202 protein-coding genes, 1 tRNA gene and 3 pseudogenes (2 of these 206 cut by a window edge) are annotated in these 225,811 nt (G+C 66.2%); 129 read left to right on the forward strand and 77 right to left on the reverse strand.

What is annotated here, in order from left to right:
* The 3 genes from PI990_RS09700 to mobA form a co-directional block, all read right to left on the reverse strand.
* Nucleotides 1–7 (reverse strand) — tRNA-Pro (locus tag PI990_RS09700) (it extends 70 nt beyond the left edge of the window).
* Nucleotides 8–197: 190 nt separating this feature from the next.
* On the reverse strand, nt 198–419 hold the full coding sequence (locus tag PI990_RS09705) for a YgdI/YgdR family lipoprotein (protein ID WP_271660483.1): 222 nt from the start codon (nt 417–419) through the stop codon (nt 198–200).
* A gap of 84 nt (nt 420–503) precedes the next feature.
* Entirely contained in the window at nt 504–1,091 is a 588-nt protein-coding gene (mobA, locus tag PI990_RS09710; protein ID WP_271660484.1) for a molybdenum cofactor guanylyltransferase MobA, read from the reverse strand.
* Between the two features lie 71 nt (nt 1,092–1,162).
* Between mobA and moaB the strand changes: the two genes are divergently transcribed.
* The gene (gene moaB, locus PI990_RS09715) at nt 1,163–1,702 is read left to right on the forward strand and encodes a molybdenum cofactor biosynthesis protein B (RefSeq protein ID WP_021219558.1); all 540 of its coding nucleotides are present in this window, start codon (nt 1,163–1,165) and stop codon (nt 1,700–1,702) included.
* A gap of 23 nt (nt 1,703–1,725) precedes the next feature.
* Nucleotides 1,726–2,913, forward strand: a complete 1,188-nt coding sequence (locus PI990_RS09720) for a molybdopterin molybdotransferase MoeA (RefSeq protein ID WP_271661284.1) — start codon at nt 1,726–1,728, stop codon at nt 2,911–2,913.
* Between the two features lie 194 nt (nt 2,914–3,107).
* Here PI990_RS09720 and gliR read toward each other — a convergent pair whose 3' ends face one another.
* Entirely contained in the window at nt 3,108–4,130 is a 1,023-nt protein-coding gene (gene gliR / locus PI990_RS09725; protein WP_271660485.1) for an AraC family transcriptional regulator GliR, read from the reverse strand.
* Between the two features lie 132 nt (nt 4,131–4,262).
* On the opposite strand from gliR, the gene PI990_RS09730 reads away from it, so the two are divergent.
* Genes PI990_RS09730 through PI990_RS09740 form a run of 3 tightly spaced genes read left to right on the forward strand, consistent with a single transcriptional unit; the run spans nt 4,263 to nt 9,014 of the window.
* A complete protein-coding gene (locus PI990_RS09730) occupies nt 4,263–5,858 on the forward strand; it encodes an FAD-binding oxidoreductase (protein WP_271660486.1) in 1,596 nt (531 codons plus the stop codon).
* Nucleotides 5,859–5,860: 2 nt separating this feature from the next.
* Complete coding sequence (locus PI990_RS09735; protein WP_271660487.1) at nt 5,861–7,438, forward strand: glycerol-3-phosphate dehydrogenase/oxidase; 1,578 nt, start codon at nt 5,861–5,863, stop codon at nt 7,436–7,438.
* A gap of 16 nt (nt 7,439–7,454) precedes the next feature.
* Nucleotides 7,455–9,014, forward strand: a complete 1,560-nt coding sequence (locus PI990_RS09740) for an FGGY-family carbohydrate kinase (protein WP_271660488.1) — start codon at nt 7,455–7,457, stop codon at nt 9,012–9,014.
* 154 nt (nt 9,015–9,168) lie between these two features.
* Here PI990_RS09740 and PI990_RS09745 read toward each other — a convergent pair whose 3' ends face one another.
* Nucleotides 9,169–9,867 carry a pirin family protein gene (locus PI990_RS09745; protein ID WP_271660489.1) on the reverse strand — a complete coding sequence of 233 codons (699 nt, stop codon included), beginning with the start codon at nt 9,865–9,867 and terminating at the stop codon, nt 9,169–9,171.
* 208 nt (nt 9,868–10,075) lie between these two features.
* Here PI990_RS09745 and yegS point away from each other — a divergent pair, with 208 nt between their 5' ends.
* The 3 genes from yegS (at nt 10,076) to PI990_RS09760 (ending at nt 12,924) form a co-directional block, all read left to right on the forward strand.
* Nucleotides 10,076–10,981 (forward strand): lipid kinase YegS, encoded by a 906-nt coding sequence (gene yegS / locus PI990_RS09750; RefSeq protein WP_021219551.1) that lies wholly within the window; start codon nt 10,076–10,078, stop codon nt 10,979–10,981.
* 129 nt (nt 10,982–11,110) lie between these two features.
* Nucleotides 11,111–12,037 (forward strand): chemotaxis protein CheV, encoded by a 927-nt coding sequence (locus PI990_RS09755; RefSeq protein WP_021219550.1) that lies wholly within the window; start codon nt 11,111–11,113, stop codon nt 12,035–12,037.
* An 83-nt stretch (nt 12,038–12,120) separates the two neighbouring features.
* Nucleotides 12,121–12,924: an MOSC domain-containing protein gene (locus tag PI990_RS09760; protein ID WP_184489220.1), complete on the forward strand. Its 804-nt coding sequence runs from the start codon at nt 12,121–12,123 to the stop codon at nt 12,922–12,924.
* A 72-nt stretch (nt 12,925–12,996) separates the two neighbouring features.
* On the opposite strand, the gene PI990_RS09765 is transcribed toward PI990_RS09760, so the two are convergent.
* Nucleotides 12,997–14,925 carry a transglycosylase SLT domain-containing protein gene (locus PI990_RS09765; protein ID WP_184489221.1) on the reverse strand — a complete coding sequence of 643 codons (1,929 nt, stop codon included), beginning with the start codon at nt 14,923–14,925 and terminating at the stop codon, nt 12,997–12,999.
* Nucleotides 14,926–15,105: 180 nt separating this feature from the next.
* On the opposite strand from PI990_RS09765, the gene PI990_RS09770 reads away from it, so the two are divergent.
* Together PI990_RS09770 and PI990_RS09775 are read left to right on the forward strand one after the other, a co-directional pair.
* The gene (locus tag PI990_RS09770; protein WP_271660490.1) at nt 15,106–17,025 is read left to right on the forward strand and encodes an ATP-binding cassette domain-containing protein; all 1,920 of its coding nucleotides are present in this window, start codon (nt 15,106–15,108) and stop codon (nt 17,023–17,025) included.
* Between the two features lie 23 nt (nt 17,026–17,048).
* Nucleotides 17,049–17,735, forward strand: coding sequence for a DUF6901 family protein (locus PI990_RS09775; protein WP_021219546.1), 687 nt, complete (start codon nt 17,049–17,051; stop codon nt 17,733–17,735).
* A 20-nt stretch (nt 17,736–17,755) separates the two neighbouring features.
* Here the strand turns inward: PI990_RS09775 and PI990_RS09780 are convergent, their stop codons facing one another.
* Nucleotides 17,756–18,196, reverse strand: coding sequence for a universal stress protein (locus PI990_RS09780; protein WP_021219545.1), 441 nt, complete (start codon nt 18,194–18,196; stop codon nt 17,756–17,758).
* Between the two features lie 87 nt (nt 18,197–18,283).
* On the opposite strand from PI990_RS09780, the gene PI990_RS09785 reads away from it, so the two are divergent.
* Nucleotides 18,284–18,721, forward strand: coding sequence for a hypothetical protein (locus PI990_RS09785; protein ID WP_021219544.1), 438 nt, complete (start codon nt 18,284–18,286; stop codon nt 18,719–18,721).
* 50 nt (nt 18,722–18,771) lie between these two features.
* Here the strand turns inward: PI990_RS09785 and PI990_RS09790 are convergent, their stop codons facing one another.
* Nucleotides 18,772–19,584, reverse strand: a complete 813-nt coding sequence (locus PI990_RS09790; RefSeq protein ID WP_021219543.1) for a hypothetical protein — start codon at nt 19,582–19,584, stop codon at nt 18,772–18,774.
* A gap of 475 nt (nt 19,585–20,059) precedes the next feature.
* On the opposite strand from PI990_RS09790, the gene fadB reads away from it, so the two are divergent.
* The 6 genes from fadB to PI990_RS09820 all read left to right on the forward strand — a co-directional run bounded on the left by fadB (nt 20,060) and on the right by PI990_RS09820 (nt 27,415).
* Complete coding sequence (gene fadB / locus PI990_RS09795) at nt 20,060–22,207, forward strand: fatty acid oxidation complex subunit alpha FadB (RefSeq protein ID WP_021219542.1); 2,148 nt, start codon at nt 20,060–20,062, stop codon at nt 22,205–22,207.
* Between the two features lie 30 nt (nt 22,208–22,237).
* Entirely contained in the window at nt 22,238–23,413 is a 1,176-nt protein-coding gene (fadA, locus tag PI990_RS09800; protein WP_184489225.1) for an acetyl-CoA C-acyltransferase FadA, read from the forward strand.
* Nucleotides 23,414–23,561: 148 nt separating this feature from the next.
* Nucleotides 23,562–23,798, forward strand: coding sequence for a DUF1653 domain-containing protein (locus PI990_RS09805; RefSeq protein ID WP_021219540.1), 237 nt, complete (start codon nt 23,562–23,564; stop codon nt 23,796–23,798).
* Nucleotides 23,799–23,912: 114 nt separating this feature from the next.
* Nucleotides 23,913–26,522, forward strand: a complete 2,610-nt coding sequence (topA, locus tag PI990_RS09810) for a type I DNA topoisomerase (protein ID WP_271660491.1) — start codon at nt 23,913–23,915, stop codon at nt 26,520–26,522.
* Nucleotides 26,523–26,591: 69 nt separating this feature from the next.
* Nucleotides 26,592–27,110, forward strand: coding sequence for a DUF6586 family protein (locus PI990_RS09815; RefSeq protein ID WP_271660492.1), 519 nt, complete (start codon nt 26,592–26,594; stop codon nt 27,108–27,110).
* A 71-nt stretch (nt 27,111–27,181) separates the two neighbouring features.
* Nucleotides 27,182–27,415, forward strand: a complete 234-nt coding sequence (locus PI990_RS09820) for a hypothetical protein (protein WP_271660493.1) — start codon at nt 27,182–27,184, stop codon at nt 27,413–27,415.
* 99 nt (nt 27,416–27,514) lie between these two features.
* On the opposite strand, the gene sulA is transcribed toward PI990_RS09820, so the two are convergent.
* Both sulA and lexA read right to left on the reverse strand, forming a co-directional pair.
* Nucleotides 27,515–27,976 (reverse strand): SOS-induced cell division inhibitor SulA, encoded by a 462-nt coding sequence (gene sulA, locus PI990_RS09825; RefSeq protein ID WP_271660494.1) that lies wholly within the window; start codon nt 27,974–27,976, stop codon nt 27,515–27,517.
* 11 nt (nt 27,977–27,987) lie between these two features.
* On the reverse strand, nt 27,988–28,596 hold the full coding sequence (lexA, locus tag PI990_RS09830) for a transcriptional repressor LexA (protein ID WP_031287703.1): 609 nt from the start codon (nt 28,594–28,596) through the stop codon (nt 27,988–27,990).
* 240 nt (nt 28,597–28,836) lie between these two features.
* On the opposite strand from lexA, the gene PI990_RS09835 reads away from it, so the two are divergent.
* The 4 genes from PI990_RS09835 to PI990_RS09850 are packed head-to-tail and all read left to right on the forward strand — an operon-like array spanning nt 28,837 to nt 31,869.
* Nucleotides 28,837–29,544: a TetR/AcrR family transcriptional regulator gene (locus PI990_RS09835; protein WP_021219535.1), complete on the forward strand. Its 708-nt coding sequence runs from the start codon at nt 28,837–28,839 to the stop codon at nt 29,542–29,544.
* A 44-nt stretch (nt 29,545–29,588) separates the two neighbouring features.
* Entirely contained in the window at nt 29,589–30,113 is a 525-nt protein-coding gene (locus PI990_RS09840; protein WP_271660495.1) for a L,D-transpeptidase, read from the forward strand.
* A gap of 9 nt (nt 30,114–30,122) precedes the next feature.
* A complete protein-coding gene (gene nagZ / locus PI990_RS09845; protein ID WP_271660496.1) occupies nt 30,123–31,121 on the forward strand; it encodes a beta-N-acetylhexosaminidase in 999 nt (332 codons plus the stop codon).
* A gap of 10 nt (nt 31,122–31,131) precedes the next feature.
* Nucleotides 31,132–31,869, forward strand: coding sequence for an S-methyl-5'-thioinosine phosphorylase (locus PI990_RS09850; RefSeq protein ID WP_043243925.1), 738 nt, complete (start codon nt 31,132–31,134; stop codon nt 31,867–31,869).
* A 7-nt stretch (nt 31,870–31,876) separates the two neighbouring features.
* Here the strand turns inward: PI990_RS09850 and PI990_RS09855 are convergent, their stop codons facing one another.
* The 3 genes from PI990_RS09855 to mfd all read right to left on the reverse strand — a co-directional run bounded on the left by PI990_RS09855 (nt 31,877) and on the right by mfd (nt 38,519).
* A complete protein-coding gene (locus tag PI990_RS09855; RefSeq protein WP_442969333.1) occupies nt 31,877–34,411 on the reverse strand; it encodes a DEAD/DEAH box helicase in 2,535 nt (844 codons plus the stop codon).
* Between the two features lie 119 nt (nt 34,412–34,530).
* Nucleotides 34,531–35,055: a CsiV family protein gene (locus tag PI990_RS09860; RefSeq protein ID WP_021219530.1), complete on the reverse strand. Its 525-nt coding sequence runs from the start codon at nt 35,053–35,055 to the stop codon at nt 34,531–34,533.
* Nucleotides 35,056–35,075: 20 nt separating this feature from the next.
* Nucleotides 35,076–38,519, reverse strand: coding sequence for a transcription-repair coupling factor (mfd, locus tag PI990_RS09865; protein WP_271660498.1), 3,444 nt, complete (start codon nt 38,517–38,519; stop codon nt 35,076–35,078).
* 152 nt (nt 38,520–38,671) lie between these two features.
* Here mfd and PI990_RS09870 point away from each other — a divergent pair, with 152 nt between their 5' ends.
* From PI990_RS09870 to sthA, 11 genes are all read left to right on the forward strand, one after another.
* Complete coding sequence (locus PI990_RS09870) at nt 38,672–40,120, forward strand: glyceraldehyde-3-phosphate dehydrogenase (protein WP_271660499.1); 1,449 nt, start codon at nt 38,672–38,674, stop codon at nt 40,118–40,120.
* Nucleotides 40,121–40,213: 93 nt separating this feature from the next.
* Nucleotides 40,214–41,605, forward strand: a complete 1,392-nt coding sequence (locus PI990_RS09875) for an amino acid permease (RefSeq protein ID WP_021219527.1) — start codon at nt 40,214–40,216, stop codon at nt 41,603–41,605.
* Nucleotides 41,606–41,875: 270 nt separating this feature from the next.
* Nucleotides 41,876–43,213 carry a Na(+)-translocating NADH-quinone reductase subunit A gene (locus PI990_RS09880; protein WP_271660500.1) on the forward strand — a complete coding sequence of 446 codons (1,338 nt, stop codon included), beginning with the start codon at nt 41,876–41,878 and terminating at the stop codon, nt 43,211–43,213.
* Between the two features lies 1 nt (nt 43,214).
* Nucleotides 43,215–44,426 (forward strand): NADH:ubiquinone reductase (Na(+)-transporting) subunit B, encoded by a 1,212-nt coding sequence (locus PI990_RS09885; protein WP_271660501.1) that lies wholly within the window; start codon nt 43,215–43,217, stop codon nt 44,424–44,426.
* Nucleotides 44,419–45,207 (forward strand): Na(+)-translocating NADH-quinone reductase subunit C, encoded by a 789-nt coding sequence (locus tag PI990_RS09890; RefSeq protein WP_271660502.1) that lies wholly within the window; start codon nt 44,419–44,421, stop codon nt 45,205–45,207. The genes PI990_RS09885 and PI990_RS09890 overlap by 8 nt, the downstream gene beginning before the upstream one ends.
* Complete coding sequence (locus PI990_RS09895; protein ID WP_184489235.1) at nt 45,204–45,878, forward strand: NADH:ubiquinone reductase (Na(+)-transporting) subunit D; 675 nt, start codon at nt 45,204–45,206, stop codon at nt 45,876–45,878. The genes PI990_RS09890 and PI990_RS09895 overlap by 4 nt, the downstream gene beginning before the upstream one ends.
* Entirely contained in the window at nt 45,878–46,486 is a 609-nt protein-coding gene (gene nqrE, locus PI990_RS09900) for an NADH:ubiquinone reductase (Na(+)-transporting) subunit E (RefSeq protein WP_021219522.1), read from the forward strand. Before PI990_RS09895 ends, nqrE begins: the two co-directional genes overlap by 1 nt.
* Before the next feature lie 9 nt (nt 46,487–46,495).
* The gene (gene nqrF / locus PI990_RS09905) at nt 46,496–47,722 is read left to right on the forward strand and encodes an NADH:ubiquinone reductase (Na(+)-transporting) subunit F (protein ID WP_021219521.1); all 1,227 of its coding nucleotides are present in this window, start codon (nt 46,496–46,498) and stop codon (nt 47,720–47,722) included.
* Nucleotides 47,715–48,722 (forward strand): FAD:protein FMN transferase, encoded by a 1,008-nt coding sequence (locus PI990_RS09910; protein ID WP_271660503.1) that lies wholly within the window; start codon nt 47,715–47,717, stop codon nt 48,720–48,722. Before nqrF ends, PI990_RS09910 begins: the two co-directional genes overlap by 8 nt.
* 2 nt (nt 48,723–48,724) lie before the next feature.
* Nucleotides 48,725–48,952 carry a (Na+)-NQR maturation NqrM gene (nqrM, locus tag PI990_RS09915; RefSeq protein ID WP_021219519.1) on the forward strand — a complete coding sequence of 76 codons (228 nt, stop codon included), beginning with the start codon at nt 48,725–48,727 and terminating at the stop codon, nt 48,950–48,952.
* Nucleotides 48,953–49,070: 118 nt separating this feature from the next.
* Nucleotides 49,071–50,465, forward strand: a complete 1,395-nt coding sequence (gene sthA / locus PI990_RS09920) for a Si-specific NAD(P)(+) transhydrogenase (protein WP_021219518.1) — start codon at nt 49,071–49,073, stop codon at nt 50,463–50,465.
* Nucleotides 50,466–50,757: 292 nt separating this feature from the next.
* Here sthA and PI990_RS09925 read toward each other — a convergent pair whose 3' ends face one another.
* The 3 genes from PI990_RS09925 to PI990_RS09935 are packed head-to-tail and all read right to left on the reverse strand — an operon-like array spanning nt 50,758 to nt 52,360.
* Nucleotides 50,758–51,477, reverse strand: a complete 720-nt coding sequence (locus PI990_RS09925; RefSeq protein WP_021219517.1) for a glycerophosphodiester phosphodiesterase — start codon at nt 51,475–51,477, stop codon at nt 50,758–50,760.
* Complete coding sequence (locus PI990_RS09930) at nt 51,474–51,767, reverse strand: hypothetical protein (protein ID WP_021219516.1); 294 nt, start codon at nt 51,765–51,767, stop codon at nt 51,474–51,476. The genes PI990_RS09925 and PI990_RS09930 overlap by 4 nt, the downstream gene beginning before the upstream one ends.
* A gap of 5 nt (nt 51,768–51,772) precedes the next feature.
* Entirely contained in the window at nt 51,773–52,360 is a 588-nt protein-coding gene (locus tag PI990_RS09935) for a PilZ domain-containing protein (protein WP_021219515.1), read from the reverse strand.
* A 95-nt stretch (nt 52,361–52,455) separates the two neighbouring features.
* On the opposite strand from PI990_RS09935, the gene PI990_RS09940 reads away from it, so the two are divergent.
* Genes PI990_RS09940 through PI990_RS09950 form a run of 3 tightly spaced genes read left to right on the forward strand, consistent with a single transcriptional unit; the run spans nt 52,456 to nt 55,637 of the window.
* A complete protein-coding gene (locus tag PI990_RS09940; RefSeq protein WP_043244256.1) occupies nt 52,456–53,706 on the forward strand; it encodes a lipoprotein-releasing ABC transporter permease subunit in 1,251 nt (416 codons plus the stop codon).
* A gap of 1 nt (nt 53,707) precedes the next feature.
* Nucleotides 53,708–54,391: a lipoprotein-releasing ABC transporter ATP-binding protein LolD gene (gene lolD / locus PI990_RS09945; protein ID WP_162164733.1), complete on the forward strand. Its 684-nt coding sequence runs from the start codon at nt 53,708–53,710 to the stop codon at nt 54,389–54,391.
* A 1-nt stretch (nt 54,392) separates the two neighbouring features.
* A complete protein-coding gene (locus tag PI990_RS09950) occupies nt 54,393–55,637 on the forward strand; it encodes a lipoprotein-releasing ABC transporter permease subunit (RefSeq protein WP_271660504.1) in 1,245 nt (414 codons plus the stop codon).
* Nucleotides 55,638–55,719: 82 nt separating this feature from the next.
* Here the strand turns inward: PI990_RS09950 and PI990_RS09955 are convergent, their stop codons facing one another.
* A complete protein-coding gene (locus PI990_RS09955; protein WP_021219511.1) occupies nt 55,720–56,250 on the reverse strand; it encodes a DUF2062 domain-containing protein in 531 nt (176 codons plus the stop codon).
* 150 nt (nt 56,251–56,400) lie between these two features.
* Here PI990_RS09955 and PI990_RS09960 point away from each other — a divergent pair, with 150 nt between their 5' ends.
* The 8 genes from PI990_RS09960 (at nt 56,401) to murB (ending at nt 63,237) form a co-directional block, all read left to right on the forward strand.
* Entirely contained in the window at nt 56,401–58,623 is a 2,223-nt protein-coding gene (locus PI990_RS09960; RefSeq protein ID WP_271660505.1) for a DNA internalization-related competence protein ComEC/Rec2, read from the forward strand.
* A 72-nt stretch (nt 58,624–58,695) separates the two neighbouring features.
* Nucleotides 58,696–59,331 carry a MotA/TolQ/ExbB proton channel family protein gene (locus tag PI990_RS09965; protein ID WP_031287691.1) on the forward strand — a complete coding sequence of 212 codons (636 nt, stop codon included), beginning with the start codon at nt 58,696–58,698 and terminating at the stop codon, nt 59,329–59,331.
* Nucleotides 59,328–59,768 carry an ExbD/TolR family protein gene (locus PI990_RS09970; protein ID WP_271660506.1) on the forward strand — a complete coding sequence of 147 codons (441 nt, stop codon included), beginning with the start codon at nt 59,328–59,330 and terminating at the stop codon, nt 59,766–59,768. The genes PI990_RS09965 and PI990_RS09970 overlap by 4 nt, the downstream gene beginning before the upstream one ends.
* A complete protein-coding gene (gene lpxK, locus PI990_RS09975; protein ID WP_271660507.1) occupies nt 59,768–60,772 on the forward strand; it encodes a tetraacyldisaccharide 4'-kinase in 1,005 nt (334 codons plus the stop codon). Before PI990_RS09970 ends, lpxK begins: the two co-directional genes overlap by 1 nt.
* 41 nt (nt 60,773–60,813) lie before the next feature.
* Complete coding sequence (locus PI990_RS09980) at nt 60,814–60,999, forward strand: Trm112 family protein (RefSeq protein WP_021219506.1); 186 nt, start codon at nt 60,814–60,816, stop codon at nt 60,997–60,999.
* Nucleotides 60,999–61,763 carry a 3-deoxy-manno-octulosonate cytidylyltransferase gene (gene kdsB / locus PI990_RS09985; protein WP_271660508.1) on the forward strand — a complete coding sequence of 255 codons (765 nt, stop codon included), beginning with the start codon at nt 60,999–61,001 and terminating at the stop codon, nt 61,761–61,763. The genes PI990_RS09980 and kdsB overlap by 1 nt, the downstream gene beginning before the upstream one ends.
* The gene (locus PI990_RS09990) at nt 61,763–62,221 is read left to right on the forward strand and encodes a low molecular weight protein-tyrosine-phosphatase (RefSeq protein ID WP_271660509.1); all 459 of its coding nucleotides are present in this window, start codon (nt 61,763–61,765) and stop codon (nt 62,219–62,221) included. The genes kdsB and PI990_RS09990 overlap by 1 nt, the downstream gene beginning before the upstream one ends.
* Nucleotides 62,218–63,237, forward strand: coding sequence for a UDP-N-acetylmuramate dehydrogenase (murB, locus tag PI990_RS09995; protein WP_271660510.1), 1,020 nt, complete (start codon nt 62,218–62,220; stop codon nt 63,235–63,237). Before PI990_RS09990 ends, murB begins: the two co-directional genes overlap by 4 nt.
* 171 nt (nt 63,238–63,408) lie before the next feature.
* Here the strand turns inward: murB and rne are convergent, their stop codons facing one another.
* The gene (rne, locus tag PI990_RS10000) at nt 63,409–66,501 is read right to left on the reverse strand and encodes a ribonuclease E (RefSeq protein ID WP_271660511.1); all 3,093 of its coding nucleotides are present in this window, start codon (nt 66,499–66,501) and stop codon (nt 63,409–63,411) included.
* Between the two features lie 569 nt (nt 66,502–67,070).
* Between rne and rluC the strand changes: the two genes are divergently transcribed.
* From rluC to sppA, 3 genes are read left to right on the forward strand one after another with little or no spacing between them, the layout of a single operon-like run.
* Complete coding sequence (rluC, locus tag PI990_RS10005; RefSeq protein ID WP_021217616.1) at nt 67,071–68,024, forward strand: 23S rRNA pseudouridine(955/2504/2580) synthase RluC; 954 nt, start codon at nt 67,071–67,073, stop codon at nt 68,022–68,024.
* The gene (locus PI990_RS10010) at nt 68,017–68,712 is read left to right on the forward strand and encodes an HAD-IA family hydrolase (protein WP_271660512.1); all 696 of its coding nucleotides are present in this window, start codon (nt 68,017–68,019) and stop codon (nt 68,710–68,712) included. The genes rluC and PI990_RS10010 overlap by 8 nt, the downstream gene beginning before the upstream one ends.
* Nucleotides 68,702–69,685, forward strand: a complete 984-nt coding sequence (gene sppA, locus PI990_RS10015) for a signal peptide peptidase SppA (protein WP_271660513.1) — start codon at nt 68,702–68,704, stop codon at nt 69,683–69,685. The genes PI990_RS10010 and sppA overlap by 11 nt, the downstream gene beginning before the upstream one ends.
* Nucleotides 69,686–69,738: 53 nt before the next feature.
* On the opposite strand, the gene PI990_RS10020 is transcribed toward sppA, so the two are convergent.
* On the reverse strand, nt 69,739–70,317 hold the full coding sequence (locus tag PI990_RS10020; protein WP_021217613.1) for a Maf family protein: 579 nt from the start codon (nt 70,315–70,317) through the stop codon (nt 69,739–69,741).
* A gap of 107 nt (nt 70,318–70,424) precedes the next feature.
* On the opposite strand from PI990_RS10020, the gene PI990_RS10025 reads away from it, so the two are divergent.
* The 15 genes from PI990_RS10025 to PI990_RS10095 all read left to right on the forward strand — a co-directional run bounded on the left by PI990_RS10025 (nt 70,425) and on the right by PI990_RS10095 (nt 82,711).
* Entirely contained in the window at nt 70,425–70,952 is a 528-nt protein-coding gene (locus PI990_RS10025) for a YceD family protein (protein ID WP_021217612.1), read from the forward strand.
* Between the two features lie 13 nt (nt 70,953–70,965).
* Nucleotides 70,966–71,148 (forward strand): 50S ribosomal protein L32, encoded by a 183-nt coding sequence (gene rpmF / locus PI990_RS10030; protein ID WP_013791824.1) that lies wholly within the window; start codon nt 70,966–70,968, stop codon nt 71,146–71,148.
* 3 nt (nt 71,149–71,151) lie between these two features.
* Nucleotides 71,152–72,162: a phosphate acyltransferase PlsX gene (gene plsX, locus PI990_RS10035; RefSeq protein ID WP_442969324.1), complete on the forward strand. Its 1,011-nt coding sequence runs from the start codon at nt 71,152–71,154 to the stop codon at nt 72,160–72,162.
* Between the two features lie 105 nt (nt 72,163–72,267).
* A complete protein-coding gene (fabD, locus tag PI990_RS10040; RefSeq protein WP_184489251.1) occupies nt 72,268–73,206 on the forward strand; it encodes an ACP S-malonyltransferase in 939 nt (312 codons plus the stop codon).
* 14 nt (nt 73,207–73,220) lie between these two features.
* Complete coding sequence (fabG, locus tag PI990_RS10045; protein ID WP_021217609.1) at nt 73,221–73,964, forward strand: 3-oxoacyl-ACP reductase FabG; 744 nt, start codon at nt 73,221–73,223, stop codon at nt 73,962–73,964.
* Between the two features lie 187 nt (nt 73,965–74,151).
* A complete protein-coding gene (gene acpP, locus PI990_RS10050) occupies nt 74,152–74,388 on the forward strand; it encodes an acyl carrier protein (protein ID WP_016493661.1) in 237 nt (78 codons plus the stop codon).
* A 107-nt stretch (nt 74,389–74,495) separates the two neighbouring features.
* Complete coding sequence (gene fabF, locus PI990_RS10055) at nt 74,496–75,740, forward strand: beta-ketoacyl-ACP synthase II (RefSeq protein WP_031287073.1); 1,245 nt, start codon at nt 74,496–74,498, stop codon at nt 75,738–75,740.
* On the forward strand, nt 75,740–76,552 hold the full coding sequence (pabC, locus tag PI990_RS10060; RefSeq protein WP_271660514.1) for an aminodeoxychorismate lyase: 813 nt from the start codon (nt 75,740–75,742) through the stop codon (nt 76,550–76,552). Before fabF ends, pabC begins: the two co-directional genes overlap by 1 nt.
* A gap of 3 nt (nt 76,553–76,555) precedes the next feature.
* Nucleotides 76,556–77,611: an endolytic transglycosylase MltG gene (gene mltG / locus PI990_RS10065; RefSeq protein WP_271660515.1), complete on the forward strand. Its 1,056-nt coding sequence runs from the start codon at nt 76,556–76,558 to the stop codon at nt 77,609–77,611.
* Entirely contained in the window at nt 77,608–78,240 is a 633-nt protein-coding gene (gene tmk / locus PI990_RS10070) for a dTMP kinase (protein ID WP_271660516.1), read from the forward strand. The genes mltG and tmk overlap by 4 nt, the downstream gene beginning before the upstream one ends.
* The gene (locus PI990_RS10075) at nt 78,233–79,219 is read left to right on the forward strand and encodes a DNA polymerase III subunit delta' (RefSeq protein WP_271660517.1); all 987 of its coding nucleotides are present in this window, start codon (nt 78,233–78,235) and stop codon (nt 79,217–79,219) included. Before tmk ends, PI990_RS10075 begins: the two co-directional genes overlap by 8 nt.
* A gap of 35 nt (nt 79,220–79,254) precedes the next feature.
* Entirely contained in the window at nt 79,255–79,611 is a 357-nt protein-coding gene (locus PI990_RS10080; RefSeq protein ID WP_021217603.1) for a PilZ domain-containing protein, read from the forward strand.
* A 65-nt stretch (nt 79,612–79,676) separates the two neighbouring features.
* Nucleotides 79,677–80,462: a TatD family hydrolase gene (locus PI990_RS10085; RefSeq protein ID WP_021217602.1), complete on the forward strand. Its 786-nt coding sequence runs from the start codon at nt 79,677–79,679 to the stop codon at nt 80,460–80,462.
* Nucleotides 80,463–81,017: 555 nt separating this feature from the next.
* Nucleotides 81,018–81,656 (forward strand): TetR/AcrR family transcriptional regulator, encoded by a 639-nt coding sequence (locus PI990_RS10090; RefSeq protein WP_021217601.1) that lies wholly within the window; start codon nt 81,018–81,020, stop codon nt 81,654–81,656.
* 86 nt (nt 81,657–81,742) lie between these two features.
* Nucleotides 81,743–82,711, forward strand: coding sequence for a GTP 3',8-cyclase MoaA (locus tag PI990_RS10095; protein ID WP_021217600.1), 969 nt, complete (start codon nt 81,743–81,745; stop codon nt 82,709–82,711).
* Nucleotides 82,712–82,858: 147 nt separating this feature from the next.
* On the opposite strand, the gene PI990_RS10100 is transcribed toward PI990_RS10095, so the two are convergent.
* The 4 genes from PI990_RS10100 to PI990_RS10115 all read right to left on the reverse strand — a co-directional run bounded on the left by PI990_RS10100 (nt 82,859) and on the right by PI990_RS10115 (nt 90,780).
* Nucleotides 82,859–84,472, reverse strand: coding sequence for a methyl-accepting chemotaxis protein (locus tag PI990_RS10100; protein WP_271660518.1), 1,614 nt, complete (start codon nt 84,470–84,472; stop codon nt 82,859–82,861).
* Nucleotides 84,473–84,875: 403 nt separating this feature from the next.
* Nucleotides 84,876–85,862 carry a GGDEF domain-containing response regulator gene (locus PI990_RS10105; protein ID WP_271660519.1) on the reverse strand — a complete coding sequence of 329 codons (987 nt, stop codon included), beginning with the start codon at nt 85,860–85,862 and terminating at the stop codon, nt 84,876–84,878.
* Between the two features lie 5 nt (nt 85,863–85,867).
* Complete coding sequence (locus tag PI990_RS10110) at nt 85,868–89,965, reverse strand: CHASE domain-containing hybrid sensor histidine kinase/response regulator (protein ID WP_271660520.1); 4,098 nt, start codon at nt 89,963–89,965, stop codon at nt 85,868–85,870.
* 548 nt (nt 89,966–90,513) lie between these two features.
* Nucleotides 90,514–90,780, reverse strand: coding sequence for a PepSY domain-containing protein (locus tag PI990_RS10115; protein ID WP_271660521.1), 267 nt, complete (start codon nt 90,778–90,780; stop codon nt 90,514–90,516).
* Between the two features lie 380 nt (nt 90,781–91,160).
* Between PI990_RS10115 and PI990_RS10120 the strand changes: the two genes are divergently transcribed.
* On the forward strand, nt 91,161–91,763 hold the full coding sequence (locus PI990_RS10120; RefSeq protein ID WP_031287068.1) for a DUF4823 domain-containing protein: 603 nt from the start codon (nt 91,161–91,163) through the stop codon (nt 91,761–91,763).
* Nucleotides 91,764–91,773: 10 nt separating this feature from the next.
* Nucleotides 91,774–92,334 carry a DUF1285 domain-containing protein gene (locus tag PI990_RS10125; RefSeq protein WP_271660522.1) on the forward strand — a complete coding sequence of 187 codons (561 nt, stop codon included), beginning with the start codon at nt 91,774–91,776 and terminating at the stop codon, nt 92,332–92,334.
* A 58-nt stretch (nt 92,335–92,392) separates the two neighbouring features.
* Here the strand turns inward: PI990_RS10125 and PI990_RS10130 are convergent, their stop codons facing one another.
* Nucleotides 92,393–94,057, reverse strand: a complete 1,665-nt coding sequence (locus tag PI990_RS10130; RefSeq protein WP_271660523.1) for an electron transfer flavoprotein-ubiquinone oxidoreductase — start codon at nt 94,055–94,057, stop codon at nt 92,393–92,395.
* 324 nt (nt 94,058–94,381) lie between these two features.
* Here PI990_RS10130 and PI990_RS10135 point away from each other — a divergent pair, with 324 nt between their 5' ends.
* Both PI990_RS10135 and PI990_RS10140 read left to right on the forward strand, forming a co-directional pair.
* On the forward strand, nt 94,382–95,131 hold the full coding sequence (locus PI990_RS10135) for an electron transfer flavoprotein subunit beta/FixA family protein (protein WP_031287067.1): 750 nt from the start codon (nt 94,382–94,384) through the stop codon (nt 95,129–95,131).
* Nucleotides 95,132–96,061, forward strand: coding sequence for an electron transfer flavoprotein subunit alpha/FixB family protein (locus PI990_RS10140; RefSeq protein ID WP_021217590.1), 930 nt, complete (start codon nt 95,132–95,134; stop codon nt 96,059–96,061).
* Nucleotides 96,062–96,121: 60 nt separating this feature from the next.
* Here PI990_RS10140 and PI990_RS10145 read toward each other — a convergent pair whose 3' ends face one another.
* Nucleotides 96,122–97,045 (reverse strand): alpha/beta fold hydrolase, encoded by a 924-nt coding sequence (locus PI990_RS10145; protein WP_271660524.1) that lies wholly within the window; start codon nt 97,043–97,045, stop codon nt 96,122–96,124.
* 114 nt (nt 97,046–97,159) lie between these two features.
* On the opposite strand from PI990_RS10145, the gene PI990_RS10150 reads away from it, so the two are divergent.
* The 10 genes from PI990_RS10150 to PI990_RS10195 all read left to right on the forward strand — a co-directional run bounded on the left by PI990_RS10150 (nt 97,160) and on the right by PI990_RS10195 (nt 107,705).
* Complete coding sequence (locus tag PI990_RS10150) at nt 97,160–97,981, forward strand: substrate-binding periplasmic protein (protein WP_021217588.1); 822 nt, start codon at nt 97,160–97,162, stop codon at nt 97,979–97,981.
* 12 nt (nt 97,982–97,993) lie between these two features.
* A complete protein-coding gene (locus PI990_RS10155) occupies nt 97,994–98,350 on the forward strand; it encodes a DUF4398 domain-containing protein (protein WP_374981886.1) in 357 nt (118 codons plus the stop codon).
* The gene (locus PI990_RS10160; protein ID WP_043246560.1) at nt 98,347–99,156 is read left to right on the forward strand and encodes an OmpA family protein; all 810 of its coding nucleotides are present in this window, start codon (nt 98,347–98,349) and stop codon (nt 99,154–99,156) included. Before PI990_RS10155 ends, PI990_RS10160 begins: the two co-directional genes overlap by 4 nt.
* A 209-nt stretch (nt 99,157–99,365) precedes the next feature.
* Nucleotides 99,366–100,805, forward strand: a complete 1,440-nt coding sequence (locus tag PI990_RS10165; RefSeq protein WP_021217585.1) for an aminotransferase-like domain-containing protein — start codon at nt 99,366–99,368, stop codon at nt 100,803–100,805.
* A gap of 221 nt (nt 100,806–101,026) precedes the next feature.
* The gene (locus PI990_RS10170; RefSeq protein ID WP_271660525.1) at nt 101,027–102,805 is read left to right on the forward strand and encodes a vWA domain-containing protein; all 1,779 of its coding nucleotides are present in this window, start codon (nt 101,027–101,029) and stop codon (nt 102,803–102,805) included.
* A gap of 1 nt (nt 102,806) precedes the next feature.
* Nucleotides 102,807–103,397 (forward strand): RNA polymerase sigma factor, encoded by a 591-nt coding sequence (locus PI990_RS10175; RefSeq protein ID WP_271660526.1) that lies wholly within the window; start codon nt 102,807–102,809, stop codon nt 103,395–103,397.
* Complete coding sequence (locus tag PI990_RS10180; RefSeq protein ID WP_271660527.1) at nt 103,394–104,197, forward strand: hypothetical protein; 804 nt, start codon at nt 103,394–103,396, stop codon at nt 104,195–104,197. The genes PI990_RS10175 and PI990_RS10180 overlap by 4 nt, the downstream gene beginning before the upstream one ends.
* A 56-nt stretch (nt 104,198–104,253) precedes the next feature.
* On the forward strand, nt 104,254–106,698 hold the full coding sequence (locus PI990_RS10185; RefSeq protein WP_271660528.1) for a hypothetical protein: 2,445 nt from the start codon (nt 104,254–104,256) through the stop codon (nt 106,696–106,698).
* On the forward strand, nt 106,695–107,033 hold the full coding sequence (locus tag PI990_RS10190; protein WP_271660529.1) for a hypothetical protein: 339 nt from the start codon (nt 106,695–106,697) through the stop codon (nt 107,031–107,033). The genes PI990_RS10185 and PI990_RS10190 overlap by 4 nt, the downstream gene beginning before the upstream one ends.
* 87 nt (nt 107,034–107,120) lie before the next feature.
* Nucleotides 107,121–107,705, forward strand: a complete 585-nt coding sequence (locus PI990_RS10195) for a hypothetical protein (protein ID WP_271660530.1) — start codon at nt 107,121–107,123, stop codon at nt 107,703–107,705.
* Nucleotides 107,706–108,204: 499 nt separating this feature from the next.
* Here PI990_RS10195 and PI990_RS10200 read toward each other — a convergent pair whose 3' ends face one another.
* From PI990_RS10200 to PI990_RS10235, 8 genes are all read right to left on the reverse strand, one after another.
* Entirely contained in the window at nt 108,205–110,031 is a 1,827-nt protein-coding gene (locus PI990_RS10200) for a long-chain-acyl-CoA synthetase (RefSeq protein WP_271660531.1), read from the reverse strand.
* 189 nt (nt 110,032–110,220) lie between these two features.
* Entirely contained in the window at nt 110,221–111,045 is an 825-nt protein-coding gene (locus tag PI990_RS10205) for an SDR family oxidoreductase (protein ID WP_043245881.1), read from the reverse strand.
* 109 nt (nt 111,046–111,154) lie between these two features.
* Entirely contained in the window at nt 111,155–113,146 is a 1,992-nt protein-coding gene (atuF, locus tag PI990_RS10210) for a geranyl-CoA carboxylase subunit apha (protein WP_271660532.1), read from the reverse strand.
* A 34-nt stretch (nt 113,147–113,180) separates the two neighbouring features.
* Nucleotides 113,181–113,978 carry an isohexenylglutaconyl-CoA hydratase gene (gene atuE / locus PI990_RS10215; RefSeq protein ID WP_263403422.1) on the reverse strand — a complete coding sequence of 266 codons (798 nt, stop codon included), beginning with the start codon at nt 113,976–113,978 and terminating at the stop codon, nt 113,181–113,183.
* A gap of 66 nt (nt 113,979–114,044) precedes the next feature.
* Nucleotides 114,045–115,205 (reverse strand): citronellyl-CoA dehydrogenase, encoded by a 1,161-nt coding sequence (gene atuD / locus PI990_RS10220; protein ID WP_043245879.1) that lies wholly within the window; start codon nt 115,203–115,205, stop codon nt 114,045–114,047.
* Nucleotides 115,206–115,266: 61 nt separating this feature from the next.
* Nucleotides 115,267–116,883 carry a geranyl-CoA carboxylase subunit beta gene (atuC, locus tag PI990_RS10225; protein WP_265168031.1) on the reverse strand — a complete coding sequence of 539 codons (1,617 nt, stop codon included), beginning with the start codon at nt 116,881–116,883 and terminating at the stop codon, nt 115,267–115,269.
* Between the two features lie 3 nt (nt 116,884–116,886).
* On the reverse strand, nt 116,887–117,756 hold the full coding sequence (locus PI990_RS10230) for an SDR family oxidoreductase (protein ID WP_021222862.1): 870 nt from the start codon (nt 117,754–117,756) through the stop codon (nt 116,887–116,889).
* 7 nt (nt 117,757–117,763) lie between these two features.
* Nucleotides 117,764–119,557, reverse strand: coding sequence for an acyclic terpene utilization AtuA family protein (locus tag PI990_RS10235; RefSeq protein ID WP_271660533.1), 1,794 nt, complete (start codon nt 119,555–119,557; stop codon nt 117,764–117,766).
* Nucleotides 119,558–119,765: 208 nt separating this feature from the next.
* Between PI990_RS10235 and PI990_RS10240 the strand changes: the two genes are divergently transcribed.
* Together PI990_RS10240 and PI990_RS10245 are read left to right on the forward strand one after the other, a co-directional pair.
* The gene (locus PI990_RS10240; protein ID WP_184489342.1) at nt 119,766–120,389 is read left to right on the forward strand and encodes a TetR/AcrR family transcriptional regulator; all 624 of its coding nucleotides are present in this window, start codon (nt 119,766–119,768) and stop codon (nt 120,387–120,389) included.
* Between the two features lie 54 nt (nt 120,390–120,443).
* Complete coding sequence (locus PI990_RS10245; protein WP_271660534.1) at nt 120,444–121,265, forward strand: substrate-binding periplasmic protein; 822 nt, start codon at nt 120,444–120,446, stop codon at nt 121,263–121,265.
* On the opposite strand, the gene PI990_RS10250 is transcribed toward PI990_RS10245, so the two are convergent.
* The 5 genes from PI990_RS10250 to eat form a co-directional block, all read right to left on the reverse strand.
* Complete coding sequence (locus tag PI990_RS10250; RefSeq protein ID WP_271660535.1) at nt 121,216–121,974, reverse strand: CPBP family intramembrane glutamic endopeptidase; 759 nt, start codon at nt 121,972–121,974, stop codon at nt 121,216–121,218. The two genes, PI990_RS10245 and PI990_RS10250, sit on opposite strands and share 50 nt — an antisense overlap.
* A 50-nt stretch (nt 121,975–122,024) precedes the next feature.
* On the reverse strand, nt 122,025–122,192 hold the full coding sequence (locus PI990_RS10255; RefSeq protein WP_271660536.1) for a DUF2897 family protein: 168 nt from the start codon (nt 122,190–122,192) through the stop codon (nt 122,025–122,027).
* Nucleotides 122,193–122,437: 245 nt separating this feature from the next.
* Nucleotides 122,438–123,193 carry an ethanolamine ammonia-lyase subunit EutC gene (gene eutC / locus PI990_RS10260; protein WP_271660537.1) on the reverse strand — a complete coding sequence of 252 codons (756 nt, stop codon included), beginning with the start codon at nt 123,191–123,193 and terminating at the stop codon, nt 122,438–122,440.
* On the reverse strand, nt 123,193–124,584 hold the full coding sequence (locus tag PI990_RS10265; protein ID WP_184489274.1) for an ethanolamine ammonia-lyase subunit EutB: 1,392 nt from the start codon (nt 124,582–124,584) through the stop codon (nt 123,193–123,195). The genes eutC and PI990_RS10265 overlap by 1 nt, the downstream gene beginning before the upstream one ends.
* 81 nt (nt 124,585–124,665) lie before the next feature.
* Complete coding sequence (eat, locus tag PI990_RS10270; protein WP_271660538.1) at nt 124,666–126,036, reverse strand: ethanolamine permease; 1,371 nt, start codon at nt 126,034–126,036, stop codon at nt 124,666–124,668.
* A 461-nt stretch (nt 126,037–126,497) separates the two neighbouring features.
* Here eat and PI990_RS10275 point away from each other — a divergent pair, with 461 nt between their 5' ends.
* From PI990_RS10275 to glsB, 7 genes are all read left to right on the forward strand, one after another.
* On the forward strand, nt 126,498–126,587 hold the full coding sequence (locus PI990_RS10275; RefSeq protein ID WP_021220384.1) for a K(+)-transporting ATPase subunit F: 90 nt from the start codon (nt 126,498–126,500) through the stop codon (nt 126,585–126,587).
* A gap of 8 nt (nt 126,588–126,595) precedes the next feature.
* Nucleotides 126,596–128,293: a potassium-transporting ATPase subunit KdpA gene (gene kdpA, locus PI990_RS10280; RefSeq protein WP_021220383.1), complete on the forward strand. Its 1,698-nt coding sequence runs from the start codon at nt 126,596–126,598 to the stop codon at nt 128,291–128,293.
* A gap of 11 nt (nt 128,294–128,304) precedes the next feature.
* On the forward strand, nt 128,305–130,362 hold the full coding sequence (gene kdpB / locus PI990_RS10285) for a potassium-transporting ATPase subunit KdpB (RefSeq protein ID WP_271660539.1): 2,058 nt from the start codon (nt 128,305–128,307) through the stop codon (nt 130,360–130,362).
* A 48-nt stretch (nt 130,363–130,410) separates the two neighbouring features.
* On the forward strand, nt 130,411–130,962 hold the full coding sequence (kdpC, locus tag PI990_RS10290) for a potassium-transporting ATPase subunit KdpC (RefSeq protein WP_021220381.1): 552 nt from the start codon (nt 130,411–130,413) through the stop codon (nt 130,960–130,962).
* Entirely contained in the window at nt 130,959–133,625 is a 2,667-nt protein-coding gene (locus tag PI990_RS10295) for a sensor histidine kinase (protein ID WP_271660540.1), read from the forward strand. Before kdpC ends, PI990_RS10295 begins: the two co-directional genes overlap by 4 nt.
* Before the next feature lie 123 nt (nt 133,626–133,748).
* The gene (locus tag PI990_RS10300; protein ID WP_021220379.1) at nt 133,749–134,441 is read left to right on the forward strand and encodes a response regulator; all 693 of its coding nucleotides are present in this window, start codon (nt 133,749–133,751) and stop codon (nt 134,439–134,441) included.
* A 352-nt stretch (nt 134,442–134,793) separates the two neighbouring features.
* Nucleotides 134,794–135,702 (forward strand): glutaminase B, encoded by a 909-nt coding sequence (gene glsB / locus PI990_RS10305; RefSeq protein WP_021220377.1) that lies wholly within the window; start codon nt 134,794–134,796, stop codon nt 135,700–135,702.
* A 1-nt stretch (nt 135,703) separates the two neighbouring features.
* Here glsB and PI990_RS10310 read toward each other — a convergent pair whose 3' ends face one another.
* Nucleotides 135,704–136,726, reverse strand: coding sequence for a patatin-like phospholipase family protein (locus PI990_RS10310; RefSeq protein ID WP_021220376.1), 1,023 nt, complete (start codon nt 136,724–136,726; stop codon nt 135,704–135,706).
* Between the two features lie 201 nt (nt 136,727–136,927).
* Here PI990_RS10310 and PI990_RS10315 point away from each other — a divergent pair, with 201 nt between their 5' ends.
* The 10 genes and pseudogenes from PI990_RS10315 to PI990_RS10355 all read left to right on the forward strand — a co-directional run bounded on the left by PI990_RS10315 (nt 136,928) and on the right by PI990_RS10355 (nt 147,699).
* Nucleotides 136,928–137,206 carry a hypothetical protein gene (locus tag PI990_RS10315; protein WP_021220375.1) on the forward strand — a complete coding sequence of 93 codons (279 nt, stop codon included), beginning with the start codon at nt 136,928–136,930 and terminating at the stop codon, nt 137,204–137,206.
* A 287-nt stretch (nt 137,207–137,493) separates the two neighbouring features.
* Nucleotides 137,494–138,927: an MFS transporter gene (locus PI990_RS10320; protein ID WP_271660541.1), complete on the forward strand. Its 1,434-nt coding sequence runs from the start codon at nt 137,494–137,496 to the stop codon at nt 138,925–138,927.
* Between the two features lie 78 nt (nt 138,928–139,005).
* On the forward strand, nt 139,006–139,614 hold the full coding sequence (locus PI990_RS10325) for a flavin reductase family protein (protein WP_271660542.1): 609 nt from the start codon (nt 139,006–139,008) through the stop codon (nt 139,612–139,614).
* 1,129 nt (nt 139,615–140,743) lie between these two features.
* Nucleotides 140,744–140,887: pseudogene (locus tag PI990_RS31535) on the forward strand (HAMP domain-containing protein); the annotation flags it as partial.
* Nucleotides 140,888–141,295: 408 nt separating this feature from the next.
* A pseudogene (locus PI990_RS31540) lies at nt 141,296–141,790 on the forward strand (methyl-accepting chemotaxis protein); the annotation flags it as partial.
* 153 nt (nt 141,791–141,943) lie between these two features.
* Entirely contained in the window at nt 141,944–142,861 is a 918-nt protein-coding gene (locus PI990_RS10335) for an AAA family ATPase (RefSeq protein ID WP_021220371.1), read from the forward strand.
* Nucleotides 142,861–143,817, forward strand: a complete 957-nt coding sequence (locus tag PI990_RS10340; protein ID WP_271660544.1) for a DUF58 domain-containing protein — start codon at nt 142,861–142,863, stop codon at nt 143,815–143,817. Before PI990_RS10335 ends, PI990_RS10340 begins: the two co-directional genes overlap by 1 nt.
* Nucleotides 143,814–145,808, forward strand: a complete 1,995-nt coding sequence (locus PI990_RS10345) for a transglutaminase TgpA family protein (RefSeq protein ID WP_271660545.1) — start codon at nt 143,814–143,816, stop codon at nt 145,806–145,808. The genes PI990_RS10340 and PI990_RS10345 overlap by 4 nt, the downstream gene beginning before the upstream one ends.
* A gap of 34 nt (nt 145,809–145,842) precedes the next feature.
* Nucleotides 145,843–146,604 (forward strand): CHAD domain-containing protein, encoded by a 762-nt coding sequence (locus PI990_RS10350; RefSeq protein WP_271660546.1) that lies wholly within the window; start codon nt 145,843–145,845, stop codon nt 146,602–146,604.
* Between the two features lie 297 nt (nt 146,605–146,901).
* On the forward strand, nt 146,902–147,699 hold the full coding sequence (locus PI990_RS10355; protein WP_021220367.1) for an acyl-CoA thioesterase: 798 nt from the start codon (nt 146,902–146,904) through the stop codon (nt 147,697–147,699).
* 4 nt (nt 147,700–147,703) lie between these two features.
* On the opposite strand, the gene PI990_RS10360 is transcribed toward PI990_RS10355, so the two are convergent.
* The 5 genes from PI990_RS10360 to PI990_RS10380 form a co-directional block, all read right to left on the reverse strand.
* Nucleotides 147,704–149,278, reverse strand: coding sequence for a GGDEF domain-containing protein (locus PI990_RS10360; protein ID WP_271660547.1), 1,575 nt, complete (start codon nt 149,276–149,278; stop codon nt 147,704–147,706).
* A 5-nt stretch (nt 149,279–149,283) separates the two neighbouring features.
* Nucleotides 149,284–149,787 (reverse strand): oxidoreductase, encoded by a 504-nt coding sequence (locus PI990_RS10365; protein ID WP_271660548.1) that lies wholly within the window; start codon nt 149,785–149,787, stop codon nt 149,284–149,286.
* Nucleotides 149,788–149,890: 103 nt separating this feature from the next.
* The gene (locus tag PI990_RS10370; protein WP_021220364.1) at nt 149,891–150,247 is read right to left on the reverse strand and encodes an Mpo1-like protein; all 357 of its coding nucleotides are present in this window, start codon (nt 150,245–150,247) and stop codon (nt 149,891–149,893) included.
* 90 nt (nt 150,248–150,337) lie between these two features.
* Entirely contained in the window at nt 150,338–151,819 is a 1,482-nt protein-coding gene (locus PI990_RS10375; protein WP_271660549.1) for a methyl-accepting chemotaxis protein, read from the reverse strand.
* A gap of 104 nt (nt 151,820–151,923) precedes the next feature.
* Entirely contained in the window at nt 151,924–152,730 is an 807-nt protein-coding gene (locus PI990_RS10380) for a TatD family hydrolase (protein WP_271660550.1), read from the reverse strand.
* A gap of 229 nt (nt 152,731–152,959) precedes the next feature.
* Here PI990_RS10380 and PI990_RS10385 point away from each other — a divergent pair, with 229 nt between their 5' ends.
* Complete coding sequence (locus tag PI990_RS10385; RefSeq protein ID WP_271660551.1) at nt 152,960–154,381, forward strand: transglycosylase SLT domain-containing protein; 1,422 nt, start codon at nt 152,960–152,962, stop codon at nt 154,379–154,381.
* 111 nt (nt 154,382–154,492) lie between these two features.
* On the forward strand, nt 154,493–154,927 hold the full coding sequence (locus tag PI990_RS10390; protein WP_021220360.1) for a DoxX family protein: 435 nt from the start codon (nt 154,493–154,495) through the stop codon (nt 154,925–154,927).
* Nucleotides 154,928–154,975: 48 nt separating this feature from the next.
* Here PI990_RS10390 and PI990_RS10395 read toward each other — a convergent pair whose 3' ends face one another.
* The 3 genes from PI990_RS10395 to thpR all read right to left on the reverse strand — a co-directional run bounded on the left by PI990_RS10395 (nt 154,976) and on the right by thpR (nt 157,744).
* Nucleotides 154,976–156,013, reverse strand: a complete 1,038-nt coding sequence (locus PI990_RS10395) for a lipase secretion chaperone (protein WP_271660552.1) — start codon at nt 156,011–156,013, stop codon at nt 154,976–154,978.
* A 55-nt stretch (nt 156,014–156,068) separates the two neighbouring features.
* On the reverse strand, nt 156,069–157,001 hold the full coding sequence (locus tag PI990_RS10400) for a triacylglycerol lipase (RefSeq protein WP_021220358.1): 933 nt from the start codon (nt 156,999–157,001) through the stop codon (nt 156,069–156,071).
* A gap of 197 nt (nt 157,002–157,198) precedes the next feature.
* Nucleotides 157,199–157,744, reverse strand: a complete 546-nt coding sequence (gene thpR, locus PI990_RS10405; protein WP_271660553.1) for an RNA 2',3'-cyclic phosphodiesterase — start codon at nt 157,742–157,744, stop codon at nt 157,199–157,201.
* 203 nt (nt 157,745–157,947) lie between these two features.
* On the opposite strand from thpR, the gene PI990_RS10410 reads away from it, so the two are divergent.
* Entirely contained in the window at nt 157,948–158,256 is a 309-nt protein-coding gene (locus tag PI990_RS10410; protein WP_021220356.1) for a hypothetical protein, read from the forward strand.
* Between the two features lie 11 nt (nt 158,257–158,267).
* Here the strand turns inward: PI990_RS10410 and greB are convergent, their stop codons facing one another.
* The 3 genes from greB to PI990_RS10425 all read right to left on the reverse strand — a co-directional run bounded on the left by greB (nt 158,268) and on the right by PI990_RS10425 (nt 162,038).
* Nucleotides 158,268–158,765, reverse strand: coding sequence for a transcription elongation factor GreB (greB, locus tag PI990_RS10415; protein ID WP_271660554.1), 498 nt, complete (start codon nt 158,763–158,765; stop codon nt 158,268–158,270).
* Between the two features lie 85 nt (nt 158,766–158,850).
* Nucleotides 158,851–161,355: an ABC transporter permease gene (locus PI990_RS10420; protein ID WP_271660555.1), complete on the reverse strand. Its 2,505-nt coding sequence runs from the start codon at nt 161,353–161,355 to the stop codon at nt 158,851–158,853.
* Complete coding sequence (locus PI990_RS10425; RefSeq protein WP_031288068.1) at nt 161,355–162,038, reverse strand: ABC transporter ATP-binding protein; 684 nt, start codon at nt 162,036–162,038, stop codon at nt 161,355–161,357. Before PI990_RS10425 ends, PI990_RS10420 begins: the two co-directional genes overlap by 1 nt.
* 10 nt (nt 162,039–162,048) lie before the next feature.
* Here PI990_RS10425 and PI990_RS10430 point away from each other — a divergent pair, with 10 nt between their 5' ends.
* The 3 genes from PI990_RS10430 (at nt 162,049) to PI990_RS10440 (ending at nt 164,044) form a co-directional block, all read left to right on the forward strand.
* Entirely contained in the window at nt 162,049–162,654 is a 606-nt protein-coding gene (locus tag PI990_RS10430; protein ID WP_271660556.1) for an arylesterase, read from the forward strand.
* Nucleotides 162,655–162,722: 68 nt separating this feature from the next.
* The gene (locus PI990_RS10435; RefSeq protein ID WP_021220351.1) at nt 162,723–163,004 is read left to right on the forward strand and encodes a hypothetical protein; all 282 of its coding nucleotides are present in this window, start codon (nt 162,723–162,725) and stop codon (nt 163,002–163,004) included.
* 74 nt (nt 163,005–163,078) lie between these two features.
* Nucleotides 163,079–164,044 (forward strand): L,D-transpeptidase family protein, encoded by a 966-nt coding sequence (locus PI990_RS10440; protein ID WP_021220350.1) that lies wholly within the window; start codon nt 163,079–163,081, stop codon nt 164,042–164,044.
* A gap of 138 nt (nt 164,045–164,182) precedes the next feature.
* On the opposite strand, the gene oprI is transcribed toward PI990_RS10440, so the two are convergent.
* Nucleotides 164,183–164,434 carry an outer membrane lipoprotei OprI gene (oprI, locus tag PI990_RS10445; protein WP_003448337.1) on the reverse strand — a complete coding sequence of 84 codons (252 nt, stop codon included), beginning with the start codon at nt 164,432–164,434 and terminating at the stop codon, nt 164,183–164,185.
* Nucleotides 164,435–164,887: 453 nt separating this feature from the next.
* On the opposite strand from oprI, the gene PI990_RS10450 reads away from it, so the two are divergent.
* Nucleotides 164,888–166,159, forward strand: a complete 1,272-nt coding sequence (locus tag PI990_RS10450; protein WP_271661286.1) for a hypothetical protein — start codon at nt 164,888–164,890, stop codon at nt 166,157–166,159.
* A gap of 19 nt (nt 166,160–166,178) precedes the next feature.
* Nucleotides 166,179–166,460: a GNAT family N-acetyltransferase gene (locus tag PI990_RS10455; RefSeq protein ID WP_021220347.1), complete on the forward strand. Its 282-nt coding sequence runs from the start codon at nt 166,179–166,181 to the stop codon at nt 166,458–166,460.
* Between the two features lie 59 nt (nt 166,461–166,519).
* On the opposite strand, the gene PI990_RS10460 is transcribed toward PI990_RS10455, so the two are convergent.
* On the reverse strand, nt 166,520–167,596 hold the full coding sequence (locus PI990_RS10460) for a 3-deoxy-7-phosphoheptulonate synthase (protein ID WP_271660557.1): 1,077 nt from the start codon (nt 167,594–167,596) through the stop codon (nt 166,520–166,522).
* Nucleotides 167,597–167,757: 161 nt separating this feature from the next.
* Nucleotides 167,758–168,177 carry a PilZ domain-containing protein gene (locus PI990_RS10465; RefSeq protein ID WP_021220345.1) on the reverse strand — a complete coding sequence of 140 codons (420 nt, stop codon included), beginning with the start codon at nt 168,175–168,177 and terminating at the stop codon, nt 167,758–167,760.
* Nucleotides 168,178–168,228: 51 nt separating this feature from the next.
* Here PI990_RS10465 and PI990_RS10470 point away from each other — a divergent pair, with 51 nt between their 5' ends.
* The 5 genes from PI990_RS10470 (at nt 168,229) to cysB (ending at nt 172,076) form a co-directional block, all read left to right on the forward strand.
* Nucleotides 168,229–168,564 carry a hypothetical protein gene (locus PI990_RS10470; protein WP_021220344.1) on the forward strand — a complete coding sequence of 112 codons (336 nt, stop codon included), beginning with the start codon at nt 168,229–168,231 and terminating at the stop codon, nt 168,562–168,564.
* The gene (locus tag PI990_RS10475) at nt 168,564–169,520 is read left to right on the forward strand and encodes a putative 2-dehydropantoate 2-reductase (RefSeq protein ID WP_271660558.1); all 957 of its coding nucleotides are present in this window, start codon (nt 168,564–168,566) and stop codon (nt 169,518–169,520) included. Before PI990_RS10470 ends, PI990_RS10475 begins: the two co-directional genes overlap by 1 nt.
* A 10-nt stretch (nt 169,521–169,530) precedes the next feature.
* Entirely contained in the window at nt 169,531–170,436 is a 906-nt protein-coding gene (locus tag PI990_RS10480; RefSeq protein WP_021220342.1) for a 5'-nucleotidase, read from the forward strand.
* Nucleotides 170,437–170,479: 43 nt separating this feature from the next.
* Entirely contained in the window at nt 170,480–170,980 is a 501-nt protein-coding gene (locus PI990_RS10485; RefSeq protein WP_021220341.1) for a universal stress protein, read from the forward strand.
* 121 nt (nt 170,981–171,101) lie between these two features.
* Nucleotides 171,102–172,076, forward strand: coding sequence for an HTH-type transcriptional regulator CysB (cysB, locus tag PI990_RS10490; RefSeq protein ID WP_021220340.1), 975 nt, complete (start codon nt 171,102–171,104; stop codon nt 172,074–172,076).
* A 43-nt stretch (nt 172,077–172,119) separates the two neighbouring features.
* Here cysB and PI990_RS10495 read toward each other — a convergent pair whose 3' ends face one another.
* Both PI990_RS10495 and PI990_RS10500 read right to left on the reverse strand, forming a co-directional pair.
* Nucleotides 172,120–172,395: a hypothetical protein gene (locus PI990_RS10495; protein ID WP_184489299.1), complete on the reverse strand. Its 276-nt coding sequence runs from the start codon at nt 172,393–172,395 to the stop codon at nt 172,120–172,122.
* A gap of 4 nt (nt 172,396–172,399) precedes the next feature.
* The gene (locus PI990_RS10500; protein WP_021220338.1) at nt 172,400–173,134 is read right to left on the reverse strand and encodes a phosphoadenylyl-sulfate reductase; all 735 of its coding nucleotides are present in this window, start codon (nt 173,132–173,134) and stop codon (nt 172,400–172,402) included.
* Between the two features lie 190 nt (nt 173,135–173,324).
* Here PI990_RS10500 and thrH point away from each other — a divergent pair, with 190 nt between their 5' ends.
* Nucleotides 173,325–173,942 (forward strand): bifunctional phosphoserine phosphatase/homoserine phosphotransferase ThrH, encoded by a 618-nt coding sequence (gene thrH / locus PI990_RS10505; RefSeq protein ID WP_021220337.1) that lies wholly within the window; start codon nt 173,325–173,327, stop codon nt 173,940–173,942.
* A gap of 75 nt (nt 173,943–174,017) precedes the next feature.
* Here thrH and pabB read toward each other — a convergent pair whose 3' ends face one another.
* Entirely contained in the window at nt 174,018–175,364 is a 1,347-nt protein-coding gene (gene pabB / locus PI990_RS10510) for an aminodeoxychorismate synthase component I (RefSeq protein ID WP_271660559.1), read from the reverse strand.
* 163 nt (nt 175,365–175,527) lie between these two features.
* On the opposite strand from pabB, the gene PI990_RS10515 reads away from it, so the two are divergent.
* The 7 genes from PI990_RS10515 to PI990_RS10545 all read left to right on the forward strand — a co-directional run bounded on the left by PI990_RS10515 (nt 175,528) and on the right by PI990_RS10545 (nt 186,305).
* Nucleotides 175,528–178,242 carry a LuxR C-terminal-related transcriptional regulator gene (locus PI990_RS10515; RefSeq protein WP_271660560.1) on the forward strand — a complete coding sequence of 905 codons (2,715 nt, stop codon included), beginning with the start codon at nt 175,528–175,530 and terminating at the stop codon, nt 178,240–178,242.
* Nucleotides 178,239–180,947, forward strand: coding sequence for a helix-turn-helix transcriptional regulator (locus PI990_RS10520; RefSeq protein WP_271660561.1), 2,709 nt, complete (start codon nt 178,239–178,241; stop codon nt 180,945–180,947). Before PI990_RS10515 ends, PI990_RS10520 begins: the two co-directional genes overlap by 4 nt.
* 240 nt (nt 180,948–181,187) lie before the next feature.
* A complete protein-coding gene (locus PI990_RS10525) occupies nt 181,188–181,634 on the forward strand; it encodes a DUF6160 family protein (RefSeq protein ID WP_021220333.1) in 447 nt (148 codons plus the stop codon).
* 86 nt (nt 181,635–181,720) lie between these two features.
* Nucleotides 181,721–182,482: a C39 family peptidase gene (locus PI990_RS10530; RefSeq protein ID WP_021220332.1), complete on the forward strand. Its 762-nt coding sequence runs from the start codon at nt 181,721–181,723 to the stop codon at nt 182,480–182,482.
* A 43-nt stretch (nt 182,483–182,525) separates the two neighbouring features.
* Entirely contained in the window at nt 182,526–183,530 is a 1,005-nt protein-coding gene (locus PI990_RS10535; protein ID WP_271660562.1) for a transporter, read from the forward strand.
* Between the two features lie 16 nt (nt 183,531–183,546).
* Complete coding sequence (locus tag PI990_RS10540) at nt 183,547–185,139, forward strand: outer membrane protein transport protein (RefSeq protein ID WP_271660563.1); 1,593 nt, start codon at nt 183,547–183,549, stop codon at nt 185,137–185,139.
* Nucleotides 185,139–186,305, forward strand: coding sequence for a MalM family protein (locus PI990_RS10545; protein WP_271660564.1), 1,167 nt, complete (start codon nt 185,139–185,141; stop codon nt 186,303–186,305). The genes PI990_RS10540 and PI990_RS10545 overlap by 1 nt, the downstream gene beginning before the upstream one ends.
* Nucleotides 186,306–186,483: 178 nt before the next feature.
* On the opposite strand, the gene PI990_RS10550 is transcribed toward PI990_RS10545, so the two are convergent.
* From PI990_RS10550 to rloA, 3 genes are read right to left on the reverse strand one after another with little or no spacing between them, the layout of a single operon-like run.
* Nucleotides 186,484–187,470 carry an alpha-L-glutamate ligase-like protein gene (locus PI990_RS10550; RefSeq protein ID WP_043243282.1) on the reverse strand — a complete coding sequence of 329 codons (987 nt, stop codon included), beginning with the start codon at nt 187,468–187,470 and terminating at the stop codon, nt 186,484–186,486.
* A gap of 3 nt (nt 187,471–187,473) precedes the next feature.
* A complete protein-coding gene (rloB, locus tag PI990_RS10555) occupies nt 187,474–189,000 on the reverse strand; it encodes an osmotic stress tolerance membrane protein RloB (protein WP_021220327.1) in 1,527 nt (508 codons plus the stop codon).
* Between the two features lie 5 nt (nt 189,001–189,005).
* Nucleotides 189,006–189,542: a retropepsin-like aspartic peptidase RloA gene (rloA, locus tag PI990_RS10560; RefSeq protein WP_271660565.1), complete on the reverse strand. Its 537-nt coding sequence runs from the start codon at nt 189,540–189,542 to the stop codon at nt 189,006–189,008.
* Between the two features lie 285 nt (nt 189,543–189,827).
* Here rloA and PI990_RS10565 point away from each other — a divergent pair, with 285 nt between their 5' ends.
* From PI990_RS10565 to prpF, 5 genes are all read left to right on the forward strand, one after another.
* Nucleotides 189,828–190,553: a GntR family transcriptional regulator gene (locus PI990_RS10565; RefSeq protein WP_184489306.1), complete on the forward strand. Its 726-nt coding sequence runs from the start codon at nt 189,828–189,830 to the stop codon at nt 190,551–190,553.
* A complete protein-coding gene (prpB, locus tag PI990_RS10570) occupies nt 190,550–191,437 on the forward strand; it encodes a methylisocitrate lyase (RefSeq protein ID WP_021220324.1) in 888 nt (295 codons plus the stop codon). The genes PI990_RS10565 and prpB overlap by 4 nt, the downstream gene beginning before the upstream one ends.
* A 96-nt stretch (nt 191,438–191,533) precedes the next feature.
* Nucleotides 191,534–192,697: a bifunctional 2-methylcitrate synthase/citrate synthase gene (gene prpC / locus PI990_RS10575; protein WP_271660566.1), complete on the forward strand. Its 1,164-nt coding sequence runs from the start codon at nt 191,534–191,536 to the stop codon at nt 192,695–192,697.
* Nucleotides 192,698–192,727: 30 nt separating this feature from the next.
* A complete protein-coding gene (gene acnD, locus PI990_RS10580; RefSeq protein ID WP_271661287.1) occupies nt 192,728–195,337 on the forward strand; it encodes a Fe/S-dependent 2-methylisocitrate dehydratase AcnD in 2,610 nt (869 codons plus the stop codon).
* 129 nt (nt 195,338–195,466) lie between these two features.
* Nucleotides 195,467–196,654 carry a 2-methylaconitate cis-trans isomerase PrpF gene (gene prpF, locus PI990_RS10585; protein ID WP_271660567.1) on the forward strand — a complete coding sequence of 396 codons (1,188 nt, stop codon included), beginning with the start codon at nt 195,467–195,469 and terminating at the stop codon, nt 196,652–196,654.
* A gap of 81 nt (nt 196,655–196,735) precedes the next feature.
* Here the strand turns inward: prpF and ppsR are convergent, their stop codons facing one another.
* The gene (gene ppsR / locus PI990_RS10590) at nt 196,736–197,554 is read right to left on the reverse strand and encodes a posphoenolpyruvate synthetase regulatory kinase/phosphorylase PpsR (protein ID WP_043243287.1); all 819 of its coding nucleotides are present in this window, start codon (nt 197,552–197,554) and stop codon (nt 196,736–196,738) included.
* A 158-nt stretch (nt 197,555–197,712) separates the two neighbouring features.
* Here ppsR and ppsA point away from each other — a divergent pair, with 158 nt between their 5' ends.
* From ppsA to PI990_RS10635, 9 genes are all read left to right on the forward strand, one after another.
* Nucleotides 197,713–200,082, forward strand: a complete 2,370-nt coding sequence (gene ppsA, locus PI990_RS10595; RefSeq protein WP_031288051.1) for a phosphoenolpyruvate synthase — start codon at nt 197,713–197,715, stop codon at nt 200,080–200,082.
* 65 nt (nt 200,083–200,147) lie between these two features.
* Nucleotides 200,148–201,131 carry an alpha/beta fold hydrolase gene (locus tag PI990_RS10600; RefSeq protein WP_184489309.1) on the forward strand — a complete coding sequence of 328 codons (984 nt, stop codon included), beginning with the start codon at nt 200,148–200,150 and terminating at the stop codon, nt 201,129–201,131.
* Between the two features lie 85 nt (nt 201,132–201,216).
* Nucleotides 201,217–201,516: a Rieske (2Fe-2S) protein gene (locus PI990_RS10605; protein ID WP_271660568.1), complete on the forward strand. Its 300-nt coding sequence runs from the start codon at nt 201,217–201,219 to the stop codon at nt 201,514–201,516.
* 20 nt (nt 201,517–201,536) lie between these two features.
* The gene (gene rraA, locus PI990_RS10610; protein WP_021220316.1) at nt 201,537–202,025 is read left to right on the forward strand and encodes a ribonuclease E activity regulator RraA; all 489 of its coding nucleotides are present in this window, start codon (nt 201,537–201,539) and stop codon (nt 202,023–202,025) included.
* A 22-nt stretch (nt 202,026–202,047) separates the two neighbouring features.
* Nucleotides 202,048–203,043: a zinc transporter ZntB gene (locus tag PI990_RS10615; RefSeq protein WP_021220315.1), complete on the forward strand. Its 996-nt coding sequence runs from the start codon at nt 202,048–202,050 to the stop codon at nt 203,041–203,043.
* A gap of 54 nt (nt 203,044–203,097) precedes the next feature.
* A complete protein-coding gene (locus tag PI990_RS10620) occupies nt 203,098–203,343 on the forward strand; it encodes a hypothetical protein (RefSeq protein ID WP_021220314.1) in 246 nt (81 codons plus the stop codon).
* 2 nt (nt 203,344–203,345) lie between these two features.
* Nucleotides 203,346–204,170, forward strand: coding sequence for a mechanosensitive ion channel family protein (locus PI990_RS10625; RefSeq protein ID WP_021220313.1), 825 nt, complete (start codon nt 203,346–203,348; stop codon nt 204,168–204,170).
* A gap of 93 nt (nt 204,171–204,263) precedes the next feature.
* Nucleotides 204,264–204,854 carry an RNA polymerase sigma factor SigX gene (sigX, locus tag PI990_RS10630; protein ID WP_021220312.1) on the forward strand — a complete coding sequence of 197 codons (591 nt, stop codon included), beginning with the start codon at nt 204,264–204,266 and terminating at the stop codon, nt 204,852–204,854.
* A gap of 107 nt (nt 204,855–204,961) precedes the next feature.
* Nucleotides 204,962–206,008: an OmpA family protein gene (locus tag PI990_RS10635; protein ID WP_184489310.1), complete on the forward strand. Its 1,047-nt coding sequence runs from the start codon at nt 204,962–204,964 to the stop codon at nt 206,006–206,008.
* Between the two features lie 180 nt (nt 206,009–206,188).
* On the opposite strand, the gene cobA is transcribed toward PI990_RS10635, so the two are convergent.
* The 17 genes and pseudogenes from cobA to acnB all read right to left on the reverse strand — a co-directional run.
* Nucleotides 206,189–206,926, reverse strand: a complete 738-nt coding sequence (cobA, locus tag PI990_RS10640) for a uroporphyrinogen-III C-methyltransferase (protein WP_271660569.1) — start codon at nt 206,924–206,926, stop codon at nt 206,189–206,191.
* Nucleotides 206,927–206,936: 10 nt separating this feature from the next.
* Nucleotides 206,937–209,651 carry a nitrate reductase gene (locus tag PI990_RS10645; RefSeq protein ID WP_271660570.1) on the reverse strand — a complete coding sequence of 905 codons (2,715 nt, stop codon included), beginning with the start codon at nt 209,649–209,651 and terminating at the stop codon, nt 206,937–206,939.
* Between the two features lie 113 nt (nt 209,652–209,764).
* Nucleotides 209,765–210,964 (reverse strand): annotated as a pseudogene (locus PI990_RS10650) (NAD(P)/FAD-dependent oxidoreductase); the annotation flags it as partial.
* A 263-nt stretch (nt 210,965–211,227) separates the two neighbouring features.
* Nucleotides 211,228–212,898 (reverse strand): bifunctional protein-serine/threonine kinase/phosphatase, encoded by a 1,671-nt coding sequence (locus tag PI990_RS10655; protein WP_271660571.1) that lies wholly within the window; start codon nt 212,896–212,898, stop codon nt 211,228–211,230.
* Between the two features lie 5 nt (nt 212,899–212,903).
* Nucleotides 212,904–214,115, reverse strand: a complete 1,212-nt coding sequence (locus PI990_RS10660; RefSeq protein ID WP_271660572.1) for an MFS transporter — start codon at nt 214,113–214,115, stop codon at nt 212,904–212,906.
* 473 nt (nt 214,116–214,588) lie between these two features.
* Entirely contained in the window at nt 214,589–215,032 is a 444-nt protein-coding gene (locus PI990_RS10665) for a thioesterase family protein (RefSeq protein ID WP_021220305.1), read from the reverse strand.
* 105 nt (nt 215,033–215,137) lie between these two features.
* Nucleotides 215,138–215,824, reverse strand: coding sequence for a polysaccharide lyase family 7 protein (locus PI990_RS10670; RefSeq protein WP_184489316.1), 687 nt, complete (start codon nt 215,822–215,824; stop codon nt 215,138–215,140).
* A 175-nt stretch (nt 215,825–215,999) separates the two neighbouring features.
* A complete protein-coding gene (locus PI990_RS10675; protein WP_271660573.1) occupies nt 216,000–216,368 on the reverse strand; it encodes a VOC family protein in 369 nt (122 codons plus the stop codon).
* Between the two features lie 87 nt (nt 216,369–216,455).
* Nucleotides 216,456–217,145 (reverse strand): helix-turn-helix transcriptional regulator, encoded by a 690-nt coding sequence (locus PI990_RS10680; RefSeq protein WP_271660574.1) that lies wholly within the window; start codon nt 217,143–217,145, stop codon nt 216,456–216,458.
* 13 nt (nt 217,146–217,158) lie between these two features.
* Nucleotides 217,159–218,049 carry an alpha/beta hydrolase fold domain-containing protein gene (locus PI990_RS10685; protein ID WP_271660575.1) on the reverse strand — a complete coding sequence of 297 codons (891 nt, stop codon included), beginning with the start codon at nt 218,047–218,049 and terminating at the stop codon, nt 217,159–217,161.
* Nucleotides 218,050–218,166: 117 nt separating this feature from the next.
* A complete protein-coding gene (gene alaC, locus PI990_RS10690; protein ID WP_021220300.1) occupies nt 218,167–219,396 on the reverse strand; it encodes an alanine transaminase in 1,230 nt (409 codons plus the stop codon).
* Nucleotides 219,397–220,154: 758 nt separating this feature from the next.
* On the reverse strand, nt 220,155–221,258 hold the full coding sequence (locus tag PI990_RS10695; protein WP_271660576.1) for a polysaccharide lyase family 7 protein: 1,104 nt from the start codon (nt 221,256–221,258) through the stop codon (nt 220,155–220,157).
* A 193-nt stretch (nt 221,259–221,451) separates the two neighbouring features.
* A complete protein-coding gene (locus PI990_RS10700) occupies nt 221,452–222,807 on the reverse strand; it encodes a pyridoxal phosphate-dependent decarboxylase family protein (protein WP_271660577.1) in 1,356 nt (451 codons plus the stop codon).
* A gap of 152 nt (nt 222,808–222,959) precedes the next feature.
* Entirely contained in the window at nt 222,960–223,538 is a 579-nt protein-coding gene (locus PI990_RS10705) for an ANTAR domain-containing response regulator (RefSeq protein WP_184489322.1), read from the reverse strand.
* A 15-nt stretch (nt 223,539–223,553) separates the two neighbouring features.
* Nucleotides 223,554–224,768, reverse strand: a complete 1,215-nt coding sequence (locus PI990_RS10710) for a CmpA/NrtA family ABC transporter substrate-binding protein (protein WP_271660578.1) — start codon at nt 224,766–224,768, stop codon at nt 223,554–223,556.
* A 192-nt stretch (nt 224,769–224,960) separates the two neighbouring features.
* Entirely contained in the window at nt 224,961–225,173 is a 213-nt protein-coding gene (locus PI990_RS10715) for a YgdI/YgdR family lipoprotein (RefSeq protein WP_184489324.1), read from the reverse strand.
* A gap of 255 nt (nt 225,174–225,428) precedes the next feature.
* Nucleotides 225,429–225,811: the end of a bifunctional aconitate hydratase 2/2-methylisocitrate dehydratase gene (gene acnB, locus PI990_RS10720; protein ID WP_271660579.1), read on the reverse strand. Its footprint extends 2,218 nt past the window's final position; 383 of the gene's 2,601 nt are visible here — the last part of the coding sequence; the start codon falls outside the window, past its right edge; it ends in the stop codon at nt 225,429–225,431.

Genomic DNA, 225,811 nt, shown 5'->3' on the forward strand with positions numbered 1-225,811 from the left:
CGCTCCGTGGAATGAGCGCGCATTCTACAGAAAACTTTTTGGTCGACAAGGGGTTAGCTGAAATTTTTTTACCGGGGCAGGGCTGCCGCGGCGTCCGGGGGTATTGCCCTGTTGCAGGGGCCGGACAAAACGAAGCCCGCCTCGGGTGACCCCGCGACGGGCTTGTTCAGGCGACCGGGGAGGTCGCCGGATAAGGCTCAGAGTTCCTTGATGGTGCGGACCTGGTCCTTGTTGACCTTGGCGCGCTTGCCATCGAGTTGCTCGAACTCGTAGAAGCCGGAGTCATCGTCGTAATCGGGCTTGTCCACGGCCTGGATCTCGCGGCCGTCGTTCAGGGTGATCACGGTGGGGGACGAGCAGCCGGCCAGGGTGACCAGGCCGAGCGCGAGCACGAGTGCGGGAATGATCCGCTGGTTCATCTTCCATCTCCTTGATGAATGAACGGGAGGTTCTCGGGCTCTGACGGAAAACCAGCCGGCAAAGTTCCGGAGGCCCGCTGGATTTCATACCGATCCGCGTGGGTTCTCCAGCAGATCCGGCGTATTCAGGTTGGCCAGGCGCGGGTCGCCCACCGGGCATTCCACGGCGATCGGGTCGAGGGTGCGGAGGATGCGTTGCGGGCTGCGCTCACCGGCCTGCCAGGCCTGTTCGATCTGCAGCAAAAGGGCGCGCGGCAGCACGCTGAACAGCGGTTCCCAGTAGCCGCCCTGGTGCAGCATCACCGGCCGTTCGCCGGCTTCGCGCAGCAGCGAGTCGAGCAGGGGGGCGTCCACCAGCGGCGCGTCGCAGGGCAACACCAGCAGGTGGTCGTGGCGCGCGGCGGCCAGCCCGGCTCGGATGCCGGCCAGTGGGCCCGGGTAGTCGGGGCTGTCGTCCGTCACCAGTTGGTCCGCCCATTGCGCGTAGCGCTCGGCGTTGCGGTTGCAGGAAATGATCAGGTCATCGGTGCGTGCGCGGGTGGCGGCATGCAGCCAGGCGATCAGCGGCTGGCCGCGCCATTCCACCAGGCCCTTGTCGCGGCCGCCCAGGCGCTGGCCGCGGCCGCCGGCGAGCAGCAGAACGGAGCAGGGAAGGGGGGCGTTGCCGGGCATGGGTGGGCTCTCGGGAGGGGCGGCGCTGTGATATAACACCGGCCATTCTGTCCTACAACTGGAAGCCTGCCATGAACCACAAGGCCGAGGCGGTATTCGTGCCCCTGAACATCGCCGTTCTCACCGTCAGCGACACCCGCAGCCTGGAGACCGACACCTCCGGCCAGCTCTTCGTCGACCGCCTCACTGCGGCCGGGCACAGGCTCGCGGCCCGCGTGCTGCTGAAGGACGACCTCTACAAGATCCGCGCCCAGGTGGCGACCTGGATCGCCGAGGACGCGGTGCAGGTGGTGCTGATCACCGGCGGCACCGGCTTCACCGGGCGCGACAGCACCCCCGAGGCCATCGCCTGCCTGCTGGACAAGCAGGTGGACGGCTTCGGCGAGTACTTCCGGCAGATTTCGGTGGCCGATATCGGCACCTCCACCATGCAGTCCCGCGCCCTGGCCGGCCTTTCCAACGGCACCCTAGTGTGCAGCCTGCCGGGCTCAACCAACGCCTGCCGCACCGCCTGGGACGGCATCCTCGCCGAGCAGCTGGACAACCGTCACCGCCCCTGCAACTTCGTGCCGCACCTGACCCGCGCCGACGCCTGCGAGAGCCGCGGGTGAGCTGCTGCGACAACCCCGGCCTGATGCCGGTGGAAGACGCCCTGGCCCGGCTGCTGAAGCTGGCCGGGGAGGCTGCCATCCGCGAGCAGGAAGAGGTCGCCCTGGCCGATGCCGATGGCCGTGTGCTGGCCGAACCCCTGGTGGCCGGCCTCGACCTGCCGCCCTGGGACAACAGTGCGATGGATGGCTACGCCCTGCGCCTGGCCGACTGGAATGGCGAGCCGCTGGTGGTCAGCCAGCGCATCCAGGCGGGCAGCGCTCCCGGCGCGCTGCAGCCGGGCACCTGTGCACGCATCTTCACCGGCGCGCCGCTGCCCGAAGGCGCGGACACGGTGGAGATGCAGGAAAACGCCGAGGTGCTGGACGACGGCCGCGTGCGCTTCATCGAGCCCATGAGTGCCAGGCAGAACGTGCGTCCCAAGGGCCAGGAAACTCGCAGCGGCGAAACCGTGCTGGATGCCGGCACCCTGCTGGGCCCCATCGAAATGGGCCTGGCCGCCACCCTCGGTGCCGCACGCCTGCAGGTGCGCCGCCGGCCTCGCGTGGCGGTGCTCTCCACCGGTGATGAACTGGTTGCGCCGGGCCAGCCGCTCGGCCCGGGGCAGATCTACAACAGCAACCGCACCCTGCTCATCGCCTGGCTGCGCCGCCTGGGTTGCGAGGTGGTGGATGGCGGCATCCTCGCTGACGACCTGGAACTGACCCGCAAGGCCCTGGGCGAGCTGACCGGCGTCGACCTGATCCTCTCCACCGGTGGCGTCTCCGTCGGCGAGGCGGACTTCCTTGGCCTGGCCCTGCGCGAGGCCGGCGAGCTGGCGTTGTGGAAACTGGCGATCAAGCCGGGCAAGCCGCTGACCTTCGGCCACTTCCAGGGCGTGCCGGTGATCGGCCTGCCGGGCAACCCGGCCTCCACCCTGGTGACCTTCGGCCTGCTCACCCGGCCCTACCTGCTGCGCCGCCTCGGCGTGGACAAGGTCGCGCCCCTGGGCTTCCCGGTGCCGGCCGGTTTCACCTGGAGCAAGCCGGGCAATCGCCGCGAGTACCTGCGCGCCCGACTCGAAAACGGCCGCGCGGTGATCTACCGCAACCAGAGTTCCGGTGTGCTGCGCAGCGCCGCCTGGGCCGAGGGCCTGGTGGAAGTGCTGGAAGGCACCACCCTGGCCGAAGGCGACAGCCTGCTCTTCATCCCGCTGAGCGAACTGCACGCCTGAACCCTGCAACCCGGGTTTCGGTCCGGGTTGCAAGCGGGGTCCCGGGCTGAAGCCCGGGCTACATCAGCAGGTGTGTTGTCGTGTGTTGCGCCAGGCATCGAACGTAGGTCGGGTGCAACCCGACAGCTCAACTCGACCCCTCTTGCGGATTTCACCCACCGTACATGCCGATCGCTGCACATGCCGGGTGCGGATTAACCCTGCCGCTTAGCCTCGCGGTATTCCCCCGGTGTCTGCCCGGTCCAGGTCTTGAAGCTGCGGTGGAACGAGCGTGACTCGGTGAAGCCGAGGTAGCTGGCGATGTCCTGGATGGCCAGGTCGCTGCGCAGCAGGTAGTGCTCGGCCAGTTCCTGGCGCAGTTCGTCGAGGATCTGCTGGTAGCTGGTGCCGGCCTGCTGCAGGTGGCGCTGCAGGGTGCGCACCGTCATGTGGAATTTCTCCGCGACCCGTTCCTTGCGTGGCAGGCCGTCCTTGAGCAGCAGGCGCAGGGCGTTCTTCACCCGTTGCGGCAGGGGTTCGTCCTGGTCCAGCCCGGCCATCAGCGCCAGGGCATGTTCCTCGAGGGTGCGCAGCAGGTTGGCGTCGGCCTGGCGCAGGGGCACGCCGAGGTACTCCATGGGCACCAGCAGAGCATTGCAGGCCTGGTCGAAGCGGATCGGACAGCAGAAGACTTCTTCGTAATCCTCCAGGCGGGTGCCGGCGGGCTGGGCGTGTTCGAACCAGACCTCTCGGGGCGAGCGCTCCATGTCGGCGATCCAGCGGGCGTAGAGCAGCCAGGAGGCGAGCACGTTCTCCACCATGTGGCGGCGGATCTCCGGGGCTTCGTGGCGGCAGTTCCAGATCAGGCGGATGTGGTCGCCCGCGGCTTCCATGCGGCTCGTGCCCATGTCGCCCACCAGTTTTTCGTACGGGACGATGCGGCTCATGGCCTCGCCCAGGGTGGCGCAGTTCATGGTGATGTAGCCGAGCACGCTCCACGAGCCCGGCTGCACGAAGCGGGCGGAATGCAGGCCGAACAAGGGGTCGTCGGAGACCGCCATCAGGTGCTGCAGCAGGCGTTCATGGGCTTCGCTGGGCATGCGCTTGCCGTTGTCGGCCAGCTCCTCGGCGCGGATGCCGGCAGCGTCGAGCGCAGCGGCCACGTCCAGGCCGAGGTGCTCGGCATGGCGCAGGTACTTGAGCAGGGCGGGAACGGAGGTATAGCCGAGGGAATCCATGGTTTCTTCTTGTTCTGAAATGTCTTGATTGGCGATAGCCACTGTCCCGATCCGACAGTGACGCCCTTGCGCGGCTGGCTAGTATAGGCACCCATTGAAAGCCTCCGAAACAACTCGAACAAGGAGAAGGGCATGCGACGCTGGAACGGCTGGGGTGAAGAGTCGACCGTGGTGGAACTGCCGGCCAATGGCACGGATTTTCTGGCCCAGCGCGTCGGCGCCGGGCAGCGCCTGGACGACGCCACCCTCGCGCAGGTGCTGGCGCAGGTGCCGGCCTCGCGCCTGCCGCCCCATGTGCTGGTCAGCCAGGACGCCGAGGAGCGCGTGCGCCACGCCCGTGGCCAGAGCCTGCCGGATTGGCTGGCCATGCGCGAAGGCCGTTTCGAGGTGTTCCCCGACGGTGTCGCCTACCCGGAAACCGCTGAGGACATCCGCCAGCTGATGGCCTGGGCCCGGACCCATGACATCGTGCTCATCCCCTACGGCGGCGGCACCTCGGTGGCTGGCCACATCAACCCGCAGGCCGGCGAGCGGCCGGTGCTGACCCTGTCCCTCGAACGCATGAGCCGCCTGCTGGACCTGGACGAGCAAAGCCTGATCGCCACCTTCGGCCCCGGCGCCAACGGGCCGCAGGTGGAAAGCCAGCTGCGTGCCAAGGGCTACACCCTCGGCCACTTCCCGCAGTCCTGGGAGCTGTCGACCATCGGTGGCTGGGTCGCCAGCCGTTCCAGCGGCCAGCAATCCCTGCGCTATGGCCGCATCGAGCAGTTGTTCGCCGGTGGCACCCTGGAGACCTTCGACGGCCCGCTGGAGCTGCCGACCTTCCCGGCCTCGGCTGCGGGGCCGGACCTGCGCGAAGTGGTGCTGGGCTCCGAAGGCCGCTTCGGGGTGATTTCCGAAGTGCGTGTGCGGGTCACCCGCCTGGCCGACCAGGAAAGCTTCTACGCCGTGTTCCTGCCCAGCTGGGAACAGGCCCTGGCGGGCATCCGTGCGTTGGCCCAGGCGCGGGTGCCGCTGTCGATGCTGCGCCTGTCCAACGCCATCGAGACCGAAACCCAGCTGGCCCTGGCCGGCCACCCCGAGCAGATCGCCCTGCTGGAGAAGTACCTGGCTTTCCGCGGTGCGCGCACCGGCAAATGCATGCTGACCTTCGGCGTCACCGGCAACCGCCAGCAGAACGCCGTATCGCTGCGCCAGGCGAAGAAGCTGCTGAAGGGCTTCGGTGGCGTGTTCACCGGCACCCTGCTGGGCAAGAAGTGGGCGGAGAACCGCTTCCGCTTCCCCTACCTGCGCCATGGCCTGTGGGATGCCGGCTACGTGGTCGACACCCTGGAAACCGCCACCGACTGGATCAATGTCGACAACCTGCTGAACAAGGTGGAGGCCAGCCTGCGTGACGGCCTGGCGGAGGAGGGCGAGCGCGTCCACGTCTTCACCCACCTGTCCCACGTCTATGGCGAGGGCTCCAGCATCTACACCACCTACGTGTTCCGTCCGGGCGCCAGCTACGAGCAGGCCCTGCAGCGCTGGAGCCGCTTGAAGCGCGCGGCCAGCGAGGTGATCGCACGCAACCGCGGCACCATCAGCCACCAGCACGGCGTGGGTCGCGACCATGCGCCCTGGTTGCCGGTGGAGAAAGGCGAGCGCGGCATGGCGGTGCTCAAGGCACTGGCCGGGCACTTCGACCCCGAGGGCCGCCTGGCTCCCGGCGTGCTGATCCAGGATTGACCATGCAGCCCTGGAACGCGGCCTGGCGCGAGCGCGTGCTGCCGGAGCTGGCGGCGCGGGACTGGGACCTGATTGTCGTCGGCGGCGGCATCACCGGCGCCGGCATCCTCCGCGAGGCGGCCCGGCGTGGCTGGAAGTGCCTGCTGCTGGAGCAGCGCGACTTCGCCTGGGGTACTTCCAGCCGCTCCTCGAAGATGGTCCACGGCGGCCTGCGCTATATCGCCAAGGGCCAGTTCGGCCTGACCCGTGACTCGGTACGCGAACGCCAACGCCTGCTGGCCGAGGCGCCAGGGCTGGTGGATCCGCTGAGCTTCGTCATGCCCCACCGTGGCGGCTTCCCCGGCCCCCGCGTGTTCGGCAGCCTGCTGGCGGTCTACGACGCCCTGGCAGGCAAGCGCAACCACCTCTATCACTCACTGCAGCAGCTGCGCTTCCTCACCCCGGGGCTGGACGAGGCGAAGCTGCAGGGTGGCACCCAGTTCTTCGATGCGGTCACCGACGATGCGCGCCTGGTGATGCGCGTGCTGGCCGAGGCCCGGCGCGATGGCGGCGAGGCGCTCAATGGCCTGCGCGTGGTGGAGCTGACCCGCGAGCAGGGCCAGGTGGTCGGCCTGGTGGCGGAAGACATCGAGAGCGGCCAGCGCTACGCCCTGCGCACCCGCGCCGTGGCCCAGGCCACCGGTGCCTGGGCCGATCGCCTGCGCCGCCGTGAAGGCAGCGAGCACATCCGCCCCCTGCGCGGCAGCCACCTGCTGCTGCCCGGCTGGCGCCTGCCGCTGGCCCACGCCATCAGCTTCATGCACCCGGCGGATGGCCGCCCGGTGTTCGTCTTCCCCTGGGAAGGCGCGATCGTGGTCGGCACCACCGACCTCGATCACCGCGACGAGCTGGACCTGGATGCCCGCATCAGCGCCGAGGAGGTGGACTACCTGCTGGCCGCCTGCCGCGAGCAGTTCCCCGCTGCCGCCATCGGACGTGCGGACGTGCTCTCCACCTGGGCCGGCGTGCGCCCGGTGGTGAGCGATGGCGAGGCGTCGCTGAAGCCCTCCGACGAGAAGCGCGAGCATGCGCTGTGGACCGAACCCGGTTGCGTGACCCTGGCCGGCGGCAAGCTGACCACCTTCCGCCTGCTGGCGCTGGAGGTGCTGCGCGCCTGCGCCGGTTTCAACGGCCGCACGGTGGATGATCTCGGCGCAGCGGTATTCAAGCCGGCGCCGTTGGCGAGCCTGCCTGGCCTGGGCCCCTTGGCGCAGCGGCGCCTGGCGGGGCGGCATGGCCCGGAGCTCGTCGAGATTGCCCGGCTGATCGATGAACTGGGCAGCGAGCGCGTCGGCGCCACCGATACCCTCTGGGCCGAATTGGCCTGGGCGGCGGAAGCCGAGCTGGTGCTGCACCTGGACGACCTGCTGCTGCGACGCACCCGCCTGGGCCTGTTGTTGCCCGGCGGCGGTGCGGCGCTGATGCCGCGCATCCGCGCGCTGTGCCAGGCCCGCCTGGGCTGGAGCGATGGGCGCTGGGAAGACGAGGAACGGGCCTATGCTGCGCTCTGGCAGCGCAGCTACAGCCTGCCCGCAGAATAAGAACAAGGAATCCACCGTGAGCGAGAAGAGCTACCTGCTGGCGATAGACAACGGCACCCAGAGTGTCCGTGCGCTGCTGTTCGACCTGGAAGGCAACCTGGTGGGCAAGGGCAAGGTGCCGCTGGAGGCCTACTACTCCAAGCAGCCCGGCTGGGCCGAGCAGGACGCGGAGTATTACTGGTCGAACCTCGCCGAAGCCTGCCGCTTGCTGTGGGAATCGGTGGATATCGACCGCAGCCTGATCCGTGGCGTCTCCGTCACCACCCAGCGCGGCACGGTGATCAACGTCGACGAGCAGGGCACGCCGCTGCGCCCGGCGATCATCTGGCTGGACCAGCGTCGCGCCGAGGTCGAAGGGCGCATCAAGGGCCCCTGGGGCTGGCTGTTCCGCCTACTGCGCATTGAGGGCACGGTGGATTATTTCCGCGCCCAGGCTGAGGTGAACTGGGTGTCGCAGCACCAGCCGGACATCTGGCAGCGCACCCACAAGGTGCTGCTGCTGTCGGGCTTCCTCACCCACCGCCTGTGCGGGCGCTTCGTCGATTCGGTGGCCTGCCAGGTGGCCTATCTGCCGTTCGACTACAAGCGCCTGGACTGGGCCTCGCCCAAGGACTGGAAGTGGCAGGCGATGCCGGTGCGCCGCGAGCAGCTGCCGGACCTGTTCAAGCCGGGCGAGCGCCTGGGCAGCATCAGCGCCGAGGCCAGCCGCCTGACCGGCATCCCCGAGGGACTGCCGCTGATCGCCGCCGGGGCCGACAAGGCCTGCGAGGTGATGGGCTCGGGCGGGGTGGAGCCGGACACGGCCTGCCTCTCCTACGGCACCACGGCGACCATCAACACCACCCGCCGCAGCTACCTGGAAACCATCCCGCTGATCCCGCCCTATCCGGCGGCGATTCCCGATCACTTCAATACCGAGGTGATGATCTACCGCGGCTTCTGGATGGTCAGCTGGTTCAAGCAGGAGTTCGGCCTGCGCGAGATGCAGCGGGCCAAGGAGCTGGGCGTCGAGCCCGAGGCGCTGTTCGACGAACTGGTCAACAGCGTGCCGCCGGGCTCCATGGGCCTGATGTTGCAGCCCTACTGGACGCCGGGCATCCGCGAGCCGGGGCTTGAAGCCAAGGGCTCGATCATCGGCTTCGGCGATGTGCACACCCGCGCGCACATCTACCGCGCCATCCTCGAAGGCCTGGCCTACGCGCTGCGCCAGGGCAAGGAACGCATCGAGAAGCGCTCGGGCACGTCGATCAAGCGTTTGCGCGTCTCCGGTGGCGGTTCGCAAAGCGATGCGGCCATGCAGCTGACGGCCGATATCTTCGGCCTGCCGGCGGAGCGGCCGCACGTCTATGAAACCTCGGGGCTGGGCGCCGCCATCGACTGCGCGGTCGGCCTGGGACTGCACCCGGACTTCCCCACGGCGATACGCGCCATGACCCGCGTCGGCCAGGTGTTCCACCCGGACCCGCAAGCGCAACGCATCTACGAGCGGCTCTACCAGGGGGTGTACCAGCGCATGTACCGGCAGCTGAAGCCGCTGTACCAGAAGATCCGCGAGATCACCGGGTACCCGGCCTGATGCGGTTGACGCATTGGGTCGGGTCTGGCTCGGCGTTGCGGTGACGGGTTGATCGCGAATGAATTCGCTCCCACGAGGAGCGGGCGCCTGTCACGCAGGCAATGAAAAACGCCCCCGGAGCAGAACTCCGGGGGCGTTTTCGTTACGGCCTGGATCAGGCGACGTCCACCAGCACGATCTCGGTATCTTCGCTGGCGGTGAAGCTCAGCACCTCGACATCACGTACGGCTACGCCGTCGCGGGCTTCGGCGGCTACGCCGTTGACCTCGTAGCGACCCTTGGCGGCCACCAGGTAGGCCTTGCGGCCGTTCTCCAGGCGGTAGTCCGCAGTCTGCCCGGCGGTCAGCGTGGCGGCCACCAACCGGGCGTTGGCGCGGATGTGCAGGGCGTCGCTGCCCTCGTCTATGCCGCTGGCCAGGGTCACGAAGCTGCCGGCGCGCTCACCTTTCGGGAAGGGCTTGGCACCCCAGGAGGGCGCGGCGCCAAACTCGGTGGGCATGATCCAGATCTGGAAGATCCGGGTGGTCTCGCCCTCGAGGTTGTACTCGCTGTGGGTGATGCCGGTGCCCGCGCTCATCACCTGCACATCGCCGGCTTCGGTGCGGCCCTTGTTGCCCAGGTTGTCCTGGTGGGTGATCGCGCCTTCACGGACGTAGGTGATGATCTCCATGTCGCGGTGGGGGTGCGGTGGGAAACCGCTGTCGGCAGCGATCTCGTCATCGTTCCAGACCCGCAGTTGGCCCCAGTTCATCCGTGCCGGGTCGTGGTACTCGGCGAAGGAGAAGTGGTGACGGGCATTGAGCCAGCCGTGGTGGGCGCCGCCGAGCTGGTTGAAAGGACGTACTTCGATCATGGGAATCTCCTCAGGGCTCGCAGTGGGTTGGGCTCTGCGGCGTGTTGGAGGCCATTTTTCATCAAATTCTTATCGACAAAAAGCGTAAATTATTCAACAAACAAATCGACATATTAGATAGGTGTGTAATCCACCTCCGACGCTTGTCTCATCTTGTTCTTACGGTCGAGGCCTATACTCGGCCGACTCACCCTGGATGGAGTGGCCCATGAGCGAGCGCAAGGCATTGCTGATCCTGCACGGCAAGCAGGCATTGAACGAGGACGTGCGAGCGGCCGTCGAGGCGCGCCGGGAGGCGGGTTGGGAACTGGCGGTGCGGGTGACCTGGGAGGGCGGTGATGCCGGGCGCATCGTCGAAGAGGCCCTGGCCGCCGGGTATCGCACGCTCATCGCCGGGGGCGGCGATGGCACCTTGCGTGATGTCGCCGAAGCCATGGCACTGGCGGACCAGGACGCCAGCCTGGCGCTGTTGCCCCTGGGCACCGCCAATGACTTCGCCCGGGCCGCCGGGGTGCCGCTGCTGCCCGGCGAGGCCCTGGCGCTGCTGGATGTGCCGCCGCGGCCCATCGACCTGGGGGAGGCCGACGGGCGGCTGTTCCTCAACATGGCCACCGGTGGCTTCGGCTCGAAGATCACTGCCAACACCTCCGAAGACCTGAAGAAGGTGCTGGGCGGTGCGGCCTATTTCCTCACCGGGCTGACGCGTTTCTCCGAGGTGCATTCGGCCTTCGGTCGCTTCAAGGGGCCGGATTTCGAGTGGGAGGGCGAATTCCTCGCCGTGGGCATCGGCAACGGCTGCCAGGCAGGGGGCGGGCATGTACTGTGCCCGCGCGCCAAGGTCGATGACGGACTGCTGGAGCTCTGCATCGTGCCGGCCCCGCAGGATGTGGTCGGCACCCTGGGCACGCTGCTTTCGGGGGGCATCGGCGGGGTGGAGGCGGTGTCGGTGAGCGCGCGGTTGCCGTGGGTCGAGGTGGAGGCACCCGAGGGGTTGGACATGAATCTCGACGGAGAACCCATGGAATGCAGCAAGGTTCGCTTCAATGCGCGCCGCAACGCACTACGCTTACATCTGCCGGACGGTTCCCCGTTGCTGCAAGGCAGTGAGGGATGAGTGGCTTCTGGTGCCGTCGCGCCCCGTGGTGCATGATGGCGCCAAGCCATGATGGCTACAGTTCCAAGGCCTTCTGCCGATAAGCAACTGCAGCCGCAGTCTGGCTCGAACATCCAACAGGAGCATGCAATGGCCGGTATTCTCGACACAGTCGATCAACGTACCCAACTGGTGGGCGAGAACCGCCTGGAAATCCTCATGTTCCGCCTGGCCGGCCGCCAGCTGTTCGCCATCAACGTGTTCAAGGTGCAGGAAGTCCTGCAGCTGCCGAAGCTGACCCTGATCCCCCAGCGCCACCCCTTCGTCTGCGGCGTGGTCAACCTGCGCGGTCAGACCCTGCCGGTGATCGACCTGTCCCGCGCCATCGGCATGCGCGCGCTGGTGCCGGATGAGCGCAGCACCATTATCGTCACCGAGTACAACCGCTCGGTGCAGGCGTTCCTGGTGGGGGGCGTGGACCGCATCCTCAACCTCAACTGGGAGTCCATCCAGCCGCCGCCCGGTGGTGCCGGTCGCCAGCATTACCTGACGGCGATCACCAAGGTGGAGGACCAGATCGTCGAGATCATCGACGTCGAGAAGGTGCTCGCCGAAATCGTGCCCATGAGCACCCGTGTGTCCGAGGAGCGCTTGAGCAACCCGCTGCTGGAGAAGGCCCGAGGCCGCGAAGTGCTGCTGGTGGACGACTCCAACGTCGCGCTGACCCAGCTGCGCGAAACCCTCTCGCAGCTGGGTATCCGCACCCACTCGGTCAGCGACGGCCTCAAGGCGCTGAACCTGCTGAAAAAGTGGGCCGACACCGGCGAGGTGATGACCGACAAGCTGCTGATGATCTTCACCGACGCCGAAATGCCGGAGATGGACGGCTACCGCCTGACCACCGAGATCCGCAACGACCCGCGCCTGCGTGAGCTCTACGTGGTGATGCACACCTCGCTGTCCGGCAGCTTCAACGACGCCATGGTGAAGAAGGTCGGTTGCGACAACTTCCTCTCCAAGTTCCAGCCCGACAAGCTGGTGGACGTGGTGGCGGACCGCCTGAAGAAGGACGAGTGATCTTTTCGTGGTGCCGGGGTTGAGGCCCCGGCCCACGATTCCGTATAAGTGGGCTTTCGCTGACCGTCCAAGGAAGCCGGCCCATGTTGCGTCTCTCCGCTCTCTATCGTTTCCCCATGAAATCCGCGATCGGCGAACGCCTGCAGCGTGCCGAACTCGATGGCATCGGCCTGGCCGGTGATCGACGCTGGATGCTGGTGGACGCGAGCAATGGCCGTTTCCTCACCCAGCGCGCGCTGCCGCAGATGTCGCAACTGAGCGCGCTGTGGAACGCCTCCGGTGGCCTGACCCTGAGCACCGCCGGCCGGCCCAGCCTGGATGTGGCCCTGCCCGACCCGAACAGCGACCTGCGCGGCACCTTCATCTGGAAGGACTCGATGCTGGTGCCTGACGCCGGTGACGAGGCCGCTGCCTGGCTCAGCGAGTTCATCGGCAAGCCTTGCCGCCTGGTGCATGTGCCCAACGAGCGGGCACGGGACATCCCCGGCAGCCTGCTGCCCGAGGAGAAGGTCGGTTTCGCCGATGGCTTCCCGCTGCTGCTGATCGGCCAGGCCTCGCTGGATGACCTGTCCAGCCGTGTTGGCCGCCCACTGGAGATGCTGCGCTTCCGCCCCAACCTGGTGGTGGAGGGCAGCGCGCCCTTCGCCGAGGACGAGTGGAAGCGCATCCGCATCGGCGGCGTCGAGTTCAGCGTGGCCAAAGGCTGCACCCGTTGCATCCTCACCACCATCGACCCTGCCACCGGCGAGCGCAGCCCTGACCGCGAGCCCCTCACCACCCTCAAGACCTACCGCGAGCGCGAAGGCGAGCTGTACTTCGGGCAGAACCTGATCAACCGCAGCACCGGCACGCTGGAAGAGGGCATGGAAGTGGAAGTCCTGGAGTAAGACTCCGCGCTGCAACGGCTGCACAAACGAAACGGGCGCCCCATGGGCGCCCGTTTTGCGTTTCGGCTTCGATCACTGGTCGTCGAAGAAGCGCTCGTGCCAATCCACCAGGGGCTGCGGGGCGTTGAGCTTCTGCCCGTAGATGACGGAGTAGGACAGCACGTTCTGTACGTACTGGCGGGTTTCGTCGAAGGGGATGCTTTCCACCCAGACGTCGAAGGCCAGGTGGTTGGCGCCTTTGAGCCATTGGCGCACGCGGCCGGGGCCGGCGTTGTAGGCGGCGGAGGCGAGCACGCGGTTGCCGTTGAACTGGCCGTGCACCTGGCTGAGGTAGGCGGCGCCGAGCTGGATGTTGACGTCCGGGTTGAGCGCCTGTTGCGGTGAGGCGAGGGGAATGCCGAACTTGCGCGCGGTCTCCTTGGCGGTGCCGGGCATCAGTTGCATCAGGCCCATGGCACCGACGCCGGAGCGGGCGTCGGCCATGAAGGCGCTTTCCTGGCGGGTGATGGCGAACACCCAGCTGGAGTGCAGGCCACGCAGGCGTGCCTGCTGGGTCAGGGCACCGCGGTGGGCCATGGGGAAGCGGATGTCCAGGTCGTCCCAATACTGGGCCTGGCTGATGGTGCGGATGGCCGGGAAGTACCACTGCATGTCGTAGGCGAGTTTGGCCTGGGCGACCATTTCGTCACGGCTGAACAGGCGGCTGACGTAGTACCACTCGCGGCGACCGTCGACGATCTGGCCGCGATCGTGGAACTCCAGGGCACGGCGGATACCGGCGGTGTTGCGCACCTTCTGCACCAGGCGCGGGTCCAGGGCCAGCGGCTTGTTGTTGAGCTGGTAGGGCGTCTGGATGCGGTCGGCGGCGAGGAAGCCGTAGAAGTCACGCTCCTTGGCCAGGGGCTGGTAGAGGCGGGCGGCTTCGGCGCTCTGCGGCTGGGCCAGTTGCAGGGAGCGGGCCTGCCAGTAGCGCCAGCGGTTGGTATTGGCCAGCTCGGCGGGCATCTGCTTGGTCAGCTTGTAGGCGTCGTCCCACTGGCCCAGGCGCAGCAGCAGGCGCGCGCGCCATTCGCTGACGGTGTTGTCGCGCAGCTTGGGGTCGTACTGGGTCATGAGCTTGAGGGCGCGAGGGTCGTAGCGCTTGGCCAGGGTGAGGCCGATCTCGCGGGCGATGGCGACCTTCTCGCTGCTGGAGAACTTCATCCGCGCGGCGTAGCCATCCAGCAGGGCCATGGCCTTTTCCGGATCCTGGCGGGCCAGGCGGCGCAGGCCGAGGCCGACCACATCGCCCATGGCCTTGTCGGCCGGGGCGAAGCGGGCGGTCTGGCTGAGCATCTGCGGGTTCTGCGCGACATCCAGCAGCAGCTTGCCCTGGGTCTGAAGCGTTGGCAGGCCCTTCACCAAGAAGCTGGCGAGGCCATAGTTGCGCGCCTCGGCGGCGAGCTTGGCGCGGCGCCAGCGCATCTGCTCGGTCATCTGGCCTTCGGCACGCCACAGGTCGAAGAGCACGTCACAGGCCTCGGGCTGGGACTTGCCCACCAGCCAGAGCTTCTCGGCGCTCTTGTAGCCCTCGGCCTTGAGGCCGTTCTTGATCTGGTACTGGCCGTAGAGGCAGTCCAGCTCGGTGAAGTTCATCTTCGGGTCGTAGTAATTGACGAAGGTCTTCCATTCGCCGCGCTCGGCCAGCCAGCGCAACCAGCGCAGCTTCATCCAGTTGGCCTGGGGCAGGTCGCCGTGCTCGGCGAGGAATTTCTCGATCTCGTCGTTGCTGGCCCACTTCAGACGGGCGGTCAGCTCGTCGTAGGCCAGGTAGGGCTCCAGCGGGTAGTCGGCCAGGGCATTGGCGTAACGCTTGTAGGGGCCGCTGTCACCCTTGGCCAGGGCGCGCTTGGCCTCGTCGTACATCTGACGTTGCTGGGCAAGGGGGACCGCTTGGGCTGCATCGAGGGTGACTGTGGTGAGAAGCAGGCAGGAGAACAGGCTGAGCAGACGACCGCGCATGACACTTCCGGGTAAAGAAATCGTATGGGGCAACGGCCTGGCCGCCACCGGATTTGCGTAGCTTAGCCTGTTGCCTGGCCTGGGTGAAATCGGATGCGGTGGAGGAAACATGATGAAAAAATGGAGGATATGCCAAGGCGCAAACCGGGTAGAATGCGCCCCCTGTTTTCGGAGGCGCCCATGACCCTGCTCAAGTTCAGCGATGTATCCCTTGCCTATGGCGCCATGCCGCTGCTGGACAAGGTGTCATGGCAGATAGCCCGTGGTGAGCGGGTGTGCATCATCGGCCGCAACGGCACCGGCAAGTCGAGCATGCTGCGCCTGGTGAAGGGCGACCAGCATGGCGATGACGGCGAGATCTGGCGCGCCCCGGGCCTGAAGATCGGCGAGCTGCCGCAGGAACTGCCGCGTGCCGACGATCGCACGGTGTTCGACGTGGTCGCCGAAGGGCTGGCTGGCGTCGGCGCGCTGCTGGCCGAGTACCACCACCTCAGCCAGAACATTCATAACGACGAAGACCTGAACAAGCTGATGCACGTGCAGCAGGAGCTTGAGGCGAAGGATGGCTGGCGCCTGCAGCAACTGGTGGACAGCACCCTGAGCCGCCTGCAGCTGCCGGCCGACAAGACCCTGGCCGAGCTGTCCGGTGGCTGGCGTCGCCGCGTGCTGCTGGCCCAGGCGCTGGTTTCCGAGCCCGACCTGCTGCTGCTGGACGAGCCGACCAACCACCTGGATATCGGTGCCATCGCCTGGCTGGAAGAAGCGCTCATGGGCTTTGGCGGCGCCGTGCTGTTCATCACCCACGACCGTTCCTTCCTGCAGAACCTGGCGACGCGCATCCTCGAGCTGGACCGTGGCCACCTGATCGACTGGAACGGCGACTACGCCAGCTTCCTGATGCACAAGGAGCAGCAACTGGCGGCGGAAGAGACCGCCAACGCGCTGTTCGACAAGCGCCTGGCCCAGGAGGAAGTGTGGATCCGCCAGGGCATCAAGGCCCGTCGTACCCGTAACGAGGGGCGTGTACGTGCACTGAAAGCGATGCGCAGCGAGCGTGCCGAGCGCCGCGAGCGTCAGGGCAAGGCCAATATCCAGCTGGAGACCGCCGACAAGTCGGGCAAGCAGGTGATGGTCGCCGAGAACGTGGGCTTCGCCCATCCGGGCGGCGCGCCGCTGATCCGCGATTTCTCCCTGGTGTTGCAGCGTTCCGACCGTATCGGCCTGCTGGGCGCCAACGGCACCGGCAAGACCACCCTGCTCAAGCTGCTGCTGGGCGACCTGGAGCCGACCAGCGGCACGATCGAGGTGGGCACCAAGCTGGAAGTGGCCTATTTCGATCAGTTGCGTCACCAGCTCGAGCCCGAGAAGACGGTGATCGACAACATTTCCGAAGGCCGCGATTTCATCTCCATCGATGGCCAGAACCGCCATGTGCTGAGCTACCTGGGCGACTTCCTGTTCAGCCCGCAGCGTGCGCGTACACCGGTCAAGGCTCTGTCGGGCGGCGAGCGTGCGCGCTTGCTGCTGGCGAAGCTGTTCAGCAAGCCGGCCAACCTGCTGGTGCTGGACGAACCGACCAACGACCTGGACGTGGAAACCCTCGAACTGCTGGAAGAGGTGCTGCTGAACTTCCCGGGCACCGTACTGATGGTCAGCCACGACCGGGCCTTCCTGGATAACGTGGTGACCAGCACCCTGGTCTTCGAAGGCGAAGGCCGTGTGCGTGAGTACGTGGGTGGCTACCAGGACTGGCTGCGCCAGGGCGGTTCGCCGCGCCTGCTGGGAGTGGGCGAGACCAAGTCCGGCAAGGCCGAGCCCACCGCGACCGTGGCACCGGCTCCGGTGGCCGCCGCCCCTTCAGTGAGCGAGGCCGAGGCGCCGAAGAAGAAACTCAGCTACAAATTGCAGCGTGAGCTGGAAGCGCTTCCCGGCCAGATCGAGACCCTGGAAGCGGAGATGGCAGCGGTACAGCAGGAAATTTCCGACCCGGCGTTCTACCAGCGGCCTGCGGAGCAGACCCGCACGGTACTGGAGCGCTTCGAGAAGCAGCAGCAGGAGCTGGATCGCCTGCTGGAGCGCTGGGCCGAACTGGACGACTGAAGAATCACCGAGCTGGAGAGCCCATGGCTGTCGAGTACCGCATCACCCTGGATGACGAACACGAGTTCAGCTATCGCATCGAGCTGGATCGGCAGTACGACGAGGAGCGCGCGCTCGCCGCGCCGAAGTGGACGCGCCTGGAGTTCCAGCAGTGCAGCAACTGCCCGCTGTCCAAGGACAAGTTCAGCCATTGCCCGGCAGCGGTCGACCTGCACCGGGTGATCGAGGACTTCCACGGGCTGCCGGCCTTCAAGAAGGCGGTGTTCCTGGTGCGCACGCCGGAGCGTGAATACACCAAGCAGGTGGGGCTGGAAGAGGGGCTGCGTGCCCTGCTGGGCGTGATCATGGCGACCAGCGCCTGCCCGGTGCTGGGCCGGCTCAAGCCGATGGCCCATCAGCACCTGCCGTTCGCCAGCAACCAGGAGTTCATCCTGCGCGCCGTGTCCCTGTATCTATCGCGGCAGTACTTCAACTTCCGTGAAGGGCGGCATGCGGATTGGGAGCTGAAGGGGCTTGTGCGTCTGTTCCAGCAACTGCAGCTGGTCAACCAGGCGTTCTGGCAGCGCATTCACGATGTGTGCGATGGCGATTCGAACCTGAAGGCCTTCCTGACCTTCTTCTCCATGGCCTCGAGCATGACCTACTCGCTGGAAACCCAGCTGCAGAAGATCCGCCCGCTGGTGATGAGCGCCGACGAAGGCTTCTTCTGAAGCCTCCGCCGGCTGCTGGTTCAGTCGGTTTTCTTCAGGCGTACGGCAATCACGTCGCAGGGCGCGCCGTGGAGCACGTCGTTGGCGGTGGAGCCCAGGAGCAGGGCGAGGCCGTGGCGGCCGTGGCTGCCGACGACGATCAGGTCGCAGCCCTGTTCTTCGGCGAGGCGGTGGATTTCCTGGCGGGGCTGGCCGTAGGCCAGGTGGCGCTGCTCGGCGAGCAGTTCAGGGTAGAGACCGGCAAAGCCGTCCAGGCGTTCGCGGGCCTGTTCGAACTGTTGTTGCTGGAGCATCGAGAGGTCCATGGGCACATCGCCGCCGAAGGCCATGGCCATGGGTTCGACGATGTGGACCAGCGACAGCCTGGCCTGAGTCGCCTGGGCGAGGGCCTGGGCGCGGCGCACCACCGGGTGGCATTCATCGGTGAGATCGACGGCGACCAGAATGTGCTTATAGGGCATGGGTGACTCCTCCTTAAGGTTTGCGCTTGAACTCAGTATGGCCGCCATGGGTGCCTGGCGGCATGATTTTCATCATGGGATGACGTTATGACCCTCTGGTTGGTGGTATTTCTCCTGCTCGCCGTGCTCAGCCCCCTGGTCTGGTTGCTGCCATCCAAAGGGCAGCGCGGCCGCATGGAGCTGCGCATGGAGGCGCGGCGCATGGGGTTGTCCATGCAGCTGTCGCGCCAGGAGTGGCCGCACTGGCTGCCGGTGGAGCCGCCTCATTCCTGTGCCCAGTACCATCGTCCCCGCCCCCGCGGAGCGCCCGGTGCCTGGTGCTATTGGCAGGTGGCGCCTGGGCAGTGGCAGAACCAGTGGCGCGAGCCTTTGGAAGACCCGGCCATGCTGGCACGATTCCAGGGGTTGCCGGCGGATGTCTACAAGATCGAGGCGAATGCGCAGATGATCGCACTGTGCTGGGGCGAGCGAGGCACGCCCGAGGACCTGCAGCGCATCGCCGAGGTGCTGCGCGCGGTGGTGTGAGCTGGAGGTGAGCCGGGCCGCGCAGTGGGCCCGGGTGACGGCGGGGCGCTTCAGAGCTGCGTGGCGGCGTATTGGGCGGAGACGCCTTCGAGCCCGTCGATGATGCTGTCGGAGTACTTGTTGATCAGGAAGGGCACGCTGTTCTCGTTGTAGTTCTGCAGCGATTTCTCGATGTAGCGCCACTTGGTGCCGATGCTGGTCAGGGCCTGCTTGATCTCCGGGGTGTTTTTCGGCTGCTGCTCCAAGGCGTTGAGCTGGCCGGCGAAATCGCGTGCCAGTTCGTCGATGGGCTTGCCTTCGCCGCCACCGAAGAAGGAGGCGCCGACCGAGGCGCTACGCGAGGCGTAGTCAACGGCGATGGTCTGCATAAGCAGGCTTTGCTCGCGGCTTTGCTGGGTCAGCGGGGGGACGTTGACGCCGCTTTCCTGCTGGATCTTTCCGTACAGCTCCTTGGCCAGGGCCAGCAGCTTCTGGTTGCGCGCGGTCATGTCGGCGATGGGCTGAAGGTCGGTGAAGCCCTTGGTCTTGAGCGCCACGACGAGATTGGTCAGCTCGCCAGAGTAATCCTTCCATTGCTGGTTGAGTTGCGCGCTGAGGGCCTTGGAGCCGTCGCCGGGCATCTCGGTCAGTTCCTTGAGGCGCGCATCGGCCTGCTGGACGGACTCGTCGATCATCCGCGCATAGCGCTGATCACCTTCCATGCCGTTGTACATATAGAAGTCGCCCAGGCTCTTCTGCGCGGCGAGGCGCATCTGGTGCAGTTTGAGCAGGCTCGTTGCGGGGTCGGCGGCTTGAGCGGGAATTGCGAAGGTGGAAAGGGTGAGCAGGGTGCCCAGCAGAATGGCAAGCGTACGGCTCGTCATGTCGCTACTCCGTGTGCCTCTAGGGGCTTCATCTAGTTGTTTTTGTTATTCGGCCTGTCCCGGCCGTATCGGGCGACTCTAACCTGCTGCGCTGGCGTTTGGCTAGCGTGCTGCAGGTCACGTTATTGAGCCTCCCGTCGCCCGCTTGATGGCTTGTCATAACCATCCCGCATGTTGCTTTCCAGAGGGGTCCCGGGCCTGCGCAAAGGCTGGTGGCAGAGCGGATTGAGCGTGGCCGTACGGTCACGAAGCACAATTGACAACAGCGGACTTTTCCGTGAATGTGTGCGCACCCAAATCAAACGGGCGTATGAATTGAGCGTTTGCCTTACAGACAACGTCCAATAACTACCCGATATCGCGTCGGTGGGTGTGCCGGACCGAATCGGACTAAGCTCGACGGCAATGCCTCGAGCCGGTTCGCCGGTTGGCTCCGATGTGTACTGTTCAGCTTCCATACCGTGGAGATCAGTTGATGATTTACGAAGGTAAAGCCATCACGGTTAAGGCTCTTGAGGGCGGCATCGTCGAACTGAAGTTCGACCTCAAGGGTGAGTCCGTCAACAAATTCAACCGTCTAACCCTGAATGAACTGCGTCAGTCGGTTGATGCCATCAAGGCCGATGCGTCGGTCAAGGGCGTTATCGTCAGCAGTGGCAAGGACGTGTTCATCGTCGGTGCGGACATCACCGAATTCGTCGACAACTTCAAGTTGCCCGATGAAGAGCTGGTGGCAGGCAACCTCGAAGCCAACAAGATCTTCAGCGATTTCGAAGACCTGCAGGTTCCGACCGTGGTCGCCATCAATGGCATCGCCCTCGGTGGCGGCCTGGAAATGTGCCTGGCCGGTGACTACCGCGTCATGAGCGAGACCGCCAAGATCGGCCTGCCGGAAGTCAAGCTGGGTATCTACCCGGGCTTCGGCGGCACCGTGCGTCTGCCGCGCGTGATCGGCACCGACAACGCCATCGAGTGGATCGCCTCCGGCAAGGAAAACAAGGCTGCCGACGCCCTGAAAGTGGGTGCCGTCGATGCCGTCGTCGCTCCTGCGAAACTCCAGGAAGCCGCTCTGGACCTGGTCAAGCGCGCCATCTCCGGCGAGCTGGACTTCAAGGCCAAGCGTCAGCCCAAGCTGGAAAAGATCAAGCTCAACGCCATCGAGCAGATGATGGCCTTCGAAACCGCCAAGGGTTTCGTGGCTGGCCAGGCCGGCCCGAACTACCCGGCTCCGGTCGAAGCCATCAAGACCATCCAGAAAGCCGCCAACTTCGGTCGTGACAAGGCGCTGGAAGTCGAGGCCGCCGGCTTCGTCAAGCTGGCCAAGACCCCGGTCGCGGCCAGCCTGATCGGCCTGTTCCTGAATGACCAGGAACTGAAGAAGAAAGCCAAGCAGTACGACGAAGTCGCTCGCGACGTGAAACTGGCTGCCGTACTCGGCGCTGGCATCATGGGCGGCGGTATCGCCTACCAGTCGGCTTCCAAAGGCACTCCGATCCTGATGAAGGATATCCGTGAAGAGGGTATCCAAATGGGTCTGAACGAGGCCTCCAAGCTGCTCGGCAAGCGCGTCGAGAAAGGCCGCATGACCCCTGCCAAGATGGCTGAGGCCCTGACCGCCATTCGCCCGACCATGTCCTACGGTGATTTCGGCGCTGTCGACATCGTCGTCGAAGCAGTGGTCGAGAACCCCAAGGTCAAGCAGATCGTGCTGGCCGAAGTGGAAGGCGTGGTTCGTGAGGACGCCATCCTGGCTTCCAACACCTCCACCATCTCCATCAGCCTGCTGGCCAAGGCGCTGAAGCGCCCCGAGAACTTCGTCGGCATGCACTTCTTCAACCCGGTGCACATGATGCCCCTGGTCGAAGTCATCCGTGGCGAGAAGTCCAGCGAAGTGGCCGTGGCCACCACCGTTGCCTACGCCAAGAAAATGGGCAAGAACCCGATCGTGGTCAACGACTGCCCCGGCTTCCTGGTCAACCGCGTGCTGTTCCCGTACTTCGGCGGCTTCTCCAAGCTGCTGGGCTTCGGCGTCGACTTCGTGCGCATCGACAAGATCATGGAGAAGTTCGGCTGGCCCATGGGCCCGGCCTATCTCTCCGACGTAGTCGGCATCGACACCGGCCACCACGGCCGTGACGTCATGGCCGAAGGCTTCCCGGACCGCATGGCCGTGGAAGGCAAGACCGCTGTCGACGTGATGTACGAAGCCAATCGCCTGGGCCAGAAGAACGGCAAGGGCTTCTACGCCTACGAGACCGACAAGCGTGGCAAGCCGAAGAAAGTTTCCGATCCGGAAGCCTACGAGCTGCTGAAGTCAATCGTCGTTGAACAGCGCGAGCTGACCGACGAAGACATCATCAACTTCATGATGATCCCGCTGTGCCTGGAAACCGTTCGTTGCCTGGAAGACGGCATCGTCGAGACTGCAGCTGAGGCCGACATGGGCCTGATCTACGGCATCGGCTTCCCGCCCTTCCGTGGTGGTGCACTGCGTTACATCGACTCCGTCGGTGTAGCCGAATTCGTTGCCCTGGCCGACAAGTACGCCGAACTGGGCGCGCTGTACCACCCGACCGCGAAGCTTCGTGAAATGGCCGCCAAGGGCCAGAAGTTTTTCGGTTAATCGCGGAACGAACAGAGCGAGAGTAGAAATATGAGCCTGAATCCTAGAGATGCAGTCATTGTCGACTTCGGCCGTACCCCGATGGGTCGTTCCAAAGGCGGCATGCACCGCAACACCCGTGCCGAGACCATGTCGGCGCACCTGATCAGCGGCGTCCTGGCCCGTAACACCAAGCTGGACCCGGCCGAAGTGGAAGACGTGATCTGGGGCTGCGTAAACCAGACCCTGGAACAGGGCTGGAACATCGCGCGCATGGCGTCGCTGATGACCCAGATCCCGCACACCAGCGCCGGCCAGACCGTCAGCCGTCTGTGCGGTTCCTCCATGAGCGCCCTGCACACTGCCGTGCAGGCCATCCAGACCGGCAACGGCGACGTGTTCGTGGTCGGTGGCGTGGAGCACATGGGGCACGTAGGCATGATGCACGGCGTCGATCCGAACCCGCACCTGTCCCTGTACGCCGCCAAGGCTTCGGGCATGATGGGCCTGACCGCCGAGATGCTGGGCAAGATGCACGGCATCAGCCGCGAGCAGCAGGACGCCTTCGGTGAGCGTTCTCACCGCCTGGCGCACAAAGCCACCGTCGAAGGCAAGTTCAAGGATGAAATCATCCCGATGCAAGGCTACGACGAGAACGGCTTCCTGAAGGTGTTCGACTTCGACGAAACCATCCGTCCGGAAACCACCCTCGAGAGCCTGGCCGCCCTGCGTCCTGCGTTCAACCCGAAAGGCGGCACCGTGACTGCGGGTACTTCTTCGCAGATCACCGACGGCGCGTCCTGCATGATCGTGATGAGTGCCCAGCGCGCCCAGGACCTCGGCATTCAGCCGATGGCCGTGGTACGTGCCATGGCGGTTGCCGGCGTCGACCCGGCGATCATGGGTTACGGCCCGGTGCCGTCCACTCAGAAGGCCCTGAAACGTGCCGGCCTGACCATGGACGACATCGATTTCGTTGAACTCAACGAAGCCTTTGCTGCTCAGGCCCTGCCGGTGCTGAAGGACCTGAAACTCCTCGACAAGATGGAGCAGAAGGTCAATCTGCACGGCGGCGCCATCGCTCTGGGTCACCCGTTCGGCTGCTCCGGTGCGCGTATCTCCGGCACCCTGCTGAACGTGATGAAGCAGAACGGCGGTACCCTGGGCGTGTCCACCATGTGCGTGGGCCTCGGCCAGGGCATCACCACCGTCTTCGAACGCATCTAAGCGTACGAAGAGGGGAAAGACCGGGGCCTGGCGCCCCGGTTTTTGCTTTTATAAGGCTTATTTCGTCAGCAGGGGCTGGCCAGCGGGCGCCCGAGTGGGCACCATGCGCACCCTTCGCGAGCCGGCTATAGATGGATAGGAGGGGAACATGAGCCTGCAACCTGGACTCTATCGTCACTACAAAGGCCAGGAGTACCGCGTGATCGGCACGGCACGGCACTCCGAGACCGAGGAGGAGCTGGTCGTCTACCAGGCCCTCTATGGCGAATACGGCCTCTGGGTACGCCCATTGGGGATGTTCACCGAGACGGTCGAGGTGAATGGCGAGCAGATCGCCCGCTTCGCATTGGTGACCGCCGAGTCAGATCTCTTTCCGCGCCGCTGAGGTATCGCGGGGCGGCGGGTAAGCTTGACCTTGTCTTGTTCGCCACTATATATAGCGGTGCCGCGTCAGGCGGCTCCCGCCTTTCATTTATCGAATTCAGGAAATTTCCGATCCATGGGCAAATCGCTGGTCATCGTGGAATCCCCGGCCAAGGCCAAGACCATCAACAAGTACCTGGGCAACCAGTACGTGGTGAAGTCGAGCATCGGCCATATCCGTGACCTGCCTACCAGCGGTTCGGCCAGTGCCAGCAAGGAACCGGTGAAGCGCGGCAAGGCGGCCGCGTCCGAGGCTCCCGCACTGTCGCCCAAGGAAAAGGCCAAGCGCCAGCTGTTCACCCGGATGGGCGTCGACCCCGAGCATGGCTGGAAGGCCAAGTACGAGATCCTCCCCGGCAAGGAGAAGGTGATCGAGGAACTGCGCCGCCTGGCCAAGGATGCCGACACCATCTATCTCGCAACCGACTTGGACCGCGAAGGGGAGGCCATTGCCTGGCACCTGCGGGAATCCATCGGTGGTGACGACAGCCGCTACAAGCGCGTGGTATTCAACGAAATCACCAAGAAGGCCATCCAGGAAGCCTTCTCCCGCCCGGGCGAACTGGACATCAACCGTGTCAACGCCCAGCAGGCCCGTCGCTTCCTCGATCGCGTCGTGGGCTACATGGTCTCGCCGCTGCTGTGGCAGAAGATCGCCCGCGGCCTGTCGGCTGGCCGCGTACAGTCGGTGGCGGTGAAGCTGGTCGTGGAGCGTGAGCGCGAGATCCGTGCCTTCGTTCCGGAAGAGTACTGGGAAGTCCACGCCGACCTGGGTACCGCCAAGGGCGCCAACGTGCGCTTCGAAGTGGCCAAGGAGAAGGGTTCTGCCTTCAAGCCGCTGAACGAAGCCCAGGCCATGGCCGCGCTGGAGAAGCTCAAGTCCTCCAGCTACAGCGTCATGAAGCGCGAGGACAAGCCGACCTCGAGCCGTCCGTCCGCCCCCTTCATCACCTCCACCCTGCAGCAGGCCGCGAGCAACCGCCTGGGCTTCGGGGTGAAGAAGACCATGATGATGGCCCAGCGTCTCTACGAGGCGGGCTACATCACCTATATGCGTACCGACTCGACCAACCTCTCCGCCGACGCCGTCACCATGGTGCGCGGCTTCATCGAGGGCGAGTTCGGCGAGAAGTACCTGCCGGCCAAGCCGAACTTCTATTCGAGCAAGGAGGGCGCCCAGGAGGCGCACGAGGCCATCCGTCCTTCCGACGTCAACCTCAAGCCGACCCAGCTGTCGGGCATGGAGCGTGACGCCGAGCGCCTGTACGACCTGATCTGGCGCCAGTTCGTGGCCTGCCAGATGCCGCCGGCCGAATACCTGTCCACCACCGTTGCCGTGGCTGCCGGTGATTTCGAGCTGCGTGCCAAGGGCCGCATCCTCAAGTTCGACGGTTACACCCGCGTGCTGCCGCAACAGAGCAAGCCGGGCGAAGACGACGTGCTGCCGGACATGAAGGAAGGCGAGGGCCTGAAGCTGATCAAGCTCGACCCCAGCCAGCACTTCACCAAGCCGCCGGCACGCTTCTCCGAGGCCAGCCTGGTCAAGGAGCTGGAAAAGCGTGGCATCGGTCGTCCGTCCACCTATGCGGCGATCATCTCCACCATCCAGGACCGCGGCTACGTCACGGTGCACAACCGCCGCTTCTATTCCGAGAAGATGGGTGACATCGTTACCGAGCGCCTGAATGAAAGCTTCTCCGACCTGATGGACTACGGCTTCACCGCCGGCATGGAGGAGAACCTGGACGATGTCGCCCAGGGCGAGCGCGATTGGAAGAACCTGCTGGACGAGTTCTACGGCGACTTCAAGAAGAAACTGGAAGTGGCCGAGGTCGCGGACAGCGGCATGCGCGCCAACCAGCCGACGCCGACCGATATCGCCTGCCGCGAATGCGGCCGGCCGATGATGATCCGCACGGCATCCACAGGTGTATTCCTTGGTTGCTCGGGCTATAGCCTGCCGCCGAAAGAGCGCTGCAAGGCCACCATCAACCTGGTGCCGGGCGACGAAATCGCCGCGGACGACGAGGGTGAGTCGGAGTCCCGCGTACTGCTTGGCAAGCACCGTTGCCCCATCTGCAGCACCGCGATGGATGCCTACCTGCTGGACGAGACCCGCAAGCTGCACATCTGCGGCAACAACCCGGATTGCGTTGGCTACGAGATCGAACAGGGCCAGTACCGCATCAAGGGCTATGAAGGCCCGAGCCTGGAATGCGACAAGTGTGGCAGCGAGATGCAGCTGAAGACCGGTCGTTTCGGCAAGTTCTTCGGTTGCACCAATCCCACGTGCAAGAACACCCGCAAGCTGCTGAAGAGCGGCGAGGCTGCACCGCCGAAGATCGACCCGATCAAGATGCCGGAGCTCAAGTGCGAGAAGGTGGACGACACCTACGTGCTGCGCGATGGCGCTTCGGGCCTGTTCCTAGCCGCCAGCCAGTTCCCCAAGAATCGCGAAACCCGTGCGCCCCTGGTGCTCGAGCTGATTCCGCACAAGGAAGAACTCGATCCCAAGTACCACTTCCTGCTCAGCGCGCCTGCCAAGGACCCGGATGGCCGTCCGGCAGTGATCCGCTTCAGTCGCAAGACCAAGGAGCAATACGTGCAGTCGGAAGTGGACGGCAAGCCTACCGGTTGGCGCGCCTTCTTCGACGGCGGCAAGTGGAAGGTCGAAGACAAGCGCTGATGGACTGTTGCGCGCCGGGGTAGCCTGGCGCGCATACTAGCCAACCGATTTTGCGACGGAGTGGCCGCCATGGCGCATGAACTCTATACCCGTACCAACCAGAAGCTCTATTTCGCTGGCCTGGCGCTCGAATCCTGGCGCAAGGCGGAAGAGGGCAGGGCGATGAACGCCCAGGCGCTGGTCCAGGCCGAGCGCGAAGCGGCGCTCTTCCACCTGTATGGTGCCTTGCTCGGGCTTTGCCACGAGATCGCGGGCTACTACCGCCTGTCCGAGGCCAATGCACCGCGCCCCGAGATGCTGCTCACTGCTGAGGTGCTGACTGCTGCGCCGAGCCCTGAACTATCGGAACTGGTGGAACTGGCCCAGCAACAGGAAACCTGGCTTGCCGAGCTGCTGGTCGCCTATGGCGCGCTGTTCCTGCCGCCCCAGGCGCCGAAGAAGGCCAAGGTCGATCCGACGTTGCCTTTGATAGAAGCGGTGAGCGTCGATGACGAGCCGCCGGCCCTGTCCCGGGCAACCCTGGAAGAGTGGCGGCAACACCTGAAAAACCTGGCATTGCGTTTCCGCGAGGCGCTGTCGGAGTGCTGAGTTGATCGATGGGCTAGGGTGGCCCGTCAGCCGGCTGGTACAATGCCCGCCTTTAGTGGAGAGATGACCCCATGCCAACGTCCTTTCTGGAAATAGTCGAGCTGCCCGACGGCCGCATCATCCTGCGCCGCGCGGAAGACGAGGAGGCGTTGGTGACGCTGGACTTCTCTTCCGACGCCAAGGCATTCCTGCAGGGGCATCACCTGGAAGTCGCCAAGGCCATGCTCAATGTGGGCGTGCAGATGGCCGGCCGCCTGGCTGAAGGCGAAGTGGACAACGAAGAAGGCCCGCGCGTCCTGCACTGACGGGGCGCTCTGTCGGCTCCCGCCCGCTGAAACCGATTATTCCTCACCCGTGTTACCAACCCGTTGCGGCTACATGGCCTGTTTACGGGTAACGGTCTCTTATCCCAGTCGGATATTCAGGCTTTGCGCGCCACCCTGGCGTGCGGCGTGTGCGAGCGCCTGCTTTTCGATGCGGTTCAGCGGCAGCCAACTGACGACCGTATGGCTGCGGCCCAGCCTCAGGGCTTCGCAAGCCAGTTCCAGCGCGCTGCGTTCTCCCCTTGGGTCGAGAAGCAGGATGCGCTCCCGGTTCAGTCCGGCATCCCGCAGCCAGGCCTGGGTCAGGCTGGCGGGTGCACCGATCAGCGTCAGCCAGCGGGCATCCTGTTCCTGGCTGAGCTCCCGCAGGATGGGGGCGAGCAAGTGGCGGCAGTGCCCGGCAGCTCCGCTCAGCGAAAGCTCACTGAAGGCTTCGGGCTCCTCTTCCCATTGCGGCTCCAGTGCCAGGGGCGCCGGGTTGGCGACAATGGCGTCGTGGAATAGCGGCAGTTGGGTTCGGCCAAACGATTGCGGGAACTGCATGACGCCTCCTATCAGCGGCGGATGACGCCGACGCTCAAGCCTTCGATGACCAGGTCCTGCTCCTGCAGGTTCACCTCGATCGGTGCGAAATCCGGGTTCTCGGCGATCAGCCAGACCTTGTCGCCTTCGCGCTTGAAGCGCTTCACGGTGACTTCGTCATCCAGGCGCGCGACGACTATCTGGCCGTTGCGAACTTCACGCGTGGTGTGCACGGCCAGCAGGTCGCCGTCATGGATGCCGATGTCCTTCATGCTCATGCCGCGTACGCGCAACAGATAGTCGGCGCGGGGATGGAAGAACTCCGGGTTGATGCGGCAGGATTCCTCGATGTTCTGTTGGGCGAGGATGGGAGCGCCAGCGGCCACGCGGCCGATGATGGGCAGGCCTTCTTCCTCGGTGCTGGGCTCGAAGCCGGGGATGCGGATGCCTCGCGAGGCGCCGGGGGTCATCTCGATGGCGCCCTTGCGGGCCAGCGCCTTGAGGTGTTCTTCAGCGGCGTTGGGCGATTTGAAGCCCAGTTCCTGGGCGATCTCCGCGCGGGTGGGCGGATAGCCGTTGTCTTCTATGCAGCGCTTGATGAAGGCGAGGATCTCGGCTTGGCGGGGCGTGAGTTTCAGCATGTCGGCGCTCTGTCTTTTTATACAGTGACTGGAATTATATACAGTGATCATCGCTTGGCAACAAGTGTTCTCTGCATCCTCTGCCGGGCGGCCATTGGGCTCTAGTGACTTGCCCGCTGTCTTGCGGGAATATGTCGCCTGCGAGCCGTGACCGGAGCGTCAGAAGATGGTGTATGCGGCTTGACAAGCCAGCGGCCTGAAACGTATGTTTCAAACAAGTGTTTGTCAGGCGGAGGAGCCATGGCCCAGTCGGAAACCGTCGAACGCATTCTTGATGCAGCGGAACAGCTGTTCGCGGAGAAAGGCTTCGCCGAGACTTCGTTGCGTTTGATCACCAGCAAGGCAGGTGTGAACCTGGCTGCTGTGAACTATCACTTCGGCTCGAAGAAGGCGCTTATCCAGGCGGTGTTCTCCCGCTTCCTGGGGCCTTTCTGCCAAAGCCTGGAGCGCGAGCTCGATCGCCGGCAGGCGAAGACCGAGGCGCGCGCGACCCTCGAAGAACTCCTGGAAATGCTGGTTGAGCAGGCGCTGGCGGTGAAGCCGCGCAGCGGCAACGACCTGTCCATCTTCATGCGCTTGCTGGGCCTGGCCTTCAGCCAGAGCCAGGGGCACCTGCGCAAGTACCTCGAAGAGGTGTACGGCAAGGTCTTCCGCCGCTACATGCTGCTGGTCAATGAGTCGGCCCCCAAGGTGCCACCGCTGGAGCTGTTCTGGCGGGTGCACTTCATGCTCGGGGCTGCGGCGTTCAGCATGTCCGGAATCAAGGCGCTGCGCGCGATGGCCGAAACCGATTTCGGCGTGAATACGTCCATCGAGCAGGTGATGCGCCTGATGGTGCCGTTCCTCGCGGCAGGCATGCGCGCCGATACCGGCTTGTCCGACGAGACTCTTTCCAAAGCGGTGCTCAAGCCGCGCAGCAAGTCCCCGAGCGCGCCCGTCAAGGCTTGATCGCCGGTGGGCGAGGTCATGGGGATCGGCTAAGCTAGCGCCCCATGTCCGACCTCGATCTACTCCATGTCTCAATCGCTGACCAGCGCCTCTACGGCTTTGCCGGAGAGCGTCTGGTGCTGCGCCTTCCCGTCTCCACCGCGCTCAATGGCGCCGGTGAACTCACTGGCTCCAATTGCACCCCGCGCGGCCTTCACCAGGTGCGCGCGAAGATCGGTGAGGGGTTGCCGCAGGGGGCTGTACTGCGTGGCAGGCGTTGGACCGGCGAGACCTGGACGCCGGATCTGCATGCCCAGTTTCCCGGACGCGACTGGATACTCAGCCGCATCCTCTGGCTGAGCGGCCGCGAGCCCGGGCGCAACCGCCTCGGCAAGGTCGACAGTATGCGTCGCTATATCTATTTGCACGGCACGCCGGACAGCGAACCCATGGGCGTGCCGCTGTCCCATGGCTGTGTGCGCCTGCGCAATGCCGACCTGCTTGAACTCTTCCCCCGCGTGCCCGTCCACTGTGCTGTTCTGATAGACGAAGCACCTCGTCCCGAGTGGTCCGTGGCCGAACTCTCCTAAGGAAATCCCATGCAAGGCTCCCTGATGCTGGACATCGGCGGCACTTGGCTGACCGCTGAAGATCGGCAGATCCTGCGGCAACCGGAAGTGGCCGGCCTGATCATTTTCGCCCGCAATATCGAGGACCCGCGCCAGGTGCGCGAGCTGTGCGCGTCCATCCGCGCGGTGCGCCCTGACCTGATCCTCGCCGTCGACCAGGAGGGCGGTCGCGTACAGCGCCTGCGCAACGGCTTCGTGCGCCTGCCGGCCATGCGTGCCCTGGCGGACAACGATAACGCTGAAGCCCTGGCCGAGCATTGCGGTTGGCTGATGGCCACCGAGGTGCTCGCCGTTGGCCTGGACATCAGCTTCGCGCCCGTGCTCGACCTCGACCACCAGCGCAGCGCGGTGGTCGGCAGCCGTGCCTTTGAAGGCGACCCACAGCGCGCCGCCGTGCTGGCGGGTGCCTTCATCCGTGGATTGCGTGCCGCCGGCATGGCTGCCACCGGCAAGCACTTCCCCGGCCATGGCTGGGCCGAAGCGGACTCCCACGTGGCCATTCCCACCGATGAACGCAGCCTGGAGCAGATCCGCGCCACGGACCTCGTGCCCTTCGCGCGCCTGGCCCCGGAGCTGGACGGCATGATGCCCGCCCATGTCATCTATCCCCAGGTCGACCCGCAGCCCGCCGGCTTCTCGAAGCGCTGGTTGCAGGACATCCTGCGGGGCGAATTGAAATACTCCGGGGTGATCTTCAGTGATGACCTGTCCATGGCCGGCGCCCACGTGGTGGGTGATGCCGCCGAGCGCATCGAGGCCGCGCTGAGCGCCGGCTGCGACATGGGGCTGGTGTGCAACGACCGCGCCTCGGCCGAGCTGGCCCTGTCGCGCCTGCAGCAGTTGCGTGTGACCCCGCCTGCGCAGCTCGAACGCATGCGTCGCCGTGCCTTCCCCGGCACCGAATACCGTCAAGACCCGCGCTGGCAATCGGCAATCGCCGCCCTGCGCGAAGCCCAGCTGATCGACTGAAGGAAGCGACATGACCGTTTACGCGATTATCGGTGGTACCGGCCTCACCCAGCTCGAAGGCCTGACCATGAAGGCGCTGCTCAACCCCGAGACGCCCTATGGCGCGCCCTCGGCGGGCATCGTCCAGGGCGACTATGCCGGGCGTGACCTGCTGTTCCTCGCCCGCCACGGCCACCCGCACCGCATTCCCCCGCACCAGGTCAACTACCGCGCCAACCTCTGGGCCCTCAAGCAATCCGGCGCCCAGGCGGTGATCGCGGTCAACGCCGTCGGTGGCATCCACCCCACCATGGGTACCGGGCACCTGGTTGTGCCCCATCAGTTGATCGACTACACCCACGGCCGCACCGACACCTTCTTCGAAGGCGAGCTGGATCACGTCACCCACATCGACTTCAGCCACCCCTATGACGAGGCGCTGCGGCAGAAGCTGCTGGCGGCGCTCGCCAAGACCGGGCACGCCTACAGCGCCGAGGGCGTCTACGGCTGCACCCAGGGCCCGCGCCTGGAGACCGTGGCCGAGATCGCCCGCATGGAGCGCGATGGCTGCGACCTGGTGGGGATGACCGGCATGCCCGAGGCGGTGCTCGCCCGTGAGCTGGACCTGCCCTACGCGTGCATTTCCCTGGTGGTCAACCCGGCTGCCGGCAAGTCCAGCGGCATCATCACCATGGACGAGATCGAGGCCGCCCTGGCTGAAGGTATCGGCAAGGTGCGCGAAGCGCTGGCCCTGCTGTTCAAGGGCTGATCGGGCTTCAGGCTTTCGGCAGGGGGGCGAAGAGGGCGTCGAGGTCCTCTTCGCGCAGCTGCCAGTCAGCCCCTTCGCTCTGCCCGAGAATGCCCTCGGCCAGCAGCGCCTTGCGCTGCTGCAACTGCTGGATCTTCTCTTCCACCGTGCCCCGGGCGATCAGCTTGTAGACGAACACCGGCTTGTCCTGGCCGATGCGGTAGGCGCGGTCGGTGGCCTGGCGTTCGGCGGCCGGGTTCCACCAGGGGTCGTAGTGGATCACAGTGTCGGCTGCGGTGAGGTTGAGGCCGGTGCCGCCCGCCTTGAGGCTGATCAGGAACAGCGGCACTTCGCCGTCCTGGAAGCGCTTCACCGGTGTGCGGCGGTCGCGGGTGGAGCCGGTGAGGATCAGGTAATCGATGCCGCGCTGCTGCAGTTCCGCCTCGATCAGTTCCAGCATGCTGGTGAACTGGGAGAACAGCAGCACCTTGCGGCCTTCGGCGAACAGCTCCACCAGCATTTCCATCAGGCTGTCCAGCTTGCCCGAGGTGCTGCCGCGCAAGGGGCGGGCGCGCTCGTGCTCCACCAGGCGCAGGTCGCAGCAGGTCTGGCGCAGTTTCAGCAGCGCCTCGAGTATCACCATCTGGCTACGCGCCATGCCCTTGTCCTGGATTTCCGCACGGACCTTCTGGTCCATCGCCAGGCGCACCGTTTCGTACAGGTCGCGCTGGCCTTCGCTGAGTTCCACCCGCTGGACGATCTCGGTCTTGGCGGGCAGCTCGGTGGCCACCGATTCCTTGGTGCGGCGCAGCAGGAAGGGGCGGATGCGGCCGTTGAGGTGGGCGAGGCGTTCGGTGTCGCCGCGCTTCTCGATGGGCGTGCGGTAGTCGCGGGCGAACTGCTTGGCATCGCCTAGCCAGCCGGGCATGAGGAAGTGGAACAGCGACCAGAGTTCGCCCAGGTGGTTTTCCAGCGGCGTACCGGACAGGCACAGGCGCTGCCGGGCCTCGAGCTGACGCACCGCCTGGGCGGCCTTGCTGGTGGGCGTCTTGATGTTCTGCGCCTCGTCCAGCACCAGCAGGTGCAGCGGTTGTCCCTTCCAGGCGGCGAGGTCGCGGGGCAGCAGGGCGTAGGTGGTCAGCAGCAGGTCGAAGTCGCCCAGGCGTTCGAAATCCTTCTTGCGGTTCGGGCCGTGCAGGGCCAGTACGCGCAGGTCCGGGGCGAAGCGCATGGCTTCGTCCTGCCAGTTGGGAATCAGGCTGGTGGGCATCACCACCAGGGCGGGGCGGTCGAGGCGCCCGGCGTTCTTCTCGGTCAGCAGGTGGGCCAGGGTCTGCAGGGTCTTGCCCAGGCCCATGTCGTCGCCCAGCACGCCGCCGGCACCCAGCTCGCGCAGGCTCTGCAGCCAGGCCAGGCCCTGCAGCTGGTAGCTGCGCAGCTCGGCCTGCAGGCCGGCAGGGGGCTCGTGGCGGGTTTGCCGGCTGTCGCGCAGGCGCTCGGCGAAGCTGCGCAGGCGCTCGCCGCCCTGCCAATCCAGCTCCAGTTCGTCGAGCTGGTTCAGTCGCGCCGCGTCGGGCAGGCTCAGGCGCAGGCTGCGGCCTTCCGGGCGGTCGCGCAGGTAGAGCTCGCCCAGGGTCGCCAGCAACGGCTTGAGGCGACCGAAGGGCAGGACCACCTGCAGGGGGCGGCCGGTATCGGCCCCGAGGGTGTCCAGTTGCAGGCGCAGGTGCTCGTCGTCGCGGCGCTTCTGCAGGCTTTTCGGGCTGAGCAGCTTGGGGTTTTGCTGGATCAACCGCAGCAGGATGGGCAGCAGGCTGATGCGTTGCCCTTCGACGACGATGCCCAGCTCCAGGTCGAACCAGTGCTGCCCAGGCTCTTCTTCGAGTTCGGCGTACCAGCCGTCCACGCTGGACAGGTCGAAATGGAAGCCGGGGCGGATGTCCACTTCCCAGCCCTCGGCACGCAGTTCCGGCAGGCCCTTGTTCATGAAGCGCTGCCAGGCGCTGTCGCCAGGCAGTTCGAAGAGTTCGTAGAGGTCGCTCGGCAGCGCCAGGCTCTGGCGCAGGGATTCCTTGAAGCCGAGCTGGCGCAGGCGCTCGCGCAGGGCTTCTTCGGTGGCCGGTTGGCGCTGCACTTCCAGCAGCTCGCCCTGGCGCTTGCTGACGGCGGGCTGGCGGCTGTTCTTGCCGCGGGTGGTGATGCCGGCGTAGTCGAAGGCCAGCCCGGCACGGTGCTGCTGGCTGCCGACCATGCGCCCGCTGCGCAGGTCGTAGAGGCTCTGCGCCAGGCTGCCCAGGGTCAGCAACGGGCGCGGCTGGATGTCCTTGAGCACGCGCCTGACCACCGGCGGCTCGGAGGCCGGCACCAGTCGTTCGGGGCGCGCGCTCGGTGGCCCTTCCGCCAGGACCTGTAAGATGGCGGCCACGCAGTGTTTGCAGTTGATGCCGACCGGGCAGCTGCAGCGGCCGATAACCCCGAGCCCGTGGGGCGCCAGGCGGATGTTCTGCTGGTAGCGGTTGTCGCCCGAGCCGGCGCAGCTGGATTGCAGCAGGGTGTCGTCCATCGCCGTCAGGCGCGCCAGGCGCTGGCGGGCATAGCTCGCGCCGCGCTGCAGCGCGCCCGGGTCGAAGTCCTGCTGCCAGTCGTGCTGGCGCAGGTGTTCGAGCAGTGTCGGCACGTGGCTCAGAGCGGGCTGATGCGGATCAGGACGCCCAGGCTGGAGTGATCGAGGTAGGTCAGCTCGCCATTCTTCAGGCGGGTGCCCTGCTTGATGCGCTCGCTGCCGCTGAGCAGGCCGCTGCCATCGAACTGGTTGACCCAGAAATCGACGGCGACATCGGTGTAGCGCACCTGGGACAGGGTCACGGTGCCTTCGACCGGGAAGTGGCCCAGTTGCTGGTCACCGGTGCTGATGGCCACGCGGCTGGGATTGGCGCCGACGCTCTGCGACCAGGCCTTGTGCAGCAGCACCTGGTAGCCATTGCCGGCGTTGAGCTTGGCGGCTTCGCCATTGAGTGCGGTGGCGCGCTCGCCGACGCTGTCCAGGCCCTGGGCGCCGTTGGCCCAGTCGTCCGGGGCCGGCTGGCTGGCCGGGGTGGCGTCACCCGACTGGCGGAAGAGGATCAGCTCGACCTGGTAGAGCCCGTCGGCGAAGGCGCTGGGGGCCAGCAGGGCAAGCATCAGGGCGAGGAAACGGAACGCACGCATGGATCAGTCCTTTAAGCGGATTACGGAGTCAGACGCTCGAACAGCGCCTCGAGTGTATTGAAGCGTTCTTCCGGGCGCTCCATCGGTACCTGGAAGCGGAACAGCGTGGCCCCTTCGAACTTGTAGCGCTTGGGCTGGCTCTGGATCAGCTTGATCAGCACCAGCGGGTCGACGCAGGTGTCGGCGGCGAATTCTATCCGACCACCTTGCGGGCCGGCGTCCACTTTCTTGATGCCGAGCTTTTCCGCCTGCAGTTTCAGCAGGGTCAGGCGCACCAGGTTCTTGGTCGGCTCGGGCAGCAGGCCGAAGCGGTCGATCATTTCCACCTGCAGTTCCTTCAGGCCGTCCTCGTCGGCGGCCGAGGCGATGCGCTTGTAGAGGATCAGGCGCGCGTGCACGTCGGGCAGATAGTCCTCGGGGATCAGTGCGGGCAGGCGCAGGTTGATCTCCGGGCCGCCGCCCAGCGGCTGTTCCAGGTTCGGCTGTTCGCCCTTGCGGATGGCCTTGACCGCGCGCTCGAGCATTTCCATATAGAGGGTGAAGCCCACCGCCTGGATCTGCCCGCTCTGGCCGTCGCCGAGCAATTCGCCGGCGCCGCGGATCTCCAGGTCATGCGTGGCGAGGACGAAGCCGGCGCCCAGGTCCTGGGCGTTGGCGATGGCCTCCAGGCGCTTCTCGGCGTCGGGCGTCATCTGCTTGCGCGGGGGCGTCAGCAGGTAGGCGTAGGCCTGGTGGTGGCTACGGCCGACGCGGCCACGCAGCTGGTGCAGCTGGGCCAGGCCGAATTTGTCGGCGCGCTCGATGATGATGGTGTTGGCGCTGGGCACGTCGATGCCGGTCTCGATGATGGTCGAGGCGATCAGCACGTTGAAGCGCTTGTGGTAGAAGTCGCTCATCACCTGTTCGAGTTCGCGCTCGTGCATCTGCCCGTGGCCGATGCCGATGCGTGCCTCGGGCACCAGCTCCGCCAGGTCGGCGGCGCATTTCTCGATGCTCTTCACTTCGTTGTGCAGGTAATAGACCTGGCCGCCCCGCAGCAGCTCTCGCAGCAGGGCTTCCTTGATCACGGTGTTCTGCTGCTCCATGACGAAGGTGCGCACCGAGAGGCGGCGTGCGGGTGGCGTGGCGATGATCGACAGGTCGCGCATGCCGGCCACGGCCATGTTCAGGGTCCGCGGGATCGGCGTGGCGGTCAGGGTGAGGATATCCACCTCGCTGCGCAGGGCCTTGAGCTGTTCCTTCTGACGTACGCCGAAGCGGTGCTCCTCGTCGATGATGACCAGGCCCAGATTCTTGAACTTGATGTCGTCCTGCAGCAGCTTGTGGGTGCCGATGACGATATCGACCTTGCCTTCGGCCAGCTCCTGCGCGGCGCCTTCCACTTCCTTGGCCGACTTGAAGCGGCTCATCACCTCGACCGTCACCGGCCAGTCGGCGAAGCGGTCGCGGAAGCTGTTGTAGTGCTGCTGGGCGAGGAGGGTGGTGGGCACCAGCACGGCCACCTGCTTGCCGCTGTGCACGGCGACGAAGGCGGCGCGCATGGCGACTTCGGTCTTGCCGAAGCCGACGTCGCCGCACACCAGGCGGTCCATCGGCTTGGGCGCGAGCATGTCGGCCACCACGGCCTCGATGGCGGTCTGCTGGTCCGGCGTTTCCTCGAAGGGGAAACCGGCGGAGAAGGTCGCGTAGTCGGCCATCGGGTCCTTGAAGGCATAGCCTTCGCGGGCGGCACGGCGGGCGTAGATGTCCAGCAGCTCGGCGGCGACGTCGCGCACTTGTTCGGCGGCCTTGCGCTTGGCCTTCTGCCAGGTTTCCGAGCCCAGGCGGTGCAGCGGGGCGAGGGCGTCGTCGCTGCCGGTGTAGCGGGCGATCAGGTGCAGGCTGGCCACCGGCACGTAGAGCTTGGCCTCCTCGGCGTACTGCAGGGCGAGGAATTCCGCGGCCTGGCCTTCTATCTCCAGGGTGATCAACCCCAGGTAGCGGCCGACGCCGTGGTCGATATGCACCACCGGCGCGCCTTCACGCAGCTCGGCGAGGTTCTTGATGACGTTGTCGCCACCGTCGCCGCGACGGTCGCGGCGGCGGCGCTGCATCACGCGCTGGCCGAACAGCGGGCTTTCGGCGATCAGCGCCAGGCCCGGGTCATCCAGCAGCAGCCCTTCGTCGAGGGGGGCGATGGTGATGGCCAGGCGTTCCTTGCTGGTGACGAATTCCGGCCAGCCGCCGACTTCCTGCGGGCGCAGCTTGAGGCGGGCGAGCAATTCCAGCAGCACTTCGCGGCGGCCGGCGGATTCGGCACTGAACAGCACGCGGCCCGGGAATTCTTCGAGGAAGCGACGCAGCGCGGCCAGGGGCTCGCTGGCCTTGGCTTCGATGGCCAGTGTTGGCAGTGGGCGGGCGGGGAAGCGTTCGCGGCCCACGCCTGTGCCCTGGTCCTCCTGGCTGACCACGACCCGTGGCGAGCCCTTGAGGCGGGCGAAGCAGTCCTCCACCGGCAGGAACAGCTCGGCGGGCGGGACCAGCGGGCGTTCCGGGTCGACGCGGCGCTCTTCGTAGCGGTTGCGCACATCGTTCCAGAACTGCTCCGCAGCCTGCTCGATGCCGGGCAGGGAAAACACCTGGGTGTCGGCCGGCAGGTAGTCGAAGAGGGTGGCGCTTTCCTCGAAGAACAGCGGCAGGTAGTACTCGATGCCGGCCGGGGTAATGCCGCTGGCCAGGTCCTGGTAGATGGGGCAGCGACGGAAGTCGACGTCGAAGCGCTCGCGGAAGCGGCCGCGGAAGTCGGTCACGGCCTTCTTGTCCAGGGGGAACTCGCGGGCCGGCAGCAGGCGGATCGACTCCACCTTGTCCACCGAGCGCTGGGTTTCCGGGTCGAAGGTACGCAGGGTCTCGATCTCGTCATCGAACAGGTCGATGCGGAAGGGCGCGTCGCTGCCCATGGGGAACAGGTCGATCAGCGCGCCACGCACGGCGAATTCGCCGTGTTCGTAGACGGTGTCCACGCAGCGGTAGCCGGCGGCCTCCAGGCGGCTGCGCATCTGTTCGACATCGAGCTTCTGGCCAACGTCCAGCACCAGGCTCGAACCCAGCAGGAAGCGCGTCGGGGCCAGGCGGTGCAGGGCGGTGGTGATGGGCACCACCAGCACGCCGTGGGTCAGCCCTGGCAGGCGATAGAGGCTGGCGATGCGCTGGGAGATGATGTCCTGGTGCGGCGAGAACAGGTCGTAGGGCAGCGTTTCCCAGTCGGGGAAGTGCAGCACGGGCAGGGACGGCGCGAAGAAGCTCAGCTCCTGTTCCAGGCGCTCGGCGCTCTGGCTGTCGGCGGTCAGCAGCAGGGTGAAGCGTTTGGCCGCGCTGGCAGCTTCGGCTATCGCCAGGCTGAGGGCGGCGCCGGGGAGATTGCTCCACTGCTGCTTGCCAGCAGCGGTGGGCAGGGACGGGAGACGCAGGACGGACTCGGGCAAAGGAGGCTCCGGTCGGAAAATGGACCCGGGCGATTGTAACTATCCCGACTGACGGATGTCAGTCTTACGTCCGCTGCAGATTGCCGCCGCTTGCGCGCGCCGTCATAATGTAGCCCCTTTTTTCAGCCCCTACATAGTGGAAGGTACTGCCCGTGACTCAGAAGCCCGACCAGTGTCTCGGTGAGTGGATCGATCGTGAAGCCCTCGCGGAAGCGATGATTCCGTTGATTGGCCAGCTCTACCGTAACAACAGCGTGGTGACCTCGATCTATGGCCGTGGTCTGATCAACCGTTCGGTGATCGACATTCTCAAGGCCCACCGTTTCGCCCGTCACCGCCTGGCTGACGACAGCGAACTGTCGGTCCATGACACCTTCCCGATCCTCAAGGCCATGAGCGAGCTCAAGCTGGGCGCGGCCTCCGTGGACCTGGGCAAGATGGCCAGCAAGTTCAAGACCGAAGGCAATGGCCGTGCCGTCGAGCAGTTCGTCAAGGACGAGCTGGCTGACGTGGTCGGCAAGCAGAACAGCGCGGCCCGCGAAGGCACCGACGTCGTCCTGTACGGCTTCGGCCGCATCGGCCGCCTGCTGGCGCGCATCCTGATCGAGAAAACCGGTGGTGGCGACGGCCTGCGTCTGCGCGCCATCGTCGTGCGCAAGGGCGCCAGCAACGACCTGGTCAAGCGCGCCAGCCTGCTGCGTCGCGACTCGGTACACGGCAAGTTCGATGGCACCATCACCATCGACGAAGAAAACAACACCCTGACCGCCAACGGCAACCTGATCCAGGTGATCTACGCCAAGTCGCCGACCGAAGTCGACTACACCCAGTACGGCATCAAGAACGCCCTGCTGGTCGACAACACCGGCGTATGGCGTGATGCCGAGGGCCTGGGCCAGCACCTGAGCTGCCCGGGTGTCGATCGCGTGGTTCTGACCGCACCCGGCAAGGGCGCGCTGAAGAACATCGTGCACGGCATCAACCACACCGAAATCACCGCTGAAGACAAGATCATCTCGGCCGCCTCCTGCACCACCAACGCCATCGTGCCGGTGCTCAAGGCTGTCAACGATCAGTACGGCATCGTCAACGGCCACGTCGAAACCGTTCACTCGTACACCAACGACCAGAACCTGATCGACAACTTCCACAAGGGCGATCGCCGTGGTCGCAGCGCGCCGCTGAACATGGTGATCACCGAGACCGGTGCCGCCACCGCTGCCGCCAAGGCCCTGCCGGTACTGAAGGGCAAGCTGACCGGCAACGCCATTCGCGTACCGACGCCGAACGTGTCGATGGCCATCCTCAACCTGAACCTGGAAAAGGCCACCACCCGCGAGGAGATCAACGAGTACCTGCGCCAGATGGCCATGCACTCCGACCTGCAGAAGCAGATCGACTTCGTCAGCTCGCAGGAAGTGGTCTCCACCGACTTCGTCGGTTCGCGCCATGCCGGCGTCGTGGATGCCGAGGCGACCATCGTCAACGACAACCGCGTCGTGCTCTACGTGTGGTACGACAACGAGTTCGGCTACAGTTGCCAGGTGGTCCGCGTGATGGAAGACATGGCCGGGGTCAACCCGCCTGCCTTCCCCCGCTGATACCACGGTGAAAAGAACGGGAGCTTTCGGGCTCCCGTTTTTCATTTTTAGGTCTGTAATCGCTTTACCCACCTTCTGTTTGGATATCCCTTGATGGACGGACAACAGCTGCACGCCGGCTCGCTCAAGCGCGGCCTGGAAAATCGCCATATCCAGCTGATCGCCCTTGGCGGCGCCATCGGCACCGGACTCTTCCTCGGCTCGGCCGGGGTGCTCAAATCCGCTGGCCCGTCGATGATCCTCGGCTACGCCATCGCCGGCTTCATCGCCTTCCTGATCATGCGCCAGCTCGGCGAGATGATCGTCGAGGAGCCCGTGGCCGGTTCCTTCAGCCACTTCGCCCACAAGTACTGGGGCGGCTACGCGGGTTTCCTGTCCGGCTGGAACTACTGGGTGCTGTATGTGCTGGTGGGCATGGCCGAGCTGACGGCGGTGGGCAAGTACGTGCAGTTCTGGTGGCCGGAGGTGCCGACCTGGGCCACGGCGGCGGCGTTCTTCGTGCTGATCAACCTGATCAACCTGTCCAACGTCCGTGCCTTCGGTGAGACCGAATTCTGGTTCGCGCTGATCAAGGTGGTGGCGATCATCGGCATGATCGTGCTCGGTCTCTACCTGCTGATTAGCGGCGCCGGTGGCGAGCAGGCGGCGGTGAGCAACCTGTGGAGCCATGGCGGCTTCTTCCCCAATGGCCTGGAAGGGCTGGTGATGGTCCTGGCGATCATCATGTTCTCCTTCGGTGGCCTGGAGCTGGTGGGCATCACCGCTGCCGAGGCCAGCGAGCCGAAGAAGGTGATCCCCAAGGCGATCAACCAGGTGATCTGGCGCATCCTGATCTTCTACATCGGCGCCCTCAGCGTGCTGCTGATGCTCTACCCCTGGGACAAGCTGCTGGAAACCCTGGGCGCCGCCGGCGACCCCTACAGCGGCAGCCCCTTCGTGCAGATCTTCTCGCTGATCGGCAGCGACCTGGCCGCGCACATCCTCAACTTCGTGGTGCTGACCGCCGCGCTGTCGGTCTACAACAGCGGCGTCTACTGCAACAGCCGCATGCTCTACGGCCTGGCCGAGCAGGGCGATGCGCCCAAGGCGCTGATGAAGGTCAACCGCCGTGGCGTGCCGGTGCTGGGCATCGCTGTGTCCGCGCTGGTGACCCTGCTCTGCGTGGTGGTCAACTACGTGGCGCCGCAGAAGGCTCTCGAGCTGCTGATGGCGCTGGTGGTCGCGGCCCTGGTGATCAACTGGGCGATGATCAGCCTGTCGCACCTGATGTTCCGCAAGTCCCTGCAGCGCCAGGGCATCGAGCCGTTCTTCAAGTCGCTCTGGTACCCCTTCAGCAACTACCTGTGCTTGGCCTTCGTGGCGCTGATCCTCGGCGTGATGCTGATGATCCCCGGCATCAACGTGTCGGTGTACGCCATTCCCTTCTGGCTCGGCTTCATCGCCATCTGCTACGCCATCCGACGCTCCGCGGGCCCTCGCTCGTAATGTCGGAAACGGGGGCTGCGGCCCCCGTTTTTCTTGGTGCGGCGGGCTGTGACCGTTCGTCCGCTGGCTGACTTCCAGTTGCCCAAATAGCGCTAACAGTCGGAAATTTCAGGACTTTCAGTGGCCGCTTGGGAAGTCGCCTCTTTATAATGCGCGGTTCTCGTCCCGGGGCCCTGCCGCGTGCTGGAGTTCGATCCGGCGCCTGCCTGGCGTTTGGCGGCTACTGTTCCACACCGGGACGAAACCCTTCTCAAGGTTCAGGCGAGAGACATGACAAGAATCAGACGGGGGTTGGACCTGCCCATCGCAGGCCAGCCTGAGCAGCGCATCGAGGCTGCACGGGCCGTGCGTAGCGTGGCCGTGATCGGCTTCGACTACCACGGCATGAAGCCCACCATGCAGGTGCAGGTCGGCGACCGGGTGAAGCTGGGCCAGGCCCTGTTCGCCGACAAGAAGAACCCCGGCGTGATATTCACCGCCCCGGCGGCAGGCGTGGTCTCGGCCATCCATCGCGGCGAGCAGCGCGTGCTGCAGTCGGTGGTGATCGATGTGGACGGCGATGACGAAGTCCTCTTCGACACCTGCCCGGACAACGCCCTGGATGCCCTCGAGCCCCAGGCCGTGCGGGACAACCTGCAGCGTTCGGGCCTCTGGACCGCACTGCGCACGCGCCCGTTCAGCCGGGTGCCGGCCGTCGATGCCGTTCCCAGCTCGATCTTCGTCACCGCCCTCGATACCCATCCGCTGGCCGCCGACCCACAGCCGATCATCGCCGCCCACGCCGCCGACTTCGAGCGCGGCCTCAAGGTGTTGGCGCGCCTGGGCCGGGTATTCCTGTGCAAGGCCGACGGGGCCAGCCTGCCGGGTGAGCAGTTGACCGGTGTGCGTACCGAGACCTTCTCCGGCCCGCATCCGGCGGGTCTTCCGGGCACCCACATCCACTTCCTCGACCCGGTCAGCGCCACCAAGAGCGTGTGGCACATCGGCTACCAGGACGTGATCGCCGTCGGCAAGCTGTTCGCCACCGGCCGCCTGTGGGGCGAGCGCGTCGTGGCCCTGGCCGGCCCGGTGGTGGAGAAGCCGCGTCTGCTGGCCACCCGCCTGGGCGCGAGCCTCGACGAGCTGACCGCCGGCGAGCTCAAGCCCGGCGTCAACCGCGTGGTGTCCGGCTCCCTGCTGGGCGGGCGCACCTCCCGTGGCGCCTGCGCCTACCTGGGGCGCTACCACCTGCAGGTGTCCTGCCTCGCCGAAGGCCATGACCGCGAGCTTCTGCACTACCTGCGCGCCGGGGTGAACAAGCACTCGGTGCTGAACGTCTTCGTCTCCAAGCTGATGGCGGCCCGCCGGTTCGCCTTCAGCACCAGCACCAACGGCAGCCCGCGCGCCATGGTGCCGGTGGGCAACTACGAGGCGGTGATGCCGCTGGACATCCTGCCCACCCAGTTGCTGCGCTACCTCATCGTCGGCGACACCGAGATGGCCCAGAAGCTGGGCTGCCTGGAACTGGACGAGGAAGACCTGGCGCTGTGCAGCTACGTCTGCGCCGGCAAGTACGAGTACGGCCCCATCCTGCGGGACAACCTCAACCGCATCGAGAAGGAGGGCTGACATGGGCCTGCGCAAATTCCTCGACCGGATCGAGCACAACTTCGAACAGGGTGGCCGCTTCGAGAAGTGGTACGCCCTGTACGAAGCGATCGACACCTTCTTCTACCGGCCGGCCAACGTCACCCGGACCACGGCCCACGTGCGCGACGGCATCGACCTCAAGCGCATGATGATCACCGTGTGGCTCTGCACTTTCCCGGCGATGTTCTTCGGCATGTGGAACGTCGGCTACCAGGCCAACCTGGTGTTCGCCCAGAGCCCGGACCTGCTGGCCGCCCAGGACGGCTGGCGCTTCGCGCTGATCGGCAGCCTGGCGGGCTTCGACCCCAACAGCCTGTGGGACAACGTCATCCAGGGCGCGGCCTGGTTCCTGCCCATCTACGCCGTGACCTTCATCGTCGGCGGCTTCTGGGAAGTGCTGTTCGCTGCCATCCGCCGCCATGAAGTGAACGAAGGTTTCTTCGTCACCTCCGTGCTCTTCGCCCTGACCCTGCCACCGAGCATCCCGCTGTGGCAGGTGGCCCTCGGTATCAGCTTCGGCGTGGTGCTGGGCAAGGAAGTGTTCGGCGGCACCGGCAAGAACTTCCTCAACCCCGCCCTGGTGGGCCGTGCCTTCCTGTTCTTCGCCTACCCGGCGCAGATTTCCGGTGACGCGGTGTGGACGGCAGTGGACGGCTTCGCCGGCGCCACCTCCCTGAGCCTGGGCGCGGCGGGTGGCGTGGAGAACATCATCGGTCACGGCATCACCTGGATGGACGCCTTCCTCGGCACCATCCACGGCTCCATCGGCGAGACCAGCACCCTGGCCATCTTCATCGGCGGCGGCGTGCTGCTGCTGACCCGCATCGCCGCCTGGCGCATCGTCGCTGGCGTGATGCTGGGCATGATCGCCACCAGCACGCTGTTCAACACCATCGGCTCCGACACCAACCCGATGTTCGCCATGCCCTGGTACTGGCACCTGGTCCTTGGCGGCTTCGCCTTCGGCATGATGTTCATGGCCACCGACCCGGTGTCCGCCTCCATGACCAACACCGGCAAATGGCTGTTCGGCGCGCTGATCGGCCTGATGGTGGTGCTGATCCGCGTGGTCAACCCCGCCTTCCCGGAAGGCATGATGCTGGCGATCCTCTTCGCCAACCTCTGTGCACCGCTGATCGACCACTTCGTCGTCCAGGCCAATATCAAGCGGAGGCTGGCACGCCATGGCTAACCAGAAGGAATCCACGATCCGCACCCTGCTGGTGGCCCTGGTGGTCTGCCTGGTGTGCTCCATCTTCGTCGCCGGCGGGGCGGTAGCCCTCAAACCGGTGCAGGTGGAGAACCGCGAGCTGGACAAGCAGCGCAGCATCCTCTCCATCGCCGGCCTCGGTCAGCCTGGCATGTCCGCCAGCGAAGTGAAGGCACTCTATGCCGAGCGCATCACCGCCAAGGTGGTGGACCTCTCCAGCGGCGAATACAGCGACGCCATCCAGGCCGCCGGCTTCGACCCGCTGAAGGCTGCCAAGGACCCGAAGCTTTCCGACGCCCTGCCAGGTGACCAGGACATCGCCTCCATCAAGCGCCGCGAGCGCTTCACCACCGTCTACCTGGTGGAGAAGGACGGCCAACTGGACACCCTGATCCTGCCGGTGCGCGGTTACGGCCTGTGGTCGACCCTGTACGGCTTCCTCGCCCTCAAGGGCGACCTCGACACCGTGGTCGGCCTCGGCTTCTACCAGCACGGCGAGACGCCCGGCCTCGGCGGCGAGGTGGACAACCCGAAATGGAAGGCGCTGTGGAACGGCAAGAGCCTGTTCGACGAGCAAGGCCAGCTGGCCATCCAGATCATCAAGGGCAGCGTCGAGCCCGGCTCGCCCAACGCCAACCACCAGGTCGACGGCCTGGCCGGCGCCACGCTGACCAGCAAGGGCGTCAACAACCTGCTGCATTTCTGGCTTGGCAAGAACGGCTTCGGCCCCTTCCTGGCCAAGCTCAACGACGGGGAGGCATGAACATGGCGCAACCCACGATCCGCTCGGTCCTGCTGGACCCGATCCTCCACAACAACCCCATCGGCCTGCAGATCCTCGGCATCTGCTCGGCCCTGGCGGTCACCTCCAACCTGAAGACCGCGCTGGTGATGTCCATCGCCCTGACGCTGGTGACCGGCTTCTCCAACCTGTTCATCTCGATGATCCGCAGCCAGATCCCCAGCTCGATCCGCATGATCGTGCAGATGGTGATCATCGCCTCGCTGGTGATAGTGGTGGACCAGGTGCTCAAGGCCTATGCCTTCAGCCTGTCCAAGCAGCTCTCGGTGTTCGTCGGCCTGATCATCACCAACTGCATCGTGATGGGCCGCGCCGAAGCCTTCGCCATGGCCAACCCGCCCGTGCTGTCGTTCTTCGACGGCATCGGCAACGGCCTCGGCTACAGCGCCATGCTCATCGTCCTCGGCGTGATCCGCGAGCTGTTCGGCTCCGGCAAGCTGCTGGGCTACGAGATCCTCCCGGTGATCAACGACGGCGGCTGGTACCAGCCCAACGGCATGCTGCTGCTACCGCCCTCGGCCTTCTTCCTCATCGGACTGATCATCTGGGCCCTGCGCAGCTGGAAGACCGAGCAGAAGGAAGCCCCGTCCTTCAAGATCGCGCCCCAGGTATCCAACAAGGAGGCCTACTGATGGAGCACTACATCAGCCTGTTCGTGAAGGCGGTGTTCGTCGAGAACATGGCCCTGGCCTTCTTCCTCGGCATGTGCACCTTCATCGCCATTTCCAAGAAGGTGGAGACCGCCATCGGCCTCGGCATCGCCGTGATCGTGGTGCAGGCCATCACCGTGCCGGCCAACAACCTGCTCTACACCCTCCTGCTCAAGGACGGCGCGCTGGCGTGGGCCGGCCTGCCGGACGTGGACCTGTCGTTCCTCGGCCTGCTCAGCTACATCGGGGTGATCGCCGCCATCGTGCAGATCCTCGAGATGCTGCTCGACAAGTACGTGCCCTCGCTCTACAACGCCCTCGGCGTTTTCCTGCCGCTGATCACGGTGAACTGCGCCATCATGGCCGGCTCGCTGTTCATGGTGGAGCGCGACTACAACCTGGGTGAGAGCGTGGTCTACGGCGTCGGTTCCGGCTTCTCCTGGGCCCTGGCCATCGCGCTGCTCGCCGGCATCCGCGAGAAGCTCAAGTACAGCGATGTACCCGAGGGCCTGCAGGGCCTGGGCATCACCTTCATCACCATCGGCCTGATGTCGCTGGGGTTCATGTCCTTCTCGGGCGTCCAGTTGTAAGGAGGCGACATGCCGAGTTTCGAAATCTTCCTCGCCATTGGCATGTTCACCGCCATCGTCCTCGCGCTGGTGGTGGTCATCCTCGCCGCCCGCGCCAAGCTGGTGTCCAGCGGCGACGTGAACATCGTGATCAACCGCGAGCGCACCATCACCGTCCCGGCCGGCGGCAAGCTGCTGCAGACCCTGGCGGCGCAGAACGTCTTCCTCTCCTCAGCCTGCGGCGGCGGCGGTACCTGTGCCCAGTGCAAGTGCGTGGTGGAGAGCGGCGGCGGCGAGATGCTGCCCACCGAGGAGTCCCACTTCACCCGCCGCCAGGCGAAGGAAGGCTGGCGTTTGTCCTGCCAGACCCCGGTGAAGCAGGACATGCACATCGAGGTGCCCGAAGAAGTCTTCGGCGTTAAGAAGTGGGAATGCACGGTGGAGTCCAACCCCAACGTCGCCACCTTCATCAAGGAGCTGACCCTGCGCCTGCCGGAAGGGGAGAGCGTGGACTTCCGCGCCGGTGGCTACGTCCAGCTCGAATGTCCGCCCCACGAGGTGCACTACAAGGACTTCGACATCCAGCCCGAGTACCGGGCCGACTGGGACAGGTTCAACTTCTGGAAGTATGTCTCCAGGGTCGACGAGACCGTCATCCGCGCCTACTCCATGGCCAACTACCCCGACGAAAAGGGCATCGTGAAGTTCAACATCCGCGTGGCTTCGCCGCCGCCGGGCAAGGACGAGATCCCGCCGGGCAAGATGTCTTCCTGGGTGTTCAACCTCAAGCCGGGCGACAAGGTCACCGTGTACGGCCCCTTCGGCGAGTTCTTCGCCAAGGACACCCAGGCCGAGATGGTCTTCATCGGCGGTGGCGCCGGCATGGCTCCCATGCGTTCGCACATTTTCGACCAGCTCAAGCGCCTGGGCTCCCAGCGCAAAATCAGCTTCTGGTACGGCGCGCGTTCCCTGCGCGAGGCCTTCTACACAGAGGAGTACGACCAGCTGGCCGCCGAGAACCCCAACTTCCAGTGGCACCTGGCGCTGTCCGACCCGCAGCCCGAGGACAACTGGAACGGCCATACCGGCTTCATCCACAACGTGCTGTTCGAGAACTACCTCAAGGACCACCCGGCCCCTGAGGACTGCGAGTTCTACATGTGCGGCCCGCCGATGATGAACGCAGCAGTGATCAAGATGCTGCTGGACCTGGGCGTCGAGCGCGAGAACATCCTGCTGGACGACTTCGGTGGTTAGACCTGTTGCCCTGCTGCTTTCGGCCAGTGTCCTGCTGGCCGGTTGTGGCGATTCCCTGGAGCAGTTCGGCGGCCCGACCATGGGCAGCAGCTACTCGGTGAAGTATGTGCGCAGCGCGTCCGGTCCTTCCGTGGAGCAGGCGAGGGGCGAAGTGGAGGGTATCCTCGCCGAGATCGACCGGCAGATGTCCACCTACCGAGCCGACTCCGACGTGGAGCGCTTCAACGCCCTGCCGGCGGGCAGCTGCATGGCCTTGCCGGCGCCCATGCTGGAGCTGGTGGCCTTCGGCGACAGCCTGTCCGCACAAAGCGACGGCGCCTTCGACATGACCCTGGAGCCGCTGCTCAACCTCTGGGGCTTCGGCCCGCAATCGCGTGGGGACCAGGTGCCCAGCGCCGAGGCCATCGCCATGGCCCGAGCGGATGTCGGTCACCAGCACCTCAAGCGCCAGGGCGACGAGTTGTGCAAGGACGCCGCCGTGCAGCTGGACTTCAACGCCATCGCCGCCGGCTACGCCGTGGATCGCGTCAGCGCGCGGCTGGGCGAGCTGGGCGTGACCAGTTCCCTGGTGGAGATCACCGGAGAAATGAAGGCCGTCGGCCGCAAGCCCGACGGCAGCCCCTGGCGCGTGGCCATCGAAGCACCGCGCGATGATCGCCAGGTAGCGCAGAAGATTGTTGCACTGCAGGACATGGGTATTTCCACCTCCGGCGACTATCGCAACTACTTCGAACGGGGTGGACAGCGGTATTCTCATACCCTCGATCCCACGAGCGGCGCTCCCATTACCCATCACCTGGCAGCGGTCACGGTGATCAACCCGTCGGCCCTGAATGCCGATGGACTGTCTACGCTGTTGATGGTGCTCGGCCCCGAGGCTGGCCTCGCGTTTGCCGACCGCCACAGCATCGCGGCGTTCTTCGTGACCCGCGAAGGCATGGGCTTCGCCACCCGCGGCAGCCGCCGCTTCGAGCAACTGTTCCCCACGGAGGCGCACTGAACATGACCTGGCTACTGGTTTTCCTGATCATGCTGCTGGTGGTGCTGGGCATGGCCATCGGCGTGATCATGGGGCGCAAGCCCATCGCCGGTTCCTGCGGCGGCATCGCCAACCTGGGGATCGAGAAGGAATGCTCGATCTGTGGCGGCAATCGCGAAAAGTGCGAGGAAGCCAATCGCGACGGCGATGTAGTGGATGCAAAACTCGCCTACGACGCGACCAAGCGCTAATGTGCAGCGCCACGCAGCCTGACTAAGCTGCGCGCCGAGTTCGAAACGCCGCGGTGACGAGTTCCGCGGCCCTGCCGGAGGCCACAGAGAGCCCTCCGGCCCGTTATGAGGAGTAAGCATGGCTGTCTACAACTACGACGTAGTGGTGCTGGGTTCCGGCCCGGCCGGGGAAGGGGCGGCGATGAACGCCGCCAAGGCCGGACGCAAGGTGGCGGTGGTGGACAACCGCCCGCTGGTCGGCGGCAATTGCACCCACCTGGGCACCATCCCGTCCAAGGCCCTGCGCCACTCGGTGCGGCAGATCATGCAGTACAACACCAACCCGCTGTTCCGCCAGATCGGCGAGCCGCGCTGGTTCTCCTTCCCCGACGTGCTCAAGAGCGCCGAGCGGGTGATCTCCAAGCAGGTGGCCTCGCGCACCGGCTACTACGCCCGCAATCGCGTCGATGTGTTCTTCGGCACGGCCAGCTTCTCCGACGAGCAGACCGTCGAGGTGGTGTGCACCAGCGGCGTGGTGGAGAAACTGGTGGCCAAGCAGGTCATCGTCGCCACCGGCTCGCGCCCCTATCGCCCGGCCGACGTCGACTTCCACCACCCGCGTATCTATGACAGCGACACCATCCTCAGCCTCACCCACACGCCGCGCCGCATCATCATCTACGGCGCCGGGGTGATCGGCTCCGAGTACGCCTCGATCTTCAGCGGCCTCGGCGTGCTGGTGGACCTGATCGACAACCGCGACCAGTTGCTCAGCTTCCTCGACGACGAGATCTCCGACGCCCTCAGCTACCACCTGCGCAACAACAACGTGCTCATCCGTCACAACGAGGAGTACGAGCGCATCGAGGGGCTGGAGAACGGGGTGATCCTGCACCTGAAGTCCGGCAAGAAGATCAAGGCCGACTGCCTGCTGTGGTGCAACGGCCGTACCGGCAACACCGACCGCCTGGGGCTGGAGAACGTCGGCATCAAGGTCAACAGCCGTGGCCAGATCAACGTCGACCAGTACTACCGCACCGAGGTGGGCAACATCTTCGCCGCGGGCGACGTGATCGGCTGGCCGAGCCTGGCCAGTGCCGCCGCCGACCAGGGGCGCTCGGCCGCCGGCAGCGCGGTGGAGAACGACAGCTGGCGCTTCGTCGATGACGTGCCCACCGGCATCTACACCATTCCGGAGATCAGCTCGATCGGCAAGAACGAGCGCGAGCTGACCCAGGCCAAGATCCCCTATGAAGTGGGCAAGGCCTTCTTCAAGGGCATGGCCCGCGCGCAGATTTCCCACGAGCCGGTGGGCATGCTGAAGATCCTCTTCCACCGCGAGACCCTGGAAGTGCTCGGCGTGCACTGCTTCGGCTACCAGGCGTCGGAGATCGTCCACATCGGCCAGGCGATCATGAACCAGAAGGGTGAAGCCAACAGCATCAAGTACTTCATCAACACCACCTTCAACTACCCGACCATGGCGGAAGCCTATCGGGTGGCGGCGTTCGACGGCCTCAACCGGCTTTTTTGAGCGGCACCGGCCGGGCGCCTGAACCGGCCGGGGAGGACCCTCTCGACGATCCGCGCACCTGGCGCTGGCCGAATCGGGAGAGCTTCTGATCAGGCGACGCCCATGAAAAAACCGGCCCTTGCGGCCGGTTTTTTCGTTCTGGGGGAGTGACGCTCGGATGGGCGTTCAGCCCACCGTTTGCTCAGGAAACAATGCTGAATCTCGCACCGTTGGGCCTCGCTGCGCTCGGCGCCAACCTACGGCGCCGAGAGGGCCTGCGTAGCCCGGGCTTCAGCCCCGGAACAACGAGGCTTCAGCGCGCCAGCGTGCTCACCGCCACGCCGGGGAAGTCGGTGATGATGCTGTCCACGCCGAAGTCGGCGAGGCGGCGCATCAGGGCCGGCTCGTTCACCGTCCATACCGACACGTGCAGCCCCTGCTTCTGCGCCTTCTGCAGGCGCTCGGGGGTGCACAGGGTCCAGTTCAGCGCCAGCAGGTTGCAGCCATGATTGGCCGCGACTTTCAGCGGATCGAGCCAGGCGTATTCGGCCACCAGGCCGCGGGCGAGGTCGGGCGTCAGGCGGTTCAATGCACGCAGCACCTCGCGGGAGCTGGAGGTGACGGTGACCTTGTCCAGCAGGCCGTGGCGCTCGGCGAGCTCACGGATGGCCAGCACGGTGCGCGCGGCGCGCACGCGGGAGGCGCTCTTCACTTCCAGTTGCCAGTGCTCGAAGTTGCACTGCTCGAACAGCTCTTCCAGGCGCGGGATGGGGCAGGGTTTGACCCAGCCCGGGCCGCCCTGGCGGGCGTCGTAGGTGACCAGTTCTTCGGCGTCGTGCTCCACCACCTTGCCGCGGCGGCCGGTGGTGCGCTTGAGCGTCGGGTCGTGGATCACCATCAGTTCGCCGTCGCGGGACAGGTGCAGGTCGAGTTCGCAGCGCTTCACGCCGTGGGAGAGGCACTGCTGGAAGCTGGCCAGGGTGTTTTCAGGGCATTCGCCCTTGGCGCCGCGATGGCCGTAGATCAGGGTCACTGGGAAACCTCGGGGTGTCGGGGTTGGTGGTGGCGGACGCTGTCGACGACATGCCCGCTTTCGAAATAGACGGAGAACTCGCGGTAGTCCCAGCGCGCGATCGGCGGCTTGCCGACGGCGGGATGCTCCTCGTCCGGCAGGCCGAAACGTTCGAGTACTGCCCGCTGGGATTCGCCACGCGCGGGCAGCGAAAGGCCGCTGTCGCCTTGCTGGCCGACGGGTATCTCGATGGTTTCGGCCAGGGCCGGGAGGGGGAGGGACAGGCAGAGCAGAAGCAGAAGGCGCGACATGGGGATCATCCTGGAGGCGGAACCGAGCGGGCGCGGGCCTGGCGGCGAGCCTGGGCCTGCTTCTGCAGGATATGCCGGGCGAGCAATTGGCGCTGTGCGTCAGTCAGCGCTTCGAATTCGGTGCCGATCTCGTACTCGCCGTCCTCGCGCAACTGGCTGTGGATCACCACGGCGCGCAGCAGCAGGCCAAGGGCCTGGGGCATCAGCACCATCTTGATCGCCAGGTGGCTGCCGAGCTGAAAAGGCTGCGGGCAGAGGAAGCCGACGCCGCCTTCGGACAGGGTCACCCGGCGGGGCGGGCCGATGTCGCGCATCAGGCTCTGGGCCACGGCCTGGCCGAGCAGGTCGATGCGCTTGTTCATCACCTTCAGGTAGTTGGCCAGGGTCCGGTCGCGTTCGGAAATATGCCGCAGCAGGTGCTGCGACTCGAAGTCCATCAGGTGCAGGTCGCTGAGCAGATTGAACAGCGGTGACGCGTCGTGGAGCTCCTCGCTGGCCTGGGCCTGGGCGCCGGTCAGGGGGGTAAATTCCAGTGCGATCGTATCTTCGATACGGTAGTATTCGCGGCGGTCATCTGCGTCTTGTGTCGACATGGCGAACCCATGGGTGCAGGGGTGGTCTGAGTGTAAAGCTGCTCGCCTGACCCCGCCACAAGGACGTTCCTTTCTTCGCAAGCGAACCTTTTTCTATGTTCAGACCGCTGCCCCTGTATATCGGCGCCCGTTACACGCGCGCCAAGCGTCGCAGTTACTTCGTCTCGTTCATCTCCCTGACTTCCATGATCGGCCTCGCCCTCGGCGTGCTGGTGATGATTCTCGTGCTGTCGGTGATGAACGGCTTCGACCGCGAGATGCGCGAGCGCGTGCTGGGCATGGTGCCCCACGCCACCATCGAATCCGCCACCCCGATCAACGATTGGCAGGCGCTGGCCGACAAGGTCCGTGCGCAGCCGGGCATCGCCGCGGTGGCGCCCTTCACCCAGATGCAGGGCCTGCTGACCAACAACGGCAAGGTGCAGAAGGTGCTGGTCAACGCCGTCGACCCAGCGCTGGAAGGGCAGGTCTCGATCATCGACGACTACTTCAAGCAGGGCGACCTGGCCTCGCTGCGCGCCGGCGAGTTCGGCATCGTCATCGGCGACAAGGCGGCCACCAAGCTCGGCGTTGGCATGGGCGACAAGGTCACCTTCGTGCTGCCGGAAGTGGCGGTCACCCCGGCCGGCGTGTTCCCGCGCATGAAGCGCTTCACCGTGGTCGGCATCTTCCATGTCGGCGCCGGCGAGCTGGACGGCGCCCTGGCCGTGGCCAACATCAAGGACACCGCCCGGCTGCACCGCTGGAAGCCCGACCAGGTGCAGGGCCTGCGTCTCAAGCTCGACGACCTGTTCCAGGCGCCGCGCGTGGCTTGGCAGATCGCCGGGCAGCTCAAGGGCGAGGACTTCTACGCCCGCGACTGGACCCGTACCCACGGCAACCTCTACCAGGCCATCCGCATGGAGAAGACCATGATCGGCCTGCTGTTGCTGCTGATCGTCGCGGTCGCCGCGTTCAACATCATTTCCACCCTGGTCATGGTGGTCACCGACAAGAAGGGCGACATCGCCATCCTCCGTACCCTTGGCGCCACGCCGGGGCAGATCATGGGCATCTTCATGGTCCAGGGCACGGTGATCGGCGTGGTCGGCACCGCCATCGGTTGCGTGCTGGGCATCCTCGCCGCGCTCAACGTCAGCGCCGCCATCTCCTGGCTGGAGGACGTGCTCGGCCACAAGTTCCTCAGCGCCGACGTCTACTTCATCGACTACCTGCCCTCGCAGCTGATGCTGGAGGACGTGGTGCTGGTCTGCGGCGCCGCGCTGGTCCTGAGTTTCTTCGCCACCCTTTACCCGGCCTGGCGTGCTGCGCGCACCCAGCCCGCAGAGGCGCTTCGTTATGAGTGACGTGAAAGATCGCGCGGTGCTGAGCTGCCGCAACCTGGGCAAGAGCTACGAGGAAGGCCCGCAATCGGTGCAGGTGCTGTCCGGCGTCGAACTGGAGCTGCACCCGGGCGAGCGCATCGCCATCGTCGGCAGTTCGGGCTCGGGCAAGAGCACCCTGCTGAACATGCTAGGCGGGCTCGACACCCCCAGCACCGGCAGCGTCTGGCTGGCGGGGGAAGAACTGTCGGCCCTCAACGAGAAGGCCCGTGGCTTGCTGCGCAACCGCGCGCTGGGCTTCGTCTACCAGTTCCACCACCTGCTGCCCGAGTTCACTGCGCTGGAAAACGTCTGCATGCCCCTGCTGATCGGCCGCACGCCGATCGCCGAGGCGCGCCAGCGTGCCACCGCGCTGCTGGAGCGCGTCGGCCTCGGCCATCGCCTGTCGCACAAACCGGCTGAGCTGTCCGGTGGCGAGCGCCAGCGCGTGGCCATCGCTCGTGCCCTGGTCAACAACCCGGAGCTGGTGCTGCTCGACGAGCCCACCGGCAACCTCGACAAGCACACCGCCCAGAGCATCCAGGAGCTGATGCTGGAGCTCAGCGGCTCGCTGCGCACCGCCTTCCTGGTGGTGACCCACGACCCGCAACTGGCCCAGCAGATGGACCGGGTGCTGCGCCTGGAAGAAGGCCGGCTGGTGGCTGCCTGACATGTTCAGACCCCTGGCCATCTTCATCGGCGCGCGCTACACCCGCGCGAAACGCCGCAACCACTTCATCTCCTTCATCTCGCTGACCTCGATGATCGGCCTCGCCCTGGGCGTGCTGGCGATGATCGTCGTGCTCTCGGTGATGAACGGGTTCCAGAAGGAGATGAGCTCGCGGATCCTCGGCATGGTGCCCCACGCTACCCTCGCCGCCGAGCAGCCGCTGGACGACTGGCGCAGCGTCGCCGCCACGGCGATGAAGCACCCGGAGGTGACCGGTGCCGTGCCCTTCGCCGAGCTGGAGGGGATGCTCTCCTACAAGGGCATGATGCAGCCGGTGCAGATCAACGGCATCGACCCGGCGGAAGAGCCCAAGGTCTCCATCATCGGCAAGCACATCGTGCAGGGTGCGCTGGCCGACCTGGTGCCCGGCGAGTTCGGCATCGTCGTCGGTGAAATCACTGCGCGCCGCTTCCACCTCAACGTCGGCGACAAGCTGACCCTGATCGTGCCCGAGGTCAGCAACGCACCGGGTGGCATCACCCCGCGCATGCAGCGCCTCAGCGTGGTCGGCGTATTCAAGGTGGGCGCCGAGCTGGATAGCTCCCTGGCGCTGATCAACGTCGCCGACGCCGCCACCATTCAGCGCCTGCAGGAAGGCCAGGTGCAGAGCGTGCGCATCGCCCTGAAGGACCTCTACCAGGCGCCGCGTGTTTCCGCGCAGATCGTCAAGGCGCTGGGCGCGGGCTACCGGTCGGATGACTGGACCCACACCCAGGGCAGCCTGTTCAGCGCGATGAAGATGGAGAAGACCATGATCGGCCTGCTCCTGCTGCTGATCGTCGCGGTGGCGGCGTTCAACATCATCGCCACGCTGATCATGGTAGTGGCCGACAAGCGCGCCGATATCGCCATCCTCCGCACCCTCGGCGCCACGCCCCGGCAGATCATGGCCATCTTCATGGTGCAGGGCAGCGTCATCGGCGCGGTCGGCACCCTGATCGGCACCGGGCTGGGCATCGTCACGGCACTCAACGTCAGCACCTGGATCGCTGCCCTGGAGCGTGCCAGCGGGCAGCACATCTTCAGTTCCGACGTGTACTTCGTCAGCTACCTGCCGTCCGACCTGCAGGTGGCGGACGTGGTGATGATCTGCGGTGCTGCGCTGCTGATGAGCTTCCTCGCCACGCTCTATCCGGCCTGGCGCGCTGCTCAGACCCAGCCGGCGGAAGCGCTGCGCTACGAATAGGGCACAGCCCCGCACCACGAAAAACGCCGCTCGAAAGCGGCGTTTTTCATTTCAGGCCCGGAGTGGGCGCGGCGGCCAGGGGCTATTTGAGCCCGGCCTGTTGGCGGCGTTTCTGACGCTTGCGCCAGCTGTGACCGACCCACCAACGCCAGTAGAGCATGGTCAGCATGTAGCCCAGGGCGCCGACGAGGATGCCGCAGACGATGGAGCCCAGCAGGAAGGGCTGCCACAGGGTGGACAGTTCCTGGGTGATCCAGTGGAAGGTCAGCTCGTCGGGCAGGGTGCGCGGCGGCACGCCCATCAGCCAGGCGCCCATCTTGTAGGTGCAATAGAACACCGGCGGCATGGTGATAGGGTTCGTCAGCCAGACCAGGCCGACGGAGATCGGCAGGTTGGCGCGCACGGTGATCGCCAGCGCCGCTGCCAGCAGCATCTGCAGGGGCATCGGGATGAAGGCGGCGAACAGACCCATGGCCATCGCCCGCGAGACCGAATGGCGGTTGAGATGCCAGAGGTTCGGGTCGTGGATCAGGGCACCGAGGAAGCGCAGCGACTTGTGCTCCCTGATCAGGTCCGGGTTCGGCATGTAGCGTTTGAAGAGGCGACGCGGCATGTGGGCTCTCTGGCAGGCTGAAGCGCCGACATTATGCATTCATGGTTATGACACCGCCGGGTCAGTTTGTGTCGATAAATGAATGGAACCGCACCGATCAACGGTCATCGACCGGCGCCGTTGAGCTGAGCCCAGGGAGGGAGCCTTGCCATGACGGGGAGGTTGGTTGCGCTGGCCTGCGGGTTGGCCTCGCTGCGTTTCATGCCGGGGTTGCCGACGGGCGGCTGGCTTCTGGCGGCGGCGGTGCTGGGCGCCGTTCTTCTATTCACACGGCTACGGCTGCCGGGGCTGTTCCTCCTGGGCGGCGCCTGGGCCTGCTTCTTTGCCCAGCAGGCCCTAGATGATCGCCTGGCCATGGCCCTGGATGGCGAGACTCGTTGGCTGCAAGGGCAGGTTGTCGGCCTGCCGCAGCGGGATGGTGGGGTGGTGCGTTTCGAGCTGGAGGATGCCGTCGCCCCCGGATTGCGCTTGCCGCAGCGCATGCGCCTGTCCTGGTATGGCGGGCCCGAGGTGCGCGGGGGCGAGCGCTGGCGCCTGGCGGTGACCCTGAAGCGCCCCCGGGGCCTGGTGAACCCCCACGCATTCGACTACGAAGCCTGGCTGCTGGCCCGCCATACCGGCGCCACCGGCTCGGTGAAGGCGGGCGAGCCGTTGCAGCGGGGCAGTGGCCCGGCTGCCTGGCGTGACCGCGTGCGCCAGGGTATAGAAAGTGTGCCCGCCCATGGCCGCAATGGTGGCATCGCCGCGCTGGTGCTGGGAGATGGCTCGGGCGTCGACAGCGCGGACTGGCAGTTGCTGCAGAACACCGGGACGGTGCACCTGATGGTGATTTCCGGCCAGCACATCGCCTTGCTCGCGGCGGTGCTGTACGGAGCTGTGGCGTTGCTGGCCCGGCTCGGCATTTGGCCCCGACGCCTGCCGTGGTTGCCTTGTGCCTGTGCGCTGGCCTTCGTCGGCTCGCTGGGTTACGGACTCCTCGCCGGCTTCGACGTGCCGGTGCAGCGCTCCTGCCTGATGACCGCCATCGCGCTGCTGTGGCGCCTGCGCTTTCGTCACCTGGGCGTGCTGCGCCCGTTGCTGGTGGCCTTCTGCGTGGTGCTGGCGGCCGATCCGCTGGCGTCGCTGCAGGCGGGGTTCTGGTTGTCCTTCGGGGCCGTGGCATTGCTGGTGCTGATCTTCGCCGGACGCCTGGGCGTGCCGCCCTGGTGGCGCAGTTGGTGGCGCGCGCAATGGACCATGGGCCTGGCGCTGTCGCCCTTGCTGCTAGCCATGGCACTGCCCATCAGCCTGAGCGGCCCGCTGGCCAACCTGGTGGCGGTGCCCTGGGTCAGCCTGGTCTCGGTGCCGCTGTCTTTATTAGGCACGGCCCTGCAGGGCGTGCCCGGGGTGGGGGCGGGATTGCTGTGGCTGGCGGGCGGTTCGCTGGAACTGTTGTTCCGCTTGCTGGGCTGGATAGCGGAATGGATTCCCGCCTGGCAGGCGACCGTCGTTCCCGTCTGGGCCTGGCTGCTGGGCATACTCGGTTGCCTGCTGCTGATCGTGCCGGCCGGGATGCCGGTGCGGGCTTTGGGGTTGGCGTTGTTGTTGCCAACGCTGTTTCCGCCGGTGGAGCGCCCGGCCTGGGGGAAGGCGGATATCTGGTTGCTGGATGTGGGGCAGGGGCTGTCGGTGCTGGTGCGCACGCGGGAGCACGCGCTGCTCTACGACGCTGGCGCGCGGCGGGGTGATTTCGACATGGGCGAGCGCGTGGTGTTGCCCAGCCTGCTGGGGCTGGGTGTGCGGCGCCTGGACCAGATGCTCCTCAGCCATGCCGACAACGACCACGCGGGTGGCGCCGGTGCCGTGATGCGTGGCATGCCGGTGGCACGGGTGGTGAGCGGCGAGCCGGAGCGCCTGCCGGCCAGCCTGGGGGCCGAGGCCTGCCGTGACCAGGCCTGGGAATGGGACGGCGTGCGCCTGCGAACCTGGCGCTGGGAGGTCGCGCGCACCGGCAACGACCGCTCCTGTGTGCTCAGTGTGGAGGCGCGGGGCGAGCGCATTCACCTGACCGGCGATATCGGTGCCCAGGCCGAAGCCGCCTGGATTGCCAGTGGTGAGTCCTTGCACGCCGATTGGCTGCTGGCGCCGCACCATGGCAGCGCCAGCTCTTCATCGGCGGCGCTCATTGGCGCAGTGGCTCCACGTGGTGCGCTGATTACCCGCGGCAGTCACAACGCTTTCGGCCACCCACACCCGACCGTGATCGCCCGTTACCGGGCGGCGGGCGCTGTAATCCACGACACGGCGGAGTCCGGTGCGTTGCTGATCCGCCTTGGTGAAGGTGACGAGGTGCGTGGACTGCGGACCCAGGCACGTTTCTGGCGGGAAAAATGAGAACGGCGGCGGTCGGCGGGGCCCTGACCCTGTGCTAGAGTTGCGCCACTTTTTTCAAGGGGATTTGCCACCGTGTGGGAGCTGGTCAAAGCAGGCGGCTGGATGATGCTGCCTATCATTCTGAGTTCCATCGCAGCCACCGCCATTATCGTGGAGCGTCTGTGGACGCTTCGCGCCAATCGCATCGCACCGCCGCAATTGCTCGGCCAGGTGTGGCGCATGGTCAAGGACAAGCAGCTCAACGCCCAGAAGCTCAAGGAGCTGCGTGCGTCTTCCCCGCTGGGTGAGATCCTCGCGGCGGGCCTGGCCAACTCCAAGCACGGTCGCGAGATCATGAAGGAGTGCATCGAGGAGGCCGCTTCCCGCGTCATCCACGAACTGGAGCGCTACCTCAACACCCTGGGCACCATCGCCGCGATGGGCCCGCTGTTGGGCCTGTTGGGCACCGTGTTCGGCATGATCGAGATCTTCAGCGGCTTCATGGACAACGGCATGGCCAACGCTCCGGCACTGGCTGGCGGTATTGGCAAGGCTCTGATTACCACTGCAGCGGGCCTGGTGGTCGCTATCCCTGCGGTGTTCTTCCATCGTTTCCTGCTGCGTCGCGTCGACGAGCTGGTGGTGGCCATGGAGCAGGAGGCGATCAAGCTGGTGGAAGTGACCCAGGGTGATCGTGAAGTGGACTTCGCAGAGGAAGGCAAAGCGTGAAGTTCCGTCGCCGTGCGGGCAACGTCGCGCGTGAGGAGGTCTTCCTCAACCTGACTTCGTTCATCGACGTGATCTTCGTGCTGCTGTTGTTCTTCGTGGTCACCACGACCTTCAGCCGCCCGAGCGAGCTGAAGATCGAGCTGCCCGAGGCCGTCAGCGGTACCCCGACCCAGGCTACCGAGGTGAAGACCCTGGAGCTGTCTATCAGTGCCGACGGGCAGTACGCGCTGAATGGCCAGGTACTGGTGAAGAACGACCTGGCGACGCTGATGACGGCCTTGAGCAAGGAATCCGGTGGCGACAACAGCCTGCCGATGATCATCAGCGCCGATGCCAAGACCACCCATCAAACGGTGATCACCGCCATGGATGCGGCCGGCAAGCTGGGCTTCAGCAAGCTGCGCATCACCACCGTCGAGGCCTCGGACAAGCCCTGATGGCCTTCTCCGATCGGCTGTTGGACGCCTGGTACCGGGGTCACCCGGCCCTGGTGCTGCTGCGCCCGCTGGAGGCGCTTTACCGCCTGGTGGTGAAGCGCAAGCGCGACGCCTTCCTGGCCGGCGAAGGGCCTATCTATCGCGCCCCTGTGCCGGTGATGGTGGTGGGCAACATCACCGTTGGCGGCACCGGCAAGACCCCCATGATTCTCTGGCTCATCGAGCACTGCCGCAGCCTTGGCTTGCGTGTGGGCGTGGTCAGCCGTGGCTACGGTGCCAACCCGCCGAGCCTGCCCTGGCGGGTACGGGCGGAGCAGGGCGCCGACGTCGCCGGTGACGAACCGCTGCTGATCGTGCAGCGCAGCGGTGTGCCGCTGGTCATCGACCCGGACCGCGGGCGTGCGGTCGAGGCGCTGCTGGCCGATGGGCCGCTCGATCTCGTGCTCAGCGATGACGGCCTGCAGCATTACCGCCTGGCGCGGGACATCGAACTGGTACTGATCGACGCCGCCCGTGGCCTTGGCAACGGCCGCTGCCTGCCGGCGGGTCCCCTGCGCGAGCCGGCGCAGCGCCTGGAAAGCGTCGATGCAGTGCTCTACAACGGCGCCGACTCTGGCCCTGGCGATGCCCATGGCTTTCGCCTGCAGCCGACCGCGCTGGTCAACCTGCACAGTGGTGAGCGGGTCGCACTCGATCATTTCCCCCCTGGCCAGGCGCTCCATGCTGTGGCCGGCATCGGTAATCCGCAGCGTTTCTTCACCACGCTCGAGGCGCTAAACTGGCGCCCGGTTCCCCATGCCTTCGCCGACCACGCCAGCTTCGGTGCCGCCGAACTGCAGTTCAGCCCGGCACTGCCCCTGGTGATGACCGAGAAGGATGCGGTGAAGTGCCGTGCCTTCGCGGCTGCCGACTGGTGGTACCTGGCCGTCGATGCGGTGCCCACCTTGGGCTTCATCGAATGGCTCGATGCGCGACTGGCACGCCTGCCGGCCGAACGCTCCTAACTCATTCCAGCCGCCCCTTCGGGTGGCGTTCAAGGATACCCATGGACACGAAACTGCTCGATATCCTCGCCTGTCCTCTGTGCAAGGGCACGCTCAAGCTCGCCGAAGACAAGAGCGAACTGGTCTGCAAGGCCGATGCGCTGGCCTTCCCGGTTCGCGAAGGCATCCCGGTGATGCTGGAAAGCGAGGCGCGCACCCTTAACGTCGACGAGCGGCTGGACAAGTAATGGCCCAGGCATTCACCGTCGTCATCCCGGCGCGCTACGCCTCCACGCGCCTGCCCGGCAAGCCGCTGCAGGACATCGCCGGCAAGCCGATGGTCCAGCACGTCTGGGAGCAGGCGCGGCGCAGTTCCGCCGAGCGCGTGGTGGTCGCCACCGACGACGCGCGTATCGTCGAGGCCTGCAAGGGCTTTGGCGCCGAGGTGGTGCTGACCCGGGTCGACCACAATTCCGGCACCGATCGCCTGGCCGAGGTCGCCACCCAGCTCGGGCTGGCCGGCGACGCCATCGTGGTCAATGTGCAGGGCGATGAGCCGCTGATCCCTCCGGCGATCATCGACCAGGTGGCAGCCAACCTGGCGGCTCACCCGGAGGCGGGCATCGCCACCCTCGCCGAGCCGATCCATGACGTGGATGCGCTGTTCAACCCCAATGTGGTCAAGGTGTCGACCGACACCCAGGGCCTGGCCCTGACCTTCAGCCGTGCACCGCTGCCCTGGGCCCGCGACACCTTCGCCCAGGGGCGTGATGCCTTGCCCGAAGGGGTGCCTTACCGCCGTCATATCGGTATCTACGCCTACCGCGTGCAGTTCCTCCACGACTTCGTCGCCTGGGGCCCGTGCTGGCTGGAGAACACCGAATGCCTGGAGCAGCTGCGTGCGCTCTGGCATGGCGTGCGCATCCACGTAGCCGATGCCCTGGAGGCGCCGGCTGCCGGTGTGGACACCGCTGAAGACCTGGAGCGGGTGCGCCGCTTGCTGGGGGCCTGATGAAGGTTCTGTTCGTCTGCCTGGGCAATATCTGCCGCTCGCCCACCGCCGAGGGTGTACTGCGCCACAAGCTGCGTGAGGCCGGGCTGGCGGAGCAGGTCGAGGTCGACTCCGCCGGTACCGGTGACTGGCACGTTGGCAAGGCACCCGACACGCGCACCCGCCAGGCGGCGCTGCGACGTGGCTATGACCTGTCGCTGCTACGGGCGCGCCAGGTGAGCGTGGAGGACTTCTCGCGTTTCGATCTGGTGCTGGCGATGGATCACAGCAACCTGCGTGATCTCAAGGGGCTGCGCCGCGATGGCAGTGAGCCGGACCTGTTCCTGCGCCGCTATGGCCTGGTGCCGGAAGAGGTCCCGGATCCTTACTACGGCGGCGAGGAAGGCTTCGAAGAGGTGCTGAATCTGATCGAGCAGGCTTGTGATGGCCTGATTGCCGAGATTCGGGGGCGCCTGTGAGCCTGGTCGTTTCCGAAAACGTTTCCCTGAAGCCCTTCAACACCTTTGGTGTGGAGGTGCGTGCGCGCCTGTTCGCCGAGGCGCATGGCGATGCCGAGGTGCGTGAGGCGCTGGCTCTGGCGAGCGCACGCGGTATTCCGCTGCAAGTGATTGGCGGGGGCAGCAACCTGTTGCTGACCGGTGATGTCGACGCGCTGGTGCTGCGCATGGCCAGCCGTGGGCTGCGCCTGCTGGGCGATGATGGCGAGCTGGTGCTGGTGGAGGCCGAAGCTGGCGAGCCCTGGCACCCGTTCGTGCTCTGGACCCTGGAGCAGGGGCTGGCGGGGCTGGAGAACCTCAGCCTGATTCCCGGCACCGTTGGGGCGGCACCGATGCAGAACATCGGCGCCTACGGGGTGGAGATCAAGGATGTATTCGCCGGGTTGACCGCGATGGACCGCCTGAGTGGCGAGCTGCGTGACTTCAGCCTGGAAGAGTGCGCCTTCGGCTATCGCGACAGCCTGTTCAAGCGTGATGTCGGTCGCTGGCTGATCCTCAGGGTTCGTTTCAAGTTGAGCCGTGCGCTGAGCCTGCACCTCGACTACGGGCCTGTGCGCCAGCGGCTGCAGGAGCAGGGCGTCGATGCGCCCACGGCCTTGGATGTGAGCCGCGCCATTTGCTCCATTCGCAGCGAGAAGCTCCCGGACCCCGCTCAACTGGGCAATGCTGGCAGCTTCTTCAAGAACCCCCTGGTGCCAGCCGGGCTGGCCGAGCGCCTGCGTGGCGAACATGCGGATCTGGTGGCCTATCCCCAGGCCGATGGCCAGGTGAAGCTGGCCGCAGGCTGGTTGATCGAGCGTGCTGGTTGGAAGGGCTACCGTGATGGCGATGCGGGTGTCCATCGCCTGCAGGCCCTGGTGCTGGTGAACCACGGTGCGGCTACCGGCCTGCAGCTGCTAGACCTGGCGCAGCGTATCCAGGCCGATGTCGCCGAACGCTTTGGCGTGGTGCTGGAGATGGAGCCCAATCTGCTATGACATCGCTTGCACGCGATAGACAAAGGGACGCTCAGGCGTCCCTTTTTCATTTGCGGTGCAGTGAGGGGAGGAGGGGGCGCAGGTTGCGGTGGACGGTGGGCGGGGTGGGCACTTTTCTCGTGCCAAAGAAAAAGGGATGCCGAGGCATCCCTTGTTCATTGGGGCAGGGCCTTAGACGGTCGGTTTGGACTCGTCCTTGGCTTCTTCCTCTTCCTTCGCTTCGTCAGCGACGGTTACTTCGGCAGCTTCGGTGCTGGCCTCGGTCACTTCGACCTTGGGCTCTTCCGCAACTTCCTGGGCTTCCACGACGGCTTCGACGACGGGCTCGGGCTGGGCTTCCACCACCGGCTCGGCAGCGACTTCAACCACGGCTGGAGCAGCTTCCTCAACCACCGGGGCTTCTACCACGGGGGCTGCGGCAGCTTCGCGTGCAAGACGCTCGGCTTCCTGCTGACGGCGACGGACTTCGCGAGGATCGTTCGGTGCACGGCCGCCGGCGCTTACCGGTGCTGCCGCGGTGGCAGGAGCCGGTTCGGCTTCGACAACAGGGGCCACGACCGGAGCCGGTGCTTCCACTTCTGCGACCTGGGCGGTCTCTACGGGGGCTTCGACCGCGGTTTCGGCAACCGGCTCGACGACCACGACGGACACTTCGCTTTCGATCACGGCAGGGGCGCTGGTCTCGATCACTTCGACCGGTTCCTGCTCCTGGGCGACGGCTTCGGCGGCAGGGGCTGCGACCGGGGCTTCGCTGGCGGCGCTTTCGACCTGGGTCGGCTCGCTGCTGGCTTGGCCTTCGACCTGTTCGGCGATCACTTCTGCGGCGACGGCGGTCACGACAACGGCGGCGGGGACGCTGCCATCGACATTGGCCTCTTCGCTGCCTTCCTCGCCTTCTTCGCCTTCGACTTCACGCTGGCGCTCACGGCGGTTGCTGCGGCGACGCTGGCCACGGGAGCGGCGGCGGGGGCGGTCGCCTTCGGCGCCTTCCTGGCCATCGGCATCATCCAGCAGCTCTTCGTTGTTCAGCAGTTCTTCTTCGCTGGCCTCGGCGGCAACCTGCTCGGGGCGCGGGGCGCGCTCTTCACGGGGCTGGCGCTCTTCGCGCGGCGGACGCTCGCCACGTTCGCGGCGGTTTTCCTGGCCTTCGCGAGGTTCACGTGGCTCGCGCGGCTCACGGGCTTCGCGTGGTGCACGCTCCTCACGGGGTTGACGCTCTTCGCGGGGCTGGCGCTCCTCACGAGACTCGCGCGGTGCGCGCTCTTCGCGGGGTTCACGGGCTTCGCGCGGGGCGCGGTCTTCACGAGGCTGACGCTCTTCGCGCGGCGGACGCTCGCCACGTTCGCGGCGGTTTTCCTGGCCTTCGCGAGGTTCACGCGGTTCGCGCGGCTCACGGGCTTCGCGAGGTTGACGCTCTTCACGCGGCTTGCGCTCTTCGTCGCGGCGGCCTTCACGGCTGCCGTCACGGCGGCGGTTCTGCTGGCGACCGTTACGGCGCTCGTCGGTGCTGCGGGCCGGACGCTCGCTGGCGCTCTGCTCGGTCGCGACGGGCTGGGCTTCTTCCTTGCCGGCGAACAGGCCTACCAGCGACTTCACCAGGCCTTTGAACAGGCTCGGCTCGGCAGCGGCGACGGCAGCGGTCGGCGGAGCCATCGGGGCCGGAGCGGGGCGCTCGGGGGCCACGGTCTTCACGGCGGCTTCCTGGCGAACCAGGGTGCGGGTGGCGGCGGGCGGCTGCTGCTCTTCGCTCTCGGACGGGGTCATCTCGTAACTGGACTGGCCGTGCATGACTTCCGGGCTGTCATCGCGCAGACGCTGCACTTCGAAGTGCGGGGTCTCCAGATGATCGTTCGGCAGGATCACGATGCGGGCGCGGGTGCGCAGCTCGATCTTGGTGATGCTGTTGCGCTTCTCGTTGAGCAGGAAGGCGGCAACCGGAATCGGTACCTGGGCACGGACTTCGGCGGTGCGGTCCTTCAGGGCTTCTTCTTCGATCAGGCGCAGGATCGCCAGCGACAGGGACTCGACGTCGCGGATGATGCCTTGGCCGTTGCAGCGCGGGCAGACGATGCCGCTGCTCTCGCCCAGGGACGGACGCAGGCGCTGACGGGACATTTCCAGCAGGCCGAAGCGGGAGATACGGCCGACCTGTACGCGGGCGCGGTCGGCTTCCAGGGCTTCGCGGACCTTCTCTTCCACGGCGCGCTGGTTCTTGGCCGGGGTCATGTCGATGAAGTCGATGACGATCAGACCGCCGATATCACGCAGGCGCAGCTGGCGAGCGATCTCTTCGGCCGCTTCCAGGTTGGTCTGCAGGGCGGTTTCTTCGATGTCGCCGCCTTTGGTTGCACGCGCCGAGTTGATGTCGATGGACACCAGGGCTTCGGTCGGGTCGATGACGATGGAACCGCCGGAAGGCAGTTTCACTTCGCGCTGGAAGGCGGTTTCGATCTGGCTCTCGATCTGGAAGCGATTGAACAGCGGAACGCTGTCCTGGTAGAGCTTGATCTTGTTCTGGTACTGCGGCATCACCTGGCGGATGAAGCTCAGGGCTTCTTCCTGGGCTTCGACGCTGTCGACCAGTACTTCGCCGATGTCCTGGCGCAGGTAGTCGCGGATGGCGCGAATGATGACGTTGCTTTCCTGATAGATCAGGAAGGGGGCGCCGCGCTCACCGGAAGCTTCCTTGATGGCGCTCCAGAGTTGCAGCAGGTAGTCGAGGTCCCACTGCAGCTCTTCGCTGGAGCGGCCCAGGCCGGCGGTGCGAACGATCAGGCCCATGTCGGCCGGTGCGTTCAGGCCGTTCAGGGCCTCACGCAGTTCGTTGCGCTCTTCGCCTTCGATACGACGGGAGATGCCGCCCGCGCGCGGGTTGTTCGGCATCAGTACCAGGTAACGGCCGGCGAGGCTGATGAAGGTGGTCAGGGCTGCGCCCTTGTTGCCACGTTCTTCTTTCTCGACCTGGACGATGACTTCCTGGCCTTCGTTGAGCACGTCCTTGATGTTGACGCGCCCCTCGGGGGACTTCTTGAAGTATTCGCGGGAGATTTCTTTCAGCGGCAGGAAGCCGTGGCGATCTGCACCGAAGTCGACGAATGCGGCTTCGAGGCTGGGCTCGATGCGAGTGATGCGGCCTTTGTAGATGTTGGCCTTTTTCTGTTCACGGGCGCCCGACTCGATATCCAGGTCGTACAGGCGTTGGCCGTCGACCAGGGCAACACGCAACTCTTCGGGCTGAGTTGCGTTAATCAGCATTCTTTTCATGTAGTACCGTCGGTTTCCGGGGCTGCCGGAAACGGCGATCGGCACACACGACTCTCGCGGTCGGTGTCAGGTGCGCGTCAGGGGTGGCATGCCACCCCCGTGTCCAGCGACATCAGGCCAGTAGGGCCGGGGTCGCGACGACGTCTCCTGCTTGCTGTTGTCGTAACAGAAGCACGTTGTCAGGAGGAGGAATCAGCCATCGGTAGCGGACGAGATAAAGCGTCTTGATTGAAGCGTTTGCTACGCAGTCCGACGGTTGTGCATCTCCACCCTACACTTGTCCCTTGAAAATCGGGTGCCGCTCGCAGAATCCGTAGCGGGTTGCATTTTACGTGACCGCCCCTGAGGGGTTGGCCGCGCGTCATGGCTCAAGGCGTTTTTCTCCGGATATCCGCGCACTGTGCGGCGAAATATCCTGACGGACGGCCTGACGTCCTGAATGGGTTGCACGTGTCTGGGATGGCAGTTTTGGCGATCATCCGGAGCACGGCCGCTTTTGGCGGCGTTCGCGACTATAGCAGCAATTATTAAGTGCTTCAAATTCATCAAAAATTGCTATGATGCCCGCCATGACTACTCCCTCTTCTCCAACCTCCGGCGTCCAGCTGCTTGAGGTTGCGCCGGAATATGCCGGCCAGCGCATCGACAACTTCCTCCGTACCCAGCTCAAAGGCGTGCCCAAGACCCTGATCTATCGCATTTTGCGCAAGGGCGAGGTGCGGGTGAACAAGGGACGGATCAAGCCTGAGTACAAGCTCCAGGCCGGGGATGTGGTGCGCGTTCCGCCGCTGCGCCTTGCCGAGCGTGATGAAGCTGCGCCCGTCGCCCAGGGGCTGCTGGAGCGGCTCGAGGCCGCCATCGTCTACGAGGACAAGGGGCTGATCGTCCTCAATAAGCCGGCCGGCATTGCCGTGCACGGCGGTAGCGGGCTCAGCTTCGGTGTGATCGAGGCGTTCCGCCAGCTGCGGCCGGATGCCAAGGAGCTGGAGCTGGTGCACCGGCTGGATCGCGACACCTCGGGCCTGCTGATGATCGCGAAGAAGCGCAGCATGCTGCGCCACCTCCACGAAGCCCTGCGCGGCGATGGGGTGGACAAGCGCTACATGGCGCTGGTACGCGGCAATTGGCCGACCTCGAAAAAGAAGGTCAGTGCGCCGCTGCTGAAGAACAATCTGCGTTCCGGTGAGCGCATGGTCGAGGTCAATGACGAGGGCAAGGAGGCGCTGACCGAGTTCCGCGTCCTGCGTCGTTTCGGCGAGTTCGCCACCCTGGTCGAGGCCAGCCCCATCACCGGGCGCACCCACCAGATTCGCGTGCATACCCGCCATGCGGGGCACGCTATCGCGGGCGATCCCAAGTACGGTGACGAAGAGTTTTCCCGCGAAATCCGGGAGCTGGGCGGTAAGCGCCTGTTCCTGCATGCCTATGCGCTGTCCCTGGTGTTGCCTGATGGCACGCCGCTGCGGGTCGAGGCGCCGGTGGATGATATGTGGGAAAAGACCCTGGAGCGCCTCGGTGCCTGACTACCGTCTATTGGTGTTCGATTGGGATGGCACCTTGGTGGACTCCATCTCGCGCATCGTCGAGTCCCTGCGGGTGGCTGCCGAAACCTGCGGGCTGCCGCAGTTGGATGAGTCGGCGCTGAAGGGCATCATCGGCCTCGGTCTGCCCGAGGCGATCCGTGTCCTCTATCCAGAACTCGTCGATCCGTCTTCGGTCGAACGCTACCGTGCGGCTTATGGGGCTCATTACAACCGGCTGGAGGTGCAGCCGTCGGCGCTGTTCCCTGGTGTGCTGGAGGCCCTGGAGGGTTTCCGCAATGAGGGTTACCTGCTGGCGGTCGCTACCGGCAAGAGTCGACGAGGGCTCGATCACGTCCTCTGTGGGCGTGGTTGGCTGGACTACTTCGATATCACCCGTTGCGCCGACGAGACGGCCAGCAAGCCCGATCCGCGGATGCTGCACGAGATACTCGCCCATTGTGGTGTGGAGGCTGGGCGGGCATTGATGGTGGGGGATTCGCCCTTCGATCTGCAGATGGCTCATCGCGCTGGTATGGATTCGGTAGCGGTCGGCTACGGTGCCCAGTCTCTTGATGTCCTGCGTCGCGAATCGCCGAGGTTGGCGATCGAATGTTTCGATGAATTGCGCCACTGGCTCGCCGGTGGTGCGAATACACACTCTATGAAGGTGGATCTGCATGTCGGATGAATGGAAGGCATCGACGCCTGCGGGCAGTGGCGATGACAAGAGCTGGAAGTTGCTCGAAAAGGCGGTGCTGGCCGGGGTTCAGGAGCAGCGTCGATCCCGCCGCTGGGGCATTTTCTTCAAGGTACTGACCTTCCTTTATCTGTTCGTGGCCCTGGCGCTGTTCTCTCCGCTTTTCGATCTGCAGAAAACGGCGGCCCGCGGCGAAAGCCACACTGCGCTGGTCGAGGTGAAAGGCATGATCGCCGATGGCGAGGCTGCCAGCGCCGACAATATCGTCGGCAGCCTGCGTGCGGCCTTCGAGGATACGAAGACCAAGGGCATCGTCCTGCGTATCAACAGCCCGGGTGGCAGTCCGGTCCAGTCCGGCTACATCTATGACGAGATCCGCCGTCTGCGTGGCGAGCATGCGGATATCAAGGTCTATGCGGTGATCACTGATCTCGGTGCTTCGGGCGCGTACTACATCGCCAGTGCGGCCGATGAGATCTATGCCGACAAGGCCAGCCTGGTGGGTTCCATCGGTGTTACGGCGGCGAGCTTCGGCTTCGTCGAGCTGATGGGCAAGCTGGGTGTGGAGCGTCGCGTCTACACCTCGGGCGAGCACAAGGCCTTCCTCGATCCCTTCCAGGCGCAGAAGCCTGATGAGACTGCGTTCTGGCAAGGTGTGCTGGATGCCACGCACAAGCAGTTCATCGACAGCGTGAAGAAGGGGCGTGGCGACCGTTTGAAGGTCGAGGGGCATCCCGAGCTGTTCAGTGGCCTGGTGTGGTCGGGCGAGCAGGCCCTGGAGCTGGGGCTGGTGGATAAGCTCGGCAGCACCAGCTACGTGGCGCGCGAGGTCATAGGCGAGAAGGAGATCGTCGACTACACCAAGCAGGAGACGCCTTTCGACCGTTTCGCCAAGAAGCTGGGGGCCAGTGTCGCCGAGCAGCTGGCGCTGTGGATGGGGTTCCAGGGGCCGGCTCTGCGCTGATCCCGTCGCTGCCTATATATAAGGAAGAGCCCGGCTGATGCCGGGCTTTTTCGTTATGGCAGTTCCAGGCCTTCGTCGAGCAGCATGTCGACCAGGCGGATCAGGGGGAGGCCCACCAGGCTGGTGGCGTCTTCGCCCTGGGTGGAGCGGAACAGGCTCACGCCGAGCCCTTCGGCCTTGAAGCTGCCGGCGCAGTCGTAGGGCTGCTCGATGTTCAGGTAGCGCTCGATGGTCGCTTCGCTCAAGGGGCGGAAGTTCACCGTGAAGGGGATGCAGTCCACCTGGCAGCGGCCGCTGCGTGTGTTCAGCAGTGCTAGGCCGGTGAGGAAGGTGACGCTGGTGCCGCTGGCCGCCAGTAGCTGGCTGCGGGCGCGTTCGAACTCCAGGGGCTTGCCGAGTATCTGCTCGCCCAGCACGGCGGCCTGGTCCGAGCCGATGATCAGGTGGCCGGGGTGCAGGTCCGCGAGCGCGCGGGCCTTTTCTTCGGCCAGGCGGCGTACCAGTTGCTCGGCCGACTCGTGTGGATGTCGGGTTTCGTCTATCGCGGGCGCACTCCAGGTGAAGGGCAGGCGAAGGCGTTCAAGAAGCTCGCGGCGGTAGGGCGAGCTGGATGCAAGCACCAGTGGTGGCATGCTGATCTCCCAGTCAGGAAGCGGAAATTCTATAGGCCTTGCCACGCGGCGGACAGGGCGGAATTTGTTTTGACAGGTGACAGGTGCATCCCTAGAATGTCGCGCCTATGTTGAATGGGCCGATTCCACCTCACGTCGATCCGCGCAAGATGGCAGATCGCGGCGTAACCCTCCAGGGTGAGCTGCAGCTCTCCAGTCTTGAGCGACTCTGCGACCCGCTTGCCGATACTGCAGGCATCGTACGCACGAAACTCGTTTTCGGGCGCGATGAGCGCAGGGCAGCGATTATCCGCAGTGAAATCGATGTAGAGGTCAAGATGGTATGCCAGCGTTGTCTGGAGCTGGTCGTACTGCCGATCCACAGCGAGTGTACGTACGCTGTGGTGAAAGAAGGTGCGGACAGCGAGTCACTGCCCAAGGGCTATGACGTGCTGGAAGTGGGTGAGGATCCTCTGGATCTTCTGACTCTGGTCGAGGATGAGCTGTTGCTCGCCTTGCCCATTGTTCCGGCCCATGACCCTGAAGATTGCCAGCAGCCGGAAGGGCTTGATGAGCCCGAGCCGAGTGAGAACGAGGTGACGCGGTCCAACCCGTTCAGTGTATTGGCGCAGTTAAAGCGTGACCCAAACGTTTAGGAGTTAATTAATTATGGCTGTTCAGCAGAACAAAAAATCCCGCTCTGCCCGCGACATGCGTCGTTCCCACGATGCTCTCGAGGCCAACGCCCTGTCCGTCGAGAAGAGCACCGGTGAAGTACACCTGCGTCACCACGTATCCCCGGAAGGCGTATACCGTGGTCGCAAAGTGATCGACAAGGGCGCTGACGAGTAATCCTTGTCCGCTCCGATCATCGCGATTGACGCAATGGGCGGGGACTTCGGTCCCCGTTGCATTGTCCCGGCCAGCATCGCCTGCCTGGCTGAGTTCCCCTCGCTCCACCTCATTCTTGTTGGTCAAGCCCAGCTCCTCGAAGAGTTGATCGCCCGTGAAAGCGGCGTCGATCGTCAGCGGCTGTCCATCGAACATGCATCCGAAGTCATCGGCATGGACGAGCGTCCATCCCAGGCCTTGCGTGGCAAGCCCGACTCCTCCATGCGTATCGCCCTCGACCTGGTCCGTGCCGGTCGTGCCCAGGCCTGCGTGAGCGCCGGCAATACCGGTGCTCTGATGGCGCTTTCCCGTTACATGCTCAAGACCCTGCCGGGCATCGATCGCCCTGCGATGGTCAGCGCCGTGCCCACGGCCAAGGGGTATTGTCATTTGCTGGATCTCGGCGCCAACGTCGATTGCAGTGCCGAGCACCTCTATCAATTCGCTGTAATGGGTTCCGTCGCTGCCGAGGCGCTCGGGCAGGCGCGCCCGCGTATCGCCTTGCTCAACGTCGGCACCGAGGACATCAAGGGCAACCAGCAGGTCAAGCTGGCGTCCAGCCTTCTGCAGCAGGCTGAAGGCCTGAACTACATCGGCTACATAGAGGGTGATGGCCTGTACCGGGGCGAGGCCGATGTGGTGGTGTGCGACGGCTTCGTCGGCAATATCCTGCTCAAGTCCAGCGAAGGCCTGGCCTCGATGATCTCCGCGCGCATCGAAGCGTTGTTCACCGACAGCTTCGGCTCGCGCATGGTCGGTGCCCTGGCGCTGCCGTTGCTGCGCCGCCTGCAGGGGGACCTGACGCCCGCTCGGCACAATGGCGCGAGCTTCCTGGGTCTCCAGGGTATCGTCGTCAAAAGCCATGGGGCCGCCGGTTCCGATGGCTTCCAGAGCGCCATACGGCGCGCCCTCATCGAGATTCGCGAGAACCTTCCCCAGCGCCTGCATGGGCGTCTCGAGGATCTGTTGCTCTAGGATGTGACCGCTGTCTGCGGCTTGTCATCCAACTGTCAGTTCGTTGCGCTTGGCTATGCCCGGCGTTCCTGTACATCGATCAAGGCAAACAAGGGAATAGTTCCGATGTCCGCATCCCTCGCATTCGTTTTCCCCGGTCAAGGCTCCCAGTCCCTGGGCATGCTGGCCGAGCACGGCGCTTCGCAGAAGCTGGTCCTGGATACCTTCGCCGAGGCCTCCGAGGCCCTGGGTTATGACCTCTGGGCACTGACCCAGCAGGGCCCGGAAGAGCAGCTGAACCAGACCGACAAAACCCAGCCGGCCATCCTCACTGCGTCCATCGCACTCTGGCGTCTGTGGCTGGCCGAGGGCGGTGCCCGCCCGGCTTATGTCGCCGGTCACAGCCTGGGTGAATACTCGGCGCTGGTCGCTGCCGGCAGCCTGGGTTTCGCCGATGCGGTGAAGCTGGTGGAGCGTCGTGGCCAGCTCATGCAGCAGGCCGTTCCGGCGGGGCAGGGCGGCATGGCTGCGATCCTCGGCCTGGAAGATGCCGACGTACTGGCCGCCTGCGCCGAAGCTGCGCAAGGTGACGTGGTCAGCGCGGTCAATTTCAACGCCCCGGGCCAGGTAGTGATCGCCGGCAGCGCCGTCGCCGTCGAGCGCGCCATCGAGGCCTGCAAGGCCCGTGGCGCCAAGCGCGCCATGGCGCTGCCGGTCAGCGTGCCGTCCCACTGTGCGCTGATGCGCCCGGCGGCCGAACGCTTCGCCGAGTCGGTCGAAGCCATTGCCTGGCAAGCGCCGCAGATTCCGCTGGTGCAGAACGTCAGTGCCGCCGTCGTGGCTGATCTCGGCTCTCTCAAGGGCGACCTGTTGGCCCAGCTGTACAGCCCGGTCCGCTGGGTGGAGTCCATCGTTCGCCTGTCGGAGCAGGGTGTGACCGAGCTGGTCGAGTGTGGTCCCGGCAAGGTTCTCTCTGGCCTGAACAAGCGCTGCGTGAAAGGCATTGGCACGCACAATCTGGATACCCCCGACGCCTTCGCAGCCGCTCGCGCTGCGCTGGCCTGAGCAAGGAGAAGACTATGAGTCTGCAAGGTAAGGTCGCCCTGGTCACTGGTGCGAGCCGTGGTATCGGCCAGGCCATCGCGCTGGAGCTGGGTCGCATGGGGGCTGTCGTCATCGGCACCGCCACCACCCCGAGCGGTGCCGAGCGTATAGCCGAATACCTCAAGGAAAACGGCGTCGAAGGCGCCGGCCTGGTGCTCGATGTGAGCAATGACGAATCCGTCGCCAGCACCCTCGAACACATCCAGCAGCACCTTGGCCAGCCGCTGATCCTGGTGAACAACGCCGGTATCACCCGCGACAACCTGATGCTGCGCATGAAGGATGACGAGTGGTTCGACGTCATCAACACCAACCTCAACAGCCTCTATCGCCTATCCAAGGCCGTGCTGCGTGGCATGACCAAGGCTCGCTGGGGGCGCATCATCAACATCGGTTCGGTGGTAGGTGCCATGGGCAACGCCGGGCAGGTTAACTACGCCGCCGCCAAGGCCGGCCTGGAAGGCTTCGGTCGGGCCCTGGCCCGCGAAGTCGGCTCCCGCGCCATCACCGTGAACTCGGTGGCGCCCGGTTTCATCGATACCGACATGACCCGTGAACTGCCGGAAGCCCAGCGCGATGCACTGCTGGGGCAGATTCCGCTGGGGCGTCTGGGGCAGGCCGAGGAGATCGCAAAGGTGGTCGCATTCCTCGCATCCGATAGCGCATCCTACGTCACCGGAGCTACTATCCCTGTGAACGGCGGCATGTACATGAGCTGAATGTGACGATTCCCTTCAGGAAACTGTCATAGGAGCTGTCTAAAATCCGGTACATAAGTGCAATTGGGTTATGGACGGGTCCAGACAGGGCCTGGAGGGGTTGGCATCCCGCTTGAAATGCGGAAAACCCTTTCTATACACTGCAGCCCAAGCTGCACGGATTTTTCCATAGGAGTGAAAACAAGGTATGAGCACCATCGAAGAACGCGTCAAGAAAATCGTCGCCGAGCAACTGGGCGTTAAAGAAGACGAAGTAACCAACAGCGCTTCCTTCGTCGAAGACCTGGGCGCCGACTCCCTTGACACCGTTGAGCTGGTGATGGCTCTGGAAGAGGAATTCGAGACCGAGATCCCGGACGAGCAAGCTGAGAAGATCACCACCGTTCAGGAAGCTATCGATTACATCAACGCGCACGCGCAATAAGTAATCGTCGATTCCCGACTCGGAAAAGCCGCACGACCTCCAAGGTCGTGCGGCTTTTCTTTAAGCGTCATCCAACCGCCGTATAGAAAAAGATAGAGGAGAGCGCTGTGTCGCGTAGACGCGTCGTGATCACTGGCCTGGGCATGCTGTCGCCGCTGGGCAACAACGTTCCGGACAGCTGGCAAGGAATTCTGGCTGGCCGCAGTGGCATCGGCCTGATCGAGCATATGGACCTTTCCGCCTACACCACCCGTTTCGGTGGTTCGGTGAAGGGCTTCGATGTCGAGCAGTACCTGTCCGCCAAGGAAGCTCGCAAACTCGACCTGTTCATCCAGTACGGCCTCGCTGCCAGCTTCCAGGCTATGCGCGATTCCGGGCTGGAAGTAACCGATGCCAACCGTGAGCGCATCGGCGTTGCCATGGGCTCCGGGATCGGTGGCCTGACCAACATCGAGAACAACTGCAAATCGCTGATCGAGCAGGGGCCGCGGCGTATCTCGCCGTTCTTCGTGCCGGGCTCGATCATCAACATGGTGTCCGGCTTCCTGTCGATCCACCTGGGTATCCAGGGACCGAACTACGCCATCGCCACCGCCTGCACCACCGGCACCCACTGCATCGGCATGGCCGCGCGCAACATCGCCTATGGCGAAGCTGACGTGATGGTCGCCGGTGGCGCCGAAATGGCGGCCTGTGGCCTGGGGCTGGGTGGCTTCGGTGCTGCCCGTGCCCTGTCCACCCGCAACGATGACCCGGCTGCAGCCAGCCGCCCCTGGGACCGTGGCCGTGATGGCTTCGTGCTGTCCGACGGCGCCGGTGCGCTGGTTCTCGAAGAGCTGGAGCACGCCAAGGCCCGTGGCGCCACCATCTATGCCGAGCTGGTCGGCTTCGGCATGAGCGGCGACGCCTACCACATGACCTCGCCGCCGGAAGACGGCGCCGGTGCCGCCCGCTGCATGCACAATGCCCTGCGTGATGCCGGCCTGAACGGCGACCAGGTGCAGTACATCAACGCCCATGGCACCTCCACTCCGGCTGGCGACAAGGCTGAAGCAGCGGCGGTGAAGAGCGTGTTCGGCGACCACGCCTACAAGGTTGCGGTGAGCTCCACCAAATCCATGACCGGCCACCTGCTGGGTGCGGCCGGTGCCGTCGAGGCGATCTTCAGCGTGCTGGCGATCCGTGATCAGGTGGCGCCGCCGACCATCAACCTGGACGACCCGGACGAGGGCTGCGACCTCGACTTCGTGCCCCACGAAGCCCGCTCCATGCCGATCGACGTGGTGCTGTCCAACTCCTTCGGCTTTGGTGGCACCAACGGCTCCCTGGTATTCCGTCGGTTCGCCGACTGATGCAGAGCTGGGTCGACGGCCGCCCGGCCGGGTCACTGTCCCTCAAGGACCGTGGCCTGGCCTACGGCGATGGTCTGTTCGAGACCATTGCCGTATGCGGCGGTCGGCCCGGCCTGTTGGAGCGCCACCTCGCGCGCCTTGCCGAAGGCGCGCGGCGTTTGTCCTTCGATCTTGATCTCGACCTCGTGCGTGAGGAGCTGCTGGCGTTCTCTGCCCAGCTCGACGGGGGCGTCGCCAAGCTGATGGTGACCCGCGGTGATGGCCTGCGCGGCTATGCACTGCCAGGTACGCCGCCACGGCGCATCCTCATGGGCAGCCCCTATCCCGCCTATCCCGAAGGTCACGCCGAACAGGGCATCGAATTATTCCCCTGCGTCACTCGCCTGGCCGAGCAGCCGTTGCTCGCCGGGCTCAAGCACCTCAACCGGCTGGAACAGGTTCTGGCCCGTGCCGAGTGGCAGGATGCGCGCTTCGCCGAAGGCCTGATGTGCGACGTTTCCGGGCGGGTCATCGAAGGGGTTTTCAGCAACCTCTTCATAGTCCGCGCGGGTGTACTCCTAACCGCCGATCTCGGGCGCAGCGGGGTCGCCGGGGTGATGCGCGCGGAGTTGCTGGACCAGGCCGCTGCCCAGGGAATCGCCACCCAGGTGCGCGACATCGGCTACGAGGAACTGCTCACGGCCGATGAAGTCTTCCTCTGCAACAGCCTTTACGGCGTCTGGCCCGTGCGCCGCTTCGCGGGTCACGACTGGTCGGTCGGGCCGCTCACCCGTAAACTGCAGGCCCTTGCCCGCGACCTACTGGATAGCTGATTCGTGATACGCAAATTGCTCGTGCTGCTGCAGAGTGGCCTGATCCTCGGCGGCCTCGTGTTCGCGTTTGCCGGTTGGCAGCAGCGTGAAGCCCTGGAGCAGCCACTCGTGCTGACCGAAGAGCAGTTACTCGACGTGCCGGCCGGCTCGACCCCTGGTGGTCTGCTCAATCGGCTGGAAGAGGAGGGGGTCATTCAAGGGGCCTTTTGGCTGCGCCAATACTGGCGCTTCAACCTCGCCGGCCAATCCTTGCACAGCGGCGAATACCGCATGGCGCCGGGGATGAACGCAGCACAACTGCTTGGTCTCTGGCAGCGTGCCGAGGTGGTGCAGTACAGCCTGACCCTGGTGGAGGGCTGGAACTTCCGCCAGCTGCGCACGGCCCTGGCCAAGCAGGTGAAGCTGGAACAGACCCTGGCCGATGTCAGCGACGAGGAGCTGATGAAGCGCCTTGGCCTGGAGGGCCAGCATCCCGAGGGGCGTTTCTTCCCCGACACCTACCGCTATGTGCGCGGCATGCGTGACATCGACCTGCTCAAGCAGGCGCATCAACGCCTCGAGCAGGTGCTGCAGGACGAATGGGAAAAGCGCGCGGACAAGCTTCCCTATGCCGATCCCTACCAGGCACTGATCATGGCCTCGATGGTGGAGAAGGAAACCGGCGTCCCCAGCGAGCGTGGGCAGATCGCCGGCGTCTTCGTGCGGCGACTGCAGATGGGCATGCTGCTGCAGACCGACCCCACCGTCATCTACGGTCTGGGCGAGCGCTATGCCGGCAAGATCACCCGTGCCCACCTGCGCGAGGCCACGCCTTACAACACCTACGTGATCGCCGGCATGCCGCCGACGCCCATCGCCATGGTCGGGCGTGAGGCCATCCATGCCGCCATGCACCCGGTCGAAGGCAAGAGCCTCTACTTCGTCGCCCGTGGCGACGGCAGCCATGTATTTTCCGAGTCGCTCGCCGCCCACAACCAGGCGGTGCGCGAATATCAGTTGAAGCGACGGGCGGACTACCGGTCCAGCCCCGCGCCCACTACCAACAAGGACACCCCGTGAGCGGTCTGTTCATTACGCTCGAAGGCCCCGAAGGGGCCGGCAAGAGCACCAACCGCGACTTCCTCGCCGAACGCCTGCGCAGCCATGGCGTCGATGTAGTGCTGACCCGTGAGCCTGGCGGTACGCCCCTCGCCGAGCGCATCCGCGAGCTGCTGCTGGCACCCAGTGACGAGGCCATGGCCGCCGATACCGAGCTGCTGCTCATGTTCGCCGCCCGTGCCCAGCACATCGCCGGCGTCATCCGCCCGGCCCTGGCCCGTGGCCAGGTGGTGCTCTGTGATCGCTTCACCGATGCCACCTACGCCTACCAGGGCGGTGGTCGCGGGCTCCCGGTGGAGCGCATCGCGCAACTGGAAGCCTTCGTCCAGGGCGAGCTGCGCCCGGACCTGACCCTGGTCTTCGACCTGCCGGTGGACGTCGGCCTCAGTCGCGCTGCTGCCCGTGGTCGCCTGGATCGCTTCGAGCAGGAGGACCGTGGGTTCTTCGAGGCGGTGCGCCAGACCTACCTGCAGCGCGCCGCTGCTGCCCCGCAGCGTTACCACGTACTCGACGCCGCTGCCTCCCTGGTGAGCGTGCAGGAGGCCCTGGAGGCCTTGCTGCCCGAACTGCTGGAGCGTTGCCGTGGCTGAAGCCTATCCCTGGCAGGAATCCCTCTGGCAGCACTTGGCCGGTCGGCCGCGTCACGCCCATGCCTATCTGCTGCACGGGCCCGCCGGTATCGGCAAGCGCGCCCTGGCCGAGCGCCTGATGGCACGCCTGCTGTGCCAGAAGCCCCAGGGCCTGGATGCCTGCGGGCAGTGCAAGTCCTGCTACCTGCTGGCCGCCGGCACCCACCCGGATAACTTCGTGCTGGAGCCGGAAGAAGCGGACAAGGCGATCAAGGTCGATCAGGTTCGTGAGCTGGTCGGCTTCGTCGTGCAAACGGCGCAGCTTGGCGGGCGCAAGGTGGTGCTTCTGGAGCCGGCCGAGGCCATGAACCTGAACTCCGCCAACGCCTTGCTGAAAAGCCTTGAGGAGCCGTCGGGCGACACCGTGCTGTTGCTCATCAGCCACCAGCCCAGCCGCCTCCTGCCCACCATCAAGAGCCGTTGCGTACAGCAGGCCTGCCCGTTGCCGGGTGAGGGCGACAGCCTGGCCTGGCTCGCGCATGCGCTACCGGATACCGACGAACAGATCCGCCGTGACCTGCTGGTGCTGGCGGGCGGTTCGCCGCTCACCGCCCTGCGTCTGCATGGGCAGGCCGTGCTCGAGCAGCGCGCCCAAGTGGTGGATGGGGTGAAGAAACTGATCAAGCAACAGGTGGGGGCGAGCGCACTGGCCGAAGGCTGGAACGCTGTGCCGCTGATCCTGCTGTTCGACTGGTTCTGCGACTGGGCGCAACTGATGCTGCGCTACCAGCTGACCCATGACGAGCAAGGCCTGGGCCTGGCCGATATGCGCAAGGTGGTCCAGTACCTCGCCGACAAGGCGCCCCAGCACAAGGTGCTGGCGTTCCAGGACTGGTTGCTGCAGCAGCGGCAGAAGGTGCTCGGCAAGGCCAACCTCAACCGTGTCTTGCTTCTCGAAGCCTTGCTGGTGCAGTGGGCAAGCCTGCCCGGACCGGGCTAGAATCCACCGCTGAGCCAGCTAGCCAGGAAAGCCGCATGAGCCTGCCACCCAATCTGGGCCCGCGTAACGGGATTCTGTCCTTGACCATCAAGGACAAGTCCGTGCTGTATGCCGCCTATATGCCCTTCATCAAGAACGGCGGCCTGTTCATCCCGACGAACAAGAGCTACAAGCTCGGCGACGAAGTGTTCATGCTCCTGAACCTCATGGACGAGCAGGAAAAAATCCCGGTGGCCGGCAAGGTCGTCTGGATTACCCCCAAGGGGGCGCAAGGCAACCGTGCCGCTGGTATCGGCGTACAGTTCAACGATGGCGACACCGGTGCTCGCAACAAGATCGAGACCTACCTCGCCGGCGCCCTCAAGTCGGACCGCCCGACCCACACCATGTAAAAGGGCTCCCGCCCACCGCGTCGACTCCGGTCGGCGCCTCCCCTGACGTTCAAGTGATCCGAAACATGCTGGTCGATTCCCACTGTCACCTCGATCGCCTCGATCTTGCCGCCCATGGCGGTTCCCTCGATGCGGCGCTGGATGCTGCACGAGCCCGTGGCGTCGGGCATTTCCTCTGCATCGGCGTCAGCGCCGACAACGCCGCTGCGGTCAAGGATCTGGCCAGTCGCTATGCCGATGTGCACTGCTCGGTCGGCGTCCACCCGCTGGATCTCGCTCCCGGTGAAGCGCCTGCACTGGATTGGCTGCTGGGCGAGCTGGACCACCCCCGCGTCGCCGCCATCGGTGAAACCGGCCTCGATTACCACTACGAGCCCGAAGCCGCCGAACTGCAGCAGCAGGCCTTCCGCCTTCATCTGGAAGCCGCGAGCATCACCGGCAAGCCGGTGATCGTGCACACCCGCGAGGCCCGCGCCGATACCCTGGCGCTGCTGCGCGAGGCGGCGCTGCCCCAGGCGGGCGTGCTGCATTGCTTCACCGAGGATTGGGAGATGGCCAAGGCGGCGCTGGATATCGGCTTCTACATCTCGCTTTCCGGCATCGTCACCTTCCGCAATGCCGAAGCGCTGCGCGACGTGGCGCGGCAGGTGCCTGCCGACCGCCTGCTGGTGGAAACCGATTCGCCCTACCTCGCGCCCATCCCCCACCGCGGCAAGCCGAACCTCCCGCAGTACGTGCGTGAGGTCGCCGAGTTCCTGGCGCAACTGAGGGGCGTGGAGTTCGAGCGCTTCGCCGAGCAGACCACCGAGAACTTCCAGCGCCTGTTCCCCCTGGCGCGCCTGGCGGGCTAAAACTCGCGGGCAAAAAAAACCCGGGTTCTGGGGGATGAATCCGGGTCAAGACCATTAGGAGTAAAACAAAGGTACGCGATCCTCGGTACCTCGACTGACGGGGCACTTGGGGGGAGATGCCGCACGCCAGTCATGTGAGTATTGGTCAATATCCCCCTGCGTCCAGATGCCGCTGCTCGTTTTTTAAACAGATTTGGAATACGCGGAAGGCGGCTGAGTCCTCAAGCGTCTGCTTGCAGGGTTGGCACCTGGGTATGACGGCTCCGCCTGTTCCTGACCGGGCTGCGCTCAATGGTCGCACCCCGGATTGCTGCAGGAGCTCAGTTCTTTTTGCGTAAGTAGGGCGGGGAGACGGCTTGAAAGCCCACTGCCTGATGGCTAGGCGTTCACCCGTGTAACCCCTGAAACCCTTCTGGTTCGCGGTTTTCGGCCTTATAACAGGGGGCTGAAACATGCAGAACCCATCTGGCAATAGGCTCATAGTCGGATGATCCGTGCATTTTGGCGCTAGTTAGGCATAATACCTGGCTTGATTTTTGACCCTACAGTCCCTTTATGCAGAAAGAACCCCGTAAAGTCCGTGAGTTTCGCCGCCGCGAGCAGGAAATCCTCGACACCGCTCTGAAACTGTTCCTCGAGCAGGGTGAAGACAGCGTCACCGTCGAGATGATCGCCGACGCGGTGGGCATCGGCAAAGGCACCATCTACAAGCACTTCAAGTCCAAGGCGGAGATCTACCTGCGCCTGATGCTCGACTACGAGCGTGACCTGAACGAGCTGCTGCATTCCGCGGACGTGGACCGTGACAAGGAAGCGCTGTCGCGCGCCTACTTCGAGTTCCGCATGCGCGACCCGCAGCGCTACCGCCTGTTCGACCGCCTGGAAGAGAAGGTGGTGAAGAACAGCCAGGTGCCCGAGATGGTCGAACAGCTGCACAAGATCCGTGCCTCCAACTTCGAGCGCCTGACCCAGCTGATCAAGGGCCGCATCGCCGAAGGCAAGCTGGAAGACGTGCCGCCCTATTTCCACTACTGCGCAGCCTGGGCCCTGGTGCATGGCGCCGTGGCGCTCTACCACTCGCCGTTCTGGAGCAACGTCCTGGAAGATCAGGAAGGCTTCTTCCAGTTCCTCATGGACATCGGCGTGCGCATGGGCAACAAGCGCAAGCGCGAGAATGACGCGCCATCGGGCTGAGTGATCCTTCTGGTCCCGGCTGCTAAGCCATGGGACAGGATGGGGCGCAGCGATATACTGCGCCCTGTCCCCCGTCGGAGCGCCCCATGATCGTCGACCGCCAAGGCAGGCGCTTCCGCAACCTGCGCATCAGCCTTACCGCCGCCTGCAACTACGCCTGCACCTACTGCGTGCCGGATGGCAAGCGCCTGGTCGCGGCGCAGGACGAGCTCTCCGCCGAGGCCATGGTGCGCGGTGTCTCCTACCTGATGGAAGCCGCCGGCATCGAGCGTTTGCGCATCACCGGTGGCGAGCCGCTGGTGAGCCCCAAGCTCGACCACTTCCTTCGTGGCGTCAGCTGCCTCGGCCTCGACGACATCAGCCTCACCACCAATGGCCAGTTGCTCTCGCGCAAGCTGCCGTTGCTGGTCGATTGCGGTATCCGCCGTATCAACGTTTCCCTGGACACCCTCGATGCGGACGCCTTCCGTGGCATCGCCCGTGGCGGCGATTTGAAGACCGTGCTGCAGGGGCTGGCCGATGCGAAAGCGGCGGGGCTGAAGATCAAGCTCAACATGGTGCCCCTGCGCGGGCAGAACCTCGATCAGGTCCTGCCGCTGCTGGAGTACTGCCTGGAAAACGGTTTCGAGCTGCGTTTCATCGAGCTGATGCGCATGGGCCACCTGGCCCGCGATGGCGTCGGCTTCCAGCAACAGTTCATCGGGCTCGACGAACTGCTCGCCCTGATCGGCGAACGCCACGAATTCGTCCAGGCCGAAGCGCCGGTGGATGCCACCGCGCTGCGCTACCAGATACCCGGCCTCGGCCACTTCGGCATCATCGCCAACGAAAGCGTGCCGTTCTGCCGCACCTGTTCGCGCTTGCGCCTGTCTTCCACGGGGTGGCTGCATGGCTGCCTGTCGTCGAGCAACCGCCACTACGTCGGCGACCTGCTGGAGAAGCCGCGCCACCAGGCCCTGCCCGGGCTGCAGCGGCTGTTGGTGAAGGCTCTGGCGGACAAGCAGGACATCGCCTTCTCCGGCGGCGTCACCGTCATGAAGATCATTGGCGGCTGAGCGCCCGTACGCCCTGTGCCGTTAAACGCAGCTCGGGCGATTCAGGTCGTGAGATTGCGTTCGTCGTCCGCCTGGACCACCAGCAGCGCCCCGAAGTCAGGAACGCATCGCCATCGAGACGGTGATTCTCCGGCGGCATATGACTCGTCACAGGCGGAACGAGGCGACGGCGGACTTGAGCTCCACGGCCAGGCGCGACAGGTCCTGGCTGGAGGAGCGGGTCTGGCTGGCTCCCGCCGAGGTCTGGGTGGACAGGTCGCGGATGTTGACCAGGCTGCGGTCGACCTCGCGTGCTACAGCGGCCTGCTGTTCGGCAGCGCTGGCCACCTGGACGTTCTGCTCGTTGATCGAGGCGATGGTCCGGGCGATGTCGCCCAAGCTGCCATCGGCGGCCTGGGCGAGGTCCACCGTTGTCTGGGCGAGGCGCGAACTGCCCTGCATCGTGGCGACGGTGGCGCTGGCCTCCTGCTGCAGCTGGTTAACCATCTGCTCGATTTCCTGGGTGGATTGCTGGGTGCGCTGTGCCAGCAGGCGAACCTCATCGGCCACCACCGCGAAGCCGCGCCCCTGCTCGCCGGCACGGGCGGCCTCGATGGCGGCGTTGAGGGCCAGCAGGTTGGTCTGCTCGGCGATCGAGCGGATCACGTCGAGCACCTTGCCGACGTCCTGCATCTGCCGGGCGAGCTTCTCGACACGCTCGGCGCTGCCGGTCACGTCGGTCGCCAGGGCGTTGATCGAGCGCACTGTCTCACCCACCTGCTCGCGGCCATGGCGCGTGGCGGTGTCGGCCTGGCGCGAAGCGTCCATGGTCGTAGCCGCGTTGTGGGCCACCCCATCCACCGCCGCACTCATCTGGTTGCAGGCCGTGGCCGCCTGCTCGATTTCCTGGTTCTGCCGCAGGAGGTCCCGGCTGGTGTCTTCGGTCACCGCATGCAGTTGCTCGGAGGCCGAGGCGAGTTGGGTGGAGGAGTCGGCGATGAGGCTGATGGTCTGCCGCAGGTTCTGCTGCATGCCGCGCAGGGCGCTCATGAGGGAGGTCGCCTCGTCGTGCCCTTCAACCGGAATGTCACGGCTCAGGTCGCCCTGGGATACCTGGCTCGCCACTTCGACCGCCTGGTTCAGCGGCCGCACGATGCTGCGCGAGAGGAGGAGGGCAAGGATGACGGCCAGGCCGACGGCCCCAGCGAGAATCAGCCCCACGAGCAGGTTGGCGCGCTGGAATGCTGAGGTGCTGGCTGTCGAGGCCTGCTTGGCTCCATCCTCGTTGAGCTTGATCAACGCTTTGAGGTCTTCGCTCAGAGCACTGCCACGCTCGTTCAGTTTTGCGGTCACCAGCGACTGTGCGTCGTCTCTTTCTCCGGCGGACAAGTGCTGGATCACGGCGCTGCGGACGTCCAGATAGCTGCGCAGGTCTTCGAGGTACCGATCGAAGAGCCGCTGCTCCTCGTCGCTCGAAATCATCCGGACGTAGTTGTCCCGGGCGTTCTGCAGGGTCACCTCGTCCGCGGAGAGGCGGGCCTTGACTGCCTCGTCGTACACCACCAGTGCTCGTAGCGTCGAGGCCCGCAGTTGAAGGGTCGCTTCGTCCATGTGGCTGATGGCGACGATGCTGGGCAGCCAGTTTCCGTCGACCGCTTGGGAACTGTCGTGCATCTGGTGCATCTGCATCAGGGAACCGGCGCCGACCAGCATCAACAAGGTGACCAGCACTGCAAAACCGGCATTGATGCGGGTGGAGACACGTAACGAGCGAATCAGCATGATGATCTCCCCAAGTTGCACGGGTGTAGCGATGTGTGTGCCCGATAGAAGTTTTAGGTCATGGGCGGATGTTTAACGAGCTTCTTGTGAAAAGTGCGTGAATTTAAGTAGGCGACAATTAGTCGTTGTCGTTACAGCGACAGCAAGTTCCTGTTTGCAGGGAATTGATGGCAAAGTGCTTTTATCGAGTTTCCGCCTGTTTTTACTGTGTTTCCATTGGCGATAGGCGGTATCAGACTTTAGTTGCTGGTTGAGTTATCGATAATAATTTGCACTGGAATTTGCTTGCCGTTATTGATTGCGGGTAGCGCTCTATTGCGCAGGGCCAGTCTTGTCGAGCTGTGTCGCATCGGCGATTTCAACAGCGCGTGTAATCATCCAGGCCCTTGTGATCCTTACACCGCTAGCCTTTCTTGATACCCGAACCACTCGCTGGCAATAACGCTGCAAGTTCGATGTTCCTGAAACGACTGCAATCCCGGCCCGCTTCCTTGGCCTCGTATAAGGCGGCATCCGAAAATTCGAGAAGCCTTGCGATATCCGGTGCGACTTCATTGCTCTCACTGGTATGCGGCCAACTGGGACTTTCTTCATCGAAACTGGCGACGCCGATTGAAACAGTCACTTTCCCGTGGGGGCTGTCGAGATGAGGGATATTCAAGTGCCTGACACCGTCCCCCAGTTGTTCGGCTATGCGGCAGGCGCCGACATGGTCGGTTTCGGGCAACAGCACGGCGAACTCTTCACCCCCATAGCGGGCCACTAGGTCGGCGGGCCTGTTGATGCTGGCGCGTAGGGCATGGGCGACGGCGATCAGGCACTGGTCGCCCTGCAAGTGGCCGTTACGGTCGTTGTAGCGTTTGAAGTAGTCGATATCCATCAGCAGCAACGAGAAGGGCTGCCCGTTGCGGCGTGTCCTCAGCCATTCGCGTTCGATGTTCTGATCGAGGAAGCGGCGGTTGGCCAGGCCTGTCAGGCCGTCGGTTTGCGCCAGCAGGTTGAGCCGGTCCATGGCCAGCTTCAGGTGCAGGTGCGTCTTCGCCCGCGCATGGACGATGGCGGGGCGTATGGGCTTGCCGATGAAGTCCACCGCGCCCAGGGCGAGGCCCGCTTCCTCCATGCTCGCCTCGGTATGGCTGGTGATGAAGATGACCGGGACGTCGCGCAATTCCATTTCGGTCTTCATCCGTTCACAGACCTCGAAGCCGCCCATGCCGGGCATTTCGGCATCCAGCAGGACCAGGTCGGGCCTTTCTTCCCGTGCCGCCCGGAGTGCATCGGGGCCGTTGGTGGCGAAGCGGATCTTGCCGAGACGGCCGATCGCCTTGCTGAGGATGCGGATCGCCGAGGTGTCGTCATCCACGATCAGCAGGGAGGGTGTGTAGTCCATGGGTGTCACTCCTTGGCCACGAGGCCTGCGGATTCGAGCAGGTGCAGCGCCTGCTCGAAGTCCAGGTTGTCGATCGCCTGCCAGACCTGCTCGGCCAGTGCCTGGCTCGAAACCTGGATGGCGGGGCATGCCTGGGCGAACTGCTCCAGCGCGGCCATGTCGTGGTCGCGCAGGTGGTCGATCAGCCTCGCCAGCGCGGGGCCCGCTGCCAGATGGTCCGCGTCGCTGCGGGGGAGGGTGATCTCCTCGATGTTCGTCTGGCGTTCGAGTTCTAGATAGGCCTCCACCAAGCGCCCGAGCAGTGTCGGCAGGTTTGGGGCGTCGGGGTCGATCCGTAGCAGGGTCTCCGCCTCACCTGCAAGCTTGTGAAGGCACCGGGCACCGAGCATCCCCGCCGACCCTCTGAGCTTGTGCAGGCGCGCTGTCAGCCCGGGCGGGTCGTCCTGAAGGCGTCGCTGGGTCGCCTCGTCGTCGCGGAATTCGCGGAACTCGCTGAACAGCCGCCGCAGCGACGAGTTGAACAGCTCCAGGTCGTGACTCATGCGCTGGGCGACTTCAACGGTATCGATGCCTTCTATCGTCGGCCATGGGCGGGAAGGCCCGGTGGGCGTCTCGATCGGACGTATGGGTAGGGGAGCGCCCCGGGAGTCCTGGACCGCGCGGCGGATGGCGCGGATCAGTACCTTGGGTTCCAGGGGTTTGCTGAGGAACTCGTCAATTCCGGCCGCCTTGGCCTGGCGACGCTCTTCCGGCAACGCTCCGGCGGTCAGGGCGAGCACGGGTAGTCGTTGCAGGCCGAGTTCGCCACGCAGTCGGCGGGTGGCCTCGAACCCGTCCATTTCCGGCATGTGCAGGTCCATCAGCACGACATCGAAGGCGGTGGTGTCCTCGCGCAGACAATCCAGCGCCTGGCGGCCATTCATGCAGGTCTGCACCTCGGCGCCCTGCTGTTGAAGCATGAGACTGGCCACCTCGAGGTTGATGTCGCTGTCATCCACCAGCAGCAGCCTTATGCCCTCCAGCCACCGGGCCTGGGTGATGTCCAGCTCGGTGGCGTGGATCAGTTTCTCGCCGTGGCCGTTGGGATGCCTGAGGCTGGCGGCAGCGATGGCGTTGTAGAGATCGGAGCCGTCCAGTGGCGTTCGGGCGTAATGGTCCACCAGTGCATCTTCCAGGGTGGGTGCAGCCGATGTCCGTGGCGCCGAGAACACCACGCTGCTGGGCATGCGTTCGCGTCCCAGCAGCGCCCTGAGCTGTTCGAGTGTCTCCAGCACATCGTCGCCGGCCAAGTGGTCGAGTAGCAGTACGTCGGCCAGTGGATGGCGGCCTGCGAGCCGTTGTCCGAGGTGTTCGAGCAGGTCTTCCCGTCTGAAGAATGGGGTGGCTCGCCAGCCCAGGGAGCGACACAACTGGGTGAGACGCTGGCGTTCGCCCTCGTCCTGGCTGACCACCAGCACGTCCAGGCTGGACGCGGCTTCCGACAAGGCCTGGTCGTCGCTGACCCGGTTGAACGGCAGGCGTACCCAGAATTCGCTGCCCGCCCCGAGGGTGCTGCGCACACCGACCGTTCCGCCCATCTTCTCGGCCAGGCCGCGTACCACCGACAGGCCCAGCCCCGTGCCGCCGAAGCGGCGGGTGGTGGAGGTGTCTGCCTGGGTGAAGGGGGAGAACAGCCGTTCGATCACTTCGGCATCGATGCCGCAGCCGGTGTCCTGGACACTGATGCGGAGCCAGCAGCGCTCATCGGTCTCGCGGGTGCACTCGACATTGACCTCGATACCGCCCGAGGCGGTGAACTTGAGGGCGTTGCCGACCAGGTTCATGAGGATCTGGTTGAGGCGCAATGCATCGCCTGTGAGTTGCTCGGGCAACTCGTCGGCCCTGACCGCGAACCGCAGGCCCTTGGCTTCGGCTTGGGGCGCGAAGAGTTCGGCGAGGTCGCCGAACAGCCGGCGCGGGCGGAACGGGCTGTTCTCCAGAAGCATCTCGCCGGCCTCGATCTTGGCGATGTCGAGGATGTCGTTGATGATCCCCAGCAGGGAGCGCCCGGCGATCTGCAGCTTGCCGAGCAGGTTCTGCTGCTGTTCGTCCAGGCGCGTGCCCTGCAACAGGTGGGCGATGCCGATGACCGCATTCATAGGGGTGCGGATCTCGTGGCTCATGTTCGCCAGGAACAGGCTCTTGGCGGCGTTGGCGCTTTCGGCCGAGGCTTTGGCGGCGTGGAGTTCGGCGCTGCTGCGCAGGCGTTCGGTGATGTCCTGGGCGATGCCCAGGTGGCCGATGAGCGCACCGCTCTCCGTGCGGATGGAGGTCATGACCATGGACACCTGGATCTGCGAGCCGTCCTTGCGGATATAGGTCCACTGGCGCGTTTCCGCCCCTTGCTCGTCGGGCTTGCAGCGGAACACCTCCATCCCCTCGATGGGGCGGCCGTATTCGCGGCTGAGTTCGGCCGCGCGTGCCTGGACTTCCTCTGGCAGGTGGAAGTCCAGGGGATTGCGGATGCCGATCATCTCGGCGGCGGTATAGCCCAGCAGCAGTTCCGCGCCCCGGTTGAAGACGACGATCTCGCTCTGCATGTCCACGGCGATGATGGACACCTCGGACGAGGCGTCGAGCACCGCCTGCAGCAGGCCCGCGACCCGGGAGAGCTCGGCGGTGCGTTCGCTGACCTGTTGCTCGAGGTTGGCGTTGAACTGGCGCAGGTAGTTCTCCGCGCGCTTGCGGTCGCTGATGTCGTGCATCAGCTTCGCCGCGCCGAGGATGCTGTCGTCGGCCTCGCGGATCAGGCTGCAGGTGATGGTCACATCGATCAGGCGACCCTCCTTGTGCAGGCGCTGGGTTTCCAGCGTCGGGCCGCGTTCCCCGCGTGCCACCCGTTCGAGCAGCGCTTCATCCTCGGCCAGGCGTTCCTGCGGGACCAGCAGGGGGGCGAGGGGGCGGCCGAGGATCTCCGCCTCGGTGTAGCCGAACATCTGCTCGGCAGCACGGTTCCAGGTGATGATCCGGCCATCCAGCGCCTCGCCGATGATCGCGTCGCTGGAATTCTCGACGATGGTCGCCAGCCGTGCCTGGCCGGCCGTCACCTGGTGCTGGCGCTGGCGTGACAGCAGCAGGGTGCCGACCATGCCGGTGAGCAGGAGGCTGGCCAGCAGCCCGACCACGAAAACCTTGGCGGGGTGCACGGGGTCCAGGGACTCGACGAAGGCCGCATGGGCGCTGACCTGGAACAGCCAGGTCCGCCCGTAGACCTCGCGTTCGAAGCTGTAGGTCTGGACCAGCTCGCCATCCGGGCTCTGGTGGTGGGTCTCGAAGATGAGCTTGCGCTGCGGGGCGTCGGTCTTGTCGTAGATCGCCAGGTGGAGGCTGTCCACGGGCAGGTCGAGGTCGGTCATCACCTCGCTCATCGCCAGGGGGGCATAACTCCATCCGAGGATTTCCTCATGGCGGGACGGGAGATCGGCAGGGGTATCCGGGGTGCTGTAGACGGGCAGCAGGAACAGGAAGGAGCGATAGGCCTTCCTGGATTCGTTGACGAAGGTGATGGGGGCGGTGAGCGTGGCCTTGCCGCTGAGCATCGAGCGCTGCGCGGCGATCCGGCGCAGGGGCTCGGAGGCGATGTCCAGGCCGATGGCTTCGATATTGACCTCCGGCGGATCGATGTACTGGATCACGTAGCGCTCGCCCTGGAAGGGGGCGAACTGGTGCAGGGTGAAGTTCGGCTGGCCATCGGCCCTGACCCGGCGCAGGAAGTCCGCCTCCTCGTTGACCTTGACCCGGCGGATGAAACCGAAACCGCGGGCCCCGGGGAATTCTTCCTGGAGATTGCGGGCCCGGCTGTAGCGGGTGAACAGGTCGAGGGTGACGTTGTCAATGCCCAACATGTGGATGGCGCCGCGCCAGCCCCTGAGGCGGAACTCGTAGATGCGCAGGCGCGACATGAGGTCGCCTTCGACCTCTCGGCTTTCATCCTTCAGGGCCTGCTGCACGTGGTCGTCGATGGACCGGACCTGCTGGAAACTGGCCAGCGCGCTGAGCAGCAGGCCCGAGAGCAGTACCGCTGCCATCCAGATGGCGATGTGAATCCATGACTTTGCCTTCATCCACTCGAGTCTCACGCCGGTTGGAGGTCGAGGCGACCTTGGCGGCGCGCATCGAGCCCTGACTTTCCTGTCTTTTTCCGTAAAGGCTCCAGCGTACTTATGTCCAGTATCACGGTGACATCATTCGCTCTATGGAGAGGACGCCGACTCGCTGTTGCCTCCTCACTATAGATGGCCCTTGGCCTGGCTTCCCGGCGAGTGACGTCGCCTGCAGCCGGCCTGCCGTTGACTCGGGCCCGCTTCAGGCTCCATTCGGATTGGTTGCGAGTACTCGCCCCATCGAAACGCACGTTGGTAGCCAGACATGATCCATTCGCAATGGGAGTCGTTGTTCCCGCTTCACTTCGGCAGCCTGGGGGAGCGCCACGCCTCCCCGGACCTGCACCTGCAGGGGAACCCGGGCGCGCGGAGCTGGAGCTGTTCGCCCAGCCTGGTGTGCCAGGCGTTGCCTTCTTCGGTGAGCAGGTGGTTGGCGAAGAAGGCGCCGGCGACCGAGGCATGGAACAGGAGGACGACGGGGCTCCAGAGCCGGATGGTCGCCCCGCCCATCAGTTTTCCACCCGGCTCGTGACCGGTTGGCCAGTGACCGGGGCGTGATAGATTTCGGCCTTGTGCTTGTGCTTGTGCTTGTCCTTGTCGAAGCCGTAGATCTCACAGCAGTTGCCGGGCGTGATCTTGAACGTGTCGATCGGGTAGCCCTGTTCCTTCAGCGGTGCCTGGAGTTGTTCAGGTGAAGCGTTCGGCGGTGGTGCACTGGGGAAGGCAAGGGCCGCGGTGCTGGCGATGAGCAGGGCGGGAAGCAGCAGGTAGCGCATGATGAAGTCCTTGATGGCGTTGGGAGGCTTCACTCCGCGCGCCGAAGCTCAAGGGATTTGAGGGGCGCGATATCGACATTCAGGCGCGGTTGATGGAGGCTGTGCTGCCTGAATTTCTCCTGGCTCCCGGGGTCAGCTCTTGCAGACGCCGATTTGCGCCAGGGTTTCGACGGTGCCGTGCCCTGGATGGAAAGCCCGCTGCGCACCCTGGCGCAGGGCCGCAACGCGCGGGAGCGGCTTGCGCGGACGCGCTGGCAGGCGCTCAAGGGCCTGTGCCGGGCACTGGGCAGCTCGGATTGGCGGCGGAGTACGTGATGGCGCGGAAGCTGCATCGTTGCGCCAAGTGCCGGTTTTTCGTCGCCGGCCGTGGAGGATCGAGAATGCGTAGTTTGATGCTGTTGCTGGCGCTGATGGCCCTCGGGGGCTGCATGAAGGTCAGCGACATGACCCTGGGCGCCCGCGAGCAGATGAGCGATGCCGGGCTGCTGGACCACAGCGAGACCTATCGCTCCATGTCCTGGCGGCTGCAGCCGGATTCGTTCATCTACATCGCCCAGAGCAGTTTTTCCCCGCAGGGCGGGACCCGCACCAAGCCCAACGTGGTGGCCGAAGAGGCCTTCAAGGGCTTCGTCGAATACTTCCCGCTGGTGCGTCGTGCAAGCCAGCCGGTGAGCCTCGAGCAGGCCATGAGCGAGGCCCGTTCGCTGGGTGCCAACTACCTGCTCTACAGCCGTTTCGCCGATGCCGATGACCGTATCGGCACGGTGGAGGAGTGGGAGGATCAGGAGGCGGTGGATCGGCTCGGTGTCGATAACGGCGTCATCCAGTTGATGCTGATCGAAACCGGTAACCGCTATCTGGTGGACACGGCACGGATCACCCACCGGGGTGGCCTGTTCACCTTTCATGACCAGAAGCCCGAAGACCTGATCGGGCCGCCGTTGAGACAATACGCGCGCAGCCTCATGGGGCTGGGCCGCTGAGGAGAATGTGATGAACGACCCGGGCAAGGCCGGCGACCTGCTGGCGCAGATCCCCAAGGAGAAGGGGCTGCCACCGGTGCACCTGTGGAACCCCGATTTCTGCGGCGACATCGACATGCGCATCGCCCGTAACGGCACCTGGTTCTACCTGGGCACGCCCATCGGGCGCAAGCCGATGGTCAAGCTGTTCTCCACCATCATCCGCCGCGATGGTGACGACTACTTCCTGGTCACGCCGGTGGAGAAGGTCGGCATCACGGTCGATGACGCGCCCTTCGTGGCGGTGAGCGTCGAGGTGAGCGGGGAGGGCGAGGAACAGGTGCTGCGCTTCGTCACCAACGTGGAAGACGAGGTGGAGGCGGGCGCCGAGCACCCGATCCGTGTCGAGACCGATCCGGTGACCCAGGAGCCGGCGCCCTATGTGCATGTGCGCACCAACCTGGAAGCGTTGATCCATCGCAATGTCTTCTACCAACTGGTGGTGCTGGCCGTGGTGCGCGAGATCGACGGCCGCAACTGGCTGGGTGTTTGGTCCGGCGGGCAGTTCTTCCCCATTGGCGAGGAGCCCTGACAGGGTCTTTTCGCAGGCAACAAAAAAGGCCCCGAGGGGCCTTTTTCGTTTGTCGCGTTTACATGTTGGGGTAGTTCGGGCCCCCGGTGCCTTCCGGCGCCACCCAGGTGATGTTCTGGGCCGGGTCCTTGATGTCGCAGGTCTTGCAGTGGACGCAGTTCTGCGCGTTGATCTGGAAGCGCTTCTCGCCGTCTTCCTGGGTCACGATCTCGTACACGCCGGCCGGGCAGTAACGCTGCGCAGGCTCGTCATAGAGCGGCAGGTTCTGGGCAACCGGAATGCTCGGGTCGGTGAGCTTCAGGTGGCAGGGTTGTTCCTCTTCATGGTTGGTGTTGGAGAGGAATACCGAGCTCAGCTTGTCGAAGCTGAGTTTGCCGTCGGGTTTCGGGTAGTTGATCTTCGGCGCTTCGCTGGCCTTCTTCAGGCAGGCGTAGTCCGGCACGGTGTCGTGCAGGGTGAAGGGGATCTTGCCGCCGAAGATGTTCTGGTCGAGCCAGTTCAGGCCGCCACCGATGACCGGGCCGAACTTGTGCAGGGCCGGGCCGAAGTTACGGCTGCGGAACAGCTCGTCGTACAGCCAGCTGGCCTTGAACGCCTCGACGTAGGTGGTCAGCTCGTCGCCGCCTTCCTTGCCGCCCAGTACCGCTTCGGCCACGGCGTCAGCCGCCAGCATGCCGGACTTCATGGCGGTGTGGCTGCCCTTGATCTTGGCGAAGTTCAGGGTGCCCAGGTCGCAGCCGATCAGGGCGCCGCCCTTGAAGACCATCTTCGGCAGCGAGTTCAGGCCGCCCTTGCAGATGGCGCGGGCGCCGTAGGCGACGCGCTTGCCACCTTCCAGGTACTGCTTGATCACCGGGTGGTGCTTGTAGCGCTGGAATTCGTCGAAGGGCGACAGGTGCGGGTTGGAGTAGGACAGGTCGATGATCAGGCCGACCACCACCTGGTTGTTCTCCAGGTGATAAAGGAAGGAGCCACCGGTGTTGTCGGTGCCCATGACCGACAGCGGCCAGCCGGCGGTGTGCACCACCAGGCCCTGCTCGTGCTTGGCCGGGTCGATGTCCCAGATTTCCTTGATGCCGATGCCGTAGTGCTGGGCGTCGGCGTCGGCGTCCAGGTTGTACTTCTTGATCAACTGCTTGCCGATGTGGCCACGGCAGCCTTCGGCGAACAGGGTGTACTTGCCACGCAGTTCCATGCCGGGGGTGTAGTAGCCTTCCTTCGGATGGCCTTCGCGATCCACGCCGAGGTCGCCGGTGATGATGCCGCGGACCACGCCGTTCTCGTCGATCAGGGCTTCCTGGGCAGCGAAGCCCGGGTAGATTTCAACGCCCAGGCCTTCGGCTTGCTGGGCCAGCCAGCGGCACAGGTTGCCCAGGGAGATGATGTAGTTGCCCTCGTTGTGCATGGTTTTCGGCACAAAGAGGTCAGGAACCTTGATGGCGCCTTCGGCATCTTTCAACATATAGATGTCGTCGCGCTTGACCGGAGTGTTCAGCGGGGCGCCAAGCTCTTTCCAGTCAGGGAACAGTTCATTCAGAGCGCGCGGTTCGAACACGGCACCCGAGAGAATGTGGGCACCGACTTCGGAGCCTTTCTCGACCACGCATACGCTGATCTCCTGACCAGCTTCGGCGGCCTTTTGCTTCAGTCGGCACGCAGCGGACAGGCCCGCAGGGCCGGCACCGACGATGACGACGTCGAATTCCATGTATTCGCGTTCCACAGTCATTCTCCTCAAGGCTCTCTTCGATATTTTATAAGGGAGGGCTAGGCTCGATCCCTGGCCAGAGCTGGCGCATTATATCCACACCCTTTGGCGGGTCCAATACAAACGTTTGTTTGAATTTTGTAGAAGCCTGATAGGATAAGGCTCTGCGGCTTATGGCGGGGTATTTTCCCGTATTGACCGGAATAGGCGTTACGGTCAAGATACGGGCGGTTTTGCGCTCGCCGTATGGGCTGACCGTCGGTTCCGGCCGACGAGCATCACCCGCCAGAGGCTCGTCCTTGGCGACATTCTTATTCACCGGAGAGTAACGAGGAATCCATGAAGGTTCTTGTAGCTGTCAAACGAGTGGTCGACTACAACGTCAAGGTTCGCGTCAAGGCGGACAACTCCGGCGTCGACCTCGCCAACGTCAAGATGTCGATGAACCCCTTCTGCGAAATCGCCGTGGAAGAAGCCGTCCGTCTGAAGGAAAAGGGCGTGGCGACTGAGATCGTCGTCGTCACCATCGGCCCGGCCACTGCTCAAGAGCAGCTGCGTACCGCCCTGGCTCTTGGTGCCGATCGTGCCATCCTGGTCGAGAGCGCAGAAGAGCTCAGCTCCCTGGCCGTGGCCAAGCTGCTCAAAGCCGTTACCGACAAGGAACAGCCCCAGCTGGTGATCCTTGGCAAACAGGCCATCGACAGCGACAACAACCAGACCGGCCAGATGCTCGGCGCCCTCACTGGCTACGCCCAGGGCACCTTCGCCTCCAAGGTCGAAGTTGCTGGCGACAAGGTCAACGTTACCCGTGAGATCGACGGCGGCCTGCAGACCGTAGCCCTGAACCTGCCGGCTATCGTTACCACCGACCTGCGCCTGAACGAGCCGCGCTATGCGTCGCTGCCGAACATCATGAAGGCCAAGAAAAAGCCGCTGGACGTGGTCACCCCGGACGCCCTGGGCGTTTCCACCGCTTCCACCGTCAAGACCCTGAAAGTCGAAGCGCCTGCTGCCCGCAGCGCCGGCATCAAGGTCAAGTCCGTGGCTGAACTGGTCGAGAAACTGAAGAACGAGGCGAAGGTAATCTAAATGACTATCCTGGTTATCGCTGAACACACCAATGCCGCCCTGGCCGCTGCCACGCTGAACACCGTTGCCGCTGCCCAGAAGATCGGTGGCGACATCCACGTCCTGGTCGCTGGTGCCGGTGTCGGCGCTGCTGCCGAAGCCGCTGCCAAGGTCGCTGGCGTTTCCAAGGTCCTGGTTGCCGACAACGCCGCCTTCGCCCATCAGCTGCCGGAAAACGTCGCGCCGCTGATCGCCGAACTGGGCAAGGGCTACAGCCACATCCTGGCTCCCGCCACCACCAACGGCAAAAACTTCCTGCCGCGCGTTGCCGCCCAGCTGGACGTCGACCAGATCTCCGAGATCATCGCGGTCGAAAGCGCCGATACCTTCAAGCGCCCGATCTATGCCGGCAACGCCATTGCCACCGTGCAGTCCTCCGCTTCGGTCAAGGTCATCACCGTGCGTACCACTGGTTTCGACCCGGTTGCCGCTGAAGGCGGTTCCGCTGCCATCGAAGCCGTCGGTGCCGGCAGCGACGCTGGCAAGTCCGCCTTCGTGGGCGAAGAACTTGCCAAGTCCGACCGTCCGGAGCTGACCGCTGCCAAGATCGTCGTTTCCGGCGGCCGTGGCATGCAGAACGGTGACAACTTCAAGCACCTGTACGCCCTGGCCGACAAGCTGGGCGCTGCCGTCGGTGCGTCCCGCGCCGCTGTCGACGCCGGCTTCGTGCCGAACGACATGCAGGTTGGCCAGACCGGCAAGATCGTCGCTCCGCAGCTGTACATCGCGGTCGGCATCTCCGGTGCCATCCAGCACCTGGCGGGCATGAAGGACTCCAAGGTCATCGTCGCGATCAACAAGGACGAAGAAGCCCCGATCTTCCAGGTGGCTGACTACGGCCTGGTGGCTGACCTGTTCGAAGCAGTACCGGAGCTGGAAAAACTGGTCTGATCCAGTTTCCGCACCCATGAAAAACCCGCTCATCGAGCGGGTTTTTTATTGCCTGCGAAATCACAGGGAATCGAGGAAGGCCTGGTAGTGCGCGGCGGTTTCGGCCGGGCGCTCGATCATCGGCACGTGGCCGCAATCCTTCATCACCACCACGCTGGATTGGCCCAGCAGAGGTTTCATCACCTCGATGCTCGACACATCCAGCACCCGGTCCCGGTCGCCCCACAGCAGCAGGGTCGGGGCGGTGATCTTCGGCAGCTCCGGCTCCAGCGGCACGTAGCGCTGCACCAGGTGCTGGAAGACCTGCTGGTAATGCTCGCGGTTGGCTATCGATTGTTCGGCCAGGTAGCGCTTCAGCGAACCGGGCATCGGCGGTTTCTCGACGAAGACGAAGTCCATCAGCTGGTCGTAGTCCGCGACCGAGCCCACGATCAACGGGTTGGCATCGCCGCGCTCCAGTCGCTCGTACAGCTCGCTCTTGTGCGGGGCGGTGACACCGGCGTTGTCGAACAGCGCCAGCGAGCGCACCTGTTGCGGGTAGCGCGCGGCGTAGAGGGCGACGATGTGCCCGCCCATGGAGTTGCCCACCAGGTGCACCTTGCCGGCGCCCAGGGTGGCGATGAAGGAGGCCAGCCGCTCGGCCTGGGTGCCGACGTCGTAGCTGCCGGCCGGCCTGCTGCTGTCGCCGAAGCCCGGCAGGTCCAGGGCGATCACGCGGTAGCGGTCGGTGAAGTGCCGCGCCATGCGCAGCCAGTTGTCCTTGTTGGCACCGAAGCCATGGACCATGACCAGGGTCTCGCCGCTGGCCGGGCCGCCTTCGTAATAGGCGATATCCAGATCGCCGACCGTCGTGCTGTGGGCGGAAAGCCCCGCCAGCTGGCACTCCACGAAGCGCGCCGTGGCCATCAGGGCGGCAGGGGAGAAGTACAGGGTGGCGGCCAGCGCTGCCAGCAACGTCACAAGTCCGATAAGCAGTTTTTTCATGGCGCGTCCTTATCGCAAAAAATTATTGCAGTTCGCCTAAGCTAGCATGACGCTAGAGGTATGCAGCGCCGTGCGCGCATTGCCCAAACCAAGGTCCGGTCCAGGAAGCACCTGATGCACATACGCCCATTCATCGCTCCGTTGTTGCTGGTCCTGGCCACGCTGTCGGGGCAGGGTCATGCGGCCGGCAAGTGCGAGCGCCTGGTCGCCACGGGCAATCCCGAGTACCCGCCGTACCTGTGGCGTGATCCGCAGAACCCCAAGCTGCTGGTCGGCGCCAATGCCGATCTGCTCAAGCGCATCGGCGAAGAACTCGGGCTGAAGATCGACATCCTCTACACCGGCCCCTGGTCCCGCGCCCAGGACGAGGTGCGCACCGGCCGTGTCGACCTGCTCGCCGGTGCCTTCCTCACCCTGCCGCGGCTGGAAACCATGGACTACGTCCACCCGGCCTTCCTCGATACCCCCAGCGTGGTCTGGGTCAAGCGTGGCCACGGCTTCCCCTACACCCAGTGGCAAGACCTGCTTGGCCACACCGGCGGCACCCTGGTGAACAACAGCTTCGGCCAGGCCTTCGACGCCTTCGCCAAGGCGAACCTCACCCTCGAAGAAGTGCCGAGCCTCACCCAGGCCTACCAGAAGCTCGTGCTGGAGCGCACCGAGTACGTGCTCTACGAGCATTACCCGGGCCTCGCCCTGGCCGACACCCTCGGCATGGCCGATGACCTCGAAGCCCTGGAGCCGCCGATCTCCAGTGAGGGCCTGTACCTCACGCTGTCCCACAACTCGGCCTGCAACGACCCCTGGCTGCGCGGACAACTGGCAAAAAAAATGACAGAATTGACCGCCGCAGGTGCCCCGCAAGTCTTCTTGCAGCGCAATCTCGAGCGTTGGAAAGCTCAGCAATTGCAGCCGGCCAGCGCTCCGAAACCCTAGGAAACCTCCGTGATCGAACAACGCATTCTGGCCATCGGCCTGGCTGTCCTCGCCTTGGCCGGCTGTGCCAATGACCCCGCTCCCGTGGAGCAGCTCCGCCTCACCGAACAGGCCGTGGCCCAGGCCCGGGCCGTGGGTGCCAACAGCGAGCAGCTCCCGGAAATGAAGCAGGCGGAAGAAAAGCTCGCCCTGGCGCAGAAGAACATGGGGGAGCAGGACTACAAGCGCGCCCGCGTCCTCGCCGAACAGGCCGAGCTGGATGCGCGCCTGGCCGAATCCAAGGTACTGACCGCCAAGAGCAAGGCCCAGCTCGCTGACATCACTGCCCGCATCAACCGCCTGCGCAAGCAACTGGGGGAACTGCAATGAACCCTCGTATCGCCCTCGCTGGCCTGTTGCTGGGCCTCGGCCTGCTCGCCGGCTGCGCCAACCCGCAGCGTGCCGAAGACAGCCTCGACGCCGCCCGCATCCAGTTCCAGAAGGTCAAGGAAGATCCGGACGTGCTGCGCAGCGCACCGAAGGACGTGATCCGCGCCGGTGAATCCCTGGCCCGCGCCGAGCGCCTGTCCAACTACCTGGGCAACGACCAGGACGTCGAGCACTACGCCTACCTCAGTGAGCGCTACAGCGAGATCGCCAGCCAGCACAGCGAGCTCAACCTCAACCAGGAGCGCGCCGCCAAGCTGCAAGTCGACCAGGAGCGCCTGCAACTGGCCCTGCGCGAGGCCAAGCTGCTCAGCGCCCAGCAACAGGGCGACTGGATGGAAGAGCAGATGGTCGCCCTGGCCGCCACCGAAACCGACCGTGGCCTGGTGATGACCCTGGGCGACGTGCTTTTCGACACCGGCCGTGCCGAGCTCAAGGCCTCGGCCAACCGCACCGTGCTCAAGCTGGTGCAGTTCCTCCAGATCAACCCGCGTCGCGTGGTGCGCATCGAGGGTTACACCGACAGCAGCGGTGTTCGCGAAGAGAACCTCGCCCTGTCCCGTGACCGCGCGCAGGCGGTGGCGGATGTCCTGAGCGACCTCGGCATCGACGCCAAGCGCATGGAAGTGGTCGGCTACGGTGAAGCCTTCCCGGTGGCCGAGAACGCCTCGTCCCATGGCCGGGCGCAGAACCGTCGCGTCGAGATCGTGTTCTCCGACGAGAAGGGCAAGCTCGGCGCCCCCCGCTGATTCCCGCTGTTCCAAGAACCCCGGCGGCTTCGGCTCCCGGGGTTTTTTATTGCCCGTACAGCTGCACCCAGTAGACGAGTCACGGCGGACTGAAGCGATACAGTCACTGGCGAAAGCGCACTGTATGGCCCACAATTTCCTGTGCTGTACCGGTGCAATTCGTTACTGCTCCGGTACTGTTTCGGTCCAGTGAACCAGGTGCCGCCGCCATGACCAATCTGTTGCTCTATCAACGCATCGCCCAGCAACTTGCCGAAGACATCCGCCGTGGTGTCTACCAGCCCGGCGAACGTGTGCCCTCGGTGCGCAAGATGAGCTCGCAGCTCAATGTCAGCCACGCCACGGTGCTGCAGGCCTACGCCAACCTGGAGGACCAGGGGCTGATCCGCGCGCGCCCGCAGTCCGGCTTCTACGTGCACCAGACCCCGGCGCTGACCGCCTCCACCCCGGATATCGCCCGGGTCGAGCGGCCGGGCCTGGTCACCCGCGCCAGCATCATCAACCAGGTGCTCACCGAATCCCGCCGTGAAGGCGTGTTCCCCCTGGGCGCCGCCGTGCCCCATGTGGACTACCTCCCGGTCCGTGCGCTGCACCAGCAACTGGCCAAGGTCACCCGCTTCCACAGCCCGCGCGCCTTCAGCTACATGTTCAGCCCCGGCTTCGAGCCGCTGCGCCGCCAGGTGGCGATCCGCATGCGCGACGCCGGCGTGGTGGTCAACCCCACCGACGTGGTCATCACCCATGGCTGCGTGGATGCATTGCAGATGAGCCTGCGCGTGCTGACCCGCCCCGGCGACCTGATCGCCGCCGAGTCGCCCACCTATTACGGCCTGCTGCAATTGGCGGACCTGCTTGGCCTCAAGGTCATCGAGATCCCCAGCGACCCCACCACCGGCATCAGCCTGGAGGCCCTGCAACTGGCCGCCAACCAGTGGCCGATCAAGGCGCTGGTGCTCACCTCGCGGCTGAGCAACCCCCTGGGTGGCACCATTCCCGAGGAGCGCCAGAAGCAACTGCTGCGCCTGGCGTCGGACTTCGACATCCAGATCATCGAAGACGATATCTATGGCGAGCTGATGTTCGAGCAGGGCCCCTCCAAGGCGCTCAAGGCCCACGACCGCGAAGGGCGCGTGGTGTACTGCTCCAGCTTCTCCAAGACGCTGTCCCCGGGCGTGCGCATCGGCTGGATCATCGCCGGCAAGTACCAGGAGGAAATCCAGCGCCTGCAAACCTTCAGCACCCACTCCGCGTGCAGCGTCACCCAGATGGGCGTCGCCGCCTACCTGGAGAACGGCGGCTACGACCGGCACCTGCGCTACATCCGCCAGGAGTACCGCAAGAACCTCACCGCCTTCCAGCTGGGGGTGCAGCAGTACTTCCCCGAAGGCACGCAGATGAGCCGGCCCAACGGCGGCTTCATCCTGTGGATCAGCCTGCCGGCCAAGGTCAACACCAAGGACCTGCACGTCCGCGCGCTGCAGCAGGGCATCAGCATCGCGCCGGGGCTGATCTTCAGTAACACCGAGCAGTTCAACCACTGCGTGCGGCTCAACTGCGGCATCCCGTGGAACCGCGAGGCGGAGCGCGCCATCATGACCCTCGGCATGCTCGCCAAGCAGCTGTGCCAGGAGGCCGGCAGCTACTTCTGATGCCGGCCGGCCCCGGGCTGAAGCCTGGGCTACATCGATCGGTGATGCCCCGATTGTGGGAGCGGTTTCAACCGCGATGGCCTAGCACGGCGATCATCGCGAATGAATTCGCTCCCAGGGGCCACGCCCCGCCCCAAATAATTTCACTCCCCCTTAACCCGACCCGATCGGCGCCTCCGTCTACTGGTGCGTATGGACATTCCGTCCCCAGGAGACACGCCATGACCACCCCCGCCGCACTGCTCCGCCAACCCCTCGCCGCCGGTTTCGCCGCAGGCCTGCTGCTCGCCCTGGCCGCCTGCCAGGGGCATGAATCCGGCACCACGCCCGGTGCGAGCGAGACCAAGGCCAAGGTCGAAACCGAAGCCGAAGTCACTGGCTCGCTGAGCGCCAACAGCGATGACGCGCGCCTGCAGGAGCTGGCCAAGCCCGCCGCCGAGCCGAACGCCGCCTATGCCCCTGCTGCGGTAGCCAAGCGCTCGGCCCCCATCGCGGTGGCCGGGTCGATGGTCATGCCCGTGGCCCCCGCGCCCATGAGCGACGCCCTGGCCGCCGGCTACCGTGACGAGGGCCGTGAGCAGTACGCGCACCTGGCCGACAACCCCATCCATGCCGTGACCAGCGACCCGGTCTCCACCTTCAGCATCGATGTCGACACCGGCGGCTACGCCAACGTCCGCCGCTTCCTCAACGACGGGCAACTGCCGCCCAAGGACGCGGTGCGCCTGGAAGAGCTGGTCAACTACTTCCCCTACGCCTACCCGCTGCCTCAGGGCGAGGTGCCCTTCGGCATCGGCACCGAGCTGGCGCGCTCGCCCTGGAACCCCGAGGCGCGCCTGCTGCGCATCGCCATCAAGGCCTCCGACACCCAGGTCGAGCAACTGCCGCCGGCCAACCTGGTATTCCTCGTGGACGTCTCCGGCTCCATGGACCGTCGCGACGGCCTGCCCATGGTCCAGGGCACCCTCAAGCTGCTGGTGGACCAGTTGCGCGCCGAAGACCGCGTCTCCCTGGTCACCTACGCCGGCGAGGCCCGCGTGGTGCTCGAATCCACCCCCGGCAGCGACAAGGCGAAGATCCGCGCCGCCATCGACCAGCTCGCCGCCGGCGGCTCCACGGCGGGCGAATCCGGCATCCAGATGGCCTATGCCGAAGCGCAGAAAGGCCTGTTGAAGAACGGCATCAACCGCATCCTGCTGGCCACCGACGGTGACTTCAACGTCGGCATCAGCGACTTCGAAAGCCTCAAGCAACTGGCCGCGGAGAAGCGCAAGGGCGGGGTCTCGCTGACCACCCTGGGCTTCGGCACCGACAACTACAACGAACAGCTGATGGAGCAACTGGCCGATGCCGGCGACGGCAACTACGCCTACATCGACAGCCTGCGCGAGGCGCGCAAGGTGCTGGTGGACCAGCTCAGCTCGACCCTCAAGGTGGTGGCCAAGGACGTCAAGCTGCAGGTCGAGTTCAACCCCGCCCAGGTCAGCGAGTACCGCCTGCTGGGCTACGAGAACCGCGCCCTCAAGCGCGAAGACTTCAGCAACGACAAGGTCGATGCCGGCGAGATCGGCGCGGGCCACACCGTCACCGCGCTCTACGAGATCGTCCCGGTCGGTGGCAAGGGCTGGCTGGAGCCGCTGCGCTACCAGCAGGCGCAGAAGGCCGATGGCAAATCCTCCGAGCTGGCCTGGCTGCGCATCCGCTACAAGGCGCCGGGTAGCGAGCAGAGCAAACTGCTGGAACGCCCCATCGCCGCCGGTGACGTGCCGGCCCTGAAGGACGCCAGCGAAGACCTGCGCTTCGCCACGGCAGTGGCCGCCTTCGCCCAGCAGCTCAAGGGCGGGCAATACACCGGCAGCTTCTCCCTCGCCGACAGCGCCACGCTGGCCCGGGGCGCCAAGGGTGAAGACCGCTTCGGCCTGCGCGGGGAGTTCGTGCAACTGGTCGAACTCGCACAAAGTCTGCAAAATCCAACTCCTTCACAGGCACGGATCGAGTGACTTGAGCGAACCCATCACGGATGACGACGCCGCCCTGCTGCGGCGCTACCGACACGGCGATGCCGAGGCCTTTGGCGTGCTCTACGCACGCCATCGCCTCGGCCTCTACCGTTTTCTCTGCGGGCTGTGCGGCGACGCCAGCCTGGCCGAGGAGATCTTCCAGGAAACCTGGCTGAACCTGATCCGCAGCGCCACCGAGCAGCGCGAGCAGGTGGCCTTCAAGACCTGGCTCTACCAGATCGCCCGCAACCGCCTGATCGACCATTGGCGCAAGCACGGGCGGCTGAACGGGCGTGTCGAGGAATTCGACGAACAGGCCCATGGCGACGCCCTGCTTGGCAGCAGCGAGGACCCGGCGGAGCAGCTCAGCCTCAGTCGCGACCGCCAGCGCCTGCAGGCCGCCCTGGAAGAGCTGCCCGGCGAGCAGCGCGAGGTGTTCCTGCTGCGCGCCCACGGCGACCTCGAAGTGCACGAGATCGCCGAGATGACCCGCACGCCCGCCGAGACGGTGAAGAGCCGCCTGCGCTACGCGATGCAGAAGCTACGTCGGTTGCTGGCCGATCCGGCCGCCACCGAGGAGGTATCCACATGAACCAGGACCCACGCAAGCCGGAAGGGTTGGAGCAGCAGATGCTCGCCCACTTCCGTGCCCATGAAGGGGGCGAACCGTCCGCCGAGCTGGATGCGCGCATCCTCGCCGCGGCGCGTGCCGCCGTGCGTCCCGCCACGCCGAACCTGGCTGAGCGCCTGCATGCCTGGCTGTTCGGCCCCGGTGGTCGCCAGCGCTGGTCGGTGGCCTTCGCCGGCCTCGCCTGCCTGGGCATCGGTGTCAGCCTCACCTGGCGCAACCTCGACCGCCCTGATCTCGACTACGGCAACAGCGCCCCGGCCCCGGCGGCGATGATGATGCCGGCGCCCATCGTGCCCGCCGCACCCGCGGCTGCACCGATAGCCCGTTCCAGCGTCGCGGCCGGCGACACCGCCGTTGCCGGGAGCATGGAGAGTGCCCCGGAGCCCTCCATCCAGGCTTACGCCGCTCCGGCGCCGGCCGAGGCACCGCAGATGGCCCGCGAGGCGAAGAAGATGGCGGCCTCGCGCCTGGCTGAAGAGGCCGAGCGCCAGGCTCCGGTGGATGCCCTGTCCGACCAGGCCGAAGTGCGCGAGCAGGCCGTCGAAACCATGAAGGCCGAAGCCTCCGCCCTGGCCGCCAAGCCGCGCATGGCACCGGGCAAGGCCAAGGAAGCCACCCTGGTGGAGCAACTCGAAGCGCTGCTGCAACTGCGCGAGAAGGGCGATACCCAGGCCGCCGACGCGTTGCTGGCGCGTCTGCGTGAAGCCAACCCGCAACTGGATATCGAGGCCGAGCTGGATCGGCTCGGGAAACGCCGCTGATCCGGCCCCGGCGGTGTTGAACCGCCGGGGCCGCGAGCGGCGCAAGGAGCGCGCGATTGTCCATCCCATCCACCGAGCCTGACGACAAGAGCTTCGGCCGCCTGCTGCTGGAGCTGTTGGTGCAGCTGGCGCTAACCCTCCTGCCCATCGTCATCTGCGCCTGGCTGCCCCTGCCGTTGTCGGCCGCCCTGGTGGCGCTGTTCGTCCTGGTCGTCAGCCTGGTCGCGCGTCTGGGGCGCATGACCCTGGCGCGGCGCCTCAGCCCGCAGCTGTCCTGCGCCATGATCGGCCTGGGCATTGGCGTCGGTCGCGCGCTACCCGGCTACTGGGGCATCTTCGCCGGCATAGTCGCGGTGTTCTGCGGCCTCGCCGCGCTGGCCGCCTGGGAGCGCCGCCTGGGTATCGCCGAGCCCTCGCCTGCACCGGGGGCCAACGCCTGGGGCAGCAGCGGCCCGCTGCTGACGCCCGAGGGCCAGCCGGTGCACAGCTTCAACTGGAGCGAAATCGCCATGGGCGGGCCCGCCTTCTGCGACCACCTGCTGCCCGACGGCGTGGTGCTGGAGGGGCTGGGCACCTCGCTGTGCTTCTCCAGTGACGGCCGTTACCTTGCCGCGCCCATCCCCTCGCGGGGCGAATGGGGCCTGGTGATCTTCGACCGCCAGTTGCGCCGCTTGTACCAGTGCGCCAACGGCCAGCAGTTCTGGGAGCTGGATGCCTTCGATGGCGAGGTGCTGCGCGGCCGCCACAGCCCGCTGGTGGCCAATCAGGCCCGCGAGGTGCGCCTCGAGGAGTTGCTGGCCAGCGCCCAGAGCGAAGACTTCGTCGCGCTCGGCGACCTCTGGCTCAGCCCGGCCTGGGCCGAGCGCCTGCCCGTCCCCCGCGACTTTCCTGCTCCCGCCGGGGCGCACCGCCTGCGGGGCTTGCCGTACCTGCCGGCCAGCCTGCGTGAACTGGACAACCCGCTCGCCCCCTTGGCCAACCCCGCCTGCGAGCTGTGGCTCGACGATCAGCCCAGCGGCCTGCTGCTGGCGGACGGCGAAGCGGTGATCTGGCGCGACGATGGCCGTGCCCTGGTGTGCCGTGCGCGCCCGACCGCCGAGCTGGAGCGGGGCTGGAGCAACGACTGCTGGTTGTGGGAGGAGGGGGGCGGCTGGCGTCAGCTGGAGGAGCCCTGGCAGGCGCTGGATGGCGAGCCGCGCCTCAACCTGGGCGCACCGCTGCGTATCGACGGGCGGCAACTGTGGCGCGCCGCCTATCTCGACTTCGCCGGCACCGACCGCCTCGGCTTCGGCTACGGCCTCTACAGCATCCACAGCGACAGCGAGACCCTGGCCGGCCTCGATGAGCAGGGCCGTGCCCTGGCCGGCGAGCACCGGCTGACGCAACTGAGCCTCGGCTTATCGCTGGACGGCGCGGGGCGCACCGGCGCCAGCCTGAAGCTGCAGGCCCTGGCCAATGGCTTCGAGCCCTACCTGGACTGGTTGCGCGACGGCGCGGACGGCCGCCAGGGCGCCTTCGCCTGCCGCATCGGTGACTGGCGGCTCGACGGTGAGTGGTGCCTGGACCACCGCGTTTCCGACTGCGGCCGCTACCTGGCCCTGGTGGCGTTCGCCGAGGCTCCGGCCGTGCCCCATCGCCTGGTGGTGGCGGATATTCGCGAGCGCCGCCTGCGGGTGCTGGAGCAACCCTTGCTGATCGCCCGGCTGCATGACTTCCACGAGGGTGTCGTCAGCCTCGCCCATGTCCTCGGGCGCCTGCCCGAAGGGCACGAATCCGGCCCCCTGCAGCGCTTCACCGAGGCGGCCCCGGACGCACAGGGGGCCGCCACCTTCATGGCCGCTGGTGGCGAGCGCCTCTATTATGAGGTGGCACGGGTGGCGGTCGACCCCGACGCGCTGCGCCTGTTGCCGGCCTGGCGCCTGGCCGAGTGCCCGCCGGTTGCCAACGCGCAGGGGGATTTTGTCCTGCCTGCGCCAGGCGGCGCGGATGCCGCCTGGCTGTTCGGCTGCGAAAGCCGCTTCGCCGATAGCTACCTGCGTGAGCAGGAGCCACGCCTGGGCGGTTGCCTGCTCACGGCCTCCGGCTGCGCGGTCGCCGACCTGGGCCCGGCGATGATCTGGTCGGCCGATGGCCGCTACCTGGCGCTGACCCGCTTCGGCGAATTCCACGATCCACGGGCCGGCAGCTATCCGCTCTGGCACCTGCTGGTGCTGGATACCCACGAACACCGCCTGCACCGCTGCGCCGATCCCATCGGTCTTATGCCGCGCTTCGAAGGCTTCGATGCCGAGGGCCTGCGCATGCGCGTCCATGCCTACGCCTACGAAGTGGAGGGCGACGACGGCGAGTCGCGCCGTTTCAGGCTCGATGAACTGCTGGCTCTGCGAGCGGAACCCTTGCGGCACCAAGGGCCGCTCTGGCTGTCCGAGTCGGAGCGGGAGCGCATCGACCTCTGGCAGCACCTGGATTCCACCCACCTCGCCCCCTGGAGAACCCCATGACCGATAGCCCCTCCGCCATCCTCTCGCTATTCACCTCCATCGGCCTGGTACCCTTGGTGGTGGTCTGGCTGCTGGGGTGCGCCCTGGCTGCCCGCTACTGGCGCGCCCAGCCCCGCGCCGCCGGCCTGTGCCTGGCCAGCATGCTGATCCTGCTGGTATGGCAGGGCATGAACATGGCCCTGTACGCGTTGATCCCGACCCTGGCCTTCGATATCTGGCCCGACGCGGAGCCCATGTACTTCTACGCCGCCATCAACCTGCTCGGCAGTCTGATCCACACCCTGGCCTTCGGCCTGTTGATCTGGGCGGTCTTTACCGGTCGGGAAGGGGTGTAAAGCTTTGGCAAGTTCCCGGGTTCGGGGTTGCCAGGGCGGGAGTGAGGGGCGAGCATGGCCCTTCATGCCTTGCCTTGCACACTGCCCATGACCCGTTTCCCATTCGCCTTATTGCTGTTCCTCGGCCTGCTCGCCGGCTGTGAGCAGGAGGCGCCGCCACCGCAGAAGCCCCCCGCCAGCCCACCGCCGGTGACCCAGGCCGAGAAGCCGGCGCCCGCCGCCCCGGCCAAGGAGGCACCAGCGGCCAAACCGGCCAGCGAGGCCCCCAAGGTGGCGAGCGAAACGCCCAAGCCCACCGCCAAGACCGAACAGAAGCCCGCAGCCAAACCAGAAGCCAAGGCCGAAGCCAAACCGAAGGCGGACGCCAAGCCCGTCGCCAAGGCGGCCCAGCCGGCCACCAGCCCAGCCGGCAATGCACGCAAGCCGGAAAAGACCGAACTGCCCAAGGCCAAGCTCGACCTGCGCCTGCCCAAGCACCTGGTGGACAAACTCGAGCCCGAGATCGTGGAGGAGCGCAAGGCCGAAGAGCCCTTGCTGCCGCCGATGTTCACCGAGAAGGCGCCCACCGAAGGCCCCTTCCAGCTCAACGGCAAGCTGCTTACCAACGAGAAGGAAGACGACTACTGGCGCTCGGTTGAAGGGGCGGAACTGCAGTTCGAGTTCAAGCAGTAACGGGGTAACCGCACTCGCCGGTTGGCACCCTGGTTCGGGTTGGGCGCGGTGCCGTAGGTTGGCGCCGAGCGCAGCGAGGCCCAACGCCGCCATGCCCGGTCTCGCGGCAGACTATCCCTGTGGGAGCGGCTTCAGCCGCGAAAGACCTGCAGCCGGCACAGGGCAGCGAGTCACCGGGTATTCCATCGCGAATGAATTCGCTCCCACGAGGCGGGCGACGGTGCTTGCTGCAAGATCGCTTGGTGGATGAACAGAGCGTCATCCACCCTGCCGGTTGGCACCGTGGTTCGGGGTGGGCGCGGTGCCGTAGGTTGGCGCCGAGCGCAGCGAGGCCCAACACAGCCATGTCCGCTCTCGCGGCGGGCTCTCCCTGTGGGAGCGGCTTCAGCCGCGAAAGACCTGCAGCCGGCACAGGGCGGCGAGTCGCCGGGTATTCCATCGCGAATGAATTCGCCCCCACGAGGCGTGCCTGACGACCAACCCCGCGTGCAAGGGCGGATCAGAAGCGGTATTCCCCGCTCTGGATCGCCTGGTGCAGCGTGTTGTCCAGCGGGCGGAAGGCGGTTTCGCCGGGCAGACGCACGAACAGCGGCTCGCTGATCTGGCCCGGGTCGAAGCCACTCTTCTTCAGGTCGGTCTTCTTGTACTTGAAGGTGCCGGTGGTCTCGATCTCCGCCAGAAGGCGGATGAACAGCGGGGCCGCATAAGGCGGCAGCTCGCGGTCCAGGTGCTCGGCCACCGCCTGGGCGTCCAGCTCAGCCCCGCTGCCCAGGCGCAGCGCAGCCATGCCGCAGCGGCCGTTGGTGCCGGGAATCTCCACCCCATAGACCACTGCATCCTCCACGCCGCCGAAGGCGCCCAGCACGCTTTCCACCTCGGTGGTGGAGACGTTCTCGCCCTTCCAGCGGAAGGTGTCGCCGAGGCGGTCGACGAACTGCGCGTGCTTGCAGCCGATGTCGCGCATCAGGTCGCCGGTGTTGAACCAGGCATCGCCCTTCTTGAACACGTCCCGCAGGATCACCGACTCGCTCTTGGCCGGGTCGGTGTAGCCGTCGAACGGCCACTTGGGGCTGATCTCGCTGATCAGCAGGCCCGGCTCGCCGGTGGCGACCTTCTCCAGGTAGCCCTTGTGGTCACGCACCGGGCGGTCGCTTTCCAGGTCGTAGCGGACGATGGCGTAGGTGGCCGGCGAGAAGCCCACGGTGTTGTCGAAGTTGAACACGTTGGTGAAGCCGATGTTGCCTTCGCTGGAGGCATAGAACTCGGTGATGCGCTCGATGCCGAAGCGCTCCTTGAACTCGGCCCAGATGGCCGGACGCAGGCCGTTGCCGATCATGCAGGTGAGGCTGTTGTTACGTTCTTCCTCGCTCGGCGCCTGGTTCAGCAGGTAGCGGCACAGCTCGCCGATGTATCCGAAGCAGGTGGCCTGGTACTGGGCCACGTCCTTCCAGAAGCTGCTGGCGGAGAACTTGCGGCGCAGGGCGATGGCGGCGCCGCCGGCCAGCACCGAGGCCCAGCTCACGGTAACCGCGTTGTTGTGGTAGCAGGGTAGGGTCAGGTAGAAGACGTCGGTGTCCTTCAGCCCCAGGCCGGAGTGGCCGAAGCCGCCATAGGCCTTGATCCACTTGCCGTGGCTGAGGATCGACGCCTTGGGCAGCCCCGTGGTGCCCGAGGTGTAGATGTAGAAGCACGGGTCCTTGAGGCGCACCTTGGCGGTTTCCGCCGGATTGTCGGCGCTGTGCTCGCCGGCCAGGCGCATCAGGTTGGCCCAGCCCCGTGGGGCCTGGCCCGGATCGCGGCGGGTGTCGGCGTCGGCTATCCAGTAGCGATGCCCGGCACTGTTGCCCAGCTCCTCCTCGACTTCCTCGAAAGCATCCCGCAGCTCCTCGCCCACCACGTAGTGGCTGGCCTTGACCAGGGTCAGGCTGTGGGCCAGCACCTTGCCGCGCTGGGTGGTGTTGACCAGCGCGGCGATGGCGCCGAGCTTGGCCAGGGCCGCCAGCACCGCCAGCACCTCGATGCGGTTCTCCAGCATCACCGCCACCACCTTGCCGTGGGCCACGCCCTCGGATTTGAGCGCGTGGGCCAGGCGGTTGGCCCAGGCGTTGAACTCGGTGTAGGTCAGGCGGCGGGTCTCGTCGATCACCGCAGGGCGCTGGGGGAATTTCTGCGCGGCGCGTTCCAGCGCCCAGCCCAGCGACAGCGTTTTCTCGCGGTTGCGGATGCCGGTGTAGTAAAGGCCCAGCAGCATGCGCGGTACACGTGGCAGGTTGCCCGGCAGGCGGGCGAGAAAGCGGAACGGGGAAATCAGATCGGCCTGGGTCATGGCTCTCGCACTTTGTCGTTGTTATGGGCAGGCAATGGCACTTTCACGACTGTAGAAGCCGTTCGGGCAAAACGGTATGACCGTGGCGCGGGGAAGGGCGGGCAGATGGGCAAATAGAGGGTGCCCGTACCTGCGCGGAAACACTGCGAGGGTACGGGCGTAGCCCGGGCTTCAGCCCGGGAGGGGCGATCAGTCGAGGAACAGGTCCGGCACCAGGCTGCCGCCTTCGGGGTCGAAGCGGTAGTGCTCGAACTCGGTCTGGCCCTGCTCGCGGAGGATTTCCTCGTCGATCAGCAGGCGCCCGGTGATGCTGCGGCCGGTGCTGGAGAGGATGGCGTAGGCGGCGTCGGCCATGATCGCCGGAGTGCGCGAGCGCTTGAAGGCATCACGGCTGCCCAGCTCGAACTCGATGGCGGCGGTGGCGATCATGGTCTGCGGCCACAGGGAGTTGACGCTGATGCCGTACTTCTTGAACTCCTCGCTCATCCCCAGGGTGAGCATGCTCATGCCGTACTTGGTGACGGTATAGGGGCCGTGCTGGGCGAACCACTTGGGCGCCAGGTTGAGGGGCGGCGACAGATTGAGGATGTGCCCCGCCGCGCTCTTCTTCAGGAAAGGCAGGGCCGCCTGGCTGCAGACCATCACCGCGCGGGTGTTGATCTGGTACAGCAGGTCGAAGCGCTTGGGTTCCAGGTGTTCTACACCCACCAGCTTGATGGCCCCGGCGTTGTTCACCAGCGCATCGATACCGCCGAAATGCTCGGCGGCCTGGGCCATGGCGTCCCGCACGGCGGCCTCGTTGCGCACGTCCAGCTGCAGGGCCAGGGCCTTGCCACCGGCGGCCTCCACTTCCTCGGCAACGCTGAAAATGGTGCCCGGCAGCTTGGCATGGGGCTCGGCGCTCTTCGCCGCGATGACGATATTGGCGCCATCGGCCGCCGCGCGCAGGGCGATCTCACGGCCGATGCCCCGGCTGGCGCCGGTGATGAACAGGGTTTTGGCAGATAGCGACATGATCTTCTCCTTGTTGTTCTCGGGCATGAAAGCTGGAAGCTAGAAGCTAGAAGCCCGCAGGAGCCTGCTCTTGTCTTCCAGCTTCAGGCTTCCAGCTTCAAGCTGTCTTTCAAGCTTCCAACTGCTCTTCAACTTCCACCAACACCTGGCGGTTCTTCACCTGGTCGCCAGCGGTGACCTGCACCCGACGAATGACGCCGTCGATGCCGGCCTTGAGCGGGTGTTCCATCTTCATCGCTTCCAGCACCACCAGCAGCTGGCCCTTGGCGACGCGTTCGCCTTCGCCCACCAGCACGTCGACGATGGCGCCGTCCATGGGGGCCTTTACCGTGCCCGAGCTGGCGGCGTTCAGGCCGCCGGCGGGTTCGTGGGTGACGTCGAGCAGTTCCAGGTTGCCGTGCTGGCCATAGAGCCACAGACGCCCGGCGGAGTGATGGTAGGCCACGCGGCGGCGCACGCCGTCCAGCTCCAGGGTGGCCCAGCGGCCATCGGCGCGCAGCAGGGCGATGGCCACCTCGCTGTCACCGACGCGTGCCTGCAGGCGCGGGCGCACACCGGCTTCCAGCACGCTCAGCTCCACCGCCAGCTTCTGCTCGCCGTGGCGCAGCACGAAGCGCCACGGCGCGCTGCCGGCGCTGCGCCAGCCGGCGAGGCCGGCCTGGTGGGCACGGGATTCGGCCGAGGCCTGGTAGAGCAGGGCGGCGGCGGTGGCCAGCTCCGTGGCGCTGGGCGCATGGGCGCGCAGGCTCGGGTCGTCGCTGAAGTGTTCGCCGATGAAGGCGGTGGTGGCATGGCCGGCGGCGAACTCGGGGTGCGCCAGCAGGTTGGCGAGAAAACGCTGGTTGCCGTTGACGCCCAGCAGCACGCAATCCTCCACGGCGCGCACCAGCTTGCGCCGGGCTTCGTCGCGGGTGGCGCCCCAGGCGATCACCTTGGCCAGCATCGGGTCGTAGAAGGGCGTTACCGGCTGGCCTTCCACCAGGCCGTGGTCGATGCGGATGCCGGGCAGCTCGGACGGCTCCCAGCGCAGCACCTCGCCGGTTTGCGGAAGGAAGTTGCTGGCCGGGTCCTCGGCGTACAGGCGCACTTCCATGGCGTGGCCGTCGAGGCGGATCTCGTCCTGCGCCAGCGGCAGCGGCTGCCCCTCGGCCACGCGGATCTGCCAGGCCACCAAGTCCTGCCCGGTGATCAGCTCGGTCACCGGGTGTTCCACCTGCAGGCGGGTGTTCATCTCCAGGAAGTAGAAGTCGCCGCTGGCATCGAGGAGGAATTCCACGGTGCCGGCGCCGACGTAGTTCACCGTGCGCGCGGCCTTCACCGCCGCCTCGCCCATGGCGCGGCGCAGCTCCGGGGTCATCACCGGGCAGGGCGCTTCCTCCACCACCTTCTGGTGGCGGCGCTGCACCGAGCAGTCGCGCTCGCCGAGGTAGACGATGTTGCCGTGCTGGTCGCCGAAGACCTGGATCTCCACATGGCGCGGGCGGATCACCGCGCGTTCGAGAATCAGCTCGCCGGAGCCGAAGGCGTTCTGCGCTTCGGAGCGCGCGGTGCGGATCTGCGCGGCCAGCTCGGCGGCTTCGTGCACCAGGCGCATGCCACGGCCGCCACCACCGGCGCTGGCCTTGATCATCAGCGGGTAGCCGATGCGTTCGGCCTCGCGGGCCAGGGTCGAGTCGTCCTGCTCGGCGCCTTCGTAGCCCGGGATGCAGGGCACCTGGGCGTCGAGCATGGCGATCTTCGACAGGCGCTTGCTGCCCATCAGGTGGATGGCCTCCACCGTGGGGCCGATGAAGACGATGCCGGCGGCCTCGCAGGCCCGGGCGAACTCGGCGTTCTCGGAGAGGAAGCCGTAGCCGGGGTGCACCGCGTCGGCACCGGTGCGCCGTGCCGCGGCGATGATCGCCTCGATGCTGAGGTAGGACTGGGCGACCTGGGCCGGGCCGATGCACACGGCCTCGTCGGCCAGTTGCACGTGGCGCGCCTCGCTGTCGGCCTCGCTGTAGACCGCAACGGTGCGGTAGCCGAGTTGCTGCGCGGTGCGCATCACCCGGCAGGCGATTTCACCGCGGTTGGCGATCAGGATCTTGTTGAAGCTGGGCATCGTTGGCTGCTCCTGCCGTACTCGGGATGTGCGCTCATTGCGCCCAGTTGGGTTTGCGTTTCTGCACGAAGGCCATGGTGCCCTCGGCGCCTTCCGCGCCGGTCACCGCCTCGGCGAACCAGCCGGCGGCATCGTCCAGCAGGGCACCCAGCTCGCGCTCGCCGGTGGCCAGCAGCAAGGCCTTGGTGCGGGCGTTGGCGCCGGGGGCGCAGCGACGAACCTGTTCCAGGGTGGCGGCCAGGCGCGCGTCCACCGCCGCGTCATCGGCCTCGGCGAAGTGCACCAGGCCTAGGCGCAGGGCCTCGGCACCGTCGAAACGGGCGGCGGTGAGAGCCAGGCGGCGGGCCTGGGTCAGGCCGATGCGCTTGACCACGAAGGGGGCGATCTGCGCCGGCAGGATGCCCAGGCCGGTTTCCGGCAGGCCGAATTGCGCGCCCTGGTGGGCGATGGCGATATCGGAAATGCACGCCAGGCCGAAGCCGCCGCCCAGCACCGCGCCTTCCAGCACCGCGACCACCACCTGGGGCGTGGCCTGGGCCTCTTCCAGCAGGCTGCCGAAGGCGCGGTTCAGTTCGCGGTAGGCATCGGCCCCGGCGGCGCGCGCCGAGGCCATGTCCTTGATGTCGCCGCCGGCGCAGAAGTGCCCGTCGGCACCGCGCAGCACCAGGGCGCGCACGCTGCGGTCATCGCGCACCGCGGCCAGCACCGCGCGCAGTTCGCCGACCATGGCCAGGCTCATGGCGTTGCGGCTGTCCGGGCGGTTGAGGGTGATGTGCAGCACGCCGGCGGCGGGCTCCAGCAGCAGGGTTTCGCAGTTCGGCAGGTCGCTCATGCCGGCTTCCTCATCATGCTTGGGTCAGGGCGCTGGGCGCGGGTGCGCCCAGCGGACGGTCCGCTATCAGCCTTTCTTTTTGCCGGGCAGGATGCCCATCAGCTTGCAGATGATGCCGAGCATGATCTCGTCGGCGCCGCCGCCGATGCTCACCAGGCGCACGTCGCGGTAGGCGCGGGAGACCGGGTTGTCCCACATGAAGCCCATGCCGCCCCAGTACTGCAGGCAGGCGTCGCTGACTTCGCGGCCCAGGCGGCCGGCCTTGAGCTTGGCCATGGAGGCCAGCTTGGTCACGTCCTTGCCGCTGACGTAGAGCTCGGTGGCCTGGTAGACCAGGGCGCGCAGGGCTTCGATCTCGGTGCTCAGCTCGGCCATGCGGAAGTGAATGACCTGGTTGTCGATCAGCGGGGTACCGAAGGTCTTGCGCTCCTTGCAGTACTCGATCGTGGCGTCGACGCAGTGCTCCAGGCCCTTGATCATGTTGGCCGCGCCGAACAGGCGTTCTTCCTGGAACTGCAGCATCTGCATCATGAAGCCGGCGCCTTCGTGGCCGATGCGGTAGCGCTGGGGCACGCGCACGTTGTCGAAGAACACCTGGGCGGTCTCCGAGCTGCGCATGCCGAGCTTGTCCAGGTGCGGGCTGACGCTGATGCCCGGGGTCTTCATCGGCACCACGATCAGCGATTTGTTGACGTGGGGCTTGTCGTCCGAGGTGTTGGCCAGCAGGCAGATGAAGTCCGCCGAGGGCGAGTTGGTGATCCACATCTTGCTGCCGTTGATCACGTAGTCGTCGCCGTCCTTGCGGGCGGTGGTCTTGAGCCCGGCGACGTCGGAGCCGGCGCCGACCTCGGAGACGCCGATGCAGCCGACCATGTCGCCGCTGATGGCGGGGCGGAGGAATTCGTTGCGCAGGTCGTCGGAGCCGAAGCGGGCCAGGGCCGGGGTGCACATGTCGGTCTGCACGCCGATGGACATGGGGATGCCACCGCAGATGATGGTGCCGAACTCTTCGGCGGCGACGATGGAGTAGCTGTAGTCCAGGCCCATGCCGCCGAATTTCTCCGGCTTGGAGATGCCCAGCAGGCCCAGGTCGCCGGCCTTCTTGAAGATGTCATGGATGGGGAAGCGGCCTTCGCGCTCCCACTGCTCGACATGGGGGTTGATCTCCCTGTCGACGAAATTGCGTACGGTGCGGCGGAGTTCTTCGTGTTCCTGGGTGAAGATCATTGTTGTTGTTCTCCTGGTGGGGTGCGCCCGGCGCACCGTCGATCGGGTTCGGGTGCGGCGCTTAGAAGCGGGCCACGCCAAAGGTGGTGGATTTCAGGGGGCGCGCCTCGGCTTCGGCGCAGATGTCCAGCAGGTAGCCGAGCAGCTTGCGGGTATCGCGCGGGTCGATGAGGCCGTCGTCCCACAGGCTGGCGGTGCCGTACAGCGCGGTGGACTGGCTGTCGAGCTTCTGCGCGGTGACCTGTTCGAGCATGTCGAGCATCTTCGGGTCGGCTTCCTTGCCCTCCTTGGCGTGTTTTTCCTCGGTGACGATGCGCAGCACCTTGCCGGCCTGGGCGCCGCCCATCACGGCGGTGCGGCTGTTGGGCCAGGCGAAGATGAAACGCGGGTCCAGGCCACGGCCGCACATGGCGTAGTTGCCGGCGCCGTAGGAGCCGCCGACGACGATGGTGAGCTTGGGCACGCGGGCGTTGGCCACCGCCTGGATCATTTTCGAGCCGTGCTTGATCACGCCGAGCTGTTCCGACTCGGTGCCGACCATGAAACCGGTGGTGTTGTGGAAGAACAGGATCGGCGTGTTGCTCTGGTCGCACAGCTGGATGAACTGCGCCGCCTTGGCCGCGCCGCGCGGGGTGATCGGGCCGTTGTTGCCGATCAGGCCGCAGCGCTGGCCCTCGATCTGCAGGTGGCCGCAGACGGTCTGGCTGTCGAACTCGTTCTTGAAGTCGAGGAACTCCGAGCCATCGGCCAGGCGGGCGATGATCTCGCGCACGTCGTAGGGCTTCTTGGCGTCCGCCGGGACGATGCCCAGCAGTTCGTGGGCCGGGTACAGCGGCTCGCGCCAGGTCTTGGCCGGGCGCGCCGGCAACTGGGCGTTCCACGGCAGCATGGCGAGGATCTCGCGGGCGATGCGCACGCCGTCGGCGTCGTTCTCGGCCAGGTATTCGGCAGTGCCGGCGACCTGGGCGTGCATCTCGGCGCCGCCCAGTTCCTCGTCCGTCGCCACCTCGCCGGTGGCGGCCTTGAGCAGCGGCGGGCCGGCGAGGAACATCTTGGCCTTGCCGCGCACCACCACCACATAGTCCGACAGCCCGGGCTGGTAGGCGCCGCCGGCGGTGCTGGAACCGTGCACCACGGTGATCTGCGGCAGGCCCATGGCCGACATGCGCGCCTGGTTGGCGAAGCCGCGCGCGCCTTCGACGAAGATGTCGGCGGCGTAGTTGAGGTTGGCGCCGCCGCTTTCGGTCAGCGCCACCACCGGCAGCTTGTTCTCGAAGGCCACCTGCTGCAGGCGCAGGGTCTTCTTCAGGCCGGTGGGGGAGATGGTGCCGCCCTTGATCGCGCTGTTGCTGGCGGTAACCAGGCAGCGCACCCCGGCGATGTAGCCGATCCCGGAGATGATGCCGCCGCCGGCCTGGGTGCCGTCCTTGTCGTCGTGCAGCTTGTAGCCGGCCAGGGACGACAGCTCGAGGAAGGGCGCGCCGGCGTCGAGCAGCAGGTTGAGGCGTTCACGGGGCAGCAACTGGCCGCGCTTGTCGAACTTGGGTTTGGCTTCGGCCGCCTTGTCGAGCACCTTCTGCTCGATCTCGCGGAAGCTGGCGACGGCGGCGAGCATGGCGTCGCGGTTGCGGGCGAAATCTTCGCCGTGCACGTCGAGTTCGGAGTGGATGACGGCCATGGCTTACTCCTCGTCCTTGAACACGGCGGGCATATAGGCCCGGTGGAAACCGTCGTAGGACTCGCTGGCGCGGGCCTTGCCCAGGGTCCAGGCGCGGGTGCCCTGGCTGGCGGCGCCATCGATGCGGATGGTGTTGCCGCTGATGAAATTGGCGCCGGGGGAGAGCAGGAAGACGATGGCGGCCGCCACCTCGGACTCGGTGCCGATGCGCTGCAGCGGGACGTGGTCCTTGAGGGAACGGATCATCGATTTCATGGATTCGGGGTAGGTGTCCATGCCGCTGGAGGCGATCCAGCCCGGTGCCACTGCGTTGACCCGCACCCCGGCGTGGCCCCATTCATAGGCGGCGGTCTTGGTGAAGTTTTCCATGCCGGCGCGGGCGGCGCCGGAGTGGCCCATGCCGGGCATGCCGCCCCACATGTCGGCGAGCATGTTGACGATGCTGCCGCCGGTCTTGCTCATGCTCTGCAGGAAGACCTCCTTGGCCACCAGGAAGCCGCCCACCAGGTTGGTGCGCACCACGGTCTCGAAGCCCTTCTGGTTGATGCCGATGAGCGGCGCGGGGAACTGGCCGCCGGCGTTGTTGACCAGGTGGTGGATGGGGCCGCGCTCGGCCACCACGGCCTTGACCATGGCCTTGACCGCTTCTTCGTCGCGGATGTCGCAGGCCTGCCAGCTGGCGCTGCCGCCGTCTTCGATGATTTCGCCGGCAGTGGCTTCGAGCTTTTCCGCCTTGCGCCCCACCAGCACCACGTGGGCGCCGAGGTGGGCGAGCTCGTGGGCCACGCAGCGGCCGATGCCGCTGCCGCCGCCGGTGACGAGGATGGTCTGGCCGCTGAACAGGCCGGGTTTGAACACGGAATCGTAGGCCATCGCGTGCTTATCCTTTCAGGCTGTCGGCCAGGGCGCGGGGCACCGGCACGGGGAATTCGAGGAGTTGCTGGGCGAAGGCCTTGCCTTGCGGGTCGATGCGCAGGCTGGCGACGCCGCCACCGCCCAGGGCGTTCTCCAGGAGGAAGTTGAGGCTGTGGGTGCCGGGCAGGTACCAGCGCTGCACTTGCCCGGTCTGCGGGTCGAGCACATGGCTCATCCAGTCCACCACCGCTTCGCGGGTCAGCGCCTCGGCGATCCAGGGCAGGTAGTCGGGGTGGCGCGCCATGACGCCGATGTTGCTGTGGTTGCCCTTGTCGCCGGAGCGGGCCACCGCCAGTTTCACCAGCGGCACGCTGGCATCCGCCTGGCCCTGGGGCGCGGGCGGGGTGGCGGCCTCGGCCAGAGCGGCGGCGTCGAAGGCCTGCAGCGACGGCAGCTCGACACCCTGGCGTGCCTCGCCGAGGGTGACTTCCAGGGCGCAGGCCGATTTATCCACCAGGAAGGAAAACAGGCGGATCACCGGGTACACCGTGGGCCGGCCGCCGACGATGCCGGTCAGGCCCGGAGCCATGCCGGTGGCGGCCTGGGCGATCTCGCGGGAGAACAGGATCAGCGCTTCCTTCTTGGCATGGCGCACGCCCAGCTTGACCACGACTTCGCGGTTGTCCTTGCGCTGGCCGTGGGGCCCGTAGGTGGCCTCGCTGCCCAGCAGTTCGATGTTCACCTCGCGGTAGGGCCCCCAGCCGCGGGCGGCGAAGATTTCCTCGGTCTTGGCGATGATCGCGCGGCTCACGCGCTCGGCCTTTTTCACCGCGTCGATGCCGGCGATCAGGCAGCTGGCGGTGCAGCGGAAGCCGTCGGGGTAGGTGGCGCTGACCTTGTACTGGTCGGTGGGCGCCAGTCCCCGGGCGCCGGCGACGCTGACGCGGTGCTCGCCGGCCTGGGCCAGTTCGACGCCGGTGAAGTCGCAGATCACATCGGGCAACAGGTAGGCGCGCGGGTCGCCGATTTCGTAGAGCATCTGCTCGCCGACGCTGAAGGGGCTGACCAGGCCGCCGGTGCCGGGGGCCTTGGTGACGATGAAGCGGCCATCGGCCTCGACTTCGACGATGGGGAAGCCGATGTGCTCGTAGTCGGGCACCTGTTCCCAATCGGTGAAGTTGCCGCCGGTGCATTGGGCGCCGCACTCGATGATGTGGCCGGCGAGGGCGGCCTGGGCGAGCTTGTCGTAGTCGTTCCAGGCCCACTTGAACTCATGCACCAAGGCGGCGCTGACCACGGCGCTGTCCACCACGCGACCGGTGATGACGATGTCGGCGTCCTGCTCCAGGGCGGCGACTATGCCTGGCGCCCCCAGGTAGGCGTTGACCGAGACGCACATGGGCGGCAGCGGCGCGCCGCTGAACATCTCGCTGACGCCGGCCTTGCCCAGGGCGGAGAGCTGGGGTTGCAGGTTGTCGCCGTGGAGCACGGCGATCTTCAGTTGCACGCCGGCCTTTTCGCAGGCCGCCGCCAGGGCCGCCGCGCAGGCCTGGGGGTTGACCCCGCCGGCGTTGCTGATGACGCGGATCTTCTTCTCCGCCAGGGTCGGCAGCAGGGGCGCCAGCACCTCGACGAAGTCGGTGGCGTAGCCCTCGTCGGGCTTCTTCATGCGCGCCCCGGCGAGGATCGACATGGTGATCTCGGCCAGGTAATCGAACACCAGGTAATCGAGCGGTGCGCCATGCACCAGCTGGGCGGCGGCGGTGGAGGTGTCGCCCCAGAAAGCGGAGGCGCAGCCGATGCGTACGGTTTTAGTCATTGTCTTGTCCGCAACACACGAGGAATGTGTTGCGGACATTACCAAGCAAGCGCTTGGTTGAAAAGTGCCGTGTCGACGATTTTTACCCAAGCGCTTGCTTGGGCGTCTGGTGCAGCATAGATTTCACGAATCAAGACAAATACTTGCGGCCCATTCTTAAGTTGGATGGGCAGGCGCAGTGCAGCCGAGGTAGTGGGAACAAATGAGCCTGGACGATCAAAAAGCCCAAGAGGTGATGCGCGAACTGGTGGCCAGCGGCCAGATCACCGACCCGGAAAGCGCCCGTGGCAAGCTGCTGCAGACCGCCGCGCACCTGTTCCGCAGCAAGGGCTACGAGCGCACCACGGTACGCGACCTGGCCAGCGCCGTGGGCATCCAGTCCGGCAGCATCTTTCATCACTTCAAGAGCAAGGACGAGATCCTGCGTTCGGTGATGGAGGAGACCATTCTCTATAACACCGCGCTCATGCATGCCTCGCTGGCGGAGGCGACGACCCTGCGCGAGCGGGTGCTGGCGCTGATCCGCTGCGAGCTGCAGTCGATCATGGGCGGCACCGGCGAGGCCATGGCGGTGCTGGTCTACGAATGGCGTTCGCTGTCGGAGGAGGGCCAGCGCTACATCCTCGAACTGCGCGACACCTACGAGCTGCTCTGGCTGGAGGTGCTCGGCGAGGCCAAGGTCCAGGGTTACTTCAATGCCGACCCCTTCATCCTGCGGCGCTTCCTCACCGGTGCGCTGTCCTGGACCACCACCTGGTTCCGTCCCGAAGGGCCGATGACCCTCGACCAGCTCTGCGAGGAAGCCCTGTCACTGGTGATCAAGGAAGTCTGAGGGCCCTTGAGCTAGTCTTGCCCTCGTGCCGGTTTCCTCTTGTACGGGGCGTCGATGTCTGCCGTTCGGCTTGTTTTCTCGGGTGTTCTGCTGCTCGCGCTGTGCCTGTCATGCAGCAGCGCGTCAGCGGCGCGACCCCGAGAAATCCTCGTTGGCGGCTATCACTTCCCGCCCTACCTGATAAAGCCCGAAGAGCAGGAACAGGGCCTGACCCCCGACCTGGTGGCGCAGCTCAATCGGCTCCAGGCGCGTTTCCATTTCAGCATCGTGCCGACTTCGGCCGCGCGCCGTTACCGCGACCTGGAGCAGGGCCGCTATGACCTGATGCTGTTCGAGGACCCGGACTGGGGCTGGAATGGCGTGCGCTACCAGGGCATCGACATGCGCACCTCCGACGCCGAGGTCTACATCGCACGCACACAGCCGGGGCGCGGGCAGGCTTTTTTCGATGACCTGGCCGGCAAGCGCCTGGCGCTCTACAGCGGCTATCACTACGGTTTCGCCGGCTTCGATGCCGACCCGGAATACCTGGTGCGCGAATTCAATGCGCTGATGACCTATTCCCACGACAGCAACCTGCTGATGGTGCTGCGCGGGCGGGCGGATATCGCGCTGGTGACCCGTTCCTACCTGGGCATGTACCTGGAGCGGAACCCCGAGCAGAAGGCTCAGTTCCTCGTTTCCACCCGGGTCGACCAGAACTACCGCCACTACGCCTTGTTGCGGCCCGGCGCGGCCATCACCCCCGAGCGCTTCACTGTGCTGCTGGACCTGCTGCGGGCCAGCGGCGAGCTGCAGCGCATCTTCGGGCGCTACCAGATCCAGGTCACCCCAGCTTCACTGGATAGCTCAGTAATGCCAGATGGCAGAGATTGACCGCCAGGTGCAGCGCCATCGCCACCCCTAGCCGCCCGCTGAAATGGAAGGCCAGCCCGTAGCCGAGGCCGGCCACCGTCGCCACCGTCGCGAACAGCGGGCTGAACGGCAGGTGCACCGCGCCGAACAGCAGCGCGGTGAGCCCGACTCCGGCCCAGGCACCCAGGCGTGAAACCAGCGCGCCCTGCAACAGGCCGCGGAACACCAGCTCCTCCGCCAGCACCACCGCCAGCAGGTTCACCGGCAGCCAGCGCCACACCAGCTCCGGCCATTTCGGCATCCAGTCCACGAGGTCCAGCCCCAGGGCCAGCGCCGGCACCGCCAGCAGGGTGGCGGCGGTCGTCACGGCGGTGGCCCGCCAGCGCGGGGCGATGGTGGGTGCCGTGCGCCCCAGCCACCAGGCCAGCAGCGCCATGCCCACCAGCGTCTTGTCCCAGGACAGGCGCAGGGCATAGGGCGGCGCGTCGGGGCTCAGGCGCAGCGGTTCTGCCAGGGGCAGGGGCGAAAAGCCGGGCACCAGGTGCGCGGCGAAGGCGATGCTGGCCAGCAGGGTGACGGGGAACCACAGGCGCGCGGGGAGTTTCGGCGCGGCGAGGACCCAGAAGGCATACACCAGCCCGAAGGCCAGGCCGGTATAGGACACCTGCCCGAAGCCGTGGCCCAGAGCGAGGGTGAACAGGGGCAGCAGGATCTGCAGATGGAGCGGCATGGCACCTCCTTGTATCGGTGCCGCACTTTACCCGCGTGTGCGGGCGGGTGTCAGCGCTCCCTGGCTTCCTTGGCGTCCATCTCGGCGTTGCGTTCATGGATGCGCTTGAGCTGCTCCTCGGTCAGGGGCAGTTTCTTCGCCGTATCGCGCAGCATCATCAGGCCGCCGACTATGGAGCCGAGGGCGAGGATCAGGATCAGCCAGGCGTACCAGGGCATGGGAATCTCCTTTCGAGGTGGGCCGCTACTGTAATTCGAACGCGCCGCGCTTGCCGCGTTCCCTTGGCGACCGATGATTGCTTGCACGACCGATCGCGAATGAATTCCCACGAAGAGCGGGCGAATGAATTCGCCCCTACAAGGTTCCGTAGCCCGGACTTCAGTCCGGGGCCGTCGACCACGCGGTTCCCCGGGGTGAAGCGCGGGCTATCCATGCTACGAAGCGTTAGAGCCTGCCGGCTGCCTCAATCCAGCTGCGCCACCGGCTGCAGGTTGCTGTCGTCCTTCAGGCTCACTCCGGACAGCTGCAGGCGCAGCGCCTCGCGGGCCAGGTAGTCGAGCTTGATCGCCGCCAGGGCGTAGGGCAGCCCCTCGGGGCGCACGTTGGAGATGCAGTTGCGCTCGCTGTCCATGCGCCCGACGCGGGGCTGGTAGGTGAGGTACAGGCCCAGGCTGTCGGGGGAGGTGAGGCCCGGGCGTTCGCCGATCAGCATCACCACCAGTTGTGCTCGCAGGGCTTCGCCGATGCCGTCGCCGATGGCCACCCGGCCCTGTTCGGCGAGCACCACCGGGGTGTTCGCCCAGTCGGTGGCGAAGCGTTCGCGGAACAGCTCCAGCAGCGGCAAGGCGTGGCGTTGCACGGCGATGGAGGAGAGCCCGTCGGCGATCACCACCGCCAGCTCCGGGGCGGGTGCCTCGGCGTGCAGGCGGGCCTGGCAATCGTCGTGCAGGCGGCGGCCGCGGTCCGGGCGCAGCAGGTAGGCCTGGCGGTCCTCGGCGTCGCTGCGCACCTGCAGGGTGCGGAAACCGGCGGCCTTGAGCTGCGTGTCGAGGGCGGCGAAATCCAGCGGGTGGTGCACCGCGTCGCGGGCCTGGGCGTGGGCCAGGCCGAAGCGCAGCACCTCGGCGGTGGGCAGGCTGGAGCCGACGCGGCCGAGGGCGATGCGGGCGGAGGTGTGGGCACGGAGTTCGTCCCAGGGGTTGTGCTGCACCAGTTTCATCAGGCGGCTCCCAGTCGTGGCAGGTCCTTGAGCAGGGCGTGGCCCTTGCCGATCTCGCGCAGGCGCCCGGAGGGCTCGGTGATGGCCATGCGCAGCAGCCAGTCCTCGTACTCCGGCGCGCGCTTCAGGCCCAGCACGGAGCGCAGGTAGAGGGCGTCGTGGAAGGAGGTGCTCTGGTAGTTGAGCATGATGTCGTCGGCACCGGGGATGCCCATGATGAAGGTGATGCCCGCCGCGCCCAGCAGGGTGAGCAGGGTGTCCATGTCGTCCTGGTCGGCTTCGGCGTGGTTGGTGTAGCAGACGTCGCAGCCCATGGGCACGCCGAGGAGCTTGGCGCAGAAGTGATCCTCCAGCCCGGCGCGGATGATCTGCTTGCCGTCGTAGAGGTATTCCGGGCCGATGAAGCCGACCACGGTGTTGGTCAGCAGCGGGCGGAACTCCCGGGCCACGGCATAGGCACGCACTTCGCAGGTCTGCTGGTCGACGCCGTGGTGGCCACCGGCGGAGAGGGCGCTGCCCTGGCCGGTCTCGAAGTACATGACGTTGTCGCCGAGGCTGCCGCGCCCCAGCGAAAGAGCCGCTTCGTGGGCTTCCTTGAGGATGGCCAGGGAGACGCCGAAGCTGGCGTTGGTCTTCTCGGTGCCGGCGATGGACTGGAACACCAGGTCGATGGGCGCGCCGGCCTCGATGGCCTGGATCTGCGTGGTGACGTGGGTGAGCACGCAGCTCTGCATGGGAATGGCGAAGTGCTCGCGCACCTCGTCCATCATCTGCCACAGGCGCATCAGGGTCGGCAGCGAGTCACTGGCCGGGTTGATGCCCACCACCGCATCGCCCGAGCCGTAGAGCAGGCCGTCGAGCATGCTGGCGGCGATGCCGCGCACGTCGTCCGTGGGGTGGTTGGGCTGCAGGCGCACCGAGAGATGGCCCGGCAGGCCGATGGTGTTGCGGAAGCGGGTGATCACACGGCATTTCTTCGCCACCAGGATCAGGTCCTGGTTGCGCATCAGCTTGCTCACCGCGGCGACCATCTCCGGGGTCAGGCCCCAGCGTACGGCCTCCAGGGTGGCGGAATCGGTGCTGTCCAGCAGCAGCCAGTCGCGCAGGTCGCCCACGGTCAGGTGGCTGATGGGGGCGAAGGCGAGGGCGTCGTGGCGATCGATGATCAGCCGGGTGACCTCGTCGTCCTCGTAGGGGATCAGCGCCTCGTCGAGGAAGCGCTTGAGCGGCACCTCGGCCAGGGCCAGCTTGGCGGCCATGCGCTCTTCATAGGTGGCGGCGGCGACCCCGGCCAGGTAGTCGCCCGAGCGGGCGGGGCTGGCCTTGGCCAGCAGGGTCTTGAGGTCGGCGAAGCGGTAGACCTGGGCGCCAACGGTGGTCTGGTAAGGCATCACGGCCTCCGGCAGGGAACAGGCGGCAGAAAAGACGAGGCCCGGCGGACCGGGCCTCGTGGCTTGAGCATAGAGCCTTTGTCAGGCGGCATCACCTGTCAGCAGCGCATCGGCCGGGGCGCTGGCGCGATGGTGGGCGGTGAACTGGAACCAGACGAAGCCCACCGCCATGAAGCCGAGGAAGATCAGGCCGATGGTGGTGTTGAACCAGGCCATGGCGATCAGGCAGACCACCGCCAGCACCAGGGCGATGCCCGGGACTATGGGATAGCCCGGCGCGCGGAAGCTGCGCTCCAGGTTCGGCTCGCTCTTACGCAGCTTGAACAGGCTGAGCATGCTCATGATGTACATGACGATGGCACCGAACACGCTCATGGTGATCATCGCGGCGGTCAGGCTCATTCCCTGCAGGTTGATCAGGCCGTCGCTGTAGATGGCGGCGATGCCGATCACGCCGCCGGCGATGATGGCGCGGTGCGGGGTCTGGAAGCGCGACAGCTTGGCCAGGCCGCGGGGCAGGTAGCCGGCGCGGGCGAGGGCGAAGAACTGCCGCGAGTAGCCGAGGATGATGCCGTGGAAGCTGGCCACCAGGCCGAACAGGCCGATCCACACCAGCATGTGCATCCAGCCGGAGTTCTCGCCGACCACGGCTTTCATGGCCTGGGGCAGCGGGTCGTTGATGCCCGACAGCTGGCGCCAGTCGCCGACGCCGCCGGCCATGATCATCACGCCGATGGCGAGGAACACCAGGGTGAGGATGCCGGCCACGTAGGCGCGCGGGATGGTGCGTTTCGGGTCCTTGGCTTCCTCGGCGGCCATGGCCGCACCCTCGATGGCGAGGAAGAACCAGATGGCGAAGGGGATGGCGGCGAAGATGCCGGAGATCGAGGCGCTGCTGAAGGTGTCCGAGCCGGCCCAGCCGTTGAGCACGAAGTTGCTGAAGCTGAAGCCCGGCGCCACCACGCCCATGAACACCAGCAGTTCGGCCACGGCGAGCACGGTGACCACCAGTTCGAAGGTGGCGGCGATGCTGACGCCGAGGATGTTCAGGGTCATGAACACGAAGTAGGCACCCACCGCCGCGTGCTTGGGATCGAGTTCGGGGAACTGCACGTTGAGGTAGGCGCCGATGGCCATGGCGATGGCCGGTGGGGCGAAGACGAATTCGATCAGCGTGGCGATGCCGGCGATCAGGCCGCCGCGCTCACCGAAGGCGCGGCTGCTGTAGGCGAAGGGGCCGCCGGCGTGGGGGATGGCGGTGGTCAGTTCGGTGAAGCTGAAGATGAAGCAGGTGTACATGGTCGCCACCAGCAGCGTGGTGACCAGGAAGCCGAGGGTGCCGGCGGCGCCCCAGCCGTAGCTCCAGCCGAAATACTCGCCGGAAATCACCAGGCCGACGGCGATGCCCCAGAGGTGCAGGGTGCCGAGGGTCGGCTTGAGTTGCAGGGTCATAAAGCCTCCGAGAATGGAATGAACGCAGACGGGGCTGTATTTGCAGTGGCCATGCCAGTTCGCCCCATCAGGTCGCAAAGGCCCGCGACACGTCGTTTACGGGATGCTTCGGCACCTGATCGCCGCCGTTCGTGACTCGCAATGGTGCGCGCAAGGGTTGTAACCAATCGTTTCGGTGCACTGGTCTAGGCCAGTGTGGCGGTTGTGTGACCGCTATATGGCCGCTACCCGGTAACCCTGTAGGGATGAATTCATTCGCCCGAGGGGTACGGAGCGATCCTTTGGCTGGGAGGTGTTTGCAGGGGCATCAATGCAGACATGACAGGTCCCCGGGAGACCAGGATAAGCGCGTTCTTTACGCTTTCTTTATGCCCCGCCCCCGGTCCCCGTCTCGTCCCTTTACGCCCCTCCTGCCGAGAATTCCTCCAAAGCGGCGCAGTCCGCATACCGGAGCAACAGTCATGAGCATTCTCGACGGGTTGTCCCTGGCAATGGCCACGGGGCTTTTCATCTACTTGCTGGTCGCGCTGCTGCGCGCCGAACGCAGCTAGGGGGCGTCATGCAAGTACAGGACTACGGGCTGATTCTGGCCTTCTTCGTGCTGGTGCTGGTGCCAGCGCCTTTCATCGGCCGCTTCATCCATCGCGCGATGGAGGGGCAGCGCACCTTCCTCACGCCGCTCTTCGCTCCCGTCGAGCGTTTCTGCTACCGCATCGCCGGGGTCGATCCCCATAGCGAGCAGGACTGGAAGACCTACACCGTCGCGCTGCTGCTGTTCAACGCCGCCGGCCTGGCGCTGCTGTTTGCCATCCTCATGCTGCAGGGCATGCTGCCGCTCAACCCCCAGAAGCTGCCGGGCCTGGAGTGGACCCTGGCGTTCAACACTGCCGTGAGCTTCGTCACCAACACCAACTGGCAGGCCTACAGCGGCGAGGCGAGCCTGAGCTATTTCAGCCAGATGGTCGGCCTGGGTGTGCAGAACTTCGTCAGCGCCGCCGTCGGCCTCTGCGTGCTGGTGGCCCTGGCCCGTGGCATCAGCCGTCGCAGCACCGACAAGCTCGGCAACTTCTGGGTCGACCTGACCCGCGGCACCCTCTACGCGCTGCTGCCGCTGTGCCTGTTGCTGGCGCTGTTCCTGGTCTGGCAGGGCGTGCCGCAGACCTTCCTCGACTACGTCAGCGTCCACACCCTGGCCGGCACCGACCAGGTGGTCCCGCTCGGCCCGGCGGCCAGCCAGATCGCCATCAAGCAACTGGGCACGAACGGTGGTGGTTTCTTCGGCGTCAACTCCGCGCACCCGTTCGAGAACCCCAGCGCCTGGAGCAACCTGCTGGAAATGGCGTCGATCATCCTGATCCCCGCCGCCCTGGTGTTCACCTTCGGCCACTACGTCAAGGATTTGCGCCAGAGCCGCGCGCTGCTGGCGACCATGCTGATCCTGTTCGTCATCGGCCTGGGCGTGACCCTGTACAGCGAGTTCCAGCCCAACCCGGCCCTGGCCGCGCTGCCCATCGAGCAGTCCGGTTCCCTGGAGGGCAAGGAGAGCCGCCTCGGCATCACCGCCTCGGCTCTCTGGGCGGTGACCACCACGGCTGCGTCCAACGGCTCGGTGAACTCGATGCACGACAGCTTCAGCGCCATCGGCGGGATGATCCCGATGTTCAACATGATGCTCGGCGAGGTGATCTTCGGCGGCGTCGGCGCGGGCCTCTACGGCATGCTGCTGTTCGTGCTGATCGCCGTGTTCCTCGCCGGCCTGATGATCGGTCGCACCCCTGAATACCTCGGCAAGAAGCTGGAGGCCCGCGAGGTACGCCTGCTGGTGGCGACCCTGCTGGTGATGCCGATCGGCGTGCTGGTGTTCTGCTCCCTGGCGGTGAGCCTGCCAGGCCCGGCGGCCTCCATCACCAACCCCGGCGCGCACGGTTTCAGCCAGGCGCTGTACGCCTACACCTCGGGTTCTGCCAACAACGGCTCGGCCTTCGCCGGCTTCGGCGCCAACACGCCGTTCCATAACGTCATGATCGGCCTGGCGATGCTGCTCGGCCGCTTCGGCTACATCCTCCCGGTACTGGCCATCGCCGGCAGCCTGGCGGCCAAGCAGCGCGCGCCGGTGGGTGGCAACAGCTTCCCCACCCACGGCCCGCTGTTCGTCACCCTGCTGACCCTGACCATCCTCCTGGTCGGTGGCCTGACCTTCCTCCCGGCATTGGCCCTGGGGCCGATTGCCGAACACCTCGCGCTGATCGGCCTTTAAGGGAGACCCGCATGAACGCCCCTATCCAGGCGCCGAAGAATGGCGCCAAGCAGCAACAACCCCGTACAGCCATCGCCGCGCTGTGGAAGCCGGCGCTGGTGCAGGCCTTCGCCAAGCTCGACCCGCGCCAGCTCAAGCGCTCGCCGGTGATGCTGGTGGTGGAACTGACCGCCGTGGTCACCACGGTGCTGTGCTTCATCCCCAACCCGGCGGTGTCCACCGGCCTGGCGGTGCAGATCGCCCTGTGGCTGTGGTTCACCGTGCTCTTCGCCAACTTCGCCGAGGCCCTCGCCGAAGGCCGTGGCAAGGCCCGCGCCGACAGCCTCAAGGCCGGCAGCCAGGGCCTCAGCGCCCGCCGTCGTGCTGCCTCCGGGCAGTTCGAGACGGTGGCCGCCAGCAGCCTGCGTCGTGGTGACCTGGTGCGCGTCGAGGCCGGTGAGCTGATCCCCGGCGACGGCGAGGTGGTCGAAGGCATCGCCGCGGTCAACGAGGCCGCCATCACCGGCGAATCCGCGCCGGTGATCCGCGAGTCCGGCGGTGACCGCTCGGCGGTCACCGGCAACACCCGCGTGGTCTCCGACTGGTTGCTGGTGAAGATCACCGCCAACCCGGGCGAGTCGACCCTGGACCGGATGATCGCCCTGGTGGAGGGCGCCAAGCGCCAGAAGACCCCCAACGAGGTGGCGCTGGACATCCTGCTGATCGGCCTGACGCTGATCTTCCTGCTGGTGGTCGCCACCCTGCAGCCCTTCGCCCGCTTCGCCGGTGGCGACCTGCCGCTGGTGTACCTGGTGGCGCTGCTGGTGACCCTGATCCCCACCACCATCGGCGGCCTGCTCTCGGCCATCGGCATCGCCGGCATGGACCGCCTGGTGCGCCTCAACGTCATCGCCAAGTCCGGCCGTGCCGTGGAGGCGGCGGGCGACGTGCACGTGCTGCTGCTGGACAAGACCGGCACCATCACCTTCGGCAACCGCCGTTGCAGTGCGCTGGTCAAGGCACCGGGCGTGAGCGGCAAGGAACTGTCCGACGCCGCGCTGCTGGCATCGCTGGCCGACGACACGCCGGAAGGCAAATCCATCGTCGAGTACCTGCGCGCCCTCAGTGCCATGGTCGAGCCGGCTCGCGATGAGGTCACCGCCATCGCTTTCAGTGCCGAGACCCGCCTCTCCGGGGTGGACTGGAACGGCCGCAGCTACCGCAAGGGTGCGGTGGACGCGGTGCTGGCCTGGGTCGGCATGAGCCGCGCCGAGATGCCCGAGCAGCTGTCCCGCGAGGTCGACAAGATCGCCCAGAGCGGCGGCACCCCGCTGCTGGTGGCGGCCGACGGCAAGTTGCTGGGCGGCATCCACCTCAAGGACGTGGTCAAGCCCGGCATCCGCGAGCGCTTTGCCGAGCTGCGGCAGATGGGCATCCGCACCGTGATGGTCACCGGCGACAACCCGCTGACCGCCGCTGCCATCGCCGCCGAGGCCGGGGTGGACGACGTGATCGCCGAAGCCACGCCGGAGAAGAAGCTGGCGCGCATCCGCCAGGAGCAGGGCGAGGGCAAGATGGTCGCCATGTGCGGTGACGGCGCCAACGACGCCCCGGCGCTGGCCCAGGCCGACGTTGGCCTGGCGATGAACGACGGCACCCAGGCCGCCCGCGAGGCCGCCAACCTGGTGGACCTGGATTCCGACCCGACCAAGCTGCTGGACGTGGTGCAGGTGGGCAAGGAGCTGCTGGTGACCCGTGGGGCACTGACGACCTTCTCGGTGGCCAACGACGTGGCCAAGTACTTCGCCATCCTCCCGGCGCTGTTCGCCGGCATCTACCCGCAGTTGGGCGTGCTCAACCTGATGCAGCTGCACAGCCCGCAGAGCGCCATCCTCTCGGCCATTGTGTTCAACGCGCTGATCATCATCGCGCTGATCCCCCTGGCCCTGCGCGGGGTGCGCGTGCAAGCCGCCGACGCCGCCAGCCTGCTGCGCCGCAACCTGCTGATCTACGGCCTGGGCGGGCTGGTGGCGCCCTTCATCGGCATCAAGCTGATCGACATCCTGCTCACCGCCCTGCACCTGGTCTGACGCCTTTCCCCTCTCCACGGAGAGGGGACTTAATCCGAGGAACTGAATATGCTTACGCAACTCCGTCCCGCCCTGAGCCTGCTGGCCCTGATGACCCTGATAACCGGCGTTGCCTACCCGCTGTCCGTCACCGCTGTCGCCCAGCTGGCCTTCCCGGCGCAGGCCAACGGCAGCCTGGTGCGCGACGCCAAGGGCGATGCACGCGGCAGCCTGCTGCTGGCGCAGCAGGTGGAGGGGGCCCAGTGGTTCCAGCCACGCCCCTCGGCCGGTGGCTATGCCACGGTCGCCAGCGGTGCCAGCAACCTGGCCCCGAGCAACCCGGCGCTGGCCGAGCGCATCGCCAAGGACGCCGCCGAGCTGGGCGCGCTGGGGCAGGGCCCGGTGCCCATGGCCCTGGTCACCACTTCCGGCAGCGGCCTCGATCCGCACCTGCCGCTGGCCGCTGCGCGCTACCAGATCCCGCGCATCGCCGAGGCGCGGGGCATTCCCGCCGCGACCCTGGAGCGCCTGGTGGAACAGCAGGCCGAGCGCCCGCTGATCGGGCCAGCGGTGGTCAACGTGTTCGCCCTCAACCTGCGACTGAACGAGATGCCTGAATGATTGATGCCGGCCGTGCCGATGCGTTGTTGGCCGAACTGCCGCGCGAGGGGCGCGGCCGGCTGAAGGTCTTCCTCGGCGCCGCACCGGGCGTGGGCAAGACCTTCGCCATGTTGCAAGCCGCCCAGGCGCAGTTGCGCCAGGGCGTCGACCTGCGTGTCGGCGTGGTCGAGACACACGGCCGCGCCGAGACCGAGGCGATGCTCACCGGGCTGCCCCAGCAGCCGCTGCGGCGCCTGGAATATCGGGGCGTGCCGCTGACCGAGATGGACCTGGACGGCATCCTCGCCGCGCCGCCGAAGCTGGTGCTGGTGGACGAGTTGGCCCACAGCAACGCCCCCGGCAGCCGCCACGCCAAGCGCTGGCAGGACGTGCAGGAGCTGCTCGCGGCCGGCATCGACGTCTACACCACCGTCAACGTCCAGCACCTGGAAGCGCTCAACGACCAGGTGTTCGACATCACCGGCGTGCAGGTGCGCGAGACCCTGCCGGACTGGGTGCTGCAGGAGTCCGACGAGATCCTCCTCGTCGACCTGCCGCCCCGCGAGCTGCTGGAGCGCCTGCGCGAGGGCAAGGTCTACGTGCCCGAGCAGGCCCGCGCAGCCATCGACGCCTTCTTCTCCCAGACCAACCTCACCGCCCTGCGCGAGCTGGCCATGCAGACCGCTGCCGCGCGGGTCGATGCCGATCTCAACCGCCGTTACCGCCAGCAGGGCCAGGAGGCGCCGACGGTGCGTGGCCGCCTGCTGGTGGGCGTGGACGGCAGCGAGCAGGCCGAGCGCCTGGTGCGCCACGCCTGCCGCGTGGCCGAGCGCCGCCACCTGCCCTGGAGCCTGGTGCACGTGGACACCGGCGGCACCCAGAGCGAGGAGGCCCGTACGCGCCTGCAGGCGGCCCAGCAACTGGCCGAGCGCCTGGGTGGCGAAGTGGTGACCCTGCGCGCCGAGGGTGTGGCCAGCACCCTGATCGAACACGCCAACGAGCGCCGTGCCAGCCTGCTGCTGGTGGGCCGCAGCCGCCAGCGCCTGCGCCGTCGCTGGCTCGGGCGTGGCGTGGCGGAGCGCCTTCTGCGCCAGGCCGAGGGGCTGGAGATCAGCGTGCTGGACACGGACGCCGACGCGAGCGCCCCCAGCGCCCGGTCGCGTCACCCGGTGCCCCTGGCCGACTACGGCATGGCCCTGGGCGCCGCGCTGGCGGCCACTGCCCTGGCCTGGGGCGCCTACCAGGTGCTGGCGCTGCCGAACATCTCCCTGGTGTTCCTCGCCGCCGTATTGCTGGTGGCGGTGCGCAGCAGCCTGGGCCCGGCACTGCTCTGTGCCGGTGTATCGTTCCTGGCCTACGACTTCCTGTTCATCCCACCGACCTTCTCCCTGACCATCGCCCGCCAGGAAGACGTGCTGACCCTGCTGTTCTTCCTGCTGATGGCCGGGCTCACCGGCAACCTGGCCTCGCGCCAGCGCCGCCAGTTGCAGGCCCTGCGTGCCACCCAGACGGAAACCACCGCGCTGCTCGACCTCTCGCGCAAGCTCACCGCCGCCACCGACCGCCAGGCCGTGCTCAGCGTCGCGGCACAGCAGTTCATCCCCTGGACCGACGTCGAGGTGTGCCTGATGGCGCGCAGCCGTGACGGCGTGTGGAAGGTCGAGGCCGGCGTGCAGCGCCTGCTGGCCGACCAGGAGCGTGCGGCAGCGGAGTGGTCCTGGCAGCACGATCAGGTGGCCGGGCTCGGCACCGGCACCCTGCCCAGCGGGCGCTGGTGGTGGCTGCCGCTTTCCGGCGAGGAGGGCCCGCTGGCGTTGCTCGGGGTCAGCCCGCGCGACGGTGCACCGTTGCCCGCCGAACGCCGCCGTTTGCTGTCCGCCCTTGGCCAACCCCTGGCCCAGGCGCTGGCACGCGCGCAGCTCGCCGAGGACCTGGAGGCTGCGCGCCTGCATGGCGAGACCGAACAGCTGCGCAGCGCGCTGCTGGCCTCCGTGTCCCACGACCTGCGCACGCCGCTGACCGCCATGCGCGGCTCCATCGACAGCCTGTTGGCCCTCGGCGAGGCGATCCCCCAGGAGGACCGCCGCGAGCTGCTGGAGGGCACAAGGGATGAGGCCGAGCGCCTCGACCGCTACATCCAGAACCTGCTGGACATGACCCGGCTCGGCCACGGCGGCCTGAAGCTGGCCCGCGACTGGGTCGCCCCGGTGGACATCGTCGCCAGCGCGCTGCAGCGCCTGCGTCCGGTGCTGGCGCCGCTGAAGGTGGAGACCGAACTACCCACCGAGTTGCCCCTGCTCTACGTCCACGCCGCACTGATCGAGCAGGCGCTGGTCAACGTGCTGGAGAACGCCGCGCGCTTCTCGCCGACCCAGGGCCGCCTGCGCGTGGCGGTGACGGCCGACACCGAGGAGCTGCGCTTCGCCGTCAGCGACCAGGGGCCCGGCATCCCGGCCGCGGAGCGGGAGAAGATCTTCGACATGTTCTACACCGCCGCCCGTGGCGATCGGGGCGGGCAGGGCACCGGCCTGGGCCTGGCCATCTGCCAGGGGATGGTCGGCGCCCACGGCGGCCGGGTGACGGTCGGCGAGGGGCTCGAAGGTAAGGGCACCACCCTGACCCTGCACCTGCCGCTGCACCCGCAGCCGGTGCTGGAGGAGGAGGTGGGTGATGGCCCGCTGTAGGGGCGAATTCATTCGCCATGCGGACCGCAGGACCGCCGCGTGCGACCCGGTGCGGCGTTGCCGCCCTGGGCGAATGAGTTCGCCCCAACACGATGCGGTAGCCAACGGATTTCGAAGGACAAGATGACGACCAACCAACCAACCCTCCTGGTCATCGACGACGAGGCGCAGATCCGCAAATTCCTGCGCATCAGCCTCGCGGCCCAGGGCTACAAGGTGCTGGAAGCAGCCAACGGCGCCGAGGGCCTGGCCCAGGCGGCGCTGGCGCGGCCGGACCTGGTGGTGCTCGACCTGGGCCTGCCGGACATGGACGGCAAGACGGTGCTGGCCGAACTGCGCGAGTGGTCGACGGTGCCGGTGCTGGTGCTCTCGGTGCGCGCCAGCGAAGGTGAGAAGGTGCTGGCCCTGGACGGTGGCGCCAACGACTACGTGACCAAGCCCTTCAGCGTGCAGGAGTTCCTCGCCCGGGTGCGCGTGCTGCTGCGCCAGGCCGGTGGCGGCGAGCAGCAGGAAGCGGTGGTCGAGAGCGGCCCGCTGAGCGTCGACTTCGCCTACCGCCGGGTGACCCTGGACGGCGCCGAGGTGGCGCTGACCCGCAAGGAGTACGCGGTGCTCGCCCAACTGGCGCGGCACCTGGGGCGGGTGGTGACCCAGCAGCAACTGCTCAAGGACATCTGGGGCCCGACCCATGTCGAGGACACCCACTACCTGCGGGTGGTGGTCGGCCACCTGCGGCAGAAGCTCGGCGACGACCCGACCGAGCCGCGCTTCATCGTCACCGAGGCCGGGGTCGGCTATCGCCTGCGCGAGGGCTGACACGATGCACCTCGTAGGTTGGCGCCGAGCCCGCGAGGCCCAACGTAGCCACTTTCGTAGGAGCGAGCTGTGCTCGCGAAGCTTCACGACGGGCGCGATGACGAACGCTGCGTAGGGTGGATGGCGCTTCCTGCATCCACCAACCGGTGCCTCACCTCACGCACTCCCTGAGGGCGAACGCCTTGTCGAGCGTGCTTCAGCCCACTGCTCTGCTCCGACGGTGCCTTTGCCGCCTGGCCCACCTTCACCCCCCATTGCGAGCTGCACCTCATCTGCCTGTGTTGCGCAACGCGAATCCGTCGTCTAGCGCTTAATCCAGGCGCCTGGCGCCATTCGTTGCCGGAAGGAAGACATGCAACAACTGCTCGACGAAATCCTCGATGAGGTCCGCCCGCTGATCGGGCAGGGCAAGGTCGCCAGCTATATCCCGGCGCTGGCCGGCGTGCCGGCGAACCAGCTGGGCATTGCGGTGTACAGCAATGAGGGCCAGCTCTATTGCGCCGGTGACGGGCGCACGCCGTTCTCCATCCAGAGTATTTCCAAGGTGTTCAGCCTGGTGCAGGCGATCCAGCATTCCGGCGAGGACATCTGGCAGCGCCTGGGCCACGAGCCCTCCGGCCAGCCGTTCAACTCCCTGGTGCAGCTGGAGTTCGAGCGGGGCGTGCCGCGCAACCCCTTCATCAACGCCGGGGCGCTGGTGATCTGCGACATCAACCAATCGCGCTTCGCCGCACCGGCGTTGTCCATGCGCGACTTCGCCCGGCGCCTGAGCGGCAACCACTACCTGGTGGCCGACGAGGTGGTGGCGCGCTCGGAGTACCAGCACCGCGCGCGCAACGCCGCAGCGGCCTACCTGATGCAGTCCTTCGGCAACTTCCACAACGATGTGGAGGCGGTGCTGCGCAGCTACTTCCACCACTGCGCGTTGCGCATGAACTGCGTGGACCTGGCCCTGGCCTTCAGCTTCCTGGCCAACGACGGCGTCAGCCCCCACAGCGGCGAAACGGTGCTCAGCGCGCGGCAGACCAAGCAGGTCAACGCGCTGATGGCCACCAGCGGGCTGTACGACGAGGCGGGCAACTTCGCCTACCGCGTCGGCCTGCCGGGCAAGAGTGGGGTAGGGGGCGGCATAGTCGCGGTGGTGCCGGGGCGCTTCACCGTTTGCGTGTGGTCACCGGAGCTCAATGAGTCCGGCAACTCGGTGGCGGGGATGGCGGCGCTGGAGAAACTCTCCGAGCGCATTGACTGGTCGATCTTCTGACTCAGTCCTGCTCGTACTTCTCCAGGGTGTCGCGGGCGATCTGGCGGCCCAGCTGGATCAGCTCCGGCGCCTTGTAGAACTCGAAGAAGCGGCACACGCGCTTGGGCACGTTGATCAGGACGTCCGGCGGGTAGCCGGCGATCTTGTACTGCGCCAGGGACGTCTGCATCACCTCGAAGCTCTGGTTGACCAGGTCCAGCAGCGAGGCCGGCCCGACGCTGGCGACCACCTGCGAGCCACTGGCCGAGCTCGGCGCGCCTTCCTTCTGCGGTGCCGCTGCGGGCTGCTGGGCGCCTGGCTCCGCCGAGTCCTCCACCCAGGGGTTGGCGATGGGCGCGGTAGCGCCTTCGAGCAGCAGTTCCTCGTCGATGCCGCGCTTGCGGAAGGGCAGGCGCTCGCCGAGGGAACTCATCATCTGGTCGATGCGCCCCTTGAAGGCCGGCGGGCGTTCGATCACCGGCAACTGGTACTGCTTCTGGTTGGTGGAGTTGAGGTTGACGGCGATGATCAGGTCGCAGTGGCTGGAGACCACCGGCACGATCGGCAGCGGGTTGAGCAGACCACCGTCCACCAGCATGCGCGAGCCCTGCATCACCGGGGTGAACAGGCTGGGGATGGCCGCCGAGGCGCGCATGGCCTGGTGCAGGCAGCCTTCCTGGAACCAGATCTCCTGCTGGTTGGTGAGGTCGGTGGCGACTGCGGTGTAGGGAATCGACAGGTCTTCGATGTCGATGTCGCCGACGATCTCGCGGATGCGCCCGAACACCTTCTCGCCACGGATGGCGCCGAGGCGGAAGCTGACGTCGAGCAGGCGCAGCACGTCGAGGTAGTCCAGGCTTTCGGTCCACTCGCGGTACTCGCGCAGCTTGCCGGCGGCGTAGATGCCACCGACCACCGCGCCCATGGAGCAGCCGGCGATGCAGGCGATCTCGTAGCCCCGCGCTTCGATCTCCTCGATCACGCCGATATGGGCGTAGCCCCGGGCTCCCCCGGAGCCGAGGACCAGTGCGACACGCTTACTCATGGCTTCACCTTTTCCTACATAAGGCGCAGACGATACCTGTGGGAAAGGGCGAGGCCAAGTGAGTGCGGGCGCCGCTGTAGCCGTAATGCAACGGCGGGCTGCAAAGCTGCTGAGCAGGGCACGGCGCGGAATTTTTCCGGTTCCGTACCGTCTTAACCAGCATTAGACTCATGGCCATTTCACATCCCGAGGAGAACCCCCATGAAAGCCTGGATCAGCCTGCCCCTGATCGTCCTCATGCTTGCAGGTTGCGCCGCCAAGACGGCTTACCGCGACAGCTGCGCCAACCAGCTGGACGCGGCCTGGAAGGAACTCGACCTGGCCAAGGCCGAGGGCTTCTCCGGCACCGTCAGCTACTCCAAGGCGCTGAGCCTGCTGACCGCCGCCAAGACCCAGCAGCAGTTCGAGGGTTTCCAGGGCTGCACCGAGAAAGCCGACAAGGCGCGCTTCTACATCCGTGAGTCCCGCGCCGGGCGCTGATTCGCCAGGCCGTGCAGAAGCCGGGGCATGCCCCGGCTTTTTTGTGGGCGCTCGCAGGGCGGGTCTGTCACAGGGGCCGTTCATGAATCGTCATGCCCACTAGCCTGGTTCATTCCGCCCCCCGTAGCCCGGGCTTCAGCCCGGGAACCCCGGTGTGCTCGCCCTGAGAGCGACACCTGGATAGCCAAGCCCTATCCCATTTATCAAAGAAATTTCTTGTTTAATTGGTCGCTGCGCTCCTAATATCCAAGTTGTTTCTTGTATAAATAAATCCGGAGAGATGCCTGATGGACACCACTGCCTCCCTCGATGCCCTGCCCACTGCCAGCTGGGGCGAACTGTTCAGCGGGCGCAACGGCCTGATGGCGGTGGCGCTCACCGGCGGCGTCGCCTTGCACGCCATCAACGTGCACATCGTCACCACGGTGCTGCCGTCGGTGGTGCGCGAAATCGGCGGGCTCGACTGGTACGCCTGGAACACCACGTTGTTCGTGGTGGCCTCCATCGTCGGCGCGGCACTGGCCTCGCGCCTGCTCGCCGGTGGCGGGCCACGCGGTGCCTGCCTGGCGGCGCTGGCGTTGTTCGCCCTGGGTTCGGTGGGCTGCGCGGCGGCGCAATCGATGCCCTGGATGCTCGGCGCCCGGGCGGTGCAGGGGCTGGGCGGCGGCCTGCTGGCGGCCCTGAGCTATGCCTTGATCCGCGTGGTGTTCGCGCCCCCGCTGTGGCCCCGCGCCGTGGCGCTGGTATCCGGCATGTGGGGCGTGGCGACGCTGTGCGGCCCGGCCGTGGGTGGCCTGTTCGCCGAAGCCGGGCACTGGCGCTGGGCCTTCTGGTCGTTGCTGCCGGTGGCGCTGGCCCAGGCGCTGTTGGTGCTGGTGCAGCTGCGCCCGCGTGCCGATGCCGCCGAGGCCGGTGCGGTGCCGGGAATTCCCTTCGTGCAGATCGGCCTGTTGGCCGCCTCGGTGCTGGCGGTGGCGGCGGGCAGCCTGTCGCCGCTGCTGCCGTTGCAGGCGCTGGGCGTGGCCCTGGGGCTGGCGCTCGGCGCGGCGGCCCTGGTCTGGGATCGCCGCGCCAGCGTTCGCCTGCTGCCGTCCGGCGGCGCTTCCCTGGCCACCGCGCTGGGCGCCGTGTACGCCTGCGTGGCGTTGCTGCTGGCGGGTACCACCACTGAAATCTTCGTGCCCTATTTCCTCCAGGTGCTGCATGGCCAATCACCGCTGGTGGCGGGTTACCTGACGGCGGCCATGGCCGGCGGCTGGAGCCTGGGTTCGTTGCTGTCCTCCGGGCGCAGCGGTGGCGATGCGGCGCGCCTGTTGCGCGGTGGGCCGGTGCTTTGCGTGTTCGGCCTGCTGGCCCTGGCGGGGCTGATCCCGCTGGCCGGTGAGCTGGACTATGGGCTGCGCACCCTGCTGGTCGCCCTGGCGCTGGCCGCGGTGGGCGCGGGTGTGGGCATCGGCTGGCCGCACCTGCTGACCCGGGTGCTGGAACTGGCCCCGCGCGGCGAGGAGAACGCCGCCTCCACCGCCATCACCACCGTGCAGCTGTATGGCATGGCCGTCGGTGCGGCCCTTGCCGGCCTGGTGGCCAACGCCGCCGGGCTCAGTGTGCCGGGTGGTGTGGCCGGTGCACAGTCGGCGGCGATCTGGCTGTTCGCCGGGTTCGCCCTGGCGCCCCTGCTGGCCGCCCTGTTGGCGCGTCGCGTGATCGGGGGCGCCCATTAGACGATCGCCGACTTTCCACGCGGGGGAGGGCACGGGGCATAATCCGCCCACCGACCCTCCCGCTTCCCGGAGCCCCTGATGCAGCTCGACTTCACCACCCTCAGTCCCCTCGACGCCTACCGCTGGCTGGCCTCCACCGTGACGCCGCGCCCCATCGCCTGGGTGTCCAGCCAGGCGGCGGACGGCACCCAGAACCTGGCGCCGTTCAGTTTTTTCCAGGTAATCAGCGATGCGCCGCCGACGCTGATGGTGAACGTCAACAACCGCGCCGATGGCAGCCTCAAGGACACCCTGCGCAACGTCCAGGAAACCGGGCAACTGGTGATCCAGCTGGTGTCCCAGGCCTTCGCCGAGGCGATGAACGCCAGCTCCGCGCAGCTGCCGAGCGAGGTCAGCGAGTTCGAGGCCTGCGGCATCGCCACCGAGCCGTCGCTGCGCGTGGCGCCGCCCCGGGTCAAGGGCGTGCCGGTGGCCTTCGAGTGCGAGCTGGTGGAGGTGCAGCCCTACCCGCGGGAGAACCCCAACTGCCACCTGATCTTCGCCCGCGTGCTGCTGGCCCATATCGACGAGGCAGTGCTCAACGAGCAGGGCCGGGCCGACCCGCACAAGCTCGACCTGGTGGGGCGCCTGGGCGGCAGCGCCTACGTGCGCACCCAGGACACCTTCAACCTGGTGCGCCCGAGCTGAACGGGCACCGTCTTCGGGCGCCGGGGTGATGATTCTGGCGCCGATTCCCTGGCGTTCGCTCTGAAAGCGACCTCGACTTAGCTAAAACCTCCAATCGGCCGCCCCCTGGCAGGCTTATGGCTTGTCGCCAGCATGGTCTCGCTCCTAAGTTCACGCTGTTGTCCCGGCAGCCTGTGAGGCGAGGCCGGCCATCCGGCGAGGAGGAGTCCCCATGGCATCGGTTCTGCAACGTGGTATCGCCAGCCTCGGTACGGCGAAGAAGCTGACCCTGGGGTTCGGCGTGGTGCTGCTGCTCACGGCGGTCGTGGCCGCCACGGGCTTCTCCGCGCTGCGCAGCGTGGCCGACGGCGCCGCCCTGCTGGAGCGCACCAACGCGCTGGGGGGCGAGGTGCTGCGCATCCGCCTGATCGAGAAGGACTACGCCCTCACCGGCGATGCCAAGCAGGCCGAGGCGCTGCGCCAGGCGACCCAGGCGTTGCAGGAGCACGGCCAGGCATTGGGAGCCGACCTCGGTGGCGCCAGCCAGCAGACGCTTGGGCAGGTGGAGCAGGCGGTGACCACCTACCGCGCGGCCTTCGACCGCTATGTGGAGCTCACCGACAACATGCGCCTGTCCCTGGAGGCGGCCAACTGGCTGGTGGTCAGTGCCTCCAACAGCCTCGACGTGCTGCAGTCGGGCCTCAACGAGGACGGCGTCGACCTGCTGAAGAGTTCCCAGGGCGCGGAAGGTGCCGAGATGGTCGCCCAGGGCGGCGAGATCAGCCGCGTCTACCAATCCCTGCTGCTGGCCCTGAACCAGGCCCGGGTGCGCCTGGAGCAGAGCCGCAGCAGCGGCGAGATCGACGAGAGCGCCATCCAGGAGGCGCTGGATGCGCAGAAGCTCGCCGGCGAGCTGCGCGAGAGCATGAAGGACCCGGGCTACGCCGCAGTGCTCACCGAGGTGATCGGCAATATCGATTCGTTCAACGAGCGCCTCAAGGAATACACCGGCCACCTGCGCCAGCAGAAGGTGGAGTACCAGGCGCTGGTCGGCGCCGCCGAGGTGATCGTTCAGGCCGTCGACCAGGCTTCCGCGCTGCAGAAGGAGGCGATGCTCGCCCAGCAGAAGGCCAGCTCGCTGCTGATCCTCATGGCCAGCGCCCTGGCCCTGGTCATCGGCCTGGCGGCCACGGTGCTGATCGCCCTGCTGATCGTGCGCCCGCTGCAACGGGTGATCGCGGTGGCGCGGCAGATTTCCGCCGGCGATCTCAGCGTCGAGATCGAGGTGGACCGCAGCGACGAAGTGGGCCAGCTGCTGGAGGCCATGCGCGGCATGTCGGCCAACCTGCGTGACATGGTCGGTCGGCTGCAGGGCGGGGTGATGCAGATTTCTTCCTCGGCCCAGGCGCTGTCCTCGGTCACCGAGCAGACCCGGGTCGGCGTCAATGGCCAGAAGCTGGAGACCGACCAGGTGGCCACCGCCATGAGCGAGATGACCGCCACCGTCCACGAAGTCGCGCGCAACGCCGAGGCGGCCGCGGCCTCCACCCAGAGCGCGGACAGCAAGGTCAGCAATGGCAGCGAAGTGGTGCGCCAGACCCTGGGGCGCATCAACCAGCTGGCCGCAGCCATGGGGGCGGCGACCCGGAGCATCGAGCACCTGAGCCACGAGACCCAGAGCATCGGTTCGGTGCTGGACGTGATCAAGAGCGTGGCCGAGCAGACCAACCTGCTGGCGCTGAACGCCGCCATCGAGGCGGCGCGCGCCGGCGACCAGGGCCGTGGTTTCGCCGTGGTGGCCGACGAGGTGCGCGCGCTGGCCAAACGCACCCAGCAGTCCACTGCCGAGATCGAGCGGCTGATCGCCACCCTGCGCGACGGCGTGCGCCAATCCGTGGAGCGCATGCAGGAGAGCGGGGCGCTGGTGGAGATGACGGTGCAGGACGCCAATCACACCGAGCAGGCCTTGAGCGGCATCGCCGAGGCGGTGGCGGTGATCCACCAGATGAACCAGCAGATTGCCGCCGCCGCCGAGCAGCAGAGCGCCGTGGCCGAAGAGATCAACCGCAGCGTCACCAGCATCCGCGACATCGCCGACCAGTCCGCCATGGCCATGGAGGAAACCGCCAGCTCCAGCACCCAGCTAGCCTCCCTGGGCCGCGACCTGCAGGCGATGGCGGGGCATTTCCGCTTGTAGTCCCCGGGCGGTTGGCTTTGAGGTGTTCAGGCGCTCTGGCGTGCCGTTGCGCTGGGGCGGACCTGGCGCACGGTTTCGTCAGCAAAAATTGCAGGGCGCTTTGCCATCTCCGTGCCCACCGGTAGCATCGGCCCATTGTTTCGGGAGCTTGCGATGCGAACCAGACTGGATGCCTGCCTCAACGCCGTTAACCAGGTTGTGCTGGGCAAGGAGCCCCAGGTGCGCCTGGCGCTGACCTGCCTGCTGGCCCGGGGTCACCTGCTGATCGAAGACCTGCCCGGCATGGGCAAGACCACCCTCAGCCATGCCCTGGCGCGGGTGCTGGGGCTGAGCTTCCAGCGCATCCAGTTCACCTCCGACCTGTTGCCCGGCGACATCCTCGGTACCTCGGTGTTCGACAAGGACACCGGCCAGTTCGTCTTCCACCCCGGCCCGGTGTTCGCCGAGCTGGTGCTGGCCGACGAGATCAACCGCGCCACGCCCAAGAGCCAGAGCGCGCTGCTCGAAGCCATGGAGGAGGGCCAGGTGACCATCGAGGGCGCGACCCGGCCGCTGCCCGAACCCTTCTTCGTCATCGCCACGCAGAACCCGGTGAGCCAGGGCGGCACCTTCGCCCTGCCAGAATCGCAGCTGGACCGCTTCCTCATGCGCCTGTCCCTGGGCTACCCGGCCCGTGTGGCGGAGAAGGCCCTGCTGCTGGGCGAAGCGCGCCGGGAGATCCTGCCGCGCCTGGAGCCGGTGCTGGACCACGCCGAGCTGGCGCTGATCCAGGCCGAGGTGCCGAAGATCCGTGTCAGCGATGCACTGGTGGACTATGTGCTGCGCCTGGTGGAGGCGACCCGCTCCCACGCCCAGTTCGCCTGGGGCCTGTCGCCGCGTGCCAGCCTGGCACTGCTCGCTGCTGCCCGCGCCTGGGCGCTGCTGGCCGGGCGTGATTATGTGATCCCCGAGGACGTACAAGCCGTGCTGCCTTCGGTGGTCGGCCACCGCCTGCGGGAGCAGGCCGACCCGGCCGGCCACGGCGGCGGCGCCCTGGTGCAGTGGCTGCTGCGCGAAGTCCCGGCGCTCTGATGCTCAGGCAGCGCGTGCGGCCGCGCTGGAACCGCTGGCTGGCGAAACGGATTCCGCCCGCCGCCGAGGTGCGCCTCAACCAGCGGCGCATCTTCATCATCCCCACGCGCACCGGCCTGGCCTTCGGCATCGCCCTGGTGCTGATGCTGCTGGTGGCGATCAACTACCAGAACAGCCTGGCCTATGGCCTGACCTTCCTGCTGCTGTCGATGTTCATCCTGACCATCCTCCACACCTTCCGGAACCTCGCCGGCATGACCTTGCGCGCCGCGGGCGCCCCGGCGGTGTTTGTCGGCGAGCGGGCGCGCTTCCGGGTGCGCCTGGAGAGCGAGCGCCAGCCCCACCAGGCCATTGCCCTCGGCTGGCCGCCGGCCGAGTTGCAGGCCCAGGACGTGCCCGCCGGCGGTTCCTGCGATTGCGAGGTGGACCTGCCGGCCGAGCGCCGTGGCTGGTTGCGCCCGGGGCGTCTGCGGGTGGAGAGCCGCTTCCCCCTCGGCTTGCTGGTGGCCTGGAGCTGGGTGGACCTGGACCAGGCGGCACTGGTCTACCCGCGCCCGCTGCCCGGCGACCTGCCCCTGGGCACTGGTGGCCGCCGGGACGACGAGGAGGGCGTACGCGTGCTCGGCCGTGGTGCAGACGACTATCAGGGGCTCAAGCCCTACCAGCCCGGCGACTCGCGGCGGCGCCTGCACTGGAAGGCCTATTCCCGGGGCCAGGGCCTGTTCATCAAGGATTTCGCCGCCCTCGCCGGTGCCGACCTGTGGCTCGACCTGGAGGGCCTGGAAGGCGAGCTGGAAAGCCGGCTGTCGTTGCTTTGCCACTGGGTGCTGACCTTCACCGAGCGCGGCCAGCCCTTCGGCCTGCGCCTGGGCGGCCAGGAACTGCGCCCGGACGTCGGTGAGCCGCACCGCGATGCCTGCCTGCGCGCGCTGGCCCTCTACGGGGTGGCGCGATGAGCACGGTGCAGCCGATCCCGCGCATTGCCCTGACCTGGCTGCTGGTGGCCCAGGTGCTGGTGATCCTGCCGCACCTGTTCCACCTGCCGCTGTGGATCATCGGCCTGTGGCTGGTTTGCACGGGCTGGCGGGTGCAGGTGTTCCGCATGCGCGCGCGCTACCCCAGCGGCCTGGCCAAGGTGCTGATGATGGTCGGCGCTGGTGCGGGAGTGCTGCTGTCCCGGGGCAGCTTGATCGGCCTGGACGCCGGCGTGGTGCTGCTGGTGGCGGCCTTCATTCTCAAGCTGGTGGAGATGCGCACCCGGCGCGATGCGCTGGTGCTGATCTTCCTTGGCTTCTTCACCGTGGTGACCGCCTACCTGTTCGACGATGGCATGCTCGCCGCGGTCTACAGCCTGTTGCCGGTGACCGCGCTGCTGGCCTCGTTGATCGGCCTGCAGCAGAGCGCCTTCGCCGCGCGCCCGCTGGCCACCCTGCGCCTGGCGGCGACCCTGCTGGCCCAGGCACTGCCATTGATGCTGCTGCTGTTCCTGTTCTTCCCGCGCATGGGACCGCTGTGGTCGCTGCCACTGCCCAGCGACAAGGGTGTGACCGGGCTTTCCGACAGCATGGCGCCGGCCGATATCGCCGAGCTTAGCCAGTCCGCCGAGCTGGCCTTCCGCGCCTCCTTCGACGGGCCACCGCCGCCGCGTCGTGAGCTCTACTGGCGTGCACTGACCCTGGAGCGTTTCGATGGCCGCCGCTGGTCGCAGTCCGAAGCCAGCCAGTTCAACACCCCGGCACAGTGGGAGAAGCGCGGCGAGCCGCTGGACTACAGCGTGGTGATGCAGCCCAGCGCGCGGCCTTGGCTGTTCGCCCTGGACGTGGGCGAGACCAGCCTCGAAGACACCCGGCAGATGATCGACTTCCACCTGCAGCGGCGGCGCCCCGTGGACCGCTCGCTGCTCTACCGGGTGACCTCCTGGCCGGATGCGCTGCGCGACCCGGCGCTCGACGACCGTGTACGCCGGCGCACTCTGCAGCTGCCCGAGCAGGGCGACCCGCGCAGCCGCGCATGGGCCGCCGAGCTCAAGGCCCGGCACCCGGCGACGGAGGACCTGGTGCAGGCGCTGCTGCAGCATTTCAATCGCGAGCCCTACGTCTACACGCTGAAGCCGCCGCCGGGCGGGGCGAACAGCGTGGACGAGTTCCTCTTCGACAGCCGCCGGGGCTTCTGCGCCCATTACGCCGGGGCCATGACCTTCGTCCTGCGTTCGGCCGGGGTGCCGGCGCGGGTGGTGGCCGGCTACCAGGGCGGCGAGATCAACCCGGCGGGCAACTACGTGGCGGTGCGTCAGTTCGACGCCCACGCCTGGGTCGAGTACTGGACGCCGGAGAAGGGCTGGACCAGCGTCGACCCGACCTTCCAGGTGGCGCCCAACCGCATCGAGCAGGGGCTGGAGGAGGCGGTGGCCCAGGAGCAGAGCTTCCTCGAGAACTCGCCCTTCTCGCCGCTGCGCTACCGCCAAGTGGGCTGGGTGAACCAGCTGCGCCTGGCCTGGGACCAGCTCAACTACGGCTGGCAGCGCTGGGTCCTGGGCTACCAGGGCGAGGTGCAGATGCAGGTGCTGCAACGCTGGTTCGGTTCACTCGACGCCCGCACCTTCGCCCTGTTGCTGGTGGGCGGTGGCGGCATCCTGGTGGGCCTGGTGGCGTTATTCATGTTCAAGCCCTGGCGCCGCGAGCGTGACCCGCAGCTGCGGCTGTTCCAGGGCTTCGAGCGGGCCCTGGGTCGCCAGGGCGTGCGTCGTGGCAAGGGCGAAGGCCCGCGCGACTATGCAGCCAGGGCGGCCCTCGCGTTGCCGGCGCAGGCGCCACTGATCGAGGAATTCGCCCGCCGCTACGAGGCGCTGCGGTATGCTGGCGAGCCTTTGCCACCGGCAGAGCTCGCGCAGGCATTGAAGGCCTTGCGCAGGGCCCTGCCCTGGCGTCTTACCCGCGTGGAGCGCTGATCGGAGCGCGCCCGCCCTCTCGGATGATCGTTCCATGCCCGCCATGCTCGACGACCTGATCGCCCAGGTCCTGACCCTCGAAATCAAGCTGCTGTCCTGCCGCGCACGCCTTGAGGCCGACACCGATGGCGAGGCGCTGCACGACCTGCGCATCAACATCCGTCGCCTGCGCAGCCTGCTGCGGCCCCTGCGCGACCTGCCCGCTGCCGACGTGCTCGATGCCGCCGCCCACGAGGTGGGGGCGCTGAGTACACCGCTGCGTGACTTGGAGGTGCTGGTCGTCGAGCTGGAAAGCCACGGCCTGGTGCAACTGGCCGAGTTGCGCCGCCAGCGGGTGCGCGCGGGCTACACCGCGTTGCTGGCAGCGCCGGCCCTGGCGCAACTGTTCCGGGTGCTGGATGCCTGGCCGCAGTTGCTGCGCATCTCTCACCGCGAAGGCTTGCTGGAAAAACCGCGCAAGAGCATCCGCAAGCGCCTGGCCAAGGAGTGGAAGCGCCTGGAGCAGGCTCTGGCGGACCCGGCCCACGACCGTCATCGCCTGCGCCTGCTGATCAAACGCGCCCGCTACGGCAGTGAGGCGTACCCGCACCTGGTGGACGTCACCGACAAGACGCAGCGTCTGCTCAAGGGCGCGCAGACCGCCCTCGGCAAATGGCACGACCGCCTGCAATGGCTGGCGATGGCCGAGCAGGAGCCCGACCTTGCGCCCCGGGTGAAGGCCTGGAGCGTGGCCATGCACGGCGCCGAGGTGCGTTCGGACCGGGTGCTGGATAAGTTGCAAGCGAGCCTGGACTGATCCTGCCTCGCCGTTGAGTCCGGCGTGGGTCGGGGGCAACCCGACTGTTCCCTGCAGGGGTGCTTCTTGGTTTACCCGCCCGGCGGTGGGTGTTCCGGGAGGCCCCACATCGATGGGATTCGCTTCGCTCTTCCCATCCTAACGTCGCGGGTGCGATCCCGAAGGCGCCATCAGCGCCCCTGATGGCCTGGCATTTTTCCCCTCCCCGTTGTCGCTACCCGCTTGAAGGTTGGCTTTCTAGCGCCGGGGCAATCCCCTAACATCCCCCCACTTTCGATTTCTGCGGGTGAGTTGAGCATGAAGTTTTCCCAGTTGATCCAGGCGGTGCGCAGCAACCCCGCAGCGGTGGTGGTGCCCAGCGCCTGGGCCCAGGGGCGGGCCAGCTTCGGTGGCCTGGTGGCCGCGCTGGCCTATGAGGCGATGAGCGCCAAGGTGAGCGACGGGCGCCCGGTGCGCTCGCTGGCGATCACCTTCGTCGGACCGATGGAAGCCGAGGTGCCGGCCAGCTTCGAGGCCGAGGTGCTGCGCGAGGGCAAGGCGGTGAGCCAGATGTTCTGCCGCGCGGTGCAGAACGGCCAGACCGTGGCTGTGGTGCAGGGCAGCTTCGGCGCCTCGCGGGAGTCGGCGATCGATGTGGCGGCCGAGCCGGCGCCGGTGATCAAGCCGGCGGAGGAATGCCAGGAGCTGCCCTTCCTGCGCGGCGTGACGCCGGAGTTCACACGCTTCCTGGCCATGCGCTGGGGCATCGGCAGCATGCCGTTCACCAACAACCCGGCCCGTGAAATGGGCGGCTGGGTGCGTTTCCGTGGCGATGTAGAAGACGAGCCCGTCGAGGTGGCGCACCTGCTGGCGCTGGTGGATGCCTGGCCGCCGGCGGTGCTGCCGCACCTGCGCAGCCCGGTGCCGGGCAGCTCGCTGACCTGGACCATCGAGTTCGTGCAGCCATTGCCGGCCGTGGGCACCCTGGAGTGGTGCCTGTACCGCGCCGAGATCGAACACGCCCGTGATGGCTACGGCCATGTCTCGGCCCGCCTGTGGACACCCTCCGGCGAGCTGGTGGCGCTGAGCCGGCAGACGGTCACCGTCTTCGGTTGAGCCTTCAGACGGGCGCGACTTCCACGCGGTTGCGCCCGGCCTGCTTGGCCCCATAGAGCGCCGCATCGGCGCGGCCGAGCAGCGATTCGAGGCTTTCGCCGGGGCGTTTCTCGGCGATGCCCAGGCTCAGGGTGATCCGCAGTACATCACCGCTGGGCAAGTCCACGCGCAGGGCTTCGATGCCGGCGCGCAGGCGCTCGGCCACCAGCGCGGCCTTGCCGTCTCCCGTTTCCGGCAGGATCGCCGCGAACTCTTCGCCCCCCAGGCGCCCGAGTACGTCCACGCCACGCAGGCAGTCGCGCATCACCCGTGCCGTGGCGCGCAGCGCTTCGTCGCCGATGGCGTGGCCGTGGCCGTCGTTGACCGCCTTGAAGTGGTCGATGTCCATCATCAGCACCGAGCACGGGTGCCCGAAGCGTTCGGCCTGGCGCAGCATGTCTTCGGCGCGCTGCATGAAGGCGCGGCGGTTGTCGAGGCCGGTGAGGCCGTCGGTGGTGGCCAGGGTCAGCAGCTCGTGTTCCATGCGCTTGCGCAGGCTGATGTCGTAGCTCCAGACCAGGTGCGCAGGCTCGCCCTCGAGCTCGACGATACGGCCGAAGACCACGCCCCAGTAGGGCGCCGCCTTGCCGAGCAGGGCTTCCCAGTCGTCGATCTGGCGGCGCTCTTCGAGGGCGGCGCGGAAGCGATGGGCCTCGGACTCGGCGGCGAACAGCCGATCCAGGGAGAACAGCGAGCCCCGCTGCAGCCCCTGGCGGACGATCAGGCGCTGGTTGACGAAGTGCACCTTGCCGGACTCGGCGCCGATCAGGGCGACGTCGCTGGGGCTGGCTTCGAGGATGTGCTTGAGCAGCTCGCGGCCTTCGCTGAGGGCGAGCGTGCGGGCCTCGACACGGCTTTCCAGGGTGTGGGCGAGCTCGCCCAGGCTTTCGCTCAGCCGGCGGGCCTCGCGGAAGCTGTAGATCAGATGGGTGACCAGCAGGGCCCCGCCCAGCAGCAGCCCGAACAGGGCCCAGGCGAGCTTGCTGAAGTAGCCGTAGAGGCGCTGGCGCTCTTCGTCCAGCTCATTGGTGAGGGAGATGTTGGCCGCCACCATCACCTCGTGCATGGCGTGTTGCAGCGGCGGCAGTTCCTGGAGGATCTCGGCGCTGGTGGCGCGTGCAGAGGCCTGGTCGTTCCAGTCGACGCGGCTCAGCCAGCGCTGGCTGAGTTCGGCCACGCGCTGCAGGGTACGGGTGTTCTCCGGGCGCGCGCTAGGCAGGAAGTCGAACAGATGATGGCCTTCGATGGGCCGGGCCAGGCTGCGCAGCACGCCGAGGCGCACCACCAGCTGGGTGGCGCTGCTGTGTCCGTGCTCGATGCGTTGCGCTTCCTCGACCAGGCGGTCCATGCCGTTGCGGATCTGGTAGACCTGCCACAGCTCGCCGTGGGAGCCGGGGCGGCCGAGCTGCCGCGCTTCGTTGACCACCAGCCATAGCGAGCCACCGGCGGTGATCGCCATGACCAGCATGATGACCAGGAGGACCGCCATCACCAGCCGCTTGCGCGGCAGGGAAATACTGTCGGCAAAACTGTCGGGCATGGTCGCTACTCGATGTAGATGTCACTCAGTTGCCAGATGGCACGGTTGTAGTACTTCTGCACGCGCAACTCGGCGTGGGCGTTGAAGGGGTACATGAGGAAGAGCGGGCCGTAGGCTTCCACCGCCATGGGCTGGCCGTCGCGGGAATAGGCGATCACCGGCTGGTAGCGCTCGATGTCGCTGGCGGGGATCACCACCGAGTAGTCGTTGAGGGCACGCAGGTGCAGTTCGGTGGGGTGCTGCAGGTTCGCCGGGAGCTGCTGGAGGAACTGGCTCAGGGGCACGCCGTACCAGTCGGAGACCTTGTCGTCGCTGGGCCCGCGTGCGCGTAGGTTGACGCCGGGCATCGCCTGGAGGTCGCGCAGGGTGAACACACGGGGGCTGGCACCGGGCAAGTGCAGGCGCAGGGCGGGGATATCCAGGGGATAGCTGGACTGCTCGCCCTGCGCGAGGGAGTACAGGGCGAAAGTCAGAAAAATGGTGACAAGTATCTGTCGCTTTGACGGCATGCGACGTCCCTCATACAGCGTGGTGCCAGCATATCGTCATTTTTGCGGCCAGCTTGAGCCTTTCCGACGAAAGTAATGGCGCTTTGCTGGCAAGGGCCTGGTATCAGGGGCGGTTGCGCCAGTTGCGCCACCAGGCGCCGCTGAACAGGAAACGCGGGAAGGTGACGAACTGCTCGGTCAGCAGGCGGCCCACGGCGTCCTTGCGGTCCAGGAAGGGCTCGGGGGCCTCCGCTTCCAGCCGGTGCCCGTGGGATTGCAGGCCCAGGGAGGCGATCAGGCCGATCACCCCGAGGACGACGGGCAGGAAGCGCCAGGTGAACAGGCCGTTGAGCAGCACCAGGGTGGCGACGATGAACAGCGGCACGGCCAGCAGGTGCAGCACCAGGTTGGTGGGGTTGCGGTGGTTCCTGGCGTAGGTCTTCCACTGCCAGGTGCGGAGGTTGGGGTGACGTTTGCCCATGGTGCGGATTCCTTGAAGGATTGCGGGCAAGTCTAGGCCGGCCCCGGGAGAGCCGGCGAATGGGTTCTGACTATGGGCGGGATAGTCCGCTCAGAGCTTGAGCTGGCGGATGGCGCGAGACAGTTCGCTGGCGAGGTTGGCCAGCTCGGCGCTGGTGGAGGCCGAGCCAACGGTCTGGCTGACGGTGAGTTCGGTGACGTCGCGGATGCCGACCACGGCACGGGTCATTTCCTCGGCCACATGGCTTTGCTGCTCCGCCGCCACGGCGATCTGCGTGTTGCTCTGGCGCATCTGCGCCACGGCGCCGGTGATGGCGGCCAGGGCTTCGCCGGCTTCATGGGCCTGCTGCACGCAGCTGTCGGCCTTGAACGAGCTTTCCTGCATGAATTCCACGGCGTCGCGAGTGCCGGATTGCAGGGCGAGGATCATGCTGGTGATCTCGTCGGTGCTGTCCTGGACGCGCTTGGCGAGGTTGCGCACCTCGTCGGCCACCACGGCGAAGCCACGGCCCATTTCACCGGCGCGGGCGGCCTCGATGGCGGCGTTGAGGGCGAGGAGGTTGGTCTGCTCGGCGATGCCGTGGATGACACTGACCACGCTGCTGATCTTCTGGCTGTCTTCGGCCAGCTTCTCGATCATCTCGGCGGTCTGCTGCACGCCGCTGGAAAGCCCGGCGATGGACTCACCGACGCGGCTGACCACGCTCTGGCCGGCGCCGGCGAGCTGGTCGGCGGTCTGCGACTGGTCGCGGGTGTCGGCGGCGTGCTGGGCGATGTGGTGGACGGTGGCGGACATCTCGTTGATGGCGGTGGCGGCCTGGTCGGTCTCGCTCTGCTGGCCGAGCATGCCCTGGCGCACCTCGCCCATGCTCGAGGCCAGGCGCGCGGCCCCTTCGTCGAGGCGTTCGGTGACCTGGGCGACGGTGCCGACCACGCGCTGGAAGCCTGCCTGCATGGCATTGAAGGCGCTGGCCATCTGGCCCACCTCGTCGCGGCTGTCCAGCGGTACGCGGGCGGACAGGTCGCCGCTCTTCTCCACGTGCAGCATCACGTCCTTGAGGGTGTTGAGATGGCTGAGGAGGAAGCGGATCAGCAGTTGCGAGGAGGCCAGCAGCGCCATCATCAGCAGGAACACGGTGACCGCGTAGTTGAACATGCGCGAGGTGAAGACCTCGACGAGGCTCGGGGCGTGGGCCAATACGGCGATGCGTTGGCCGTCGGCGGCATCCTGCACCTGGGCGCCGATCACCGGGGCGCTGCCGAACAGGGCGTCGTGATCCAGCTCGACCCAGCCGTTGGCGCGGGTCAGCGCGGCGCTGTCGACACCCTGCACCTGCGGCGCGCTGCCGGCGGCGAAGCGGACCACGCCGTTGCCGCCGGGCAGGGCCTGCCCGGCGGGCCAGGCGCGTAGCAGGGCTGCCTGGGCCTGGGCCGACTCGCGGGCACTTTCCACGCGGGCGTCACGCTCGAGGCTGATGGCGTGCAGCACCAGCAGCAGTGTGGTGATGAAGGCGACGGCGTTGACCGCCCAGAACTTGTACTTCAGGGAAAGATCGCGCATCCAGTTACCCATGTTCTGTTCTTTTTTCTCGGAGGCTAGGCAAGGTGCCAGCATTGTTTCGCAGCACTGTGACGTGATCGTTGATCCGTATCAATCCGCCTCTTTACAGGAACAGGTTAGGCGATGTTCGGCAGCCCGAAAAATGCGCGTGCACACGCGGTGGTGTGCTCGGCCAGGTGTTCGGGTGTTTCACCGCGGTGACGCGCCACTTCCATGAGCACCTCGGGCAGGAAGGCCGGCTCGTTGCGCCCGCTCTTGGGCTTCGGCCGCAGGCTGCGTGGCAGCAGGTAGGGCGCGTCGCTTTCCAGCATCAGCCGGCCCTGGGGAATCTCGCGTACCAGCGGGTGCAGGTGGGTGCCCCGGCGCTCGTCGCAGATCCAGCCGGTGATGCCGATGTGCAGGTCCAGGTCGAGGTAGGAGAAGAGGGCGCGCTGCTCGCCGGTGAAGCAGTGCACCACGGCGGCCGGCAGGCGGTCGCGGAACTGCTTGAGGATGGCCAGCAGGCGCTCATTGGCGTCGCGCTCGTGGAGGAACACCGGCAGGCCCAGTTCGACGGCCAGGGCCAGTTGCTCTTCCAGGGCCTTTTCCTGCTGCGGACGCGGGGAGAAGTCGCGGTTGAAATCCAGACCGCACTCACCCACGGCACGTACTTCCGGCTCGGCCAGCAGGGCGCGCAGGTGGCGGGCGCTGTCGGCGTTCCACTGGCTGGCTTCGTGGGGGTGCAGGCCGGCGGTGCTGAACAGGTGGCCGCCTTCGGGGTCGAGCTGACGCACCAGTGCCAGCGCTTCTTCGGCATCGGCCACGCTGGTGCCGGTGAGGACCAGTTGCGCCACGCCAGCGGCGAGGGCGCGTTCGAGCAGTGCTTCACGCTCTGCGGCAAAGCTTGAATGGGTCAGATTGACGCCAATGTCGATGAGTTGCATGGTGCTACCTCGGACGCGAGCGGAGCAGAATAGCAAAGCTTGTCGAATAGAAGAAAAGCCAATACTTACAATTGCTTATGGGTGTTTGTTGAAGTTGTTACAGCGTTGTGGCTGGCGTCGACGGCCGAGCTGTGACACTCTCCGCGCCCCTCGCACGCCCGGAATTCCATCCGGGCGCTGCGCTCTCAGACGGTCGGTTCGCACCCTGCAGCCCTGACCGGGAGATTCGATGACCCGACCGCTGCTGCTTCTGTTGTGCCTGCTCGCCCTGCTGCCGTTCCCGGCGGCAGCGCGCCTGGCTGGCCCGCCGGAAGCCTGGCAGCAGCCGAGCGAGGCCCGTGACCTGGCGCAGATCCGCCGCAGCGGCGTGCTGCGTGTGCTGGTGAACCAGAGCCGCAACAGCTCCGGCGAGATCAAGGGCGAAGCCATCGGCATCGAATACCACCGCATCCGCGCCTTCGAGCAGTACCTCAACCGCAATGCCCGCGACGGCCGTGAGCTGGAGGTGAAGATCATCCCCAGGGCCAAGGACCAGTTGCTGGCCGCCTTGCTGCGCGGCGAGGGCGACCTGGTAGCCCCCGGCGAGCTGGTGGACCCGCGCAGCGGCGGCGAGGTCAGCGCCAGCGCCCCGATTCGCCGCCATGTGCCGCTGCTGCTGGTGAGCCGCAGTGGCGACCGCCGCTACCAGCGCCTGGAGCAGCTTTCCGGCCGCAGCATCGCATTGCCCGCCGGCAGCGCGGCGGCCGAGGCCCTGCGCCGGGTCAACCAGCAACTGGCAGAACGCAAGCTGGCGCCCATCGTCATCGAGTGGGTCGATTCGAGCCTGGCGGTGGAGGATGTGCTGGAGATGGTCCAGGCCGGCATCTTCCCGCTCACTGCCGTCGAGCAACCCATTGCCGAGCGCTGGGCCAAGGTGATGCCCAAGCTGCGTATAGAGAAGCACCTGGTGCTGGACAACCAGCGCGACATGACCTGGTTCGTGCGCCGCGACGCGCCGATGCTGCGGGCCAGCATCGATCGCTTCCTCGCCGGCTACAACGCGCCCTCCGACCAGGATGCCACCTTCCAGCGCGTCTACCGCCGCCTGTACAAGGTGCACAGCCCCCTGGCCCGAGCCGACCGGCAGCGCCTGGAGAAGGTGCGCCCGGTGCTGCAGCGCTTCGCCGACCAGCATGCCTTCGATTGGCTGAACCTGGCCGCCGTGGCCTTCAAGGAATCCAGCCTCAACCCGGCCGCCCGTGGCGCCAGTGGGGCCACCGGGCTGATGCAGATCACCCCGGGTGCGGCGCGCACCGTGGGCGTGGGCAATATCCACGCGCTGGAGAACAATGTGCAGGCCTCGGCCAAGTACCTTGCGATGCTGCGCAAGGGCTTCTTCAACAGCGCCCAGCTCAACGAGCGCGAGCGCATGGCCTTCACCCTGGCGGCCTATAACGTCGGCCCGCAGCGGGTGCAAAGCCTGCGCGCGGAGGCCCGGCGCCGGGGGCTGAACCCCAACCAGTGGTTCTTCCAGGTGGAGCGCATCGCCGCCGAGCAACTGGGCATGGGGGTGGTCAGCTACGTCAGCGCGGTGAACAAGTACTACCTGGCCTATGACCGCGAGCGCTATCTGCTGGAGCCGCAGAAAAAAGTGGCAAGCAGAGGGAAGTGATCGATTTTATCGATTTCAATGCTGCGTTTTTTGCGGTTTTAATATCGAAAAAATCAACTAAGATGGCTTCCGTCTGAACCCACACACTCCTCACACGAAAGGAAACGCGACATGAGCAACCCGATCAAACGCATTCTCTCCACCAACGCCGGTATCGGCATCACCCTGCTGCGCGTGGTGACCGGTCTGACCTTCGCCGCCCACGGTTCGCAGAAGCTCTTCGGCCTCTTCGGCGGCTATGGCCTGGAAGGCACCGGCCAGTGGATGGAAAGCATCGGTCTGGCTCCTGGCTACCTGCTGGCCCTGATGGCAGGCAGCGCCGAGTTCTTCGGTGGCCTGGCGCTGGTGATCGGCCTGCTGGTTCGCCCTGCCGCCGCGTCGCTGATCGTCGCCATGGTGGTTGCCATCTTCAGCGTGCACTGGGCCAGCGGCTTCTTCATCACCAACGGTGGTTACGAATACGCGCTGATCCTCGCCCTGATCTCCGGCACCCTGCTGATCGAAGGCGCTGGCCGCTTCTCCCTGGACCGCACGTTCAGCCAGTAACCCGCTGCGAACTCGAAGAAGGCCCGCCCTGTGCGGGCCTTCTGCATTTCAGGGCTGCTGCGCGCGGGCGGCGGCCAGCTCCAGGGCGGCATCCAGGCGCTGACGCTCGCGTTCGTCGAACTTCTCCTCGGCCAGGCGCTGGATGGCGGCGCGGCGGTCGCCGTCGCTGAGCCCCTGGTTGGCTTCGATGCGTGCCTTCTCCGCCTGGAAGGCGCCGATCCGCTGCTTCCAACCCTGGCGCTGCTGGTCCAGTGCCTCCAGGCGCTGGGTGGCTTCGCCGCCGACCAGTTGCTGGCGCAGGCGGCGGATTTCGGCGGGGGTGGCGCCCTTGGCCTGCAGCTGCTCGGTCTGGATATGCAGCTCGGCCTGCAACTGCGGCAGCACGCTGTCCTGCAGTTCTTCGGGCAGGCCCTGGCGCAGGCGGTCGACGGCCGCGGCCTTGGCGGCATCGTCGAGGGCGGTGTCATGGACGATGGCCAGGCGATCGAGGGTGAAGCGGTTGTAGGTTTCCTCGCTGGCGAAGAACACCTGGTGCACCTCGGCGCTGAACAGACGGGCGCGCAGGGCATTCACCGCAGCTTCGCGCTGGCGCATGGCGTCGAGGTCCGCCAGTTGCGGCAGGTCCTTCTCCAGTTGCACCAGCTGCCGCTTGTAGTCCAGGTATTGCTCGAGCAGCGCCAGGGCCTGGCCCTCGGCCGGCTCCTGCAGCTGGGCGGTGATGTAGCCGCGCAGACGCTGGATGGAGATGCCGATGGGCTCTTCGCCTATGGCGCTGAGGAAGTAGTCGAAGATGCGGCGGATGTCTTCGGTGATCAGCAGGTTGCCGCTCGCATCCAGCTGGAAGCGCCCATCGACCTGGGTACCGGCGAAGGAGGCGGGCAGGGCGGGTACTTGCGCCGGCAGGGCAGGCGGCAGGTTGTCGGCGGACGTTGGGGCATCGGAGATGGCGATGGGCTCATCGCTGGCGAGCTGCTCGGCAACGCCCGGTGCACGGTGGGCGTTGCCGTCGGAGGCGGATTGCAGGTAGAGGATCGCGGCCAGGCAGCCGGCGAAGACCAGGGGCAGGGACAGCAGGACTCTTTTCACGGTGGTCGCTCGCAGGTCGGCAGGAGGCGGGGCCCGCAGGCCCCGCCGGGGCGGCTTAGAGGCCGTCGTTCTTCAGGCGGTTGGCGTGCTGGCGGTAGACGGTCACCGGGTCGGTCTCGAACAGGCTGGTGAGGCCGAAGGTCTGGTTGACCTCGTCGAGGTGGTTCATCCGGTAGTTGTCACGCACCACCTTGCCCAGGTGGGAGCTGCAGCGGCCGACCAGGCCGTCGGTGGCTTCGCCCTTGAAGGTGAGGGCGGTGGCACCGAGCAGCACGTCGCTGATGTCGAGCACGTTGGTCAGCGGGCTGGTGCCGCTCCAGGAGTAGTAGCGCACGCCGTTGACCTGGTAGGCGCCCTCGCCACAGGCGCTGGTGGGAATGCCCTGGGGGAACTTGGCGTTGAACCGGGCCGCGCCCTGGCTGTTGAGCGATTCCAGCGAGCCAAGGCCGTTCTGCGGCAGGGTGCTCTTGCTGCCGGAGAGGAAGTTGATCAGCGAGCCGAGGCCGTTGACGATGCCGGCGACGATCGCCTCGCTAGCGGAGCCGGGCGGGATCTGGCGCAGGAAGTCGGCGGTGGCCGAGCCCTTGTGCGGACCGCCGACGCTGGTGGCGGAAGCGACCAGGTCCGGGCGCACGCCGGCCACGTAGCGGATGGTCGGGCCGCCGTGGCTGTGACCGATCAGGTTCACCTTGCGTTTGCCGCTGATAGCGACGATTTCCTCGACCTGTTCCAGCAGCTCTTCGCCGCGGGCTTCCGAGGTGTTCAGCTGGCTGACTTCTGTGACGTAGACCGAGGCGCCATCACGACGCAATGCCGAGGGGATTCCATACCAGTAGTCGATGCCGAGGATGCTATCGAAGCCAAGCATGCCGTGGGCGAGGACCACGGGGTACTTGGTCTGGGTGTAGCCGGTGGCGGCAAGGGCTTCGCCGGAGGCGGCGAGGCCGACTCCCAGGGCGAGGGCGAGCAGGATCTTGTTGTTGTTCATTGGTTGCTCTCGGTGATGGTGGAACAGGCAGTGGGTGCCTCCCTGCGAAACCGCCGCGCCCATCCCGGACGCGTACATCAGCTGATGGGCTGGGGCAGGAACCGTGCCAGGCCGGTCATTCGTACGCCACGGCGTCTGGGTCGGGTGTTTCGCCGTTGTTTACAGCCGTTCACCGAAAGTTGGCGGGCGTTTCCCTGTTACTGAGTGAAACGCTCGTTTGAGTCCTGGGGCAGCAGCGGCCAGTTCCCGAGGGCGTGGTAATGGGCGCCCGAGGCCGTATTTTCCGAGGCGAAGAGAGCGAACTGGTTCACAGGCCAATCGAAGGTTGGGGCCGCTGCGCCGGGCAGGTGTGGGCAGTGTCGAGCCAGGGTCAGGTGCGGGTGGAAGGGCCGCCGTTCGATGGCGAAGCCCGCTGCGCGCAGCCCATCCTGCAGGTTGGCGGCCAGGGCCAGGAGCGCCGGCGGCGGGTGGTCGGGCGCCAGGTGCAGCAGGCCGTTGTGCCAGCAGCGCAACTGGTCGAGACGCAGGGTGAAGGGCTCGCCCGCCAGGTTTTCGGCGATGGCCTTCAGTTCGGCGACGCAGCCGCGTGGCTGCTGGCCGAGGAAGGCGAGGGTCAGGTGCAGGTTGCGGGTGGCTACGGCTTTGCCTTCGCAGCGAGCGGCTTCTCGCCACAGGGCTATGCTCGTTGCCAGCGGCTCGGGACAGGGCAGGGCGAAGAACAGGCGCAAGGGAGGTGTGGACATGGTCGCGAAGGCTCCAGGACGACGTCTTGGTCGTATTGACAGTATTGCGGAGGCTTCTCTAGGATGCCGACCCATGCGCCGATTTAAGACAGCTACTTGCGGGGCGCGGAGATGGAATCCATCTCGAAATACCGCTAAAGCGCTGGTTCGGTGTCGCCTCTCACCGCTGCCCAGCGGGATCAACGAGGCGGAGACATGACACCATGACCTGTCCCCAACCGCTCATTCGCCTGGCCCCCATCACCACGGGCCTGGTTTTGCGCAACCCCAGGGTTCTTCTCAGCGGCCCCCACCAGCCGACCATGCTGCGTTATCTCGACGGCTGGCCGAAGCGTTGGGCCGGGCCACGCAACCTGCTTATCCAGTTCGCCCTCGATGCCGCGTCGTTGCAGCGCTATGCCGCTGACAGCTTCGATATGGCCGTGGTGCAGGCGCCGCCCCGGGACGAGGTGGCGCTGATGGTCCGCGAGCTGGTGCGCGTTTCGCGCCAGGGGCTGATCACCCTGCGCTGAGGCGCGGGGCTTCAGGGGTATTCGATCTCCACCACGTACCAGCTCTTCTCGCCCGTCGGGGTGTGCACCAGCACCTCGGCATCCAGCGCCTTGCCCACCAGGGCGCGGGCCAGGGGTGAGTCGATGCTGATGTGGTTCTGCTTCAGGTCGAGTTCGTCGGGGCCGACGATGCGGTAGCGCGACTGTTCGCCCTCATCATCTTCCAGGGTCACCCAGGCGCCGAAGTAGGCCTTGTTCGGGTCGGACGGGCGTTCGCTGACCACCTTGAGGCTTTCCAGGCGCTTGGTGAGGAAGCGCACGCGGCTGTCGATCTCCCGCAGCATCTTCTTGCCGTAGGTGTACTCGGCGTTTTCCGAACGGTCGCCCTGGGCGGCGGCCTCGCTCACCGATTGGGTGACCTTGGGGCGCTTCACGTGCCAGAGCTCGTGCAGTTCGGCGCGCAGGCGGGCTTCGCCTTCGGGGGTGATCAGCGGGGTGCCGGCAGAACGTGGGGGGCGATAGCGACTCATGGCGTGATGCGACAGGCTCTAGGCGGGCGAAGAGGGGCGGAGTCTAGCAAGAGGTCGGCCCGCCTTGTACAGGCGGGCCGGGCGATCAGGCTTCGCGCAGCACCTGCAGCGGGCTGGCGTTGAGGGCGCGACGGGTGCCGAGCACGCCGGCCCCACCCACCAGCAGCGCGCCCAGGGGCGGCAACAGCAGCAGCCAGGGGTGGGGGTGCCATTGCAGGTCGAAGGCCAGGGTGTAGAGCAGGGCGCTGACCAGCTCGCAACCCAGGGCGGCGAGCAGGCCGGCGGTTGCACCGAGCAGGGCGAATTCAGCGCGCCTGGCTTTCTGCAGCAGATTGCGTTCCGCACCCAGGGCCCGCAGCAACGCACCCTGGCGGATGCGTTCATCGAGGGTCGACTGCAGGCCGGCGAAGAGCACCGCGAGGCCGGCGGCGAGCACGAACAGCAGGACGAACTCCACCGCCACCGTGACCTGGGCGAGGATGCTGCGCAGCTGCGCGAGGATGGCTTCCACCTCCAGCAACGTCACCGCCGGGAAGGCGCGGGCCAGTTCCACCAGCTCGCGGTCGTGCTGCGGCGGCAGATAGAAGCTGGTGAGGTAGGTGGCCGGCAGGTCGGCGAGGGAGCCGGGGGCGAAGATCATGAAGAAGTTCGGCTGGAAGTTGTCCCAGTCGACTTCCCGGAGGCTGGTGACACGCACGTCGCGACTGATGCCACCGACGCTGAAGCTGAGGCGGTCGCCCAGTTGCAGGCCGAGGTTGGTGGCGAGCTTGGCTTCTACCGAGACGCCGGGCAGGTCGCCGGCCGCTGCCTGGTCCCACCATTGCCCGGCCACCAGGCGGTTGCCGCTGGGCAGGTCGGCCGCCCAGGTGAGGCTGAGGTCGCGCTGCAGGGCACGCTCGCCCTGGGATTCCTTGCTGGCGTGCTCTTTCGCCGGTTCGCCGTTGATGGCGGTGAGGCGGCCGGGCACCACGGGGAACAGCGGGGCCGGGTGGGGCGAAAGCTGGGCGAGGCGCTCGGCGAAGGCGTCCTTCTCGCCGGGCAGGACGTTGAGCACGAAGTAGTTCGGTGCGTCGGCGGGCAGCTGGTCCTGCCAGGTGTCCAGCAGTTCGCCGCGCAGCAGGGCGATCAGCGCCATCGCCAGGAGGATCAGGCCGAAGGCCAGGGATTGCCCGGCGGCGGCCAGCGGGTGGCGCAGCAGTTGGCCAAGGCCGAGACGCCAGGGCAGGGCGGCGCGGGCCAGCAGGCGGCGCAGGGCGTTGAGGCCGAGGAGCATGAGGCCGCCGAGGATCAGGGTGGCGAGCAGGCCGCCGCCGAGCAGGGCGAGGGTGAGTGCCAGGTCCAGGCTCAGGCGCCACATGATCAGCCCGAGGGCGAGCAGGGCGGCGCCGTACACCAGCCAGGAACTGGGCGGCACGGGTAGCAGGTCGCGGCGCAGCACGCGCAGGGGCGGGACACGGCCCAGGGCGGCCAGCGGCGGCAGGGCGAAACCGGCCAGGGCCACCAGGCCGGTGGCGATGCCGGCAAAGGCGGGCAGCACACCGCCGGAGGGCACTTCCGCCGGCAACAATTCACGCAGCAGGTGGAACAGGCCGAGCTGGGCGAGCCAGCCGATCAGTGCGCCGAGAATGGCGGCGGCAAGGCCGAGCAGACCCAGTTGCAGGGTATAGAGGAGGAGCGCTTCGCGGCGCGACAAGCCCAGGCAGCGCAGCAGGGCGCTGGCGTCGAAGCGGCGGGCGGCGAAGCGGGCCGCCGACAGGGCCACGGCGACACCGGCCAGGAGTACGGCGGCGAGGCTGGCAAGGTTGAGGTAGCGCTCGGCACGGCTGAGGGCGCCGCCGACCTGGCGGTTGCCGTCGCGGGCGTCTTCGATGCGCTGGTTGGCCGCGAGGGTGGGCTCGAGGGTGTCGCGGTAGCTTTTCAGTGCCTCTTCCGGACCGCTCCAGAGTTCGCGGTAGCGCACTCGGCTGCCGGGCTGCACCACGCCTGTGGCGTCGAGGTCGGCATGGTTCATCAACAGGCGCGGGGTGAGGCTGTAGAAGTCGCCGGCACGATCGGGCTCGTAGGTGAGCACGCGGGTCAGGCGCAGGGTCTGCTGGCCGACGTCCACGCTGTCGCCGGGCTTGAGGTCCAGTGCGGTGAACAGGCGTGCCTCGGCCCAGGCTTCGCCGGGGGCGGGGCCGTTGCCGGGTTCTTCCGGGGCGTAGGGGGCGGGCGCGCTCTTCAGCTCGCCGCGCAGGGGGTAGGGTTCGTCCACCGCCTTGACGCTGGCGAGCTGGATGCCGGCGTCACCGGCGATGACGCTGGAGAATTCGACGGCGCGGGCATGGCGCAGGCCGAGCTGTTCGCCCGCTGCGATCTGCTCCGGGGTGGCGGGTGAGGAGCCGCTGAGCAGCAGGTCGGCGCCGAGGAATTCGGTGGCGCGCAGGAGCATGGCGCCGTTCAAGCGGGCACCGAAGTAGCCGATGGCGCTGCTGGCAGCCACGGCCACCACCAGGGCGAAGAAGAGTACGCGCAGCTCGCCGGCACGGGCATCGCGCCGCAGTTGCCTGGCGGCCATGCCCAGCAGGCGCGAGAACGGCAGGCGCCCCATCAGGGTTCCACCCGGTCGACCAGGCGGCCGGACTCCAGGCGGATCAGGCGGCGGCAGCGATGGGCCAGGCGCTCGTCGTGGGTGACCAGGACCAGGGTGGTGCCGCGTTCCTGGTTGAGCTGGAACAGCAGGTCGCTGATGCGCTCGCCGGTGTGGCTGTCGAGGTTGCCGGTGGGCTCGTCGGCGAACAGCACGTCGGGTTCGGCGGCGAAGGCGCGGGCGATGGCGACGCGCTGCTGCTCACCCCCGGACAGCTGGCGCGGGTAGTGGCCCAGGCGCTGGCCGAGGCCGACGCGGTCGAGCAGGTGGCGGGCGCGTTCGCGGGCGTCTCTGCGGCCTTCGAGTTCCAGGGGCAGCATGACGTTTTCCAGGGCGTTGAGGCTGTCGAGCAACTGGAAGGACTGGAAGACAAAGCCGACATGCTCGGCGCGTACGCGGGCACGCTGGTCCTCGTCGAGGCGGGCGAGGGCGTGGCCGGCCAGGCTGATGTCGCCGGAGCTGGGCAGGTCGAGCCCGGCGAGCAGGCCGAGGAGGGTGGATTTGCCGGAGCCGGAGCTGCCGACGATGGCCAGGCTGTCGCCCTGGGCCAGGTCCAGGTCCAGATCGTGGAGGATGGTCAACTCGCCTTCCGCGCTGGGAACCACTTTGCTAAGGTTCCGCGCATTGAGAATGCTTGCGCTCATGGAGAATCCGATGCGTGCTTGGTTGTTGGGCAGTTGCCTGGCGTTGATGGTGATGGCCCAGGAGGCTGCGGCGGGGACCGTGCTGGTCGTCGGGGATAGTATCAGCGCCGCTTTGGGACTGGAAACCAGCCAGGGCTGGGTCTCTCTGCTGCAGAAACGCCTGGATGACGAGGGTTTCGAACACCGCGTGGTGAACGCCTCCATCAGTGGCGACACCAGTGCCGGCGGTGCTTCCCGGCTGCCCGCGCTACTTGGCGAGCACAAGCCGGAGCTGGTGATTATCGAGCTCGGTGGCAACGATGGGTTGCGTGGTCAGCCCCCTGCACAATTGCAACATAATCTTGCCGGCATGGTGGAGCAGTCGCAGAAAACGGGGGCCAAGGTGCTGCTGCTGGGCATGCGCCTGCCGCCCAACTACGGCAAGCGCTACACCGATGCCTTCGCCCAGGTCTATCAGGATCTGGCGAGCGCCCGGCAGGTGCCGCTGGTGCCTTTCTTCCTTGAGGGCGTGGGCGGTGTCGAGGGGATGATGCAGGCCGATGGCATCCATCCGGCGGCGAGTGCCCAGGGCAAGTTGCTGGATAACGTCTGGCCAACCCTGAAGCCGTTGCTCTGAGGCGCTTCGGGAGGCTTTTCCGGGGCACGCCTTTCGGCTAAGGTTGCGCACCCGTCCTGGAGTCCTTCATGCCGCGCCCCGCCTGGTCCCTGCATGCCTATAAGCTGATCGAGCCCGACGAGCAGCTCGACCTGTTCGCTTGCCGCGAGGTGCGCCTGCACCTGGTCGCTCGCCAGCTTGAACTCGGCGGCCATGCGGACAGGACCCTGTGCGGGGGATTGCTGCCGGCGAAGCCGCGCTGGTGCGTGCTGGAAAAACCGCAGTTGCAGGACCGCCGCCTGTGCCCGGCCTGCCGCGCCGAACTGGACTCCCAGCGGGACGGCCACCGGCCCGAATGGTCCGACGGCTGAGTCCTCCCGGCGCGCTGCATGCCGGTGTACAATCCCGAGTCTTTTAATCAGCCACTTTTGCCAAGGATTACCGGATGTTGTCGCGCGTTCCCGCCGTCGCCCGTTCCCTGTCCCTGATCGCGCTCGCGCTGGCCGGTCACGCTGCAGCGCTGGAGCTGCCCCTGCCGCCCCCCGGCGAGGATATCGTCGGCCAGGTCCAGGTGATCAAGGCCAAGTACGAAGACACCTTCGCCGACATCGGCGTCGCCAATGACCTGGGTTACCTGGAGATGGTCGCGGCCAACCCGGGCGTCGATCCCTGGCTGCCGGGCACGGGCACCGAGATCCTCCTGCCGACCCGCTTCATCCTGCCGCCGGGCCCGCGCGAAGGTATCGTGATCAACCTGGCCGAGTACCGCATGTATTACTTCCCGAAAGGGCAGAACGTGGTGCACACCTTCCCGCTGGGGATCGGTCGCGAGGGTTGGGGTTCCCCGATCAACACCACCAAGATCACCGCCAAGACGCCGAACCCGGCCTGGTATCCGCCCAAGTCCATCCGTGAAGAGCACGCCGCCGATGGCGACCCGCTGCCCACCGTGGTGCCGGCGGGCCCGGACAACCCGCTGGGCCCGTTCAAGTTCACCCTGGGCCTGCCTGGCTACCTGATCCACGGTTCGAACAAGAAGTTCGGTATCGGCATGCGCGTCAGCCACGGTTGCTTCCGCATGCTCAACAACAACGTGCTGGCGCTGGCCAAGATGGCGCCGGTGGGCACGCCCGTACGCATCATCAACGAGCCCTACAAGTTCGGCGTGAGCGGCGGCAAGGTCTACATCGAGGCGCACACCCCGCTGAACGACCATGGCGACCCGTCGGTGGTGGACAAGCACACCGCGGTGATCAACGCGCTGCTCAAGCGTGAAGACCTGGTCAACAGCATCCGCCTGGATTGGGAAGTGGTGCGTGAAGTGGTCGCGGCCGAAGACGGCCTGCCGGTGGAAATCGCCGAGCCTTCCGCTGCCGTGGCCAACAGCGAGCCCGCTGCCCCCAGCTTCTAAGCGGCACTGAACAGCCCGCCTGCCCTCATGGTGCGGCGGGCTTTTTCATGCCTGTGGAAATGTGCCGGGGTGGAATCGCAGGCATAAAAAAACCGACCCAGTGAACTGGGTCGGTTCGAGTAAAAGCCTTGTGGGCTATTACTTGCGGCTGGCTTTTTCCAGCATACGCAGAGCGCGCTCGTTAGCCTCGTCAGCAGTTTGCTGGGCTTTCTGAGCGGCGGCCAGAGCTTCGTCAGCCTTGCGGTAGGCTTCATCGGCACGGGCTTGAGCGCGAGCGGCTGCATCTTCAGTTGCAGTCAGACGGGCTTCGGTTTCTTTGGAGACGCTGCTGCAACCGGTGGCCAGAACTGCTGCCAGAGCCAGAGCAGAGAATTTCAGAACGTTGTTCATCGTGTTCCCCTTAAGGTGGACATTTCCATAAAAGCAATTCCCCGAGCTTGGGAAATTAGCCGGCGTACATACTACCCATAACTTGTAGTAAGTAAACTGACGCGGTGCAAGGAGGGGTGTTTTTTTTCACCTTCCCAGCCATTTCCGACGGTGCCTGTTCAAAAAATATCCAGTTGGATAGTCCGTGAGCAGGTGAAGTTCAAAGTTTAGCCGAAGATGACGGAGATACCCTGCCGGCCCCGGCCTGGTTGGGTGGGGCTGTTTGTCGAGAAATGACAGGCGTCGGTCGTTTTTGCATGTTTGCTGCTATGCGCGGATGTAAAGACCACAACTTCCCGTTCGTTACAGTGAACTGGTTCTTCATATTGTGGGAAATGCCGTGGATGGCCCATGGGCGCACTGATAAGCTGCGCCGGTTTTCATCCCGCATTCCAGGACATCAAGGACGGCGTAATGGCAAGACTACTTAAGTGGGTGGTGCTCGCGGCGCTCGCGCTGGCGTTAATCATCAAACTCTCCCTGTACCTTTCGGTCAGGTCGATCATGAATGATGCGATCCAGCAGCTTTCGCCGATCATGGACATCAGCTACGGCGGCATCACCTCGTCCTTCGACGGCCGCGTCGGCCTGGAGAACCTCAAGGTTCGTGTCCCCGCGCTGGGCGACAGCGTGCAGGTGACCCATGCCGAGCTGAAGTTCAATGGCCTGCGCGAGCTGCTCAGCTTCAAGGAGCGCCTGGACGAGGGCAAGTTCCCGAAGCAGATGGCCGTGCGCCTGAAGGGCCTGATGCTGGACGTGCATGGTCCCTTCATGCAGCAGCTCTACGATGCGCCGACCGAACGCAGCATCTTCACCGCGATGAGCGAAGTGGCGTGCGGCAAGATCAGTCATATCGGCACCAATGAGCTGCTCGACATGGGTTACCGCACCTTCGAGACCGACGCCGAGTTCTCCTACCTGTTCGAGCCCGGCGCGCAGAAGCTGACCTTCAATCTCACGTCCGATACCCGTGACATGGGCGAGACCCGCGTCAGCATGGCGCTGTCGAACATGTCCGAGAAGCCGGGCGACCTGCGGGTCAACCCGCCGCGCCTGTCCAGCGTCGTCTTCGAACTCAACGACAACCAGTACCAGCGCAAGGTGCAGGAATACTGCGCCGGTAAATTGGGCCAGCCCGCCGATGTCTATTTGAAGACCGCCGTGGAGCAGCTCGATCGCGTGCTGCGGGCGCAGAAGATCGCCCTCGAGCAGCCGTTGCTGGATGCCTACGGGCGCTACCTGAAGGACCCGCAATCGCTGCGCGTCGAGCTGACCCCGACCGAGGGCATGAGCTGGGACGGCCTGCAGTTCTTCGAGCCCAAGGATGTGGTCGGTATGCTGCGCCCGGTGCTGCTGGTCAACCAGCAGGCGGTGCAGCCGATCGCCTTCGCCTGGGTCGACCCGGGCAAGCGTCCCGAGATGGGGGTTAACGAGATGGTGTCGGTAACGTCGGAAAATACCGACGCCCCAGGTGCCTTGCCGAAGTACGAGTTCGTCAAGGTATCCAGCCTGCAGGACTACGCAGGCAAGCGACTGCAGTTCATCACCTTCGATGGCGCCTATTACCAGGGTGTATTACATAAGGTGGAGAACGGTAAGGCTTTCCTGAGTGTCCAATTTGGCTCCGGCTCCGCCGAAATGTTTCTTCGGCTGGAAAAGATAGATAAGGTACGGGTGTTGTTCTAAAACCCCCTGAGGAGTTGCGATGAGCGAGGCGCTGTCCATCCACCATGACCAGGCAGGTCATCAGTTCGAGACCACCGTGGACGGTCATCGTGCTTACCTTGCCTACATGGACCTGGGCAAACAGACATTGGACATCTATCGCACCTTCGTGCCGAACGCGCTGCGTGGCAGGGGCATCGCCGCAGCGCTCACCGAGCGCGCGCTGGGCTTCGCTGAAGACCAGGGCTATACGGTGATCCCCTCCTGCTCCTATGTGGAACGCTACATCGAGCGTCGCCAGCGTCACGCCCCCAAGGGCTGAGCTGGAAGCTGGAATGAAAACGCCGGGCAGATGCCCGGCGTTTTTCATTGCGCGGTCGATCAGCCGCGCTGGCGCTTGGGCAGCACGTCCTTGAGTTTGGCGTGCATGCTGCGCAGGGTCTTCTCGGTGGCTTCCCAGTCGATGCAGGCATCGGTGATCGATACACCGTACTTCAGCTGGTTCAGGTCCTTGGGAATGGACTGGCTGCCCCAGCCGAGGTGGCTTTCCACCATCAGGCCAACGATGGAGCCGTTGCCTTCGAGGATCTGGTTGGCGACGTTGTCCATCACCAGCGGCTGCAGGGCCGGGTCCTTGTTGGAGTTGGCGTGGCTGCAGTCGACCATGATGTTCGGCTTGATGCCGGCTTTGGTCAGTTCCTGCTCACAAATGGCAACGCTCACCGAGTCGTAGTTGGGCTTGCCGTTGCCGCCGCGCAGCACGACATGGCCATAGGCGTTGCCCTTGGTGGTGACGATGGAGACGCCACCTTCCTGGTTGATGCCGAGGAAGCGGTGCGGGCTGGAGACCGACTGCAGCGCGTTGATCGCGACTGTCAGGCTGCCGTCGGTGCCGTTCTTGAAGCCGACCGCCGAGGACAGGCCCGAGGCCATCTCGCGGTGGGTCTGGGATTCGGTGGTGCGGGCGCCAATGGCGGACCAGCTGATCAGGTCCTGCAGGTACTGCGGGGAGATCGGGTCCAGCGCCTCGGTGGCGGTGGGCAGGCCTTTCTCGGCCAGGTCGCGCAGCAGTTGGCGACCGATGTGCAGGCCATCCTGGATCTTGAAGGAGTCGTCAAGGTAGGGGTCGTTGATCAGGCCTTTCCAGCCGACGGTGGTGCGCGGCTTCTCGAAGTACACGCGCATGACCAGGAACAGCGTGTCGGAGACCTCGGCAGCCAGGCCCTTGAGGCGATCGGCGTATTCGTGTGCGGCCTTGATGTCGTGGATCGAGCAGGGGCCGACCACCACGAACAGGCGATGATCCTTGCCATCGAGGATGTTGCGCACCACTTCGCGGCCATGGGCAACGGTGTGCAATGCGGCGTCGGTGAGCGGAATCTCGCGTTTCAGTTGCTCCGGCGTGATCAGGGTCTCGTTGGAGGCAACGTTAAGGTCGTCGATCGGTAAATCAGCCATCGTGCTAGTCATCAGGTCAGTCGTCAGGTCACAGGTGCGGGCCGCCAGCCATCCCGGAGCGGCGGGGCACGGCATTTGAGTGCGCGTCGGGGACGCGGAACCTTAACGCGTTACACGCTGGCTCGACAATGGCGCGAAGGGAGCAAATAGGCGGAAAATGCTCAGTTCAGGCTGGCAGCGGAGAACTCGGCGGCGTGCCGGGCGATCCATTCCTGGGCGATGCGCTCGATCGGCAGTTCCTCACCGGCCTCCAGCTCGCGCTGCTTGCGGTAGACCTCGATCTGGCAGACCTGCTCGACCATGCGGGCGCGGAACAGGGTTTCCTCGTCGGTGAAGCAGATGCCCACCAGGTAGTCGTCGGGCTGCTTGCGGCACCAGGCGACGATGCCCGCATAGCGCGCCTCGTCGCCCAGCAGGGGGATGCGCAGCTCGATCGCGGTGCCCTTGCGAAAGCCCCGCAGCGAGTTGCAGGCAACGCCGCCGAGGCTGATATTGTGCAGCCGCTGTCGCGGCAGGAAGCTGTGCTTGCGCAGTACCAGCTCTACAGGCAGATCGCTGGGGTGACGCAGGAATCGACGCATTTTTTGTGAACTCCGGATGCCATTATTCTGGCATCTCTTAGGGGCAGTATAGTGCGCGAACTGGAACTGACTGATTTCGATGCGGACCAGCAACTGCTGGGCCTGCCGGGCACCTCCCTGGTGATATTCACCAGCATAGGTTGTGCCAGTTGCCGCTGGGCGCGGCGCCATCTGTCGCAGATGCCCCTGGGCATCGACAGATTGTGCTGGATAGACGCCGGCAATAATGGTGGCCTGGTGCAGCGCTACGAGGTATTCCACCTGCCTGCACTGTTCGTGGTGCGGGATGGACAATTTCTTGGCGCCCTGCGCAGCACGCTGCAGGGCGACGACCTGAACCGCAACCTGGACGAGGCACTGGCCCGCCAGGCAGAGGAGCTTCCCTGATGACCCAAACCCAGCAACCGCGCATCGGCATCATCGGTACCGGTGCCATCGGCGGCTTCTACGGCTTGCTGCTGGCCCGTGCGGGCTTCGATGTGCACTTCCTGCTGCGCAGCGAATACGAGGCCGTGCGTGCCAATGGCCTGCAGCTCAACAGCGCTGTGCACGGCGCCCTGGCCCTGAACCCCGTGCAGGCCTATCGCGAGGTGGCCGAGATGCCGCCCTGCGACTGGCTGCTGGTGGGCGCCAAGACCACCAGCAACGCCGACCTGGCACCGCTGATCGCCCGTGCCGCAGCTCCGGGCGCCAAGGTGGTGGTGCTGCAGAACGGCCTGGCCGTCGAGGACGCGCTGCGCCCGCTGCTGCCGGATTCGCTGCACCTGCTGGGCGGGCTCTGCTACATCTGCGTCCACCGCGATGCGCCGGGCGTCATCGAGCACCAGTCCCTGGGGGCGGTGAACCTCGGCTACCACTCCGGCCCGGCCATCGATGATGGCGCGCGCCAGGCGCTGCTGGAGGAGGGCGTCGGGCTGTTCCGCGCGGCGGGACTCGATTCCACCGGCATGCCCAACCTTGACCAGGCGCGCTGGCAGAAGCTGGTGTGGAACGTGCCCTACAACGGCCTTTCGGTCCTGCTCGACGCCGGCACCACGGCCTTGATGCGCAACGCCGACGCCCGCGAGTTGATCCAGGCGATCATGCAGGAAGTGGTGGAGGGCGCACTGGCCTGTGGCCACAGCCTGCCGGAAGGGTTCGCCGGCAAGCTGCTGGCTTCCACCGACCGCATGCCCGACTACCTGCCCAGCATGTACCACGACTTCGCCCAGCGCCGGCCGCTGGAGCTGGAGGCCATCTATGCTGCACCCCTGGCAGCGGCCGCTGCGGCCGGCAAGGAATTGCCGCGCATCCGCGCGCTGTACCAGGCCCTACGTTTCATCGACGCGCGCAACCAGCAATAAGGAGAGGGGTATGGCGGGAGGACTGGCGGACAAACTGGTGCTGGCGATTTCCTCGCGGGCGCTGTTCGACCTCAATGAAAGCCACCGGGTGTATGAGGCCGAAGGCATCGAAGCCTACCGCCAGTACCAGATCGAGCACGAAGACGAAGTGCTCGAGCAGGGCGACGCCTTCCCCCTGGTGCAGAAACTGCTCGGCCTCAACAGCGAGTTGGGGCAGGCGCGGGTCGAGGTGATCCTGGTGTCGCGCAACAGCGCCGATACCGGACTGCGCGCGTTCAACTCGATCCAGCAGCATGGCCTGGCCATATCCCGCGCGGCCTTCTCCGGCGGCCGCAGCCCGGGGCCTTATCTCAAGGCGTTCGGTTGCCACCTGTTCCTCTCCACCCATGTGGACGACGTGCGCGCTGCACTGCAAAGTGGCTTCGCCTCGGCGACCATCCTGTCCGGCGGGCCGCGCCGGGCCGCGAGCAACGAATTGCGCATCGCCTTCGACGGTGATGCGGTGCTGTTTTCCGACGACTCCGAGCGCGTCTACCAGCGCGGCGGGCTCGAAGCCTTCCAGGCCTACGAGCGCGAAGCTGCCTTGACGCCACTGGACGGTGGCCCCTTCAAGCCCTTCCTCTCGGCGCTCAACCGCCTGCAGCAGGAGTTCCCCGCCGACGCCTGCCCCATCCGCACGGCCCTGGTCACCGCGCGCTCGGCGCCGGCCCATGAGCGGGTCATCCGTACCTTGCGCGAGTGGGACATCCGCCTCGACGAATCCTTCTTCCTCGGCGGGTTGGAAAAGTCCTCGATCCTCGATGCCTTTGGCGCCGACGTGTTCTTCGACGACCAGGCCGGGCATTGCGAGAAAGCCCGCGAAGTGGTCGCTACGGGCCATGTGCCGCACGGTGTAAGCAACGAACCGCAGATCTGACTAAGCTGAGACGAGGCCCGCCACCCAGGCAGTAGGAGGCCTCATGATTCGTTCGATTCTCTACGCCACCGACCTTGGCCTCTATGCCCCCTACGTGCTGCAGCACGCTCTCTCGCTCGCCCGGGTCTACCAGGCCGAGCTCTACGTGGTGCACGCGGTGGAGCCCCTCGGGTTGTTCGCCGAGTCGGTCCTGCAGACCTACCTGGATGAAGAGCGCCTTGCCGACCTGCGCAGCAAGGGCCTGGGCACCGTCATGGCCAGCATCGAACAGCGTGTGCTGGAAGGGTTCCGCGACGAGATGGGTGACGCCCAGAGCGAACTGGGGATGATCCGCGCGGTGCGCGTGGTGCAGGGCGACCCGGCCCAGGTGATTCTCGAAGAGGCGCAGAAACTCGGGGTGGATTTGCTGGTCGTAGGCAGTCATAGCCATGGCGCTGCGCTCGATACGCCCCTGGGGCGGACGTCGGCGCGGCTGGTGCAGTTATCCGATGTGCCGGTGTACCTGGTGCCCATGCTGCAGCACCGGGGCAGGGGAGAGCTGTGACGGCGATTACGAATGACGTGCAAAACTGAAAAAAACGTCTAGTTTTATCCATCAAACCATTAATATGGTTATAAACGTCGCCGACCATCCATTGCGTCGTCATTTGCTTTGAGGGACATCTATGAAGCTTCAGCAACTGCGCTACATCTGGGAAGTGGCGCACCACGACCTCAACGTGTCGGCCACCGCGCAAAGCCTGTACACCTCGCAACCAGGTATCAGCAAGCAGATCCGCCTGCTCGAGGATGAACTGGGCGTCGAAGTATTCGCCCGCAGCGGCAAGCACCTCACCCGCGTCACTCCGGCGGGCGAGCGCATCATCACCACCGCCGGGGAAATCCTGCGCAAGGTGGAAAGCATCAAGCAGATCGCCCAGGAATTCTCCAACGAGAAGAAGGGCACCCTGTCCATCGCCACCACCCACACCCAGGCGCGTTACGCGCTGCCGCCGGTGATCAGCAACTTCATCCGCCAGTACCCGGACGTGGCGCTGCACATGCACCAGGGCACGCCGATGCAGATCGCCGAAATGGCGGCCGACGGCACCGTCGACTTCGCCATCGCCACCGAAGCCCTGGAGCTGTTCGGCGACCTGGTGATGATGCCCTGCTACCGCTGGAACCGCTGCGTGATCGTGCCTCAGGGCCACCCGCTGACCAAACTGCCGAAGCTGACCCTGGAAGCGCTCGCCGAGCACCCCATCGTCACCTACGTGTTCGGTTTCACCGGCCGTTCGAAGCTGGACGAAGCCTTCAGCCATCGCGGCCTGACGCCGAAGGTGGTGTTCACCGCGGCCGACGCCGACGTGATCAAGACCTATGTGCGCCTGGGCCTGGGCGTGGGCATCGTCGCCAAGATGGCGGTGGACCCCAAGCTCGACAGCGACCTCGTGGTACTGGATGCCGGCGAGCTGTTCGAATCCAGCGTGACCAAGATCGGCTTCCGTCGCGGCACCTTCCTGCGCGGCTTCATGTGCGACTTCATCGAGAAGTTCGCCCCGCACCTGACTCGCGACATGCTGGCCAAGGCGGTGCAGTGCCACAACAAGGCCGAGCTGGATGACCTGTTCCACGACGTCGAGCTGCCGACCTACTGAGTCGACGCCCGCAAACGAAAAGCCCGGCATCTGCCGGGCTTTTTCATTCTGCTTCGAGCACCTGGTGCAGGAACTCGTGGAACACGGTGTAGACCTGCTCGCTGCCGTCGTCGCGGCGCACCACGAAGAAGGGCGCGGTGTCGATGCCATAGTGCTGGGCGACCATCCAGCCGGCGCTGGCCGGGTTGCGCTCGTCAGCCACCATCACCCGGTCGATGCGCCCCATGTAGCCGCCACGCTCCAGCAGGCGCTGCACATCCTTGCACTTGTCGCAGTCCTCGCCATCGGCCATGACCTTCTTCACCAGGGTGATCTTCATCGGCTCAGTTCTTCGCGATCAGGTTGCCGGCGTGCAGCCCGCACTCCTTCTGCGTGGCTTCTTCCCACCACCAGCGGCCTTCGCGTTCGTGCTGGTTGGGCAGCACGGGGCGGGTGCAGGGCTCGCAGCCGATGCTGATGAAACCGCGCTCGTGCAGCGGGTTGTAGGGAATCTCCAGCATGCGGATGTAGGCCCAGACTTCGTCGCTGGGCATCTGCGCCAGGGGGTTGAACTTGTACAGCGGGTTGTCGGGCGTGGAGAAGGCGCCATCCAGTTCTACCGCCGCCACCTTGCTGCGGGTGCCGGGGCTCTGGTCGCGGCGCTGGCCGGTGGCCCATGCGCGCACGGTGGACAGCTTGCGCCGCAGCGGCTCGATCTTGCGGATGCCGCAGCACTCCTCGTGGCCGTCCTTGTAGAAGCTGAACAGGCCCTTCTCGCGAACGAAGGGCTCCAGCTTGGTGGCGTCGGGGGAAAGCAGCTCGATGGCGATGCCGTAGTGCTCGCGGACCTTCTCGATGAAGCGGTAGGTTTCCGGGTGCAGGCGACCGGTATCCAGGCTGAACACCTTGACGTTCTTGTTGAGCTTCCAGGCCATGTCCACCAGCACCACGTCCTCGGCACCGCTGAAGGACAGCCACAGGTCGTCGCCAAAGTGTTCGAAGGCGAGCTTGAGGATGTCCTGGGGGGATTTGCTGGCGTAGGCCGCGGCGATCTCGGCGACGTCGAAGGGTTGGCTCATCAGGCGGTTTTCCTAGTTGAAATGGCGCTACGCGCTCTGTGGCGCGGATGGTAGCAAAAGCAACTTATGCGCCTAAATAACCATAAGGCAGGGGGACTGCCCTGTTTGGGTATAAGTGCCGCGTTGCGTGGCTGCGGGTGAAAAGCTAGAGTGCCGCCTCCCTAACAATTCAATAACCGAGGAATGTCTCGTGGAAATCGCCTGTCTCGACCTGGAAGGTGTGCTGGTTCCGGAAATCTGGATCGCCTTCGCCGAAAAAACTGGAATCGACGCGCTCAAGGCCACGACCCGCGATATTCCCGACTATGACGTGCTGATGAAGCAGCGCCTGCGCATCCTCGATGAGCACGGCCTCAAGCTGTCCGACATCCAGGAAGTGATCGCCACCCTCAAGCCGCTGGAAGGCGCGGTGGAGTTCGTCGACTGGCTGCGCGAGCGCTTCCAGGTGGTGATCCTCTCCGACACCTTCTACGAGTTCTCCCAGCCGCTGATGCGCCAGCTCGGCTTCCCGGCCCTGCTGTGCCATAAGCTGATCACCGACGACACCGACCGCGTCGTGGGCTACCAGCTGCGCCAGAAGGACCCGAAGCGCCAGTCGGTGATCGCCTTCAAGAGCCTCTACTACCGTGTGATCGCTGCGGGCGACTCCTACAACGACACCACCATGCTCGCCGAGGCCCACGCCGGCATCCTGTTCCATGCGCCGGAAAACGTGATCCGCGAGTTCCCGCAGTTCCCCGCGGTGCACACCTACGAGGACCTCAAGCGTGAGTTCCTCAAGGCGTCCGATCGCCAGCTGAGCCTCTGAGCCTAGCCATGAAAAAGCCCGCGAAAGCGGGCTTTTTCGTTTCTGCGCCTGCGTGGCGCTGGGCGAATGGAGCCCCTACAAGCCTTCCAGGGTACGCAGCAGCACCTGCACCTTGGTGATGGATTCGCGGTACTCCTCTTCCCACTGGGAGTCGGCGACGATGCCGCCACCGCCCCAGCAACTGGCCACGCCGTCCTTCACCAGCAGGGTGCGGATGGCGATGGAGCTGTCCATCTCCCCGCGCACGTCGAGGTAGACCAGCGAGCCGCAGTAGATGGCGCGGCGGGTCGGTTCCAGCTCGTCGATGATCTGCATGGCGCGGATCTTCGGCGCACCGGTGATGGAGCCGCCGGGGAAGCTGCCCACCAGCAGGTCCAGTGCGTCCTTGCCTGCGGCCAGGGTGCCGCTCACGGCGCTGACCAAGTGGTGCACGTTGGGGTAGCTCTCCAGGGCGAACAGCTCGGGCACCTTCACGCTGCCGGTGGCGCAGCTGCGACCCAGGTCATTGCGCAGCAGGTCGACGATCATCAGGTTCTCGGCCCGGTCCTTGGGGCTCGCCAGCAGCTCTGCGGCCTGTTCGGCGTCCTCGTCCGGCGTGCGGCCCCGGGGGCGGGTGCCCTTGATCGGGCGGGTTTCGACCTGGCCCTTGCTCAGCTTGATGAAGCGCTCTGGGGAGAGGCTGAGGATGGCGCCGCCTTCGGCCAGGGCCTGGTAGGCGGAGAAGGGCGTGGAGCAGGCTTCGCGCAGCGCCAGGTAGGCCGCCCAGGGGTCGCCCTGGCAGGGCGCCTGGAAGCGCTGGGCGAAGTTCACCTGGTAGCAATCGCCGGCAGCGATGTACGACTGGATGCGTTCGATGGCCGTTCTGTAAGCCGTTTGCGACAGATCGGCCTGAAAGGCGCGGGTAAGGCGAAATTCATCGACGTTGTCGGGATTTTCCGCGCACTCGAACAGGTCTATCAGTCGCAGTCGCTCGCTTTCGGCGAGGCTCGGGTGGAATACCAGCTGGCTGGTGCGGTGCTGGTGGTCGCTGACCAGGGCCCAGGCATAGAGGCCGAGTTGGGCGTCCGGCAGGTGGCGGTCATCCAGGGCCTGCTCGGGCAGTTGCTCCAGCCGGCGGCCGAAGTCATAGGAAAAATATCCCATCAATCCGCCCGTGAATGGCAGTTCCACGGTATCGGGGGAATCCGCCGGGCCCAGCTGCTGCAAGGTCCCGCGAAGGCGGCAAATAAAGTCGTTGGCCGATTCGTCGGGTCCCGGCGCCAGTTCTGCCAATGGCCAGGCGCTGAATAGGTCATAGCGTCCACGACTGGCAATGGGCCGGCCGGCGTCGAGCAGCACCGCTCCGGGTGCATGGCGGACGAGGGCGAAACGCTGTCCCGGGTGTTCGTGGTAGGGCAGAGGGTGTAGGAGGCAGTTGGGCATGATGGACGCAAAGAGGGCGCGAGTGAGGATTCTAGACCGCCTAAATTGTCGATCCTAGAGCCGTTTCTTAAGTTTACGCAGGAAATGCATTCTGATAATTATGGATAAATCCCGCGGGGTCATATCCCCGTCCCACAATGATAAAGATACAGGGATACAGGCCGTGGATGCAGTTCTCGACCCCGCAGCCGGCAGCCTACTGCGCTCAAAACTGATGACGCCCCAAGCGTCTGCCGACTATTTGCCACGACCGCAGGTGCAGGCGGTCCTGGCTGCACACCCTCACGCGCGCCTTTTGCTGTTCTCGGCGCCCGCAGGCTTTGGCAAGACCACCGCCCTGGCGACCCTCGCAGAACAACGGCGTGAGGCCGGTTCCGCTGTCGCCTGGTTCTCCCTCGGCAGCGAGGACGACAACCCCTCGCGCTTCTTCCAGCAACTGATCAAGACCCTGGGTGCCGCCGTGCCCGGCATCGGTGCCCATGCGGCCGGCTTCCTGCAGAACACCATGCAGGTGCCGGTCGCTGCCGTGCTGGAAAGCCTGCTGGTGGAACTGACCGCACTGGAAGGGCCGCTGCTGCTGGTGCTGGATGACCTGCACCTGCTCAGCGACACGGAGATCTTCACCGCCCTCGGCCGCCTGGTGAAGATGGCGCCGGCCAATTTCACCCTCGCCATCGGCAGCCGCTCCCTGCCGCCGATGAACCTCGCCACCCTGCGTGCCAAGGGCTGGTTGCTGGAGATCGGCCTGGACGAGCTGCGCCTGACCGAGGACGAGACCCGCAACTATCTGGACCGCAGCGGCCTGGAGCTGGACGAGGCGACCCTCGCCGCGCTGCACAGCCAGACCGAAGGCTGGCTGATCGGCGTTCACCTCGCCAGCCTCTGGCTGCGCCACCAGCCCCAGGCCTCCGACCAGGTGCTGGCCATGGGCGGCGACCAGGCGGCCGTGGGCGACTACCTGCTGACCACCGTTTTCGAGCAGTTGCCGGCGGACCTGCAGGACGCCCTGCTGGCCCTCGGCATCGCCAGCCAGTTGAGCGGTGACCTGGCCAACGCCCTGACCGGGCGCAACGACGGCCAGGCCCTGCTGGAGCAGCTGGAAACCATGCAGCTGTTCCTCCTGCCCCTGGACCGCGAGCGCCAGTGGTACCGCTTCCATCACCTGTTCGCCGACTTCCTCCGGGCCCGCCTGGTGGCCCAGGAGCCGGAACGCTTCAAGCAGCTGCACTTCAATGCCAGCCTGTGGTTCACCAACCACCACATGCAGAACCTCGCCATCGAGCACGCCTGCCTGGCCGAAGACCCGGAAATGCTCGCCGCGCTGGTGGACGGTTGCGGCCTGGAGCTGATCAACCGTGGCCAGCTGAACCAGATCTACCGCTGGCGCCAGTTCGTTCCCGACGACATCGCCGAGCGCTACCCGACGCTGATCCTCGCCGATGTGTGGAACCGCGCCACCGAGCTGGCCTTGCCCGAAGCCAACCAGATGCTCGACGAGCTGCTGGCGCGCTGGGGCGGTACCGGCGCCCAGGCGCCGCTCAGCGAGAAGTACCTGGCCGCGCTGGCGGTGAAGGCCGCCATCGCGCTGCAGAAGGACGACCTCGACCTCTGCGTGAGCCTGGCGCGCAAGGTGGAGGGCCTGCTCGGCCAGCACGAGGCCTTCCTCGAAGTGGCCATGCTGGTGATCGGTGCCCTGGCCCTGGTGATCCTCGCCCAGCCCGAACAGGCGCGACGTCTGCTGGCCCTGGCGCAGCAGCGCAACCACTTCCTCGAGGGTCGCTACCTCGACATGCAGCTGGGTAACGTGGAGGTGCTTCTCTCGCTGGAGCAGGGCCAGGTCAAGCAGGCCCAGTTGCTGCACGAGCAGATGCGCGCCCAACTGATGCCGTTGTTCGGCGAGAAGTCCCGGGCCTTGGCCCTGCCGGTGATCATCGAATCGCTGATCGCCTACCAGCAGGGGCGTCTGGACGGCCTGGAAGAGCGCCTGCGCTGGGCGCTCAACCATGTGGACGTGATCAAGCCCATCGATATCTATGCCCAGGGCATGCTCTTCCTCGCGCGCATCCAGCGCATGCAGGACAAGCCCAAGGAAGCCCTGGCCAGCCTGGTGCTGATGCAGAACCTGGCGGCGCGCAACCACTCCTGGCGCTTCTACGTGCAGGCGGTGGCCGACGAGGTGACCCTGATCCTCCAGGAACCGGCGACCGACCGCATCAAGCGGGCCGAGCTGCGCCTGAAGGCGGTGGACTGGGCCAAGCTCGCCGCCGACTACGCCAAGCGCGGCTTCAACCCGGTGCTCTGGACCCAGGGGCTGATCCGCGTGCGCCTGCAGCAGGCGCGTGGGCATTACAGCGAGGCGCTGCACGAGATCAACCAATTGCGTGCCCAGCTGCAACCCGGCTGGCATGGCCTGCAGCGCCTGCGCCTCGACCTGCTGGCCGCCCTCAGCTACCAGCGCCTGGGCTACCAGGAACGGGCCCAGAGCCTGCTGGTGCAGTGCTTGCTGAGCGCCGAGCGCGAGGATGTGCGCAGCCTGTTCGTGGAGGAGGGCGATGCCATCCGCCTGCTGCTGCAGCAACTGGAAGCCGCCGAGCGCCAGCCCGCGCTGCAGGGGTTCATTCGCAGCCTGCTGGCCATCTGGCCGGGACAGGACGTACGCAAGTCACAGGATGTGCTGGAAGAAGGGCTCACCGACCGCGAACGCGAGGTGGTCCTGCTGGCGGCCAAGGGACTTTCCAACGAGGAAATCGGCCAGCAGCTCTCGCTGGCCCTGGGGACCGTGAAATGGCACCTGCACAACATCTACGAGAAGCTCAAGGTGCGCAATCGCACCCAGGCGATACGCCGGGCGCGGGAACTGGGGCTGCTGGAAGCATGAGCGCCCCGTCCAACGATGCGCTGCCCTTCCCGATGCTGCGTACCAAGCTCTTCCCGCCGGATTCCGGCGGCCGTCCGCGCCTGGCGCGCAAGGCCCTGATCGACCGGCTGTTCGAGGCCCGCAGCCAGCGCGTGATGGTGCTCAGTGCCCCCGCAGGGTTCGGCAAGAGCACCGTGCTCAGCCTGTTCCGCGAGAAGCTGCAGCAAGCCGGTGCGCGGGTTGCCTGGCTGTCCTGCGATGATTCCGACAGCGAGCCCCAGCGCCTGCTGCAATACCTGGTCGCCGCGGTCGAGGCGGTGAAGCCGGGCTTCGGCAGCAACACCGCCGGGCTGCTGCGGGGTGAGGTGAACTGGCCGGTGGAGGCGATCATCGACGCCTTCGTCAGTGACTTGCAGCGCTTCGACGGCGAGCTCTACGTGATGCTCGACGACTTCCATCGCATCCGCCACGCCAGCCTGGAGCAGGGCGCCCGTCACCTGGTCGAGCGCCTGCCGCGCAACGTGCACCTGGTCAGCGCCACCCGCTTCACCCCGCGCAGCCTGTTCATCGAGGGCGAGGCCTTCACGCTGCAGGCCGAAGACCTGCGCCTGTCCCTTGAGGAAACCGAGGCGTACTTCCGCGAGGTCCGCGAGCTGGAGTTGAGCCGCAGCGAGCTGAAGCAGCTGCATGCCCGCACCGAGGGCTGGATCACCGCGCTGCACCTGGCCAGCCTTGCCCTGGCACGGCATCCGGACCGCAAGGCCTTCCTCGCCAGCCTCAGCGGTACCGAGCGCAATATCGCCGACTACCTGGCCGAGGACGTGGTCAACAGCCTGCCCCTGGCCCTGCAGCAGTTCCTCGACCAGACCTCGGTGCTCGACGAGTTCTGCGCCGACCTGTGCAACGCCCTGACCGGCCGCCGTGACGGTCTGGACATGCTGATGCGACTGCAGCGCGAGCAACTGTTCGTGATCCCCCTGGACGAGCAGGGCGAGTGGTTCCGCTACCACCACCTGTTCGCCGAATTCCTTCAGGGCCGCCTGCAGCGCCATACCGACAGTGCCACCCTGCTGCATGCCGCCGCGCGCTGGTGCGAGAGCCACGACCTGCCGGACCGCGCCATCAAGTACGCCCTGCGCGGGCGTGACTACGGCTTCGCCGCCGAGTTGCTGGAGCGCCAGGGCGCTCGGCTGATCGCCGGCAACCGCGTCTACGGCATCCTCTCGATGCTCAAGGAAGTGCCCGCCGATGTGATCCGCGAGCACCCGGTGTTCCAGATTTTCTACGCTTGGCAGTTGGCCTTCGAGCAGAAGTTCGCCGAGTCCGAGGCGCTGATCGAAGAGGTCAGCACCCGCCTGCTGCAGGGGCGCGGCAAGGTCATTCACTTCGGTCTCGGCGAGCTGCTGGCCGCCTCTCAGGTGCTCAAGGCGCTGGTGCTGCTGTACCAGGACAAGCTGGAAAGCTGCCTCAAGGTCGCCCGCCAGTGGCTGGCCATGGTCCCGGACAACCAGCCGGTGTTCCGCGCCAGCCTGTCCTGCGTGCAGGCGGCGGCCTATGCGTTGCTGGGTGAGTTCGGCGACGCGTCGAAATCCATCGCCACCGCACGGGATTGCCTGCGCATCGTCGACAGCGAATACCTGCATGTGATGACCAGCCTGATCGAGTCGCTGATCTGCAAGGAGAGCGGCGAGCTGGAACGCGGCCGCTCCATCGCCGAGATTGCCCGTGGCCGTGTCGAGCGGGTCTTCGGTCGCCGCAGCCGCGTGGGTGGGCCACTGGTGCTGGCGTACGCCGACCTGCTTTACGAACAGGATCGCCATGCGGCGGTGCTCGCCGAACTGCCCCTGGCTACCACCTGGCGCGACGTGGCGACGCCGGTGGAGCTGATCAGCCGTGGGCAGTTGGTGATGGCGCGGGCGCGCTTCTTCGCCGGTGAACCGGAGCAGGCGCTCAATCAATTGGATGACTGGCTCGCCGGCCTCCAGGGGCCGGGTTACGAGCGGGTGTTCGCCCACGGCATGGGTTGCAAGGTGCAGTTCCTGCTGTGGCTGCGCCGCCCCAACGAAGCCGAGCGCGTCTGCCTGCAACTGGAGCGCCACCTGGCGGCCCTGCCGCTGGCGCGCTATGCCGATGCCCATACGGCACTGGCCTTGTCCGTCGCTCGCCTGGCCCTGACCGAGCGGCGCCCGGAGAAGGCGCAGAGCGCGCTGGAAACCTGCCTCGCCCGCCAGGGCGCCGAACACCAGCGCGACCGGCGCCTGCGCCTGTCCCTGTTACTTTCCGTGGCCTACTGGCGCAAAGGTAACAGCGACAAGGCCTTCGCCCTGTTCCTGCCCACCCTCGAGGAAGCCTGGAACCGCGGCTACCGGCGCCTGTTCCAGGACGATGCGCTGTGGCTGCTACCCCTGTGGGAGGCTTGGCGTGCCGCCGAGCCCAAGAAGGCCGGGGCCTGGCAGGGTATCGCCGAGACGCTGCGCGAGCAGTGCCGGCGCCTGGCGGTGGACCCGGAAACCTTCGACGAGAACCAGGATGTGAGCCACCGCGAGCGAGAAATCCTGCGTTTCGTCGCGGCCGGCCTGTCCAACCGGGACATCGCCCAGGCGGTGCACCTGTCGGAAGCGACCATCAAATGGCACTTGCATAACCTGTTCGCCAAGCTGGGCGTGCGCAGCCGCACCCAGGCGGTGCTCAAGGGCAAGAGCCTGGGCCTGCTCAGCGAGGCCTGATGCCACTAAAAATACAGCAAGTTGCCATCCTCCATCCCTTGGATGGGCTGGCAGCGGAGCGGGGGCTCAGTAACGTGAGAACCAGGTCGAGAAGCCCAGTGCTTCACGAGTCCAGACCGGCGCGCATAGGGAAGCAGCGCTCGTGCTGGAGGTCGGTGCAAACCGACCCGACTGCCGCTGACAGGAGGTAGGCGGCAGGCCCCCGGGGCAACCCACCTGTGAACCTTGGAGATAACAACAATGAAAAGCTTCAAACAACTGGCTCTCGCCGCTGCTGTGCTCGCTGCTCCCTTCATGGCCCAGGCCGACCTGAAAGCCATGGATGACTCCGCTCTTTCCAGCGTTACCGGTCAGGATGGCATCAGCATCTCCGGTAACTTCAACGGCACCATCGGCAGCGTGGTTTACAACGACAAGGAAGGCAGCGCCACCGGCAGCCTGCGCCTTGAAACCATCGCCTTCTCCGGCTTCAACATCTCCGACAGCGCGCCGATCCTGGTTGACGTGATCGACGGTGGCAGCGGTGCCGGTGCCAGCGACAAACTGCAGATCACCCTGCCGACCATCACTGGCGAGCTGAGCGTCGGTGCCATCCGCATGGGCGACGCCTCTGCCGCCAGCATCGGTTCCCTGGCCGTCAGCGACCTGAACCTGGCCGGTACCACCATCAAGGTCTGGGGCCACTGATAGGTCGCTCCATCCTGTGATGCGGAAGGTCCCGCCGGCTCCGGCCGGCGGGCCTTTCTTTCGTAAGCCCTGTATTCGGAACGGCAATGATCGAGATCCTGGTCGGCAGTCTGCTGGGGTTGTTCGGATTCACCCAGGCCGTGGACACCAAGCCACAGCCCAAGGGCTCCGTGAACATCACCCAGGCCATGGTGCCCAACGGTCCCTACCGGGAGACCGTCAATCCGGAGCCCATGAGCCAGCTGCAGTTCCGCAACGTCATCCGGCAGGCCTATGACTACAGCTGCGGTTCCGCCGCGCTGACCGGGCTGCTGGACTACTACCTCGGGCGCAACCTCGAGGAGCGCCAGGTGATGGAAGGGCTGTTGCGTTATGGCGAGGCCGACAAGATCGTCGAACGACGCGGTTTCTCGCTGCTGGACATGAAACGCTTCGTGGGGGCGCTGGGCTACAAGAGCGGAGGATTCCGGGCCGAGTTCGAGGACCTCGACCAACTGGAACACCCCGCGCTGGTGCCTATTCACTACGGTGGTTTCAAGCATTTCGTAGTGGTGCGCGACGTCTACAACGATCACGTGTTCATCGCTGATCCCGCCCTGGGAAACATCAGCTTCACCCGCACCCGGTTCGAGGAGGTGTGGGATGGGAACGTGCTGTTTGTGATCTACCCGACAGGCAACGAACCGCCAAACGCCATGGCCTTGACCGAGCGCGACCTGCGCCTGGTGGACGATCGCACCGTCAGCCTGCTGGCGTTCCAGCAGTTCCCGCAGATCACCAAATTCACCGAGAACCAGATCGACCAGTTGGGCTCGGGAGGCGACATCCAGTACATAAGACGCAAATAAGAAAACCCGCATAAGTAAGAATAAAACCAGGGGTAAAGGTGCCATGGGAGTGAGGGGATACGCATGGCTGGCCGTGCTGGCGCTGGGCGCCTGTGGGCCGCTGTGGGCCGAGGAGAGCTCGGTGGACGATGCGCGTGAGGCGCTGACCAAGAAAGAAGGGGATGCCGACAGCGCCAAGGCGCTGGAGCAGGTATTCCAGGCCTCGGAGAAGAGCTACACCCTGCTGAAGAAAGGCGAGCGCACGCTCACCTACGGCTTCGATTATTCATTGGTGCGTGATGTGCAGATCGAACAGGTCCGCACCGGCACCAACGTCTACAGCGTGATTCCCCGCAGCGAAGCCCAGCACACCTTCACCAACTCCTTCACCTTCGACTACGGCATCTGGGACAACCTGACCTTCAGCGTGCGCCTGCCCTTCGTGGCCAAGTACGACACCGAGCGCGACGTCAACGTCTACAGCCTCGGCGACGTCTCCGGCAGCCTGCGCTGGCAGCCCTGGTCCGCCACCCGCGGGCGCCCGGTCACCACCCTGTTCGCCACCCTCGGCCTGCCCACCGGCGAGAGCCCCTTCGACATCAACAACGAGACGGACCTGTCCACCGGCAACGGCTACTACAGCCTGGGCGTGGGGGCCAACACCTCCTACGTGATCGACCCGGTCGTGCTGTTCGGCTCGGTCGGATACACCTACAACATGCCGGTGCACAACATCCACCAGAACCGCGGCGGCCGCCTGCTGGAGGATGTGGACCCGGGCAACACCCTGTCCCTGAGCATGGGCTTCGCCTATGCGCTGTCCTACGACGTGTCCCTGGCCACCTCCTACCAGATGGCCTACAGCACCAAGCCGACCTACACCTTCGGCGACACCGAGGTCGAAGGCACCGAGCAGACCAGCGCGATCATGAACTTCTCGCTCGGCCTGCGGACCTCTCCCGACTACATCGTCAACATCAACGCCGGCTTCGGCATGACCGAGGACTCCCCGGACGTGATGCTGGGGTTCTCCGTTCCTCTGGACATCAAGGGCCTGAAGGCCCAGTAACCGGCGAGGCGACGACATGACGATGCGAATTTCGCCGCTGGCCCTGGTGCTGGCGGGGTTGGGGGCTGGTTGGGCGGCTGGCGTGCAGGCGCAGCTGGCAAACGACCTGACCATTGGCAACCCCAAGGCGATGGCCATGGCCAATGCCGTGACCGCCGACTCCACCGGGATCGACGCGGTGCACTACAACCCGGCGGCGCTGACCAAGCTCAAGGGCCGCCAGACCACGGTGAAGATGATCGCCGGGGTGATGGATATCCGCGCCGAGTTCGATGCGCCGGAGGGCTACAACGTCATGGGGTTCACCGATGACCCCGTGGCCAACTCCAGCAGCCGCACTTTGACCCCGGCCATGTACCTACCCGGCATGGGCGGCATGACCGACATGCCGTTGCTGGTGGCCCCCCTGGCGGGCCTGTCGATCAACCCGCCGGGCTCCAAGTTCACCTTCGCCACCAACGTCTATGCCCCCATGGCCCTGGGCTATTCACGGGACTCGGACAGTGATCCGGGCCGTTACCAGGGGCGCGAGGTGGCGATCCAGCGCATCACCTATTTCTCGCCCTCCGTGGGTTACCAGGTGAACGACGAACTGGCGGTGGGTCTGTCGGTGGGCTTCTCCCATCAGGCCCTGGCGTTGAACGAGGACTTCCGTAATCCGAGCATGCTTACCGGGTTGGTGGGCTTGCTCAACAAGGTGCTCTGCGAGCCCGGGCTGGAAGAGATGATTGGCACGATCATCAACGTATGCGGTGGTCGATTCGGCCCCTTCGATACCCTGGCCAATATCGATCTGGACCTGCAGCAATCGCTGTCGCCCACCTGGAACATCGGCGTGCTCTGGGAGCCCACCGACTGGTTCGCCTGGGGCGCTACCTACCAGAGCGAGGCACGCATGCACCTCCAGGGCAAGTACCGGGTGGATTACTCCAAGGACTGGCAAGGGTTCTGGACCGGCTTCCAGGGCGCGATTTTCGGGCAGATCCTCAGCCCGCTCTTCCCTTACGGCAATGTCGACGAGGAAGTGGGCAATGCCAGCCTGACCATGACCTACCCGGACAACTTCTCCACCGGGATCAAGATCAGGCCCTTCGAGCGCTGGCAGTTCAACGCCGACCTGAAATGGAGCGGCTACAGCGACTGGAACGAGTTCGAGATCGAGTTCGACCGTGAGCTGGACGTGCTGCGTATCGCCAAGAACTTCGGCGGCGGCAAGGCCACGGCTACCACCCTGACCCTGGATCGCGGCTACCGCGATACCTGGAGCTGGGCGGTGGGCGCGCAGTACGACGTCACCGACCGCCTGGCCCTGCGCGCGGGCTACGAGTGGCGCCCCTCGGCCATCCCTGGCAACAAGGCCGACGTGCTGGCGCCCATCGGCGATGCCCAGCTCTATGGCCTTGGGTTGGGTTATCGCTGGGACAAGGACACCAACATCGATATCGGCTTCAACTACTTCGTCACCTCGCAGACCACCAGAGCCAATACCAGCTGCAACCTCAACTGCACCGGCATCGACAACCTGGTCTACAACCCCTATGCGGGCCAGGACGTGACGACCTCGGTGAAGGCCTACATCGTGGCCATGACCTACACGACGACTTTCTGATGAAGACCCGTGCCGCGCTTTGCCTCATCACCGCCCTGGCGATCCAGCCCCAGGTCCAGGCCGCCAGCGGGCGCTACCTGACCTGGATCGACGACAACGGCCGGGTGCACAACAGCTTCGTCGGCGAGCGCTACGGCGAGCAGCAGCGCCAGGCGGCCCAGCGCATCAGCCGCAGCGACCTGGCGCGCCTGCAGGAGCAGGGCGCTACGGGCTGGCCAGGCAGCAACAGCGGTGGCGAGCAGAAGCGTCGTTACTTCACCTGGGTGGATGCCAGCGGCAACCTGCAGAACAGCTTCTATGCCGCGGGCCAGGTGCCGGCGGGGCAGCGCGACTACCTGCTGCCCAGCGGCGCCCGCTCCACCGAATACATCGATGCCGATGTGCTGGAAGGGCGCGGTTATTCGCGACCGGAGAACGGTGCGGGCTATTTCACCTGGGTGGACGAGCAGGGCCGTACCCACAACTCCAGGGTGCCGGCCAAGGGGGACGAACCCCAGGCGGAGGAGGGCGTTGGGCAACCGGTGGCCTACACCGAAAGCCGGCAGGTGGAGTTCGAGCGCAAGGCCGCCATCCTGCCGTCGCTGGATGGCCAGCCCAGCGAGGCGATGAAGGCCTTGCTGGAGGGCAGCGAGGAGCGGGGCAAGTCGCTCTACCAGGGGCTGGTCGACCAGTGCTGCGGGCAGTTGCCGGAGGGCGATTTCACCGAGCTTTCCGCCGAGGAGCCGCGCTACGAGGAACTCAACCGCTTCTCCCCCAGCTTCGCCTTCCCCATGGGGCGCAGCTACTACGCGGCCCTCAAGCTGCCGCGTTCCGGGCGCGCCTATGGCCTGCGCATTCGCAGCTTCGCCAACCGCCAGGTGGTCTATCCTTCGATCCTCTTCCTCGACGAGGCCAAGCGCCCGACGCGCCTGGTGAGCGACGCCGTCTACCAGCTGCATGGCGAGACCTGGTACCGCTACGCCTACATCGAAGGCACCGTGCAGGTCCGCGCCAACCAGGGCGAGCGCTACGCGCTGCTGCTCACCACCGACGAGGACCGCAGCCTCAACACCCTCGACAACAAGCCCTTCAAGCGCCCGATGCAGGACCTGGCCGTCAGCGAGGCCGGCATGCAGGTGCACGAGCACGTGGACGAGGGGGCATTCGAGCTGGCGATCGTCAGGTAGTGGGGCTGAGGGGGATGGCGTAGGTCGGGTGCAACCCGACGAGCTCGCAGCGATGGGTTTCGCTCCGCTCTACCCATCCTACGGACTACCCATCCCACGGATTGAGCACCTCTACCCCGAATCCCTGGCATGAAAAAGCCCGGCACATGGCCGGGCTTTTTCGTTGCAGCAGGGCGGATCAGAGTTCGGCGGGGTGCACGTGGCCGAACAGTTCCTGGGAGAAGCGCACGCGCTCCTCGGGCGTTTCCACGATGCCCTTTTCCTGCAGCTCGGCGATGCGGGCTTCCACCGCGTGGGCGCGATGGGTGAGGCCGCAGTCGTTGGCGATCTGGATGTTCAGGCCGGGGCGGGCGTTGAGCTCGAGGATCAGCGGGCCCTTCTCCTGGTCCAGCACCATGTCGACACCGATGTAGCCCAGGCCGCACAGCTCGTAGCAACCGGCCGCCAGCTTCATGAAGCCGTCCCAGTTGGGCAGCTGCACGCCGTCCACCGCGTTGGTGGTGTCCGGGTGCTTGGCGATCTTGTTGTTCAGCCAGGTGCCGCGCAGGGTGACACCGGTGGCCAGGTCCACGCCCACGCCGATGGCGCCCTGGTGCAGGTTGGCCTTGCCGTTGGACTGGCGGGTGGGCAGGCGCAGCATCGCCATCACGGGGTAGCCCATGAGCACGATGATGCGGATGTCCGGTACGCCCTCGTAGCTGATGCTCTTGAAGATCTGGTCAGGCGTCACGCGGTACTCGATCAGCGCGCGGTCACGGTGCCCGCCGAGGGAGTAGAGGCCGGTGAGGATCGAGGAGATCTGATGCTCGATCTCCTCGTGGCTGATGATCTTCCCGGAGACCGTCTTGTAACGGCCTTCGAAGCGGTCGGCGATCACCAGGATGCCGTCACCGCCGGCACCCTGGGCGGGTTTGATCACGAAATCGTTGCGCTCGCCGATGATCTCGTCGAGCTTGTCGATTTCCTTCTCGGTGGAAATGATCCCGTACATTTCCGGCACGTGGATGCCCGCCTCGATGGCGCGCATCTTGGTGATGATCTTGTCGTCGACGATCGGGTACAGGTGCCGTTTGTTGTACTTCAGCACGTAGTCCGCGTTGCGACGGTTGATGCCCATGATGCCTTTGGCTTCGAGGGCTTTCCACGTCTTGATCAGGCCGAACATGGCTCAGTCCTTCAGGAAGGCTTTGAAGCGGAACAGCTCCGTCAGGCGGTAGCCGCGGTAGCGACCCATCGCCAGCATGAAGCCCACCATGATCAGCAGCACGGCCGGGAAGGTGAAGATGAAGTAGGTCAGCTCCGGCACGGTCATCAGCAGGTGCGCCAGGGTGGCGGCGAACAGGGTGCCGATGGCGACCTTGAAGGCATGGCCACCGCCGCGCTCTTCCCAGGTGATGGACAGGCGTTCGATGGTCATGGTCAGGATCACCATCGGGAACAGCGCCACGGACAGGCCGCGTTCCAGGCCCAGCTTGTGGCTGAGCAGGCTGATGACCGCAATCAGGATCACCACGAACGTCAGCACCACCGATAGCCTGGGCAACATCTGCAGCTTCAGGTGTTCGAGGTAGGACCGCAGTGACAGACCCAGCGCCGTGATGATGGTGAACAGCGCGATGCCGAAGCCCAGCTGCGTCTCGCGGAAGGCGAGGGCGATCAGCACCGGGGTGAAGGTACCCAGGGTCTGCAGGCCGCCGAGGTTGCGCAGGATCAGGATCACCAGCACACCGATGGGGATCATGATCATGATCTGGTAGGTCTGCTGGGTCTGCAGCGGCAGGCCGTAGAGCGAGTATTCGAGGAAGTCGGCGTCGGTGTTCTCGTCGGTCAGCTTGGCCAGGCGGATGGCGTTCATCTCGCTGTTGTTCAGGCTGAAGGTCACCTGGGCCTTCTTGCCGCCGTCGACGGTGATCAGGTTGTCGTCACCAGTCCACCACACCAGGCGGTCGGCGGGCAGGCCCTGTTCGCCGGTATCCGGGTTGAAGTACAGCCAGTTCTCGCCGTTGAAGCTGCGCAGCCAAAGCTCAGGGCTCTGCGGCTGGTCGGCGGCGAGGCGGATGGTGTGCACGCGTTCCATCGGGACGTGGGCGATGGACAGCAGCAGCTCGATGGCCTTGGCCTTGTTCGAGGTGCTCTGGTCGCCGGCGAGCAGCAACTTGACGTTGTCGTCGTTCAGGTTGTTGGTGCGCTTGATGGTCTCGCTGATGAAGGTCTCGACGTCGGCCGAGTGCTGGCGGATGGGGGCCAGCAGGGCTTCGGCGGCGATCTTCTCGGCACCCTCGACCGGGATGCTGTCACGGAAGATCGGCCCCTTGTCCTTGGGCTTCTCGCCGCTGTAGCGCTTGGTCAGCACCAGGCGGTAGTAGAGGGTCTGGTTGCCGCTGGCGCGGCGGGCGGACCAGGTCACCTTGCGGTTGCCGTCCACGCGATTGATGCTCACGCCGTAGTTGTTGGAGATGAAGCTCTCGTTGAGGCTGACGTAATCCCGGTTCAGCGGCGGCACGAACATCTGCACCTTGATCGGGTCGCGCGGGCTGGCCTGGAATTCGACCTTGGCGTCGATGTTCCAGAGGTCGTCGGTCTCATCCTCGGTGATCGGGATGCCCTGAATGAAGATCTGGTAGGCCGTTATCAGAATGCCCAGGGTCACCAGCAGGGTGATCAGGACTTTCAGATGCAGGGTAAGAGAGCGCATGTGAGTTACTCGGCAGAGTTTGCGTCAGTGGCACAGCCGGGTTGGCCGGCAGCGTATTTAAGGCTCGGGTCGACCAGTGCATCGAAGCGCTTGAGCGCCTCGGAACCGATCAGAAGCGGGTATTGGAAAGCACTACGGTCGGTGAGGTTCACTTCGATCGTGCGCAGGGCGCTGCCCATGCAGATATCGAGTTCGATCACCGGGCGCGCGGTGTAGGTCTTGTCTTCATCCGGATCGTAGTCGCCGGCGCGGCGCTTGATCTTGCTGATACGTGCCAGCGGCCGCTCGATGGGGTGCGCATGGGCGTCGTCGATGGCCAGGTAGAAGCGCACCCAGGTCTCGCCATCACGCTTGAAGCGCTTGATGTCGCGGGCACTGAGGGAGGCTGTCTTGGCGCCGGTGTCGAGCTTGGCGGCGACCACCAGGTCGAGGCCGTCAAGACGGGCGTATTCGTTCAGACCATAGATGGTCCTGTCGGCGGCGAGGCTGAGGCCTGGCAGTGCTAGCAGGCATATGAGCAATGCGAAGGGCTTGAGAGTCATGAGTCCTTGGGTAGCGTTCGAGATGCTGATGCCCGATGCCTGGCCTGATGGCCTCGGCGCCTGGCGTACGAGTCTAGCAGCGCCCCGCCAGGCGCATGAGCGGCGCATTCTAACACGCAGGTTTTCCGGGGCGACAGACGCTTATGGCGCTTTGTTAAGGCTGTGACGGGTTCAAATGAATTTTTTGCGATCTACGACGATTGTCGACAATGGCTGTGTTTTGGTTTGACTGAACTGCTTGCTGGCGTTAATTTTGCGGGGTGATTTTTCAATGTGTCGACAATTATGCTTGATGCAGCAGAAGCACCCGTCACCCAGGCCGAAGACTCGGAAACCCTCTCCGAGCACGTCTTCCGGCGTATCCAGGCGGCCATCGTCAAGGGCGAGATCGCGCCCGGCAGCAAAATCTCCGAGCCGGAGCTGGCCCGCGCCTATGGCATCAGCCGGGGCCCGCTGCGCGAGGCGATCCACCGCCTGGAAGGGCAGAAGCTGCTGGTTCGCGTGCCCCACGTCGGTGCGCGGGTGGTGTCCCTCAGCCATGCCGAGCTGATCGAACTCTACGAAATCCGCGAATCCCTCGAGGGCATGGCCTGCCGCCTCGCCGCCGAGCGCATGACCCAGGCGGAGATCGACGATCTGCGCGCGGTGCTGGAAACCCACGAGCGCGACGCTGCCTTCCAGGCCGGCGTCGGCTACTACCAGCAGGAAGGCGACTTTGACTTCCACTACCGGATCATCCAGGGCAGCGGCAACCAGACGCTGACCCGCATGCTCTGCGGCGAGCTCTACCAGCTGGTGCGCATGTACCGCCTGCAGTTTTCCAGCGTGCCCAACCGGCCGCGCCAGGCCTTCGCCGAGCACCACCGAATTCTCGATGCCATCGCCGACCGTGACGGCGAGCTGGCCGAGCTGCTGATGCGCCGTCACATCGGCGCTTCCAAGCGCAACATCGAGCGCCACTACCAGGGCGCCGTCGCCAAACTCCCAGAAGAACAACGAGGTGAGTCATGAGTCAGAAATCCGCCGGCCTGCGCTTCCGCGACGCCATTGCCGAGGAAAGCCCGCTGCAGGTCATCGGCGCCATCAACGCCAACCATGCGCTGCTGGCCAAGCGCGCCGGCTACAAGGCCATCTACCTCTCCGGTGGCGGCGTAGCGGCGGGCTCGCTGGGCCTGCCGGACCTGGGCATCAACACCCTGGATGACGTGCTCACCGACGTGCGCCGCATCACCGACGTCTGCGACCTGCCGCTGCTGGTGGACATCGACACCGGCTTCGGCCCCAGCGCCTTCAATATCGAGCGCACCGTCAAGAACCTGATCAAGGCTGGCGCCGCCGCCGCCCACATCGAAGACCAGGTCGGCGCCAAGCGCTGCGGCCACCGTCCGGGCAAGGAGATCGTCTCCTGCGAGGAAATGGTCGACCGCGTGCGTGCCGCTGCCGACGCCAAGACCGACCCGGACTTCTTCCTCATCGCCCGCACCGACGCCATCCAGGCCGAAGGCGTGGACGCCGCCATCGAGCGCTGCCTGCGCTACGTGGAAGCCGGTGCCGACGGCATCTTCGCCGAGGCCGCCTATGACCTGCCGACCTACCAGCGCTTCGTCGACGCCCTGAAGGTGCCGGTGCTGGCCAACATCACCGAGTTCGGCGCGACCCCGCTGTTCACCCGCGATGAGCTGGCGTCGGTCGGCGTGGCCATCCAGCTCTACCCGCTGTCGGCCTTCCGTGCCGCCAACAAGGCCGCCGAAGCCGTCTACACCTCGATCCGCCAGAACGGCCACCAGAAGGACGTGATCGAGCTGATGCAGACCCGCGCGGAGCTGTACGACCGTATTGGCTACCACGCCTTCGAGCAGAAGCTCGATGCGCTGTTCGCCGCCGGCAAGAAGTGATCGAGCGGTCGTTCCGGGTGGGCCCATGGGCCGCCCGGCGGCCACCGCAGAACAATAAAAGCACCATCATCCGGATCAGATGAGGAGATACATGCGATGAGCGCGACCCCCGAAGCGACCACCCCCGGCTTCAAGCCGAAGAAATCCGTGGCCCTGAGCGGCACCGCCGCCGGCAACACCGCCCTGTGCACCGTCGGCCGCACCGGCAATGACCTGCACTACCGTGGCTATGACGTGCTGGACTTCGCCAACCGCTGCGAATTCGAAGAGATCGCCCACCTGCTGGTCCACGGCAAGCTGCCCAACGTGGCCGAGCTGGCCGGCTACAAGGCCAAGCTCAAGGCCCTGCGCGGCCTGCCGGCGGCGCTGAAGGCCGCCCTGGAACAACTGCCGCCGTCGGCCCACCCGATGGATGTGATGCGCACCGCCGTGTCGGTGCTCGGCTGTGTGTCGCCCGAGAAGGACGACCATAACCACCCCGGCGCCCGCGACATCGCCGACAAGCTGATGGCGTCCCTGGGCTCGGCCTTGCTGTACTGGTACCACTTCAGCCACAACGGCAAACGCATCGAGGTGGAAACCGACGATGACTCCATCGGCGGCCATTTCCTCCACCTGCTGCACGGCGAAAAGCCCCGCGAGTCCTGGGTGCGCGCCATGCACACCTCGCTGAACCTGTATGCCGAGCATGAATTCAACGCCTCCACCTTCACCTCGCGGGTGATCGCCGGCACCGGTTCCGACATGCATTCCTGCATCGCCGGCGCCATCGGCGCGCTGCGTGGCCCGAAACACGGTGGCGCCAACGAAGTGGCCTTCGAGATCCAGAAACGCTACGACAACCCGGACGAAGCCGAGGCCGATATCCGCGCCCGCGTGGAGAAGAAGGAAGTGGTCATCGGCTTCGGCCACCCGGTCTACACCGTGGCGGACCCGCGCAACAAGGTGATCAAGGAAGTGGCGCGCGAGCTGTCCGCCGAGCAGGGCAACAGCAAGATGTTCGACATCGCCGAGCGCCTGGAAAGCGTGATGTGGGACATCAAGAAGATGTTCCCCAACCTCGATTGGTTCAGCGCCGTCAGCTACCACATGATGGGCGTGCCCACCGCCATGTTCACCCCGCTGTTCGTGATCGCCCGCACCTCGGGCTGGTCCAGCCACGTCATCGAGCAGCGCATCGACGGCAAGATCATCCGTCCGAGCGCCAACTACACAGGCCCCGAAGACCTGAAGTTCGTGCCGCTCAAGGACCGCAAATAACCAATCATGGAAAACACCATGAACGACACCGTGAATAGCCAACACCGCAAACGCCTGCCCGGCACTGCGCTGGATTACTTCGATGCCCCCGAGGCGGTCGAGGCGATCCAGGCCGGCGCCTGGGCCAAGCTCCCCTACACCTCGCGCGTACTGGCCGAGCAGCTGGTGCGCCGCTGCGAGCCGGAGGAGCTGGTCGCTGCCCTGGAGCAGCTGGTCTACCGCAAGCGCGACCTGGACTTCCCCTGGTACCCGGCCCGCGTGGTCTGCCACGACATCCTCGGGCAGACCGCGCTGGTGGACCTGGCCGGCCTGCGTGACGCCATTGCCGAGCAGGGCGGTGATCCGTCCAAGGTCAATCCGGTGGTGCCGACGCAACTGATCGTCGACCACTCCCTGGCCGTGGAGGCGGCGGGCTTCGACCCGGACGCCTTCGAGAAGAACCGCGCCATCGAGGACCGCCGCAACGAGGACCGCTTCCACTTCATCGACTGGACCAAGACCGCGTTCAAGAACGTCGATGTGATCCCCGCCGGCAACGGGATCATGCACCAGATCAACCTGGAGAAAATGAGCCCGGTGATCCAGGCACGTGGCGGTATCGCCTTCCCCGACACCTGCGTCGGCACCGACTCGCACACCCCGCATGTGGACGCCCTGGGCGTGATCGCCATCGGCGTCGGCGGCCTCGAAGCCGAGACCGTGATGCTCGGCCACCCGTCGATGATGCGCCTGCCCGACATCGTCGGCGTGAAGCTCACCGGCCAGCGCAAGCCGGGCATCACCGCCACCGACATCGTCCTGGCGATCACCGAGTTCCTGCGCAAGGAACGCGTCGTGGGCGCCTACGTCGAATTCTTCGGGGAGGGTGCGGACAGCCTGTCCATCGGCGACCGCGCGACTATTTCCAACATGTGCCCGGAATACGGCGCCACCGCCTCGATGTTCTACATCGACGGCCAGACCATCGACTACCTCAAGCTCACCGGCCGCGAGCCCGAGCAGGTAGAGCTGGTGGAGAACTACGCCAAGACCCTCGGCCTGTGGAGCAGCGCTCTGGAAACCGCCGAGTACGAGCGCGTGCTGGAGTTCGACCTGGGCAGCGTCGTGCGCAACATGGCCGGCCCCAGCAACCCACACCGCCGCCTGCCGACCTCGGCACTGGCCGAGCGCGGCATCGCCGACGAAGCCAAGCTCGAAGCGGGCCGTGGCGAGGAAGCCCAGGGCCTGATGCCCGACGGCGCGGTGATCATCGCCGCCATCACCAGCTGCACCAACACTTCCAACCCGCGCAACGTCATCGCCGCCGGCCTGGTGGCGAAGAAGGCCAACGCACTGGGCCTGCTGCGCAAGCCCTGGGTGAAGACCTCATTCGCCCCTGGCTCCAAGGTCGCCAAGCTGTACCTGGAAGAGGCCGGGCTGCTGGCGGAGCTGGAGAAGCTCGGCTTCGGCATCGTCGCCTATGCCTGCACCACCTGTAACGGCATGTCCGGCGCGCTGGACCCGGTGATCCAGAAAGAGATCATCGACCGCGACCTGTATGCCACCGCCGTACTCTCGGGCAACCGCAACTTCGACGGGCGCATCCACCCCTACGCCAAGCAGGCCTTCCTCGCCTCGCCGCCGCTGGTGGTGGCCTATGCCATCGCCGGCACCGTGCGCTTCGACATCGAGCAGGACCCGCTGGGCACCGATGCCCAGGGCAACCCGGTCACCCTGAAGGACCTGTGGCCGAGCGACGAGGAGATCGACGCCATAGTCGCGGCCTCGGTGAAGCCGGAGCAGTTCAAGCAGGTCTACATCCCGATGTTCGACCTGGGTAGCGTGGAAGAGGCGGAAAGCCCGCTGTACGACTGGCGCCCGATGTCCACCTACATCCGTCGCCCGCCTTACTGGGAAGGCGCGCTGGCCGGCGAGCGCACGCTCAAGGGCATGCTGCCGCTGGCGATCCTGCCGGACAACATCACCACCGACCACCTGTCGCCATCCAACGCCATCCTGCTGGACAGCGCCGCTGGCGAGTACCTGGCGAAAATGGGCCTGCCGGAGGAGGACTTCAACTCCTACGCCACCCACCGTGGCGACCACCTGACCGCCCAGCGCGCCACTTTCGCCAACCCGCAGCTGGTGAACGAAATGGTCGTGGTCGATGGCCAGGTGAAGAAGGGCTCGCTGGCGCGCGTCGAGCCGGAAGGCCAGGTGATGCGCATGTGGGAAGCCATCGAAACCTACATGAACCGCAAGCAGAACCTGATCATCGTCGCCGGTGCCGACTACGGCCAGGGCTCGTCCCGCGATTGGGCGGCCAAGGGCGTACGCCTGGCAGGCGTGGAAGTGATCGTCGCCGAGGGCTTCGAGCGCATCCACCGTACCAACCTGGTGGGCATGGGCGTGCTGCCGGTGGAGTTCAAGGCGGGCACTACGCGCCTGACCCTGGGCCTGGACGGCACCGAGACCTACGACATCAAGGGCGACGTTTCGCCGCGCTGCGACCTGACCCTGGTGGTCAACCGCCGCAACGGCGAGGTGGTCGAGGTGCCGGTGACCTGCCGCCTGGACACCGCCGCCGACGTCAGCGTGTACAAGGCCGGCGGCGTGCTGCAGCGCTTCGCCAAGGACTTCCTCAAGGCGACCGCGGCCTGACGGGAACGCGGGGTGGGCGGAGCGATGCCCCCTGGGTATCGCTTCGCCCGCCCCAACCTGCGCAGCGCGTGCGGCCCTTGGGCTGCGTTGAGCGCGGCGATACCCAACAGATTCCAGGATGACGAAGCCATGGCTCATCTACCCCAAGTGAAAGTCCCCGCCACCTACATCCGTGGCGGCACCAGCAAGGGCGTGTTCTTCCGCCTGCAGGACCTGCCCGAACCCTGCCAGGTACCGGGTGCGGCTCGTGACCGGCTGTTCATGCGGGTGATCGGCAGCCCCGATCCCTATGCCGCGCACATCGACGGCATGGGCGGCGCCACCTCCAGCACCAGCAAATGCGTGATCCTGTCGAAGAGCAGCCAGCCCGACCACGATGTCGACTACCTCTACGGCCAGGTCTCCATCGACAAGGCCTTCGTCGACTGGAGCGGCAACTGCGGCAATCTGTCCACGGCGGCGGGCGCCTTCGCCATTCACGCCGGGCTGGTCGACCCGTCGCGCATTCCGGATAACGGCACCTGCGTGGTGCGTATCTGGCAGGCGAATATCCAGAAAACCATCATCGCCCACGTGCCGGTCACCAACGGCCAGGTGCAGGAAACCGGCGACTTCGAGCTGGACGGGGTGACCTTCCCGGCGGCGGAGATCGTGCTGGAGTTCCTCGACCCGTCGGACGACGGCGAGGAGGGCGGCTCGATGTTCCCCACCGGCAACCTGGTGGACGACCTCGACGTGCCGGGTGTCGGCACCTTCAAGGCGACCATGATCACCGCGGGCATCCCGACCATCTTCGTCAACGCCCAGGACATCGGCTACACCGGTGCTGAGCTGCGCGAAGCGATCAATGGCGACCCCGAACAGCTGGCGCGTTTCGAGAAACTGCGCATCGCCGGCGCCCTGTGCATGGGTCTGATCAAGACCCCGGAAGAAGCTGCGACCCGCCAACACACGCCGAAGATCGCCTTCGTCGCGCCGGCGAAGAACTACGTCACCTCCAGTGGCAAGGAAGTACAGGCCGGCGACATCGACCTGCTGGTGCGGGCGCTGTCCATGGGCAAGTTGCACCACGCGATGATGGGCACGGCGGCGGTCGCCATCGGCACTGCGGCGGCCATTCCGGGCACCCTGGTGAACCTGGCGGCCGGCGGCGGCGAGCGCACGGCGGTGCGTTTCGGCCACCCCTCCGGCACCCTGCGCGTGGGCGCCGAAGCCCACCAGGTGGACGGCCAGTGGCAGGTGACCAAGGCGATCATGAGTCGCAGTGCGCGGATATTGATGGAGGGAGTAGTAAGAGTTCCGGGGGAGGCGCTCTAGAGCATTAGCTTGAAGCTGGAAGCCTGAAGCTTGAAGCTTGAAGCTTGAAGTCGAATGCTTTCCAGCTTCCAGCTAAAAGACTTACTTGAGCCTCCGCTCCACGCCTTTCTCCACGAGAATCTTCGCCGAGATCTCTTCCACCGAGAAATGGGTGGAGTTGATGTAGGCGATGTTTTCCCGGCGGAACAGGTTTTCCACTTCGCGGACCTCGAACTCGCACTGGGCGAAGCTGGCGTAGCGGCTGTTGGGCTTGCGCTCGTGGCGGATCGCGGTGAGGCGGTCCGGGTCGATGGTCAAGCCGAATAGCTTGTCCTTGTACTTCTTCAGGGCGGCCGGCAGTTGCAGGCGCTCCATGTCCTCTTCGGTCAGCGGATAGTTTGCGGCACGAATTCCGTATTGCATTGCCATATACAGGCAGGTGGGCGTTTTGCCGCAGCGGGACACGCCGACGAGGATCAGATCGGCCTTGTCGTAGTAGTGGGTGCGGGCGCCGTCGTCGTTGTCGAGGGCGAAGTTCACCGCCTCGATGCGCTCCATGTAATTGGCGCTGTGGGCGATGGAATGCGACTTGCCCACCGAGTAGGAGGAGTGCGACGTAAGTTCCTGTTCCAGCGGGGAAAGGAAGGTCGAGAAGATGTCGATCATGAACCCGTTGGACGTCGCGAGAATGTCACGGATTTCCTGGTTGACGATGGTGTCGAAGATGATGGGCCGGGCCCCGTCTGCCTCGGCAGCTATATTGATTTGCTGTACCATGGCGCGCGCTTTTTCGACGCTGTCTATATAAGGCCGCGTGAGCTTCGCGAAGGTAATGGTTTCGAACTGCGCCAACAGGCTCTGCCCGAGGGTTTCAGCGGTTATGCCGGTACCGTCGGAGATGAAAAAAGCGGTTCGTTTCATGCGCCAAAGGCCTTAAGTCGGGATCGATTCTTGGCTATCATAGGCCCGTTTTTGCTGGGCCATCGCCGGCCTGCATTGTGACTTATTTTTCCGGCCTCGCGCCAGAACGCTGCGGACCACTCCGCATGAGCTTATCCAACAGATAGTGGAGATTCCCCTTGGTAGAGTACGTAGTTTCCCTCGATAAGCTCGGCGTCCATGATGTTGAGCATGTGGGGGGCAAGAACGCATCCCTCGGCGAGATGATCAGCAATCTGGCCGGCGCCGGGGTATCCGTTCCCGGTGGTTTTGCCACTACTGCGCAGGCCTATCGCGACTTCCTCGAACAGAGTGGCCTCAACGACAAGATCCACGCCGCGCTGGACGCCCTTGACGTCGATGACGTCGCCGCCCTGGCCAAGACCGGCGCGCAGATCCGCCAGTGGGTGATGGACGCCGAATTCCCGCAGCGCCTCGATGCCGAGATCCGCAGCGCCTTCGCCGCCATGGCCGGTGGCAACGACAACATGGCCGTGGCCGTGCGTTCCTCCGCCACTGCCGAAGACCTGCCGGACGCCTCCTTCGCCGGCCAGCAAGAGACCTTCCTCAACATCCGTGGCGTGGACAACGTGATCCGCGCGGCCAAGGAAGTCTTCGCCTCCCTCTTCAACGACCGTGCCATCGCCTACCGCGTGCACCAGGGCTTCGACCACAAGCTGGTCGCCCTGTCCGCCGGCGTGCAGCGCATGGTGCGTTCGGAAACCGGCACCGCCGGCGTGCTGTTCACCCTGGACACCGAATCCGGTTTCCGTGACGTGGTGTTCATCACCGGCGCCTACGGCCTCGGCGAGACCGTGGTGCAGGGTGCGGTGAACCCCGACGAGTTCTACGTGCACAAGCACACCCTGGAAGCCGGCCGCCCTGCGATCCTGCGTCGCAACCTGGGCAGCAAGGCGATCAAGATGATCTACGGCGACGAAGCCAAGGCCGGCAAGTCGGTGAAAACCGTCGATGTCGACCGTGCCGACCGCGCCCGCTTCTGCATCACCGATGCCGAAGTCACCGAGCTGGCCAAGCAGGCCCTGATCATCGAAAAACACTACGGCCGCCCGATGGACATCGAGTGGGCCAAGGACGGCGACGATGGCAAGCTGTACATCGTGCAGGCCCGCCCCGAGACCGTGAAGAGCCGTGCCAGCGTTACCGTGATGGAGCGCTACCTGCTGAAGGAAAAGGGCACCGTCCTGGTAGAAGGCCGTGCCATTGGCCAGCGCATCGGCGCCGGCCCGGTGAAGGTGATCCACGACGTTTCCGAGATGGACAAGGTCCAGCCGGGCGACGTGCTGGTCTCCGACATGACCGACCCGGACTGGGAGCCGGTGATGAAGCGCGCCAGCGCCATCGTCACCAACCGTGGCGGCCGTACCTGCCACGCTGCGATCATCGCCCGTGAGCTGGGTATCCCGGCTGTAGTCGGCTGCGGCAACGCCACCCAGGTGCTGAAGGACGGCATGGGCGTGACCGTTTCCTGCGCCGAGGGCGATACCGGCTTCATCTTCGAAGGCGAGCTGGGCTTCGACATCCGCAAGAACTCGGTCGACGCCATGCCCGAGCTGCCGTTCAAGATCATGATGAACGTCGGCAACCCGGACCGCGCCTTCGACTTCGCCCAGCTGCCCAACGAAGGCGTAGGCCTGGCGCGCCTGGAATTCATCATCAACCGCATGATCGGCGTGCACCCCAAGGCGCTGCTGAACTTCGCCGGCCTGCCCGCCGAGATCAAGGACAGCGTCGAGAAGCGCATCGCCGGCTACGACGACCCGGTCGGCTTCTACGTCGAGAAGCTGGTGGAGGGCATCAGCACCCTGGCCGCGGCCTTCTGGCCGAAAAAGGTCATCGTGCGCCTGTCGGACTTCAAGTCCAACGAGTACGCCAACCTGATCGGCGGCAAGCTCTACGAGCCGGAAGAAGAGAACCCGATGCTCGGCTTCCGTGGCGCCTCGCGCTACATCAGCGAATCCTTCCGTGACTGCTTCGAGCTGGAATGCCGTGCCCTGAAGAAAGTGCGCAACGACATGGGCCTGACCAACGTCGAGATCATGGTGCCCTTCGTCCGTACCCTGGGCGAAGCCAGCCAGGTGGTCGATCTGCTGGCCAGCAATGGCCTGAAGCGCGGCGAGAACGGCCTCAAGGTCATCATGATGTGCGAGCTGCCGTCCAACGCCCTGCTGGCCGACGAGTTCCTCGAATTCTTCGACGGCTTCTCCATCGGCTCCAACGACCTGACCCAGCTGACCCTGGGCCTGGACCGTGACTCCGGCATCGTCGCCCATCTGTTCGACGAGCGTAATCCGGCGGTCAAGAAGCTGCTGGCCAATGCCATTGCCGCGTGCAACAAGGCCGGCAAGTACATCGGCATCTGCGGCCAGGGCCCGTCCGACCACCCGGACCTGGCCAAGTGGCTCATGGAGCAGGGCATCGAGAGCGTGTCGCTGAACCCCGACTCGGTACTCGACACCTGGTTCTTCCTGGCCGAAGGCCAGGCGTGACCCTTTAACCGCAACCAGAAGAAGGGCGGGCTGCAAACCCGCCCTTTTTCATGCAAGTAGCATTCATGCAAAGCAGCAGTGATCTATTCCCCGTCGCGCTGATCAGCGCGGAACTCCGTGGCGACATCACGGAGGACGTCTATCGCCTCAAGCCCGGCAACAGCCCCGACTCCAGCGTCGAACTGGTCCTCACCCGCCTGGGCCTGGTCGGCCATGAAGAGCAGCGCGGCGTACCCGTGGTGCTCCTGCACGGCAGCTTCTCCAACCGTCGCTTCTGGTATTCGCCCAAGTGCCTGGGGCTCGGCCCGTACCTGGCCCGCGCCGGCTTCGATGTGTGGATCGCCGAGATGCGTGGCCATGGCCTGTCGCCGCGCAACCAGGGCTACCGGCGCAACCGCGTCGCCGACTACGCCCGCTACGACCTGCCGGCCATCGCTGCCTTCGTCCGCGAACAGGCAGGCCAGGTGCCCCACTGGATCGGTCATTCGCTCGGTGGCATCACCCTCGCGGCCGCCCTGGGCGGGCATTACTTGGGCGAGGAAGAGGCCGCCTCCGTGGCGCTGTTCGGTAGCCAGATCAGCCGTGTCTACTGGCCGTTGAAAGTGCCGCCGGTGGAATGGGGCGGGCGCTTCCTGCTCAAGCGCCTGGCGGTGCTGTCCGGCCCTGGCCTCAAGCGTGGGCCTGAAGACGAACCCATCGGCATCGGCCTGGAAAGCCTGCGCTGGCACGGCCTGTTCGGCCGTTTCGGCGATGCCGAGCGTGACTGGTGGAAAGGCCTTGCCGAAGTGCGCGTGCCGGTGCTGGCGGTGGGTGCCGCCGGTGACCTGCAGGACCCCGCCTGGGCCTGCCGCAAGCTGCTGGAACAGTTCGGCAGCGAGACGCGGCAGTTCCTCTGCCTGTCCCGCGAGAACGGCTTCGCCGATGACTACGGCCATATCGAGATGCTGGTCAGCAAGCACGCCCAGCAGGAAGTCTGGCCGCTGGTGGAGCATTGGCTCGACCGCCTGGAGATTCCCGGCTCGTTCGGCCAGGCGGTTCCCGCCGCCTGACTGTCGCGCCTTTTGCCGGAAGCCCCATTCCAGGGGCTCCGGTGCTGTGCTAAAGATGCAGGGCCGCATCGATTCCGGAGGGCGCATGTTCATTGCGCTGGAGCGTCTGATCAATCTGCAGGATGGCTATCGCGGAACCTTTCAGCTGCAGGGACGGCAACTGCTGCTGATCGTCGTTGATCAGCAGGCGATCCTCCTGGAAAACCGCTGCCCGCACCGTGGCGCGCCCTTGCACAACGGTACGCTCGAAGGTAGGGTGCTGCGCTGTTCCCGCCACGGGATCGCCTTCGATCTGGACAGTGGTCGCGCCCTCGATGCGGCCTGTTCTCCGCTGCTTCGGCTGACGCTGGCTTATGACGGTGATCGTGTCGGCCTCGACCTGTAAATCCATCAAGGAGCCTTGTCATGCAATACGTCACCCCTGATCTGTGCGATGCCTATCCGGACCTGGTGCAGGTCGTCGAGCCGATGTTCAGCAATTTCGGCGGCCGCGATTCCTTCGGTGGCGAAATCGTCACCATCAAGTGCTTCGAAGACAACTCGCTGGTCAAGGAGCAGGTCGACCTGCCCGGCCAGGGCAAGGTGCTGGTGGTGGACGGCGGTGGCTCCCTGCGTCGCGCACTGCTGGGCGACATGCTGGCCGAGAAGGCCGCGAAGAATGGCTGGGAAGGCATAGTCGTGTACGGCTGCATCCGTGACGTGGACGTCATCGCCCAGACCGATCTCGGCGTCCAGGCCCTGGCCAGCCATCCGATGAAGACCGACAAGCGCGGCATCGGCGACCTCAACGTGGCTGTGACCTTCGGCGGCATCACCTTCCGCCCGGGCGAGTTCGTCTATGCCGACAACAACGGCATCATCGTCTCCCCGCAAGCCCTGAAAATGCCTGAATGACCGGACGGGGCGCTCGCTGAGGATGGTCGAGGAACGCAACGTACGCTGGGGGCTGGTGCATGCCTATGTCCTGGACGGGGAGGGCGGTGCACGCTCCGTCACCAAGGACGAGCTGGATGTCATCCAGCTGCAGGAGCGGGAAAGCCTGTGGCTGCACTGGGATCGTGGCCATGCCATGGCGCGCCAGTGGCTGCGCGAGGCCAGTGGGCTGAGCGAGTTCGCCTGCGACCTGCTGCTGGAGGAAAGCACCCGGCCACGCCTGGTGAACCTGCCGGAGCACCAACTGCTGCTGTTCCTGCGGGGTGTGAACCTCAATCCGGGCGCCCAACCCGAGGACATGGTCGCGGTGCGCATCTTCGCCGATGCGCAGCGCGTCATCTCATTGCGCCTGCGCCCCTTGCACGCCACTGATGAATTGATCGAGCAGTGGGGCAGCGGTACCGGGCCGAAGACCGCTTCCGAGGTGCTGCTGTACCTGGCCGAGCACCTGACCGACAAGGTCGATGCCCTGGTCGCCACGCTCTCCGAAGAGGTCGATGAACAGGAGGAGCTGCTGGACGCCAATGAGCGCTTCAATCCCGATCACGACCTGATGCTGCACATCCGCCGCCGCGCCGCCGGGCTCAAGCGCTTTCTCGCGCCACAGCGGGACATCTACGGCCAGCTGATGCGCAACCGCATGAGCTGGTTCGCCACCGATGACACCGATTACTGGAGCGAGCTGAACAACCGGCTCACCCGTTACCTGGAAGAGCTGGAGCTGATCCGCGAGCGCGTCGGCCTGGTGCTGGAGTCGGAGAACCGGCGCATGAGCGAGCGCATGACCCGCACCATGTACCTGCTCGGCATCATCACCGGCTTCTTCCTGCCCATGAGCTTCATCACCGGCCTGCTGGGCATCAACGTCGGGGGTATCCCCGGTGCCGATGCGCCCTATGGCTTCGTCGTCGCCTGCCTGCTGATCCTCGGGGTGGCCACCTTCCAGTGGTGGCTTTTCCGTCGCCTGCGCTGGCTCTGATGTGACCTGTTGAACGCTGGCCTCGTCTAGCCGACATATCCACGCGAGGTGCGCATGCACGATCCGTTCGAAGAATCCCTGCGGGACCTGCTCAAGCGTTCGTCATCCGACCATGATGACAACGCCGCGCTGGGCCGCGTGCTCAAGACCGCCAACCGTCAGGTTGGCGTCGGCGATCTGTTCAGCCTGCTCGGCCATTGGGCCGAAGCCATGATGATCGCCCTCAACAACGGCTCGGCCCACGTGGCGCCGGTCTCTCGCCGCCCCTCATCGAAACGCTCTGCTGACAAGGCTGATTGAACATGGAATTCGACCCCTGGACCCAAGGTATCGTTAACGCCATGACCACGGTGTGGACACCGGTGGCCGGCTTCATCCCGCGCCTGTTCGGCGCCTTGGTCGTCGTCCTGCTGGGCTTCGTGGTGGCCAAGCTGCTCGACACCCTGCTGTCCAAGCTGCTGGCCAAGCTCGGCCTCGACCGCCTGATGGGCGGCACAGGGCTGACCAAGATCCTCGCCCGCGTCGGCATCCAGGTGCCGGTTTCCACGCTGATCGGCAAGATCGTCTACTGGTTCGTGCTGCTGATCTTCCTGGTCTCCGCTGCCGAATCCCTGGGCCTCGACCGTGTTTCCGCCACCCTCGACATGCTCGCCCTGTACCTGCCCAAGGTGCTGGGTGCGGCCCTGGTGCTGCTGGCCGGCGTGCTCCTGGCGCAGCTGGTCAGCGGCATCGTCCGTGGCGCCGCCGAAGGTGTCGGGCTGGACTACGCCCACGGCCTGGGGCGCATCGCCCAGGGCCTGGTGATCATCATCAGCATCTCGGTGGCCATCGGGCAGTTGGAGGTCAAGACCGACCTGCTGAACAACGTCATCGCCATCGTGCTCATCTCCATCGGCCTCGCTGCGGCGCTGGCGCTGGGGCTGGGCAGCCGGGACATCGCCGGGCAGATCATCGCCGGCATCTATGTGCGTGAGCTCTATCAGGTAGGACAGGACGTCAAGGTAGGCGATGTCGAAGGACAGATCGAGGAAATAGGCACGGTGAAGACCATCCTCCTCACCGATGAAGGCGAACTGGTCTCCGTGTCCAACCGGACATTGCTCGACCAGCGGGTAACGAGCCGCTAACACGGCGCGCCATCCCTGCTAATGTATGCCGCCATAGCGGAGCGCGCCCCCGCGCTCCAGCGGCTCCTGACCTGACTGTCGGCCCGACCTGTTTTGAACAAGCCCCAATCGCTTTCCCTGCGCTACGACCCCCGCGAGCTCTCCGACGAAGAGCTGGTGGAGCGCGCCCATGTGGAGCTGTTTCACGTCACGCGTGCCTATGAAGAGCTCATGCGTCGCTACCAGCGCACCCTGTTCAACGTTTGTGCCCGATATTTGGGGAACGAACGAGACGCTGACGATGTCTGTCAGGAGGTGATGCTGAAGGTGCTCTATGGACTGAAGAACTTCGAAGGGAAGTCCAAGTTCAAGACATGGCTCTACAGCATCACGTATAACGAATGTATTACCCAATATCGGAAAGAGCGTCGTAAACGTCGTTTACTTGATGCCCTGAGTCTCGATCCTCTCGAGGAGGCCTCGGAGGAGAAGGCACCCAAGCTCGAAGAGCGTGGAGGCCTTGAGCGATGGCTGGTGCATGTGAACCCGATCGATCGTGAAATCCTGGTGCTGCGCTTTGTCGCAGAACTGGAATTTCAGGAAATTGCTGACATTATGCATATGGGTCTTAGCGCCACGAAGATGCGATACAAGCGTGCGCTGGACCGCTTGAGAGAAAAATTTTCAGGATTGACCGAAACTTAGTTGGGGAAAATTAATCTCTTAGATCAGCGAGTTCTGGTAAACTTGCGCACCAAGTTGTCCTCGAGATTGTTCGACAACTTACTGACAACCAAGATGGGGATTTACGGATGAAACTGAAAAACACCTTAGGCGTAGCCGTTGGCTCTCTCGTCGCCGCACTTTCTCTGAACGCGCTGGCGCAAGGCCAAGGCGCTGTCGAGGTGGAGGCTTTCGGCAAGCGCTACTTCACCGACAGCTCGCGTGATCTGTCCAACGGCAACCTGCTCGGTGGCTCGGTTGGTTACTACCTGACCGACGACGTCGAACTGGCTCTGTCCTACGGCGAGTTTCACGACATTCGTTCCGAAAACGACACCGGTAACAAGAACATCAAGGGCAGCCAGACTGGCCTCGATGCCATCTATCACTTCGGCACCCCGGGTGTCGGCCTGCGTCCGTACGTCTCCGCTGGCTTCGCTCACCAGAGCATCAGCAACGTTCCGGCGCGTACCGGTCGTGACCACAGCACCTTCGCCAACATCGGCACTGGCCTGAAGTACTACTTCACCGAGAACTTCTACGCCAAAGCCGGCCTGGACGGCATGTACAACATCGATGTGGGCGAGTCCGAGTGGGCCGCTGGCGTGGGTGTTGGCGTGAACTTCGGTGGTGGCTCCAAGCCCGCTGCCGAGCCGGCTCCGGCTCCGGTTGCCGAAGTCTGCTCCGACAGCGACAACGACGGCGTCTGCGACAACGTCGACAAGTGCCCGGACACCCCGGCCAACGTCACCGTTGACGCCGATGGCTGCCCGGCTGTTGCCGAAGTCGTTCGCGTTGAGCTGGACGTGAAGTTCGACTTCGACAAGTCCAAGGTCAAAGAAGAAAGCTACGGCGACATCAAGAACCTGGCTGACTTCATGAACCAGTACCCGTCGACCACCACCACCGTTGAAGGCCACACCGACTCCGTCGGCACCGACGCCTACAACCAGAAACTGTCCGAGCGTCGTGCCAACGCCGTTCGTGAAGTCCTGGTCAACCAGTACGGCGTAGGTTCCGAGCGCGTCAACTCGGTTGGTTACGGTGAGTCCCGCCCGGTTGCTGACAACGCTACCGACGCTGGCCGCGCTGTTAACCGTCGCGTAGAAGCTGAAGTAGAAGCCCAAGCCAAGTAATTGGTCTGAGCTCTGAAAAACCCGGCCTCGGCCGGGTTTTTCTTTGCCTGGAGAAAAGTGCCAGGAGGTAAACGCATCGTGGGCCGGCTGCACCGTAGGCTGGGTGGAGGTACGAAACCCAACATTGCGAGGCCGGATGGAGCGCTGTTGGGCCTCGCCGCGCTCGGTACCACCTACGGATCAGGCGCTCAGCGCTTCGGCTACCGCTAAGGCCTCGCCCGCCACCTCGCCGATCACCAGGATCGCCGGGCTCTTCAGCTGGAAGTCGCTGGCGTCGGCCTGCATCTGTGCCAGCGTGCTGCGGCATTCACGTTGATGGGGCAGGGAGGCGTTCTCGATCATCGCCACCGGCATATCCGCCGCCATGCCGCCGGCTAGCAGGCCTTCACGGACCGCCGCCAGGCGCGCCACGCCCATGTACACCACCAGCGTGGTACCGCTGCGGGCCAGGGCCTGCCACTCGGGTTCGCTGTCATCCTGGGTGTGGGCGGTGACCAGGGTGACGCCCCGGCTGATGCCGCGCAGGGTCAGGGGGATGCCGCACTGGGTGGCACCCGCCAGCCCGGCGGTGATGCCGTTGACCAGCTCGCTCTCCACGCCACGCTCGGCCAGCCACTGCGCCTCTTCGCCACCCCGGCCGAAGATGCAAGGGTCGCCGCCCTTGAGGCGCACCACGCGCTTGCCCTGGCGTGCGTAGCGCAGCATCAGGCGATGGATGAAGGCCTGGGGCGTCGAGCGGCAGCCCCCGCGTTTGCCGACTCGGATCACCCGGGCGCCCGGGCAGTGCTCCAGCACCGCCGGGTTGACCAGGTCGTCGATCATCACCACCTCGGCGCTGTTGAGCGCCCGCACTGCTTTCAGCGTCAGCAGCTCCGGGTCACCGGGCCCCGCACCCACCAGCCAGACCTTGCCATTCATGGGCTTCTCCTCAGGCATTCACTGCGGTCGGCATCGGTTGCGCCGCCAGCATTCTCTTGATTTCCGGTACGCAGGAGCCGCAACGCGTGCCGCACCCCAATGCTTCTTTCAGCCCCGCCAGGTCCAGCCCCTGGACGATGCCCGCCTGCACGGCCTGCAGGCTGACGTTCATGCAGTTGCACAGGGTGCGATTGGCGCCGGCTGCAGCACTGGCACCTGGCGGTGCACTCAGAGGGGCCAGCAGCCAGCGCCGCAGTTCCGCGTCCATGCGGCCTTCCTGCCACAGGCTCTTCAGCCAGCCCCATGCGGTGGTTTCGCCCGCCAGGCGCAGCGCAGTGATGCGCCCCTGCTCGATACGCACGCGCTTGCCCACCGCGCGCTGCGGGTCGTCGTAACTCATCACCGGCCCCTGATCCAGTTGCAGCAGCTGGTCGATACGCTCCAGCAGTGCGACATCCGGGGCTGTTGCATGGGCCGCGCGCAGTACCAGGGCAGGACGTTCGCGCCCGACCAGCCCCAGATTGGCGTAGGTGAAGGCCTCGCACAGCGGTCGGAGGGCTTCGAAGTGCGCCTGCACGTCACCCTCCACCAGCACGAAGAGCTGCCAGGGCAGCTCCACCCGCTCCACCTCCACGCCCGCATGCTTGAGTTCCGGCTGCTTCGAGAGCGGATCGTAGGCCGGGGTGGTCAGCACGTTGACGCCCAGCCCCTTGAGGAAGCGGTCGCCCCAATGCATCGGCAGGAAGGCCTGGCCGGGGCGCAGCGAGTCATCGCTCTTGACCGGCACCACCAGCTCGCCGCGCCGGCTCTTCACCCGCACCAATTGGTCGTCCTTGAGCTGGCGGCGGCGCATTTCCGCCGGGTGCAGCCCCAGTTGCGCCTGCTCCACGTGGCCGAACAACTGGGCCGCGGTGCCGGTGCGGCTCATACCATGCCACTGGTCGCGCAGGCGTCCCGTGTTCAGGGTCAATGGGTAGCGCAGTTCGCGACGCTCCTGGGGGGCGAGGTAAGGGTCGGCGACGAACTGTGCACGACCGCTCGGTGTGGGAAAGCGGCCGTCGCCATAGAGGCGCGCGGTGCCTTGCCGGGCGCCGGCGGGGTAGGGCCATTGCTGCGGACCCTGGGTGTCGATCAGGCCGTAGCCGATGCCGGTCAGGTCCAGGTCGCGGCCGGCGGTGAGCGGCTTGTACTCCTCGAACAGTGCTTCGGGGCTGTCGAAGTCGAACAGGCTGGGCTGGCCGGGGCGCAGGTGGTGTTCCAGGCGCCGGGCAAAGTCGCAGGCGATGGCCCAGTCCGGGCGCGCCTCGCCCGGTGCCGGCACGGCCGGGCGCACATGGCTGATGCGCCGCTCGGAGTTGGTCACGGTGCCTTCCTTCTCGCCCCAGCTGGCAGCGGGCAGCAGCAGGTCGGCGTGGCGGCAGGTCTCGGTGGTGAAGAAGGCTTCCTGCACGACCACGAAGGGGCAGGCAGCCAGTGCCGCGTGCACCCGCTGCTGGTCGGGGAGGGACTGGGCCGGGTTGGTGCAGACGATCCACAGCGCCTTGATGCGCCCGTCGCCCACGGCGTCGAACAGGTCGATGGCCGACAGCCCCGGTGTTTCCGGCAGGCGCTCGACGCCCCAGTAGGCCGCCACCTCGGCGCGGTGCTCGGCATTGCCCGCTTCGCGATGGCCTGGCAGCAGGTTCGACAGGCTGCCGGTTTCGCGGCCACCCATGGCGTTGGGCTGGCCGGTGAGGGAGAAGGGCCCGGCGCCGACGCGGCCGATCTGCCCGGTGGCCAGGTGCAGGTTGATCAGTGCGCTGTTCTTGGCGCTGCCGGCGCTGGACTGGTTCAGGCCCATGCACCAGAGCGAGAGGAAGCTCGGCGTGCGGCCGATCCACTCGGCGCAGCGCAGCAGGTCGGCGCTGTCGATGCCGCACAGCTCGGCCACCCGTGCCGGGCCGAAGTCGCGCACGCGCTCCTTGAGCGCATCGAAGCCTTCGGTGTGGCGCTCGATGAAGCGCCGGTCCACCCAGCCCTCCCAGAGCAGGATGTGGAGGATGCCGTGGAACAGCGCCACGTCGCTGCCCGGGGTGATCGCCAGGTGCAGGTCGGCCAGCTCGCAGGTGTCGGTGCGGCGCGGGTCGACCACGATCAGGCGCATGTCCGGGCGCTTGGCCTTGGCCTCTTCCAGGCGGCGGAACAGCACCGGGTGGGCGAAGGCCATGTTGCTGCCGGCGATCAGCACGCAGTCGCTCTGCTCGATGTCCTCGTAGGAGCAGGGCGGCGCGTCGGCCCCCAGGCTGCGCTTGTAGCCGACCACGGCGGAGGACATGCACAGCCGCGAATTGCTGTCGATGTTGTGGGTGCCCACCAGGGCGCGGGCCAGCTTGTTGAAGGCGTAGTAGTCCTCGGTCAGCAACTGGCCCGAGACATAGAAGGCCGCGCTGTCCGGCCCGTGCTCGGCGATGGTTTCGGCGAAGCGCGCGGCGGCGTGGTCCAGGGCGCTGTCCCAGTCTGTGCGGCTGCGTGCCAGGCCTTTGCCCAGGCGCAGTTCCGGGTACAGCGCGCGGGCCTGGAGGTCGCCGGTCAGGTGCAGGGTGGAGCCCTTGCTGCACAGGCGGCCGAAGTTGGCCGGGTGCGCCGGGTCACCGGCGACACCGAGGATGCGCGCGTCGTCGTGCTCGATCAGCACGCCGCAGCCGACGCCGCAGTAGCAGCAGGTGGAGGCGGTGGTCCGGCTCATGACGAAGGTTCCTGTGAAGGGGTTCAGGCGCTTTGTAGCAGGCGCACGGGAATGCGCGCCGGCTCGGCGCAACGCGGTTCGGCCGCTGGCTCGGGGTTCTCGGCTGCCAGGGTCTCGCCGAAAATCAGGCGGTCACGCAGGTGGCTGATGTCGGTGCGTGCCTGCACCTGGCGGAAGTACCAGCTGCCGTCAGCGGTGTCGCCGAACAGGCAGGCACCCACCAGCACGCCGTCCTTGATCACCAGCTTCTTGTAGATGCCGTCGAGGGGGTTGGAGAGGGTGATGCTTTCGGTGCCTTCGCCGCCCATGAAGTCGCCGGCGGAGAACAGGTCGATGCCGGTGACCTTGAGCTTGGTGGAGACCACCGAGCCCTGGTAGCGGGCGAAGCCGAGCTGGGCCAGGTGGTTGGCGCAGACGCCGGCCTGGTCGAACAGCGGTGCCACCAGGCCGTAGGCGATGCCGCGGTGGCTGGCGCATTCGCCGATGGCGTAGATGCGCGGATCGTTGGTCTGCAGGGTGTCGCTGACCAGGATGCCGCGGTTGCAAGGCAGGCCGGCGCGCTCGGCCAGGGCGACGTTGGGGCGGATGCCGGCGGCCATCACCACCAGGTCGGCGGCGATCACCTCGCCGCCCTGGAACTGCACCGCGCAGACCCGGCCCTCGCCGTTGTCCAGCAGCTCCTCGGTGTGGGTGCCCAGGCGGAAGCGGATGCCGCGAGCCTCCAGCGCTTCCTGCAGCAGCTGCCCGGCGGTGCGGTCCAGCTGGCGGTCCAGCAGCCAGTCAGCGAGGTGCACCACGGTCACCTGCATGCCGCGCTGGCGCAGGCCATTGGCCGCCTCCAGGCCGAGCAGGCCGCCGCCGATCACCACCGCGTGACTGTGGCTGCGGGCGGTGTCGATCATCTGCCGGGTATCGGCGATGTCGCGGTAGCCGATCACGCCCTGCAGGCGGTTGCCCGGCACCGGCAGGATGAAGGGCGAAGAGCCTGTGGCGATCACCAGGCGATCGTAGGCGGCCTCGGTGCCGTCGTCGGCGATCACCAGGCGGCGGCGCCGGTCGATCTTCACCACGCTGCGGTTGAGCAGCAGGCGGATGCCGTGCCCGGCGTACCACTCCAGGTCGTTGAGGACGATGTCCTCGAAGGCCTGCTCGCCCGCCAGCACCGGCGACAGCATGATGCGGTTGTAGTTGGGGTGCGGCTCGGCGCCGAACACCGTGATGTCGTAGAGATCCGGGGCGAGCTTGAGCAGCTCTTCCAGGGTGCGCACTCCGGCCATGCCGTTGCCGATCATCACCAGCCTGGGTCTGTTCATGGGCGAGGCTCCTGCATGAATTCCGGGCAAACAAAAAAGGCGTCCCGCTGTTGCCAGCAGGACGCCTTTGTCCAAGTCCCGTTCTATCGGGAAAGTGCCATCTCTACGTTGAGGTGGGCGCTTTTTGTAGATTGTGGTGGAGCCATTGCAGGGCTTGTGCCAACTCTGCCAGGCCCTGCTTTCCGTGGCTCCGGCGGGCCTTTGCGAGCTACGCCGGAGGCTCTTCTGCACCGCTTCGGGGCGGCTTGCCCGGCATCGGTGCGTCAGCCGTGCAGGCAGAGCACCAGCAGCGCCAGGTTGGCCAGCAACGACAGCAGGGCGATGCCGCGCCAGACCTTCAGCGGCTCGCGCTCCAGCAGTGGGCGCGGCTTGCTCGCCAGCGCCTTGCGCTCGCCCTGTTCCAGGGCCAGCAGCCATTCCTCCGCTGTCTCGAAGCGTTGCCCGGGGTCGCTGGCCAGGGCGCGGCCGAGGCATTCGTCGAGCCAGGCGGGCAGGTCCGGGCGGTAGCGGCTGGCGGGCGTCGGCGTGCCGAAGCGCGGGTGCTGGAAGGCCTCGATCTCGCCGAAGGGGTAGTGCCCGGTGAGCAGTTGATAGAGGGTGACGCCCGCCCCGTAGATATCCTGCTGCGCGGACGGTTGTACCCCGTTGAAGGCCTCGGGGGCGATGTAGCTGGGCGTGCCCGGCAGGCTGTGGGCCTCGTCCTGGGACAGGCCCGGACAATAGGCCAGGCCGAAGTCCAGCAGGCGCAGCTCGCCGTCCTCGCCGAGCAGCAGGTTCTCCGGCTTGATGTCGCGGTGCAGGATGTTGCGCCGGTGCAGCATGCCCAGGGCCCTGACTAGACGCGGGGCGAGGTCCAGCCACTCGGTCAGCGCCAGCGGCCCGGCCTGGCGCAGCCGTTCGGCCACGGTCTGCCCCGGGTACTCGCGCTGCAGGTAGTACAGGTGCTGGCGCTGCGGCAGTGGGTGCACCTCGGCGAAGTGGCGCCCGGCCACGCGCCGCAGGAACCACTCTTCCTGCAGCAGCGCCGGCCCGGCGGCGGGTTCGTCGTGGCGCGCGGGCGGCAGGGTCTTCAGCAGCCAGGGCTGGCCGGCGTCGTCGAGCACGCGGTAGAGCAGCGACTGGCGCGACTCGGCCAGCAGCCCCTGCACCCACCAGCCCTCGAACAGCTGGCCCGGGCGCAGCTCCGGCGGCAGCGGCCAATCCTCCAGTTGCGCCAGGGCATCGGCCAGGCCGCTGGGGGGCAGGCCGTCGACCCGCACCAGCAGCGCGCTGGCGTTGTCCTGGCCGCCGGCCAGGTGCGCGGCGGCGACCAGGGCGCGGCTGGCCGCCTCGGGCTCGGGTTCGTCCTGGAGGATGCGCAGGATGCCGGCATCGCCGAGCACCGCCCAGATGCCATCGCTGACCAGGAGGAAGTGCTCGTCCTCCTGCAGCTCGCCATCCAGGTAATCCACCACCAGGTGCTGATCCAGCCCCAGCGCGCGCTTGAGCACGTGCTGCATGCCGGGCTGGTCCCAGACGTGGTCCTCGCTGAGGCGGTCGAGCTGCCCGGCGCGCCAGCGGTAGGCGCGGCAGTCGCCGACATGGGCGAGGGTGAAGCGGCGGCCGCGCAGCACCAGGGCGGTGAGGGTGGTCAGCAGCGGCTGGCCGCCGCCGCTGGCCTGCAGCCAGCGATTGTGGGCCAGCAGCAGGCGGTCGAGGGATTGCGCCACCGCCCAGGTTTCCGGCGTGGCGTAGTAGTCCAGCGCCAGTGCCTGCAGGGTGGCACGCGCGGCCAGGCCGCCGTCGGCGCACTGGCTGACGCCATCGGCCAGGGCGAACAGGTAGCCCTTGCTGGCGGCCAGGGCCGGTGCGGGCGTCACCACCCGCAGGGCGTCCTGGTTCTCGCTGCGCGGGCCGATGGCGCTGGCCTCGCCGAAGCTCAGTTTCAGCCCCATGGCGCTCAGACGCGCGCCGCGGTGACGGTCGCCGAGCCCCAGGTGGTGCGCCAGCGCAGCTTCACGCCGTAGAGGCCGAACCAGGCCAGCACGCCGAGGCTGGCGAACAGCCACAGGCCCAGCTGGTAGTCGCCGGTGTGCTGCTTGATGGCGCCCAGGCCCGCGGTGAGGCAGAAGCCGCCGATGCCGCCGGCCATGCCGATGAGCCCGGTCATCACACCCATTTCCTTGTGGAAGCGCTGCGGCACCAGCTGGAACACCGCGCCGTTGCCGGCACCGAGGCTGAGCATGGCCACCACGAACAGGGCCAGGGCAGCAGTGGCGCTTGAGATGTGGAAGCCCACGGCGGCGATGCAGATGGCGGCCACGGTGTAGACCACCAGCAAGGTGCGGATGCCGCCGATGCGGTCGGCGAAGGCGCCGCCCAGGGGGCGCATCAGGCTGCCGGCGAAGACGCAGGCGGCGGTGTAGTAGCCGGCGGTCACCGGCTCCAGGCCGTACTGGTCGTGGAAGTAGCCGGGCAGGGTGCTGGCCAGTCCGAGGAACCCGCCGAAGGTGACGCTGTAGAAGAACATGAACCACCAGCTGTCGCGGTCACCCAGGGCCTTCATGTAGTCGGCGAGGGATTTCGGCGCCGGGCGGTTGGGGGCATTACGCGCGGCCAGGACGAAGATCGCCAGGGTCAGCACCAGCGGGATCAGCGCCAGGCCGAACACGTTGTTCCAGCCGAACAGCGCGGCCAGCCCCGGGGCGAACAGCGCCGCCAGCACGGTGCCGGAGTTGCCGGCCCCGGCGATGCCCAGCGCCTTGCCCTGGTGCTGCGGCGGGTACCACTGCGAGGCCAGCGGCAGGGCCACGGCGAAGGAGGCCCCGGCGAAGCCGAGGAACAGGCCCAGCAGCAGCGCCTGCTCATAGCTGTGGATGCCCAGTTGCCAGGCGGTGAACAGCGCGGCGATCACCACCACCTGGCCGAACAGCCCGGCGGATTTCGGTGAGGTACGGTCGGCCAGCAGGCCCAGCAGGAAGCGCAGCACGGCCCCGGCGAGGATGGGCGTGGCGACCATCATGGCGCGTTGCTGGGTGGTCAGCTGCAGGTCAGCGGCGATCTGCACGCCCAGCGGGCCGAGCACGTACCAGACCATGAAGCTCAGGTCGAAATAGAGAAATGCGGCGAACAGGGTGGGAGCGTGGCCGGCCTTCCAGAAACTCGTAGTCATCGAACACCTCATCTGCGTCAGGGGGCCGGGAGGGCGCGCCGCGGGACAGCCCCGGCGGTCGCACCCTCCCGGAACACGTCGCGCTCGTGGCGCTTCGTGCCACGGCCTTGGCCGTGGCTGGGTAGGGTGGGTCGCATGCGGGCGCCCGGATCACGGCACGCCAGCCGCCCCATCGCTGGGGCCGGAACGAAAAAAGCGCCGCGCACTGGCTGCATTTCTGCGCAGTGACGCGACGCCTTTGTCGTTCAGTCGGGCAACCGCCGTTGGCTACCTGTGGAGGGGGTGGAGCAAGAGACGGGCCAAGGAGCGAGACCGATGCCGCCGGACGGGGCAAGTGCCTGATTTGCCTGGCTTCGGCCGGTGCGAGAGAGGCGTTTGGCAGTGGGCCGGCCGGCGTGGCCGGGGGCTGGCGCCGGTGCAAAAGGGGGCGCGCTGTCGCGCCCGTGCACCGGGGCGGAGCTGCGGGGGCGGGTTCAGTCCAGCCAGTTGACCTTGGGGAAGGTGCTGCGGAACTTCTCCGGCATCTCCACCACCTTCGACGCGTGGTAGTCGAAGAACACGAAGCCGGACTTGGCCATGGCCACCAGCTTGCCGTCGGCCGGGCGGGTGATGCGGAAGGTGATGTCGCCGCCGTAGCGGTTGAAGTCCATCACGCCCACCTCGAACAGCAGCTGGTCGCGGGCATGGGCCTCGGCGCGGTAGGTGGTGGCCAGGTCGGTGACGATGATGCCGGTGCCGTCGCCCTCGGTCTCGGTGATGCCGAAGTCGAAGAGGAAGCGCGCACGGGCCTCGGAGATCATCGAGATCATCGAGTCGTTGCCCAGGTGGTTGGCGCCATTGATGTCGGTGACCCGCACGGTCAGGTGGGTGGAGTAGCAGAACTGGTCTTCGGGGAAGTTCAGGGTCAGGCGGGCCATCGGGGTGCAAACCTCGTACGTCGGTAGGGAAGGGGCCGTGGCAACGGCGGGCGGATTCTACCCGCGCCGCCGCCGCTATGTGGCCATTCGCCGACTGAATGAGGCTTAGCGGTGCAGGCCGTTGAGCCAGTAGAAGGTCACCCGGCCGCCTTCGTTGCTCGGGCCGCTGTTGTCCTGGATATAGGCGCCGGCCTTGAAGTAGAGCTGCTGGTTGCCCCAGTAGCCGCTCAGCTGGCGGAACAGGCCGCCGTCATCGCCCTTGCTGGTGACGGTGATGCCCAGGCGCCCGCTGGGGGTGAGGCGCAGGTCGTAGCCGAAGCGCTCGCCCAGGTCGACGTTCTCGGCCAGCAGGATGTTCTCCACCTCCTTGTCGCCGGGGCGCTTGCGCAGCAGGGCCTCGAGGCGGCCGGTGCCGTCCTTGTAGTGGTACTGCAGCTTCAGCAGCGGGTCGTTCTCGCTGCCGGCTTCGTCCTTGCTGTGGATCTGCCCGATGATGATCTTGTTCTTGCTCGGCACCTGCTGCACCGAGAGCACCGCGCTCAGGTAATTGTCGGCGCTCTGGTAGTTCCAGTAGCTCAGGGTGCCGTCGGCCTGGGTCTCGCGCAGTTCGCTGCGGGGGTAGCGGGCGTCTTCGCTGGTGCTGCCGGTGACGGGCACCCAGAAGGTCACGCTGCCGTCGTCGTTGCGACGGAAGTACTGGCTTTCATAGCCGTTGTTAAGGCGCTGGGTGGTGATGAGCGTGGCGGATTGGTGGGCGGGGATGTCGAGTTTCCAGGTGCTGAGATCGATCACGGGCTGTCCTTGAGGCCGGGGGAATAAGCCCCTGTTGGGACCGGCACGATCCCGGAAGTTCAGCGAGGTTCCAGTTAGGCGACGAACTGCATCGTCGCGGGCCAGTGAGGCGGCACGGTGCCAGCAGCCGGGCGGTGTGCGGCCGCCCGGCCACAGGCAGGCGGCCGGTAACCCTTTACAGCGTCAGGTGGTAGACCCGTAGGCGGTGGCCGTCGGGGTCGATGCCGCTGAAGGTGTAGCCGAAGTCCATGGCCTCCGGCGCCTGGACGATCTCCACGCCCTGTTCCTGCCAGAGCTGATGCAGGCGGTGCACGTCGTCGTCACTGTCGACCTGGACGCACAGCTCGCTGCCACCGCACGGCACAGTGGTGGCAGGCTTCACGCCGTCGCGGGCCCAGAGGCCAAGCTTGAAGCCGTTGTCGAAGACGAACAGGGCGAAGCCCGGGCTGTGCTCGACGGTCTCGCGCGCCAGCAGGCGCCGATAGAAAGCGGCACTGCGCACGGGGTCGTCGACATACAGGTTGAGCAGGTTGGGGGCGATCATTGGATGGGTCTCCGATGCGGAGCGACGGGCGTCGTCACTCGATGCGCGCAGGCTAGGCCCCACCTCTGTCAGTTTCTGGCAGCAGCCTTATTGCTCGGCGATGCCGTGCAGTTCGCGCCATTCGCGCAGCAGCACCTGGCGTCGTCGCGGGTAGCGCTGGCCCAGGTCGAGCAGGTCGTCCACCCGGTCGAGGCGGAAGTGGCGCATGGCCTGGCGCAGCTCGCACCAGGCGGCCAGCACCCGGGTCTGCTCGAAGTAGCCCAGGGCGAAGGGCCAGACCACCCGTTGCGACGCCTGGCCCTCCACATCGCGGTAGCCGAGCTGCACGCGATGTTCCCGGCGGATGACCTCACGCACCTGCTCCAGCAGCGCATCGGGGACTTCGCTGGCCGGTGCCGGGCCGATCAGCAGGGTGCTGGTCTCCAGCTCCTCGCGCAGGGCCGGCGGCAGCACCGCGCCGACCTTGGCCAGCACGTCACGCGCGGCCGCCATCAGCTGGCGGTCGCCCCGGCGGGCGACCCAGCGCATCCCGAGCACCAGGGCTTCGATCTCGCCCAGGGAAAACATCAGCGGCGGCAGTTCGAAGCCGGGCCGCATCACGTAGCCCAGCCCGGCGCCCCCTTCGATGTTGGCGCCCTGTTGCTGCAGGGTGGCGATGTCGCGGTAGAGGGTGCGCAGGCTGATGCCCAGCTCACTGGCCAGGGCGTGCCCGGCGACGGGGTAGCGGTGGCGGCGGAGGATCTGCAGCAGGTCGAGCAGGCGCTGGCTTCGGGACATGGTGCTAACCGGCTCAGAGACGCAGCAGGCCGACGCTGCGCAGGAAGCGCTCGACGTCGGCGGTGTAGCCGTTGTCCTGGCCGAGTTCGTGGTTGATCTGCCGGTGCGACATGTCCACACCCATCACCTCCACGCGCTTGCCCAGGTCGCGGCCCTTGGCGGCGAAGCCACGGGCCTGGGGGCAGGCGTCGTCGCGGCGGGTGGAGCACACCGCCAGCAGCGGCGCGCCGGTCTGCTCCAGGCGCAGGGTGGGGGAGGCGGCGCGCCAGGTGGCGGGGTCGTTGCCGAAGGCGCGGTCATAGAGCTTCAGGTGCGGGCCGCGCATCACCGTCTCGACGTTGAAGGCGGCGCTGTCCAGCGCCACGGTGCCGATCCACGGGCGCGCACCCTGCTGGGCGGCGATCTCCGGCGCGGCGTCAATCAGCGCCACCAGGTGGGCGCCGGCGGAGTGGCCCATCAGCACGAAGCGCGCCGGGTCGGCCTGCCAGCCGCTGGCCAGTTGCTGGGCCTGGGCGAGGGCGCGGGCCACGTCGTCGGCCTGGGCCAGCGGCGGGGTGTCGGGGAGCATGCGGTAGTTGGCGGAGACCAGCACCACGCCCTGGGGCACCCAGCGCAGGGCCTTGTTCAGGGCGACGCTGCCGTTGTCCTTGTCGCCGTTGGCCCAGCCACCGCCGTGGACCATGAAGATCACCGGGGCGGGCACGCGCGGCGCGACCTTGGGCAGGTAAACGTCGAAGCGCTGGCGCTCATCGTTGCCGTAGGCGACATCCCGTTGCACGCGGATGCCGGCGTCGTCGAGCTGGCGGGCTTCGCGGCGCTCCTGGAGCAGGCCGGCGCTGGCGGTCTGCAACGTCAGGGCACCGAGCAGGGCGGCGCAGAGGAACAGCAGGCGGCTGGGCTTCATCGTGGGGTCCTTCGCTGATGGGCCGGGACGGCGCCCGGTACAGCCTTGATACGCCACCGGGGCACGAACCCCTGCGCGGGAAATGAAAACGGCGCCCCTGGGGCGCCGTTGCCTGTGTCACTCGGCCTTGCGGGCCTTGCCTGGCTGGATCAGCCCGTCGGCGCGGAACATCGCCTTGATGCCACGGATGGCCTGGCGGATGCGGTCCTGGTTCTCGATCAGGGCGAAGCGCACATGGTCGTCGCCGTACTCGCCGAAGCCGATGCCCGGGGAGACGCAGACCTTGGCCTCGGCCAGCAGCTTCTTGGCGAACTCCAGAGAGCCGAGGTGGGCGTAGGGCTCGGGGATCTTCGCCCAGATGTACATCGAGGCCTTGGGGTTCTCGACCATCCAGCCCGCCTCGTGCAGGCCCTTGACCAGCATGTTGCGGCGCTGGCGGTACTGCTCGGCGATGTCGCGCACGCACTGCTGGTCGCCTTCCAGCGCGGCGATCGCGGCCACCTGCAGCGGGGTGAAGGTTCCGTAGTCGTGGTAGCTCTTGATCCGCGCCAGGGCGCTGACCAGCTCGGGGTTGCCGACCATGAAGCCGATGCGCCAGCCGGCCATGTTGTAGCTCTTGGACAGGGTGAAGAACTCCACCGCGATGTCCTTGGCGCCGGGCACCTGCATGATCGATGGGGCCTTCCAGCCGTCGTAGACGATGTCGGCGTAGGCCAGGTCGTGGATCACCAGCACGTCGTACTGCTTGGCCAGGGCCACCACGCGTTCGAAGAAGTCCAGCTCCACGCACTGTGCGGTGGGGTTGGAGGGGAAGCCGATGATCATCATCTTCGGCTTGGGGATGGATTCGCGGATGGCGCGCTCCATCTCGGCGAAGAAGTCGACGCCGGGCACCAGCGGCACCGAGCGCACCTGGGCGCCGGCGATCACCGCGCCGTAGATGTGGATCGGGTAGCTGGGGTTGGGCACCAGCACCGTGTCGCCGTGGTCCAGGGTGGCCAGCATCAGGTGCGCGAGGCCTTCCTTGGAGCCGATGGTGACGATGGCTTCGCTTTCCGGGTCGATCTCCACGTCATAGCGGTCCTTGTACCAGCGCGAAATGGCGCGGCGTAGGCGGGGAATACCGCGGGAGGTGGAGTATCCGTGGGTGTCTTCGCGCTGGGCGACCTGCACCAGCTTCTCGACGATGTGCGGCGGGGTGGCCCCATCGGGGTTGCCCATCGACAGGTCGATGATGTCCTCGCCACGACGGCGCGCGGCCATCTTGAGTTCGGCGGTGATGTTGAAGACATAGGGGGGGAGACGATCGATGCGCGCGAAACGGCGCGGAGAACGCGTGTCAGCCATGCTTTCCTCGGATACGTAAGCGCCCGGAACCGTCCGAGCGACGTTGGCCACATGGGTGGCCTGGCGGCGAAGATAAGCGCAGCGGTGGGGCGTTGTCGAGAAAAATCCGAGGCGTTTCGGGGCGTTTTCTTTGGCTCTGTCTGCGTTAAGTGTTGCTAGAGGATTTGAGCCCAGCTGATTGCTGAGCTCTGGTGATATTTCTGGTTTCGCCCACCCGGGCGAGTCCCTTTTTTCAATCGTCGGGATGCCGAACCACAAAAAAGGAACCAAAAACGCTTGCCCCATCATCCGGCCCCGGCTTCGCCGGGGTTCCCTCACTCCATCGTCGCTCTGGGGGCCGGCGCGATGGGCCATCCATGGCCTGGCGCGCCTCTCGCGGCATCCATGCCGCTCGTCCCCCGGCGCAACGACTGCGTTCGGCCTCCTGGAGGGGCGTTGGCGGCTGCCCCACCTTTCTTCGTCCAGCGCATCGCCACGTGGCGCGCACGGGCTTTCGTAGGATGGTGTAGAGCGAAGCGAAACCCATGCGGTGGAGGTGGCACGAACCCTTGGGCGCCCGGAAAGGGCCGTGCTTGAGCGCTTGCATTAAAACCACAACAGCTAACGCCGACAGAGCCTTTTCTTTCAGGGCGAATGGGCGTGCCACAGGGCAGTGCGCATCGCGGATGAATCCGCTCCCACCTGGCGTCAGCCTGCACATGGTGCCGGCCCGGGCGCTGTTGCGGTGGGCCGGTACAGGCTCCACCGCAACGATTGCGTTATTGCGAGATGAGAATCGAGAACTTCTTGTGGTGGGTGCTGCCGTTGACGTCACGCACCTGGGCCACGAACCAGTGGGCGGTGGTGGAGGCGGTGCCGGCTTCCGGGGTGCCGCTGACCAGGCCGTCGGAAGCCAGGGTCAGCCCGGCCGGCGGGTGGCCGCTGACCAGTTTCCAGGTGGCGCCGCCGAGGCCGCCGGTGCTGTAGAGCTGGGTCTGGTAGGCCTGGCCGACGCGGGCGCTGGGCAGGGCGGCGGGGCTGTTGACGAAGAGGCCGTCGTTGGGGTGGCTGGCGGCCAGGCGGTAGAACTTCACCCGCGCGCCTTCGGTGGCGCTGTCGCCGTGCATGTGCAGGTAGGCGCCGGCCTTGAAGTAGAAGGTCTCGCTGTTCCACGCCGGGTCCATCGCCATGGTCGCCACGGCACCGCCGTTGGCCGAGGCCATGGCGACGTTGTTGCTGACCCTCATCTGGTAGCTGAAGGTTTCGCCCAGGGCGATGTCGGTGGCCAGCACGTGGTTGGTATAGGGCAGGCCCTGCTCCGGCAGGCCCTGCAGCTTGGCGATGACGCGGCCGGTCTTCTTGGCGAAGTCGTAGCGGTAGTAGAGGAGGATCAGCGGCGCGCTGCCGTAGCCGTGCACCTGGCCGACGATGACCAGGCCGTCGCTGGGCACCTGCATGACCTTGAGCAGGGCGTCCTGCACCGATTCACCGGCACCGCTCCAGGTCAGCCCGAGGTTGCTCGGGTCGAGCATCTCGCGCAGTTCCGAGCGCGGGCTGCTGGAACCCCCGGCGGTGGCGCCATTGACCGGCGTCCAGAAACTCAGGGAGCCGTCGCCCGGGTCGGTGCGGAACCAGCGCGACTGGTAGCCGTCGGGCCCGCTGAGCTGGTCCGGGCGTACGGTGACGGCCTTGCCCTCGGTGCCGCAATCGGCGTCCTGGGGCACGGTGATGTTCCAGTTCTCCAGGGCGAAGTTGCCGCCCGGGGCGACGCCCTTGTAGAGCTCGGCCTGGGCTTCGCCGAGCAGCAGGCAGCCGAACAGGCCGAGCCAATAGGCACCGCGATGGCGGTGGGACGTAGAGTGGAGCGATTGGAACCTGTGCATGCCTTGCATCCTCGTTGTCGGGCCGCACTCCGCTCGAGACCGCTTTCCTTCGACGCGTACGTGCCTTCCCTGCGCTTGTATAGGGCCTGCCGCGTGGCAGGCCTTTCACAGACTCGTCGCCTTCAAGGAAGGTTCTGCCGCTGCGTTGCGGCGGCGACCGGTGGCGCACTGGCACCGGGGCATTGCACAGGGCTCAAGGGCGGGTTTCGGCCTTGAGGCGGACCAGCAGCTCGGCGAGGCGTTCGATATCGGCATCCGTGGTGCGCCACGAGGAAACACTGAGGCGGAAGGCCGGGCGCCCCTGCCACAGGGTAGGGCCGAACCAGACATCGCCCGAGGCCTGGGCGGCGAGGCGGATGGCCAGGGTCTGCTCGTCGTTGTCGGCGCGCACCAGCATCTGGTTGAGCACCACGCGGTTGAGCACCTGGTAGCCGGCGCCGCGCAGGCGTTCGGCGAGGTGGCCGGCCTGGCGCAGGTGACGGTCGATCAGCTCGCGCAGGCCGTCGCGGCCGAGGCTGGCCAGGGCCGCCCAGATGGGCACGCCCCGGGCGCGGCGGGAGAACTCCAGGTTGAGGTTCTTCTGCGCATCGCGGGAGGCGCTGGCGTAGGCGGCGTCGCTGTTCATCGCCGTGGCCAGGGCCTCGACGTCGCGGCAGATGGCCATGGCGCCGTCGTAGGGGGTGTTCAGCCACTTGTGGCCATCGGTGGTCCAGCTGTCGGCCCGCTCGACCCCCTCGGTGAGCGCAGCGGCGGAGCTGGCGCGGGCCCAGAGGCCGAAGGCGCCGTCCACATGCACCCAGGTGCCGGCGGCGTGGGCACGGGGGATGAGTTCGGCGAAGGGGTCGAACTCGCCACCGTTCACCTCGCCGGCCTGCAGGCAGAGCACGGTCATGTCGTCCAGCGGCGGCAGCTGCGCCGGGTCGATACGGCCCAGCTCGTCGACGGGGGCCACCAGCAGGCGGTTGATGCCGAAGCCGAGGATGCGCAGGGCCTTCTTCACCGTGATGTGCACGCTGGCGGAGACCACCACGCGCACCTCGGGCGCGCCCATCAGGCCGTCGCCGTCGAAGTCCCAGCCCTTGCGTGCGAGCAGGGCGCGGCGGGCGGCGCTGAGGCAGGCGAGGGTGCAGGCGGTGGCGCTGGTGCCGAAGCCGACTGCGCTCTCGGCGGGCAGGCGGAGGCTCTCCAGCACCCAGCGCGCGGCGGCCTTTTCGATGCGGTCGGCGGCGGGGGAGTTGTCGAAGGACGAGGCGCACTGGTCCCAGGCCAGCACCAGGCGCTCGGCCGCGGCGGCGGCGGGCAGGGTGGCGCCGATGACGAAGCCGAAGTAGCGCCCGCCATTGGAGGCGGTGGTGGCGGGGGAGCCCAGCTCGTCCAGCAATTGCAGGGCCTGCTGGGCGGGCAGGCCCTGGGTGGGCAGGGGGCCGTCGAAGCCGGCCAGGGCGGCGATGGCCTCGGCATCGGGAAATACGCGGCGCCCGGGGATGCCGTCGAAGTAGGCGAGGGCGCGGCGGTCGGCGTCTTCGAGGAGCTGGCGTTCGGTGTCCATGGGCGTGTCCGGGCGGTGGCTGCGATGGGCTTACCTTAGCCGTCGCCACGGCGTGCCAGCAGATACACGCCACGCCGGCGATGGCCGTACAGTCGCGGTCGACGGACCCCGGAAAGCAGAACAGTTACAACTCCCACCCGTACAGTTGCCCCTCAGTGCCCGAGCATGTCGTGCATCGCGATGATCTGCTCGGCGACCTGGACGAGCTTCTGCTGGCGGCTCATGGCCTGGCGGCGCATCAGCGTATAGGCGTCTTCCTCGTTGCAGTTCTTCATCTTCATCAGCAGCCCCTTGGCCAGTTCCACGCGCTTGCGTTCGGCCAGTTGCTGCTCGCGGGCGTTGAGCTGCGCGCGCAGAGCCTGGTCGCTTTCGAAGCGGGCCATGGCGACGTCGAGGATGGGCTGCAGGCGCTGGGCGTGGATGCCCTCGACTATGTAGGCGCTGACGCCGGCCTGGATGGCCTGGCGCATCACGCCCGGGTCGTGCTCGTCGGTGAACATGACGATGGGGCGGGGCTGGTCGCGGCTGACCAGCACCACCTGTTCCATGACGTCACGGCCGGGGGATTCGGTGTCGATGAGCACCACGTCGGGGCGCACGGCTTCGACCCGTGCGGGCAGGTCGATGGTCAGCCCGGATTCGTCGATGACCTCGAAGCCGGCCTCGACCAGGGCGGCGCGCAGGCGGCCGACTTTCTTTGCGGTGTCGTTGATCAGAAGGATGCGCAGCATAGGGTGGCCGTCCGGTTACAGGGCGAGGGCGGAAGACGTGCCGGCGAGGGCGTGCAGGCGGAAGCTGCGTGCATAGCCGGCCGGGTCGCTGCCATCCCAGGTGATGCCGTCCACCAGCGTGGCGCTGCGCATCTCGGCGGGCGCTTCGATACCGAGGGCTGCGGCGGCCTGGCGGTAGAGGTCGAGGCGCTGCACCTGGCGGGCGACGCCCAGGTAGTCCGGGTCATCGCGCAGCAGGCCCCAGCGGCGGAATTGGGTCATGAACCAGATGCCGTCGGAGAGGTAGGGCAGGTTGACCCGGCCGCCGTCGAAGAAGCGCAGCGGGTGGGCGTCTTCCCAGGTGTTGCCGAGGCCATCGCGGTAGTGGCCGAGGAAGCGTGGCTCGATGGCCGAGAGCGGGGCGTCGATGTACTCGGCGCCGCTGATCAACTGGGCGGTGCTGCGGCGGTTTTCCAGGCTCTGCTCGATGAAGCGGCTGGCTTCGAGCACCGCCATGGTCAGCGCGCGGGCGGTGTTCGGGTAGGCGTCGGCGAAGGCGGCGGTGACGCCGAGGACCTTTTCCGGGTGGTCGGGCCAGATCATCTGGCTGGTGGCGAGGGTGAAGCCCTGGCCCTGGTCCACCGCGAGGGCGCCCCAGGGGCCGCCGGCGCAGAAGCCGTCGATGCGTGCGGCCTGCAGGTGGGCGACCATCTGCGAAGGCGGTACCACCACGCTGCTGACGTCGTGCAGCGGGTGGATGCCCTGGGCGGCCAGCCAATAGGCCAGCCACATGGCGTGGGTGCCGGTGGGGAAGGTCTGGGCGAAGGTCAGTCGTGCACCACCTTGGCGCACGTGGGCGGCCAGTGCCTCGGCAGTGGTCACTCCAGCGCGCCGTAACGGTTCGGAGAGGTTGATGGCCTGGCCGTTCTGGCACAGGCCCATGAGGATGGCCATGTCGGTGGCCGTGCCGCCGATGCCCAGGTGGATGCCGTAGACCTGGCCGTAGAGTGCCTGGGCGGCGTCCAGCTCGCCGGACAGCAGCTTGTCGCGCAGGGTGGCCCAGGAAGCCTGGCGCTTGAGGTTGAGGGTGAGCCCATAGGGCTGGGCGAAGCCCTGGGTGGCGGCGACGATCAGCGAGGCGGAGTCGGTGAGGGCCATGAAGCCGAGGTCCAGCGTGCTCTTTTCAGGTGCGTCGCTGCCGGCGACCCAGGCCAGGTTGTCGGTGCGTGTGTGCAGTCGGTTGTCGCTCATGCTGTCGCCTTCCCATCAACAAAAAGGCGTCGCCACGGCGGATCGCGGGCTGCGATGGCCGATGACGACGCCATTGTCCGGTGGCCCGCTCCGCCGTTGGAGCGGGCCTGATGCCTTGGGCAAAGCAAGCGATGTGCCAGGGGCGGAAAGCAAAGCCCCCGCTGGAGCGGGGGCTGGGTGGAGCGGGGCGGATCAGCGTTCGATGATCTGCTTCACCTGGGTCTGCGGGATCTGCTGCTTGCGACCTTCGCTGTCTTCGAACTCGAGCATGCCGGTGTCTTCATCCAGGTGCGGCTTGCCATCGCTGGTGAGCATCTGGCCGTCGGTGGTGTTGATCAGGTATTCGCTGGAGCAGCCGGCCAGGCCGACCAGGCAGAGGGCGATGAGAATCCAGTGCTTCTTCATGGTGGTACTCCTTGGAATGAGCGGTTGGGCGCTTCTCCTTGGAACATAGCCGCTGGCGGTGGGCTGGCAAGGCGGGAGAGGGTGAATTCGTGGTGTGCGGCACGGTTCGGCGAGATGGCGTTGCTTCGGTTCGACGGGCCTGGGTCAGCGAAGAGCTCGCGAATGAATTCGCTCCTACAGGGTGACGCCGGGTGTGGGAACGGCGCCCATAAAAAAGCCCCGCACGGGGCGGGGCTTCTTCATGGCTGGTGAGGCTTAGGCTTGAACGACCGGGATATTGGCGTTCGCAGCGGCTTCGCGGTACTCGGCGATCTGGTCGAAGGACAGGTAGCGGTAAACGTCGGCAGCCATGCTGTCGATGCTCTTCGCGTATTCCATGTACTCCTCGACGGTCGGCAGCTTGCCCAGGATGGACGCGACGGCTGCCAGCTCGGCGGAGGCCAGGTACACGTTGGCGCCATCGCCCAGGCGGTTCGGGAAGTTACGGGTGGAGGTCGAAACCACGGTGGAGTTCGACGCTACGCGTGCCTGGTTACCCATGCACAGCGAGCAGCCCGGCATTTCCATGCGCGCGCCGGCCTTGCCGTAGATGCCGTAGTAGCCTTCCTCGGTCAGCTGGTGCTGGTCCATCTTGGTCG

The organism is Pseudomonas sp. TUM22785, assembly GCF_028198105.1.
Classification (GTDB): domain Bacteria; phylum Pseudomonadota; class Gammaproteobacteria; order Pseudomonadales; family Pseudomonadaceae; genus Metapseudomonas; species Metapseudomonas solani.

What these genes read in the sequence shown, in the direction of transcription:
- PI990_RS09705 (WP_271660483.1), bottom strand. Translation starts at nt 419, where the DNA reads ATGAACCAGCGGATCATTCCCGCACTCGTGCTCGCGCTCGGCCTGGTC.
- mobA (WP_271660484.1), bottom strand. Translation starts at nt 1,091, where the DNA reads ATGCCCGGCAACGCCCCCCTTCCCTGCTCCGTTCTGCTGCTCGCCGGC.
- moaB (WP_021219558.1), top strand. Translation starts at nt 1,163, where the DNA reads ATGAACCACAAGGCCGAGGCGGTATTCGTGCCCCTGAACATCGCCGTT.
- PI990_RS09720 (WP_271661284.1), top strand. Translation starts at nt 1,726, where the DNA reads ATGCCGGTGGAAGACGCCCTGGCCCGGCTGCTGAAGCTGGCCGGGGAG.
- gliR (WP_271660485.1), bottom strand. Translation starts at nt 4,130, where the DNA reads ATGGATTCCCTCGGCTATACCTCCGTTCCCGCCCTGCTCAAGTACCTG.
- PI990_RS09730 (WP_271660486.1), top strand. Translation starts at nt 4,263, where the DNA reads ATGCGACGCTGGAACGGCTGGGGTGAAGAGTCGACCGTGGTGGAACTG.
- PI990_RS09735 (WP_271660487.1), top strand. Translation starts at nt 5,861, where the DNA reads ATGCAGCCCTGGAACGCGGCCTGGCGCGAGCGCGTGCTGCCGGAGCTG.
- PI990_RS09745 (WP_271660489.1), bottom strand. Translation starts at nt 9,867, where the DNA reads ATGATCGAAGTACGTCCTTTCAACCAGCTCGGCGGCGCCCACCACGGC.
- yegS (WP_021219551.1), top strand. Translation starts at nt 10,076, where the DNA reads ATGAGCGAGCGCAAGGCATTGCTGATCCTGCACGGCAAGCAGGCATTG.
- PI990_RS09755 (WP_021219550.1), top strand. Translation starts at nt 11,111, where the DNA reads ATGGCCGGTATTCTCGACACAGTCGATCAACGTACCCAACTGGTGGGC.
- PI990_RS09760 (WP_184489220.1), top strand. Translation starts at nt 12,121, where the DNA reads ATGTTGCGTCTCTCCGCTCTCTATCGTTTCCCCATGAAATCCGCGATC.
- PI990_RS09765 (WP_184489221.1), bottom strand. Translation starts at nt 14,925, where the DNA reads ATGCGCGGTCGTCTGCTCAGCCTGTTCTCCTGCCTGCTTCTCACCACA.
- PI990_RS09770 (WP_271660490.1), top strand. Translation starts at nt 15,106, where the DNA reads ATGACCCTGCTCAAGTTCAGCGATGTATCCCTTGCCTATGGCGCCATG.
- PI990_RS09775 (WP_021219546.1), top strand. Translation starts at nt 17,049, where the DNA reads ATGGCTGTCGAGTACCGCATCACCCTGGATGACGAACACGAGTTCAGC.
- PI990_RS09780 (WP_021219545.1), bottom strand. Translation starts at nt 18,196, where the DNA reads ATGCCCTATAAGCACATTCTGGTCGCCGTCGATCTCACCGATGAATGC.
- PI990_RS09785 (WP_021219544.1), top strand. Translation starts at nt 18,284, where the DNA reads ATGACCCTCTGGTTGGTGGTATTTCTCCTGCTCGCCGTGCTCAGCCCC.
- PI990_RS09790 (WP_021219543.1), bottom strand. Translation starts at nt 19,584, where the DNA reads ATGACGAGCCGTACGCTTGCCATTCTGCTGGGCACCCTGCTCACCCTT.
- fadB (WP_021219542.1), top strand. Translation starts at nt 20,060, where the DNA reads ATGATTTACGAAGGTAAAGCCATCACGGTTAAGGCTCTTGAGGGCGGC.
- fadA (WP_184489225.1), top strand. Translation starts at nt 22,238, where the DNA reads ATGAGCCTGAATCCTAGAGATGCAGTCATTGTCGACTTCGGCCGTACC.
- PI990_RS09805 (WP_021219540.1), top strand. Translation starts at nt 23,562, where the DNA reads ATGAGCCTGCAACCTGGACTCTATCGTCACTACAAAGGCCAGGAGTAC.
- topA (WP_271660491.1), top strand. Translation starts at nt 23,913, where the DNA reads ATGGGCAAATCGCTGGTCATCGTGGAATCCCCGGCCAAGGCCAAGACC.
- PI990_RS09815 (WP_271660492.1), top strand. Translation starts at nt 26,592, where the DNA reads ATGGCGCATGAACTCTATACCCGTACCAACCAGAAGCTCTATTTCGCT.
- PI990_RS09820 (WP_271660493.1), top strand. Translation starts at nt 27,182, where the DNA reads ATGCCAACGTCCTTTCTGGAAATAGTCGAGCTGCCCGACGGCCGCATC.
- sulA (WP_271660494.1), bottom strand. Translation starts at nt 27,976, where the DNA reads ATGCAGTTCCCGCAATCGTTTGGCCGAACCCAACTGCCGCTATTCCAC.
- lexA (WP_031287703.1), bottom strand. Translation starts at nt 28,596, where the DNA reads ATGCTGAAACTCACGCCCCGCCAAGCCGAGATCCTCGCCTTCATCAAG.
- PI990_RS09835 (WP_021219535.1), top strand. Translation starts at nt 28,837, where the DNA reads ATGGCCCAGTCGGAAACCGTCGAACGCATTCTTGATGCAGCGGAACAG.
- PI990_RS09840 (WP_271660495.1), top strand. Translation starts at nt 29,589, where the DNA reads ATGTCCGACCTCGATCTACTCCATGTCTCAATCGCTGACCAGCGCCTC.
- nagZ (WP_271660496.1), top strand. Translation starts at nt 30,123, where the DNA reads ATGCAAGGCTCCCTGATGCTGGACATCGGCGGCACTTGGCTGACCGCT.
- PI990_RS09850 (WP_043243925.1), top strand. Translation starts at nt 31,132, where the DNA reads ATGACCGTTTACGCGATTATCGGTGGTACCGGCCTCACCCAGCTCGAA.
- PI990_RS09855 (WP_442969333.1), bottom strand. Translation starts at nt 34,411, where the DNA reads ATGGACGACACCCTGCTGCAATCCAGCTGCGCCGGCTCGGGCGACAAC.
- PI990_RS09860 (WP_021219530.1), bottom strand. Translation starts at nt 35,055, where the DNA reads ATGCGTGCGTTCCGTTTCCTCGCCCTGATGCTTGCCCTGCTGGCCCCC.
- PI990_RS09875 (WP_021219527.1), top strand. Translation starts at nt 40,214, where the DNA reads ATGGACGGACAACAGCTGCACGCCGGCTCGCTCAAGCGCGGCCTGGAA.
- PI990_RS09880 (WP_271660500.1), top strand. Translation starts at nt 41,876, where the DNA reads ATGACAAGAATCAGACGGGGGTTGGACCTGCCCATCGCAGGCCAGCCT.
- PI990_RS09885 (WP_271660501.1), top strand. Translation starts at nt 43,215, where the DNA reads ATGGGCCTGCGCAAATTCCTCGACCGGATCGAGCACAACTTCGAACAG.
- PI990_RS09890 (WP_271660502.1), top strand. Translation starts at nt 44,419, where the DNA reads ATGGCTAACCAGAAGGAATCCACGATCCGCACCCTGCTGGTGGCCCTG.
- PI990_RS09895 (WP_184489235.1), top strand. Translation starts at nt 45,204, where the DNA reads ATGAACATGGCGCAACCCACGATCCGCTCGGTCCTGCTGGACCCGATC.
- nqrE (WP_021219522.1), top strand. Translation starts at nt 45,878, where the DNA reads ATGGAGCACTACATCAGCCTGTTCGTGAAGGCGGTGTTCGTCGAGAAC.
- nqrF (WP_021219521.1), top strand. Translation starts at nt 46,496, where the DNA reads ATGCCGAGTTTCGAAATCTTCCTCGCCATTGGCATGTTCACCGCCATC.
- nqrM (WP_021219519.1), top strand. Translation starts at nt 48,725, where the DNA reads ATGACCTGGCTACTGGTTTTCCTGATCATGCTGCTGGTGGTGCTGGGC.
- sthA (WP_021219518.1), top strand. Translation starts at nt 49,071, where the DNA reads ATGGCTGTCTACAACTACGACGTAGTGGTGCTGGGTTCCGGCCCGGCC.
- PI990_RS09930 (WP_021219516.1), bottom strand. Translation starts at nt 51,767, where the DNA reads ATGTCGCGCCTTCTGCTTCTGCTCTGCCTGTCCCTCCCCCTCCCGGCC.
- PI990_RS09935 (WP_021219515.1), bottom strand. Translation starts at nt 52,360, where the DNA reads ATGTCGACACAAGACGCAGATGACCGCCGCGAATACTACCGTATCGAA.
- PI990_RS09940 (WP_043244256.1), top strand. Translation starts at nt 52,456, where the DNA reads ATGTTCAGACCGCTGCCCCTGTATATCGGCGCCCGTTACACGCGCGCC.
- PI990_RS09950 (WP_271660504.1), top strand. Translation starts at nt 54,393, where the DNA reads ATGTTCAGACCCCTGGCCATCTTCATCGGCGCGCGCTACACCCGCGCG.
- PI990_RS09955 (WP_021219511.1), bottom strand. Translation starts at nt 56,250, where the DNA reads ATGCCGCGTCGCCTCTTCAAACGCTACATGCCGAACCCGGACCTGATC.
- PI990_RS09960 (WP_271660505.1), top strand. Translation starts at nt 56,401, where the DNA reads ATGACGGGGAGGTTGGTTGCGCTGGCCTGCGGGTTGGCCTCGCTGCGT.
- lpxK (WP_271660507.1), top strand. Translation starts at nt 59,768, where the DNA reads ATGGCCTTCTCCGATCGGCTGTTGGACGCCTGGTACCGGGGTCACCCG.
- PI990_RS09980 (WP_021219506.1), top strand. Translation starts at nt 60,814, where the DNA reads ATGGACACGAAACTGCTCGATATCCTCGCCTGTCCTCTGTGCAAGGGC.
- kdsB (WP_271660508.1), top strand. Translation starts at nt 60,999, where the DNA reads ATGGCCCAGGCATTCACCGTCGTCATCCCGGCGCGCTACGCCTCCACG.
- PI990_RS09990 (WP_271660509.1), top strand. Translation starts at nt 61,763, where the DNA reads ATGAAGGTTCTGTTCGTCTGCCTGGGCAATATCTGCCGCTCGCCCACC.
- rne (WP_271660511.1), bottom strand. Translation starts at nt 66,501, where the DNA reads ATGAAAAGAATGCTGATTAACGCAACTCAGCCCGAAGAGTTGCGTGTT.
- rluC (WP_021217616.1), top strand. Translation starts at nt 67,071, where the DNA reads ATGACTACTCCCTCTTCTCCAACCTCCGGCGTCCAGCTGCTTGAGGTT.
- sppA (WP_271660513.1), top strand. Translation starts at nt 68,702, where the DNA reads ATGTCGGATGAATGGAAGGCATCGACGCCTGCGGGCAGTGGCGATGAC.
- PI990_RS10020 (WP_021217613.1), bottom strand. Translation starts at nt 70,317, where the DNA reads ATGCCACCACTGGTGCTTGCATCCAGCTCGCCCTACCGCCGCGAGCTT.
- PI990_RS10025 (WP_021217612.1), top strand. Translation starts at nt 70,425, where the DNA reads ATGTTGAATGGGCCGATTCCACCTCACGTCGATCCGCGCAAGATGGCA.
- rpmF (WP_013791824.1), top strand. Translation starts at nt 70,966, where the DNA reads ATGGCTGTTCAGCAGAACAAAAAATCCCGCTCTGCCCGCGACATGCGT.
- fabD (WP_184489251.1), top strand. Translation starts at nt 72,268, where the DNA reads ATGTCCGCATCCCTCGCATTCGTTTTCCCCGGTCAAGGCTCCCAGTCC.
- fabG (WP_021217609.1), top strand. Translation starts at nt 73,221, where the DNA reads ATGAGTCTGCAAGGTAAGGTCGCCCTGGTCACTGGTGCGAGCCGTGGT.
- acpP (WP_016493661.1), top strand. Translation starts at nt 74,152, where the DNA reads ATGAGCACCATCGAAGAACGCGTCAAGAAAATCGTCGCCGAGCAACTG.
- pabC (WP_271660514.1), top strand. Translation starts at nt 75,740, where the DNA reads ATGCAGAGCTGGGTCGACGGCCGCCCGGCCGGGTCACTGTCCCTCAAG.
- PI990_RS10080 (WP_021217603.1), top strand. Translation starts at nt 79,255, where the DNA reads ATGAGCCTGCCACCCAATCTGGGCCCGCGTAACGGGATTCTGTCCTTG.
- PI990_RS10085 (WP_021217602.1), top strand. Translation starts at nt 79,677, where the DNA reads ATGCTGGTCGATTCCCACTGTCACCTCGATCGCCTCGATCTTGCCGCC.
- PI990_RS10090 (WP_021217601.1), top strand. Translation starts at nt 81,018, where the DNA reads ATGCAGAAAGAACCCCGTAAAGTCCGTGAGTTTCGCCGCCGCGAGCAG.
- PI990_RS10095 (WP_021217600.1), top strand. Translation starts at nt 81,743, where the DNA reads ATGATCGTCGACCGCCAAGGCAGGCGCTTCCGCAACCTGCGCATCAGC.
- PI990_RS10100 (WP_271660518.1), bottom strand. Translation starts at nt 84,472, where the DNA reads ATGCTGATTCGCTCGTTACGTGTCTCCACCCGCATCAATGCCGGTTTT.
- PI990_RS10105 (WP_271660519.1), bottom strand. Translation starts at nt 85,862, where the DNA reads ATGGACTACACACCCTCCCTGCTGATCGTGGATGACGACACCTCGGCG.
- PI990_RS10110 (WP_271660520.1), bottom strand. Translation starts at nt 89,965, where the DNA reads ATGAAGGCAAAGTCATGGATTCACATCGCCATCTGGATGGCAGCGGTA.
- PI990_RS10115 (WP_271660521.1), bottom strand. Translation starts at nt 90,780, where the DNA reads ATGCGCTACCTGCTGCTTCCCGCCCTGCTCATCGCCAGCACCGCGGCC.
- PI990_RS10120 (WP_031287068.1), top strand. Translation starts at nt 91,161, where the DNA reads ATGCGTAGTTTGATGCTGTTGCTGGCGCTGATGGCCCTCGGGGGCTGC.
- PI990_RS10125 (WP_271660522.1), top strand. Translation starts at nt 91,774, where the DNA reads ATGAACGACCCGGGCAAGGCCGGCGACCTGCTGGCGCAGATCCCCAAG.
- PI990_RS10135 (WP_031287067.1), top strand. Translation starts at nt 94,382, where the DNA reads ATGAAGGTTCTTGTAGCTGTCAAACGAGTGGTCGACTACAACGTCAAG.
- PI990_RS10140 (WP_021217590.1), top strand. Translation starts at nt 95,132, where the DNA reads ATGACTATCCTGGTTATCGCTGAACACACCAATGCCGCCCTGGCCGCT.
- PI990_RS10145 (WP_271660524.1), bottom strand. Translation starts at nt 97,045, where the DNA reads ATGAAAAAACTGCTTATCGGACTTGTGACGTTGCTGGCAGCGCTGGCC.
- PI990_RS10150 (WP_021217588.1), top strand. Translation starts at nt 97,160, where the DNA reads ATGCACATACGCCCATTCATCGCTCCGTTGTTGCTGGTCCTGGCCACG.
- PI990_RS10160 (WP_043246560.1), top strand. Translation starts at nt 98,347, where the DNA reads ATGAACCCTCGTATCGCCCTCGCTGGCCTGTTGCTGGGCCTCGGCCTG.
- PI990_RS10165 (WP_021217585.1), top strand. Translation starts at nt 99,366, where the DNA reads ATGACCAATCTGTTGCTCTATCAACGCATCGCCCAGCAACTTGCCGAA.
- PI990_RS10170 (WP_271660525.1), top strand. Translation starts at nt 101,027, where the DNA reads ATGACCACCCCCGCCGCACTGCTCCGCCAACCCCTCGCCGCCGGTTTC.
- PI990_RS10180 (WP_271660527.1), top strand. Translation starts at nt 103,394, where the DNA reads ATGAACCAGGACCCACGCAAGCCGGAAGGGTTGGAGCAGCAGATGCTC.
- PI990_RS10190 (WP_271660529.1), top strand. Translation starts at nt 106,695, where the DNA reads ATGACCGATAGCCCCTCCGCCATCCTCTCGCTATTCACCTCCATCGGC.
- PI990_RS10195 (WP_271660530.1), top strand. Translation starts at nt 107,121, where the DNA reads ATGACCCGTTTCCCATTCGCCTTATTGCTGTTCCTCGGCCTGCTCGCC.
- PI990_RS10200 (WP_271660531.1), bottom strand. Translation starts at nt 110,031, where the DNA reads ATGACCCAGGCCGATCTGATTTCCCCGTTCCGCTTTCTCGCCCGCCTG.
- PI990_RS10205 (WP_043245881.1), bottom strand. Translation starts at nt 111,045, where the DNA reads ATGTCGCTATCTGCCAAAACCCTGTTCATCACCGGCGCCAGCCGGGGC.
- atuF (WP_271660532.1), bottom strand. Translation starts at nt 113,146, where the DNA reads ATGCCCAGCTTCAACAAGATCCTGATCGCCAACCGCGGTGAAATCGCC.
- atuE (WP_263403422.1), bottom strand. Translation starts at nt 113,978, where the DNA reads ATGAGCGACCTGCCGAACTGCGAAACCCTGCTGCTGGAGCCCGCCGCC.
- atuD (WP_043245879.1), bottom strand. Translation starts at nt 115,205, where the DNA reads ATGATCTTCACCCAGGAACACGAAGAACTCCGCCGCACCGTACGCAAT.
- atuC (WP_265168031.1), bottom strand. Translation starts at nt 116,883, where the DNA reads ATGGCCGTCATCCACTCCGAACTCGACGTGCACGGCGAAGATTTCGCC.
- PI990_RS10230 (WP_021222862.1), bottom strand. Translation starts at nt 117,756, where the DNA reads ATGGCCTACGATTCCGTGTTCAAACCCGGCCTGTTCAGCGGCCAGACC.
- PI990_RS10235 (WP_271660533.1), bottom strand. Translation starts at nt 119,557, where the DNA reads ATGACTAAAACCGTACGCATCGGCTGCGCCTCCGCTTTCTGGGGCGAC.
- PI990_RS10245 (WP_271660534.1), top strand. Translation starts at nt 120,444, where the DNA reads ATGTCTGCCGTTCGGCTTGTTTTCTCGGGTGTTCTGCTGCTCGCGCTG.
- PI990_RS10250 (WP_271660535.1), bottom strand. Translation starts at nt 121,974, where the DNA reads ATGCCGCTCCATCTGCAGATCCTGCTGCCCCTGTTCACCCTCGCTCTG.
- PI990_RS10255 (WP_271660536.1), bottom strand. Translation starts at nt 122,192, where the DNA reads ATGCCCTGGTACGCCTGGCTGATCCTGATCCTCGCCCTCGGCTCCATA.
- eutC (WP_271660537.1), bottom strand. Translation starts at nt 123,193, where the DNA reads ATGAAACTGGTGCAGCACAACCCCTGGGACGAACTCCGTGCCCACACC.
- PI990_RS10265 (WP_184489274.1), bottom strand. Translation starts at nt 124,584, where the DNA reads ATGCCTTACCAGACCACCGTTGGCGCCCAGGTCTACCGCTTCGCCGAC.
- eat (WP_271660538.1), bottom strand. Translation starts at nt 126,036, where the DNA reads ATGACCCTGCAACTCAAGCCGACCCTCGGCACCCTGCACCTCTGGGGC.
- PI990_RS10275 (WP_021220384.1), top strand. Translation starts at nt 126,498, where the DNA reads ATGAGCATTCTCGACGGGTTGTCCCTGGCAATGGCCACGGGGCTTTTC.
- kdpA (WP_021220383.1), top strand. Translation starts at nt 126,596, where the DNA reads ATGCAAGTACAGGACTACGGGCTGATTCTGGCCTTCTTCGTGCTGGTG.
- kdpB (WP_271660539.1), top strand. Translation starts at nt 128,305, where the DNA reads ATGAACGCCCCTATCCAGGCGCCGAAGAATGGCGCCAAGCAGCAACAA.
- kdpC (WP_021220381.1), top strand. Translation starts at nt 130,411, where the DNA reads ATGCTTACGCAACTCCGTCCCGCCCTGAGCCTGCTGGCCCTGATGACC.
- PI990_RS10295 (WP_271660540.1), top strand. Translation starts at nt 130,959, where the DNA reads ATGATTGATGCCGGCCGTGCCGATGCGTTGTTGGCCGAACTGCCGCGC.
- PI990_RS10300 (WP_021220379.1), top strand. Translation starts at nt 133,749, where the DNA reads ATGACGACCAACCAACCAACCCTCCTGGTCATCGACGACGAGGCGCAG.
- glsB (WP_021220377.1), top strand. Translation starts at nt 134,794, where the DNA reads ATGCAACAACTGCTCGACGAAATCCTCGATGAGGTCCGCCCGCTGATC.
- PI990_RS10310 (WP_021220376.1), bottom strand. Translation starts at nt 136,726, where the DNA reads ATGAGTAAGCGTGTCGCACTGGTCCTCGGCTCCGGGGGAGCCCGGGGC.
- PI990_RS10315 (WP_021220375.1), top strand. Translation starts at nt 136,928, where the DNA reads ATGAAAGCCTGGATCAGCCTGCCCCTGATCGTCCTCATGCTTGCAGGT.
- PI990_RS10320 (WP_271660541.1), top strand. Translation starts at nt 137,494, where the DNA reads ATGGACACCACTGCCTCCCTCGATGCCCTGCCCACTGCCAGCTGGGGC.
- PI990_RS10325 (WP_271660542.1), top strand. Translation starts at nt 139,006, where the DNA reads ATGCAGCTCGACTTCACCACCCTCAGTCCCCTCGACGCCTACCGCTGG.
- PI990_RS10335 (WP_021220371.1), top strand. Translation starts at nt 141,944, where the DNA reads ATGCGAACCAGACTGGATGCCTGCCTCAACGCCGTTAACCAGGTTGTG.
- PI990_RS10340 (WP_271660544.1), top strand. Translation starts at nt 142,861, where the DNA reads ATGCTCAGGCAGCGCGTGCGGCCGCGCTGGAACCGCTGGCTGGCGAAA.
- PI990_RS10345 (WP_271660545.1), top strand. Translation starts at nt 143,814, where the DNA reads ATGAGCACGGTGCAGCCGATCCCGCGCATTGCCCTGACCTGGCTGCTG.
- PI990_RS10350 (WP_271660546.1), top strand. Translation starts at nt 145,843, where the DNA reads ATGCCCGCCATGCTCGACGACCTGATCGCCCAGGTCCTGACCCTCGAA.
- PI990_RS10355 (WP_021220367.1), top strand. Translation starts at nt 146,902, where the DNA reads ATGAAGTTTTCCCAGTTGATCCAGGCGGTGCGCAGCAACCCCGCAGCG.
- PI990_RS10360 (WP_271660547.1), bottom strand. Translation starts at nt 149,278, where the DNA reads ATGCCCGACAGTTTTGCCGACAGTATTTCCCTGCCGCGCAAGCGGCTG.
- PI990_RS10365 (WP_271660548.1), bottom strand. Translation starts at nt 149,787, where the DNA reads ATGCCGTCAAAGCGACAGATACTTGTCACCATTTTTCTGACTTTCGCC.
- PI990_RS10370 (WP_021220364.1), bottom strand. Translation starts at nt 150,247, where the DNA reads ATGGGCAAACGTCACCCCAACCTCCGCACCTGGCAGTGGAAGACCTAC.
- PI990_RS10375 (WP_271660549.1), bottom strand. Translation starts at nt 151,819, where the DNA reads ATGGGTAACTGGATGCGCGATCTTTCCCTGAAGTACAAGTTCTGGGCG.
- PI990_RS10380 (WP_271660550.1), bottom strand. Translation starts at nt 152,730, where the DNA reads ATGCAACTCATCGACATTGGCGTCAATCTGACCCATTCAAGCTTTGCC.
- PI990_RS10385 (WP_271660551.1), top strand. Translation starts at nt 152,960, where the DNA reads ATGACCCGACCGCTGCTGCTTCTGTTGTGCCTGCTCGCCCTGCTGCCG.
- PI990_RS10390 (WP_021220360.1), top strand. Translation starts at nt 154,493, where the DNA reads ATGAGCAACCCGATCAAACGCATTCTCTCCACCAACGCCGGTATCGGC.
- PI990_RS10400 (WP_021220358.1), bottom strand. Translation starts at nt 157,001, where the DNA reads ATGAACAACAACAAGATCCTGCTCGCCCTCGCCCTGGGAGTCGGCCTC.
- thpR (WP_271660553.1), bottom strand. Translation starts at nt 157,744, where the DNA reads ATGTCCACACCTCCCTTGCGCCTGTTCTTCGCCCTGCCCTGTCCCGAG.
- PI990_RS10410 (WP_021220356.1), top strand. Translation starts at nt 157,948, where the DNA reads ATGACCTGTCCCCAACCGCTCATTCGCCTGGCCCCCATCACCACGGGC.
- greB (WP_271660554.1), bottom strand. Translation starts at nt 158,765, where the DNA reads ATGAGTCGCTATCGCCCCCCACGTTCTGCCGGCACCCCGCTGATCACC.
- PI990_RS10420 (WP_271660555.1), bottom strand. Translation starts at nt 161,355, where the DNA reads ATGGGGCGCCTGCCGTTCTCGCGCCTGCTGGGCATGGCCGCCAGGCAA.
- PI990_RS10425 (WP_031288068.1), bottom strand. Translation starts at nt 162,038, where the DNA reads ATGAGCGCAAGCATTCTCAATGCGCGGAACCTTAGCAAAGTGGTTCCC.
- PI990_RS10430 (WP_271660556.1), top strand. Translation starts at nt 162,049, where the DNA reads ATGCGTGCTTGGTTGTTGGGCAGTTGCCTGGCGTTGATGGTGATGGCC.
- PI990_RS10435 (WP_021220351.1), top strand. Translation starts at nt 162,723, where the DNA reads ATGCCGCGCCCCGCCTGGTCCCTGCATGCCTATAAGCTGATCGAGCCC.
- PI990_RS10440 (WP_021220350.1), top strand. Translation starts at nt 163,079, where the DNA reads ATGTTGTCGCGCGTTCCCGCCGTCGCCCGTTCCCTGTCCCTGATCGCG.
- oprI (WP_003448337.1), bottom strand. Translation starts at nt 164,434, where the DNA reads ATGAACAACGTTCTGAAATTCTCTGCTCTGGCTCTGGCAGCAGTTCTG.
- PI990_RS10450 (WP_271661286.1), top strand. Translation starts at nt 164,888, where the DNA reads ATGGCAAGACTACTTAAGTGGGTGGTGCTCGCGGCGCTCGCGCTGGCG.
- PI990_RS10455 (WP_021220347.1), top strand. Translation starts at nt 166,179, where the DNA reads ATGAGCGAGGCGCTGTCCATCCACCATGACCAGGCAGGTCATCAGTTC.
- PI990_RS10460 (WP_271660557.1), bottom strand. Translation starts at nt 167,596, where the DNA reads ATGGCTGATTTACCGATCGACGACCTTAACGTTGCCTCCAACGAGACC.
- PI990_RS10465 (WP_021220345.1), bottom strand. Translation starts at nt 168,177, where the DNA reads ATGCGTCGATTCCTGCGTCACCCCAGCGATCTGCCTGTAGAGCTGGTA.
- PI990_RS10475 (WP_271660558.1), top strand. Translation starts at nt 168,564, where the DNA reads ATGACCCAAACCCAGCAACCGCGCATCGGCATCATCGGTACCGGTGCC.
- PI990_RS10480 (WP_021220342.1), top strand. Translation starts at nt 169,531, where the DNA reads ATGGCGGGAGGACTGGCGGACAAACTGGTGCTGGCGATTTCCTCGCGG.
- PI990_RS10485 (WP_021220341.1), top strand. Translation starts at nt 170,480, where the DNA reads ATGATTCGTTCGATTCTCTACGCCACCGACCTTGGCCTCTATGCCCCC.
- cysB (WP_021220340.1), top strand. Translation starts at nt 171,102, where the DNA reads ATGAAGCTTCAGCAACTGCGCTACATCTGGGAAGTGGCGCACCACGAC.
- PI990_RS10495 (WP_184489299.1), bottom strand. Translation starts at nt 172,395, where the DNA reads ATGAAGATCACCCTGGTGAAGAAGGTCATGGCCGATGGCGAGGACTGC.
- PI990_RS10500 (WP_021220338.1), bottom strand. Translation starts at nt 173,134, where the DNA reads ATGAGCCAACCCTTCGACGTCGCCGAGATCGCCGCGGCCTACGCCAGC.
- pabB (WP_271660559.1), bottom strand. Translation starts at nt 175,364, where the DNA reads ATGCCCAACTGCCTCCTACACCCTCTGCCCTACCACGAACACCCGGGA.
- PI990_RS10520 (WP_271660561.1), top strand. Translation starts at nt 178,239, where the DNA reads ATGAGCGCCCCGTCCAACGATGCGCTGCCCTTCCCGATGCTGCGTACC.
- PI990_RS10525 (WP_021220333.1), top strand. Translation starts at nt 181,188, where the DNA reads ATGAAAAGCTTCAAACAACTGGCTCTCGCCGCTGCTGTGCTCGCTGCT.
- PI990_RS10530 (WP_021220332.1), top strand. Translation starts at nt 181,721, where the DNA reads ATGATCGAGATCCTGGTCGGCAGTCTGCTGGGGTTGTTCGGATTCACC.
- PI990_RS10535 (WP_271660562.1), top strand. Translation starts at nt 182,526, where the DNA reads ATGGGAGTGAGGGGATACGCATGGCTGGCCGTGCTGGCGCTGGGCGCC.
- PI990_RS10540 (WP_271660563.1), top strand. Translation starts at nt 183,547, where the DNA reads ATGACGATGCGAATTTCGCCGCTGGCCCTGGTGCTGGCGGGGTTGGGG.
- PI990_RS10545 (WP_271660564.1), top strand. Translation starts at nt 185,139, where the DNA reads ATGAAGACCCGTGCCGCGCTTTGCCTCATCACCGCCCTGGCGATCCAG.
- PI990_RS10550 (WP_043243282.1), bottom strand. Translation starts at nt 187,470, where the DNA reads ATGTTCGGCCTGATCAAGACGTGGAAAGCCCTCGAAGCCAAAGGCATC.
- rloB (WP_021220327.1), bottom strand. Translation starts at nt 189,000, where the DNA reads ATGCGCTCTCTTACCCTGCATCTGAAAGTCCTGATCACCCTGCTGGTG.
- rloA (WP_271660565.1), bottom strand. Translation starts at nt 189,542, where the DNA reads ATGACTCTCAAGCCCTTCGCATTGCTCATATGCCTGCTAGCACTGCCA.
- PI990_RS10565 (WP_184489306.1), top strand. Translation starts at nt 189,828, where the DNA reads ATGCTTGATGCAGCAGAAGCACCCGTCACCCAGGCCGAAGACTCGGAA.
- prpB (WP_021220324.1), top strand. Translation starts at nt 190,550, where the DNA reads ATGAGTCAGAAATCCGCCGGCCTGCGCTTCCGCGACGCCATTGCCGAG.
- prpC (WP_271660566.1), top strand. Translation starts at nt 191,534, where the DNA reads ATGAGCGCGACCCCCGAAGCGACCACCCCCGGCTTCAAGCCGAAGAAA.
- prpF (WP_271660567.1), top strand. Translation starts at nt 195,467, where the DNA reads ATGGCTCATCTACCCCAAGTGAAAGTCCCCGCCACCTACATCCGTGGC.
- ppsR (WP_043243287.1), bottom strand. Translation starts at nt 197,554, where the DNA reads ATGAAACGAACCGCTTTTTTCATCTCCGACGGTACCGGCATAACCGCT.
- PI990_RS10600 (WP_184489309.1), top strand. Translation starts at nt 200,148, where the DNA reads ATGCAAAGCAGCAGTGATCTATTCCCCGTCGCGCTGATCAGCGCGGAA.
- PI990_RS10605 (WP_271660568.1), top strand. Translation starts at nt 201,217, where the DNA reads ATGTTCATTGCGCTGGAGCGTCTGATCAATCTGCAGGATGGCTATCGC.
- rraA (WP_021220316.1), top strand. Translation starts at nt 201,537, where the DNA reads ATGCAATACGTCACCCCTGATCTGTGCGATGCCTATCCGGACCTGGTG.
- PI990_RS10615 (WP_021220315.1), top strand. Translation starts at nt 202,048, where the DNA reads ATGGTCGAGGAACGCAACGTACGCTGGGGGCTGGTGCATGCCTATGTC.
- PI990_RS10620 (WP_021220314.1), top strand. Translation starts at nt 203,098, where the DNA reads ATGCACGATCCGTTCGAAGAATCCCTGCGGGACCTGCTCAAGCGTTCG.
- PI990_RS10625 (WP_021220313.1), top strand. Translation starts at nt 203,346, where the DNA reads ATGGAATTCGACCCCTGGACCCAAGGTATCGTTAACGCCATGACCACG.
- PI990_RS10635 (WP_184489310.1), top strand. Translation starts at nt 204,962, where the DNA reads ATGAAACTGAAAAACACCTTAGGCGTAGCCGTTGGCTCTCTCGTCGCC.
- cobA (WP_271660569.1), bottom strand. Translation starts at nt 206,926, where the DNA reads ATGAATGGCAAGGTCTGGCTGGTGGGTGCGGGGCCCGGTGACCCGGAG.
- PI990_RS10645 (WP_271660570.1), bottom strand. Translation starts at nt 209,651, where the DNA reads ATGAGCCGGACCACCGCCTCCACCTGCTGCTACTGCGGCGTCGGCTGC.
- PI990_RS10655 (WP_271660571.1), bottom strand. Translation starts at nt 212,898, where the DNA reads ATGGGGCTGAAACTGAGCTTCGGCGAGGCCAGCGCCATCGGCCCGCGC.
- PI990_RS10660 (WP_271660572.1), bottom strand. Translation starts at nt 214,115, where the DNA reads ATGACTACGAGTTTCTGGAAGGCCGGCCACGCTCCCACCCTGTTCGCC.
- PI990_RS10665 (WP_021220305.1), bottom strand. Translation starts at nt 215,032, where the DNA reads ATGGCCCGCCTGACCCTGAACTTCCCCGAAGACCAGTTCTGCTACTCC.
- PI990_RS10675 (WP_271660573.1), bottom strand. Translation starts at nt 216,368, where the DNA reads ATGATCGCCCCCAACCTGCTCAACCTGTATGTCGACGACCCCGTGCGC.
- PI990_RS10680 (WP_271660574.1), bottom strand. Translation starts at nt 217,145, where the DNA reads ATGTCCCGAAGCCAGCGCCTGCTCGACCTGCTGCAGATCCTCCGCCGC.
- PI990_RS10685 (WP_271660575.1), bottom strand. Translation starts at nt 218,049, where the DNA reads ATGAAGCCCAGCCGCCTGCTGTTCCTCTGCGCCGCCCTGCTCGGTGCC.
- alaC (WP_021220300.1), bottom strand. Translation starts at nt 219,396, where the DNA reads ATGGCTGACACGCGTTCTCCGCGCCGTTTCGCGCGCATCGATCGTCTC.
- PI990_RS10695 (WP_271660576.1), bottom strand. Translation starts at nt 221,258, where the DNA reads ATGCACAGGTTCCAATCGCTCCACTCTACGTCCCACCGCCATCGCGGT.
- PI990_RS10700 (WP_271660577.1), bottom strand. Translation starts at nt 222,807, where the DNA reads ATGGACACCGAACGCCAGCTCCTCGAAGACGCCGACCGCCGCGCCCTC.
- PI990_RS10705 (WP_184489322.1), bottom strand. Translation starts at nt 223,538, where the DNA reads ATGCTGCGCATCCTTCTGATCAACGACACCGCAAAGAAAGTCGGCCGC.
- PI990_RS10710 (WP_271660578.1), bottom strand. Translation starts at nt 224,768, where the DNA reads ATGAGCGACAACCGACTGCACACACGCACCGACAACCTGGCCTGGGTC.
- PI990_RS10715 (WP_184489324.1), bottom strand. Translation starts at nt 225,173, where the DNA reads ATGAAGAAGCACTGGATTCTCATCGCCCTCTGCCTGGTCGGCCTGGCC.